The organism is Pseudoalteromonas sp. MB47 (assembly GCF_011319765.1).
Classification (GTDB): domain Bacteria; phylum Pseudomonadota; class Gammaproteobacteria; order Enterobacterales; family Alteromonadaceae; genus Pseudoalteromonas; species Pseudoalteromonas simplex.
Genome location: NZ_VFBD01000029.1, coordinates 1 through 229,231, shown reverse-complemented (window position 1 = coordinate 229,231; position 229,231 = coordinate 1). Strand labels below are relative to the sequence as shown.

217 protein-coding genes, 1 rRNA gene, 1 pseudogene and 1 riboswitch (1 of these 220 cut by a window edge) are annotated in these 229,231 nt (G+C 42.2%); of the genes and pseudogenes, 127 read left to right on the top strand and 92 right to left on the bottom strand.

The features are described 5' to 3' along the window. The 3 genes from IMPJCBKJ_RS17370 to IMPJCBKJ_RS17360 form a co-directional block, all read left to right on the top strand. Nucleotides 1-370, top strand: partial view of an MFS transporter gene (locus tag IMPJCBKJ_RS17370; protein ID WP_054552279.1) — the end only. Its footprint begins 968 nt before the window's first position; only the last 370 of its 1,338 coding nucleotides appear in the window; its start codon lies off the left edge, out of view; its stop codon occupies nt 368-370. A gap of 77 nt (nt 371-447) precedes the next feature. Further along, a complete protein-coding gene (locus tag IMPJCBKJ_RS17365) occupies nt 448-2,892 on the top strand; it encodes a glycoside hydrolase family 127 protein (RefSeq protein WP_054552280.1) in 2,445 nt (814 codons plus the stop codon). Nucleotides 2,893-2,902: 10 nt separating this feature from the next. Then, nucleotides 2,903-3,247, top strand: a complete 345-nt coding sequence (locus IMPJCBKJ_RS17360) for an FKBP-type peptidyl-prolyl cis-trans isomerase (protein WP_166341255.1) — start codon at nt 2,903-2,905, stop codon at nt 3,245-3,247. A gap of 164 nt (nt 3,248-3,411) precedes the next feature. Here IMPJCBKJ_RS17360 and IMPJCBKJ_RS17355 read toward each other — a convergent pair whose 3' ends face one another. After that, nucleotides 3,412-4,386 (bottom strand): arabinan endo-1,5-alpha-L-arabinosidase, encoded by a 975-nt coding sequence (locus IMPJCBKJ_RS17355; RefSeq protein ID WP_233999108.1) that lies wholly within the window; start codon nt 4,384-4,386, stop codon nt 3,412-3,414. A gap of 133 nt (nt 4,387-4,519) precedes the next feature. Here IMPJCBKJ_RS17355 and IMPJCBKJ_RS17350 point away from each other — a divergent pair, with 133 nt between their 5' ends. Next, entirely contained in the window at nt 4,520-5,548 is a 1,029-nt protein-coding gene (locus IMPJCBKJ_RS17350; RefSeq protein ID WP_166341253.1) for a family 43 glycosylhydrolase, read from the top strand. A 43-nt stretch (nt 5,549-5,591) separates the two neighbouring features. On the opposite strand, the gene IMPJCBKJ_RS17345 is transcribed toward IMPJCBKJ_RS17350, so the two are convergent. Beyond that, a complete protein-coding gene (locus IMPJCBKJ_RS17345; RefSeq protein WP_054552284.1) occupies nt 5,592-7,220 on the bottom strand; it encodes a sodium:solute symporter in 1,629 nt (542 codons plus the stop codon). A gap of 261 nt (nt 7,221-7,481) precedes the next feature. On the opposite strand from IMPJCBKJ_RS17345, the gene IMPJCBKJ_RS17340 reads away from it, so the two are divergent. The 4 genes from IMPJCBKJ_RS17340 to IMPJCBKJ_RS17325 all read left to right on the top strand — a co-directional run bounded on the left by IMPJCBKJ_RS17340 (nt 7,482) and on the right by IMPJCBKJ_RS17325 (nt 10,777). Further along, a complete protein-coding gene (locus tag IMPJCBKJ_RS17340) occupies nt 7,482-8,204 on the top strand; it encodes a FadR/GntR family transcriptional regulator (protein WP_054552285.1) in 723 nt (240 codons plus the stop codon). A gap of 45 nt (nt 8,205-8,249) precedes the next feature. Continuing rightward, nucleotides 8,250-9,029: an SDR family oxidoreductase gene (locus IMPJCBKJ_RS17335; RefSeq protein ID WP_166341251.1), complete on the top strand. Its 780-nt coding sequence runs from the start codon at nt 8,250-8,252 to the stop codon at nt 9,027-9,029. Between the two features lie 128 nt (nt 9,030-9,157). Further along, nucleotides 9,158-9,865 carry a sulfite exporter TauE/SafE family protein gene (locus IMPJCBKJ_RS17330; RefSeq protein WP_138619606.1) on the top strand — a complete coding sequence of 236 codons (708 nt, stop codon included), beginning with the start codon at nt 9,158-9,160 and terminating at the stop codon, nt 9,863-9,865. 27 nt (nt 9,866-9,892) lie between these two features. After that, entirely contained in the window at nt 9,893-10,777 is an 885-nt protein-coding gene (locus IMPJCBKJ_RS17325) for an SMP-30/gluconolactonase/LRE family protein (protein WP_240921053.1), read from the top strand. Here IMPJCBKJ_RS17325 and IMPJCBKJ_RS17320 read toward each other — a convergent pair. The 3 genes from IMPJCBKJ_RS17320 to IMPJCBKJ_RS17310 form a co-directional block, all read right to left on the bottom strand. Beyond that, nucleotides 10,772-11,659: a LysR family transcriptional regulator gene (locus tag IMPJCBKJ_RS17320; RefSeq protein ID WP_138619607.1), complete on the bottom strand. Its 888-nt coding sequence runs from the start codon at nt 11,657-11,659 to the stop codon at nt 10,772-10,774. The two genes, IMPJCBKJ_RS17325 and IMPJCBKJ_RS17320, sit on opposite strands and share 6 nt — an antisense overlap. Nucleotides 11,660-11,725: 66 nt before the next feature. After that, the gene (locus IMPJCBKJ_RS17315; RefSeq protein ID WP_054552290.1) at nt 11,726-12,580 is read right to left on the bottom strand and encodes a pirin family protein; all 855 of its coding nucleotides are present in this window, start codon (nt 12,578-12,580) and stop codon (nt 11,726-11,728) included. A gap of 60 nt (nt 12,581-12,640) precedes the next feature. Further along, nucleotides 12,641-13,066, bottom strand: coding sequence for a DoxX family protein (locus tag IMPJCBKJ_RS17310; RefSeq protein ID WP_054552291.1), 426 nt, complete (start codon nt 13,064-13,066; stop codon nt 12,641-12,643). Between the two features lie 128 nt (nt 13,067-13,194). On the opposite strand from IMPJCBKJ_RS17310, the gene IMPJCBKJ_RS17305 reads away from it, so the two are divergent. Further along, nucleotides 13,195-13,731: a hypothetical protein gene (locus IMPJCBKJ_RS17305; RefSeq protein ID WP_054552292.1), complete on the top strand. Its 537-nt coding sequence runs from the start codon at nt 13,195-13,197 to the stop codon at nt 13,729-13,731. A gap of 26 nt (nt 13,732-13,757) precedes the next feature. Here the strand turns inward: IMPJCBKJ_RS17305 and IMPJCBKJ_RS17300 are convergent, their stop codons facing one another. The 6 genes and pseudogenes from IMPJCBKJ_RS17300 to IMPJCBKJ_RS17275 all read right to left on the bottom strand — a co-directional run bounded on the left by IMPJCBKJ_RS17300 (nt 13,758) and on the right by IMPJCBKJ_RS17275 (nt 18,463). Further along, on the bottom strand, nt 13,758-14,600 hold the full coding sequence (locus IMPJCBKJ_RS17300; protein WP_054552293.1) for a DUF4198 domain-containing protein: 843 nt from the start codon (nt 14,598-14,600) through the stop codon (nt 13,758-13,760). 9 nt (nt 14,601-14,609) lie between these two features. Continuing rightward, complete coding sequence (locus tag IMPJCBKJ_RS17295) at nt 14,610-15,110, bottom strand: DUF2271 domain-containing protein (RefSeq protein ID WP_054552294.1); 501 nt, start codon at nt 15,108-15,110, stop codon at nt 14,610-14,612. Next, complete coding sequence (locus IMPJCBKJ_RS17290) at nt 15,110-15,742, bottom strand: PepSY-associated TM helix domain-containing protein (RefSeq protein WP_054552295.1); 633 nt, start codon at nt 15,740-15,742, stop codon at nt 15,110-15,112. The genes IMPJCBKJ_RS17295 and IMPJCBKJ_RS17290 overlap by 1 nt, the downstream gene beginning before the upstream one ends. A 196-nt stretch (nt 15,743-15,938) precedes the next feature. Continuing rightward, nucleotides 15,939-16,328 (bottom strand): annotated as a pseudogene (locus tag IMPJCBKJ_RS17285) (YbaN family protein); the annotation flags it as partial. A 224-nt stretch (nt 16,329-16,552) separates the two neighbouring features. Further along, a complete protein-coding gene (locus IMPJCBKJ_RS17280; RefSeq protein ID WP_054552296.1) occupies nt 16,553-17,872 on the bottom strand; it encodes a porin in 1,320 nt (439 codons plus the stop codon). A gap of 105 nt (nt 17,873-17,977) precedes the next feature. Continuing rightward, nucleotides 17,978-18,463 (bottom strand): MarR family transcriptional regulator, encoded by a 486-nt coding sequence (locus IMPJCBKJ_RS17275; protein WP_054552297.1) that lies wholly within the window; start codon nt 18,461-18,463, stop codon nt 17,978-17,980. 329 nt (nt 18,464-18,792) lie between these two features. Here IMPJCBKJ_RS17275 and IMPJCBKJ_RS17270 point away from each other — a divergent pair, with 329 nt between their 5' ends. From IMPJCBKJ_RS17270 to IMPJCBKJ_RS17250, 5 genes are all read left to right on the top strand, one after another. Next, nucleotides 18,793-19,644 carry a D-hexose-6-phosphate mutarotase gene (locus IMPJCBKJ_RS17270; protein ID WP_138599104.1) on the top strand — a complete coding sequence of 284 codons (852 nt, stop codon included), beginning with the start codon at nt 18,793-18,795 and terminating at the stop codon, nt 19,642-19,644. 68 nt (nt 19,645-19,712) lie between these two features. Next, a complete protein-coding gene (locus IMPJCBKJ_RS17265; RefSeq protein WP_166341249.1) occupies nt 19,713-20,246 on the top strand; it encodes a PH domain-containing protein in 534 nt (177 codons plus the stop codon). Beyond that, nucleotides 20,209-21,771 carry a PH domain-containing protein gene (locus IMPJCBKJ_RS17260; RefSeq protein ID WP_240921052.1) on the top strand — a complete coding sequence of 521 codons (1,563 nt, stop codon included), beginning with the start codon at nt 20,209-20,211 and terminating at the stop codon, nt 21,769-21,771. The genes IMPJCBKJ_RS17265 and IMPJCBKJ_RS17260 overlap by 38 nt, the downstream gene beginning before the upstream one ends. 79 nt (nt 21,772-21,850) lie before the next feature. Next, nucleotides 21,851-22,093, top strand: coding sequence for a hypothetical protein (locus IMPJCBKJ_RS17255; protein ID WP_105181001.1), 243 nt, complete (start codon nt 21,851-21,853; stop codon nt 22,091-22,093). 85 nt (nt 22,094-22,178) lie between these two features. Continuing rightward, on the top strand, nt 22,179-25,001 hold the full coding sequence (locus tag IMPJCBKJ_RS17250; RefSeq protein WP_166341247.1) for a hypothetical protein: 2,823 nt from the start codon (nt 22,179-22,181) through the stop codon (nt 24,999-25,001). A gap of 1 nt (nt 25,002) precedes the next feature. On the opposite strand, the gene IMPJCBKJ_RS17245 is transcribed toward IMPJCBKJ_RS17250, so the two are convergent. After that, on the bottom strand, nt 25,003-26,142 hold the full coding sequence (locus IMPJCBKJ_RS17245) for a hypothetical protein (RefSeq protein WP_166341245.1): 1,140 nt from the start codon (nt 26,140-26,142) through the stop codon (nt 25,003-25,005). 271 nt (nt 26,143-26,413) lie between these two features. Between IMPJCBKJ_RS17245 and IMPJCBKJ_RS17240 the strand changes: the two genes are divergently transcribed. Then, nucleotides 26,414-27,028: a PQ-loop domain-containing transporter gene (locus IMPJCBKJ_RS17240; RefSeq protein ID WP_054552304.1), complete on the top strand. Its 615-nt coding sequence runs from the start codon at nt 26,414-26,416 to the stop codon at nt 27,026-27,028. A gap of 49 nt (nt 27,029-27,077) precedes the next feature. Here IMPJCBKJ_RS17240 and IMPJCBKJ_RS17235 read toward each other — a convergent pair whose 3' ends face one another. After that, complete coding sequence (locus tag IMPJCBKJ_RS17235) at nt 27,078-29,588, bottom strand: zinc-dependent metalloprotease (RefSeq protein ID WP_166341243.1); 2,511 nt, start codon at nt 29,586-29,588, stop codon at nt 27,078-27,080. 265 nt (nt 29,589-29,853) lie between these two features. Between IMPJCBKJ_RS17235 and IMPJCBKJ_RS17230 the strand changes: the two genes are divergently transcribed. The 5 genes from IMPJCBKJ_RS17230 to IMPJCBKJ_RS17210 all read left to right on the top strand — a co-directional run bounded on the left by IMPJCBKJ_RS17230 (nt 29,854) and on the right by IMPJCBKJ_RS17210 (nt 37,892). Further along, on the top strand, nt 29,854-31,026 hold the full coding sequence (locus IMPJCBKJ_RS17230) for an efflux RND transporter periplasmic adaptor subunit (RefSeq protein WP_166341241.1): 1,173 nt from the start codon (nt 29,854-29,856) through the stop codon (nt 31,024-31,026). Nucleotides 31,027-31,035: 9 nt separating this feature from the next. Next, a complete protein-coding gene (locus tag IMPJCBKJ_RS17225; protein WP_138619616.1) occupies nt 31,036-34,173 on the top strand; it encodes an efflux RND transporter permease subunit in 3,138 nt (1,045 codons plus the stop codon). A gap of 135 nt (nt 34,174-34,308) precedes the next feature. Continuing rightward, a riboswitch (cyclic di-GMP riboswitch) is annotated at nt 34,309-34,392 on the top strand. A 108-nt stretch (nt 34,393-34,500) separates the two neighbouring features. After that, complete coding sequence (locus IMPJCBKJ_RS17220) at nt 34,501-35,070, top strand: hypothetical protein (protein ID WP_054552308.1); 570 nt, start codon at nt 34,501-34,503, stop codon at nt 35,068-35,070. Nucleotides 35,071-35,345: 275 nt separating this feature from the next. Beyond that, nucleotides 35,346-37,424: a S9 family peptidase gene (locus tag IMPJCBKJ_RS17215; protein WP_138599098.1), complete on the top strand. Its 2,079-nt coding sequence runs from the start codon at nt 35,346-35,348 to the stop codon at nt 37,422-37,424. A 66-nt stretch (nt 37,425-37,490) separates the two neighbouring features. Beyond that, nucleotides 37,491-37,892, top strand: a complete 402-nt coding sequence (locus IMPJCBKJ_RS17210; protein ID WP_166341239.1) for a hypothetical protein — start codon at nt 37,491-37,493, stop codon at nt 37,890-37,892. Nucleotides 37,893-37,950: 58 nt separating this feature from the next. Here the strand turns inward: IMPJCBKJ_RS17210 and IMPJCBKJ_RS17205 are convergent, their stop codons facing one another. Further along, nucleotides 37,951-38,424, bottom strand: a complete 474-nt coding sequence (locus tag IMPJCBKJ_RS17205; RefSeq protein ID WP_054552310.1) for a Dps family protein — start codon at nt 38,422-38,424, stop codon at nt 37,951-37,953. Nucleotides 38,425-38,788: 364 nt separating this feature from the next. Between IMPJCBKJ_RS17205 and IMPJCBKJ_RS17200 the strand changes: the two genes are divergently transcribed. Beyond that, on the top strand, nt 38,789-38,998 hold the full coding sequence (locus IMPJCBKJ_RS17200; RefSeq protein WP_054552311.1) for a hypothetical protein: 210 nt from the start codon (nt 38,789-38,791) through the stop codon (nt 38,996-38,998). Nucleotides 38,999-39,002: 4 nt separating this feature from the next. On the opposite strand, the gene IMPJCBKJ_RS17195 is transcribed toward IMPJCBKJ_RS17200, so the two are convergent. Together IMPJCBKJ_RS17195 and IMPJCBKJ_RS17190 are read right to left on the bottom strand one after the other, a co-directional pair. After that, nucleotides 39,003-39,608, bottom strand: a complete 606-nt coding sequence (locus tag IMPJCBKJ_RS17195) for an alpha/beta hydrolase (protein WP_054552312.1) — start codon at nt 39,606-39,608, stop codon at nt 39,003-39,005. An 8-nt stretch (nt 39,609-39,616) separates the two neighbouring features. Beyond that, the gene (locus tag IMPJCBKJ_RS17190) at nt 39,617-40,153 is read right to left on the bottom strand and encodes a YaeQ family protein (protein ID WP_054552313.1); all 537 of its coding nucleotides are present in this window, start codon (nt 40,151-40,153) and stop codon (nt 39,617-39,619) included. 91 nt (nt 40,154-40,244) lie between these two features. On the opposite strand from IMPJCBKJ_RS17190, the gene ylqF reads away from it, so the two are divergent. After that, nucleotides 40,245-41,189 (top strand): ribosome biogenesis GTPase YlqF, encoded by a 945-nt coding sequence (gene ylqF, locus IMPJCBKJ_RS17185; protein ID WP_054552314.1) that lies wholly within the window; start codon nt 40,245-40,247, stop codon nt 41,187-41,189. 734 nt (nt 41,190-41,923) lie between these two features. Next, nucleotides 41,924-45,373, top strand: coding sequence for a PAS-domain containing protein (locus IMPJCBKJ_RS17180; RefSeq protein ID WP_166341237.1), 3,450 nt, complete (start codon nt 41,924-41,926; stop codon nt 45,371-45,373). Here the strand turns inward: IMPJCBKJ_RS17180 and IMPJCBKJ_RS17175 are convergent. From IMPJCBKJ_RS17175 to IMPJCBKJ_RS17130, 10 genes are all read right to left on the bottom strand, one after another. Next, nucleotides 45,370-48,342 (bottom strand): DUF3857 domain-containing transglutaminase family protein, encoded by a 2,973-nt coding sequence (locus IMPJCBKJ_RS17175; protein WP_166341235.1) that lies wholly within the window; start codon nt 48,340-48,342, stop codon nt 45,370-45,372. The genes IMPJCBKJ_RS17180 and IMPJCBKJ_RS17175 overlap by 4 nt on opposite strands. Before the next feature lie 112 nt (nt 48,343-48,454). Beyond that, nucleotides 48,455-49,624: a DUF547 domain-containing protein gene (locus tag IMPJCBKJ_RS17170; protein ID WP_166341233.1), complete on the bottom strand. Its 1,170-nt coding sequence runs from the start codon at nt 49,622-49,624 to the stop codon at nt 48,455-48,457. A gap of 179 nt (nt 49,625-49,803) precedes the next feature. Next, entirely contained in the window at nt 49,804-50,973 is a 1,170-nt protein-coding gene (locus IMPJCBKJ_RS17165; RefSeq protein WP_166341231.1) for a DUF547 domain-containing protein, read from the bottom strand. Between the two features lie 99 nt (nt 50,974-51,072). Beyond that, the gene (locus IMPJCBKJ_RS17160; RefSeq protein WP_166341229.1) at nt 51,073-52,353 is read right to left on the bottom strand and encodes a HAMP domain-containing sensor histidine kinase; all 1,281 of its coding nucleotides are present in this window, start codon (nt 52,351-52,353) and stop codon (nt 51,073-51,075) included. Beyond that, complete coding sequence (locus IMPJCBKJ_RS17155) at nt 52,354-53,730, bottom strand: sigma-54 dependent transcriptional regulator (RefSeq protein WP_166341227.1); 1,377 nt, start codon at nt 53,728-53,730, stop codon at nt 52,354-52,356. It abuts the gene before it with no gap. A 57-nt stretch (nt 53,731-53,787) separates the two neighbouring features. Further along, nucleotides 53,788-56,238 carry an ABC transporter permease gene (locus tag IMPJCBKJ_RS17150; protein ID WP_166341225.1) on the bottom strand — a complete coding sequence of 817 codons (2,451 nt, stop codon included), beginning with the start codon at nt 56,236-56,238 and terminating at the stop codon, nt 53,788-53,790. After that, complete coding sequence (locus tag IMPJCBKJ_RS17145) at nt 56,238-56,990, bottom strand: ABC transporter ATP-binding protein (RefSeq protein ID WP_105173892.1); 753 nt, start codon at nt 56,988-56,990, stop codon at nt 56,238-56,240. Before IMPJCBKJ_RS17145 ends, IMPJCBKJ_RS17150 begins: the two co-directional genes overlap by 1 nt. Next, nucleotides 56,987-58,264: an HlyD family efflux transporter periplasmic adaptor subunit gene (locus IMPJCBKJ_RS17140; protein WP_166341223.1), complete on the bottom strand. Its 1,278-nt coding sequence runs from the start codon at nt 58,262-58,264 to the stop codon at nt 56,987-56,989. Before IMPJCBKJ_RS17140 ends, IMPJCBKJ_RS17145 begins: the two co-directional genes overlap by 4 nt. Nucleotides 58,265-58,417: 153 nt before the next feature. Then, nucleotides 58,418-59,080, bottom strand: a complete 663-nt coding sequence (locus IMPJCBKJ_RS17135; RefSeq protein WP_054552322.1) for a response regulator transcription factor — start codon at nt 59,078-59,080, stop codon at nt 58,418-58,420. Nucleotides 59,081-59,192: 112 nt separating this feature from the next. Next, nucleotides 59,193-61,484: a TonB-dependent receptor gene (locus tag IMPJCBKJ_RS17130; protein ID WP_166341221.1), complete on the bottom strand. Its 2,292-nt coding sequence runs from the start codon at nt 61,482-61,484 to the stop codon at nt 59,193-59,195. A 295-nt stretch (nt 61,485-61,779) separates the two neighbouring features. On the opposite strand from IMPJCBKJ_RS17130, the gene IMPJCBKJ_RS17125 reads away from it, so the two are divergent. The 13 genes from IMPJCBKJ_RS17125 to IMPJCBKJ_RS17065 all read left to right on the top strand — a co-directional run bounded on the left by IMPJCBKJ_RS17125 (nt 61,780) and on the right by IMPJCBKJ_RS17065 (nt 76,398). Beyond that, nucleotides 61,780-63,081 carry a GntP family permease gene (locus IMPJCBKJ_RS17125; RefSeq protein ID WP_054552324.1) on the top strand — a complete coding sequence of 434 codons (1,302 nt, stop codon included), beginning with the start codon at nt 61,780-61,782 and terminating at the stop codon, nt 63,079-63,081. Nucleotides 63,082-63,090: 9 nt separating this feature from the next. Continuing rightward, entirely contained in the window at nt 63,091-64,278 is a 1,188-nt protein-coding gene (locus tag IMPJCBKJ_RS17120) for a homoserine O-acetyltransferase (protein WP_063527829.1), read from the top strand. A gap of 4 nt (nt 64,279-64,282) precedes the next feature. Beyond that, a complete protein-coding gene (locus IMPJCBKJ_RS17115) occupies nt 64,283-65,044 on the top strand; it encodes a 3-hydroxybutyrate dehydrogenase (RefSeq protein ID WP_054552326.1) in 762 nt (253 codons plus the stop codon). A gap of 9 nt (nt 65,045-65,053) precedes the next feature. Further along, a complete protein-coding gene (locus tag IMPJCBKJ_RS17110; protein WP_063527828.1) occupies nt 65,054-65,761 on the top strand; it encodes a CoA transferase subunit A in 708 nt (235 codons plus the stop codon). An 11-nt stretch (nt 65,762-65,772) separates the two neighbouring features. Further along, on the top strand, nt 65,773-66,432 hold the full coding sequence (locus tag IMPJCBKJ_RS17105) for a 3-oxoacid CoA-transferase subunit B (RefSeq protein ID WP_166341219.1): 660 nt from the start codon (nt 65,773-65,775) through the stop codon (nt 66,430-66,432). Nucleotides 66,433-66,659: 227 nt separating this feature from the next. Beyond that, complete coding sequence (locus IMPJCBKJ_RS17100) at nt 66,660-67,901, top strand: porin (protein ID WP_166341217.1); 1,242 nt, start codon at nt 66,660-66,662, stop codon at nt 67,899-67,901. Between the two features lie 18 nt (nt 67,902-67,919). Continuing rightward, nucleotides 67,920-68,879 carry a tripartite tricarboxylate transporter substrate-binding protein gene (locus tag IMPJCBKJ_RS17095; RefSeq protein ID WP_054552553.1) on the top strand — a complete coding sequence of 320 codons (960 nt, stop codon included), beginning with the start codon at nt 67,920-67,922 and terminating at the stop codon, nt 68,877-68,879. Nucleotides 68,880-68,888: 9 nt separating this feature from the next. Then, nucleotides 68,889-69,353: a tripartite tricarboxylate transporter TctB family protein gene (locus IMPJCBKJ_RS17090; protein ID WP_054562934.1), complete on the top strand. Its 465-nt coding sequence runs from the start codon at nt 68,889-68,891 to the stop codon at nt 69,351-69,353. A 3-nt stretch (nt 69,354-69,356) separates the two neighbouring features. Then, the gene (locus IMPJCBKJ_RS17085; RefSeq protein ID WP_054552331.1) at nt 69,357-70,895 is read left to right on the top strand and encodes a tripartite tricarboxylate transporter permease; all 1,539 of its coding nucleotides are present in this window, start codon (nt 69,357-69,359) and stop codon (nt 70,893-70,895) included. Nucleotides 70,896-70,909: 14 nt separating this feature from the next. Beyond that, on the top strand, nt 70,910-72,532 hold the full coding sequence (locus IMPJCBKJ_RS17080; protein ID WP_166341216.1) for a sensor histidine kinase: 1,623 nt from the start codon (nt 70,910-70,912) through the stop codon (nt 72,530-72,532). A 37-nt stretch (nt 72,533-72,569) separates the two neighbouring features. Beyond that, nucleotides 72,570-73,298 (top strand): response regulator, encoded by a 729-nt coding sequence (locus IMPJCBKJ_RS17075; RefSeq protein WP_166341214.1) that lies wholly within the window; start codon nt 72,570-72,572, stop codon nt 73,296-73,298. A gap of 209 nt (nt 73,299-73,507) precedes the next feature. Continuing rightward, entirely contained in the window at nt 73,508-75,595 is a 2,088-nt protein-coding gene (gene fusA / locus IMPJCBKJ_RS17070; protein WP_062566304.1) for an elongation factor G, read from the top strand. A gap of 386 nt (nt 75,596-75,981) precedes the next feature. Further along, on the top strand, nt 75,982-76,398 hold the full coding sequence (locus IMPJCBKJ_RS17065) for a hypothetical protein (RefSeq protein ID WP_166341212.1): 417 nt from the start codon (nt 75,982-75,984) through the stop codon (nt 76,396-76,398). A 43-nt stretch (nt 76,399-76,441) separates the two neighbouring features. Here IMPJCBKJ_RS17065 and IMPJCBKJ_RS17060 read toward each other — a convergent pair whose 3' ends face one another. The 12 genes from IMPJCBKJ_RS17060 to IMPJCBKJ_RS17005 all read right to left on the bottom strand — a co-directional run bounded on the left by IMPJCBKJ_RS17060 (nt 76,442) and on the right by IMPJCBKJ_RS17005 (nt 89,103). Continuing rightward, nucleotides 76,442-79,219, bottom strand: a complete 2,778-nt coding sequence (locus IMPJCBKJ_RS17060) for an ExeM/NucH family extracellular endonuclease (protein ID WP_166341210.1) — start codon at nt 79,217-79,219, stop codon at nt 76,442-76,444. A gap of 131 nt (nt 79,220-79,350) precedes the next feature. Next, on the bottom strand, nt 79,351-80,361 hold the full coding sequence (gene hemB, locus IMPJCBKJ_RS17055; RefSeq protein ID WP_054552337.1) for a porphobilinogen synthase: 1,011 nt from the start codon (nt 80,359-80,361) through the stop codon (nt 79,351-79,353). A gap of 13 nt (nt 80,362-80,374) precedes the next feature. Beyond that, the gene (locus tag IMPJCBKJ_RS17050) at nt 80,375-82,231 is read right to left on the bottom strand and encodes a diguanylate cyclase (protein ID WP_054552338.1); all 1,857 of its coding nucleotides are present in this window, start codon (nt 82,229-82,231) and stop codon (nt 80,375-80,377) included. Between the two features lies 1 nt (nt 82,232). After that, a complete protein-coding gene (locus tag IMPJCBKJ_RS17045; RefSeq protein ID WP_166341208.1) occupies nt 82,233-83,015 on the bottom strand; it encodes a TatD family hydrolase in 783 nt (260 codons plus the stop codon). After that, nucleotides 83,015-83,539: a hypothetical protein gene (locus IMPJCBKJ_RS17040; RefSeq protein ID WP_054552340.1), complete on the bottom strand. Its 525-nt coding sequence runs from the start codon at nt 83,537-83,539 to the stop codon at nt 83,015-83,017. The genes IMPJCBKJ_RS17045 and IMPJCBKJ_RS17040 overlap by 1 nt, the downstream gene beginning before the upstream one ends. Nucleotide 83,540: 1 nt before the next feature. After that, the gene (gene tatC, locus IMPJCBKJ_RS17035; RefSeq protein WP_054552341.1) at nt 83,541-84,281 is read right to left on the bottom strand and encodes a twin-arginine translocase subunit TatC; all 741 of its coding nucleotides are present in this window, start codon (nt 84,279-84,281) and stop codon (nt 83,541-83,543) included. Nucleotides 84,282-84,331: 50 nt separating this feature from the next. Then, entirely contained in the window at nt 84,332-84,664 is a 333-nt protein-coding gene (tatB, locus tag IMPJCBKJ_RS17030; RefSeq protein ID WP_054552342.1) for a Sec-independent protein translocase protein TatB, read from the bottom strand. A 5-nt stretch (nt 84,665-84,669) separates the two neighbouring features. Beyond that, nucleotides 84,670-84,909 carry a Sec-independent protein translocase subunit TatA gene (tatA, locus tag IMPJCBKJ_RS17025; RefSeq protein ID WP_054552343.1) on the bottom strand — a complete coding sequence of 80 codons (240 nt, stop codon included), beginning with the start codon at nt 84,907-84,909 and terminating at the stop codon, nt 84,670-84,672. A 77-nt stretch (nt 84,910-84,986) separates the two neighbouring features. Further along, nucleotides 84,987-86,588 (bottom strand): ubiquinone biosynthesis regulatory protein kinase UbiB, encoded by a 1,602-nt coding sequence (gene ubiB, locus IMPJCBKJ_RS17020; RefSeq protein ID WP_138618508.1) that lies wholly within the window; start codon nt 86,586-86,588, stop codon nt 84,987-84,989. A 17-nt stretch (nt 86,589-86,605) separates the two neighbouring features. Continuing rightward, on the bottom strand, nt 86,606-87,211 hold the full coding sequence (locus tag IMPJCBKJ_RS17015) for an SCP2 sterol-binding domain-containing protein (protein WP_138618506.1): 606 nt from the start codon (nt 87,209-87,211) through the stop codon (nt 86,606-86,608). A gap of 28 nt (nt 87,212-87,239) precedes the next feature. Next, nucleotides 87,240-87,995 (bottom strand): bifunctional demethylmenaquinone methyltransferase/2-methoxy-6-polyprenyl-1,4-benzoquinol methylase UbiE, encoded by a 756-nt coding sequence (ubiE, locus tag IMPJCBKJ_RS17010; protein ID WP_054552346.1) that lies wholly within the window; start codon nt 87,993-87,995, stop codon nt 87,240-87,242. A gap of 121 nt (nt 87,996-88,116) precedes the next feature. Further along, on the bottom strand, nt 88,117-89,103 hold the full coding sequence (locus tag IMPJCBKJ_RS17005) for a GGDEF domain-containing protein (protein WP_138618532.1): 987 nt from the start codon (nt 89,101-89,103) through the stop codon (nt 88,117-88,119). A gap of 359 nt (nt 89,104-89,462) precedes the next feature. On the opposite strand from IMPJCBKJ_RS17005, the gene IMPJCBKJ_RS17000 reads away from it, so the two are divergent. Together IMPJCBKJ_RS17000 and IMPJCBKJ_RS16995 are read left to right on the top strand one after the other, a co-directional pair. After that, nucleotides 89,463-91,241, top strand: a complete 1,779-nt coding sequence (locus IMPJCBKJ_RS17000) for a DUF885 domain-containing protein (protein WP_166341206.1) — start codon at nt 89,463-89,465, stop codon at nt 91,239-91,241. Between the two features lie 135 nt (nt 91,242-91,376). Continuing rightward, a complete protein-coding gene (locus IMPJCBKJ_RS16995; RefSeq protein ID WP_166341204.1) occupies nt 91,377-91,793 on the top strand; it encodes a nuclear transport factor 2 family protein in 417 nt (138 codons plus the stop codon). 9 nt (nt 91,794-91,802) lie between these two features. Here IMPJCBKJ_RS16995 and IMPJCBKJ_RS16990 read toward each other — a convergent pair whose 3' ends face one another. Beyond that, nucleotides 91,803-92,702 (bottom strand): LysR family transcriptional regulator, encoded by a 900-nt coding sequence (locus IMPJCBKJ_RS16990; RefSeq protein WP_166341202.1) that lies wholly within the window; start codon nt 92,700-92,702, stop codon nt 91,803-91,805. Between the two features lie 154 nt (nt 92,703-92,856). Between IMPJCBKJ_RS16990 and IMPJCBKJ_RS16985 the strand changes: the two genes are divergently transcribed. Beyond that, nucleotides 92,857-93,612: an SDR family oxidoreductase gene (locus tag IMPJCBKJ_RS16985; protein ID WP_166341200.1), complete on the top strand. Its 756-nt coding sequence runs from the start codon at nt 92,857-92,859 to the stop codon at nt 93,610-93,612. A 182-nt stretch (nt 93,613-93,794) separates the two neighbouring features. Further along, nucleotides 93,795-95,279, top strand: coding sequence for an FMN-binding glutamate synthase family protein (locus IMPJCBKJ_RS16980; RefSeq protein ID WP_055020563.1), 1,485 nt, complete (start codon nt 93,795-93,797; stop codon nt 95,277-95,279). Between the two features lie 56 nt (nt 95,280-95,335). Here the strand turns inward: IMPJCBKJ_RS16980 and mtnK are convergent, their stop codons facing one another. Then, nucleotides 95,336-96,553, bottom strand: a complete 1,218-nt coding sequence (mtnK, locus tag IMPJCBKJ_RS16975) for an S-methyl-5-thioribose kinase (protein ID WP_166341198.1) — start codon at nt 96,551-96,553, stop codon at nt 95,336-95,338. A 145-nt stretch (nt 96,554-96,698) separates the two neighbouring features. Here mtnK and mtnA point away from each other — a divergent pair, with 145 nt between their 5' ends. After that, entirely contained in the window at nt 96,699-97,724 is a 1,026-nt protein-coding gene (gene mtnA, locus IMPJCBKJ_RS16970; RefSeq protein WP_166341196.1) for an S-methyl-5-thioribose-1-phosphate isomerase, read from the top strand. A 4-nt stretch (nt 97,725-97,728) separates the two neighbouring features. Here mtnA and IMPJCBKJ_RS16965 read toward each other — a convergent pair whose 3' ends face one another. The 5 genes from IMPJCBKJ_RS16965 to IMPJCBKJ_RS16945 form a co-directional block, all read right to left on the bottom strand. Further along, complete coding sequence (locus tag IMPJCBKJ_RS16965) at nt 97,729-99,891, bottom strand: winged helix-turn-helix domain-containing protein (RefSeq protein WP_138618492.1); 2,163 nt, start codon at nt 99,889-99,891, stop codon at nt 97,729-97,731. Between the two features lie 94 nt (nt 99,892-99,985). Then, a complete protein-coding gene (locus IMPJCBKJ_RS16960) occupies nt 99,986-100,327 on the bottom strand; it encodes a gamma-glutamylcyclotransferase family protein (protein ID WP_054552356.1) in 342 nt (113 codons plus the stop codon). Nucleotide 100,328: 1 nt separating this feature from the next. Next, nucleotides 100,329-100,871: an acireductone dioxygenase gene (locus IMPJCBKJ_RS16955; RefSeq protein ID WP_166341194.1), complete on the bottom strand. Its 543-nt coding sequence runs from the start codon at nt 100,869-100,871 to the stop codon at nt 100,329-100,331. Beyond that, complete coding sequence (gene mtnC, locus IMPJCBKJ_RS16950) at nt 100,868-101,554, bottom strand: acireductone synthase (protein ID WP_166341192.1); 687 nt, start codon at nt 101,552-101,554, stop codon at nt 100,868-100,870. The genes IMPJCBKJ_RS16955 and mtnC overlap by 4 nt, the downstream gene beginning before the upstream one ends. Next, nucleotides 101,551-102,180 carry a methylthioribulose 1-phosphate dehydratase gene (locus tag IMPJCBKJ_RS16945; protein WP_166341190.1) on the bottom strand — a complete coding sequence of 210 codons (630 nt, stop codon included), beginning with the start codon at nt 102,178-102,180 and terminating at the stop codon, nt 101,551-101,553. The genes mtnC and IMPJCBKJ_RS16945 overlap by 4 nt, the downstream gene beginning before the upstream one ends. Nucleotides 102,181-102,279: 99 nt before the next feature. Between IMPJCBKJ_RS16945 and IMPJCBKJ_RS16940 the strand changes: the two genes are divergently transcribed. The 3 genes from IMPJCBKJ_RS16940 (at nt 102,280) to IMPJCBKJ_RS16930 (ending at nt 105,664) form a co-directional block, all read left to right on the top strand. Next, on the top strand, nt 102,280-103,422 hold the full coding sequence (locus IMPJCBKJ_RS16940) for a methionine aminotransferase (protein WP_166341188.1): 1,143 nt from the start codon (nt 102,280-102,282) through the stop codon (nt 103,420-103,422). Then, nucleotides 103,410-104,183, top strand: a complete 774-nt coding sequence (locus tag IMPJCBKJ_RS16935) for an amidohydrolase (protein WP_166341186.1) — start codon at nt 103,410-103,412, stop codon at nt 104,181-104,183. The genes IMPJCBKJ_RS16940 and IMPJCBKJ_RS16935 overlap by 13 nt, the downstream gene beginning before the upstream one ends. A gap of 65 nt (nt 104,184-104,248) precedes the next feature. Continuing rightward, nucleotides 104,249-105,664: a mannose-1-phosphate guanylyltransferase/mannose-6-phosphate isomerase gene (locus tag IMPJCBKJ_RS16930; protein ID WP_206004298.1), complete on the top strand. Its 1,416-nt coding sequence runs from the start codon at nt 104,249-104,251 to the stop codon at nt 105,662-105,664. A 133-nt stretch (nt 105,665-105,797) separates the two neighbouring features. Here the strand turns inward: IMPJCBKJ_RS16930 and IMPJCBKJ_RS16925 are convergent, their stop codons facing one another. The 5 genes from IMPJCBKJ_RS16925 to IMPJCBKJ_RS16905 form a co-directional block, all read right to left on the bottom strand. Beyond that, a complete protein-coding gene (locus IMPJCBKJ_RS16925) occupies nt 105,798-106,682 on the bottom strand; it encodes a hypothetical protein (RefSeq protein ID WP_166341184.1) in 885 nt (294 codons plus the stop codon). 129 nt (nt 106,683-106,811) lie between these two features. Beyond that, entirely contained in the window at nt 106,812-108,005 is a 1,194-nt protein-coding gene (locus IMPJCBKJ_RS16920) for a dipeptidase (protein ID WP_166341182.1), read from the bottom strand. Between the two features lie 60 nt (nt 108,006-108,065). Continuing rightward, a complete protein-coding gene (locus IMPJCBKJ_RS16915; protein ID WP_166341180.1) occupies nt 108,066-108,323 on the bottom strand; it encodes a YheU family protein in 258 nt (85 codons plus the stop codon). Then, the gene (locus IMPJCBKJ_RS16910) at nt 108,320-109,300 is read right to left on the bottom strand and encodes a hydrolase (protein WP_054554494.1); all 981 of its coding nucleotides are present in this window, start codon (nt 109,298-109,300) and stop codon (nt 108,320-108,322) included. Before IMPJCBKJ_RS16910 ends, IMPJCBKJ_RS16915 begins: the two co-directional genes overlap by 4 nt. A 142-nt stretch (nt 109,301-109,442) precedes the next feature. Further along, the gene (locus IMPJCBKJ_RS16905) at nt 109,443-109,583 is read right to left on the bottom strand and encodes a DUF3149 domain-containing protein (protein WP_074989877.1); all 141 of its coding nucleotides are present in this window, start codon (nt 109,581-109,583) and stop codon (nt 109,443-109,445) included. Between the two features lie 226 nt (nt 109,584-109,809). Between IMPJCBKJ_RS16905 and IMPJCBKJ_RS16900 the strand changes: the two genes are divergently transcribed. After that, nucleotides 109,810-110,454 (top strand): outer membrane beta-barrel protein, encoded by a 645-nt coding sequence (locus tag IMPJCBKJ_RS16900; RefSeq protein WP_166341178.1) that lies wholly within the window; start codon nt 109,810-109,812, stop codon nt 110,452-110,454. A 45-nt stretch (nt 110,455-110,499) separates the two neighbouring features. Here the strand turns inward: IMPJCBKJ_RS16900 and IMPJCBKJ_RS16895 are convergent, their stop codons facing one another. Together IMPJCBKJ_RS16895 and IMPJCBKJ_RS16890 are read right to left on the bottom strand one after the other, a co-directional pair. After that, on the bottom strand, nt 110,500-110,925 hold the full coding sequence (locus IMPJCBKJ_RS16895) for a TIGR02444 family protein (RefSeq protein ID WP_166341176.1): 426 nt from the start codon (nt 110,923-110,925) through the stop codon (nt 110,500-110,502). Further along, the gene (locus IMPJCBKJ_RS16890) at nt 110,912-112,831 is read right to left on the bottom strand and encodes an ATP-binding cassette domain-containing protein (RefSeq protein ID WP_166341174.1); all 1,920 of its coding nucleotides are present in this window, start codon (nt 112,829-112,831) and stop codon (nt 110,912-110,914) included. The genes IMPJCBKJ_RS16895 and IMPJCBKJ_RS16890 overlap by 14 nt, the downstream gene beginning before the upstream one ends. A 129-nt stretch (nt 112,832-112,960) precedes the next feature. On the opposite strand from IMPJCBKJ_RS16890, the gene IMPJCBKJ_RS16885 reads away from it, so the two are divergent. Further along, a complete protein-coding gene (locus IMPJCBKJ_RS16885; RefSeq protein ID WP_054554491.1) occupies nt 112,961-113,164 on the top strand; it encodes a YheV family putative zinc ribbon protein in 204 nt (67 codons plus the stop codon). A gap of 23 nt (nt 113,165-113,187) precedes the next feature. Here the strand turns inward: IMPJCBKJ_RS16885 and IMPJCBKJ_RS16880 are convergent, their stop codons facing one another. Together IMPJCBKJ_RS16880 and IMPJCBKJ_RS16875 are read right to left on the bottom strand one after the other, a co-directional pair. Continuing rightward, the gene (locus IMPJCBKJ_RS16880; RefSeq protein WP_054554490.1) at nt 113,188-113,400 is read right to left on the bottom strand and encodes a SlyX family protein; all 213 of its coding nucleotides are present in this window, start codon (nt 113,398-113,400) and stop codon (nt 113,188-113,190) included. Continuing rightward, nucleotides 113,387-114,385, bottom strand: coding sequence for a hypothetical protein (locus IMPJCBKJ_RS16875; protein ID WP_166341172.1), 999 nt, complete (start codon nt 114,383-114,385; stop codon nt 113,387-113,389). The genes IMPJCBKJ_RS16880 and IMPJCBKJ_RS16875 overlap by 14 nt, the downstream gene beginning before the upstream one ends. A 200-nt stretch (nt 114,386-114,585) precedes the next feature. Here IMPJCBKJ_RS16875 and fkpA point away from each other — a divergent pair, with 200 nt between their 5' ends. Beyond that, nucleotides 114,586-115,341 carry an FKBP-type peptidyl-prolyl cis-trans isomerase gene (gene fkpA, locus IMPJCBKJ_RS16870; protein WP_054554488.1) on the top strand — a complete coding sequence of 252 codons (756 nt, stop codon included), beginning with the start codon at nt 114,586-114,588 and terminating at the stop codon, nt 115,339-115,341. Between the two features lie 55 nt (nt 115,342-115,396). Here the strand turns inward: fkpA and IMPJCBKJ_RS16865 are convergent, their stop codons facing one another. Both IMPJCBKJ_RS16865 and rsd read right to left on the bottom strand, forming a co-directional pair. After that, entirely contained in the window at nt 115,397-116,443 is a 1,047-nt protein-coding gene (locus tag IMPJCBKJ_RS16865; RefSeq protein ID WP_194442645.1) for an LD-carboxypeptidase, read from the bottom strand. A gap of 146 nt (nt 116,444-116,589) precedes the next feature. Next, complete coding sequence (gene rsd, locus IMPJCBKJ_RS16860; protein WP_166341170.1) at nt 116,590-117,060, bottom strand: sigma D regulator; 471 nt, start codon at nt 117,058-117,060, stop codon at nt 116,590-116,592. A gap of 612 nt (nt 117,061-117,672) precedes the next feature. Here rsd and hemE point away from each other — a divergent pair. After that, a complete protein-coding gene (hemE, locus tag IMPJCBKJ_RS16855) occupies nt 117,673-118,737 on the top strand; it encodes a uroporphyrinogen decarboxylase (protein WP_054554485.1) in 1,065 nt (354 codons plus the stop codon). Nucleotides 118,738-118,783: 46 nt separating this feature from the next. On the opposite strand, the gene sthA is transcribed toward hemE, so the two are convergent. Both sthA and IMPJCBKJ_RS16845 read right to left on the bottom strand, forming a co-directional pair. Next, nucleotides 118,784-120,214 (bottom strand): Si-specific NAD(P)(+) transhydrogenase, encoded by a 1,431-nt coding sequence (gene sthA, locus IMPJCBKJ_RS16850; RefSeq protein WP_166341167.1) that lies wholly within the window; start codon nt 120,212-120,214, stop codon nt 118,784-118,786. Between the two features lie 13 nt (nt 120,215-120,227). Beyond that, nucleotides 120,228-121,361 (bottom strand): fatty acid desaturase, encoded by a 1,134-nt coding sequence (locus IMPJCBKJ_RS16845; protein WP_166341165.1) that lies wholly within the window; start codon nt 121,359-121,361, stop codon nt 120,228-120,230. A gap of 116 nt (nt 121,362-121,477) precedes the next feature. Between IMPJCBKJ_RS16845 and fabR the strand changes: the two genes are divergently transcribed. The 8 genes from fabR to IMPJCBKJ_RS16805 all read left to right on the top strand — a co-directional run bounded on the left by fabR (nt 121,478) and on the right by IMPJCBKJ_RS16805 (nt 129,557). Further along, on the top strand, nt 121,478-122,110 hold the full coding sequence (fabR, locus tag IMPJCBKJ_RS16840; protein ID WP_166341163.1) for an HTH-type transcriptional repressor FabR: 633 nt from the start codon (nt 121,478-121,480) through the stop codon (nt 122,108-122,110). A 109-nt stretch (nt 122,111-122,219) separates the two neighbouring features. Continuing rightward, a complete protein-coding gene (locus IMPJCBKJ_RS16835; RefSeq protein ID WP_166341161.1) occupies nt 122,220-122,708 on the top strand; it encodes a hypothetical protein in 489 nt (162 codons plus the stop codon). A gap of 391 nt (nt 122,709-123,099) precedes the next feature. Next, nucleotides 123,100-124,647 carry a 2-isopropylmalate synthase gene (gene leuA, locus IMPJCBKJ_RS16830; RefSeq protein ID WP_063528590.1) on the top strand — a complete coding sequence of 516 codons (1,548 nt, stop codon included), beginning with the start codon at nt 123,100-123,102 and terminating at the stop codon, nt 124,645-124,647. Then, on the top strand, nt 124,644-125,720 hold the full coding sequence (leuB, locus tag IMPJCBKJ_RS16825; RefSeq protein WP_054554475.1) for a 3-isopropylmalate dehydrogenase: 1,077 nt from the start codon (nt 124,644-124,646) through the stop codon (nt 125,718-125,720). The genes leuA and leuB overlap by 4 nt, the downstream gene beginning before the upstream one ends. A 58-nt stretch (nt 125,721-125,778) precedes the next feature. Beyond that, nucleotides 125,779-127,179 (top strand): 3-isopropylmalate dehydratase large subunit, encoded by a 1,401-nt coding sequence (gene leuC / locus IMPJCBKJ_RS16820; protein WP_054554474.1) that lies wholly within the window; start codon nt 125,779-125,781, stop codon nt 127,177-127,179. After that, the gene (gene leuD, locus IMPJCBKJ_RS16815) at nt 127,179-127,778 is read left to right on the top strand and encodes a 3-isopropylmalate dehydratase small subunit (RefSeq protein WP_054554473.1); all 600 of its coding nucleotides are present in this window, start codon (nt 127,179-127,181) and stop codon (nt 127,776-127,778) included. Before leuC ends, leuD begins: the two co-directional genes overlap by 1 nt. A gap of 168 nt (nt 127,779-127,946) precedes the next feature. Further along, on the top strand, nt 127,947-128,870 hold the full coding sequence (locus IMPJCBKJ_RS16810; RefSeq protein ID WP_328250064.1) for a hypothetical protein: 924 nt from the start codon (nt 127,947-127,949) through the stop codon (nt 128,868-128,870). A gap of 93 nt (nt 128,871-128,963) precedes the next feature. Continuing rightward, nucleotides 128,964-129,557 (top strand): hypothetical protein, encoded by a 594-nt coding sequence (locus tag IMPJCBKJ_RS16805; RefSeq protein ID WP_166341157.1) that lies wholly within the window; start codon nt 128,964-128,966, stop codon nt 129,555-129,557. Between the two features lie 2 nt (nt 129,558-129,559). Here the strand turns inward: IMPJCBKJ_RS16805 and IMPJCBKJ_RS16800 are convergent, their stop codons facing one another. Continuing rightward, nucleotides 129,560-129,925, bottom strand: coding sequence for a hypothetical protein (locus IMPJCBKJ_RS16800; protein ID WP_054554469.1), 366 nt, complete (start codon nt 129,923-129,925; stop codon nt 129,560-129,562). 127 nt (nt 129,926-130,052) lie between these two features. Here IMPJCBKJ_RS16800 and IMPJCBKJ_RS16795 point away from each other — a divergent pair, with 127 nt between their 5' ends. Beyond that, complete coding sequence (locus IMPJCBKJ_RS16795) at nt 130,053-130,499, top strand: TerB family tellurite resistance protein (RefSeq protein ID WP_166341155.1); 447 nt, start codon at nt 130,053-130,055, stop codon at nt 130,497-130,499. A 23-nt stretch (nt 130,500-130,522) separates the two neighbouring features. Here the strand turns inward: IMPJCBKJ_RS16795 and IMPJCBKJ_RS16790 are convergent, their stop codons facing one another. Further along, complete coding sequence (locus IMPJCBKJ_RS16790) at nt 130,523-131,092, bottom strand: NAD(P)H-dependent oxidoreductase (RefSeq protein WP_138600997.1); 570 nt, start codon at nt 131,090-131,092, stop codon at nt 130,523-130,525. A 115-nt stretch (nt 131,093-131,207) separates the two neighbouring features. Here IMPJCBKJ_RS16790 and IMPJCBKJ_RS16785 point away from each other — a divergent pair, with 115 nt between their 5' ends. Beyond that, on the top strand, nt 131,208-132,101 hold the full coding sequence (locus IMPJCBKJ_RS16785; protein ID WP_054554466.1) for a LysR family transcriptional regulator: 894 nt from the start codon (nt 131,208-131,210) through the stop codon (nt 132,099-132,101). On the opposite strand, the gene norR is transcribed toward IMPJCBKJ_RS16785, so the two are convergent. Then, nucleotides 132,098-133,660, bottom strand: coding sequence for a nitric oxide reductase transcriptional regulator NorR (gene norR, locus IMPJCBKJ_RS16780; protein ID WP_166341153.1), 1,563 nt, complete (start codon nt 133,658-133,660; stop codon nt 132,098-132,100). The two genes, IMPJCBKJ_RS16785 and norR, sit on opposite strands and share 4 nt — an antisense overlap. A 156-nt stretch (nt 133,661-133,816) precedes the next feature. Between norR and IMPJCBKJ_RS16775 the strand changes: the two genes are divergently transcribed. Together IMPJCBKJ_RS16775 and hmpA are read left to right on the top strand one after the other, a co-directional pair. Next, nucleotides 133,817-135,049, top strand: coding sequence for an NnrS family protein (locus IMPJCBKJ_RS16775; RefSeq protein ID WP_166341151.1), 1,233 nt, complete (start codon nt 133,817-133,819; stop codon nt 135,047-135,049). A 20-nt stretch (nt 135,050-135,069) separates the two neighbouring features. Further along, nucleotides 135,070-136,233: an NO-inducible flavohemoprotein gene (hmpA, locus tag IMPJCBKJ_RS16770; RefSeq protein WP_166341149.1), complete on the top strand. Its 1,164-nt coding sequence runs from the start codon at nt 135,070-135,072 to the stop codon at nt 136,231-136,233. 113 nt (nt 136,234-136,346) lie between these two features. Here the strand turns inward: hmpA and IMPJCBKJ_RS16765 are convergent, their stop codons facing one another. After that, nucleotides 136,347-137,000, bottom strand: coding sequence for an endonuclease (locus tag IMPJCBKJ_RS16765; RefSeq protein ID WP_166341147.1), 654 nt, complete (start codon nt 136,998-137,000; stop codon nt 136,347-136,349). A 116-nt stretch (nt 137,001-137,116) separates the two neighbouring features. Here IMPJCBKJ_RS16765 and IMPJCBKJ_RS16760 point away from each other — a divergent pair, with 116 nt between their 5' ends. Then, on the top strand, nt 137,117-137,470 hold the full coding sequence (locus IMPJCBKJ_RS16760; RefSeq protein ID WP_054554461.1) for a VOC family protein: 354 nt from the start codon (nt 137,117-137,119) through the stop codon (nt 137,468-137,470). On the opposite strand, the gene IMPJCBKJ_RS16755 is transcribed toward IMPJCBKJ_RS16760, so the two are convergent. After that, the gene (locus IMPJCBKJ_RS16755) at nt 137,445-138,170 is read right to left on the bottom strand and encodes a hypothetical protein (protein WP_166341145.1); all 726 of its coding nucleotides are present in this window, start codon (nt 138,168-138,170) and stop codon (nt 137,445-137,447) included. The two genes, IMPJCBKJ_RS16760 and IMPJCBKJ_RS16755, sit on opposite strands and share 26 nt — an antisense overlap. A gap of 158 nt (nt 138,171-138,328) precedes the next feature. Between IMPJCBKJ_RS16755 and IMPJCBKJ_RS16750 the strand changes: the two genes are divergently transcribed. Next, nucleotides 138,329-138,709: a hypothetical protein gene (locus IMPJCBKJ_RS16750; protein ID WP_054554459.1), complete on the top strand. Its 381-nt coding sequence runs from the start codon at nt 138,329-138,331 to the stop codon at nt 138,707-138,709. A 7-nt stretch (nt 138,710-138,716) separates the two neighbouring features. Here IMPJCBKJ_RS16750 and IMPJCBKJ_RS16745 read toward each other — a convergent pair whose 3' ends face one another. Further along, entirely contained in the window at nt 138,717-139,154 is a 438-nt protein-coding gene (locus tag IMPJCBKJ_RS16745) for a hotdog fold thioesterase (RefSeq protein WP_166341143.1), read from the bottom strand. Nucleotides 139,155-139,315: 161 nt separating this feature from the next. Between IMPJCBKJ_RS16745 and lexA the strand changes: the two genes are divergently transcribed. The 5 genes from lexA (at nt 139,316) to IMPJCBKJ_RS16720 (ending at nt 144,551) form a co-directional block, all read left to right on the top strand. Continuing rightward, complete coding sequence (lexA, locus tag IMPJCBKJ_RS16740) at nt 139,316-139,933, top strand: transcriptional repressor LexA (protein WP_054554457.1); 618 nt, start codon at nt 139,316-139,318, stop codon at nt 139,931-139,933. A 437-nt stretch (nt 139,934-140,370) separates the two neighbouring features. Further along, on the top strand, nt 140,371-141,513 hold the full coding sequence (coxB, locus tag IMPJCBKJ_RS16735) for a cytochrome c oxidase subunit II (RefSeq protein WP_054554456.1): 1,143 nt from the start codon (nt 140,371-140,373) through the stop codon (nt 141,511-141,513). After that, nucleotides 141,513-143,108 carry a cytochrome c oxidase subunit I gene (gene ctaD, locus IMPJCBKJ_RS16730; RefSeq protein ID WP_054554455.1) on the top strand — a complete coding sequence of 532 codons (1,596 nt, stop codon included), beginning with the start codon at nt 141,513-141,515 and terminating at the stop codon, nt 143,106-143,108. Before coxB ends, ctaD begins: the two co-directional genes overlap by 1 nt. Beyond that, entirely contained in the window at nt 143,108-143,638 is a 531-nt protein-coding gene (locus IMPJCBKJ_RS16725) for a cytochrome c oxidase assembly protein (protein WP_054554454.1), read from the top strand. The genes ctaD and IMPJCBKJ_RS16725 overlap by 1 nt, the downstream gene beginning before the upstream one ends. A 37-nt stretch (nt 143,639-143,675) precedes the next feature. Beyond that, nucleotides 143,676-144,551 carry a cytochrome c oxidase subunit 3 gene (locus IMPJCBKJ_RS16720; protein WP_055020536.1) on the top strand — a complete coding sequence of 292 codons (876 nt, stop codon included), beginning with the start codon at nt 143,676-143,678 and terminating at the stop codon, nt 144,549-144,551. On the opposite strand, the gene IMPJCBKJ_RS20885 is transcribed toward IMPJCBKJ_RS16720, so the two are convergent. Continuing rightward, nucleotides 144,451-144,762 carry a DUF2909 domain-containing protein gene (locus tag IMPJCBKJ_RS20885; protein WP_082389325.1) on the bottom strand — a complete coding sequence of 104 codons (312 nt, stop codon included), beginning with the start codon at nt 144,760-144,762 and terminating at the stop codon, nt 144,451-144,453. The two genes, IMPJCBKJ_RS16720 and IMPJCBKJ_RS20885, sit on opposite strands and share 101 nt — an antisense overlap. A gap of 14 nt (nt 144,763-144,776) precedes the next feature. On the opposite strand from IMPJCBKJ_RS20885, the gene IMPJCBKJ_RS16710 reads away from it, so the two are divergent. From IMPJCBKJ_RS16710 to IMPJCBKJ_RS16650, 13 genes are all read left to right on the top strand, one after another. After that, complete coding sequence (locus IMPJCBKJ_RS16710; protein ID WP_166341141.1) at nt 144,777-145,526, top strand: SURF1 family protein; 750 nt, start codon at nt 144,777-144,779, stop codon at nt 145,524-145,526. Further along, on the top strand, nt 145,507-146,001 hold the full coding sequence (locus tag IMPJCBKJ_RS16705) for a transmembrane cytochrome oxidase associated protein (protein ID WP_166341139.1): 495 nt from the start codon (nt 145,507-145,509) through the stop codon (nt 145,999-146,001). The genes IMPJCBKJ_RS16710 and IMPJCBKJ_RS16705 overlap by 20 nt, the downstream gene beginning before the upstream one ends. A 20-nt stretch (nt 146,002-146,021) precedes the next feature. Beyond that, nucleotides 146,022-147,011, top strand: coding sequence for a COX15/CtaA family protein (locus IMPJCBKJ_RS16700; RefSeq protein WP_054554450.1), 990 nt, complete (start codon nt 146,022-146,024; stop codon nt 147,009-147,011). A gap of 9 nt (nt 147,012-147,020) precedes the next feature. After that, entirely contained in the window at nt 147,021-147,929 is a 909-nt protein-coding gene (gene cyoE / locus IMPJCBKJ_RS16695) for a heme o synthase (RefSeq protein WP_054554449.1), read from the top strand. Then, nucleotides 147,926-148,543 carry an SCO family protein gene (locus IMPJCBKJ_RS16690; protein WP_166341137.1) on the top strand — a complete coding sequence of 206 codons (618 nt, stop codon included), beginning with the start codon at nt 147,926-147,928 and terminating at the stop codon, nt 148,541-148,543. The genes cyoE and IMPJCBKJ_RS16690 overlap by 4 nt, the downstream gene beginning before the upstream one ends. Before the next feature lie 164 nt (nt 148,544-148,707). Then, nucleotides 148,708-148,980, top strand: a complete 273-nt coding sequence (locus tag IMPJCBKJ_RS16685; protein WP_054554447.1) for an STAS domain-containing protein — start codon at nt 148,708-148,710, stop codon at nt 148,978-148,980. A gap of 9 nt (nt 148,981-148,989) precedes the next feature. After that, on the top strand, nt 148,990-149,352 hold the full coding sequence (locus tag IMPJCBKJ_RS16680) for a response regulator (RefSeq protein WP_054554446.1): 363 nt from the start codon (nt 148,990-148,992) through the stop codon (nt 149,350-149,352). 15 nt (nt 149,353-149,367) lie between these two features. Next, nucleotides 149,368-151,449: a chemotaxis protein CheA gene (locus IMPJCBKJ_RS16675; RefSeq protein ID WP_166341135.1), complete on the top strand. Its 2,082-nt coding sequence runs from the start codon at nt 149,368-149,370 to the stop codon at nt 151,447-151,449. After that, nucleotides 151,446-151,931 carry a chemotaxis protein CheW gene (locus IMPJCBKJ_RS16670; protein ID WP_054554444.1) on the top strand — a complete coding sequence of 162 codons (486 nt, stop codon included), beginning with the start codon at nt 151,446-151,448 and terminating at the stop codon, nt 151,929-151,931. The genes IMPJCBKJ_RS16675 and IMPJCBKJ_RS16670 overlap by 4 nt, the downstream gene beginning before the upstream one ends. Before the next feature lie 29 nt (nt 151,932-151,960). Then, entirely contained in the window at nt 151,961-154,288 is a 2,328-nt protein-coding gene (locus IMPJCBKJ_RS16665; protein ID WP_166341133.1) for a methyl-accepting chemotaxis protein, read from the top strand. Between the two features lie 64 nt (nt 154,289-154,352). Continuing rightward, nucleotides 154,353-155,171, top strand: coding sequence for a protein-glutamate O-methyltransferase CheR (locus IMPJCBKJ_RS16660; protein ID WP_054554442.1), 819 nt, complete (start codon nt 154,353-154,355; stop codon nt 155,169-155,171). Next, nucleotides 155,168-155,785, top strand: a complete 618-nt coding sequence (cheD, locus tag IMPJCBKJ_RS16655; protein ID WP_054554441.1) for a chemoreceptor glutamine deamidase CheD — start codon at nt 155,168-155,170, stop codon at nt 155,783-155,785. Before IMPJCBKJ_RS16660 ends, cheD begins: the two co-directional genes overlap by 4 nt. A gap of 8 nt (nt 155,786-155,793) precedes the next feature. Then, on the top strand, nt 155,794-156,828 hold the full coding sequence (locus IMPJCBKJ_RS16650; protein WP_166341131.1) for a chemotaxis response regulator protein-glutamate methylesterase: 1,035 nt from the start codon (nt 155,794-155,796) through the stop codon (nt 156,826-156,828). Here IMPJCBKJ_RS16650 and IMPJCBKJ_RS16645 read toward each other — a convergent pair. Continuing rightward, on the bottom strand, nt 156,815-157,846 hold the full coding sequence (locus IMPJCBKJ_RS16645) for a polysaccharide deacetylase family protein (RefSeq protein WP_235377643.1): 1,032 nt from the start codon (nt 157,844-157,846) through the stop codon (nt 156,815-156,817). The genes IMPJCBKJ_RS16650 and IMPJCBKJ_RS16645 overlap by 14 nt on opposite strands. Here IMPJCBKJ_RS16645 and dinF point away from each other — a divergent pair. Then, nucleotides 157,823-159,157: an MATE family efflux transporter DinF gene (dinF, locus tag IMPJCBKJ_RS16640; RefSeq protein WP_166341129.1), complete on the top strand. Its 1,335-nt coding sequence runs from the start codon at nt 157,823-157,825 to the stop codon at nt 159,155-159,157. The genes IMPJCBKJ_RS16645 and dinF overlap by 24 nt on opposite strands. A gap of 1 nt (nt 159,158) precedes the next feature. Here dinF and IMPJCBKJ_RS16635 read toward each other — a convergent pair whose 3' ends face one another. Then, nucleotides 159,159-159,428 (bottom strand): hypothetical protein, encoded by a 270-nt coding sequence (locus IMPJCBKJ_RS16635; protein ID WP_054554438.1) that lies wholly within the window; start codon nt 159,426-159,428, stop codon nt 159,159-159,161. A 14-nt stretch (nt 159,429-159,442) separates the two neighbouring features. Continuing rightward, nucleotides 159,443-160,018 carry a Fe-S biogenesis protein NfuA gene (gene nfuA / locus IMPJCBKJ_RS16630; protein ID WP_054554437.1) on the bottom strand — a complete coding sequence of 192 codons (576 nt, stop codon included), beginning with the start codon at nt 160,016-160,018 and terminating at the stop codon, nt 159,443-159,445. A 144-nt stretch (nt 160,019-160,162) separates the two neighbouring features. Here nfuA and IMPJCBKJ_RS16625 point away from each other — a divergent pair, with 144 nt between their 5' ends. After that, complete coding sequence (locus tag IMPJCBKJ_RS16625) at nt 160,163-162,715, top strand: M14 metallopeptidase family protein (RefSeq protein WP_138601021.1); 2,553 nt, start codon at nt 160,163-160,165, stop codon at nt 162,713-162,715. A gap of 6 nt (nt 162,716-162,721) precedes the next feature. On the opposite strand, the gene IMPJCBKJ_RS16620 is transcribed toward IMPJCBKJ_RS16625, so the two are convergent. Next, nucleotides 162,722-163,438, bottom strand: a complete 717-nt coding sequence (locus tag IMPJCBKJ_RS16620) for a phosphoribosyltransferase family protein (protein WP_138601023.1) — start codon at nt 163,436-163,438, stop codon at nt 162,722-162,724. A 58-nt stretch (nt 163,439-163,496) separates the two neighbouring features. Between IMPJCBKJ_RS16620 and bioH the strand changes: the two genes are divergently transcribed. The 3 genes from bioH to IMPJCBKJ_RS16605 all read left to right on the top strand — a co-directional run bounded on the left by bioH (nt 163,497) and on the right by IMPJCBKJ_RS16605 (nt 165,516). Continuing rightward, complete coding sequence (bioH, locus tag IMPJCBKJ_RS16615) at nt 163,497-164,234, top strand: pimeloyl-ACP methyl ester esterase BioH (RefSeq protein WP_166341127.1); 738 nt, start codon at nt 163,497-163,499, stop codon at nt 164,232-164,234. A gap of 101 nt (nt 164,235-164,335) precedes the next feature. After that, entirely contained in the window at nt 164,336-164,644 is a 309-nt protein-coding gene (locus IMPJCBKJ_RS16610; RefSeq protein ID WP_166341125.1) for a hypothetical protein, read from the top strand. 5 nt (nt 164,645-164,649) lie between these two features. Then, nucleotides 164,650-165,516: a putative metalloprotease CJM1_0395 family protein gene (locus tag IMPJCBKJ_RS16605; RefSeq protein ID WP_166341123.1), complete on the top strand. Its 867-nt coding sequence runs from the start codon at nt 164,650-164,652 to the stop codon at nt 165,514-165,516. A gap of 68 nt (nt 165,517-165,584) precedes the next feature. Here the strand turns inward: IMPJCBKJ_RS16605 and IMPJCBKJ_RS16600 are convergent, their stop codons facing one another. From IMPJCBKJ_RS16600 to greB, 4 genes are all read right to left on the bottom strand, one after another. Beyond that, nucleotides 165,585-167,900 carry a Tex family protein gene (locus tag IMPJCBKJ_RS16600; RefSeq protein WP_166341121.1) on the bottom strand — a complete coding sequence of 772 codons (2,316 nt, stop codon included), beginning with the start codon at nt 167,898-167,900 and terminating at the stop codon, nt 165,585-165,587. Nucleotides 167,901-168,035: 135 nt separating this feature from the next. Continuing rightward, on the bottom strand, nt 168,036-168,617 hold the full coding sequence (locus tag IMPJCBKJ_RS16595; RefSeq protein WP_054554431.1) for a CBS domain-containing protein: 582 nt from the start codon (nt 168,615-168,617) through the stop codon (nt 168,036-168,038). Between the two features lie 49 nt (nt 168,618-168,666). Further along, complete coding sequence (locus tag IMPJCBKJ_RS16590; protein WP_054554430.1) at nt 168,667-168,972, bottom strand: hypothetical protein; 306 nt, start codon at nt 168,970-168,972, stop codon at nt 168,667-168,669. Nucleotides 168,973-169,085: 113 nt separating this feature from the next. Next, nucleotides 169,086-169,568 carry a transcription elongation factor GreB gene (greB, locus tag IMPJCBKJ_RS16585; protein ID WP_054554429.1) on the bottom strand — a complete coding sequence of 161 codons (483 nt, stop codon included), beginning with the start codon at nt 169,566-169,568 and terminating at the stop codon, nt 169,086-169,088. Between the two features lie 156 nt (nt 169,569-169,724). Between greB and ompR the strand changes: the two genes are divergently transcribed. Beyond that, a complete protein-coding gene (gene ompR, locus IMPJCBKJ_RS16580; RefSeq protein ID WP_054554428.1) occupies nt 169,725-170,444 on the top strand; it encodes a two-component system response regulator OmpR in 720 nt (239 codons plus the stop codon). A gap of 5 nt (nt 170,445-170,449) precedes the next feature. Continuing rightward, nucleotides 170,450-171,745 (top strand): two-component system sensor histidine kinase EnvZ, encoded by a 1,296-nt coding sequence (gene envZ, locus IMPJCBKJ_RS16575; protein ID WP_138618428.1) that lies wholly within the window; start codon nt 170,450-170,452, stop codon nt 171,743-171,745. A 113-nt stretch (nt 171,746-171,858) separates the two neighbouring features. On the opposite strand, the gene IMPJCBKJ_RS16570 is transcribed toward envZ, so the two are convergent. Further along, entirely contained in the window at nt 171,859-172,440 is a 582-nt protein-coding gene (locus IMPJCBKJ_RS16570; protein WP_166341119.1) for a hypothetical protein, read from the bottom strand. Between the two features lie 172 nt (nt 172,441-172,612). After that, nucleotides 172,613-174,655 carry a glycoside hydrolase family 97 protein gene (locus IMPJCBKJ_RS16565; protein ID WP_166341117.1) on the bottom strand — a complete coding sequence of 681 codons (2,043 nt, stop codon included), beginning with the start codon at nt 174,653-174,655 and terminating at the stop codon, nt 172,613-172,615. A 159-nt stretch (nt 174,656-174,814) separates the two neighbouring features. Between IMPJCBKJ_RS16565 and IMPJCBKJ_RS16560 the strand changes: the two genes are divergently transcribed. From IMPJCBKJ_RS16560 to IMPJCBKJ_RS16550, 3 genes are all read left to right on the top strand, one after another. Continuing rightward, the gene (locus tag IMPJCBKJ_RS16560; RefSeq protein ID WP_138618424.1) at nt 174,815-175,429 is read left to right on the top strand and encodes a methylamine utilization protein; all 615 of its coding nucleotides are present in this window, start codon (nt 174,815-174,817) and stop codon (nt 175,427-175,429) included. Next, a complete protein-coding gene (locus IMPJCBKJ_RS16555) occupies nt 175,422-176,645 on the top strand; it encodes a hypothetical protein (protein ID WP_240921051.1) in 1,224 nt (407 codons plus the stop codon). Before IMPJCBKJ_RS16560 ends, IMPJCBKJ_RS16555 begins: the two co-directional genes overlap by 8 nt. A 73-nt stretch (nt 176,646-176,718) precedes the next feature. Beyond that, the gene (locus IMPJCBKJ_RS16550; RefSeq protein ID WP_054554423.1) at nt 176,719-178,320 is read left to right on the top strand and encodes a methyl-accepting chemotaxis protein; all 1,602 of its coding nucleotides are present in this window, start codon (nt 176,719-176,721) and stop codon (nt 178,318-178,320) included. A gap of 49 nt (nt 178,321-178,369) precedes the next feature. On the opposite strand, the gene speE is transcribed toward IMPJCBKJ_RS16550, so the two are convergent. Then, the gene (gene speE / locus IMPJCBKJ_RS16545) at nt 178,370-179,233 is read right to left on the bottom strand and encodes a polyamine aminopropyltransferase (protein WP_054554422.1); all 864 of its coding nucleotides are present in this window, start codon (nt 179,231-179,233) and stop codon (nt 178,370-178,372) included. 198 nt (nt 179,234-179,431) lie between these two features. Here speE and speA point away from each other — a divergent pair, with 198 nt between their 5' ends. The 4 genes from speA to IMPJCBKJ_RS16525 are packed head-to-tail and all read left to right on the top strand — an operon-like array spanning nt 179,432 to nt 184,411. After that, entirely contained in the window at nt 179,432-181,312 is a 1,881-nt protein-coding gene (gene speA, locus IMPJCBKJ_RS16540; RefSeq protein WP_054554514.1) for a biosynthetic arginine decarboxylase, read from the top strand. 21 nt (nt 181,313-181,333) lie between these two features. Beyond that, a complete protein-coding gene (locus IMPJCBKJ_RS16535; protein WP_166341113.1) occupies nt 181,334-182,212 on the top strand; it encodes an acyltransferase in 879 nt (292 codons plus the stop codon). Between the two features lie 28 nt (nt 182,213-182,240). Beyond that, on the top strand, nt 182,241-183,164 hold the full coding sequence (locus IMPJCBKJ_RS16530) for an acetyltransferase (RefSeq protein ID WP_166341111.1): 924 nt from the start codon (nt 182,241-182,243) through the stop codon (nt 183,162-183,164). Continuing rightward, nucleotides 183,161-184,411 (top strand): mechanosensitive ion channel domain-containing protein, encoded by a 1,251-nt coding sequence (locus IMPJCBKJ_RS16525; RefSeq protein WP_054554419.1) that lies wholly within the window; start codon nt 183,161-183,163, stop codon nt 184,409-184,411. Before IMPJCBKJ_RS16530 ends, IMPJCBKJ_RS16525 begins: the two co-directional genes overlap by 4 nt. On the opposite strand, the gene chrA is transcribed toward IMPJCBKJ_RS16525, so the two are convergent. After that, nucleotides 184,408-185,544 (bottom strand): chromate efflux transporter, encoded by a 1,137-nt coding sequence (chrA, locus tag IMPJCBKJ_RS16520; protein WP_138618416.1) that lies wholly within the window; start codon nt 185,542-185,544, stop codon nt 184,408-184,410. The genes IMPJCBKJ_RS16525 and chrA overlap by 4 nt on opposite strands. A gap of 120 nt (nt 185,545-185,664) precedes the next feature. Here chrA and IMPJCBKJ_RS16515 point away from each other — a divergent pair, with 120 nt between their 5' ends. Both IMPJCBKJ_RS16515 and IMPJCBKJ_RS16510 read left to right on the top strand, forming a co-directional pair. Continuing rightward, entirely contained in the window at nt 185,665-186,444 is a 780-nt protein-coding gene (locus IMPJCBKJ_RS16515) for a transporter substrate-binding domain-containing protein (protein WP_161804360.1), read from the top strand. Between the two features lie 80 nt (nt 186,445-186,524). Then, the gene (locus IMPJCBKJ_RS16510; RefSeq protein WP_054562840.1) at nt 186,525-187,157 is read left to right on the top strand and encodes an OmpA family protein; all 633 of its coding nucleotides are present in this window, start codon (nt 186,525-186,527) and stop codon (nt 187,155-187,157) included. A gap of 61 nt (nt 187,158-187,218) precedes the next feature. On the opposite strand, the gene IMPJCBKJ_RS16505 is transcribed toward IMPJCBKJ_RS16510, so the two are convergent. Further along, nucleotides 187,219-188,991: an ABC transporter transmembrane domain-containing protein gene (locus IMPJCBKJ_RS16505; RefSeq protein WP_166341109.1), complete on the bottom strand. Its 1,773-nt coding sequence runs from the start codon at nt 188,989-188,991 to the stop codon at nt 187,219-187,221. Nucleotides 188,992-189,068: 77 nt separating this feature from the next. Here IMPJCBKJ_RS16505 and IMPJCBKJ_RS16500 point away from each other — a divergent pair, with 77 nt between their 5' ends. The 6 genes from IMPJCBKJ_RS16500 (at nt 189,069) to IMPJCBKJ_RS16475 (ending at nt 198,334) form a co-directional block, all read left to right on the top strand. Further along, nucleotides 189,069-189,473 (top strand): DUF3224 domain-containing protein, encoded by a 405-nt coding sequence (locus IMPJCBKJ_RS16500; RefSeq protein WP_054554415.1) that lies wholly within the window; start codon nt 189,069-189,071, stop codon nt 189,471-189,473. Between the two features lies 1 nt (nt 189,474). Further along, complete coding sequence (locus tag IMPJCBKJ_RS16495) at nt 189,475-189,654, top strand: DUF4177 domain-containing protein (RefSeq protein ID WP_054554414.1); 180 nt, start codon at nt 189,475-189,477, stop codon at nt 189,652-189,654. Next, nucleotides 189,654-190,271: a LysE family translocator gene (locus tag IMPJCBKJ_RS16490; protein ID WP_054554413.1), complete on the top strand. Its 618-nt coding sequence runs from the start codon at nt 189,654-189,656 to the stop codon at nt 190,269-190,271. Before IMPJCBKJ_RS16495 ends, IMPJCBKJ_RS16490 begins: the two co-directional genes overlap by 1 nt. A 187-nt stretch (nt 190,272-190,458) precedes the next feature. Continuing rightward, nucleotides 190,459-193,353 (top strand): TonB-dependent receptor, encoded by a 2,895-nt coding sequence (locus IMPJCBKJ_RS16485; RefSeq protein ID WP_166341107.1) that lies wholly within the window; start codon nt 190,459-190,461, stop codon nt 193,351-193,353. Between the two features lie 22 nt (nt 193,354-193,375). Then, entirely contained in the window at nt 193,376-197,692 is a 4,317-nt protein-coding gene (locus IMPJCBKJ_RS16480) for an alpha-1,6-glucosidase domain-containing protein (RefSeq protein ID WP_166341105.1), read from the top strand. Between the two features lie 99 nt (nt 197,693-197,791). After that, nucleotides 197,792-198,334: a PH domain-containing protein gene (locus IMPJCBKJ_RS16475; protein WP_166341349.1), complete on the top strand. Its 543-nt coding sequence runs from the start codon at nt 197,792-197,794 to the stop codon at nt 198,332-198,334. Here IMPJCBKJ_RS16475 and IMPJCBKJ_RS16470 read toward each other — a convergent pair. Both IMPJCBKJ_RS16470 and IMPJCBKJ_RS16465 read right to left on the bottom strand, forming a co-directional pair. Beyond that, on the bottom strand, nt 198,331-200,121 hold the full coding sequence (locus IMPJCBKJ_RS16470; RefSeq protein ID WP_166341103.1) for an alkaline phosphatase D family protein: 1,791 nt from the start codon (nt 200,119-200,121) through the stop codon (nt 198,331-198,333). The genes IMPJCBKJ_RS16475 and IMPJCBKJ_RS16470 overlap by 4 nt on opposite strands. Nucleotides 200,122-200,183: 62 nt before the next feature. After that, a complete protein-coding gene (locus tag IMPJCBKJ_RS16465; protein ID WP_054554408.1) occupies nt 200,184-200,528 on the bottom strand; it encodes a rhodanese-like domain-containing protein in 345 nt (114 codons plus the stop codon). A 145-nt stretch (nt 200,529-200,673) separates the two neighbouring features. Here IMPJCBKJ_RS16465 and IMPJCBKJ_RS16460 point away from each other — a divergent pair, with 145 nt between their 5' ends. Genes IMPJCBKJ_RS16460 through IMPJCBKJ_RS16450 form a run of 3 tightly spaced genes read left to right on the top strand, consistent with a single transcriptional unit; the run spans nt 200,674 to nt 205,312 of the window. After that, entirely contained in the window at nt 200,674-200,979 is a 306-nt protein-coding gene (locus IMPJCBKJ_RS16460) for a metalloregulator ArsR/SmtB family transcription factor (protein ID WP_054554407.1), read from the top strand. 3 nt (nt 200,980-200,982) lie between these two features. After that, nucleotides 200,983-204,270 carry an efflux RND transporter permease subunit gene (locus IMPJCBKJ_RS16455; RefSeq protein ID WP_166341101.1) on the top strand — a complete coding sequence of 1,096 codons (3,288 nt, stop codon included), beginning with the start codon at nt 200,983-200,985 and terminating at the stop codon, nt 204,268-204,270. Then, complete coding sequence (locus IMPJCBKJ_RS16450) at nt 204,260-205,312, top strand: efflux RND transporter periplasmic adaptor subunit (protein WP_166341099.1); 1,053 nt, start codon at nt 204,260-204,262, stop codon at nt 205,310-205,312. Before IMPJCBKJ_RS16455 ends, IMPJCBKJ_RS16450 begins: the two co-directional genes overlap by 11 nt. A gap of 16 nt (nt 205,313-205,328) precedes the next feature. On the opposite strand, the gene IMPJCBKJ_RS16445 is transcribed toward IMPJCBKJ_RS16450, so the two are convergent. From IMPJCBKJ_RS16445 to IMPJCBKJ_RS16430, 4 genes are all read right to left on the bottom strand, one after another. Continuing rightward, a complete protein-coding gene (locus tag IMPJCBKJ_RS16445; RefSeq protein ID WP_166341097.1) occupies nt 205,329-206,405 on the bottom strand; it encodes a hypothetical protein in 1,077 nt (358 codons plus the stop codon). 96 nt (nt 206,406-206,501) lie between these two features. Continuing rightward, on the bottom strand, nt 206,502-207,179 hold the full coding sequence (locus IMPJCBKJ_RS16440) for a nitroreductase family protein (protein WP_166341095.1): 678 nt from the start codon (nt 207,177-207,179) through the stop codon (nt 206,502-206,504). 29 nt (nt 207,180-207,208) lie between these two features. Further along, nucleotides 207,209-207,571 carry a DUF5329 domain-containing protein gene (locus IMPJCBKJ_RS16435; RefSeq protein ID WP_166341093.1) on the bottom strand — a complete coding sequence of 121 codons (363 nt, stop codon included), beginning with the start codon at nt 207,569-207,571 and terminating at the stop codon, nt 207,209-207,211. Nucleotides 207,572-207,579: 8 nt separating this feature from the next. Continuing rightward, complete coding sequence (locus IMPJCBKJ_RS16430; RefSeq protein ID WP_166341091.1) at nt 207,580-208,434, bottom strand: endonuclease/exonuclease/phosphatase family protein; 855 nt, start codon at nt 208,432-208,434, stop codon at nt 207,580-207,582. A gap of 175 nt (nt 208,435-208,609) precedes the next feature. Here IMPJCBKJ_RS16430 and IMPJCBKJ_RS16425 point away from each other — a divergent pair, with 175 nt between their 5' ends. Together IMPJCBKJ_RS16425 and IMPJCBKJ_RS16420 are read left to right on the top strand one after the other, a co-directional pair. Further along, nucleotides 208,610-208,924, top strand: a complete 315-nt coding sequence (locus IMPJCBKJ_RS16425) for a Bor family protein (RefSeq protein WP_054554401.1) — start codon at nt 208,610-208,612, stop codon at nt 208,922-208,924. Next, nucleotides 208,921-209,244, top strand: coding sequence for a hypothetical protein (locus IMPJCBKJ_RS16420; protein ID WP_054554400.1), 324 nt, complete (start codon nt 208,921-208,923; stop codon nt 209,242-209,244). The genes IMPJCBKJ_RS16425 and IMPJCBKJ_RS16420 overlap by 4 nt, the downstream gene beginning before the upstream one ends. On the opposite strand, the gene IMPJCBKJ_RS16415 is transcribed toward IMPJCBKJ_RS16420, so the two are convergent. The 4 genes from IMPJCBKJ_RS16415 to IMPJCBKJ_RS16400 are packed head-to-tail and all read right to left on the bottom strand — an operon-like array spanning nt 209,245 to nt 213,108. Next, nucleotides 209,245-210,483 carry an ABC transporter permease gene (locus IMPJCBKJ_RS16415; RefSeq protein WP_166341089.1) on the bottom strand — a complete coding sequence of 413 codons (1,239 nt, stop codon included), beginning with the start codon at nt 210,481-210,483 and terminating at the stop codon, nt 209,245-209,247. Further along, nucleotides 210,476-211,183: an ABC transporter ATP-binding protein gene (locus IMPJCBKJ_RS16410; protein ID WP_166341087.1), complete on the bottom strand. Its 708-nt coding sequence runs from the start codon at nt 211,181-211,183 to the stop codon at nt 210,476-210,478. The genes IMPJCBKJ_RS16415 and IMPJCBKJ_RS16410 overlap by 8 nt, the downstream gene beginning before the upstream one ends. Continuing rightward, a complete protein-coding gene (locus tag IMPJCBKJ_RS16405; protein ID WP_054554397.1) occupies nt 211,183-212,349 on the bottom strand; it encodes an efflux RND transporter periplasmic adaptor subunit in 1,167 nt (388 codons plus the stop codon). The genes IMPJCBKJ_RS16410 and IMPJCBKJ_RS16405 overlap by 1 nt, the downstream gene beginning before the upstream one ends. 48 nt (nt 212,350-212,397) lie before the next feature. Then, entirely contained in the window at nt 212,398-213,108 is a 711-nt protein-coding gene (locus tag IMPJCBKJ_RS16400) for a YIP1 family protein (RefSeq protein WP_138618386.1), read from the bottom strand. Nucleotides 213,109-213,278: 170 nt separating this feature from the next. Between IMPJCBKJ_RS16400 and IMPJCBKJ_RS16395 the strand changes: the two genes are divergently transcribed. Further along, the gene (locus tag IMPJCBKJ_RS16395) at nt 213,279-214,172 is read left to right on the top strand and encodes an aldo/keto reductase (RefSeq protein WP_138601069.1); all 894 of its coding nucleotides are present in this window, start codon (nt 213,279-213,281) and stop codon (nt 214,170-214,172) included. A 65-nt stretch (nt 214,173-214,237) separates the two neighbouring features. On the opposite strand, the gene IMPJCBKJ_RS16390 is transcribed toward IMPJCBKJ_RS16395, so the two are convergent. The 4 genes from IMPJCBKJ_RS16390 to IMPJCBKJ_RS16375 all read right to left on the bottom strand — a co-directional run bounded on the left by IMPJCBKJ_RS16390 (nt 214,238) and on the right by IMPJCBKJ_RS16375 (nt 217,150). After that, entirely contained in the window at nt 214,238-214,915 is a 678-nt protein-coding gene (locus IMPJCBKJ_RS16390) for a TorF family putative porin (protein ID WP_054554395.1), read from the bottom strand. A 288-nt stretch (nt 214,916-215,203) separates the two neighbouring features. Then, nucleotides 215,204-216,370 carry a hypothetical protein gene (locus tag IMPJCBKJ_RS16385; protein ID WP_166341085.1) on the bottom strand — a complete coding sequence of 389 codons (1,167 nt, stop codon included), beginning with the start codon at nt 216,368-216,370 and terminating at the stop codon, nt 215,204-215,206. Between the two features lie 151 nt (nt 216,371-216,521). Beyond that, a complete protein-coding gene (locus IMPJCBKJ_RS16380; protein ID WP_054554394.1) occupies nt 216,522-216,722 on the bottom strand; it encodes a helix-turn-helix transcriptional regulator in 201 nt (66 codons plus the stop codon). A gap of 8 nt (nt 216,723-216,730) precedes the next feature. Beyond that, complete coding sequence (locus tag IMPJCBKJ_RS16375; protein WP_054554393.1) at nt 216,731-217,150, bottom strand: hypothetical protein; 420 nt, start codon at nt 217,148-217,150, stop codon at nt 216,731-216,733. Nucleotides 217,151-217,380: 230 nt separating this feature from the next. Between IMPJCBKJ_RS16375 and IMPJCBKJ_RS16370 the strand changes: the two genes are divergently transcribed. The 19 genes from IMPJCBKJ_RS16370 to IMPJCBKJ_RS16280 form a co-directional block, all read left to right on the top strand. Continuing rightward, nucleotides 217,381-219,324 (top strand): AsmA family protein, encoded by a 1,944-nt coding sequence (locus tag IMPJCBKJ_RS16370; RefSeq protein WP_166341083.1) that lies wholly within the window; start codon nt 217,381-217,383, stop codon nt 219,322-219,324. A gap of 275 nt (nt 219,325-219,599) precedes the next feature. Next, nucleotides 219,600-219,968 (top strand): 50S ribosomal protein L14, encoded by a 369-nt coding sequence (gene rplN, locus IMPJCBKJ_RS16365; RefSeq protein WP_010378257.1) that lies wholly within the window; start codon nt 219,600-219,602, stop codon nt 219,966-219,968. A 10-nt stretch (nt 219,969-219,978) separates the two neighbouring features. After that, nucleotides 219,979-220,293: a 50S ribosomal protein L24 gene (gene rplX / locus IMPJCBKJ_RS16360; RefSeq protein WP_054554391.1), complete on the top strand. Its 315-nt coding sequence runs from the start codon at nt 219,979-219,981 to the stop codon at nt 220,291-220,293. Nucleotides 220,294-220,309: 16 nt separating this feature from the next. After that, on the top strand, nt 220,310-220,849 hold the full coding sequence (rplE, locus tag IMPJCBKJ_RS16355; RefSeq protein ID WP_054554390.1) for a 50S ribosomal protein L5: 540 nt from the start codon (nt 220,310-220,312) through the stop codon (nt 220,847-220,849). A 10-nt stretch (nt 220,850-220,859) separates the two neighbouring features. Continuing rightward, complete coding sequence (gene rpsN / locus IMPJCBKJ_RS16350; RefSeq protein WP_054554389.1) at nt 220,860-221,165, top strand: 30S ribosomal protein S14; 306 nt, start codon at nt 220,860-220,862, stop codon at nt 221,163-221,165. 21 nt (nt 221,166-221,186) lie between these two features. Next, nucleotides 221,187-221,579 carry a 30S ribosomal protein S8 gene (gene rpsH, locus IMPJCBKJ_RS16345; RefSeq protein WP_054554388.1) on the top strand — a complete coding sequence of 131 codons (393 nt, stop codon included), beginning with the start codon at nt 221,187-221,189 and terminating at the stop codon, nt 221,577-221,579. A 13-nt stretch (nt 221,580-221,592) separates the two neighbouring features. Next, complete coding sequence (gene rplF / locus IMPJCBKJ_RS16340; protein ID WP_166341081.1) at nt 221,593-222,126, top strand: 50S ribosomal protein L6; 534 nt, start codon at nt 221,593-221,595, stop codon at nt 222,124-222,126. A 9-nt stretch (nt 222,127-222,135) separates the two neighbouring features. Continuing rightward, nucleotides 222,136-222,486, top strand: a complete 351-nt coding sequence (rplR, locus tag IMPJCBKJ_RS16335; protein WP_036974021.1) for a 50S ribosomal protein L18 — start codon at nt 222,136-222,138, stop codon at nt 222,484-222,486. 9 nt (nt 222,487-222,495) lie between these two features. Continuing rightward, nucleotides 222,496-223,002: a 30S ribosomal protein S5 gene (rpsE, locus tag IMPJCBKJ_RS16330; protein ID WP_036974018.1), complete on the top strand. Its 507-nt coding sequence runs from the start codon at nt 222,496-222,498 to the stop codon at nt 223,000-223,002. Nucleotides 223,003-223,005: 3 nt separating this feature from the next. After that, on the top strand, nt 223,006-223,188 hold the full coding sequence (gene rpmD / locus IMPJCBKJ_RS16325) for a 50S ribosomal protein L30 (RefSeq protein WP_016710201.1): 183 nt from the start codon (nt 223,006-223,008) through the stop codon (nt 223,186-223,188). 4 nt (nt 223,189-223,192) lie between these two features. Further along, a complete protein-coding gene (gene rplO / locus IMPJCBKJ_RS16320; RefSeq protein WP_054554386.1) occupies nt 223,193-223,627 on the top strand; it encodes a 50S ribosomal protein L15 in 435 nt (144 codons plus the stop codon). A 10-nt stretch (nt 223,628-223,637) separates the two neighbouring features. Continuing rightward, complete coding sequence (secY, locus tag IMPJCBKJ_RS16315) at nt 223,638-224,966, top strand: preprotein translocase subunit SecY (RefSeq protein WP_036974013.1); 1,329 nt, start codon at nt 223,638-223,640, stop codon at nt 224,964-224,966. Between the two features lie 22 nt (nt 224,967-224,988). Then, nucleotides 224,989-225,102 (top strand): 50S ribosomal protein L36, encoded by a 114-nt coding sequence (gene rpmJ, locus IMPJCBKJ_RS16310; protein WP_002959476.1) that lies wholly within the window; start codon nt 224,989-224,991, stop codon nt 225,100-225,102. Between the two features lie 128 nt (nt 225,103-225,230). Further along, nucleotides 225,231-225,587 carry a 30S ribosomal protein S13 gene (gene rpsM / locus IMPJCBKJ_RS16305; protein WP_036974011.1) on the top strand — a complete coding sequence of 119 codons (357 nt, stop codon included), beginning with the start codon at nt 225,231-225,233 and terminating at the stop codon, nt 225,585-225,587. Nucleotides 225,588-225,600: 13 nt separating this feature from the next. After that, nucleotides 225,601-225,987: a 30S ribosomal protein S11 gene (gene rpsK, locus IMPJCBKJ_RS16300; protein ID WP_036974009.1), complete on the top strand. Its 387-nt coding sequence runs from the start codon at nt 225,601-225,603 to the stop codon at nt 225,985-225,987. 21 nt (nt 225,988-226,008) lie between these two features. Then, entirely contained in the window at nt 226,009-226,629 is a 621-nt protein-coding gene (gene rpsD, locus IMPJCBKJ_RS16295) for a 30S ribosomal protein S4 (protein WP_036974007.1), read from the top strand. Between the two features lie 24 nt (nt 226,630-226,653). Continuing rightward, a complete protein-coding gene (rpoA, locus tag IMPJCBKJ_RS16290; protein ID WP_004589198.1) occupies nt 226,654-227,640 on the top strand; it encodes a DNA-directed RNA polymerase subunit alpha in 987 nt (328 codons plus the stop codon). 39 nt (nt 227,641-227,679) lie between these two features. Continuing rightward, entirely contained in the window at nt 227,680-228,081 is a 402-nt protein-coding gene (rplQ, locus tag IMPJCBKJ_RS16285; RefSeq protein WP_004589197.1) for a 50S ribosomal protein L17, read from the top strand. A gap of 708 nt (nt 228,082-228,789) precedes the next feature. After that, nucleotides 228,790-229,231, top strand: a 16S ribosomal RNA gene (locus IMPJCBKJ_RS16280); the annotation flags it as partial.

The following is a 229,231-nucleotide window of genomic DNA, read 5'->3' as shown; positions in this document are numbered from 1 at the left end:
TGTGCTTTATATCATCTTGTCATTTGTTGTTGATTTACATGCACCAGTGTTCTGGTCTGCCATTGCTGAAGCTGTAGATTACGGTGAAATTAAAGACGGCGTTCGTGCATCGGGCCTATCATTTGGTGGTATTTCATTCTGCCAAAAAGCAGGGGGTGGCTTAGCTGGCTTAGCAGGTGGTTTATTACTGGCATTCTTTGAGTACAAGCCTAACGTTGAGCAAACTGAATTTACCCTTATGGGCTTAGCACTGATGCTAACTATCATTCCGGGTGTATTCCACGCCTTACTTGGTTTGATTTTGAAAAAATACAAAATTACCGATGAGTACTATACGGATATGGTTATTCATAAACGCCTACCAAAATAACCATCCTTTAAACGCACACACTAAATAAGTGTGTGCGCTTTGCTCTTTAAAATAACAATTCGCTGGGAGACAACAGTATGAACACATTCAAGGTTAGCTATTTAGCAAGCGTTTGCGCTGCAATTTTAACTGTGACCGGTTGCAGTGAGCAGCCTACAGACAGTAAACAAACTGCTGCTGTGGAGCATGCTGAACATACCAGCGAACAACATTTATTTGCCCTAAACCAAGTAAGTTTAAACGCCAGCCCGTTTTTACATGCGCAGCAAACGAATGTGCGTTATTTATTAGCACTTCATCCAGATCAGCTGCTTGCTCCTTATCTGCGTGAAGCTGGCCTTAAGCCAAAAGCGCCTAACTATGGCAACTGGGAAAGCACAGGCCTTGATGGGCATATTGGCGGTCATTATCTTTCAGCCTTGAGCCTTGCATGGGCAGCCACAGGTGACGAAGAATTAAAGCAGCGTTTAGATTATATGCTAAGCGAGTTGGATCGCGCCCAGCAAGTCACTGGTGGTTACTTAGGCGGAATCCCAAATGGCGATGAAATGTGGCAGCAGATTGAAAAGGGTGAAATCAAAGCCGATTTATTCAGCTTAAATGACCGCTGGGTACCGCTTTATAACATAGATAAAATCTTCCATGGCTTGCGTGATGCATACGATGTAGCCGGTAGTGATAAAGCCAAACAAATGCTATTTAAGTTAGGTGAATGGTTCTTAGCGACCACTGCTAAGCTAACTGATGAACAAGTTCAACAAATGTTGTATTCAGAGCATGGTGGCTTAAATGATGTGTTTGCTGATATGTACTTTATTAGTGACGATGAGCGTTACTTAAAACTAGCGCGTCAGTTCTCTCATAACATCATTATTGAACCCTTATTACACAAAGAAGATAAGTTAACGGGCCTGCATGCCAATACGCAAATTCCAAAAATTATTGGTATGTTGAAGGTCGCAAATGCCAGCGATGATAAAGCATGGCAGCAAGGTGCTGACTTTTTCTGGAAAATAGTCAGCCAAGAGCGCTCAGTATCAATTGGCGGTAACTCGGTACGTGAGCATTTTCATGATAAAAGTGACTTTACGCCGATGGTTGAAGATGTTGAAGGCCCAGAAACCTGCAACACTTACAACATGATGAAACTGAGTAAGTTATTGTTCTTAAAAACCGGTGATACGCGCTATTTAGACTATTATGAGCGCGCCACATATAACCATATTTTATCGTCACAACACCCAGAGCATGGTGGTCTTGTTTACTTTACCTCAATGCGCCCTGGGCATTACCGCATGTATTCGTCAGTGCAAGATTCAATGTGGTGTTGTGTAGGCTCAGGTATTGAGAATCACAGCAAATATGGTGAGCTGATTTATAGCAATACCGGTAAAGAGCTATGGGTGAACTTGTTTATTCCAAGCACGTTAAATTGGCAACAGCAGGGTTTGCAGATCACGCAAGACAGCCAATTCCCAGATGATAACAAGGTCTCACTGACCGTGAATCGTTTGTCTGAGGGGCAAAGCACTGAGTCGGTAATTCATATTCGTAAACCGTCTTGGCAGCAAGGTGAGCTGAGCTTTACTTTAAATGGACAAGCTGTAAGCGCAACCGAAAAAGATGGTTACTACAGTATCAGCCATGCTTGGCAAAGCGGTGACAAGCTTGCTTTTGAACTTAGTCCTAAGCTTTATACTGAGCAGCTACCTGATGGTCAGCATTATTACTCTGTGATGTATGGGCCTGTTGTAATGGCCACTAAAGTACAAGCATTTGCAAATGAGCAGCTTAACTTTGTTGCTGACAATAGCCGCATGGGCCACATTGCCGCAGGGCCGACTTGTCCGCCAGAAGCTCTGCCAATCATGCTGAGTGAGCCAGAAAAGTTTATTGCCGATCTCACTCGTAAACCGGGCCAAGAGCTCGCATTTATCGCCGATAAAAATGTGGCGATTGCCAAGCAAGGTATCGATAACACAAAGAGCACAGAGCTAATTCCGTTCTTCCGCTTACACGATAGTCGCTATCAAGTGTATTGGCCGCAGCAAAGCGAAGCTGAGTTCACGCAATTTGTTGCCGATGCAAAAGCGGCTGAGCAAGCGAAAGAACAGCTTCGTTTATTAACCGTTGATCAAATTACACCGGGTGAGCAACAACCTGAAGTCGAACACGACTTTAAAGGTGAGGGAACCCGCGCAGGTGTTAATAATGGTCATCATTGGCGCGATGCGACAGGTTGGTTTGAGTATCAGCTTAGTAACCCAGAACAAAAAGCGGTTGCTTTGCGTATTCGCTATTTTATTGGCGATGTGAACCGTCATTTCTCAATTAATTTAAATGGTGAGCAATTAGCTGGAGTTAGTTTGCCTGTAGGTAAACCAACGGATGAGTTCTACACCATTGATTACCCATTAACAGAAGCAATGAAAAAGTCGAAAACGCTTACTTTACGTTTTGCTGCCGACAAAGACTCTGTTGCCGGTGGTATCTATGGTATTCGTTTAATCAACGCACAATAAAGAGTTGGCTATGTTAAGCAACAATGTGTTTGCGACGGCTAAAGAGCATGTTTTACCGTCGCTTTTAGATAACAGCGCTGAGCAACACAGTTTTTACCAAACACCCACAGGGCTTGGTTATCGAGTGATTGAGCAAGGTCAGGGGGATAAACCTAGTTGGGATGCTACTGTGACTGTGCATCAACGCGTTACCCTTACAAATGGTCGGGTGTTATTTGATACTCGCAAGCAAGGCGCTGCTGTAGAGTACGAAATTGCAGAGGCGATAGTGGGCTTGCAAGAAGCATTGCAATTAATGAATAAAGGCAGTCGCTTTGAAGTGCTAATACCTGCGCATCTGGCGCGTGATGTGTAGAGCGTATTTATTGAAGAAAAACATCAACAAGGCTGCCATAGCCCCATGCTTGTTGATATTACCTTGGTTGATTTTAGTTGATAACACCTACTTTCAACCTCAAACGAGGTCATTAAAGCAAATAAAAAACCTGCAATTTTGCAGGTTTTTTGTGTGTTGAATAATTACTTCTTAAGCTTGGTTTTGAGCTTATTTAGGTCGGCTGGGTTAACAACCGGCCAATCATTTTTCCAGCTCATGGGTAAAATACGTAGCTTTTGCACGCCGTTATCGGCTGTTTCGTAGGCGTGTAATACTAAATAGTCTTTGCCATCAAAGGTGTACGCAGCATTATGACCAAGGGCTGCCCAATCTTTATTACCTTCAATAACTAAACTGCCACCGCCATCAACCATAGAGCGACCTTGTTGATCTAAATATGGGCCTTCGATGTTTTTACTGCGGCCTACGCGTACGTTGTAAGTACTCTCTACGCCACGGCAGCATTTATCAAACGAAACAAACAGGTAGTAATAGCCATTCTTTTTAAAGATATAAGGTGCTTCAATTGGGCCATGTTCCGTGTTTGGGCGACTCGCAATGTGATGCCATTTTTCAGGTTTTGCTAAGCGCACCATGTCATCATCAAGTTGTACTAGTTTAAGGCCGCCCCAGAACGAACCAAAGCTCATCCACGGTGTACCATTGTCATCTTCGATAATGGCAGGGTCGATAGCGTTCCAATCGTCACGCTCAGGCACAGATTCAACCACAATGCCGTAATCAATCCACTTGTAATCAGGTGATGATGGGTCAAGGGTTTCGTTAACCGTTACACCAATTGCTGAGGTGTTTTTGCCAAATGCAGAGACTGAGTAATAAAGATAAAACTTACCGTTTTTCTCGTACACATCGGGTGCCCATAAGTGGCCATCAAAACTTGGTGAAATACGCTTTGCCCAACTTGGCTCATCTTTAAAAACGCGGCCGGTAAGTTTCCAGTTGGTTAAATCTTTCGATTCATAATAGGTAATGCCTGGGCCTGTGCTAAATACATAGTACGTGTCGCCCTCTTTGGTCATTACCGGGTCGTGAACTTCAACTTGCTTTGCAGATACGGCTGCGGCAGAAAAAAGTAGCCCTGTTGAAAGCCACTTCATTGCGTGTGTCACCTTACTTACGGGTCTCATGCTTGAATACCTTTTGTTGTTTTAACTCTTGTGTTCATTCAGCTACTATATAATATGTAATACAATATTAACAATAAAATCAAGACGAAATACAGGACACATTATGCTCAAAAAATTATCTCGGCTAACGCTTCTTAGTGCGTTAAGCGCCTCGCCATTGTCAGCCTTTGCTGATGCTAATAGTAGCAAGACTTTAGCGCCAATTGATAACCCCATTGTACTCAAACGTGCTGATCCTTGGTTAGTTCGCGATGATAAAAGTGGCTGTTACACGTTTATAGGTAGTTCGCCGAAATTTGATGAAATTGAACTACGCCAAGCTTGTCGTTTAAACGATTTAAAATTAGCTGAGCCGAAGGTTATTTGGCAAAAGCGCGATAAAGGCCCAATGAGTGTCAACATTTGGGCCCCTGAGCTACATCAGATTGATGGCAGTTGGTATATCTATTTCGCCGCAGGTGATATCGAAAAACCGTTTAGTATTCGTATGTATGCACTTAAAAACGACAGTGCCAATCCGATGCAAGGTGAGTGGCAAGAAATGGGGCAAGTAACTAGCCACCTTGATAGTTTTTCGCTTGATGCCACAAGTTTTACGCACAAGGGGAAGCGTTACATGATTTGGGCGCAGCAGAACCAGCCTGCAACTTATAACTCAGCTTTATGGTTAGCTGAAATGGACTCACCAACATCAATTAAAGAACCCATTATCGCGATTACTGAGCCAACCCTTGATTGGGAAGTGCAAGGCTACAAGGTGAACGAAGGTGCTGCAGTCATTACCCATGGCGATAAAATATTTGTCACTTATTCAGCCAGTGCCACCGATCATCGATATGCGATGGGCTTGCTATGGGCAGATGTGAATGCTGATTTACTTGATCCTGCTAGTTGGCATAAAAAGGCTGAGCCGGTGTTCACCACCAATGTTGAGCTAGGTCGTTTTGGCCCTGGGCATAACAGTTTTGTAAAAGCTGAAGATGGTGTAACCGATTTAATGATTTATCACAGTCGTGACTATAAAGAGTTGAAAGGCACACCGCTTACAGACCCAAATCGCCATGCGCGAGCACGCATTATTACGTGGGATAAAAACGGTTTTCCAGTGTTCTCACCAGAACTCGCTGATTAAAAAAGGGCGCCAATTGGCGCCCTACAACTTTGGGAACGAACGATTACCAGAAGCGGTAGTAAATAAAGGCAGTAATACCAATAATACCCGCAGTATGAATGTAGTCCCACTTATCTAAGCCGGCAGCTACTTCTTTCATAGTTGCTTTATCTAGGCTTGAGAAAGTAAGACCTTTCAATTGTTCTTCGTCTGCTTGTTTGGTGAAAATACTTACCACAATCATAATCGCAACGACCACGACAAATAGCAGAATACAGTAATATAACCAGTTCATTGTGGTGATCCACGCAAATGATGAACCTGTTAAATCATCTTTAAATGGCAGTAATACTAAGCGGATCATACCAAGCACAAAACCTGATACTAAGCCCACAAAACCCGCTGTTGGAGTGATGCGTTTACTACATAAACCTAGTAAAAATACCGCAGCAATACCTGGTGCAATAAGAGACTGCACACTTTGCAGATATTCATAAAGCACATCGGCAATTAAGCTCATGACGGGTATCCATAAAAGACCTAATACAACAATCACGATAGTGGCAATACGGCCTACTTTCAGAAGGTGCTTCTCAGATGATTCTGGTTTGAATTTCTTATAGAAATCAATGGTAAATAAGGTTGCTGATGAGTTAAATAATGATGCTAAAGAGCTCATAAGAGCCGCTACTAAACCACCGATTACAATCCCCTTAACACCTGCTGGCAATAGTTCAGCAACTAACGTTGGGAAGGCTTGGTCAGCACTTTCATAGCTAATAATACCTTTAGCATTTAATGCATAGGCAATCATACCCGGCACTAAGAAGATAAATACAGGAAGTAATTTTAAGTAACCGGCGAACATGGTACCGCGACGCGCTTCTTTAATACCCTTTGCAGATAGAACACGTTGTACGATGTATTGGTCTGTACACCAATACCAAAAACCAATAATGAATGAGCCAAAAATAATGCCTGGCCATGGGAATTCAGCATCTGAAGCACTACGAATAAGGTGCATATTGGCCGCATTAATACGCTCAACTTCTTCCCAGCCACCTACTTTATCTAAACCAACAACTAATATGACTAAGGAGCCAATAATGAGCACCGGAGTTTGCAACACGGAGGTCCACATAATGGCTTTCATACCACCAAGTACCGTATAAATACCGGTGATCACGACAAGGCCAATCGCTGAAATCCAGAAGAAGTCGATACCCCAAATGCTCTCAATACCCAAGATTGTTTTAAATGCGATACCGCCGGCATAAACCGTTACCGCAACCTTGGTTAATACATAACTAATCAATGAGATAACAGACAAGAAGGTACGTGATTTAGAGTTAAAGCGGCGCTCTAAGAATTCAGGCATGGTGTAGACTTTACTACTCCAATAGAAAGGCACGAAAATCCAACCGAGTAGTAGAATGATCCACGATTGCATTTCCCAGTGAGCCAGTGCCATACCCGATTGTGCGCCTGAACCTGAAAGGCCCACTAAATGTTCCGAGCCAATGTTCGATGCGAAAATAGAGGCACCAATCACTAACCAACTTGCATTACGACCCGCTAAAAAGTAATCAGCGGTGTCTTCTTCTTTTTGTCGCATAGACATCACGACAACGCCTAGTAACAGGACAAAAAATCCTGCTAGCACTGCCCAGTCTAAGGTACTTAGTTCGACCATCGTGTGTTCCACCTAATTTTGAAAGAGAATTTTGCTTTTTTAGTTGTTGAATAAAAATATTATATTATAAATAAGGTAAGTGAAAGAGATTTGTTAAAATAAGGTGACAGTCTGTAGGTAAAATGGTGACTGTATTGTTTGAAATATAGACACTTGTATTAGGTTGTTTTTTGCTTGTTATTGATTTTAATCAATTATTTCCAGGATGACGGAATAGCTTTATAGATGTATCATATTACTCAGATCTTTTGAGGAACACACATGGCGCGTTTAGAAAATTTAAACCTATCACAACAAGTTACCAATGAGCTTGGTAAAGCAATAATTGTTGGTGATTATAACACTGAAACGGGGCTACCAACCGAAGCACAACTTTGTGAAGTGTATGGTATTAGCCGCACAGCTGTTCGTGAAGCAGTGAAAATGCTTGCTGCAAAAGGACTGATTTCTTCTCGTCCACGACAAGGTATTCGTGTTGAGTCGGCGGAGAACTGGAACTTATACGACACAAGCGTATTAAAATGGTTGTTAGAAAGCAGCCCATCACTTTACGTACTTAAAGAATTTCTACAAGTGCGCTTGGCGATTGAGCCACAAGCAGCAGCACTTGCAGCAAGAAAAGGCGACCAAGCAGCCATAGCAGAAATTAAAATGGCACTCGATAAAATGCAAGCGGCAGCAGAAGAGCCAGAAGGCGTAATGCATGAGCCAGATCTTGCCTTCCACACAGCAATTTTACATGCCAGTGGTAACCGTTTTTTCTATCAATTACGTGACTTTATTCGCACCGCATTACACGTAAGTATTCAACATACTACACCTGCTAAGGGTAATAAAAAGGCGATCGCTGAAGAGCACTTTAAAGTGTATAACGCGATTGCAAGCGGCGATCCTGAACGTGCTAAAAACATGATGACGTACATGATTGATGAAGCAATGGCGTTTATTGAAAAAGAAATCGCTGATAAAGAAGCGGCTCAATAAGTATCGCTTCTTGACGTTGTAATTACTTTAAAACAAAAGGTTATCATGCCAAATTCAAACGAGCTAAAAACAGTTTACCCAAGCCTTGCTGGTAAGAGTGTGTTTATTACTGGTGGTGCATCGGGAATTGGTGAAGTAATGGTAACGCGGTTCTGCGAGCAGGGCGCGAAAGTCACCTTTGTTGATATTGCAACCGAGCAAAGCGATGCGTTATGCGCAAAATTAGCGGGTAAATATGAGTTTGACCCGCAGTTTATCTATTGTGATATTCGTGATGTTGAAGCCTTAAAAGCGGCCATTGAGCAAACGCGTCAGCAACAGGGTGACATTGGTGTGTTAATTAATAACGCAGCCGATGACACCCGCCATGCCGCTGAGAATATGGATGTGAAATATTGGGAAGATAAGTTTGCTGTTAACTTGCGCCCGTGTTTCTTTTCATCGCAAGCTGTAGTTGAACACATGCAGCGCTTGGGCGGCGGTAGCATTATCAATATGGGGTCGGTAAGTTGGCGTATTAAGCAAACAGGCATGCCAGCCTACACAACCGCAAAAGCGGGAATTGAAGGTTTAACCCGTTCATTAGCTGCTTCATACGGTAAAGACAATATTCGTGTGAATTCACTGGTTCCGGGTTGGGTGATGACAGAGCGCCAAATGACTCATTGGCTAACCCCAGAAATGATTGAAGATGTTCGTTTAAGTCAGTGTATTAACGAAACAATACAACCAGACCATATAGTGAATGCCGCGTTATTTTTAGCTGCTGATGACAGCCGCATGATGACAGCACAATCACTGATAGTGGATGCAGGTTGGACTTAATTAAATTGTTAGTTGCTTTAAGTTAAATTAAACCAAAGAAAAAATTTTACACGATCCAAATAGTACTATAATAATAAATAATTATTTTAAACATTTGAATCTAATAGTTAGGAAGGTGGTAAGAAAGTTTGACCGACTTTGTACTTGTTTATTTAATTCTGATTATTGGCGCTTGCCTGCAAAGTGTTATTGGCTTTGGTTTAGGCATGCTATGTGTGCCTGTACTTTACTGGCTGATGCCAGAGCTGGTGCCTGGGCCAATGATTTTGAATGCGCTGTTTTTAACGTCGGTGTTAATGATTAAACACCGCGGTGCGATAGACATGAAACAGACGGGCATTTCCATTATTGGTGGTGCAGTGGGAGTTATCCTTGCTGCTGTGGTGATGTGGTATGTCAATGCGAAGCAGTATCAACTCTTGCTAGGAGTGAGTATTTTGATAGTGGTGGCATTGTCTATCATAGGTATGAAACCGAAAATTTCCACTATTACAAGCTTACTTGCGTCAATGTCGTCAGGCTTTTTAGGTACCACAACGTCAGCCGGTGGCGCGCCAATGGGGCTACTCTATCAAGCTGAAGATAAAGACAAAATTAAAGCAAACCTAAGTGCCTTTTTTGTATTTATAAACTTATTTGGCATTATTGTATTGATGCTAACAGGCTCTGCCGATATGGCCGATGTAAAGCTGTTCTTTTTTTGCTTACCCGCCATTTTAATTGGCTGGGGCTTATCGTTTGTGATCAACAATAACCTCAATGAAAAGGCCATTCGCGGCATCATCTTGCTGGTTGCGGGTTTATCTGGTCTAGCACTTATTTTCATACACAGATAGAATGAGAATAGTTCAGCTTTTTGTGTAATGAAGCCAATGCTCGATGACACCATTAAAATAATCATTTCTAGCCAATGCCAATTGGGCGAAGGTGCCTATTTTGCTAAGGCACATAACTGTTTATTTTGGGTCGATATTTTAGGGCAGCGTTTGTTTCGTTTGCAGTGTCAATCGATGCGAGTTAGCCAGTTTACTATGCCAGAACCGATTTGCTGGGTGATGGAAACCGAGCAAGCTGAATTAATCGCAGGCTTTGCCAAAGGCATTTATAAGCTCAATAGTGAAGACTTTAGCCGCGAACTTCTTTACTCAATCGATCACGAACCCTCACAAAACCGCTTAAACGATGGTAAAACGTCTCGACAAGGCTTTGGCTTTTTTGGCTCAATGGACTCTCAAGAGCAAACCAATAGTGGCAAGTTATACCGTTTTGGTCATGGTCAGGCTCCGACAGCAGTTGATCATGACTACACCATTAGCAATGGGCCTGCGGTAAGTAAAAATGGCCAGTTTCTATATTCTACAGACTCAGATAAACAAACAATCTACCGCTTCACTCTGAATGAGCATGGCGAGCTTGCAGATAAACAAGAGTTTATTCGCTTTACTGACAATATGGGTTTTCCTGATGGCATGACTGTTGATAGCGAAGATCATCTGTGGGTTGCTGCATGGAATGGTTATGGCGTGTATCGTTTTGCTCCAAACGGTGAGCAAGTACAGTTTATTCGCTTACCCGCACCGCGTGTTACGAGTGTCGCATTTGTAGGTGAAGAGCTCACGCATCTGGCGGTGACAACAGCGGCAGTAGGGCTCGAAGACTCAGTACTCGCTGATTACCCGCACAGTGGTGGCGTGTTTATTCTTGAGCCGGGCGTTAAAGGTATTGCTGAAACGCCCTTGAAGCTATAGGTTTTTCATTACTTGATAACGCAACTCGCCGATAAACGAGCGTGCTGCAGGACCCAGTTTGTCACCGTCTTTAAAGAGCAAATGTAACTTAGCGCTGCGACTGCTGTTATGAGTTAAATTAAGTGCTTTCATTTGCCCTGTCGCAAGTTGTGTTTCTATCGCGACTTTTGGTAACCACGCAAAGCCCAATCCATTACTGATCATATCAATCGAAGTGCGCATATGAGTGACGGTCCAGCGCTGATCGGCACCTAACCAGCCACCATCTTGTTTGTGCTTATTCGCTGAATCGCGAACAACAATTTGGCGGTGTGATTTTAAATCTTCGAGGGTAATTTCACGCTCTATCGCATGCAAGGGATGATCTGGGTGGGCGACGGCAATAAACTCGATATCACATAACTCTTCGTGAAAGCTTGCCGCAATTGGAAAGCCGGTAATAGCAATATCAACCTGATCGTTTTCGAGCAGTTCATTGCCCCCCATTAGTACAGACTCATGCAGCTCAATACGCAGTTGCGGGTATTGCGATGACGTGTCGTTAAGTACCTTATAAAGTAATTGTTGTGGGAAAATAGCATCAACGGCAATGCGTAACTTACTTTCGATACCTTCACCCAAAGTTTGCCCAATTGCCTCAACTTTAGCGGCTTCATCGAGTAAGTAATTGGCGCGCCGTAGCATCATCTCGCCGGCTTCAGTCAGCACGGTTTTACGGCCTTGAATGCTGAATAATTTTACATCGAGCGCAGATTCAATTTTGCCAACTGCGTTATGAATACTCGATTGGCTTTTATGAATACCTTGTGAGGCTTGGTTAAAGCCTCCAAATTCAACAACAGCACGAAACATGCGCCACTGTTCTAGCGTAATTCTTAGCATGATGTTCCTTTGCTTACTTAACTACCTAATAGTACCTGTAAATGCTGATAAAGTTTACTTTTTAGGTTAGGGCAACTCAATATACTCAAGCTCATCACCAGGAATGCTTGCAAAGCGCTGTGCTTGCCAATCTTGTTTTGCTTGCTCGATGCGCTCTTTGCTGTAAGCAACAAAATTCCAGTGTAAATACGGGACTTTATTGAATTTACTGCCACCGAGTAAAATAAAGCGGCTGTGCATTAGAGTCGTTATTTCGTGTTCGCTGTCATCAAGTAGCACAAAGTCGCCTTGGGTATAGCGAGTATCACCCACACTAATTTCACCGTAAATAACATACACGGCGGTTTCATGATGAGGGTGCGGTTTAGTAATATGACTACCTTGCTCGGCGACTGTATCGACATAAAACATCGGTGAGTAGTTTTTCACTGGGGAGCTTAAGCCATAGGCATCACCGACAATGAGTCGCATCAGCACGCCTTTTTCGATTTTCTCAGGCAATTGCTGTTTTTTGATATGTTCAAAACGCGGTGCTATTTCGGTCATACTCTCAGGTAAAGCAACCCAGCATTGCAGACCATTAATGTCGTGCTCGCTCGCCCGCACTTCAAGGCTTTCTCTTTCTGAGTGCACTATACCGCGACCTGCGGTCATCCAGTTAACATCGCCGGGTTCTATTTGCAGGCTATTACCTAGCGAATCGCGATGGTAAATACTGCCAGTAAATAAATAAGTGAGCGTTGATAGGCCAATATGAGGGTGAGGCCTCACATTTATGCCTTCACCGCGAGGAAAGTGGTTTGGCCCCATGTGGTCAAAAAAGATAAATGGGCCAACCATTTTTTTGTCAAAATGCGGCAAGATGCGTTTTACATCGAGCCCACCAATATCGTGGCTGGTTGCTGTTAATAACGTTGCCATTTTCGCGCTCCCTTAAAAACAAATTCAGCCAACAACTTAGGTCATTGGCTGGTAGAAATATTACGCCTGACTACGTTTTAACACTAGTTGATCTAGGCTGATTTTGCCTGCACCAACACTGGCTAATGCTAAAAAGCCGCCTGCCATCGCAATGTTTTTGTAGAACATTAAAAATTGCATTTGATCATCAAGTTGAAAGTGGAATAGCAAAGCGCTGACTAAGCTGAAACCAGCAAAAGCGATAGCGGTTAGTTGTGTTAAAAACCCTAGTAAAATAAATAACCCGCCAACAATTTCAAAAGCAATCACAAACGGCAGTAAGAACTCTGGTAAACCTACTGATGCCATGTACTGTGCAGTTGCATCAAAGAATTCTATTTTGCTAAAGCCAGTTAGTAAAAAGATGGCCGATAAACCAATACGCGCCAATAAAGTGCTAATATTTTGTAAGTGTGGTTGAGCTGAGATTAAAGTAAAAAGTTTCATAGTAGGTATCCTGTTTAGTTGAGCAGTGTGTCTGCGATGGAGTAACTATAGATTCACTTTAAAAGAATTAAAAATTGTAAAAATAGCGTTTATCATTCTTTAAAAGAGAATTTAAAAGGAGGTAAAATATGAAGTTGTTGTTATTAATAGGGTTTTGTTTTTCGGTGGCTAAAAGTAGTTTGGTGTTTGCTGAACAAAATTTACCAAATAGTCGTCATTATGAGTTGCTAGCTTCAGATATTGCTTTGCAGCAAAGCTGGCAAGTTAAAGACGCAATCAAAGGTTATGAGTTGCTGGAATATCAAATTAACCTTAATAAAGGCACTACTTTAAAGGTTGATTTTGCTCCATCAAATTCAAGCAGCTACTTTAATATTTTACCAAAAGGCAACCCAACAGCTTTGTTTGTTGGCCCGGCAAAAGGTGATCATGCCGAGATTAAAATTCCTGATAATGGCGATTATGTGATTCGAGTGTTTTTGATGCGCAATGCTGCGCGCCGTGATGAGCAAAGTGAATTTACAGCAGATATTAGCGTCGTAAAAAGTACATTAAAAGGCATGCACCCAAGCTGGGATGTCGATGGTGATGGGGTAAATGATTGCGAGAAAGACGGTAGCTGCGATCACACGGTTGACTACAGTCTTCCTCGAAAGTTGAATTAGGCCTTTATTGAGGCCTAATCAGCTTATTATTCAGGCGCTACTTCAAGTGTTGTGAATAATGAGTAGCGTACGTTATCGATATCGGCCTCTGTTGGTTTTTGATCAACTGATGCTTCAATTAGATACATATCGGCGTGAGCGAATGTCACCGTAAAGAAGCCTTTTTTATCGGTTGTTACTTTCACTTCGTCACGCTCGTTGCGGTAGCGTGCACTACCACGAACAATCGCAAGCTCAACGTCGGCAGCTGGTTTGCCATCCATTAATAATTGGAACTTAGCTTCTTCACCAGCAAATAGATCGTTCGGGTGAGTAGGTCCTGAAATTTCTAAGCCTTGACCAAGCAATGTTGGCTTAGAAGTACCATTACGGCTTACAAAAGTATCAACAGTTGCGATTGATTTTACAGTGCGCACGTCGGTTGCGCCTGCTGGTAGGTCTGCTTCTTTTTTACCTGCGAACACACGGCCACGGTTGCCATCTTTGTCTTTATAGAAAGTCATTAGCATTGGCTTTTGCTGCATAGCAATGTGGTAAGTACCGTCTTGCGTTAAGCTCACTGCCGCTGAGTTTTTGCGTTTTAAATAGTATGCGCGAATCGTTTCTTCGACCGGCTTACCATTTGGTGCAAGGGCAACTAATAAGCTGTCGTCATACTCTGCGCCTTTTTGTTTTGGGCGGTATGCTTTATCTGGGCTAAATAACTCATTAGAAATACTGGCATCGATCATCACGTAGTGAGTTTTCTCACCAGATAAAGAAGTGTGAGATGGCATTAACCAACGGGCATGTGCTTGTGCGTAGCCAGATGCAAGTGCTGTGAAGGTCACAGCGCCGATCAGCGCTGTTTTTAATAATTTTAATTTCATTGTTTGTCCTTAATTACTGGTAATGGTAACAAAGCTAGTTGCGAACTCTTTTTCGCCTTTAATTGTGACTTTGCCGTCTTTTGTTAAGTCGATTTCAACGCGGGTGTAATCTCGGCCACCTTCTTCACGTACAACTTCAACATTAAGTAGGTAGCTGCCAGGTTTAACTGGATTACCTTTTAAATCTTTACCTTGCCATTCAATCGTATAAGTACCTGGGCGTTTTGTTGCACCTGTCACACCATCAAAGTTGTCGTTGCTACGACCGGCTTTTCGCCACCACTGACGTAAGTCTTTAAACCATTCAGCTTTTTCGACCCAAAGTGCAATCGTGGTAACGTGTTTACGTTCAGGTGTTTCTAGCCATAACGCCACGTAAGGGCGATGATATGGAGAAACATCTAGCTCAGGTAAGGTAAATTCAACGGTGAGGTTGGGATCTTTTGCAAAGCTCAGTGGGCTGAATAAACAGCCAATTAGTAGAGCAACGAGTAAGTGGGCTTGTTTCATTAAGATACTCCTTTAAGTTGAGGCACCCAAACTAGATAAATAACCAAAGGCGTGGCAACACCAAGAAGCGTTAACCAAAGACCTGCGGCACGTTTTTTACGGTTTTGAAAGAGAATAAATAATCCGGTGACAGCAAACAGAATCATCAAAACAGCTGAAATATCAATCACCCAGCTCCATGCTTCACCTGTATGGCGGCCTTTGTGTAAGTCGCCGATCAGACTCATAAAGCCACCGGTTTGATAATCAATATTAAGTTCACCGGTTTGAAAATCGATTTCGGCGTAGGCAAAGCCAGCCGGAAGCGGGTAGTCGAGCATCACCAAGGCATCTTCTTTTTCCCACTCAATACTTTTTACATTGCTGAGTGAAAACTGCTGTTGCATGTATTGTTCTATTTCAGGGTAAAGGCTTGGCAATGTGTCGAGGTTTGTTTGCGCTTTTTCAAATAACTCAGCAGAAACAAGTAGTTGGTTCTGACCATTATGTTTATCATTTTCGAGCCAACTAACGTGGTTAAGGATGATGCCGCTGACACAAAATAAAATAAGTAAAAAGAATAAGGCCGTTGAAAGGTATATATGCAAGGCACGGCTAACGCTATAAAAGTTGCGTTTGTTAAATGAGAACATAATGCGGTTTATTCGTTAAAGATACAAATATGATAATGATTTGTATTACTGATAACAAGCAGGTTTACGTTCTTTACATTTCTTTGTGCTAGAAATGAATAGCGAGATAAGCCATAACTGCTAGCTGCGAGCTGAGAAAACAGGCAAGCAACATCAAGCGCATCTGTGTGGTTATATTAACTTGAATTAGGGTTGGTTTATTGGGCGCAGATGGGCGGTTAATTAAATAGGCTAATACGCTCAATTCAATCACTGCCACAAGATACATCACCCAAATTGGCGCGGTACTTTGTAGTAAAAAAGCATATCCGATAGCCATACCAAAACCTGCTAATAACTTAGCGCGGGTAGGGACAACCTTATGCTCTTGCCAAAACCTTAACGGTTGGCCGTATCTTGGGTGGTTTAGCAGCCAGGCAGAAAGCTTGGGTGATGAGCGGGTAAAGCACGCCAATGCTAGTATAAAAAAGATAGTCGTAGGCATCACAGGTAATGCAATACCTATGATACCTAAACCCACCATCAATAACCCGAGTAATTGATAGCAGCCATTTTTATAGGCGTTAAACGCCGCTCTCACATTCATCAATAAAGTTGGGCCTGATAAAACTTAAATCGTTGTAGTGCTTGCTCGATACCTATGATCAAGGTGGTTTGTATTTATTGGTTTTAGCAACATAGTCTACACCATGTTGTTTATTTAACTTTAGCTCAGCTTAATATTATTAGCTAACACTATAGGTAAACTTACTTCAAACAAATGAAAAGCCCAGTTTAAACTGGGCTTGTAGGTCTTATTTTTGGCTATTTCTAGAAATAATAACCAATATTGATATTGAAGCGAGTTTCAGTGTCGTCGCTGTCGCCAGCAATTGAGCCGCCAACAAATGGTTGGTTTTTCGCTTGTACAAAATCAAAATAAGTGAATAAGCCACCTGCGGCAACAGATACCCCTGTTACATTCATCCATGTATCTTCGCTGTTATCTGACTTGTCATAAATAATGCCGTAGTCATTATAAAACTGCAGGTTTGTTACCGGACCCCACTCTACAGGCAGGCTGTAAGCGATATTGGCATTAGTCATGGTTGCTTCTGCGGCAATGCTATCGTAAAACGCATAAGCACCCACAGCCATACGGTCGACGTTGTCGATATCGTAGTTATACTCACCATGCTGGAGCTGGAAGTTCCATGGGCCAATAGTACTGTTTAAGTGCAGTGCCCAAGCGTAGTAATCGCCGGCTTTGTCTTCGCCGTCATGCAAACCACCTGATAACGCAGAAACACCTAGCTCGGTGGTGCCGCCGTCATGCTCAAAATGATAGCCATAACGGCCAGAGAAGGTATTGTACTCACCAATCGGATTGGTTGGTTCGGCATAAACACCTTCATCAGCAGAGCGGAAACCGACAACATCATATGAGTAGCGGTCGCTTCTATCGTCTACATAGCCGTCAACGCCACCTAGCTCATCATTTTTGAAAAAGCCAAGATCAATTTGCCAGTTATCAGCAATTTTGCGCTTGAATAGAACACCTAAATCATGATCATCTTCAAGACCTATATAATAAGTAGTGCCAAAGAAATAGTTGTGCGAGTTGTAAGGCCAGTTACCAAAAGGCACTTTGGTAATACCTGCCTGCACCTGCCAGTCTTCAGCAAAGTCATAGGCTGCATAGGCATATTTAACTGCAGTCATGTAATCGAAAAAACGGATCTCAGCGTTAAGCTGTACATCACCGACATCGCCTGCAAAATTTAGTCTGAAGATGTCAAAGTCGAAGTCGCCACCGCGGTTTTTATTACCATCGTCATAGGATGTATGGCTGAAGTTGGTACGTACTGCACCCCCAACCTTAATGCCAGATTCTTTTTTAGGAGCTTCAACAGCCGCTGTTTGCTGCTCAAGTTGCTTTTGTTGCTTTGCTACTTGTGCATCAATTTGCGCTTGTTTCTCGGCTTGTTGCTGTGATTTTTCTTCTGCAGCATCAAGTTTGCTTTGCAGTTGCTGCATTTGCTGTTTCAGTAACTGCAGCTGTTTTTGAAGGTCATCAATTTCAGATGCCTGACTAAGACTTGAAGTTGTGCCCAAGGCTATTGCGAGGGCTAACTTTGATAGTTTAAGCATGAATTTTCGCTAGTGTTGGAATGGGTACTACCAAGCATAGTTGATATTCATGCTGAACCCAAGACTAGCCACAGAAAATTAATATTAATCAATCAGTTTTAATTTTTACTGTGGTTCTAATGTCTTGGTGATTGCGCCAACTTCAAGTAGTGGTGAAGCATCAAGTTGATCTGCATCCATCATTGCGGCAATACGTTGCATTGATGAAAGTAATAAGCTTTGTTCCCACTCTTCGAGTGCTGAGAACTTTTCGATGAAGTGCTCTTGCAGAGGTTGAGGTGCTTGTTCTAATAGCTGTTTACCTGCTTCTGTGAGATGCAAACTAACTCGGCGTTTATCTAATTGGCTACGTACACGGGTGATCAGGTTACGGTTTTCTATACGGTCTAAGATATTGGTAACCGTCGCCGGGCTTAGATTTACATTTTGTGCAATGCGACTAGCGGTGATGCCATCGGTTTGTGCAACCTCGTTCATAATCAGTAATTGTGGGCCTGTTAAGCCTGAGGTTTTATTGAGCTGTTTTGAATGAAGGTCGATGGCTCTGATCACTTTGCGCAGCGACACTAGTAGCTCGTCATACTTTTGCATGTTTCTGTCTCTTAAATAAGGCGGCGTGGAACAACCGCAATCGCAAAATATTACACATCTAATAAATTGAGTTCAAATAAATAATAACTATGTGGCTTATAATTTGCGGCCATAAAGGTTGTTATCGTGTTTATTTATTAATTAGAGTAGAAATTAAAACATAAAAGTTGAAATTTAGATGGAGTAATTGTTGTTAACACTTAAAATGCAACTACGAGGTGACACCATCACTTTGTAGTAAAACAATTTATACAAATAACTAAATATTATTTACTAAAAGCTACTGCATTGGGTAAGGTGGATTTTTCTTTCATTAAATGGGACGAATTATGAAGTTATCGCCATCAGTTACGATTGAGCAAAGTGAAACTGGGCTTGAATTTATTAAAGTTGCTAGTGAGTTTTGTAGCGCTACTATTTTTCTGCAAGGTGCGCAGATCACTGAGTTCACGCCAACCGATAAAAAGCCACTATTATGGGTCTCAGAATTAGAAGATTACCAAGAAGGCAAAGGTGTGCGAGGCGGTATTCCGATTTGTTGGCCATGGTTCGGAGTAAGCCAACATGAAGGCTGGCCAGCTCATGGTGTTGCTCGCACAAGTTTATGGCGTGCAGAAGAAGTGAAAGAGCAAGACGATTCTATTTATATCAGCTTGTCATTACCGATGACGCAAGTTGATGAAAAGTATTGGCCTTATAAAACTAAGTTATTGGCCGAGTTTATTTTAACCTCTAGCTTAGAGCTACGTTTAACAACCACAAACTTAGATAACCAAACTGTACAGTTTACTCAAGCACTGCACACGTATTTCCCAACACCAGCAATTGAAGAAACAAAAGTAGATGGCCTGCAAGGCGCGAAATACATCGAATTTGCTGAAGGTCCATTTGAGCAAAATGAGTTAGTGTCGTTCGCGCGTGAAACAGACATGGTTTACACCGAAGCAAAAGACACTCAGCGTATCATTACACCTGATGGCATTATTGAAGTAGGCCGCGAAAATTCAACATCGTGTGTACTTTGGAACCCATGGATTGATAAATCAAAACGTCTTTCTAATTTTGCTGATGACGAATATCACGTCATGCTGTGTTTAGAAGCGGCTAATGTCCTTGATGATAGTGTTGAACTTGCACCAGGAGCAAGCCACACACTTGCAACAAAACTACGCTGGGTATAATTTATAACATATAATAACTCAGTGTTAGCACGTAAGGCCGGCACCGCTGGCCTTTACAAGGAATTACCGTGTTTAGGAATCAACAAATAGAAACCCTACCAAAGCATCAAACGATTCAATTCCAACCACTTGCAGATAATGCGATATGGCATGTACAACTAAATTGGTTGTTGTTTTATGTGCCTTTAATGGCCGTGATCATTACAGTACGGCACTTTAATCCAGCCATTAGCCAAGCTATTGCTACACCTTGGCTTTTGGTTTTGCCATTGTTGGTAATACTGTCAATGGTTTACAACCTTTACAGCGTTCGCGCCAAAGGGGTGGCAGTAAGAGAGCATGATATTGCCTTTAAGCGAGGTTTAATTTGGCAACAAATCACCTTATTGCCTATTTCTCGTGTGCAACACACCGAAATTCATCGCGGCCCAATTGAGCGAAAGTTAGGACTCGCAACACTCAGGCTTTACAGTGCCGGTGGCATGAGTGCTGATTTACATATCAGTGGGTTAACGGACGAACAATGCAATGATGTCCGCCAGTTCGTGCAAAGTTATGGTGATAATGCAGCAACTCAAGAAAATGAGCTTGCCGATGAGTGATCAACAATGGCAACGCGTGTCGCCATGGGCGCTACTGTATTTTATTGTTCACTTTGCACTGCGCTTCATAAAAGATGGGCTGCTTAATTTACTGCCTATTTTGGTGTTATTTGTTACGCAAGTTGAGCAAAAGCTGTTTTGGGGGCAAATAGCTGTTGCCGTGGCCTCTTTAGTTTTAGTGCTGTATGCCTTTGCTTATTATCGTAATTTTAAATACCGCATAACGGATGGTCACGAAATACTGCTCAATAAAGGGGTATTTAAAAAAGAGCGGCTAACCCTAAAATTTGCTCGAGTACAGAACGTAAACATTGCCGAACCTTTTTATTTTCAGCCAGTTAATTTAGTTAATTGTATTTTCGATGCCGCCGGTAGTAGTGCTCAAGAAGCTGTGATCCCGGGAGTTAAGCTTAGCTATGCCGAGCAAGTTCGTGAACAAGTTATGGAATTTAAGGCTCAGTTACAACAGCAAGAACAGCCGTCTATTGAGCAGAGCGAAGCAACAGATAAACCGAAAACCTTAACGATCAGCAATGCTGAAATTGCTAAGTTTGGTTTGATGTCGAACATGGCAATATTGGCATTGGCTGCACTTGCTCCATTTATGAATGTGATTTTTGAGTACCTCGAAAAAACCATCATAAACCGCCTAGAGGCCATACTGAATGAGCAAGCTGCGTTCGTTGGTAGTGCCGCTGCAATCGCTGTGTTAATCATGGTTGTTGCCATTGTTTTATGTGCTATTTTACTTTCTGTTGTCATGGCCTTGGTGCGCTTTTTTAACTTTCAGCTGTATTTTCAGGACGATAAGTTTAAGCGTGTGGCAGGTTTATTTGAGCGCCAGCAACTCTCGATCAGCGTGTCGAAAATTCAAAGTGTGCAAATCAAGCAAAATATTATTGCTCGGCTGCTTAATCGCTATACCTTAATTTGCCCACAAGTGAGTAGTGGTGGTATGGCTGCTGGGTTTGCGGCACATAAAAATAAACAAACGTTAGTGATGCCAGTAATCACCAAAGAGCAAGTGCAAGCCGTGTGTGGCTGGTTATTTCCATGGTTTGTTGATTTAACAGAGCTTAACTTTGTTAAGCCTGAGCGCGCTTTACTTTATAAGAATACGTTTTTATATGTGCTCCTACCTACTATATTTTCTGCTTTAATTTTCAATGCCTTATTTGATGCTGCTACGATGCTGTGGAGCATTGTCGTGGGCTTAGTTTTGATGATCGGTGTGTTTTTGAATTATCAAAAAACGGGTGTGGCTATGTATCAACATGACGGCCGCTTTTTTGCCGTATTTAAAACCGGCATGCTGGGTGTGCAGTATCGTGTTTTTGAAATCTATAAAGCACAAAGTGTCACCACAATAAGCACTTATTTAATGCGCCGATCACAGCTTAAAAGCTTGTATATACAACTTGCTTCTGGTTCAGTATCAATGCCTTATTTAAAAGCAGAGCTGGCTGAGCAGTTTGCTGATTTCGCCCTATATGAAATAGAAGGCGTCGAGCGGAATTGGTTTTAAATGAAAATAATTCTCAATATCATTGATTCATTTTAATATTGAGGTATACTAGCGCAACGTCAATAACCACGGGTGCGCAATGATTTATTTACTACCTATTTTAGCTATTTCGGGTGTTGTTGCCTTACTTTGTTATGCACGTTCGCAGCAGGAGTGTAAGGGCTTATGTGTGAGTGTTGCCGTTACAGCAATTGCTTTACTCGTAACCGCAGCTTTAGTCATTGCGGGGCTCGGTGCATTAAGAAGTAGCCTGATGTTTGCCGTGACTATTTTTATTATTTATCAATTACTCGGTCTAGTACGACCGATCAGACTGGAGTAATTTCTTACACTTTTTAACTTCAGCCTTTTAAAAAAGCATCGCATACTAATTCTTAAATTAAGCAACATGCTAATCAAGGATTGTGATGAAAAAAGCCCTGTTAACTGTGGCATTACTTGCTGCTAGCCACGCTTCAAGCCAAGAGACTTGGCAAACCATTCATACCGAGCACTTTAATGTGCATTTTAGTACTGAGAATCAGCAATGGGCCCGTTCAGCGGCAACAGAGCTTGAAATTGTTCGCGATAAGGTACTAAAACAGCAAAACCGTGCTCTTGATGAAGTGGTCGATGTTCTGGTTTTTGACCCAATTAACGCCTCCAATGGCTTTGCTTTGCCGGTGACTAACAAACCTCTAATGGCTTTGTTTACCACGCCTCCACAATCCGACACGGTGATTTCTAACACCGATGGTTGGCAGCAGTTATTAATTTTGCACGAATATATTCATTTGGTGCACCTTGCTCAGCCTACTCGAAGTGACGTGCGCCAAGCTATTCGTAATAGTTGGGATATTTACGACTTAGTTGAAGGCGAAATGCCGCGCTGGGCTGCCGAAGGGTATGCAACGCTGCTGGAGTCGAAAATGACAGGGCGGGGTCGTTTATACGATAACCTTTCAGAAGCAATACTGGTTGAATTTGCACAGCAAGGTGCATTGCCACGATATAGCCAATTGAGTAATACCGAAGGGGGCTTTTTAGCTGGCTCAATGGCGTATTTAATGGGTTCTCGTTTTCTTGCTTGGCTTGAAGAGAACTATTCAGCGCAAACCCTTGATGCAGTTTGGACACGTATGCAAGCGGTTAAAGCACGTGATTTTGATGAGGCCTTTAGCGGGGTATTTGGCGATTCACCTGAGCGCCTATATCGTCGTTTTATTGCCGAATATACTTATAAAGCAATGGCTAAAGAGGTAAGTGAGCAAACACTTACAAGCAAGCTTTGGTTAGAGCTTGATTTATACGCTTCGAACCCTGTTTTAAGTTTAGATAACAGTAAACTTGCGATTGTTGAGCGCAACAAAGATGACGAAACACGTTTAGTCATTTATAGCACTGATGACAATCAACAGGCTGCCGATGATTTTGCAAAGCAGCAACAAGCGTTACTTGATGATGATCCTGTCGATATCGCAGATAAAGCCCCCAATGTCTTTAAACGTAAGCAACAACATGTGCTTCAGCAAATTAATAGGCAGGGTATAAAAAACCCGCAGTGGTTAGACGAAAATACTCTGTTTTTCACTGCCACAACAACGGTTGCTAAAGGCTCCATTCAAGGTATTTCTGATTTATACCGCTATGATATCGACACTGGTAAAGTGAGCGCTTTGACGCATCATGCAGGGCTGCGCCGTTTTAGTATTAGTGATAACGGACAAACTGTTTATGCTGAGCAAACTCAGCATGGTTTCTCTGAGCTAGTGCGCCTTGACCTCAATACGGGTGTTTCTACCCCTTTATTTGAGAAAAGCCTAGAAACGGTTTATGACTATCCATTACTAAGCCCTAATAAAGCTCAACTTGCTTATTTAAAAGCGACATTGAATGCCAATTGGGAGTTGTATATACAAGATTTAAGCTCTCAAAAATCACTTACTGTGCCAATGCCTGAGGGCTATCAGTATCTGTCACAACCTAATTGGCAAGCAGATGGCAAAGGGCTATATTTTGTTGCCGGTAAAAAGAAAGCTCTCGATTTATATCATTATGATCTACAAAGCAGTTCACTCCGCCAATTAACGCAAGGCCAAGAAGCTGTTGCACACCCAATGGCAATGAATAATGGTGAACTTTTGTATTTATCGATCACTGCTGAAGGGCCGAATATCAAGCATTTTGCTGAGCAACCACAAGGATTAGAGGTTGTTGAATTTGCTAAAAGTGCAGCGCCACCACGAGGGCAAGTAACGAGCGAAGTATTACCTGAGGCGAAAATCTACCCGCAAAGCCCAACTGAGCCAGCTGATTATGATATTTGGCAGCAAAAACCCACCTTTTCGCTGGCATCTCAGTATTATTCGGCATCATCTTCGCTGCTTACTCTTGGAGTAAAAAGTAACGACTTTTTAAAGCAGCTCGATTTACAAGCAGGCTACAGTGCTGATTTACATGACAAAGCACTGGAAGGGGTGTTCGCGGCCGCTAAGTACTCAGCGTTTGATTTAAAATTTAAAGCGCTGTTATTTGATTACGACCTTGAATCGGCAAAACAGTACCATTCACAAATACCGGTGAAAATAAGTAACACTGGGGCGCATTTAGCCATGAGCTACCCGTTGCAGTTTCAGCAGCTTAGTATTACACCGAGTTTGAGCTATAACTACAGTGATTTTAGTAAGGGGGATGATCAATGGTTAACCCTTGGACTTGAACAAAAATGGCAACATGATAGACAGCGATACGGTTTTGCTCAGTCTGTGAGTGCTCAGTGGCTATCCGGTGATGCCAACTCGAATAATTGGCAGGGCTATAACTTTGCCACCGTATTGAGCGGTTATGCTTTTGATATTCCTGTTTATGTTAATTTTGCACAGCAATATCGCGATGACAGTACCCTTGCGCTTGGTGGTTATGAGTCAAACTTAATTAATAATGACACGCAAAGCGGCTTTGTTGTTGCTCCTGAGCTGCCGTTTATTAGTCAATTAGGTAACCGCTATAAAGGCTATGGCGGGGGCATTAGTTACAAAGATTCATTACCTTGGCTTTACTACCAACAGCATCAGGTCGATAACCGAGTTTATGCACAAAGTTACGGTCTCAAGTGGCAAGGAGACTTTAGCTTTGGCATGGGGCCTGCAGGTTTAAATGATGTAAACCTTGATTTTGGCGTCGCCCGAGTAGAAGGCGACGACTTTGAAAATGATTTACGCGCTTGGCTAAGCTTTTATTACTCGTTATAAACTAGTGTTGACCTTTTAAGGCGAAAAGCTTGGCGTGATAAAGTGCTAGTTTTTCGTCTTTATTTTCTATCTCAATGGCTTTTTCTAGCCATTCTTTGCTGCTTTGTTCATTACCTTGCTGATAACTTACAATCGCTAACTCAATATATGGTTCAGATAAATACGGAGCTAATGCGATAGCCTCCTCGAGTTGTTGTTTTGCTTTGTAAAATTGGCCATTGTTACGAGCGTTAATCGCTGTAGCGAGTAACTCGAACGGGTCTTGTCTAAGCATAGCAAGTTGTGAATTGAGCTGCTCTGCCAAAACCTGATCATTCAGTTGCTCGGCCAGCACTGCGTAATTATGTAGTAAATTCGTATCTTTAAAGCCATGCTGCATCGCTGTTTGATAAATATGTTTTGCTCCAGCTAAATCACCCGATTGACGATGTAATACGGCAGCTAAATTGTAAAGCGCAGCAGAATTTGGTGTATATTCATTGGCTTTTAAAATATAGCTGTAGCTCAAATCAAATTGGTTAGCAATAAGTGCGTCGCTTGCTAAGTTGCTGTAATAACGGCTAATTAAATCTTTTAGTTCAGCGCGGCCGGAATAAAAACTACCACGAGCAGGAAAGTAGTCAATGACAGTACCTGGCGGTACCAAATAATTATCTTCTTCACTTAAAGGGGCATAGACTTTGGTGCGAAAATGGCCTGACACATACACTATATTATTTTGCTTACTATAAACAGGCTCACTTGAGACCGCTTGGAAACCAGTTTTGAGCCCGACTAGTTGCGCGTATGCGTGAGTTAAAATTGCTAAACTGATGCAATTGCCTTGCTCATTTTGTAATGCCTGTTGGGCATTTAAGGTGGCGCTAAAATAATTAAAATTACTGAGCTTATTTTCTAAGTATTGATAAAGAACTTGATCATCTCTTAAATAGTCACCTTGGTGTCTTGTGAAATAGTTAAGGAAGCGTTTTTGTTCCTCGGCTGGTAAGGTAAAAAGTTCAGGGTCTTTTAGTTCAACTTGTTGAAAATGTTCGTTGTTTAGTAAGCTGGCAACGCTAGGAGGGGGGGCTGAATGTTGGCTTGTACTCTCGCATCCAGCCAAAAAGGAAAATAAAACAATTACATATAAAATTGGCTTCATAGCTTTTCTCTCCTGAATACTATCCGCTCAATGTACCCATATTGCAGTGACTATTCAAGTCAGTCGTTAGTGTCATCAGCTGTAAACAGCTTGTACGGATATCTTGCCAATAGTCAGTTGTATATTTTTTATTCTTTATTGCATTCTAATACTCTCTCATTACAATGCCGCGCTCTTTTAAATCGCTTTAAAAACAGTTGTTTACTGCATTTTTATGGGCGATTTATAAATTGCTAACTTATTAACTAAATTGTAACGAGAGAGGTCTGTTTTGGCGCACTTTTTGCCGATTATTTCATGCTTTATTTTAGCGTTTAGCTTTTATCCGCTTTTAAATAAGATCCGTAAAAATCGCAGTGTGTCGGGCGTTTCGCTGTTAATGATGAGCTTTGGTGTTGCGCAAAGTGTGTATTTCATCACCTTTAATCTGTTTTTTCAGCGTTTTTACATGGTTTTGCCGTTTGTTGTTACCGGCATGCTAAGTGGTGTGATTCTTTACTACTTTGTTCGTTACAATGCTGAACGAAAGCAACGCATGCAGCTAGCTGGGTTATTAGCCATCTCGGTCGTGCCTTTTGGTTTGTTGCTTAACCCTCATTATGAAACAGCAACGGTGCTTAACTGGCTAACTTATGTAGGTTTAGTCATGAGCTCTATTCGTGTTATGCCGCAGACTTATAAAACCATTAAAAGTGGTGATATTAGTAATTTAAGTGCGCGCTACTTTAGCCTACAGTTTGTTGCTGGAAGCTGTGGCCTCGCTGCCGAACTTGCTATGGCGACACCAAGTGTGTCTCACATACTAACCTTTGTGATGATATTACTGACTAATGCCGCGCAACTAGGGTGTATTCAGTATTATAAATCTCGCCCTGCAATGGCTTAAACTAAAAACAAAAGGCTGCCAAGTGGCAGCCTTTTTTGTGTTGCTAAGATTATGCTTCGAGGGCTTTACTAATTAAGCGATCGATATATTGCTTATGCGCTTTAGCTGCGGTGTCTGCACCCCATGGTACGCTCATATCAGCAATTTGATTTAACTGATAAAGGGCGGCAGCTTTGGCTAGGTTATCGTGCTTGCTCGCTTTGCCTAAACCAGCGATCGCGATTAGCTGATTCACATATTCAACTTGTAGATTGTGACTTAGGGTGTTTGCTTTTTTGCTGTCTACAAAAATGCTTGCTGTTAAGTCATTCATAAATTGGTTAAGTGAATACTCGTTGCCATACATTGCGCTGTCTGAAATACGCAGCATGACAGCCGGGTGTAATAACTGAGCAAGTACCAGCTTTTGCATGCCTAAAATCATGCCGTGTGGTTTAGGGTCTTCGTTCTTACCGTAATGATTAAAACCACGACGTTGCTGTAGCAGGTAGTTATAAAGTGGCTGCATGCTCGAAAGCACATTTGGCGAGAATACTTTGTCGGCTAACACTTGCATTGCATGTTGCTGGCGCTCAAGTGGTACTGGCGTAAATGGCGTGCCATTTTTATCATCGCCCACCAAATTACGCTCTACATAAACACCACCGATTTGACGTGACACCACGCCGGCTTGTGTTCTGTAGCTACCAAATAAAATGTTCGCTGAGGTAACCAGCTGTTGGTATGACTCACCATTAACCGTGGCTTTGTCTTTAAGTTCAGTAAACAACTTATTGATAAGCTCCATACGATCATCAGCATAAGCGGCAGGGTTAGATGACATATCGCCAATCATTACACGTGGGTCGATATGGCGGCCTGGGGCACGCATATCATCAGCATCATTACCAAACGCTAAAGCATGCTCTGATGAGCGAGCGAGAATTTTCTCAAGTCGCTGCTGCTCAGCGGCTTTATCTGCTAATGCTTGGCTGTAGCCGTATTCAATTGCCCAATCATCGTAAGGACCTGGTTTGGTTTGGAAGATATCACCTTGCTGCATACCAATAGGGGCAATGTTTGCTGGTGCATAGTCCATAACTGAACCCGTAACGATACCTTGCGTTTTACTCTTATCGTGAACTTCTTTTTCATCCCACAAGATAGATGATTTCATATTGTGGTTAAGACCAAGGGTATGGCCCACTTCGTGTAAAACTAGCTGAGTTAAGCCTTGGCGTAAAATCTCTTTGTCTTCAATGCTCGCACCTGTGCCTAAGCCTTTAGCAAGTAGCATGTTTTCTTGAATGCTGTGACCCAATGAGCAATGTAAATCGGTGCTGCTTTGGTTAGTTTCAAGCGTAGCTGCACCTTGGGTGTATAAAGTGTCATACATCCAACGGTTTTTCATGAAAACATACTCTAACATGATGTCAGAGCCTAAGATCTCACCGGTTAATGGGTTCGCAAGGGCAGGACCATAACCACCAAATGGAGGGCGTGGTGATGCAGTCCAACGTAACACGTTGTAGTTAATATCGCCTGCATCCCAATCAGCGTCATCAGGTTGTACTTTTACTTCGATGGCATTTTTAAAGCCTGCTTTTTCAAATGAGCTATTCCATGCTAGTACTGCATCACGAATAGTGTCTCGCCACTCAACTGGCGTGGTATTTTCAATCCACCAAGTAATTGGTTTAACTGGCTCAGACAGTGCCGCTGTTGGGTCTTTCTTTTGTAAGTCCCAGCGCTTGATGACATCTTCATATGGTGCCCAATCCGCTGATGTCATATTGTCGAATTCGTTAGTAAAATAACCAATACGTGCGTCATCTTGGCGAGCTTGATAATCATTTTTCGGTAGCGCGACAAATGAATGCTGTACTTTAATTGAAACGTTACGAGGATCGCTTACGGCTTTTGAACCTCGTACTGTTGGGTTAGCATTAGAAAATACATAATCCACCACAACATCTAGGTTATTTGGGTAAGGGCGCTGTTTAACGATTCGCGATTTTTTGTCGTTTAACTTACCAAGTTTAAAGCGTTTGCTGGCATTTTTATCTTTTGGGTTTGCCCACGGTGATACTTTATGCAGTGCTTCACTTAAAAAGAGTTTATCAACTTTAAAAGCAACTTTACCGTCTTCTTCTTTTTCGATTTTAATACTCGCAAGCACAGCTTCGCTGATGTTGGCATCGGCAGAGCGTGCTAGGGCTGAGTTTTCATCAAATTTATAGCGCGGTGTTTTGCTAATAATATCAATGCGGTCAAAGTATTTACGAAACTCAATTAGTTTTGTCTCGCGGTATGCCCCTCTGAAGTGGCCTGCGTCAGTAACACCATCAACGGTGTGAGCAAAGTACACAAATGGTGTATCAAGTTGAGATTGGTCGATCACCATTAAGTTATCGCCGGTTTTCGCATCTTGGTAAATGCTGAAAACACCGGCAAACTCGCTTTTATCTTTGATCATTTCAGCCAGTGTTTTTGGCTTCTTTTCTTCTTTTTTCGCTTCGGCGGCGTGGCCATTCATGGCAAACGCTAAGCTTAGTGCCAGCGCAATGTTTGTTATTTTCATTGTTAACTCGTTCCTTTAATTATTTCTCAATCAAGTTTAATGAATTAACCCTTTGATAAAAGGCTGTTTGTTAACAAGTGTGAAAGTAGTGTTGTAAGCCTCTGATATTAAGTGGTTTTTGTTTGTAACAAATTGTTCTTAGATAAGTTTTGGTTTTTGTGTTGCCAATTTATCTGTTTTTGTAACAGTTCCTTACAAATGTCACATTAATGTTTCTGTCAGCTTTGGTATGATAGGGCCAGTGAAAATATTATAGGTGTAAGTTATGCGCACAAGTTTATTAAAATGGATCTTACCGTTTGTTGCATTAATCGTTGGTGTTGCTGGTTTTATGGCAATTAACGCGATTGCTCAAGAGCCTAAAGACAAGGATGTAGTTGATGTGCGTCCTTTAGTACAGGTTGAGCCAGTAGCAAGTGATGATCATCAAGTGATTATTAATAGTTACGGCGAAGTGAAACCGCTTGAAAGTACCTTACTTGCCTCGCAAGTGGCTGGTGAAGTTACAAGCTGGCACCCAAACTTTGTTGCGGGTGGCATCGTAGCTCGCGGTGAAGTGTTATTTACCATCGAAAAAGACAACTACGAAGCGGCTGTACTACAAGCTGAAGCGTCACTTGCCAGTGCTCAAGCGGCACTGATCGAAGAGCAAGCACAGGCTAAAGTGGCAGAAGATGAAGCAAGACGTTACCCAGAGCGTGAGCGCACCGACTTATTCCTACGTAAACCTCAAGTTTTAAGTGCACAAGCAGCTGTTAAATCAGCGCAAGCGGCATTAAAACGTGCCGAGCGTGACCTTGCTCGCTGTGAGGTGAAAGCACCTTACGATGCACTGGTGATCAGCCGTGAAATTGGTGTTGGTCAATACATTAATGTAGGCAGCCAAGTTGCTGAAATTAATAATATTGAAAGTGCAGAAATCATTGTACCAATTGCTGGTTTCGATAGTGTGTTTTTACCAAAACGCTTAAAAGGCGTTAAAGCGACCATTATCAATAAAGGCTTAAACAGCTTTACTCGTGAAGCCGAAATTGACCGTGACCTAGGCGTTGTTGATAACGCGACTCGCATGAGCAACTTAGTTGTTCGTGTTGATGACCCATACGGCTTAAAGCACGACGTACAACCTATTAAATTTGGTGCTTACGTTCAAGTGAACTTTGCCGGTGCAACATTACAAAACATCTACCGTTTACCGCAGTCTTTAGTGAATAACCAAACGGTGTGGATTGTGAACGGCGAGAATAAACTTGAACCACGTAAAGTAACCGTAGTGCGTGAAGAAGGTGAGTACTTCTATATCAGTGATGGCCTTGAAGTGAATGACCAGTTGGTTCTAACGCTACCTGAGTATCCGCAAGAGGGTATGGAAGTGAAGATTGCTGGAATGAAAGAAATGACAAGCGATGCAGAAACTGCAGCGGTTGAAAAGCTTTAAGGTAGCACTATGACTGATACAAACACAGAAAAACAGTCTGGCCTTATTGCCTATTTTGCCAATAACTCGGTCGCTGCTAACTTAATGATGGTGTTTATCATCATCATGGGGATCATTAGTTATTTCACTATTCAGCGTCAGATGTTCCCGAATATTGAAATTAACTATATCGAGGTACAGGCCAATTATCCGGGTGCCTCACCACAGGAAATTGAAGAAAGTATTCTGATCAAAATTGAAGAGTCACTAAAAGATGTCACCGAAATTAAACGTGGTGTATATCGTTCGTTCCGAAATAGTGGCACTGCAAGTTTAGAGATCAACACAGATGCAGAGCTCACGGATGTACTCGATAAAGTGAAACTACGAGTAGACAGTATTGCGACTTTCCCTGCCGGCATGGAGCCGGTGACAATTAGCCAAGTTGAGTTTCGCCAAGACGTGATTGGTATGACGCTAGTGGGTGATATTCCACTGACTGAGTTAAAGCCTGTTGCAAACAAAATTGAAGATGAGTTATTGCAGTTATCTAATGTGTCGCTGGTGCAAAACGATGTACCACTTGATGAGATTGCGATTGAAATCGACCCAGATTCACTTCGTCAATACAACCTTACTTTAAGTGAGGTGGCCAGTGCTGTACGTCGTTACTCTGCAAATATTTCAGCAGGTCAATTACGTACTGACGCAGGTATTATCTCGGTACGTGTTGAAAATCAATATTACAGCGGTGATGAGTTCCGCCAGATCCCAGTAAAAATTGGTGCTAATGGCGCGAAAGTGCTTTTAAACGACATTGCTGTGATCAAAGACCAATTCACAGAAGGTGAACGCTACTTTAAATTTAATGGTGAAAATGCCGTTTATTTATCAGTAAAAGCAACCAAAGAGCAAAATATGATCCCGGTTGCTGATTCAGTCAAAGCCTTTATTGAACAAAAGAATAAAGAGCTACCAGCCGGTCTTCGTCTTGTGCCACTGATGGACATGACTTATTACCTCAATGCCCGTTTAGACATGATGAAAACCAACCTTTTCCAAGGGGCTATCTTGGTGGCCATTATGTTGTCTATTTTCTTACGCTTTAAGCTGGCACTTTGGGTAATGATTGGTTTACCTGTGTGTTTCTTAGGGGCAATGATGATGATGCCATTATTTGGTATCAGTATTAATATCGTGTCGTTATTTGCCTTTATTATGGTACTCGGGATCGTGGTAGATGATGCCATAGTTATAGGGGAGAGCGCCTACACCGAAATTGAGAAAAAAGGCGGTGGTGTTGTAAATGTGGTAAATGGCGCAAAGCGCGTTGCTACCCCAGCAACATTTGGTGTCTTAACAACGATTGCTGTATTTGCACCGTTTACATTATCAAGTGGTCCAGAGAGCGCATTCTTCTTTGGTATCGCAGTGGTGGTAATTCTGTGTTTGATATTTAGTTTGATTGAATCGAAACTTATTTTACCAGCGCACATTGCCCATACTAAGTTTCCGCCAATTAATCCTAATAGCTGGCGAGCGCGTTTTAACAAACGTTTCTTTGAGTTTGTAAATGGTCCATATAAGCGTTTTATTGAGCTGTGTGTTGAATGGCGTTGGTTTGTGCTATTTGCGTTTATCGGTTTATTAATTTTGACGTTTGGCTTAATTTCTTCAAACCAAGTGCGTGTGGTACCAACACCAAAAGTACCTCAGGACTTTCCGCAAATTCGTTTAGAAATGAATGAAAATGCCTCGGATATGCAAACAATTAATGCTATTCGTGAAATCGAAGCCATGGTTAACAAGGTAGACCAAGAGACAGAACGTGAATTTGGCCAAAAGCTTATTCGCGATATCTTAGTGTTCAACCAAGGTCGTACTGAAGCACAATTACTTGCTCCGCTGGTAGATGAAGAGCTTCGCCCTTATAACGCATTCGAACTATCTCGTCGTTGGCGTGAACAAATGCCAAGCATCCCAGGTGTGAAATCACTGCAAATTTATGATGATGTAAATGGCGGTGGTATGGATGGTGAGTTTGGTTACTTACTTTATGGCCCAGATATCGATACCTTAAATGAGGCAGGTCGTCGTTTCATCCAACTATTACAACAGCAAAAAGGCTTATTTGATATTAGTTCGACCATCGATCCGGCGAGCAAAGAAGTGCAATTAAGCTTAAAACCTGTGGCATATGATCTAGGTTTAGACCTTGCCAATATTGCTAACCAAGTTGGCGCAAGCTTTTACGGTGGTGAAGCTCAGCGTGTTATTCGTCGCGGTGAAGAAGTACGTGTTATGGTTCGTTACCCGAAACTAACACGTGAAGCGTTTGCATCATTAAAGCATGCTGTTATCACAACGCCTGCAGGCCAAGAGGTGATGCTGGGCGATGTTGTTGAACTGAACGAAAAACCAGGTATTAGCTATATTCGCCGTGAAGGTGGCTATCGTACTGTGTATATCTACGGCAGTATCGATGAAGAAGCGATTGAGCCGGGCGAAGTTGTTAAGCAAGTTGACGAGAACTTGTTGCCACAGTTAAAAGAAGAGTACCCGTCAGTTAAAACTGAGCTAGGCGGTTCAATTGAAGAGCAGCAGGCGCAAGCTAATGAGCAAATCATGTTCTTCATCGGCGGTATGATTTTAGTGTATATCTTGCTTGCTGTACCGCTTAAGAGCTATTCGCAGCCTCTAATTGTTATGTCGGTTATTCCATTTAGCTTAACCGGTGCTATTTGGGGTCACTTCTGGTTTGGTTTAGATATTAGCTTGATGTCGGGCTTTGGTTTGATTGCTGCGGCCGGTGTTGTAATTAATGACTCGTTAGTTATGACCGACTTTGTAAACCAAGCACGCCGCGAAGGTATTTCAACTCGCCAAGCGGTTATTGAAGCAGGTTGTGCGCGCTTTAGAGCAATCACCCTGACATCAATTACAACCTTTGCCGGTGTACTACCGATTATGTTCGAAACCAGCTTGCAAGCTAAGTTTGTAATTCCAATGGCGGTTGCACTTGGTTTTGCGGTTATGTTTGCAACTCTAATCACTTTAGTGCTAGTACCTTGTTTGTACATTATCATGAGTGATGTAGGTAATGGCTTTTTGAATATATTCCGTTCTGGTCACCGAGTAACGACCAGAAGAAAGCTGGTGAAAGACTAAAGCTCTTTCTGTTTTAAAGCCAACCGAGCGGTTGGCTTTTTTGTTTCTGCATCTTTTGCTAGTAACTATTTGCTATATAAGACCTTTGGTTACATTCTTTTGTTTGATTTGTGATTCGGTCGCGATTATACTCAGTCTTGTTTTTGGCAAACTAACTGAAAAGTTAGGACGCAAAGTTTCCGGTCTAAGGTTTTAAACTATGATAGCGGGACCGCTGATAAGCACATAATCTAGTGCTTTGGATCTTTTGCCTCAAACTAAAAAGTATTTATTTTGTACGGTTGTTAGATAATGCCTATTAGTTGTTCTTAGGGTGATACTTTGTTTATGCATACGTCAATGGCCTCCGGGAAGTGGTTGCCGATTGGTTGCTTGAATCATCATACCCAACTATTTGTTGGTGATAGGGTGATTGTGACCTTTTATGACATGCAAGGAGAGCTAGTCGATTTATCATTCGAATATCCAATAGTCAGTACGGATCAAGGTGAGCCTCATAATTGGCCGCGCTCCGTTGCTGAGCATATTAATGTGCATATTCCGCTAGTAAAAGCTGGAAAAATGACTGATCAAGGTTTAGTGGTAGCCTATCGCTCAAACCAAATTTATGCCCTAGAAGGCTCGGGTATTACGCATGTAAAAGTGGCATTTAATTGTATCGCCAAGTGTGAAGAGCGAGTAAAAGATAGTCTGCAAGATTATGACTATGTTTATCCTCAAGCATGCAACGATTACAGTGCAGGAATTAAGGTTTTACAACCTAAAACAGGCCATATTTATATGTGTAAACCATGGCCATTTAGCGAGTTTTGTCGTGTTAAAGATTCACACAACCCGCTATTTGAACCAGGTGTAGGAAAAAGCTGGGCTATGGCTTGGCAGCAAGTTTCACATTAAGAGTTTCCCCCTAAATGCTATTTTAGCATTGCTTAGCCCACTCAATTTGAGTGGGCTTTTTTAATACCAACCCGCAATAATACTTAATCATTTTGAGGGATTAAACCTGTCGTTAACTGCGTTAAAAATTTCTCATTTAGAACAACTAAATAACGAAATTTTTGCCTAGTTATCAACGAGGTTTTATTGCCTCAAAATAGACTACTTAATTAAGCTGATTGGTATAATTCTGTGATAAACTGCCAGCAATTCGTTTTTTATTTTGGTTTTTTCTTGTGTCGTCAAATTCGTATTCTTTGTCTTTATTAGCGCATCCTCCTGTTGCCAAAAAACAGCCTCATCCATTAACTACTCATCAACTAACTCGCACCGATAACTATTATTGGATGCGTGATGATGAGCGTGAAAATAAAGATGTATTAGCGCACTTAAACGCCGAAAACGATTATTGCGATGAGCAACTCGCCGATATAAAGCCACTGCGCGAACAATTATTTAATGAACTAAAAGACCGCATTGTAAAAGACGACAACACGGTACCCGTGAAAGATGGCCAATATTGGTATCACTCAGAAGTACGTGGCGACGATGAATATGCACGTCATTATCGCAGTAGCTCAATAGAGGCGCGCGACAAGCACTTGCTGTTAGATGTAAATCAATTAGCTGGCGATTACGAATTTTATGAATTAGGCGAAGTTGCAATTAGCCCTGACGAGCAGCTACTTGCATACTCTGAAGACACTGAAGGTCGTCGTATTTATACCGTGCGTTTTAAAAATATTGCCAGCGGTGAGATGTTTAGTGATGTGCTGGAAAACACCGAAGGCCAAGTGGTGTGGGCTAATGATAATAAAACGGTGTTTTATGTGAAAAAAGACCTGCAAACCTTATTGGGTTTTCAGGTTTACCGCCATGTTTTAGGCACCCCGCAAGCTGATGACGTACTGGTTTATGAAGAGCAAGATAAAAGCTTCTTTATGGGGCTTGGCAAAAGCCGCGATGAAAGCCTGATCATAATTGACCTTGCGACCACAGAAACAAACGATACTTGGGTGCTTGATGCCAATAATCCAGAAGGTGGATTTAGCGCCTTAATGCCACGCGAAGAAGGCCATGAGTTTGATGTCGATAAGCTAGGTGATACCTTTTACATTGTGACCAACTGGCAAGCGAAAAACTTTCGTTTAATGACCGCGACGCAAAGCACCATTGCCGATAAACATCGTTGGCAAGAGCATACAGCACATCGCGAGAACGTATTGTTAGAAGGGATCGAGATTTTCGATGACTACCTTATCCTCACCGAGCGAGAGCTTGGCCAAACACGTTTTGTAGTGGTGGATCAGCAAGCCGAGCGTCTTACTTTAGAGTTTGATGACCCTTGTTATTATGCTGCAATTGCCATGAATCCAGAGCCGAATGTGAGCTCTGCGCGTATTTACTATTCAAGCTTAACTACGCCAGGTTCTTTGTATGATGTTGATTTAAAAACAGGTAACAAAACCTTATTAAAACAACAGCAAGTATTGGGTGATTTTAACCCAGAGCATTATCGCTCAGAACGTTTAATGGTTACTGCAAGAGATGGCGAGCAAGTGCCGGTATCTTTGGTTTATCGTATCGACCAATTTAATAAAGATGGAAGTAATCCGCTGTTGCAATATGGCTATGGCGCGTATGGTATTACCATCGATCCTAGTTTTTCAAGTAGCTCACTAAGCTTGCTTGACCGCGGTTTTGTTTATGCGATTGCACATATTCGTGGTGGTGAAATGCTAGGGCGTCACTGGTATGAGCAAGGTAAAAAGCAATATAAGCAAAATAGCTTTAGCGATTTTATTGATGTTACGCATGCGCTTACTGAGCAAGGCTATGCACACCCAGAGAAAGTATTCGCGTCTGGTGGCAGTGCTGGTGGCTTATTAATGGGCGCTGTGGTTAACCAAGCACCTGAGCTTTATTTAGGTATTGGGTGTCATGTGCCATTTTTAGATGTGTTAACCACCATGCTTGATGAGAGTATTCCACTGACGACCAATGAATACGACGAATGGGGTAATCCAAATGATCCTGCGTTTTATGATGTGATTCAGGCTTACTCACCGTACGATAATATTAAGCCACAGGCTTACCCTAATATTCTTGTTACAACCGGGTTTCATGACTCTCAAGTGCAATACTGGGAGCCAATGAAGTGGGTTGCTAAGCTACGTGAGCTTAAAACCGATGACAACATTTTGGTATTTAAAACCGACATGGATGCAGGCCATGGTGGTGCATCGGGTCGTTTTAAAAGCCTTGAAGAAAAGGCATTAGAAATGGCCTTTTTTATTGCTTTATTATCGAATTAAGGCTTAGATAAATAGGTAAATAAATTTTATAAGCGTAAACTTAAGTTGTATTTCAAAGGGGTAAGCATGTTTAAAGCCCATGGTGATTGGCGTTATTTTGTTGAGCCGCCGGTGATTTATGTGGAAATGAGTGGCAGTTTTAATAAAGAAGCCGTTGCTTCATTTAGTATTGAAGTTGCTCAAGAAATCATGAAGTACCCAGAGCTTTCAATTCAGTATGCTGTGGTTAATTTGGAACAATTTGAATTAGCAACTGCCGATAGTATTGAAACTGCTAAGGTATACTTTCAGGCTGTCAAAGCACGAGGCTACAAACGCGTTGATTACATCAAAGCGAATATCATTGCCCGCAATTTATTAGAAACAGTTTGGTCTGGTGTCGAAATGGATATTAACTTTCACCAAGACGCTGAAAGCTTTTTTCAAATAAGACCCGAGTACGATAATTTAAGAAAGTGGTTAAAATAATACCTTCTGAATATAAAAAAGCCCTCAAGAGAGGGCTTTTTCGTGTCAATTCTGAATATTAACCTAGGTAAGCTTTTAACATCCAAACAAGTTTCTCTTGTTCTTTAATGTAGTCGCCCATTAATGATGCTGTACCTTCGTCATCTGCATCACCAGCTTGTGCTAAGATTTCACGCTGCATTTGAATAAGCGTGCTGTAACCTGCTAAAAGGTTTTCTACTGCAGCAGTGCCTTCAGTGATATTTTTAGCTTCACTGATCTTACTTGCTTCAATGTATTCAGAGAATGCATGTACCGGTGTACCACCTAACGTTAAAATACGCTCTGCAATCTCGTCTACTTTCTCAAGTAGTAAGTTATAAATTTCTTCAAATTTAAGGTGTAATTCAAAAAAGTTACGACCTTTGATATTCCAATGAAAGCCGCGTGCGTTCATATATTGAATTTGGTAGCAGCTTAGTAAAGAGTTTAGTGAATTTACGATATCTTCACTTTTTGCGCTGTTTAAACCAATTGCATTTACCTGTGACATAGATTGCTCCTTAAAAAAACCGTTAAGTGTTTACTTGCTAGTGCTTGGTGTTAAGTATTAGCCATCTTGGTTAATCTGTAAAATGGTTTAATTCGAACACAGTGATAGGTTTTAGTTATCAAAGGTTGGTGTTGTCCATTTATGCACTATCAATATAACTTTGAATTACTTTTAATAGACTTGGGGCAACTGAGCAAAAAATCTACCTTATTTTACGAATATTTTAAAATTAGGCAGAAAGTATGATCTAAAACAAGGTTTGCACCTGCTGAGAAACACGCTGATTTAGAACTTGATTTAGGTCAAAAAAACAACGAACCAGAAGCGCATAATGACTTTACCGCATTTAACCAGGAGAAGAAAAATGGACGGTAAAACAGTTAAAGAAAACAAAGCTGAAATAGTCGTTGTCGTGATCGCATTACTTGCATTTGTTATCGGTTTGGTAGGCCATCTAGCTGGTGCTAGCTTCGCAAACTTTGATACCTTTGGCTATATTGCTGCACCTGTACCATTGATCCTAGGGATCATTGTTTTAATCTCATATAAAGTGGCTGCAAGTGCTGAAGATTAAAGTATCACTCACTTTGATTTATAAGCTTAATAATGTAATCCATCACTTGGCGTGAGTAGATCATACTGGTGTGACTCAAATGAAACACCTTATGTTCTGCCATGCCATTGAGCTTGGTTTCATCTATCAAAACTGTACCATCAGAGACACTGCCTTTAGCAATCAGTGGCATTAGCCCTATGGGTAAGTCACCAGCAATACTATAAAGCTTGGCATTAAACGGCCAATTGCCATTCTCAGATAATAGAAACTCCACGCTATTTTTTAACAGCATTTCAAAGCCCTTCTGCTGCATTTGTTTGGCAATATGGCTGCCTTTATGCGGGGTGCCTAAGGTGATCACCTTTTCGACATGGCGGCTTTGAAGAGAATTGGCCTCTAAGTAAGCGCGAGCAACCAAGCCGCCCATTGAGTGGCAAACTAAGGCGGTAGGTTTACCACCAATAAAGCGATCAATCTTATCGAAAATCGCCGCTCTATCGGGAGAGAGCGTGTTATAGGTCAAATTGAGTATTTTTAGTCCTGACTTTTCAAGACGCGCACACAAAGGGCGCATCACAAAGCCTGACATATATAGTCCGTGTAATACTACAACTTGCCTAATTGCCATCGCGTTCCTTACATTAACTGTTGCGGTTTAATTTCGATATTTGCTGTGTCTGAGCTAACCCATACTTCACCGTCTTGAATGGTAATAGTGAGCTTAATATTACGATCAGCTAAGTCGGCTAATGCCTGAGTCGCAGCATAATCGAGACTAAAAATACTTAAGTTTTTAAAATCATACAACTTAGGTTGATGTTTTTGCCACCAAATCGCTTGGTTATTTTCACCATAGGTATATAAAACAACTTGCTTCGACTTATTGCAGGCTTTTTTCAGGCGTTTTTCATCAGGTAAACCAAGCTCAACCCATAATTCAATTTCTTCGCTATAGTTAATGTGCCAAAGCTCAGGCTCATCATCGGCGCATAAGCCTTTAGTAAACTCTAAGCCTTCACGGGCATTTAGCGCAAAAGCCAACAAGCGGATCATCAAACGTTGTTCGGTTTCTGATGGGTGTTGTGCCAGAGTTAAATTGAAATCTTGATAAATGTGGCGATCCATATCGCTTAACGATAATTGCGCTTTAATAATGGTTGATTTAAGAGCCATAACTGCTTACTTGAAAAAATTTGCGTCATTATAGCGCAATTCGTTGCCGAGCCAGTTAAAATACCGTGAAATTATCTTGTAGGAGTTAAAAATGGCCATCCAGTGGTTCCCGGGTCACATGAACAAAGCCCGAAACGAAATTAAAGAAATCATGCCACAGATGGATGTGATCATTGAGGTACTTGATGCCCGTATTCCTTACAGTAGTGAAAACCCAATGGTTACTGCGCTGCGTGGCGATAAGCCGGTGATCAAAATCATGAACAAGGCGGACTTGGCTGATCCTAAGTTAACGCAAGCTTGGAAAGACTACTTTGAGCAGCAAAGTGGTGTGAAAGCGATTGATTTTGGTAATGATAAAGCAGGTGAAGTGCACCGTATTAATGAGCTTTGTAAAAAATTAGTACCGCATAAAGTAGGCGCTGATAAACAAATTAAAGCCATGATCATGGGTATTCCAAACGTTGGTAAATCAACGCTTATTAATACTTTGGCCGGCCGTATCGTGGCAAAAACAGGTAATGAACCTGCGGTAACCAAAGCGCAGCAACGTATTAAGCTTGACGATGGCATTATGCTTTACGACACGCCGGGTATGTTATGGCCTAAAGTAGAGAACGAAAACTCTGGTTATCGTTTAGGGGCAACCGGTGCTATTCGTGATACCGCTATCGACTACGAAGAAGTGGCAAGTTACACCGCTGAATATTTACTGCATGCATACCCAGAGCTTTTAAAAAGCCGCTATAAAATTGATGAGCTACCAGAGTCTGACTGGGAGTTTGTTGAAATGGCAGGTAAAAAGCGTGGTTGTATCCGCGGTGGTAATCAAATCGACACTTACAAAATGTCTGAAATTCTTATCAACGAATTACGCGATGGCATTATTGGTCGTATTACCATGGAAACACCGGCCATGCGTGAAGAAGAAGAGCAAATGGTTGCACAGCTTCGCGCTGCTGCAGAGGCGAAAAAAGCCGCTAAAGAAGAAGAGAAAAAACAACGCCGTGCACGTGCACGTAAGAACCGTCGATAAAGTTAACGCATTAACTTTTAGACATAAAAAAAGCCCTGCAAGGGCTTTTTTAGTTTCATATCTACCGTCACCGATATGAGCAATGTAGCAAGTAAAATAAGTAGGGTCGCTTATATGTCGCCAATATCAAGGGGCGTTGCGATTAGCAACATATAAGCTAAAGCTTTAACGTGGCGACACGCGTTTCTGGGGAGAAACAAATTCAATCTCAACAAGTCATCATACTTCGCTTGGCTTGTTGAGATTAATTATCAATTAGGTTTGTGATGCTGTCAATACTTTTTTTGAAAATAATTCTCATTTAGTTTTGTGTCAGGTTTTGTACGAATTTCAGACATAAAAAAAGCCCTGTAAGGGCTTTTTGAGTTTCATATCTACCGTCACCGATATGAGCAATGTAGCAAGTAAAATAGTAGGGCGATCACCTGTTGCCAATATCAAGGGGCGTTGCGATTAGCAACAGGCGATCTTAGCTTTATCGTGGGCCACACGTGTTTCAGGGTCGAGAAACAAATCAGTTTATTCCGAACAAGTCATAACACTTTATTGTCTTGTTGATAGTGATTATCAATTAGATTTACGTATCTGTCAATACTCAATTGAAAATAATTCTCATTTCTTTGTGTTTGTTTTTTAAACTTCCGTAATACAATGCATTAGCACTAAAGTTAGGCTGTAAATTACGTGCAATAAAAACTATGCTGGGGCTATAACAATTAAAATAATCACATGCGATGTTCTCAATTTGGTCAATAAGCCTTCTTGCAATTGTGTATCTGGCAATTTTATTTGCGGTTGCAGGCTGGGCTGATAAAAGAAAAGTATTGCCTTTTAAAGGCTTAACCTATGGTTTATCACTTGGGGTGTATTGCACCTCTTGGGCGTTCTTTGGCACTACAGCACAAGCTGCATACAACGGCTGGTGGTTGGCTCCGACCTATGCTGGCACTATTTTGTTATTCATTTTTGGCTGGCAAGTCTATTGCCGCATAGCGCATATTTGTCGGCAGCAAAAAATAACCTCAATGGCAGATTTTATTGCGACTCGGTATGGTCAGTCGTCGAGTTTGTCTGGACTCATTTCATTGATTTCAGTGATTGCCATTGTGCCCTATATCTCTTTACAGCTAAGTGCAACTGCACAAAGTATCAACTTACTTACCGACCGCGCTGCCACACAAAGCCATGAAGTATGGGCCGATAGTACTTTTTACATCACGATTGTATTGGCTCTGTTTGCTATTTTATTCGGCGCGAGGCGGTTAAAGCCCAGCGAACATAATCCAGGTTTGATAGCCAGTATTGCCTTCGAGTCTGTGGTTAAGTTGTTGGCGTTTTTAGCGGTGGGTTTGTATGTATGCTTTGCTCTATTCGACAGCCCAGTGGCGCTGTTTGAAAAAGCGCATGACCTAAATATTGATCAGCAAGTGGCGGCCACACAAAGTCCAACCTATGTGTATGTTGCTCATACTTTGCTTGGTATTTTGGCGACCTTATGTTTGCCAAGACAATTCCACATGAGCTTTATCGAAAAAAATAACGATAAAGAGCTGGCCTCGGCGCGTTGGCTATTTCCGATTTACCTCTTACTTATTAACCTATTTATTTTACCTATTGCATATGCCGGATTAATTTACTTTCAAGGTCAAGAAGTCGGCTACGACACCTTTGTATTGGCTTTACCTATGGCGGCTGATGATGCCTTTGTGGCGTTATTAGCCTTTTTAGGTGGCTTTTCAGCGGCAACCAGTATGGTGATTGTGTCATCAATTGTGCTTTCAGTGATGATCACTAATGACTTTATTAACCAGTTTATTTTACGCCGCTCGCAACTTACATCGAGCAGTCGCGGGCTTGATAAAAATAACCTATTACATGCGCGAAAAATCGTTATCGTATTGATTTTATTGCTTAGTTACTTCACTCACCGAGTGCTAGGCGAAAGTACAACCCTTGCCAATGTGGGTTTGATGTCGTTCACCTTAGTCGCGCAATTTTCGCCAGCCATGATTATAGGCTTATGGTGGCGACAAGCCTCGTGTCGCGGTGCGCAATTGGGGATTTTAAGCGGCTTTATTATTTGGGGATACACACTTTTACTACCGAATATCGCTGGAGGTTTAGGAAGCGATAGCTTATGGCTTGTGAATGGACCGTGGGGAATAAGCTGGTTAGCGCCAACCGACTTATTCTCACTAGGCATGGAAAGCATTAGCCAAGCTCTATTGCTATCGTTAGGTGCGAACTGTTTAGTGTATTTCTTAGTGCCTTTATTTAGTCGAGCAACCTTAGCTGAACGCTTACAGAGTAATAAGTTTGTTTCGCAGCTGAATGATTCGAAGGTAAGCAATCATCTACAGCCTTTGAGCTACCATGACCTAGGTGCACTATTGCAACGATTTGCCGAAAAAGAAGCGGCACAGTCTTTGGTAAATCATTACTTTCCGGATGATAAAAGTAAGTGGAAACGTCCTGCCAATGTTGAGTTAGAACTATTAGTTGAGCGTGAGATGTCTGCGGTGATCGGCGGCGCATCGGCACGGCTTATTTTAGATGTGGCTAAGAATGAGCAGCGCCAGCCTCTAGAGCAGGTTGCTGAGTTTGTTGACGAAGCAAGCCAAGTGCTTAAATTTAATCGTGACTTACTGCAATCAACAATCGAAAATATTCAACAAGGGATCAGTGTAGTTGATAGTGAGCTGCGCTTGGTAGCTTGGAACCAAGGCTACAAAAACATGTTCGCCTACCCAGATGATGCGCTTTACATAGGCCGCCCGGTTGCCGACATTATTCGTTTTAATGCCGAACGCGGTTTATTTAGCGGCGAGAGCATGACCAGCGAAGTTGAAAAACGCTTAGCCTATTTACGCCAAGGCAGCGCTTATAAATACCAGCGCTCGCACAATGATGGTCGCGTGTTTGAAATGCAAGGTAACCCACTGCCAGGTGGCGGCTTTGTAACAACCTATACCGACATTACCGAGTTCGTAAAACAACAAAAAGCGTTAACCGAAGCCAATGTTAGCCTTGAAGAAAAAGTCGCAGCACGCACCTTGGCATTGACTCAAGCAAACCAAGAGTTGTCGATGGCAAAGCAAGTGGCGGAGCAAGCAACGGTCAGTAAAACGCGCTTTTTTGCCGCTGCTAGCCATGATTTACTGCAACCTTTCAATGCTGCGAGCTTGTTTTGTTCTTTAATGAATGAAAAAGCCCAAGACACCGAACTTAAAGAGTTGGCGATGAATATTAAGAATTCATTGGGCAGCGCCGAAGAGTTATTATCGAGTATTTTAGAGTTAACTAAGCTGGATTCAGGCTCATTTAAAGTACAAATGAGCGAGTTTGCTGCCAGTTCGTTGGTTGAGCCTCTGCGTAATGACTACGAAGCCCTTGCCCGTGAAAAAGGCTTAAAGTTCATTATTGAAACCTGTGATGTGCGCTTGCATACCGACAAAGCGCTGTTACGTCGAGTACTACGTAACCTTTTGAGTAATGCGATTCGTTATACCGAGCAAGGTGAAGTGCGCTTAAAAATGCAGTACGACGATGACCATGTATCCTTTATTGTTGAAGACACAGGGATTGGTATTGCATCGAGCGATCAACAAACTATTTTCCAAGAGTTTAAACAGCTTGGTGCAAAACCAAGCGCCGAGGGTTTAGGCTTAGGGTTGGCAATCACTAAACGTATATGTGACTTACTTAAAATACCCCTAGTGATGGGGTCTGAACTTGGTAAAGGCACGCAATTTACTCTAACTCTGCCTTGCAGAGTGAGTACTGCGCCTGCGCAAGCGAAAGGCGCTGAGGCGTCACAAGAAACAGAGCTGGGGCAATTGCGTATTTGGTTGCTTGATAACGACCGCAACGTGTTAGAGGCATTAAAGCAGCTACTCGAAAATTGGGGCTGTGAAATTTCAATAGCCACTAACTTAGCGGAGCTTGAGCAGTTAAAGGCAAGTCAAGCCCTGCCGCAATTGTTGATCATTGATTATCAGCTTGATGATGGAGTAACGGGACTTGAAGTGATTGAGCAAGCGGCACTAACACGCTTACCAGCCATCGTTAATACCGCGAATCATGATGAAGGCATACGCGAGTTAGTGCTCGATGCGGGCTATCCATTGCTTTATAAGCCTCTGAAAGCGCCCGCCTTAAAACGCATGATTAAGCGACTGACTTAATCTGCGTTTTGCTCAGTTGCTAAGGTTGACTCTTTGAGGCGTTGCTTAACCTTGGCAACAAAGCGTCTATCTAGGTCGTCTTCATTGCTTAAGAATAAAAGCATCTCATTACCGTCATGATCAATAACGGTAAGTGAAGATGTTGTTAGAGGACTTTTTGCATAGTCTGCTTTCACTTCTTTTATTTCATTAAAGTAGAGCAGATCTTTTTCAATTACACCTTGTTCATTTTTCCAGTAACTAAAAATGGTGTTTTCTGTGATGCCGTTTCCATCAGTTTTAAAATCGAAAAATGCGTCACTATAAAAATAGTGCACATTCTCGTTGGCAGGAATAATTTCTTTTCTTTTTAGAAAGTTAACTTGATAGGACCAAAGCTTATCGCCGGTTACTATGGTTGAACTTGGCAGTAAATATAGCTCATAAATTAAGCCATAAAATAACCAAGGCAACATGAATATCGAAATGATAACCTGCCTCGCTCGCCATTGAGAGTGGTACTCAAGAGCCTGTTCGGGCTGCTTGAGGTTTTGAATGTAATTAACCAGTGGCAACCATAGAATAGGTGTAACTAAAAACAGCCAAGTACCATATTCCCAGTTATAGCTTACGACTTCAGAAATGATAATCGCCAGCCATAACACGAACCCAACCGCAACAGGCATGATCTTATTTTTGCCAAAGGTTTGCTCGCTGTGCTTGCAAAGCTCAAGTAACAACGGAATAAAAAACAGCGGTGCGAATATCCCTCGAGCAATCGGCATAATATGGCTTTGTTGTTGCTCTTTTATCGCTTTCCAGTTGCGATAGCTCCAGTAGTGAATGAATATTCCTAAGCTTAATAAGCTGTAAATAACAAACTTACTGTTACTGACAGGGTAGAACTGTTGCTCAGCAAAAACTGGGCGGTTACTTGCTTCTATACGCCAAGCCGCGATGAAAAAGATGATTGCCGCCAAGTAACTTAAAATAAAAACGCTATACCAGTTGGTTTCGTCATCCGCTGGTGTGTTTGTGGAGCTATTTGTGCCGTATTTAATGATGCCGTAATGGGTCGCGTTATTGAGTTTTTTGCGCTCGCTTAGGTAAAGGTCTATTTGATCGGCTGGAATATGATCCTGCTTAGCGCTGTAATCAAAGTATAAGGTCAACACAGAATCTTTAAATGTTACGCGTTTTTCGAAATGAAAAAATGGGTTGTCGATCGTGACCTGCTCATCATCAAACTGCCAATTAGTATCCGTAAACGTAACCTTTATGGTTGTTTCGATATTATTTGGGTAACGAAACCACATTGGTGCATTGTTACGCTCTCGCTGTTCAGGCTTATAAACTGAGTTTTGAATTTCACTGGCGTAAAAGTCGTTCTGAAAATCATTACCCTCAGGTCGCCAAAAGTCATCAATAGTATAGTACTCATTGGTAATTAGCTGACCGGTGTCCTCTGGGGATTCAACCAGCATAGGTTTGGCTGTTTGTAAGCCTTTGTAGGTATCTTGATAATATTCGCGGTAATCATCTTCTACGCTTTTTAAGCTGTTTTTAGCGATTGAACTGCGGCGGCTAATTGCTTCAAAGTCACCGTATTTATATTGAGTTGAAAAACTAACTGGCTCATCAATACCTTCTGGGATCTGATAATTATCAAAAACCTGTATGCGTTTTAGGGCAGGCTCAGTGAACATATCCGTAAAGCCTGTTTCACCTTGTTTAATTATTAACGCTACATCGTAGTTCGGTTGAGCTAAATGTTCTAAATCGCCGCGCTGATACGAAATGGTCGGATCAAGCCAGTAGCGTTTACCTTGGTGCTCTAAGGTGACAATCACATGGTCAAATAAGCTAGGAGAGACCGGTAAGCTAGCAGTACGTTTTCGGTCTTCAGTGTTAACTAAAGCAGGGTGAGCCTCTACGCCGAGCGCTTTAAGTAAAGAAATGAGCAAGACGGTTTTGTCTTTACAGTCGCCATAGCGCAGTGCCAAGGTTTCTGATGCAGGAGTAGGCTGGTGCGAGTTGGTGCCCATTTCTAGGCCCAAATAACGTACTTCGTCTTGGCTAAAGCGCAGGGCTGCGACAATTTGAGACTCTAAGTCGGCATGCTGAAACTTAATTTGACGAGCAATTGTTTCAATAGCAGGGCTCACTTCGATGGCAGATTGGTACAAAGGTAACGACCAATTGACTACCTCTTGCCAATTATTTACTTCAGAAAAGTACACTTCCTTGTAAGGCGAATACCAATGCGGTACTTCGCTTGCAGAGCTAAGGGGCGGCTCATTGTGTTGGCTAATCTGGTAGTCAAAGCCCGTATCTAACTTGGTTTTAGTAACTGGCGACTCGCCATTCATAAAGTTGATATATAAGGGCGTAGGCTTTTGCCACTTTACCCGCATAAATTGCTGCACTATCGGCACCGACCAGTTCAGTGTGCGCTTGGTGCTGAAGTGCTGATAAACCGGGTTACTGCCCGAAACCGTATAGCTGTAATCTAAAATATCCATGACCCGCATATCATCAATAATGACATTTAGGCTTAAGGTGCCATTGTATATACGACTTGCTAAGTCAGTCTCGCGTTGTAACACCTGTAGCTCGGCACTATTTAGTTTATCTATATATTGGCCGTCACGAATAATGCCTAAACTATTGAGCGTAAGAGATTGATAATTTGGGTCAAAATCAATATTCAGCTGGCTAATATAATCAACCCCAGACTGATTGACCGCTTGCATTACAGTACGATTAAAGCGTTGCTGTGGGGCTTGCTCAGATACCTGAAGCTGAGTGTCGAGCATCAGGTAGAAAGTCCCGTCTCGTATTTGGTCTCGAGGTATCTCAGGGGTAAGTAACTCATGGTGTTTTACCCAGTTAGCTGCGGGCGCAACTTGATACTCTTCAGCGGCTGCAAAGCAGCTCACAAAGAATAAAAAAACAGCCAGTAGCTTAAGTTGTAAGTGCATCCATTTCATTGTTATTTTCTAATTACGTTTAGCTTTATATGACAAATTACTGAATTTCGCTGCATGAGCCAAATAAAGTTCAATATAAATGCTTCTTTTTAGGTCCAATGCTAAATAAGCGTTAGTTTTCAGTGCCTTCTTTGTCAGGTAAATCTGTGATTTCAACGCGGCTATTTACTTCATAGTATTTTTGCGTGATTTTTTTCAAAATCTCGCGGCGCAGTGGGCTTACCTGACCTATTATTTTACTTGAATTATCACCATAGGTCGTAAAGGCCGTATCCCAACCAATTGCCACAATACTTGGATCGATAACTACTGCATTACCGCCACCGTATGGAATATCGCTACCTAAAATATCGGTAATATCGTAATTATCGATACTAAAAGAGAGGTTTTGCACAACTTGGTTTTTATCTGGCTCTGGAATCACTAATGACTGAAGATGAGCAGCTAAATCTTCTTCAAAATTAGGAAAATAGTTTTTCTTTTCAAGGTACAAAGAAGAAACGCGTGTGCTGTGAGTATCAATAACACTGCCTCGATTTGAATTTACAAATTGCACAGCATTGGTGGTCAGAGCGGTAAATACATTTTTTGCTGTATATGGGTGATCTAGTAAATTTGGGCTGCCAATGTAGCCACGGTAATAGCCGTACATTAGTAGTGGATCGTTGTTAAAAAGAGGTGCCACAATGTTGTATTCAATGTCGTTCAATGAATACTGGTTACCATTAAAGTTAAAACGCGGCTTATCAAAAAAACTTGGCTCTTCGTTTATTAGCTTAGATAAGTTTTTTACTGGGTACTGCTGAACTAACTCATTGAGTACCGTCACGTTATAAAGATTGAACCAGTAAGCGAGCAGTTCAGACTTTGGCAAGTTACTCAAGTTAATCTTATTTGGCAGGTCGGCCATTTTTTTTTGCACAACTTGCAAAGCTTGCTTCATTTTAGGGTTTTCTTTATAAGAATCATAATAAAAGCGGTTTGCTTCTGTTGCTGTTGAAGGTTTAGGGTTAGATGACAACCGTGTACCTATAGCAGTGGTGTGTGAGGTGATGCGGTAGCGGTCAGACACGCCTAAATCAATCACCGAAGCACTTAATATTTGCCCATAGCTAGCGTATTCAAGTGTGGAATTTGAGTTTTCATTATATTGATGAAATTGACTGAACTTCTCTTGGTTAATTGCTGTGGCGGCTGTTTTATTAATAGGTGCCGTTGAATTACAGGCCGTTACCAAAATAAGTGACGTTGCTAATGCGATGGGTTTTATGGCGTTTTTCATTTTCACCACCTTCCTTAGTACAAAAAACAAACATATTACTTTTACTTTAAATTGGCAATATCCAGAAAATTAATACAGAAAAAACCAAACTTAAAGCTGGCTATTGCGGCTTTGCTAAGAGTTTTAGTTGGAATTTCAGGGAGGTTAAAGCGGCTCATGGCGAGCCGCTTTAGGATACATTATTTATCTTCAGGCTCTTTAGCGGGTAAGTCTTTTATTTCAACGCGGCTATTTACTTCATAGTATTTTTGCGTGATTTTTTGCAAAATCTCGCGGCGTAACGGGCTTACATGACCGACTTCTTTGGTTAAGTTATCACCATAGGTCATAAAGGTTGTATCCCAACCCATTGCCACAATACTTGGATCGGCGACTATCGCATTCCCTCCACCGTATTCAATATCGCTACCTAAAATATCGGTAATATCGTAATTATCGATACTAAAAGAGAGGTTTTGCACAACTTGGTCTTTATCTGGCTCTTGAATAACTAATGATTGAAGATGGTCAGCTAAATCTTCTTCAAAGTTTGGGAAGTAGTTTTTCTTTTCAAGGTATAAAGAAGAAACACGAGTGCTATGGTTACCTATCACACTACCACGGTTTGAATTAACAAATTGCACCGCATTGGTGGTCAGGGCTGCAAACACATTTTTCGCTGTATATGGGTGGTCTAGTAAATTTGGGCTGCCAATGTAACCACGGTAATAGCCATACATTAATAGCGGGTCATTGTTAAATAGCGGTGCAACAATGTTGTATTCAATGTCGTTCAATGAATACTGGTTACCATTAAAGTTAAAACGCGGCTTATCAAAAAAACTTGGTTCTTCGTTTAATAGTCTCGTTAGGTTTTTAACAGGGTACTGCTGCACTAACTCATTGAGTACTGTCACGTTATAGAGGTTGAGCCAGTATGCGAGTAACTCTGATTTTGGTAAATTACTTAAATTCACCTTGTTTGGCAGGTCGGCCATATTTGCTTGCACTATTTGCAAATCTTGTTTCATCTGAGGATTCTTTCTGTATGAATCATAATAAAAGCGATTTGCTTCTGTTGCGGTAGACGGTTTAGGGTTAGATGATAATCGTGTGCCTATTTTGCTCGTATTATTTGAAATGCGATAGCGGTCTGACATACCTAAATCAATCACCGAGGCATTTAATATTTGCCCGTAGTCAGTGTACTCAAGGGTGATATTTGATTTTTCATCATATTGATGAAATTGGCTAAATTTTTCTTGGTTAATGGCTGTCGTTGCTGTTTTATTAATAGGAGCCGTTGAATTACAGGCGGTAATTAGAATAAGTGATGTTGCTAGTACGATGGGTTTGATGGCGTTTTTCATTTTTATGACCTTCCGTAGTTTAAAAATTAAACATAGCGTGGTTTTTCTGAAAGCGCAACAATCTGTTGTTTTTGTTAAAAGTACTAACTTTTGTGTTTCTCAGGTGGGCACAGTAATTATAGCTTGTGTGCCTTGCTGGGGTTTTGAATTTATCGATAACTCAAAACCTTGGTTGCGCACAAGTTCTCGGGTGATCACAAGCCCGATGCCTGTGCCATTTGCTTTGGTTGAGTAAAATGGTACGAACAAGTTATCGGGGTTTTGAATACCACAACCTTGGTCGCTAATTGCAATATTTAAGTTATCACCTTGCCTTGACCAAGTGAGGGTTGGGGCAGAATTGCTGCCTGCTTCAAAGGCATTTTTTATCAAGTTGATCAATGCTTGTTCTAGCTGACCAAAGTCGACATTAACATGTAACTCTTCGCTGCTATTTATTACTAGTTCAGGAAAGATAGCGTTTAAACGTGTGTTTAGTTGCTCGCTACTGATTGTTTGTTTTTGTGCGGGTGGTAGCTTGGCAAATGCACTGTAACTGGCTACAAAATCAAGCAAGTGTTGAGCGCGTTTTTCTATTACTTGCAGCATATCTTGAGCGAGATCATCGTGACTGCTAATTTGTCCTTGGCGCTTGAGGGTTTGCAATGATTGACTCATTGAATAAATCGGCGTGAGTGAGTTACGTACTTCATGATTCAACACGCGAATTAAACGTTGCCAAACAAGTTGTTCGTTATCGCGAAGCTGTTGCTCAATTGAAAAGAAGGTTAGTAATTCAAAGTTTCTGCCGGTCCGCCAAAAAGTCTGCGATGAGATTTGAAAGCGTTGTTTAAACAGCGAGTCACTATTTTGTTGCCATTCGCCATCATGCAGTGCAATACCTAAGTCGCTGGCCGATTTACCTTCAATCTGGCGATGACTAATACTGTTGATAAACGCCTTATTACTAAAGTAAATCAAGCCATGGGGGTCTAGTATAACGATGGGTAAGTCCAGCATGCTGGCAAACTCAAAAACAAACTCTTCTGTTTGCATATAATGGCGTTTGTTCTTGGCTATTTTATTGCTGAGCTTGGCAAAATCTTGCTTAAGCGCTGCAACTCGTCCACTTTGGTAAGACGCTAAATGCCAACTATTACTTTCGTCATTTGCCAGTGCATCTAGTTGCAGGCCAAAGCGTTCAACCACATCGGTGATCGCACGGTAGCTTTTAATTAAAGCAAAAGCGCTTATCCCGATAAACGGCAATAATAGGCTGATACTGGCAAACCAATCTAGTTTTAAGCTGAGCGAAAGGGCAATACCAAGCGTTAATAGCACCGCTATAACCATATAAAAATAGCGTCGAACACGCAGCTCTAACGACAACTTGTTACTCATTTAGCGTTCTACTTCTTTTAAATCGAGCTGATGTTTATCAATGCGACGATAAATCGCTGATTTACTTAATCCTAAAAACTCTCCTGCGGCGATAACATTGCCATTAAATTGCAGCAGCGCTTTTTGAATCATTTGTTTTTCAAGCTCTTCAAGGGGCAATAGTGGCAAAGCTTGTTCTGCATTACTATTTGTTTGCTCGCAACTTGGTTGATCTAAAATGAGGTCATTGGCTTGAACATTGTTGTTATCGCTCATGATCACCGCGCGTTCAATGCAGTGACTTAGCTCACGAATATTACCAGGCCAGCTGTAATTTTTTAGCGCCTTTAGGGCATCATTACTGAGCGCCATATTCGCGCGTTGGTATTTTTTACCATGCACCAACAATAAGTGTTCTGCCAAGGGAGCGATGTCGTCTTTTCTGTCGCGAAGCGGTGGAATGTGTAGTTCAATGGTATTGAGTCTAAATAATAAGTCACGGCGGAATTCACCCTGCTCAATGGTCGTAGCTAATTCACTATTGGTAGCAGAAATAATGCGAACATCGGCGGTTTTGGTTTGGCTTGAGCCTAGCACTTCAAATTCTTTGCTTTCTAGCACACGGAGCATTTTACTTTGCAGCTCAAGGCTTAAAGTCGCAATTTCATCTAAAAATAAGGTACCGCCTTCGGCAATTTCAAAACGCCCTAGGCGGTCTTCTTTGGCATCAGTAAAAGAGCCTTTCTTATGGCCAAATAATTCGCTTTCGAATAGCGTCGGCGCAATGGCGCCAACATTCACGCTGACATAGCGTTTATCAGCTCTGAGTGAGTGCTGGTGAATATAATGTGCCAATAAGCTTTTGCCAGTGCCATTTTCGCCGGTAATTAAAATGCTGGCATCGGTTTTAGCTGCGCGCTCAGCTTTGGCAAGCAACAGTTGCATGATTTCTGATTGAGCTATGTAATGTGCTTGTGTGTCACTGGTAAGCGCCTTTAAGCATGCGTTGTCGTGATTACTTTGCTTGAGCTTGAGTTGTTGTTGTACAACGGCGGTTAAGCGCAAGTTATTCCATGGCTTTTCAACAAAGTCGACTGCCCCTAATTGCATGGCTTTAACAGCGACGTCAATGCTGGCCCATGCGGTCATGACAATGACAGGTATGGTCGAACCTAATTGATTTAGTTGCTTTAAAAAGCGTAACCCTTCTTCACCTGAGGTGGTGTCGAGCTTGTAGTTCATATCAAGCAAAATCAGGCTAATATGCTCTGATTTTAATAATTCAAGAGCATGTTCAGGGCCTTCGGCCTCAAGGCAGTGTAAGCCTAATTGTTGTAATGCAACAGTAGCAGCCAGACGTACATCAGCTTGATCGTCTATGACTAAGATTTTGTCCATGATGTTTTCTTATTATCCTGTTGAGGTGGCTTAAATTTAAGCCACCATTTTGTGCTGTTAATCGTTACGTAGTGCAGCCATAGGTTTTGCTTTAAGCAGTAAAACCAAAGGTCTAAAGCAAGCGAATAGCGCAATACATAAGGTTATACTCCAAGCGAGTAATTGCAGTCTTACATCAAGTATCAGCCAAGACATTAGCTGTCCTTGTAACATGTAAAAACCCACTATTACTGCGGCGAGAGCAAACGCAAAGCCAATGAGCACAGGGATAATAGCTTCAACACTCATCAGCTTAAATAAGCGCGCTTTTTTCGCACCTAATGCCATACGAATACCAAACTCATAGCGGCGCAGACCCAGGTTGTAGCTCAGTACCCCAAAAATACCGATTGCTGCTAATAATAGAGTAAATAGCGCTAAGGTACTACACAGAACCACGGTCAGTCGGCTCATGTACAGTAAATTGTCGTACTCTTGTTGCAGGTCATTAAACTGCCACATGGTTAGGTCGCTGTTTTTTTCTTTTAGCGTATTAAGTATTTGTTTATTAGTCAGCTTAACGCCTTCAGAAGCTTTGATAGTAAACATGTAGCTATACGGTGTCGCAGGCCACCAAATGTGACGACCAAACGACTCATCGTAGTATTTAGGGTGATTAAAATCTTCGGTTACACCCACCACTTCATACATCTTTTCTTCTAAGCCTTGGTAGCTCTTGCCGATGATATTTCGATAGTCTTGGCCTGGTAATAAGTTTTCAGCCACGCTGACCGATACCAGTATCTCGTTAGTTTCACCGCGTATTGCTTGTTCAGTAAAGGTGCGGCCAGCGAGAATTTTGGTGTTAACTAACGCAAAGTAATCAGGCCCTACCCACTGACTAGGGAAGAAAACTGAGCTTTTACCGTTTACATCAGTCAAGGTGTTGGCGTTTTGTCTTTGCGAAACCGGGCTATGACCCAGGGCAACATCATCAATGCCTTGGCTATCAAGCAAAACCTGCTTGTATTGCAGCATATGTTCGTAGCGCTCAGCCAATGACATCTGATTATTTGGCTGGAAAAGGTTGGCAAAATATAGGTTTTCGGTATCACTGCCGAGTGGGCGGTTAATCGTGCCCATGGCTTTACTCACTACCATCACTGAAAAGCTAACAAGCAGCGCGGCAACAAACATTTGTGAACCAATTAAAATACGCACTGTACGGCCAGATACCTGTGAAACCCCGCCTTTACCACTGTTCTGCATTTGCGTATTTAGGGTTTTGTAATTCACCAAACGCGCTGTAATTACAGAGAAAATATAAGCAAGAGCAATACACAGTATGATGGCAACAATGACCAACGTGCTATCCACGGCCAAGCTATTAACCAGTGGCAGTCGGCCTTCTGCTAGTACTTTAAATAAACGTATGCCCCATACCGATAAAAACAGCGCAATGCTTACCGATAAGGTCATTAAAATCAGTGACTGTAAAAAGATACTTTTAAATAATGTGCTGCGTTTTGCACCTAACACCGCCTGCAAAGCGAGGGTTTTATGTTGAGCAAGAGCGCGCGAGAAGAATAAAGTGCTTACATTAAGTACTGCAATAATCAGTAGCCCTACTGCACCGGCTAACATCATTAAGCTTAAGTCATCGTTATTACCCAGCTCAACGTCACGATACGGGGTTACTTCAGGTTTTACATCGGTGATCCCCCCGTTGTTTAGCCACTCTGATTTAACCGTATCAATTTGCTGTTTTAAATCGACTTTAACTTGATCTATGGTGACCCCAGGCTTTAAAACTGCAATCAGTTTTAGGTTTTTGAAAGTGTTTGTCCACGGGCTTTGCCAATCGTCATTGTGAAAGAAACGGCGGTCCGCACTGGATGGAAACCACACTTCAACGTCACTTGCTTTAAACATGTAGGGTGGGCTGAATGAGTCATCAACAACACCGACGATACGGTGAACGTAATCGGTTTCACCCGCCATGACTGAAAGTGTTTTACCAATAATGTTCGGGTCGCTGTTGTAATGCTTGCGCCAAAAATTGGCAGATATAACAACGCGGTCATCAGGAGTTTCCAGCGTTTCTCCAAGATCAAAACCTTGTCCCATTAAAAATGGCGTGTTTAATAAGTCAAAATAGTTGCCGCCAACATACAGCACTGGTTCTTTCGGTTCGCCATCTAGGTTTGCAAAGATTTGCTCACCCGCATTGATCATCATACTTTGTTCAAAGCTTTGATTATGCTTAAGCCAATGCACCATCGACTGATAGCTTTGAAAGCCGGTAGCATCGTAGTCATCATAAGTAAGTGATTGCTCAACCACCACCATACGGCTTTCATCGTACACATCAAGGGGCTTTAAAAAGTAGCTGTTAACAAGGCTAAGCACCACAAACAAGGTGGCAAGAGTTAAAGCAAGCGTTGCGATAACCGCAGTGACAAAGCCCGGTGCATTCATTAATGATGCCCACGCTAAGCTTAGTTGGGCGCGTGTTTTGGTTAATTTCATTACATCACCTCGGCGCTTTCGAGTACTTGCTCAGCAGTGTCGCTGCTAGGTGCTTGGCGAGCTTCAGAGTAGGAAACAATTTCACCATCTAGCAATTTAAGTTGCGTTTTAGCACGTCCGGCATAACGTAAATCATGGGTCACCATGCAAATGGTGGTGCCTTTTTTATTCAGCTCATCAAGCAAGTCCATGACGGCATCACCATTTTTTGAATCTAAGTTACCGGTTGGCTCATCCACCAATAAAATGCTTGGCTTGCCAGCCAGTGCACGGGCAATGGCAATACGCTGTTGTTGACCACCAGACAATTGATTTGGTTTATGCTGAGCACGGTGGCCCATTTCAACTTCATCAAGGGCCTGTTTTACCGCAAGCTCTATTTCATTTGGGCTCATGGCTGGCTCTCGGTAAGTGAGCGGCAGTGCCACGTTGTCGAACACCGATAATTCATCAATTAGGTTAAACGACTGAAATATAAAACCAATGTGAAGGTTTCTAAGTTCAGCTTGCTGATCCATATCAAGGGTTTTTGTGTCGACTTCTTTAATGAAATAGTCGCCAGCTGTTGGGCTATCGAGTAAGCCTAATAATGACAGCAGCGTCGATTTACCACAGCCAGATGGGCCGCTAATGCAGATATAGTCACCTTGGTTAATATTCAGGCTGATGTCTTTTAATGCATAGGTTTCAACATTTTGGCCGCGATAAACTTTGGCGATTTTGTTTAATGAGATAAGCGTGTTGGTTTTCATAAACTGTCCTGTTCGATTTTTATTGTTGCCAAATGCTGCCATTTAGAAAGGTCTGAAATGATCAGCTGTTCGCCCACGGTGGCACCGCTCAAAAGTTGAATTTGATTGTCACTGAGTGTACCAAATTCGATATTGGTTGGCGTTGCTAACTGGGTATTTGGATTAAGTTTAAACAGCGTGGCTTCGCTGTGAGCTTGTGCTTTTTGTGGCACGTTAATGGTTAATGCATCGGGAATAATGTTGCTAACGACATAGCCTTCGATGCTTAAATCGGGGCGAGCATTAGCGGGCAGTGTGCCTTGTAAATCAAGTTCGATAATAACTCGACCATCGGTAACAATAGGGTCAATTCGGGTGACTTTGGCATCAACTTCATTGTGGTCTGCTTGGCTAAAAGTGTTTACTTTCGCTGCCATATTGAGTGCCACTTTTTCGGCATCAGCTTGCTTAACGCTTAGCTCTGCTTTGAGTGCTTTATTTGAGCCAACCACCGCAAGGCGGGTACCCGGCACGAGGTTTTGGCCAAGTTCAACATTCAATTCTTGCAGCATGCCATCGATACCTGCCGTTATTTGCAGCTGATCAAAAGCCTGTTGCTCAACTTGATAATTAAGCTCAAATTGGCTTAATAGTTCTTGCTGTATTTTGCTACGTTGTAAGTGCATTTCTTTAAGCTGTGCAAGGCGTTGTTGCTCGATACTTACGCGCTCTGTAAGCTGTGCAACGTTTAGCATGCTTCGTTTGTAATCGAGGCTTGAAACAATCCCTTGCTCGATCAGTTTGCTTTCAGCATCGACTCTAAGCTCTGCACTTTGCAGCTCACTTTTTAATATGGCGAGATTTGCTTGGCGCTCAAGTAGTTCACTTTGCTGGTTAATTCTTTGCTCATTAACACTGGCTTTTTGGCGAGCAAGTTCTAGCCTAGCGACCGATAAACGCTGCGCTTGCTGTGGGTTGACGAGGCTTAAAATCACTGTGTCTTTTTTAACGATAGTGCCGGGGTATACATGGATAGCTTCGACCATTGCGGTGTCGGTATTGGTTAAATAACGTTGATACTTTGGCTTTAAACGGCCAAAGCCACGTATTTTTACCACAAAATCGGCTTGTTCTACGGTTGCTATTTGCAGCTGGCTTGCAGCAACTACAGTGGGTGTAGCCCATTGATACACCATTAAAGCGCCAAGAGCCGACACGCCAATGGCTGCAGCCATAAGCCATTTTTTAGCTTTTGATTGCTGAGGTTTGCGTTTTAGTGTGCTGTCTAAATCCATGATACTGATAAATTTAAATAATCATGGAATAGCTAAGGCGAATTTTGTGCCAAAAATTAAGGTATTGAAAAGTAGTGTTTTTTTATCTTTTGCAACGTGAGCTTTTCCCACTACTGGGAAAGCGAGTTTTAAAACTGGGAGTGAATGCTTAAATTAGCTTTCTTCGATTTTGCCAACCTGCGAAAGCTGATTAAACAAAATGCCCGCTTGAGTACGGTTATAAACATTGAGTTTGCGTAAAATCGCTGACACATGTTGTTTGATTGTCGTTTCTTGAATCGACATTTCAAAGGCGATTTGTTTATTCAATAAACCGTCGGCAATCATCGCTAGTACGCGGTATTGCTGCGGAGTTAGTTTTTCAAGGTTACGAGCAAATTCGCTTTGTTCGTCGTTGATCACCACATCGGTTAAATCCACTTCAGGTGGTAACCAAGTGTCGCCATTGAGTACATGACTAATTGCTTCACTAATAACATCTAAAGAAGATGACTTAGGAATATAGCCAGCAGCGCCAAGGCTCATCGCTTGTTTGATTATGGCGGGTGTCTCATTGGCAGAGACCATGATTACCAAGATATCAGGGTAGTGGTTACGCAGTTGCGAAAGGGCTTGCAGGCCATTTGCACCTGGGATCGTAAGGTCTAAAAATATCAGTTCAATCTCAGGATGAGCGCTTAACAGTGCAAACAAACCATCAATGTCACTGGTTTCTTTAATATGTTCTTCAGGCACTGATGTCGCGGCAGCTTGACGCAGCGCACTTCTAAATAACGGGTGATCATCGGCGATTATGGTGTTCACAGCTAAAGACATTCCCTCGATTCTCCAATGCGTTATGTTATAAGTGATTTTGCCTTTTGAAACAAGGTTTGCCTGAGGGGAAGTTTCAGACAAACCTTTCTCACACAAGGATTTAGATTCTATTTTAGAAACGGTAACCAACAGTGAAGGCTACAGTACGAGGGTCGCCGTAGTAACCAATCAGGGTATTATCACCACCTAAACCTGGGGTGTATTTGCTGGTATCTGTTGGGTCTGTTGGATCAGGTGCTACGAACTGGTAACCACCAATCATGTACTCTTCATCCGTTAAGTTTTTACCGTAAAGACCTGCCGTCCAGTGACCATCGGTGCTGTACCAAGTAATACCCATATTAAAGATACCGTAAGCATCTTGCGTTAATAGGCTATCTTCTTCGAATAGCGCGTAGTCGCCTCTGTGGTAGTAGTTACCGTTGACAACAAAGTCACCCATTTCTGTGTACATGCGGTACGTTGCACCCAGGTTAAAGGTTAAATCAGGTGTGTTTGATACCGTAAAGCGGTCTGATTTATCGAATGCTTCACCGGTTTCTGGGTCGTAATCAATTACGTTATCAAAGCTACTATCGATGTAACCCACTGATGCATCAAAGCTGAGTGATTCTGTTGCAACATAGTTAAGCTCAAGCTCAATACCATCTGATGTTGACTCACCAATGTTACCTAAACGTTGGTTTAGATCTGCAGCGCTGTCGCCCGGTAATACCGAAATATATTGACGGTCTTTATGGTCAAGGGTGAATAACGTGACGTTTGCACGTAAGTTGTTGTTCCACTCACTCTTCATACCGATTTCGAATGAATCGACGATTTCTGGCTTTGCAGCTGGCTCTGCAGTGGTTGCACGTGGATTGAAAGTACCTGACTTAAAGCCTTGCGCATAACTTGCAAAGAACATGATGTCACGATTGTACTGGTATTCAACGCCAGCACGTGGTGTGAAGCGTGACCATTCTTCTTCATCATCGAGTACCGTTGGTACAAGCTGACCTTCTGGGCGAGTGTAACCTGGTACCCAACCTGATTCAGGGTAAACAATGTCAAAGATTAGGCCATTGTTAACCTGCGCTTCTTTTTTGTCTTTGGTGTAACGGGCGCCGAGTGTCATTGACCATTTATCTGTTAAATCAATCGAGCTTTGGATATACGCTGCTTTACTGTTTGAGTTACTACAGCCGCTTACTTCACGAGTCAGACCCGGAGCACCTAGACTTTGACCTAAGATACCTAAAATAGCCTCAAATTGACCGCAAGATTCACCATCATAGTAGTAAAGACCTGAAACCAATTTGTAGTTATCGCCTTGATGATTTAGCTGCAACTCGTGAGTCGTTTGCTCATCATCGTAAATAGCAGGTACGTCGAAAATTTGCAGTGACGTGTTATCAAAGTCGATATTGGTTGGTGAGTAGCTCTCACGGCTTGAACCGATATATTTAATGCTAGTGCTGTCAGTCATATCCCAACGAGCAGTTAGGCTGTAACCTTCGAGTTCAACTTTATTCCATGTTGGTAAGCTGGTGTAAGAGTCATACACGCTGTCTGGAACTGGTGCATCAGTAAGAATACTTGGTAGTAAACGGTAACCACCTTTTGCGTTTGATTTGTCTTCTGTTTTATCCCACGCGAGGCGGAAGAATAAGTCATCAGTCGGTGTGTATTCGAGTGTAACACGAGCTGCGGTTACGTCTTTGTTGTAGTTTTCGCGGTCTTGGTTATCAAGAGCCGATGTTAAAAACTCACCAAAGCCATCACGGTTAAGCGTTGCAAAACCAAAACCCACGTAAAGTTTTTCGTCAACAATCGGTAATTGGCCAGTGATTTTTAAATCTTTTTGGTTATAGCTACCTACAGTGCCTTGAATATTTAATGTTGCATCACCGCTCATTTCTTTGGTGACGTATTTAATGGCACCACCAATGGTATTTTTACCGTAAAGCGTCCCTTGCGGGCCGCGTAATACTTCGATTTGTTGAACATCAAGTAGATCAAGCACGGCACCTTGAGGGCGAGCAAGATAAACATCATCAATATAGATACCTACACCCGGCTCATAACCCCAAAGTGGATCTTGTTGACCTACACCACGAATAAACGCAGTAATTGTAGAGTTAGTACCACGGCTTGCTTGCAAGGTAGTATTTGGCGAGAACTGCTGAACTTCGGTCATAACGACAATGCCATTTTCAGCCAGCTCTTCAGCACCAATTGAAGTGACTGCGACTGGCACTTCTTGCAGGTTTTCAACAGTTTTACGTGCTGTTACCTGAATACGTTCAAGTTCACCTTTTTTTGCTGCAGGTTCGGCTTGTTCTGCCGCTTGAGCACTGACACCTGCCAAAGCAAGTGATACAGCCAGAGTAAGTGGCGCGACTTTTGGGTTAAGCTTTATCATGTTGTATTCCTTGTTATTGTTGTCATTAGTCTTATGGCCACTCACATCGATGTTGCCGAAGACTGAATAAGATTTGCCCGTGTCACCTGTCAATTAATGTAGAAGATAGTTGCAAAAATTGAATTAGTACCATAGTGCTATACCCGTCACAGCCCTTTATTTATCAAGCAATTAAGCTATTTTTAAAGCAGATAGTACCTTAGTGTTATGTATTTTTTGAACGCTTAGGGTAAGACTGAAAGCATTATTCCGATGTCACCTCATCTGTGTAATAACAATAATTATAGGAATGTCTATGCTGAGCATGATAGGACTGTTAGGCGGTTTAATACTGCTGATCATTTTAACGCTGCGTGGGGTAAATTTATTTATCGCTGCGCCAATCTGTGCACTGTTAGTTGCACTTAGTAGTGGCATGGCCATTTTCCCTGTATCGGCAGATACAAACTTTATTAACGCCTATATGGATGGCTTTGCAGGCTTCTTAAGTGCGTGGTTTTTTATGTTCTTACTGGGGTCGTTGTTCGGTAAATTCATGGAAGACACCGGTGCTGCAGACAGTGTTGCAAGCTACATTGTGGGTAAACTAGGTATGAAGCATGCCGTTCTTGCGGTTGTGATTGCCTGTGCTGTTTTAACCTACGGTGGCGTGAGCGTCTTTATTGTTGCGTTTTCCGTTTATCCAATGGCATTAAGTCTGTTTAAAGATGCAAACTTACCGCGCCGCTTTATTCCAGCAACGCTGGCATTTGGTTCGGTGACCTTTACCATGACTTCGGCAGGCTCGCCAGAAATTCAAAACTGGATCCCGGTTAAGCACCTTGGTACGTCACCCTATGCAGCTTGGGAAGTGAGCTTAGTGGTCGCTATTTTCATGGCGACAGCAGGTTACTTTTGGTTGAACAAGATGATCAAAAAAGCCGTTGCTAATGGCGAAACCTTTGAAGCGCGTGATGATGATCCTGTCATTATTGAGCGTCGTCGTCCGCATCCAATTACGGGTGTGATCCCACTGATTGTGGTGCTGCTTTTATCATTTACGCTACATGATGTACTGCAGCAAACCGCGCTTATTGTCGCTTTGCTTGGTGGTGTACTGAGTATTGTGATTATCAATTTTAAGCATTTTCACGATATGGGTAACGCTATTAATGTTGGTACAACCGGCGCCTTAGTGGCAATCGGTAATACCGCTGCCGTGGTTGGTTTTGGCGCTGTGGCGAAAGTATCACCAGCATTTACCGCCGCTGTCGATGTGATGACCCATATGCCGGGGAATGAGTTGGTTGGTGCTGCGGTTGCGGTTAGTGTAATTGCTGGTTTAACTGGCTCTGCTTCTGGCGGGCAAGCCATTGCATTACCCCTTGTCGCACCAGGTTATTTAGACATGGGTGTAAACCCTGAACAACTGCACCGAGTAGTGGCAATTAGCTCTGGAGCCCTCGATACCTTGCCGCATAATGGTTATGTGGTCACAACAATACGCGCTATCTGTAAAGAAACGCATCAACGAGCGTATTGGTCAATGGCAGCGCTGACTGCGGTCATTCCGCTTATCGGTGTCGCATTGGCACTCGGACTCTTTATTTTCTTTTAAGGAACAGCAATGAAAACCAAATTAATAATTTTGCTATGGCTGGTTGTATTTAGTAGCACCGCGTTTGGCGCTGCAAACAAAGCCGACACCATGCTGGTGGAAAAGCAGCATTTTACGACAAAAGATTTTACCACTGTGTCTGGTGTGACGTTAGAGCAAGTGGATATTGGCTGGGAAAGTTACGGAAAACTAAACGCCAATAAAGATAACGTGATTTTAATCACTCATTACTTCTCTGGTACTTCTCATGCCGCAGGTAAATATAAAGCAGATGATGCCCTACCGGGTTATTGGGATGCGATTATCGGCCCAGGTAAAGCTATCGATACCAATAAATATTATGTGATTAGCTCAGATACTTTAGTAAATGCCAACTGGCATGATGAAAATGTCATTACCACAGGCCCTGCGTCAACTAATCCAAAAACAGGTAAACCTTATGGTTTGGATTTCCCTGTGGTTACGATTACTGACTTTGTGAATGTGCAAAAGCGTTTACTCGACAGCCTAGGTATCACTAAGTTACATGCTGTGATGGGCGCATCAATGGGGTCGTTTCAAGCACTTGAGTGGGCTACTCGTTACCCAGATAAAGTAGAGCGTTTAATTCATGTGATTGGCGCTGCAACGATGGATGCATGGACAGTCGCTGCACTTGAAAAATGGGCGTTACCAATTCGTCTAGATAAAAACTGGCAGCAAGGTAATTACTACGGCAAAGAGCGCCCGTTAGATGGTTTAGCGGCAACCATGCTTAATATTACGCAAGATGCGATGCATCCAATTATTTATAACGCGAGCTTCCCTGACTTTAATGTATTGGATGAAGGTGCATTAAAAGATATTCGTACCTTGCCTAAGTTAAACCAAGTACTCGCTCAGCGCGCAATGGCACGAGCTAAAACCCAAGATGCCAACCATGTACTTTATTTGGTCCGGGCATCACAATTATTTACCGCTGGTATGCAAAGCGATTTAACAACGGCACTTAAAAATGTCTCTGCCAAAACATTATTACTACCCGCAACGAACGACTTACTGCTTCGCCCTGAAAACATGCGCACCGTTTTTGACACCATGAAAGCGGCAGGTAAAGACGTTGAGATTTCAGAAATTGAAGGGGGCTGGGGACACCTTGATGGTATTTTCTCAATCGCCCCGAAAGCGCAGCTTATCAGTGAGTTTTTAGAGGAGTAGCCCGATGAGCAAAACAGTTTTAATTACCGGTGCAGCCAGTGGTATTGGTCTATATGTTGCCCAGCAACTGGCGATGCAAGGTCACACTATTATTGTGACTGATTTAAATCAGCAAGCTGCACAACAAGCGGCGGCAGGCATTGTTGAGCAAGGTGGTAGCGCCGAAGGGTATGCGCTTAATGTGGCAGACAGTGATGCAATAGAGCAGTTTTTCACTGAGCTTAATCAGCCAATTGATGTACTTATTAATAATGCGGGTATTCAGCACGTTGCGAAGCTTGAAGATTTTCCTGCTGATAAGTGGCAGTTTTTACAGCAAGTTATGCTCGTTGGCCCGGCGATGATGACCAAGGCGGTACTCCCTCGCATGCGTGAGCAAGATTTTGGTCGCATCATTAATATTGGCTCAATTCATGCCATGGTGGCGTCTAAATATAAGTCGGCTTATATCGCTGCAAAACATGGCTTAATCGGCTTTGCTAAAACCATGGCACTCGAAACTGGTGATGCCAACATCACGATTAATACTGTGTGCCCAGCCTATGTAAAAACGCCGCTTGTGGAGCAACAAATTGCCTCGCAAGCCAAAGAACATGGCATTTCTGAGCAACAAGTGATCGACACAATTATGCTAGCACCAATGCCGAAAAAAGCATTTATCGGCTTAGATGAGATCCTGCATACCGTTAGCTTTTTAATGGCCGATGCAGCACGCAATATTACCGCCCAAGCAATCGCCATTGATGGCGGTTGGACTGCACAATAGGAGGAGCCAATGGCAGGTTTTGATAAAGTAGTTACAAGTTATAGCGAAGCAATGGCTGGCCTTGAAGATGGCATGACAGTGATAGCCGGTGGATTTGGCTTATGCGGTATTCCTGAAGGCTTGATTGCGCAAATTAAACGTCAAGGCACCCGAGATTTAACCGTGGTATCGAATAACTGTGGTGTTGATGGTTTTGGTTTAGGGGTGCTACTTGAAGACAAGCAAATCAGCAAGATGGTTGCCTCTTACGTTGGTGAAAACGCGTTATTTGAGCAGCAACTATTAAATGGTGAACTAGAAGTTGAGCTGACACCGCAAGGCACCTTAGCTGAAAAAATGCGTGCTGGCGGCGCGGGTATTCCTGCATTTTATACCGCAACGGGTGTCGGTACACCGGTGGCTGACGGTAAAGAAACCCGCAATATTAATGGTCGTGACTATTTATTGGAGCCAAGCATTACTGGCGACTTTGCGATAGTTAAAGCGTGGAAAGCAGATCGTTATGGTAACTGCATTTATCGTCATACGGCGATGAACTTTAATCCGATGGCAGCAACCGCTGGCAAAATTACGGTTCTTGAAGTTGAAGAAATTGTTGAGCCAGGGGAGCTAGAGCCAAGCCAAATTCACACGCCGGGTATCTATATTGACCGAGTGATTAAAGGTGAATTTGAAAAGCGCATCGAGAAAGTTACCACTAAGCAAGAGAATCAATAAGGAGCACGCTGATGGCATTATCACGAGAACAAATCGCTAAACGCGTGGCGATGGAACTACAGGATGGTTACTACGTTAACTTAGGTATAGGTATTCCAACCTTGGTCGCTAATTATGTCCCTGATGGCATCGAAGTGATGCTGCAATCAGAAAATGGTTTACTCGGTATGGGGCCATACCCAAGTGCAGAACAAGTTGATGCTGATATGATCAACGCAGGTAAAGAAACGGTCACCGCTGCAACGGGGGCGGCTATATTTAGCTCCGCAGAAAGCTTTGCCATGATCCGCGGCGGCCACGTTGATTTAACCGTGCTGGGCGCGTTTGAAGTAGACCAAAACGGCAACATAGCCAGTTGGATGATCCCGAAAAAGCTGGTTAAAGGGATGGGCGGTGCGATGGATTTAGTGGCCGGTGCTAAAAACATTATTTGTACCATGACCCATGCCAACAAGCATGGTGAATCAAAACTGCTGACCGAATGTAGTTTGCCGTTAACGGGCGTTGGTTGTATCAATAAAGTGATCACCGATTTGGCACTTTTAGAAATTAAAGACGGTGCATTTCATTTATTAGAGCGTGCTCCGGGTGTTTCGGTTGATGAGATTATTGCTAAAACACAGGGCAAGCTGATTGTATCTGGTGACGTTCCTGAGATGACTTTTAGCTAGTTTTGCGACTTTTAAGCAGCTAATTTGCCTAGATTTTATACTAACCCCCAGTAATGTGCTTTTTGTTCATGAGTTTTATGAACAAAAAGCCATTTATCACCATCAATGCAACTTACCCCCTAAACATTTCGTTAATCTATCGTTAACACTATGCTCCAAACCAGATCGCCGTTTGCAGTAGGCCGATCAACGACAACAAATAATTATAATCTGGTGTGGAGTAATTCATGAAAGCAAGTAACACACAGCTCGCTTTAGCCGTTGCAGCGGCGTTAGCAAGTACATCAGCATTCGCACAAAGCGACACTGAACAACTACAGCAACAACTCGATGCACTTCAAAAAGAAGTGGATTCATTAAAAACATCTAGCGGCTTCAACCTAGAATTTGGTGGTCGCGTGCAACTTGATTACAACTATTTCGACGGTGCTTACAATGCCGACAATGATGGCGCTGGAGGCAGCGACTTCTTCCCACGTCGTATCCGTACTTATGTTGAAAGTGAACATGGTAACTGGGATCACAAATTACTACTCGAATTTTCTGAAGGCTCGGCTGAAATCGTGTTAGCGCGGGTACGTTATGCATTCGACAACGGCTTAAAAGTAAAAGCCGGTAAAATCCGTGAAGACATGTCGCTCAATGCGCTAACCAGTTCTAAACACATTAATACCATTGAGCGTAGCACCCTTGCTAACACCTTCTCGCCTTTCTTCCGCTGGGGTATCTCGGCTTATCAATACTTTAAAGATTCAGGCTTGCGTTACGCCGTGGGTGTTTACAAAAACGATGCGTTTGGTGCATCGGGCCATGACGAAAATGACAAACTGACATTGGCTGTAACAGGTCGCTTAACTTGGTCAAGTGCAGCGCCGGGTGATGTGATTCATTTAGGTGCTTGGCACTCTTATCGTGATATGGGCGGCAATGACTTAAGCGCTCGTTTTGCCCGTGGTGAAGTGCGTGAAACCAATGTTCGCTTAGTCGATTACGCAGTCGGAGGTGAAACCGCAGCGCTAAATAGCATGTCGCAAAGCGGTCTTGAATTTGCCTACCAAGCGAATGCATTCACTCTAGAGGCTGAATATGCCAGCCGTTACCTCGATACGGTTGATAGTAGCAACGAACTTGATGGTGAGCGTTTTGATGGCTTTCATGTTTCGGCGAGTTATTTCTTAGGCGGTGAGCAGCGCCGTTACAAAGCAGGCTCAGCATTATTTGTACAACCAAAAGGGATTAAAGATGCATGGGAGCTGGTTGCACGTGTGTCACAAATGAACGCCAGCAGCAAACAGCAAGGTACCGATGTAACCACTTATACATTAGGCACATCATATTACCTAAGCAGCGATATCAAATTTATGGGCAACCTGATTTACAGCGATGTTGATGGTGCCGGTGCTTCTACGCTGGTAGGTGATGAAGATTCAGGTATGGGCATCAGTGCTCGTATGCAGTACTTATTTTAGGAGTCGTGCATTATGACTATGTTTAAATCATTAAAAAGATCTGTTTTAGCAGCTTCATTATTAGTAGCCAGCCCATTGGCATTGGCAAACTTACACTTTTTGGTACCAGGTGGCCCAGGCGGCGGTTGGGATACCACAGCACGTGGTGTTGGTGAAGCAATGGTAAAAGCGGGCATTGAAGATAATGCATCGTTTCAGAATATGTCGGGCGGCGGCGGTGGCCGTGCAATTGCTTACTTGATTGAGTCGGGCACTAAAAAAGGCGATATGTTGATGGTTAACTCAACGCCTATCGTTCTGCGCGCATTATCAGGCAAAATTCCTTACAGCTATCGCGATTTAACACCAGTTGCCAGCATGATTGCTGATTATGGTGCATTTGTGGTGCGCAATGACTCGCCATTTAAAACATGGCAAGACGTTATTGATGCCATGAAAAAAGACCCAGGTTCTGTAAAAGTCGCGGGTGGTTCTGCGCGTGGCAGCATGGATCACTTAGTGGCAGCACAAGCGGTGAAAGCGGCGGGTCTGGATGGTCGTCGTTTACGTTACATTCCTTACGATGCCGGTGGTAAAGCGAAAGCAGGTTTATTGTCGGGTGAGGTTAACTTACTTTCAACAGGGTTAAGTGAAGCACTCGAAGTCGCTAATGGTGGTCAGGCACGTATTTTAGCGGTGACTTCTGCAGATAAATTGCCAGATTACCCAGCAATTCCAACCTTAAAGTCGCTAGGTTACGACATGGAGTTCGTAAACTGGCGCGGCTTTTTTGCAACCCCAGATTTACCAGCAGACAAACTAGCCGAGTACACAGAAAAGCTACGTAAGCTACAACAAACTCCTGAGTGGGAAGCGGTTCGTGCTCGTAATGGTTGGCTAAATCTATTTCAAGAAAAAGAAGCGTTTATTAAATCGCTTGAACAGCAAGAAGCGCAATTACGCGTTGTAATGAAAGAACTTGGTTTTATCCGAGGCTAAGGTTAGACGATGTTAAACCGTGAACTAATAGGACCAAGTTTATTCTTGGTCCTCTTTACCCTCTACGCCCTTGTGGCTTGGCAAATTCCACTTATGCCATTTGAAGAGTACGAAAGCGTTACTTCTGCAACCTTACCAAAAGTGTATGCAGTATTCGGTATCGTGGTGTGTGTACTATCGATTGGTGCCAACTTATTAAAGCAAGCGCCTGCAGAAAAAGCAGAGCTACTCAGTAAGGGCAACTTACTACGTACCTTTGCACTGTTGGTTTTAATGGTTGCTTATAGCGCCATGCTTGAACCGTTCGGCTTTTTAATTGCCACCAGTGCCTTTTTAATTACGGGCTTTTTTATCATGGGCGAACGCCGTAAGGCAGTGTTGTTGTTTGCTTCTGTGCCTGTGGCCGTGGTTTTTTGGTTTTTAATGACACAAGTACTGGGCATTTACTTAGTACCTGGCAATCTGTGGAGTTAAGTTATGCTTGATGGAATTATGTTAGGTTTGTCGACCGTACTCGACTGGAACAACTTGTTATATGTGATCGTTGGCTGCTTTGTTGGCACGTTCATTGGTATGCTACCCGGTCTTGGTCCAATTACTGCAATTGCGTTGATGATCCCGATCACTTACAGCATCGGTGCTGATTCGGGCATGATTTTAATGGCCGGTGTTTACTACGGGGCTATATTCGGTGGCTCTACTTCTTCTATTTTGATTAATGCGCCGGGTGTAGCGGGGACAGTAGCGTCATCGTTTGATGGTTACCCACTAGCAAAACAAGGTAAGGCTGGTAAAGCCCTTGCGATTGCAGCTTATTCATCCTTTATAGGTGGGACGATTGGCGCCATTTTATTGATGGTGGCTGCGCCATTATTAGCGAAAGTGTCATTAAGTTTTCAGTCGCCTGATTATGTTGTACTGATGTTTTTAGGCTTAACGGCTATCGCTGCGTTCTCTAATAAAGGGCAATTTTTAAAAGCCATGATGATGACGGTATTTGGTTTAATGCTGGCAACGGTAGGTATTGATCCCTCTTCAGGTACCGAGCGCTTTACTTTTGGCCAAGCTGATTTATTAGATGGTATTAGTTTTTTATTAGTAGCAATGGCAACGTTTGCGTTGGCTGAGGCGCTGATTAATGTGGCGCGCCCAGAAGCTGAGCCAGATAAAAAAATTGACGATCCTGATACGCCAAAAATTGGTTCAACAAAACTGACTAAAGAAGAAGTAAAAGATATGGCTCCTGTGGTTGGCCGCTCATCTTTACTTGGCTTTATAGTCGGTGTTTTACCGGGCGCAGGGGCAACCATTGCCAGCTTTATGGCCTATGCTACTGAGCGTAACCTTGCTCCAAAAGCGCTGAAAGATAAATTTGGTAAGGGTTCGATGCGTGGCTTAGCGGCACCCGAGTCGGCTAATAATGCAGCTTGTACTGGCTCATTTGTACCACTACTGACTTTAGGTATTCCAGGCTCTGGTACAACAGCTATTATGCTAGGTGCATTAATTGCCTACGGTATTCAGCCGGGCCCTATGTTAATGCAAGAAAACCCAAGCGTGTTTTGGGCTGTCATTGTCAGTATGTACTTTGGCAATATTGTACTGCTGATTTTGAATCTGCCGTTGATCCCATATTTCGCTAAAGTGTTGGCAATGCCTAAATCTGTGCTGACAGTGATGATTTTATTCTTCAGCTTAATTGGTGTGTATTTAGTGTCATTTAACACCTTTGATTTATTTATGATGGTGGGCTTTGCGCTGGTGGCCTTGGTGCTTCGATTGTTAGCTTTCCCGATGGCACCTTTATTACTTGGCTTTATCCTCGGTGATATGATTGAGCGAAACTTCCGCCGTGCCATGATGATTTCAGATGGTTCGCTGAGCTTTTTATGGGACCGCCCATTAACACTGAGTATTTTTGTGATTTCGATCTTAGTGTTGTTGTTCCCACTGAAAGACTATATTGTCCAACGTCGTAAAGAAAAAGCAGCTACGCAAGCAGAGCAACATGCGTAGAACAAGGCACTGATATGAGATACACCAATAAGCTAAACCCATTTCAGCATATGGTTAAAAAACCTAAGCGCTTAGAAACGCGACTCATTATTTGGGTTACTGGTCTATGTGTTTTACAGGCTGTGTTGTTTGGCGCATTGGTGTATCAGATCACTGCAGAAAGCTTACATAACCACATGGGTGATAAAGCGCTTGCGCTCGCAACCAGTATTGCCTCACGGGATGACGTACAAAGCGCATTGCAAACCAAGCAAGGGCTTGATGAGTTAAATACGCAAATTGAGCATATTCGTGAACTCACCGCTGCCAGCTTTATCGTAATTGGCGATAAAAATACTCGCCGCATTGTTCACCCCGACTCTGACAAGCTCGGTAAGCCGATGGTGGGTGGTGATAGTAAAGCGGCGCTACGTGGTGAGCGGTATGTATCGATTGCAAAAGGGAGTTTGGGCGAGTCTATTCGTGGCAAAGTCCCTGTGCTTTCAGAGCAGGGCGAAGTCATCGGCTTGGTATCGGTTGGCTTTTTAGTGCAATCAATTGAACCGCTTATTCGTGCTCGTAGTGCTGAAATTATGCTTTGGGGTTTGTTGTTAGTCGGTTTAAGTATTTTGGCCGCGGTGTATATTGGTCAACGGGTTCGTAATGCTATTTTTGGTTTACAGCCTGATGAAATAGCAAGGTTGTTCTCGGAGCAAGATGCTATTTTGAACACTGTTCGTAGCGGCATTATTGCCCTCGATCCTGAGGGTAACGTGCGTAACTTAAACCAGCGTGCTTGCGAAATTCTCGGTAAACCGACTAGCTGTATTCATCAACCACTTAAGCTTGCAGATTTGCTTCCTGAACATAGCGAGTTTTTGATGCATAACCAACAGCGTCCGATTGTAGGTTTTGAATTGTTTGCCGCCGATAAACGCATTGTGTTGTCGCGATATGCATTGCAAGTGCAAGGTCAGGCTGATGGTATTTTGTTGAGTATGCGCCCTGCGGATGAGCTTGAATATTTATCGCAGCAATTAACTAAAGTGCAAGCCTTTGCTGAGTTATTACGAGTGCAAACGCATGATTACTCGAACAAGCTAAACTTAATTGGTGCGTTAATTCAAATGGGGCAAACGGATCAGGCAATTGAGTTAATTGGTCAAGAAAGTAAAGGCTCGCAAGCGCAGATCCATCATTTACTCGAAAGGATCCAAGATCCGGTACTGGCAGGTTTATTGGTTGGTAAATACCACAAAGCCCGCGAACTTAATGTAATTCTTGAGCTTAATCCAGATAGTTTATTAGGATCGATCACCCGTAAAGATATGCTTGAACGGGTTGTCTCGATACTTGGCAATTTGATTGATAACGCAATTGAAGCTGCTATTCGAGCTAGCGATACACGTACCCCTAAGGTTCGTGTTACGGTTGATGAAACCAGCAAAACATTATTGTTTGATGTTGAAGACAGCGGTTTTGGTTTAGGCGATGACAAGGATGTGATATTTACACCACAATACAGTTCTAAGTCAGGGGCTGAGCATGGTATCGGCCTTTATTTGGTCAAAACCAACTTAGATTCGTGTCGTGGTAGTTTAGAAATAGGTGAGTCTGATCTGATGGGGGCACGCTTAAGTGTCTACATTCCAAAATAATAAAAAATGATCAGCCTATAAATAAAAGGTAAAGAACATGACTTACTCAGTTGTCATTGTTGAAGACGAAGTTGAAGTAGCCCAATTATTGGCGCAATACTTATTACTTCCTCATGGCGTTGCTGGCCAACAAGGGGCACGGCAAACTCTACGTCAGGGGCAATATCAGGTTGTGGGTATTGCAGGCAATCTTGCCACCGCGAAAGCGCTATTATCGGCGATTAATGCCGATTTAATTTTGCTCGATATTCATTTACCCGATGGTAATGGCCTTGATTTACTTAATGAATTACGCCGCGAAGAAATGAAAAGCGAAGTAATGCTATTAACCGCAGCAAAAGAAGTAGAAACACTGGAAAAAGCCATGCAACTTGGCGCCTGTGACTTCTTAGTAAAACCATTAATGCTAAATCGCTTAGATCAAGCACTGGCGCGATTCGAAGCAAGGCAACAATGTTTGTCAGATGCCGATGAAGTAACCCAATCTATGGTCGATACTTTATTTGGATCGCAAGAACAGTTAAAAACCCCGGTCAGGTTACCAAAAGGGGTGGATCAGCTTACTTTGCAAAAGATCTTAAAAGCGTTTAAAGCGAATATTGGCACGGCTTTTACTGCTCAGCAAATGGGTGATTTAGTCGGCGTAAGCCGCTCAACAGCCCGTCGTTACCTTGAATACTTGCTTGAAGCTGAGCAAGTCAGTGCTGATCAGAGCTACGGAAGTATCGGGCGACCCGAGCGTTGTTATAAAATGACAAGTAGCTAATCACATCATTTAAATGCCAAATCAGCGCTAAATTAGCGATTTTAGTAGCATAAACTCACTGTTCGGCACGTTAAAAAGTGCCGCTTATCCTGAGCATAGAAAAATTTTATAAAATTGATTGCATTTTAAGCGACTTCGATGGTGATGTTCGCTTTAAGTAATGCTATACTCCCGCCGAATAATTTTTCGACTTTATTAAGAGTAAAATAATGGCAGATTTATCGAAGTACAGAAATATTGGTATTTTCGCCCACGTTGACGCGGGTAAAACTACCACCACTGAGCGTATCCTTAAGCTTACGGGTAAAATTCATAAGACTGGTGAGGTACACGACGGTGAGTCTACTACTGACTTCATGGAACAAGAAGCTGAGCGCGGTATTACAATCCAATCAGCAGCTGTAACTTGTGAGTGGAAAGGCCACCGCTTAAACGTTATCGATACTCCGGGACACGTTGACTTCACAGTAGAAGTATACCGTTCACTTAAAGTACTAGACGGTGGTATCGGTGTATTCTGTGGTTCTGGTGGTGTTGAGCCGCAGTCAGAAACTAACTGGCGTTATGCGAACGAATCAGAAGTTGCACGTGTAATCTTCGTAAACAAATTAGACCGTATGGGTGCTGATTTCTACCGCGTTGTAGGTCAAGTTGAGAAAGTACTAGGTGCTAACCCACTAGTTATGACTTTACCAATCGGTATCGAAGACCAATTCACTGGTGTTGTAGACGTACTTGAGAAAAAAGCATACGTTTGGGACGAGACTGGTCTTCCTGAAAACTACGAAGTACAAGACGTTCCAGCTGACATGGTAGACAAAGTTGATGAATACCATGAGATGCTTGTTGAGTCTGCTGTTGAGCAAGACGAAGACCTAATGATGGCTTACATGGAAGGTGAAGAGCCTTCTCTAGAAGACATCAAACGTTGTATCCGTAAAGGTACTCGTGATCTTGCGTTCTTCCCAACATACTGTGGTTCTGCATTCAAAAACAAAGGTATGCAGTTAGTATTAGACGCGGTTGTAGATTACCTACCTTCGCCTACAGAAGTTGACCCACAACCTCTAACTGATCCTGAAACAGGTGAGCCTACTGGTGAAGTAGCAACTGTTTCTGCAGATGAGCCACTTAAAGCGTTAGCGTTCAAAATCATGGACGACCGTTTCGGTGCACTTACGTTCATCCGTATCTACGCTGGTCGCATGAAGAAAGGTGACACAATCCTTAACTCAGCAACTGGTAAAACAGAGCGTATCGGCCGTATGGTTGAGATGCAAGCTGACGAGCGTAACGAACTTACTGAAGCACAAGCGGGTGACATCATCGCTGTTGTTGGTATGAAGAACGTTCAAACTGGTCACACTCTTTGTGATCCTAAGCACGAATGTACACTTGAAGCGATGATCTTCCCTGATCCAGTTATCTCAATCGCTGTTGCTCCTAAAGACAAAGGCGGTAACGAGAAGATGGGTATCGCGATCGGTAAGATGGTTGCAGAAGATCCTTCATTCCAAGTTGAAACTGACGAAGATTCAGGCGAAACCATCCTTAAAGGTATGGGTGAGCTTCACTTAGATATCAAAGTAGATATCCTTAAGCGTACTTACGGCGTAGACCTAGTTGTTGGTCAACCTCAGGTTGCTTACCGTGAAACTATCACGAAAGAAATCGAAGATAGCTACACGCATAAGAAACAATCTGGTGGTTCTGGTCAATTCGGTAAGATCGATTACCGCATCAAGCCAGGCGAGCAAAACTCAGGCTTCACGTTCTCTTCATCAGTTGTTGGTGGTAACGTACCTAAAGAATTCTGGCCTGCAGTTGAGAAAGGCTTCGCATCAATGATGCAAGAAGGTGTTCTAGCTGGCTTCCCAGTATTAGACGTTGAAGTTGAACTTTTCGACGGTGCTTTCCACGCAGTTGACTCATCAGCAATCGCGTTCGAAATCGCTGCTAAAGGCGCTTTCCGTCAGTCTATCCCTAAAGCGGGTGCACAACTTCTTGAGCCAATCATGAAAGTTGACGTATTCACTCCGGAAGACAACGTAGGTGACGTAATCGGTGACCTTAACCGTCGTCGTGGTATGATCAAAGACCAAGAAGCTGGCGCAATGGGCGTTCGCATCAAGGGTGATGTACCACTTTCTGAAATGTTCGGTTACATCGGCCACTTACGTACTATCACTTCTGGTCGTGGTCAGTTCTCTATGGAGTTCTCACACTACGCACCATGTCCTGCAAACGTTGCTGAAACAGTAATCGCTGCAGAAAAAGAGAAAAAAGCTGCTAAGTAATTAGCCTTTTAACTTCTTTAAAAAAACCCGCACTTGTTGCGGGTTTTTTATTGCCTAAAATAGACCGCTTATTAAATGAATTGGTGTGATACCAACCCGCAATAATACTTAATCATTTTGAGGTTTTATTGCCTCAAAATAGACAACTTAATTAAGCGGATTGGTATGAGTGGTATAAATTATAATATTTTAATTTAAATTTGTGATAAGTAAAAAGTAGCGGTTTTATAATGAGTTGCGGTCTAGTTTCTTTTTTCTAGTACAAAAGTATTTTTTTGTACCTTGTGTCCCTTTTTTAGACTCTGTAAAATAGCAATCGAATGATTCTTTAATCATTTTGTATTAAACGTCAGCTTATTATCATTAAAATTTTAAGATTCAGCCTCATGAAAACGATAAAGTTAAGTCCTAATTGGACTCTACAGGGAACCAAGATAGCGTTTGCTATTCTTGTTTTATTAAGCGTTACTTTTCTTGGAACATCGCTACTTTTGTTTCTTTTACCTATTTTGCTCTTTATAACTATTTTAAATTTCTTACAACTGCGCTTTTTACACTGTTATAAAGCGGGAATTTGTTATTCGCGTGGAATTAAAAAGCGTTATATTAACACTGAAGATATTGCTGCAGTTGAGTTCTCTCAGCTCGCATTTCTAACTATTTTTAAAGTAGATTTAGTAAATGGAAAAAGCTGCCAATTCTTTAATTGGCAAGTTAGCAATGAGCAAAAAATTGAGATTGAAAGACTCTATAAGGCAAAAGCCAACTCTAGAGTTGAATCAGTTTTAGAGTGTGAAGTATAAAAAAGGCCGCGATAAGCGGCCTTTTTACTTAATGCGGTGTCGCTTATTTTTTCATGCGACGACGAAGTGCAAATGGTAAAGCAAGTAGACTTAACCAAGCAAATGAACCAGAATCATCATCTTTTGACTCTTCTTCAGTTTCATCTTCTTCAACTTCTTCGGTTACATCATCTGCCACATCATTGGTAATGTTGATGTATAGCAGTTGTGCTTCTGATAAGTTGCCTGCGCTATCTTCTGCACGGATCATTAATGTAAGCTTGTCTTCTTCTTCAAAATCGAGCTCTTTGGCTACTGTGATTTCACCTGTAGCACTGATTGCAATCGCGTCAGCATGCTCACCTTCAATGCTAAAGCTAACGACAGGTGTATAATCAGCGTCACCATCAGAGAAAACAAGTTGACCAATCACAGCGCCTACCTCACTGTTTTCAACGATTTCGAATGATTGCTGAACTTCGATTACTGGCGCTTGTTGTTCTGGAACAGGCTCTGCAGATTGGATATCAACAATCACTGGGTCGTGATCAGATGCACGGTATGCATTGTCAGCGTAAAGGCTAGCTTGTTGTGTCGATGATTTATACTCAAGGTTGTAGTCTAGGCTGATTGGCTCATCGGCATTGATATGCCAATCCGTAGCAGCAACAACTTTAGCAAGCATAGATTCAGAGACTAGTGCGTGGTCAAGGCTACCAATGCGGCCAGAGAAGCTATAAGAATAACCTAATGTGTCGCCGTCTAGTTCAGCAACCGCACTCTTCAGACCTTTATCTGCAAATGCACGGATAGGATCTTCCATCGCGTATGCGTTCATATCGCCCACTAAGATGATATCTTCATCTTCAACTTCTGTTGGGTAAGTGGCTAACCAATCAGCATATGCATTTGCACCCGCAACACGGATTTCATTCCAACATGCTTGACCATCGCCTAAGTCAGCATTATTACCTTCAGCGCTACCACAGCCGCCTTTAGATTTTAGGTGGGCAACGGCAACAGTGAAGATTTCTTCGCTTTCAAGAGATTGGAAGCTTTGTGCAATTGGCGGGCGATTGCTGTAATCGAAAGGTTCTACTGTGGTATGAGCAGCCTTACCAACTTCAGATACTTTATTTGAGCGATAAATCAGTGCTGTCGTGATTGCATCAGTACCAATTTGGTCAACGCCGAAATCAACGAATGCGTAGGTATTTTCTGCATCTTCATCATTAAGTGCAGATACTAGGCTAGCAATGGCGCTATTTTCACCGAAACCGTCATTTTCGATTTCCATTAAGCCAATCACATCAGCATTTATAGCCGTGATTGCGCTAACTAATTTAGCTTCTTGGCGAGTAAACTCTTCTTCGCTATCTGCACCACGGCTAGTTGGGAAGCCTGCACCTTGGCCGTCGCCATTAAAGTAGTTTAATACGTTAAAGCTTGCTACACGTAGATCTGCATCTTCGTTAAGCTCTGGTGCATCTGTACGAGGGTTAGTTACAGTGAACTCAGGTTGTACTGTAGGGTGAATACGATAACGGTCGAAGCTATAACCCATCACACCGGTAATCGTATTAACAGTATCGCCTAAACGTAATGTGTTATAGGCATCAAGGCCCGTACCTGGGTAAGCAATAGGATCAAGGTTTTGCTTTGTTGAACCATCGTCGATTAAGATTTGTTTTTTCAGGTTTTCAGCTTCAACAGCATTTGCTGCATCGCCTGGAAGCGCTACTTGAGTTCCTTGGTATAAACGCTCAGTACCTAAGTCAACTTCACCATAGCGACCGAGGCCGTAGTTGTTATTAACGACTAAAGGTTGCGCGATGGTTACTAACATACCTTCGTAAGCTTCAAGGTCTGCCACGTCAGTAACTGGTAAAGTGATAGCGGTTGCATCAGTAGATAAACCTGTCGCACAGATCTCAACTTGGCTAACATCGCCTAGTTGTGTTGCGCTGTAGTATTCAGCAACGCTACCTTTAACACGCACATGGTCACCAACTGCAACGTCGGTATCTGCGAAATAAACAAATACACCTTCAGAAGTTAGTGGGTTTGTATCAACATCAGCAGCAAGTGAGCTAATGAAGAAACCTTTTAGTTGATCATCACCTTGGAAGTCAGCTGTAACAACACCTTCAACTTCTACTTCAGTGTTAATAAGCGGGCTGTCGCCGCCTTCACCTTGAATTGCGCTGATTAAGGTTTTTGCTGCACCACACTCAAGGGGAGTGACAGGTTCTGGCTCAGGCGTTGGCTCTGTGCTCTCACCATATTGACCAATATTGCTGAAATCGTCTTGGTCGAATTGCTCCCACTCATCGCTTGGGTTGAACGCAGAGGTTGCATCAGTACGGCCTGTAGTAACAGTTGCTTTACGGCGCAGTGTTTTATTTTGTGTTGAAACGCCGCCTTCATCCCATGCTGAACCTGGATCAACGCCCAGTTGACCGAAGCTATCAACAATTGCACCATCTTTAGTTAGCACTAATGCGTCATCACCGTTGAAGTAAGTGATTGTTGATTCAGTATCTGCATTGGCTTTTAACTCATCAGCAGAGCCCGCATTTACAATAACGTAGGTTGCATTTGCTGCAAGAGTACCGGTTAAAGCTAAGCTGTTATTAGGGTCTGCTAGATCGCCGTTACCATTTGAGTATAAAGAGATGGTGTAACCGTCAAGCGATAGTTCAGCACTCGATGTGTTGTATAGCTCTACCGCTTTATTGTTAGAGCTTCCTTCAACATATTCAGAGATGATTAGGTTGGCAGAAGCAGGCGCGCTCAGGCTTGCAATAACAAGCGCGAGCGGCGTTAATTTTGTATTTATCATTATTTTTCCCGTGTATGTATTATTAAAGTCCCAATATGGGACACAGTACTTTAAGAAAAATCTATGACAAATTAAATACAAAATGTTAATAAAATAGAAATAATGACCTATTTTAAGAACATTTTTTTAAGTTAGTTGTTTTTTAACCATTTTGCAGCTTGTTTTGCAAAATAAGTCAGGATGCCATCGGCGCCAGCGCGCTTAAATGCTAATAATGACTCCATGATTATTGCATCTTCTGCAAGCCAACCGTTATCAATGGCTGCTTTATGCATAGCATATTCACCACTTACTTGATAAGCAAATGTGGGCACACCAAACTCATCTTTTACGCGGCGTACTACATCTAAATATGGCATACCTGGTTTTACCATCACCATGTCTGCACCTTCTTGCAGATCAAGGGCTACTTCACGAATCGCTTCATCAGAGTTGGCAGGGTCCATTTGATAGGTCTTTTTATCGGCACCTTTTAAGTTGCCTGCAGAACCTACCGCATCACGGAATGGGCCATAGTAGCTTGAAGCGTATTTAGCTGAGTAAGCCATGATACGAGTGTGGATATGGCCTTCGGCTTCGAGAGCTTCACGAATTGCACCAATACGTCCATCCATCATGTCTGATGGCGCAACTACATCTGCACCCGCTTCGGCATGCGATAGCGCTTGTTTAACTAAGATTTCAGTTGTTACATCGTTAATCACATAACCGTCTTCATCGATGATGCCGTCTTGACCATGAACAGTGAATGGGTCAAGTGCAACATCTGTGATCACACCTAATGTAGGAAAAGCTTCTTTCAGTGCGCGTACAGTGCGTTGTGCTAATGCATCTGGGTTATAGGCTTCTTCAGCAAGAAGGGATTTTTTATCGCTCGGTGTTACCGGGAAAATAGCGACGGCAGGTACACCTAGCTCTACAAGCTCTTTTGCTTCCTCAAGCAACAAATCAATAGAAAGACGATCTATACCTGGCATTGACTCAATGGCTTCGCGGCGGTTCTTACCTTCTAACACAAATACAGGAAAAATAAGGTCATTTACAGTTAGTTGGTTTTCAGCCATTAGGCGACGAGAGAAGTCATCACGACGCATGCGGCGCATACGTGTATAAGGGAAAAGGTCGAGTCCTGATTGGGCCATGCTTTGTATACTCCTAGTCTGGTAGAGGATAACTCACTACGCGATTTCGACCTGTTTGCTTGGCATGATATAAGGCTTTGTCGGCATAGTCAGTGAAAAAACTTGGGTTATTAATGTCTTCAGCAATTGCGCTGTAAACACCTGCACTCAAAGTAAATTTAATCGTTGTTCCGGCAACTATTATATCAGTATTTTGGGCTGCTTTGCGTATTTGTTCGGCAATTTCTAATGCACCTTCTAGTGGTGTATTCGGTAATAACACTACAAATTCTTCGCCGCCATAGCGCGCCACTTCATCGAGAGGTCGTTTAAGATGTTGTTTGATGACATCTGCAGCTGCTTGAATGGTTTGATCACCGGTTAAATGACCATAGGTATCATTGATTGCTTTGAAGTGGTCAATATCTAACATGATGATAGCTAGAGGTGTTTGCTCTCGACGTGAGCGACGAATATCCATCAATAGTTTTTTATCAAAGTAGCGGCGGTTTTTGGTTTTAGTGAGGGCATCTTCCATATTGAGCTGTTCAAGCTCTCGGTTTTTCTCTTCAAGTTCGCGTAATGTCACTTGTAACTCAAAGGTACGCTCTTCAATATTAGCTTCAAGATCTTGGCGTGCTTGCTCTTGCAGTTCAAGGCGCTCACGCATTAAGGTATCTTGTGCTTTACTCTCTGCTAGTGCATTTTGTTGCGCTGCGACTTCAGCGTCGCGTTGCATCAAAAACAATTTTATTACCGCATAACTCAAGCTCAAGCTACAAACTAAAAAGCAAACGAAGGTGAGCGAAAGCATTCCGATATTTAAATCAAATGGATTAAATACACCGAGTGCACTGTAAACAATGGCACAGAAGAAAGCGAACAAAGCAACAAAAAAGCCAATGCACGGCTGCTTATATTCATGATTAAACTGCTTTAGAGCAATACCTGCAAAAATGATAAGCACCGCAGGTAAACTCAATAAGCAGAGTGTGATAGCAATATGAATAGGCAAAAACCACATTGTTATAGTGGCAAGCACAACTGCCCATGCTAGCCAATACTGAAAACGGTTTAAGCGAGATTTGGTAAAGCCGAATATATAGCCTTGCAATGGTACAAATAACGCACCACAGATAAAAAATAGAGTTGGGATTGTCAGTTGTTGAAACGATGAGCCACTAGGTTGTAAATAACGATAACCAAAGCCATAAAGGTAAGCCAAAGAAAGCCACAGCAAGGTAAGTAATAATCCTGTATAGGCGAAATAGCGGCGTCTAGAAAAGCCATAAAGCACTAAATTAGTGAGTGCGAGTGATAATATAAAACCGACTAATAAACCGTACAATAAATTAAATTTACTTTTATGCTTTAGGTATTCTGAGGGTTTCCAAAGGCTTAGAGGTACTCTTAAACCCCCATTGTTTTTAACTTTAAGATAAACAACGGAGTGGCTGGCTTTTGGAATGGTTAATGAGACTAACAGAGACTCATTTTTGATTTGCCGATTAGATAATGGGACTGCATCCCCAATCTTTGTGTTAAATAATAATTGGCTACCTTGAAGATGAAACACGCTCACTTCATCGAGTAAAGGGTTATCTATCGATAATATCAGTGGAATAACATCTAATGAGGTGTTTCTTATCGATAGCTTGAGCCACATTGGTTTTAGAGTCATACCTAGATTTAGGGTTTCGCCTTGGCTTGAATGCCAAGTTACATTGTTACTGCTAAAGGCTTGCTGTTGAGTGATAGGATCAAGGGTGTACTCAACATTAAGCGTATGTTGAGATTTGAATTGTGAACTAACAACAATGGAGTTAGCCTGCAAGTAAGGAGTAAATAAAACAACGAAGATTACGCCACAAAGTGACCATAGGCGCTTCATCTTAACCCTTTATGGAAAATAATTGCTGAAAGTTTAGTGTAGTTTGTTTTGCCACTTCAGTAAATTCTGAGCCTTTTAAATCAGCAATTTGCTGACATACATAAGGAAGGTTCTGAGGCTCATTACGGCGAGTTTTAGGTCTAGGCCTAATATTTCTCGGCATTAAAAAGGGCGCATCAGTCTCAATTAACAAGCGATTTAAAGGGATAGTTGGTACTAAGGCTTGTAGTTGTTCACCACGGCGTTCATCGCAGACCCAGCCCGTAACACCGATATAAAGCCCCATTGCTAGGTAACTTTGGAGTGCGATTTCGTCTCCCGTGAAGCAGTGTAGTACGCCTCGTACCTTGTAATCACTCAAGATTGCGAGCATATCTTCGCTGGCATCTCGCTCATGCAAATACACAGGCATATTTAGTTGCTCAGCAAGCTGTAACTGGCGTCTAAAAACGCTGCGCTGAACATCGCGAGGAGAAAAGTCACGATTGTAATCGAGGCCACACTCGCCAATTGCAACCACTTCAGGGTGTTGGCTGAGAGTTGTTAAGTGTGCTTCAAGGTGATCATCTGCAGTTTTTGCATCATGAGGGTGGACCCCAGCTGTGCAAAATTGCTTAAACTGTTTGGCGAGTTTAAGAGAGGCTTGGCTACTTTGCAGATCGCAGCCAATAAGAAGCATCTGTGTTACATTTGCCTCTGCGGCACGTTGTAACACAGCTTGATGAATATCATCAAATTGATGATTGCTTAAATTGACGCCAGCATCAACTAGCGAATAGTTCATTAGTCAGTACGCTTAACACGAATTGAACGGTTTTGCCCTTCGATTCTTAACAAGAATGAATTGAAAACGCCTCGTTCAATTATGACTTTGTCGCTCACCTCTAGTTTCATTCTATCTGAGCCTACTTGGCGCCACTGTTGACCGTTTTCTAGCTCTATAATCAGCTCCCCGTAAGGCGCTTTTCTAACGCTCTTAACCACTGCGGTTATTTCGTCATCATTTTTTTTTGCAACTTCTTTGTGCTCTAAACCAAAGTCTTCATTTTTTGTTTTTAGAGCTTGTTCACTTGTTGCGGCTGCTGCGGCAACAGGAGCTGCTGAGCTAGTTACAGGTTGCTCAATTTGTTTTTTTGTAGCCGGTTTTGAAAGTGATTTACCTGCCATTACGTTGTCGTAACAAAGTAAGCGGTTAAAATCATTTTCAACAAAAGTACAGGCTTGCAATGCTTGTAAGTTAACTTCGTCTGCCTGTGCAGTACCAGCAATAGTTAAAAGAGCAACGAAGGGAATGAGTTGTTTTTTCATTTTATTCCTCGGATTCCTGTTGAGGTTTGGCGGTATAGAATGCAGCCAAAATTAAACCTAATTCAAATAATAACAGCATTGGTAATGCTAGTAATGTTTGTGACAGTACATCAGGAGGTGTTAAGAACATGGCAACCACGAATACACCTACCACGATATAAGGTCGTTTTTCTTTTAAACTTTTCGTTGTTGTTGCGCCACTCCAGCATAACAGCATGATGGCAACAGGTATTTCAAACGCAATACCAAAAGCAAAAAACAGTTTTAAAGCAAAACTTAAATAACTACTAATATCAGGTGCTAATGTCATCATATCAGGGCCAGTATTAGTAAAAAACCCTAAAATAATAGGTAGCACCACAAAGTAGCAAAATGCGATACCACTATAAAATAGCAAGATACTTGAGGCCAAAATTGGCATTAGCATGCGCTTTTCATGTTGATACAAACCTGGTGCTATAAAGCTCCAAACTTGATGCAGTATCATGGGAATAGCAGCAAATAACGCTACAAATAAGGTGAGTTTAAACGGTGCAAAAAAAGGTGCTGTTACATCCGTTGCGATCATGGTGGCAGTGCTTGGCAAGTTTGCAATCAGTGGAGCTGCAACAAAGCTATAAATATCGTTGGCAAAGTACACCAAGGCGATAAATATTAGCAAAATGCTTAACAAAGCTTTCATGAGTCGGTTTCGTAACTCAATCAAGTGGCCAACAAAGCCTGTGTGAGCTTGCTCGGTCATAATTTACTATTCATCATCATTGTTATTGACCACAAAAGCAGAGATTAAATTCACTTTTTTTCGTCATTATTGTTAGTTTCTGCTTTTTCTGGTGTGTCTTTTTTATAACTGTGGGTAACTGACTGAGCAGCCTTTTGAAGTTCGTTTACAGAATCTTGCAGATCTGGTGTGAGCTCTTGCAAATTTTGCTGTTCTGCTTTTTTTAAGTTCTCGTGAAGCTCATGGATACGGAGTTCTTCGTTCACTTCAGCTTTCACTGAATTGGCGACTGACTTTAATGTTTTTACCCAGCGGCTAACTGTACGAATTGCCACAGGCAAGCGCTCAGGGCCTAACACAATCAGACCTACGATAAGTACGACAACAAGTTCCCACATCCCCATGTTGATTAAGCCTTATGGTCGTCTTTGCTTTTCTCTACGGTTTCTTTGCTTTGCGTGTTAGAAGCTTGCTCTATTTGCTCGCTTTTGGAATTAGTTTGGTCATCATCAGACACGGCTTTTTTAAAGCCTTTTACTGCGCTACCTAAATCACCGCCAATGCCACGAAGTTTCTTTGTGCCAAATAACAACACGATGATTGCTAAAATAATGATTAATTGCCAAATACTGATACCACCAAAACCCATGGGTTACTCCGTTTTTATCAAATTTATTGAATAGACTTGCCTTGATTATACCCACCAAAACATAAATAGCACTTAGTTTATGCGCTTCGCCATGCTGCAATAAAGCCTGCTATAGCAAAGCCTGCGGTAATTACACAGGCGACTAAGTCATGCTGTAAATAACATAAGCCTGAAACTATTAAACAGCTACCAGCAAAGATACTAAGTAACAAAGGCTTAGCAGATTGCGGCGCTGGCAATTGTACAGGTTGTTGTTGACGTTTTAAGTTTTGATAAATTAAATCAGGTAATTCAGGCATTTTTTCTGCCCAAAATGGCAAGTTCGCATACATTTTTTTCATTACTGCAAGCGGACCAACTTGTTCTTTGACCCAATCTTCTAGAAAAGGTTTAGCGGTTTTCCATAAATCAAGCTGCGGATACAGTTGTCTGCCAAGGCCTTCAACATACAACAGCGTCTTTTGTAGTAACACTAATTGCGGTTGAACTTGCATATTAAAGCGACGAGCCGTATTAAACAGGTTAACTAGCACGTGGCCAAAAGAGATTTCGGCCAGTGGTTTGTTGAAAATTGGTTCACACACAGTACGAATGGCAAATTCAAACTCTTCAATGCTGGTATCGGCGGGTACCCAGCCAGAATCAACATGCAGTTGCGCTACTTGGCGGTAATCACGGTTGAAAAAGGCAATAAAGTTCTCTGCTAAATAGCGTTTATCTTCACGATTAAGGGTGCCCACAATGCCGCAATCAATGCCGATATATTTTGGGTTATGAGGGTTTTCACGTGAAACGAAAATATTACCCGGATGCATATCAGCGTGGAAGAAACTGTCGCGGAATACTTGTGTGAAAAATACTTCGACTCCACGCTCAGCTAGTAGCTGCATATTGGTATTTTGTGCCAGTAATGCGTCGGTATCAGATACTGGAATACCGTAAATGCGCTCCATTACTAATACGTTATTGCGGCTGTAGTCACTGTAAACAAAGGGAATGTAGAGCGAATCTGAGTCTTCGAAGTTACGGCGTAGCTGAATCGCATTCGCCCCTTCACGCATTAAGTCGAGCTCATCGAGTAAAGTTTTTTTGTACTCGTTTACTACTTCAATAGGGCGTAAACGTTTTGCTTCTTTTAATAACTTAGCAACCAAGCGAGCGACTTTTTGCATTAGCATTAAGTCAGCATCAATTTGCTCTTTAATGTTAGGGCGAATGACTTTAATCACCACATCTTGTGGCGCGCCATGCTCATCAATTAAAGTTGCCGTGTGAACTTGTGCAATCGAGGCTGATGCCAAAGGTGTTTGCGAAAAATCACTAAATAATTCACTAATATCATTAATACCGAGCGCCTTTTCGATCAGTTGCTGGGCAAGCTCACCTTCAAAAGGTTCAACCTGATCTTGTAGCAGTGCAAGCTCTAATGCGACATCATGCGGCAGTAAATCACGGCGTGTAGAAAGCATTTGACCAAACTTGATCCACACCGGGCCGAGCTCTTGCAATGCAAGTCTTAAGCGCATACCTGCAGGTTTATCTTTATGTTGGTTACGTAACCAAAATAAGCTGCCACGGGCGAGTTTGGCAAACCAAGGCACTCGTTTACGCGGAATTAATTCGTCTAAGCCATAGCTCAGTAGAGTTTTAGTAATGTAATAAAGACGAGCAGACGACACACAAGTTCCTTAGCGCATTAGCGTGACTGTAACAGCGCGTTAATTCGCATCTCTAATTGAGATACTTGGCTTTTTAATTGGCGATTTTGCTGTTTAAATTCAGCAAGTTCAAGAGGGTGTATGGTCACTGCTAACTCATCTTGGCAAAGCGTTGTTAAGGTATTTTCTAACTTGCTTTTCGTTTGTGAACTACGACGTTTTAAAGCTTGAATAGAGAGCCACAACTGTTGTGCTGGGGCATCGCCAATGTATCGAGAAAAATGTTCTGGCCAATCAATATCAAGCTCAGCAAACGCATTGCTAAAGCCTTGCGCAAGATTTAAATCGCCTTGTAAGTCGAGCTTGTCTTGGCGAATGAGTTGCGTGAGCATTGATGGATCTTTAAGCGCCAATAAGGTGTTGATATCGGCGCTGATCATGCAGTCAAAACTGCGTTCTTGCGTACTGTATAAGTGAATTTGCTCGTCGCTGTAAACGCACAAAATTGACTGTTGCCAATCACGTATCTCAATCAACAGCTGTTTATCAGCAATTGCTGCAAGCTTACCCTTTAACTGAGGGTCTAACTGCAGCAGTTGATTAATGATTCGTTCGACGAGTGATAACAGAGCGTTTGCTAACATCGCGTTACCTACTTAATTTACAGAGTTTTTAGTATTTAAAACCACGGTGAAGGGCAACAATACCGCCAGTAAGGTTTTGATAACTGGTTTGTTCAAAACCCGCATCTTCCATCATGCCTTTTAATGTTTCTTGATCAGGATGCATACGGATAGACTCAGCAAGGTATTGATAAGATTCGCTGTCATTCGCAACCAGCTCACCCATCTTAGGTAAGATATTAAATGAGTAGAAATCGTAGGCTTTGCTCAGTATTTCTTGCTCTGGTTTTGAGAACTCAAGCACAAGTAAACGACCGCCAGGCTTAAGAATACGATACATTGAGCGTAGAGCTTTATCTTTATCGGTCACGTTACGAAGACCAAAGGCAATCGTAATTAAGTCGAAGCTGTTATCAGGAAATGGCAATGCTTCTGCATTCATTTGAACATATTCGATATTGCCAACACGACCAAGGTTACGAAGTTTCTCACGGCCAACTTTCAGCATTGAAGAGTTAATATCGCCTAAGATTACCTGGCCGGTTTCACCCACTAGCTGACTAAATTTAGCGGTTAAATCGCCTGTACCGCCTGCAAGGTCTAATACATAGTGACCTTTGCGAACACCAGAACTTGCAATAGTTTGGCGTTTCCATAAACGATGAATACCGAACGACATCAGATCATTCATTACGTCATACTTTGCAGCGACTGAGTGGAATACATCTGCAACCATTGATGCTTTGTCGTTTTCAGCAACGGTTTTATAGCCAAAATGCGTGGTCTTTTCTTGATTCTCGTTCATGATTAATCTCTATCGTGGCAATAAAGACTAGTGTACTTGATTGTAGCTGTGGGGTGCAATTTGATTATAACTAAATCATCAGATTAGCATTGCTTTTCATGATTTAGCACAGGTTTAAACTTTACTGGCCGGCAATAAAACTACTTTGCCCAAGCGACTTGGCTTTCGCAGCTGCTAAAGAGGCTTTACGGGCTAAGCTGTTAAAGTCGCCATCGTCTTCATGTTTAGCGATACCTAGGGCTAAGGTAATAGCGGGGAGTTTGGTGCCATTTTTTGAGCTGACAAAGCGCAGCTTTTCGACACCATTTCGTACTTTTTCGGCTATTAAGTTGGCAGTTTCAGGCTCTATGTCGGCAAGTAAGATGGTAAATTCATCTTTACTTGTGCGCCCAGGTAAACCGCTTTCTTGTACGTATTTTTGCACCTGCTTGGCGACTTTATTTAAAATCACCTCACCAATCACATCACCATAGTTTTCAATAAAATGGTTTAAGTTCTCAATGTGAATAGAGATAGCACAAACCGCTTTATTTTGGCCGACCCAAAGTTGAGTTTGTTGATTTAAGTAATGGCGCTTGTATAAGCCGGTTTGTTGGTCGGTGATGTGTTGTTTGCGTAATTGAGTGAGCTGTTTTTGGGTTTTTTCTTGCAGTGATTTGGCTTTTGCTATTTCTTGCTTAAATTGACGATGCTGATTGAGCAGGACTTCAGATTGCTTACTGAGCATTTTTAATGCATGACGCGTTTGCTCAATATTGTTTTCATCAATTGAATGAACACATTCTGTGACTTGATCAGCAAAGCGCACAATATTTTGCTCGTTATTGTTAGCATTTCGCGAAAGGGTGTTAATTACTGAGTCAACGTTGCGAACAATGGCGGTTTTCATTTTATGCCCTTGCTCTATAAAATCGAAATAAAGCTGTTCTACATAGACACAATCGATGGTTTTTCTTTGTGCGATGGCACGGTCAATAGCGGCGTTAAGTTTAGGGTTAGACTGGCTGACGTAGGTGTAAACAACTTGGTAGTTAAGTGGTGACGGCGGTAATGCATGATGTTCTAAAAAGATACATACCTTTGTCATTTTTTCTTGAGCAATAGCCATGGGATCATGGAACATCATTTTTCAATACCACTAAATACGCATATCAACCAATTAATCATCTCTTCCGTAAGGTATAGCTGCTTCCAAGCATAAATACTGAGTCTACAGTAATCTGTAATCAGCCTATTTAAAAGCAAAATCGCTTACTTTGGAACTTAAATTTGTTTCGTTTGTGTCTATTAGCTGATTTTCTCAACAACTTTAACAAGTGTAATTAAAAATTGCTTAAACCTTGCTCATTCTTATTTATACACCGTTGTTAATTTGAGCGTATTTAACCTGAGCTTGGTCGCATTTGTTTGGGTTTTAGCCAGTGCTGCGCTACTTTAGCGATACTGATTAAAACTAAAAAGAATGCTATGAAACAAACACTGTCGCGAACTTTAAATCGTTCTGTTATTGCGGTTGCTTTAGCGTGTACTTTAAGCGCTTGCCAAGTAACAAATATTGATGCTGATCAGCAATTTACTCAAGTAGCCGAAAATATTGTTAATTATCGCCAAAGCATCAGCCCGTATGGTAAAGATAATGGCGTTGATGGTTATTTATTAGAAAATCTATCGGCTGAATTTTTAGAACAAAAATACCAAAAGAATACAGAGTTACTTGCCGAGCTAGACGCTATCGACCGTGATAAGTTATCGGAAGAAAATCGCATTAACCTGACTATTTTACGCGGCCAAGTGCAAAATAGTGTCGATGAATATGTGTTTAATGCGCACTATATGCCGCTGACATCTGAATATGGGTTCCATTCTAGCTTGTCATTTATGATCTCCAGCTCAGATTACACAAAACCACAAGATTACCAGCTATATCTCGCTAAATTACAGCAAATTCCTCGCTATTTTTCGCAAAATATTGGCTGGATGCGAAAGGGGCTTGAAGTGGGCCTAACCCAGCCAAAGGCTGTTTTAGAAGGTTATCAAGACTCAATCACGGCTTATATTGTTGATGATGCTACTAAGTCTGAATTCTACAAACCATTTTTAAATAACACGGCAGGCCTAAGTGATAGCGAGTTTGCAGCGCTACAAAAGCAAGCGCAAACCATTATCACAGAACAAGTTATTCCGGCATATCAAGGTTACTTAACCTTCTTTAACAATGAATATCAACCGGGTGCACGTACAGATATTGGTATTTCAAGTACGCCGAATGGCAAAGCGTTTTACGAAAATCGCGCTAAGTACTACACCACCACAGATATGACGCCAAAAGAAATCCATGAGCTGGGTTTACAAGAAGTCGCGCGTATTCGCGCAGAAATGGAAAAAATTATCGAGAAAGTAGGCTTTGAAGGCTCGTTTGCTGATTTTGTGCACTTTTTACGTACTGATCCGCAATTTTACGCAAAAACACCAAAAGATTTGCTAAAAGAAGCGTCTTACATTGCCAAGAAAATGGATGCGCAGTTACCTAAGTTATTCCACACTTTGCCAAGAATGCCGTACGGTGTTGCGCCAGTGCCAGAGAGCATTGCACCTAAATATACAACGGGTCGTTACTCAGGCTCTCGCCGTGATGATCAAGCAGGTTATTACTGGGTTAATACCTATGCGTTAGATAAGCGCCCGTTGTATGTACTTGAAGCATTAACTTTACACGAAGCTGTACCTGGCCATCATTTACAAATCTCGCTAAATGCTGAACTTGAGTCATTACCAAGTTATCGCCGTAATGCATATTTGTCTGCATTTGGTGAAGGTTGGGGCTTATATTCGGAGTTTTTAGGTATCGAAGCGGGCTTTTATCAAGACCCATACAGTGATTTTGGTCGTTTGACTTATGAAATGTGGCGTGCTGCACGTTTAGTGGTTGATACCGGTATGCATATGTATGGCTGGAGCCGTGATCGTGCAATGAAGTTTATGAGCGAAAACACCGCGCTTTCATTACACAACGTGAAGACTGAAACTGACCGTTATATCTCATGGCCTGCACAAGCGTTGTCATACAAAATTGGTGAGTTAACGATTAAACGTCTACGCCACGAAGCAGAGCAAGCGCTTGGCCAAGACTTTGATATTCGCGAATTCCACCATCAAATATTACGTCATGGCTCAGTGCCAATGTCAGTGCTTGAAGAGCAAATTCAACTTTATATTAAAGCTGAATTAGCAAAACGAGCAGCATAGCTGTATAGCAGTATAAAAGAAGAGGCGTGATTTACATCACGCCTTTATAATTAATAAAATGCGAATTCTCCTAGCGCCTTTGTTATTTATCTTTGGGTAATATTATTTTAATCAAATTTGTTAGGAGTAGATTAAATGGACATTATTCCAAAAGCTCGCCTTTTACTTTTAAGTGTATTGGTTGTATATACTTTTCAAAATTCAGTTTTTGCAAAAGAGGAACCTACACCCAAAGAGGTTGTTACAGTATTGCTTAATGCAATGAAAAATAATAATGAGGAACAAATTCGAGCTGTTTTTGCCGACAATGCAAGCCAAGAATATGAACGTTGGTATAAGCGTAAGAATAGTGGTGATAGATTTAAAAGCTGGCTTGAATCAGATATTATTAATGTTCATGGCCAAGTAATTGAACCTGTATTAAAAATGACGGGTAATCAAGTGGTTGTCACTGGTACTTATAAAAACAATGATGGTTACTCCAGCCCAGCAAATTTTTTATTAGTGGTAGAGCAGGGTAAGATTGTTAGCTGGACAATGCGGTACGATTAAGAATTCGCCTTAGTTGAAACTTGAGTTGTGTAATGTGCTAACGGCTTCTTTCATTTTATCAATAAACACCTTAATTTTTTGTGGTGTGTAAGGGTGCTTTTTATACACAGCATGCGATGAGTAACTTTTTAACTGGTAGTCCGTTAGCAGAGGAATGAGCTGTTTTTCTTGGATAGCCTCTGAGAAAAACCAAAGCGGCCCAAGGTGAATACCTACGCCATTAATTACTAAGTCTTTCACCGCAGACACACTATTAACTGTGAAGTTACTGTGCATTTTAACATGTGGAAAACGAGTGAAATTAAGGTATTCAATATCGCTTTTTGCTTGTTTTTGAGAATAAAAAATAAAATTGTGTCGTTCAAGATCCATAGGACTAAGTGGCACACCAAATTTTTCTAAATACTGCTGACTCGCAACCAGAACTCTGGGGATGTCGCCCAGTTTTCTTGCTATAAGCTGTGAATCCGCTAAATCACCAATTCTGATGGCAACGTCAATTTTATTGTTATATAAGTTCTCGAAATCACTACCAAGGAATAACTCAAAATTTAATTTAGGATATTGTTTTTGTATCGTCCTGCAAACAGGGACGACAAACTGTGAACCAAAGTCGACTGGGGCTCCTATTCTTAAAGTGCCGCTTACTTTATGAATACTGTTCGAGATTTCTTCGTCTAATGCTTGTTGAGCATCAAGGATATCTTTTAGTCGTTCAAAATAAGTTTGTCCTTGTTCTGTAGGAGTAGTACGAACAGTTGAACGATTAAGTAATTTTACCCCTAAGCGCTTCTCTAGTGCAGCAACTTTACGGCTGATAGAGGAAGGTTCGATCCCTAATTGTGCCGCAGCATTTTTGAGGCTGCCAGCTTCTACAACTCGAATAAACAGTGACTTAGCATCGTGCATTTAGTTAATTGCATTTTTGACAATCAGTAATTGCATATTCACCTAATTCCCGCACTTTATTCAATTGGATAAAGTAATGAATTGAGAATAGGTACGCCTAATCCGTTTTAGGTTACTTACTGACTTTGATATGAATTACTTAAAGGAGATAGGAATGTCAAAACATGATGTTAAAGGTAAAGTGGTGGTTGTTGCTGGCGGTGGCAAAAATTTAGGTGGCTTGATCAGCCAAGAGTTTGCTAAAGAGGGTGCAAAAATTGTTGCACACTATCATAGTGACTCTTCGAAAGCGGAAGCTGAGGCGACTGTTGATGCGATTCTAGCGGCAGGAGGTGAGGCGGTGACGTTTCAAGGTGATTTGTCTAAGGCTGATAATGTAACGGCGCTTTTTGATTTTGCTAAGTCTACTTATGGTGGTATCGATATAGCTGTAAATACAGTTGGCAAGGTCCTAAGAAAGCCAATAGTTGAAACATCAGAAGCGGATTATGATTCGATGTTTGATGTTAACTCAAAAACAGCGTATTTCTTTATAAAAGAAGCGGGTAAGCAGTTAAATAACAACGGCAAAATCATCACAATAGTCACCTCTTTACTCGCCGCATTTACAGATGGGTATTCAACATATGCTGGCGGTAAAGCACCTGTTGAGCACTTTACCCGAGCTGCTGCAAAAGAGTTCTCTGGTCGTGGGATTTCGGTTACAGGTATTGGTCCTGGTCCAATGGATACGCCTTTCTTTTATGGTGAAGAAACGCCAGAGCGTGTGGCATTTCACAAATCACAAGCAATGGGAAACCAATTAACACAAATTGAAGATATCGTACCGATCGTTAAATTTTTAGCGACTGATGGTTGGTGGATCACTGGGCAAACTATTTTTGCTAACGGCGGCTATACAACACGCTAATTGATTAGGTGTGCCGTCAACCTCGGCATACCTATTTTTTTGAATTCAATGCTCTTATCACTTCTATTTTGTAAATACTTATCCTTTGAACCAACGAAACCTTAAATATATGAAGTGCTTATTGCACGTAATATAAACACCTTATATGCTTTGAAGGATGTCATTTCACAAAGGGGCCTTGGATGAGTGATTTTATAATTTTTAGTATCGATGTATTTGCCAGCTTGTTTATTTTTGCACTCGGTATAGGTTTGCTGGTGATTGTGTGCTTTTACATTAGTGATGTGACGCAATCTAAACAGGCGATTCGCCGTAATTACCCGGTGATCGGTCGCTTTCGTTATTTTTTTGAACGCCAAGGTGAATTCTTCCGACAATACTTTTTTGCCATGGATAGGGAAGAGCTACCATTTAATCGTGCTGAGCGAAGCTGGGTGTATCGTGCTGCGAAAAATGTTGACCGTACTACGGCCTTTGGTTCAACCCAAAGCCTTGAAGCAACGGGCACTGTGATGTTTATGAACTGTGCGTTCCCAACCTTAGATGAAGATGCACTTGATCCAAGCGAAGTCACGTTAGGGCCTTATTGCCAAGCTCCTTATACAACAAACTCGTTATTTAATATTTCAGGTATGAGCTTTGGCGCATTATCTAAGCCCGCTGTTCGCGCATTATCGCGAGGGGCAAAATTAGCCGGCTGTTGGATGAATACCGGCGAAGGAGGGCTCAGCCCTTACCACCTTGAAGGTGGCGCCGATATTGTGTTTCAGATTGGCACGGCAAAATATGGTGTACGAGATGAGCACGGTAAATTAAGCACCGAAAAACTCAAAGCGATTGCTGAGCACGAACAAGTTAAAATGTTCGAAATTAAAATGAGTCAAGGTGCTAAACCCGGTAAAGGGGGTATGTTACCAGGGCGCAAAGTGACTGCTGAAATTGCAAAAATTCGGGGTATTCCCGAAGGGCATGACTCGATTAGTCCAAATGGTCATCCAGAAATTAAATGCCCAGCAGATTTACTCGATATGATTGAAACGGTACGCAGTACCACAGGTAAACCAACCGGTTTTAAAGCGGTGATTGGTGAATATACTTGGCTCGAAACCTTGTTCAGCGAAATAAATAACCGTGGTATTGAATCAGCCCCTGACTTTATCACTATTGATAGTGCCGACGGTGGAACGGGCGCTGCCCCTCAACCCTTGATGGATTCAGTTGGTTTACCGCTGCGCGAGAGCCTGCCTTTGGTTGTTGATCTGCTAAAAAAACATGGTCTCAGAGAGCGTGTGAAGGTGATTGCATCGGGTAAGCTAATCGTACCGTCAAAAGTGGCTTGGGCACTCGCGCTGGGTGCTGATTTTATTGTGTCGGCGCGTGGTCATATGTTTTCGTTAGGTTGTATTCAGGCTCTACAATGTAATAAAGATACCTGCCCGACCGGTATTACGACTCATAATGAACGCTTACAGCGGGGCCTAGATGTGACCGATAAGGCACAACGTGTCGCCAATTATAATAAGTTTATTCATTATGGTGCAGGGCTGATTGCTCATTCATGTGGTGTATCAAGTGCCCGCGAGTTAGCTCGCCAGCATGTGCGAGTGGTACAAGAAAATGGTTTATCAGAGCCGCTCGATAAAATGTATGAGCACTACAATAAATAATCTAGTTGAGTTGAATAATTAAAAGGCGCATTAAGCGCCTTTTTACTTTTTGACTATCAGTTTAATAAACTGATTAACAACGAAAAGAACTCGTCTTTATTGTTACAGCTTGTGGCATTGAGCATCAGTTGCTCGCCGAGTACGAGCGTTTGCTGTTGTACTGCTAAACGAGCTTGTGCATCTTCAATACCTTCTATATCTGCAACATGGGCTAAACCAATAGTACGGCGAATAAGTTCAGCGCCACAGTAGCCAATCGCATCACGCAATACGTGTTGTAAGTAATCTTCGCTAAAGGCGCGGTTTGCAAAGCTAATATCAGTTGCTTCCCTGCTTGCTAGGTTTAACCAATGTTGCTCAAATTGGCTATAACAGTCTTGTAAGCAAGTTAATAAATGGGTTTGATACTGACGGCGCTTTGCTTGCTCTGTAATACGGGCGTTTTGGGCACAGTAATTTAGTAGCAAGTTACCCATAAATGAGCCGATATCGAAACCAACAGGGCCAAAAAAGCCGAACTCTGGGTCGATTATTTTAGTGGTTTTGCTATCAACAAAAATGCTGCCACTGTGCATATCGCCATGCAATAAAGTTTGCGGGCACGATAAAAATTTCGCTTTTAATTTAGCTGCGGCTAGTTTTAAAGTATCATTATTACGAATACTTTCGACGTGCTCATTAAGCTCTGCAGGGAAATTATTGCGCTCATGCTCAATGTACGGATCAGTAAAGAATAAGTCTTCTGTGATCTTACATAAATCAGGGTTAATAAATTGACTGATTTTGGCTTTTTTATCTTCAGCAGATAAGTAAAAATCTGAGTTATAAAAGCCTGTTCGGCTTAAGTAGAGCGCAACATGACTTGCCAATAAGGGAAATTGCTCTGCGTTGATTTGTGCGCCACGTAAAATTTGTAACTCACCTAAATCTTCTAACACGGTTAATGCCAGCTCTACATTGTGATGCAATATCGCCACGGTATGCTCTGGGCATAACTTACCATGATTAATCAATACTTCGGCTTCGATTCTGGCGCGGTCTAACGATAATGGCCATGACTCACCTACGCAGCGGGCATAAGGGAGTGCTTGCTTTAGAATTACACTGTTGTTGTGCTGATCAGCAACCCGAAAAACTAAGTTTAAGTTTCCATCTCCAAACTCGTATGCAGTCAGTGCTGCATCAGCAGGGAAGACTGAAATTAGTTCACTTTTAACAAGTTCTTTAATGTAATCAACAGCATGCTCTGCATTAAAGGCAGTGTATTTAGCCATGGCTCTATCTCGTAATACAATTAACTTTGAGCATTCTATACCTGTAACCGTTTAGATGTCCATACATCTAGCTTGTTAGTTGTCAAAACTGATGTAAAATAACTATTCACATAAATTAGTTATTCATTAGTTATTCGGATTCAGTATGCAAGATCTCATCGCCAGCAGTATTAAATATCAGCAAGGTACGCTAACCGTGCTTGATCAGTATTTGTTACCACATCAACAGCATTGGCATGTATGTAACGATGTTGAAACGATGAAAGATTTGATTCTGACTTTGAAAATCCGGGGAGCGCCTTTAATCGGCTTAGGTGCTAGCTTATTGGTTGCACACCTAGCTGAGCAAGGCATGAGTCAATCAGCACTTGCGGTTGCTATAGATGAACTAGAAGCGACACGCCCAACCGCCGTTAACCTTATGCACTGCATGGCCAAGTTACGCCTAGCGCTTGTAGAGACTGATTATGTTGCGGCTGTTGTCTCTACTGCTGAGCAGTTATTTAAAGAAGATATTGCCCTTTGCGATAGCATGGCAGAACGTGGTGCTGCCTTGGTTGATAAAGGTGATAACATTTTAACGCACTGTAATACCGGTGCGTTAGCGACTGCGGGTGTCGGTACTGCATTAGGGGTTATTCATAAAGCGCAGCAACGCCACGGTGATATTCATGTTTGGGTTGATGAAACGAGGCCGCTACTGCAAGGCGGTCGCTTAACGGCTTTTGAGCTTGAGCGCTGGCAAATTCCTTATACCTTGATTTGCGATAACATGGCGGCGAGTTTAATGGCTGCGGGCAAAGTAGATAAAATCTTTGTAGGTGCAGACCGTATTGCTGCAAACGGTGATTTTGCTAATAAGGTAGGTACATATAACCTTGCTGTGTTAGCGCATTTCCATAACATTCCATTTTATGTCGTTGCGCCACTTACGACACTTGATACACAAACGGCGTGTGGTGCGAATATCGAAATTGAGCAACGCAGCCCTAATGAAGTGCGCGGTGTTAGTGGCAGTTTTGGCGAAGCAATATGGGCACCAACTAACGCGAAGGTTTATAACCCGGCATTTGATGTTACACCGGCTAGCCTAGTCACAGGCTGGGTGCTCGATAGCGGCGTTTATAACCAATCTGATATCGAGCAAGGTATTCTAAAGCAATTAAAATAGAAAATTACTCAGCACTTTTTTTAGTGTAGAGCTCAATGCTATTTTGACTATTTGCGGTTAGTAACGAAATCGCCAGCTTGTCATTACTCGCATTGATATGCGTTATATAGTGTAAGGGCCGCATTTTCATTGCTAGATCAACATCTTGTATGTTTGCCAAATCAATACTATAAATTTCATTATTTGTGGCAATATATAAGCTGTGATGGTTGCTTGTCATAGTGATAATTGAAGGCTTTAGCTCGATTAGTTTGTCAGGAGTTATCAGCTCACTATAAGTATTGCTGTCACTATCTAAAAGCAAATATTTTCCGTATTTAGAATGGACGATTAGCTGATTATCATCATACCAAGCAATTGCCAATGGGGTGTCGATGGTGCTTTTGACAACCTGATCGCTGTTGGTGTGCAAAATCATTAGTTGGTTTTGCTGGTTACTAAGCTCGGTAAAGATTACTGCAATTTTATTACCTCTGACTGCTGCTAGTTTGCTGTTTCCTGGTAGTGTCCAGTGTTTAACTTCTGAAAAGTCATTGGCATTTAATAAGCTTAGCTTTTGATTGCTTTTATTAAAACTCACCAGCTGACTACTGTCGTTATTTGCAGAAATAATGGTGGTATCTTCACCAATTTTGTCGGTTATATCTATATATTGGTTGTTTTTTCTGAGCCAGTGCTGTCGTTTATAGTATTCAAGATCAGCGAAGTAGACATCATTATTCGGTAGTGCGACAACATCATCCTCATGCTTATTAGCTGTGGCAATATAGCTCATTTGTTTTGATTTTATGTCAAATATAGCCGCATCACTGTCGTGTAAATCAGTGCTGATCAGTACACTTTGTTTATTAAGAGGGTAAGCGTAATTTGCTCGTTTTACTGGGGCTTTAATGGCTTGTCCCCGACTCATGGTATCAAATGAAAATGATTCAATAGTTAATTTACCGCGGTTATACCAAACAAGCGAGTTAGTTTGTTTATCATAAGTTGCAGCCCAAGCTCGGTATTCGTTGGTGGTTAAAAGTTTGAGTGAGCTACCGTCTAAATTCGCTATATAAATTTCTGCTTGGCCAACATTGTGGCGTTCAAAAATAACACGGTTGGGGTTTTTAAGTGTTGTTAAAATATAATCGCCAGTGCCAGTAATATTAGGTGATGTAATGCGAATTTCTTCACCGGTCTTTAAGTCTTGCGCATACAGAGCAGATAGGTGAGTTAAGCCACGGTAATTATTACGTCTTGTAATTGCCGTATTACCAATTTCAATGTACTGATCTGGTGTGATATTTAATATAGATTGATTTGTAACTGGCTTTAGTAATACTTCATTTGATAGCAAATTGCTTGCTTGCCAAGCACTACAATCATTGAAGTCACTGTTTTCACATGAACTATAAAATAGCCGCTCGCCATCTTCAGACCAGCCCTGTAAAAAGACAGCGCCAGATGTAATTGAGTACTCTTTTTTTGTCGTTAAGTCGACAACATAAATATGTTGATTGTCATTTTGCAGCACATAGGCAAGCTGCGTTTTGTCGTGATTTAGCAATAATTGATAGTGAGTGCCCTTATGCCATGAAATCGTTTCGGCTTGCAGGTCTAAAAATGGCGCTTCGTTTTGTGCTTCATCATTTACTTTAGGTTGCTGTAAGAACAACCAAATAGCCGCAATCAATAAACCAAGCGCTAAGGCCGCAAAAGACCATGGCCAGCGTGAAGAATGCGCTTTTTGCACGTTAAGGGGAGTTGTATTAACTGGAGTTTCAGCTTCTTTATGTTCTGTGTTTTTATCTTCTGTTATTTGTGGGTCTGAAATGGGGGTGGGCTCAAGAGGCTTAACTTTAATAAATAGGCTATAACCTTTGCGGTAATGGGTTTTAATAGTTTGCCCGGGCTGCTTTTCTGATTTGAGAGTTTTTCTTAGTTCAGAGATGGCACGGTTAATAGCATTGTCATCAACAAAACTTTGTTGCCAAATATTCTCAACCAGCTCTTGGCGAGTGATAATGCGATCATTATGCTCAATAAAGAAACACAGCAATTTAAACAATAAAGGTTCTAGTTCACGCTTATGAGTGCCATCGCTGATGGTTTGCTGCTGAGTGTTAAATTGCCACTCACCCACATAAATAACGGTATCGCGTAAGGGTGAAAATGCCGACCCCATGTTTAGTCCTTTAACTAAAAAATATTAATTTTGATAGGGAAGATAATAACAGCTTTTGTTCTTGATTTGGGTCTTTTTGTTTTATATTTGTAAATTAAAGGCTGTTTTTTGCAACATATAGCCAAGCTTGGTTGTTACATTGGAATGTTTCTGCGATTCGTTGATAATCATCTACTTCGTAAGCATCAGCCTGATTGAGCTCACGTTTAGTGATTAAATAAATAGTGCCATTAACAATATCACTTTGTTTGCCTGTTTTGATTAACGCCGGGTGAAAACGTTGACCACTACTTTTAAGCACGGCTTCGTCGGTGATCTCGACTTCACCAATGACATACCCAGTTAGCGTAGCAGGTTGACCTTCGAGCAAACGCCCAAAGGTATCAAGCTGAACCTGCGGGTACTGTAATGTACCGTAAGAAAATAGCTTTTCCATGTTAGTCCAGCAGCGGGAAGTTGGTAGCAATAGTTGACTCAGTGCTTTTAGCGACCCAACCTTCGGTATTATTGAATAAGCGAATTGCTGTGAATTCAGGGTCGCTGCCCATATCAAACCAATGTGGTGTGAGTTCTGGTACTGAAATTAGGTCGCCTTGTTGACACAGCACTTGATACACTTTATCGCCTAGGTGTAAGCAGAATAAGCCTTGGCCTTTCACAAAAAAACGAACTTCATCTTCGCTATGTGTATGCTCAAACAAGAACTTACCGCGTAGTTCGCTGGCATTTGGATTACCCTTAGCAAGCGAAATAACATCCACTGTTTGATAGCCCCCTTCAGCTTTTAAGCGCTCTATATCGTTAGCATAGGCAGTTAAAATAGCGTCATGGCTGGTATCTTGGTCAATCTGTGCTGTTGCTTGCCATTGCTCAAAGCGAACGCCAACCGCATTCAGCTCACTGGCAATAGCGCTTAAGTCTTCACTATGAAACAGTATGTTGCTTGCGTTGTTATCGTTATAAATAGTTAATTGACTCATGCTAACAGCTCCGCGCTAAATTCCGAAAAGTCGTTGATATATGGGTGAGCATCACTTACCGCTTGGCCATCGCGAACAAGGTGCAAAGTTCCAAGGCCTGCTGCTTTGGCAGCATCAAGCTCTGCCACCACATCGCTTAAAAACAATACTTCGGCAGCGTCAAATGGCAGCTCGGCAATAATATTTTCATAAGAGCTCTGCTGTTGTTTTGCGCCAACTTTAGTGTCGAAGTAATCACTAAATAAAGGTCTAACATCACCATAATCAGAAAACTCAAAAATCAGGTGCTGGGCTTTTACTGAGCCTGATGAGTAGACATATAAACTTTTACCAGCATGTTTTTGGGCTTGTAAAAAGTCATAAGCGTCAGGGTAAAGGTGGCCAGTAAAATCACCACTTTCGTAGCCCGTTTGCCAAATTAACCCTTGTAACTGCTTAAGTGGGGTAATTTTTTGATCAGTTTCAATCCAATGAATTAAATGTTTAATGACCGTGTCGATATCGGCTTCGGGTTGCTCTATATGTGCCTTAACAGCCTCAATTTGGGCTGCAACTTCTGGGTCTGTTTGATGTGATTTTACAAACTCAGGTAATTGCCCAGCTGCGTAGGGAAATAATACATCTTTAACAAATGAGATGCGGGTAATTGTGCCTTCAATATCAGTTAAAAGTGCTTTGATCATGGCTGAACTCCAGCTTGAATACCTTCTAGTTTTAGGCGCTCCAATTCACAGCTAAATAGAAACTCTAACCCTTCTAAATGACGAAGTACTTCTTTGATATCTCGGCCAACGACATATAAACCATGGCCACGAATTAATACGGCATGCTCAATAGGGGTGTGAAGGTGATGATCACTGACTAGTAAGCTTAAACGGTCAATGTCTTGGTCATTATCAAAAATGGGAATAGTTAAGGTATCTAAGTGCGATTTGATACCGCTTAAAGATTTTTGCATTTCGTAGCCATGCAAATTGATAGCGTGGCCTTTGATCACACGAGATAACACGGTTGCCGCAACAGAATGAGTGTGCAAAACAAATTTAGCTGACGGGATAAGCTTATACATATTCAAATGTAGCTCAGTTTCAGCTGATGGATTGCCAGAGCCTTTAGTACGATTGCCTTCATGATCAAATTCAATAAATGCATGAGTGCCGAGTTGACCTTTATCGAAACCACTTGCTGTGACGACATAACCGCTTGCAGTGCGGGCTGAAAAGTTACCACCAGTAGCAGGGACCCAGCCACGTTGGCTTACCCATTTACCAGCTTCAATTAGTTCTGAAATAGCGGTATTGTTATGCATATATTCCTCGACATTCTAAAAGTTATTTAGACGGCTATACATCTGTTTTAAGCAATGATAGCATCGCTTCGGGCGCAAAACCATCTTTAAGGAACCTCTGTGTTTGAAAGTAAATTGCCGAATTTAGGCACCAGTATTTTTAGTCAAATGACCGCTCTAGCAAATAAGCACCAAGCGCTTAATTTATCTCAGGGTTTTCCTGAATTTGATGCACCAGAATTACTAAAAAAACAGCTCAATCATTATGTACTTGAGGGAGCAAATCAATATGCGCCTTCAAGTGGGGTTGCAAAGCTACAACAGCAAATAGCAGCTTTGATTGCTAGAAAATACCATAACAACATAAATTACGAGCAACAAGTTACCGTCACCTCAGGGGCAACAGAGGCACTATTCGTAGCAATTCAAGCACTTGTCAAAGAGGGTGACGAAGTGGTGGTGTTTGACCCCGCTTATGACTCTTACCAGCCGGCAATTGAACTTGCAGGCGGTCGTTCAGTTCATGTTGCTTTGCATGCGCCAGACTACAAAATCGATTGGCAAGCCGTAGCTGATGTTATTACAGAAAAAACACGTGTCATCATCATCAACACGCCACATAACCCAAGCGGTAAAATTTTTAAAGCAGAAGATATAAATGCCCTTAAAGCGCTTGTTACTAAGCATGATTTATATGTAATTAGTGATGAAGTGTATGAGCACATTACCTTTGATGGTGCTTTGCATTTAAGTGCGCTGACTGACCCTGAGTTATTTACACGCAGTTTTGTGATCTCAAGCTTTGGTAAAACCTTTCACAGCACCGGCTGGAAGATGGGTTATTGTGTTGCACCCGCTCAGCTCATGGTGGAGTTTCGTAAAATTCACCAATATGTGACCTTTTCAAGTTTTACGCCTGCCCAGCATGCATTAGCCGATATGCTTGAGTTAGAGCCTGAGCATGTTGATGAACTTAGTTGTTTTTATCAACAAAAACGCGACTTGCTCAGCGAAGCGTTAGCGCAAAGCCGTTTTAAAATATTACCAAGTGAAGGCACCTATTTTTTGCTACTCGATTACAGTGATGTGTCTGATCTTGATGATGTTGAGTTTTGCCAATGGTTGGTTGAGCAAGCGGGTGTTGCAGCTGTACCACTCAGTGTGTTTTATAACAGTACAAGCAGCGATAAAGTGATTCGTTTATGTTTTGCTAAAAATGATGACACATTAAAATGTGCCGCGGAGATTTTATGCCAACTTTAACCTTAGCTTTAGTGCAGTCATCACTGCATTGGCTTGATAAAAGCGCTAACCTTGCGCACTTTACTGAGCAGCTTAACAGTTTAAACGAGCAAGTTGATTTAATTGTCTTGCCAGAAACATTTGCCACTGGTTTTGCGATTAATCTAGATTGCAGCGAACCAGAACAAGGCGAGGTACTTAGCTGGTTAAAAGCCACAGCTAAGCAAAAAAATGCTGTGGTTGCAGGCTCTGTTTTAGTTGCAAAAGGCGACAAAAAGGCTAATCGCTTTTATTGGGTTTGGCCAAATGGCGAAGTGAAGTATTACGACAAACGCCATTTATTCTGTTTAGGTAACGAAGGCAATTTCGTCGCAGCAGGCGAGCATCGCGAGATATTCGCTATCAATGATTTTCGCATTTTGCCGCAAGTGTGTTACGACTTACGCTTTCCTGTATTTCAGCGTAATTGCAACGACTACGATGTGATGATCAACGTAGCTAATTGGCCAGCAGCTCGTCGCCATGTCTGGGATACCCTGCTAAAAGCACGCGCAATGGAAAACCTGTGTTATGTCGTGGGTGTCAATCGCATTGGTGCTGATGGTAATAATGTTGCCCACAGTGGTGGAACTGCCGTTTATGATTTTAAAGGTGACACCTTGGCTAAGCTCGAAGATGGCCAATCGGGTATCATTATTCAGCGCTTAGAAAAATCACCGCTTGATGACTTTCGAAGAGCGTTTCCTGCTCACTTAGATGCTGATCAATTTCAGTTACTGTAATTGCTCGAAGCCGCATACTCAAAAATTTGTTAAACTCATGGTTGGATTATTTACTTTAAGCAATCATGAGTCGCAAAATCACCCCCGTTATTCTTGCTGGTGGCATAGGTTCTCGTTTATGGCCTTTGTCGCGTAAAGCGATGCCTAAGCAGTTTTTGTCTTTGCTTAGCGAAAAATCACTGTTACAGAGCGCGCTTTTACGAGTGGCTGACTCACGATTTAATGCGCCAATTCTAGTGTGCAATGAAGAGCATCGCTTTATCGCTAAAGCGCAAATTGCAGAAATCACAGATAGCTATACTTTATTGCTTGAACCTGAAGGTAAAAATACCGCCCCCGCGATTGCCCTAGCCGCTGAATTTGCATTGCAAAATGGTCTAACCGATCCCTTACTAGTCATGCCTGCTGATCACCATATCAGTGATTTTGATAAACTTATTGCCTGCTTCGATAATGCTATAGCGCTTTGTCAGCAACAACAATTAGTAACCTTTGCCATTACTCCCACTGAGCCACATACCGGCTATGGTTATATTCGCCAAGGTGAGCCGTTAGCTCATAAAGGCTGTTTTAAGGTGGCTGAGTTCAAAGAAAAACCAGCTCTGCAATTAGCCGAAAAATACCTTGCCAGTGGTGAGTATGGCTGGAATAGCGGCATGTTTTTATTTTTGCCAGATGTGTACTTGAGTGAGCTTAATCGTTTTGCGCCAAAGATTGCTGACAGTGTCGCAAAAGCGGCTAGCTTCACCGCAGATTTAGGTTTTCAACGGCCTGTTGCGGGTGCGCTCACAGCATGCCCAAGTGATTCTATTGATTATGCTATTTTGGAGCGTAGCGCTAACGTTGCTGTTATACCTGTTGACTTAAATTGGAGCGATGTTGGCAGCTTTTCTGCATTATCGAAAATCGCAGAAAAAGACCATCATGGCAACTATTTAGCCTCACAAGGAGTGAGTTTAGATAGCGAAAATAATCTACTGATCAGCGAGGCTGACCACACTATTGCGGCGCTCGGCGTAAGTAATCAAGCAATTATACATACTCATGATGCCACCTTAGTGGCAGGCAAAAGTGCGCTCGATAAGCTCCCTGATTTACTTAAACAGCTTGCTGTTGTTGATAGCGATAAACTAACCCACCATCAAGCCGTATTCAGACCTTGGGGCAACTATCGAACTTTAATTGAAAGCACTGGCTTTAAAGTAAAGAAAATAATCGTAAACAGCGGCGCAAAGCTTTCAACTCAACGCCATCAGCACCGTGCAGAACATTGGGTCGTCGTATCTGGAGTGGCAAGCGTGCGAGTAGGTGATGATGAATTTGAATTATCCGCCGACCAATCTTGTTACATCGCGGCTAAGCAGCTACACAGCCTTGCTAATCAACAATACACGCCACTAATCGTTATCGAAGTACAAACCGGAGCGATACTTGATGAAACTGACATCGAGCGATTTGATGATAGGTATGGGAGGGAGTAGGTTGGTTTGAGCGGAGCGAAACGCATCAAAATCCATTTAAACCTTTTCTTTTATAAAGATAATTTACCTTTAAGCATTCCTTCGATTAGTCTTGAGCTAGGCTCTTCTAACTTTACCATCGCCTACTGCTTTTTCATTTCCCCAACGCTTTATCTAGTTCTTCTCTTAAGCGTGGACCTTTTAGATTTTCAGCCATGATTTCGGCGGCTTTTGCATTACTGCTATTCTCAAGGGTGGTAATTCGTTCTGCTAAATCACTGGCATAACTATTGTTGCCGTCTCTTGTGGCACGGAAAAATTGGCCGATGAGGGCTGTGGCAGAAATATTGCGAACATAATCATTATCGTCTGTTTGTAACAGCTTTTGAAAATGCTCAGCGAGCTTAGGCGAGACGTTATTTTGGCGAGATAAATTCTCTAATGTACTGACACGAATCTTAGGATCATTAGTGTATTCGCTAATGCTTATCATGGCATCGATTACTGCATTTGCTTGGCTGTCGTCCAAGTCGCGCCTGAGCATGCTTAGGGTCATTTTTAGTTGCCCGTAGGCTGCTAAGCGCTCATTTTCTGATTTGCTTAAGTTGAGTAAGGTAGCAAGTGCTTCATTTATTGAGCTGTCGGCATATTGTGGGTCTGCTTTGATGCGTTCGCGGTAGTCATCAGGTAAATTTCCTAGCCAACCCATTGCTGGGTTCCTTTTTTCTATCTCAGCTCGTCGCTCACTTTCTTGCTGTGCCATTGCTTGTTTTACCAATGAGGTCAGTTGCTCTTGGTCAAGAGTGTGGGTTTGATTTTCAAGCTCGTGAATGCGTGTTTCGAGATCTAAAATATAGCCATGTAAGGCAACTAGGTTTTCTCTGTCTTGCTCTGGAATGGTTAACTCTTTTAAGTTAGGTTTTGCCTGCTGCATAACTACAGGCTTGTCAGTCGAGTTTACTTTTGTACAGCTATAAATTGATAAGCCCAGTGCAATGCTTGCAAATGCCAGCGCAGTACTCCCTTGCCAAGTCGACATATCACATCATCCAAGTTGCTTTATAATATCAGCAGATTAAAACAAGCCATTTGTATTATCAATTACTTATGATGATAAAAACAAAAAGCGCAGCTAGTTAGCTGCGCTTTTAAATAGAGTTTATGTCAATTAATGGGCTTTTGCGTATGCTTCAGCTTGTTGCCATACACGTAGCATATTGCCACTTAAAATCTTTTTGATGTCTTTATTGCTATAACCGCGGTCCATTAGACCTTGCACTAGGTTAGGATAGCTAGATACATCTTTTAAGCCAGTAGGTAGAGAGTCGCCTACACCATCGTAATCAGAGCCAATACCCACATAATCGATGCCAATTAGCTCAACTACATGGTCAATGTGATCAAGTACTTGCTCTAAGCTTGCAAATGGAAACGGGTTTTTAGCGCGATAAGCAGCATCAAAATCTTTGCTTAGCTTAGTGCCGTCTTTTTTCTTTTCAGCCTTTGCTGATTTAAGTTGATCGTACCAAGAGCCAGCCTTTGCCGTAACAAAGCTTGAACCGAAGTTAATTTGAATAACACCACCGTTCTTTTTGAGTGCTAACAGCATGTCGTCATTCATATTACGCTCAAAGCCAGGGGTGTATTTACGCAGTGATGAGTGTGAAGCAATCACGGGTACTTTCGAAATTTCCATCACTTGGTAAAACGCATCATCAGAAATATGTGATACATCAACCAGCATACCAATGTTGTTCATTTCTTTTACCAGCTCTTTACCGAATGGGCTCAGGCCTTTCCACTTACGACGAATATCATAAGATGAATCAGAAATGTGGTTACTCTGCGAGTGGGCTAAAGTGATGTAACGTACGCCACGCTCATAAAAATGCTTAAGGTTTTTAATGTCGCCTTCGATAGGTGAGCCGTTTTCCATACCCATAGCAATCGACATTTTGCCTTGTTTAAACTGCTCTATAATATCGGCAGTCGAGTCTGCAATGGCGAACTTATCTGGCGCGCGTTGTACAATCGCTTCCATAGAGTCGATTAGCTGATTTGCTAATTGGTAGCTTTTACCTTTGCCTTCAAATTCTAGGTTTGCAGGAATGTAAATTGACATGAAAGGGGCATTCAAACCACCTTGCACAGCACGCGGGTAATCAAAATCACCATCGCTTGTGGCTTTGGTTACATCAGCCCACTTGTTATGAATACGATAAGGCACATCGATATGGGTATCGATTAAAATAGTGTCTTTTGCCAGTTTAATGGCTTTATCTGATGCAGTAACCTGATCTGCATTTGCTTGACCAATTAAGGCCAAAGAAACTGCGGCAACCAGTGAGCTTAGTTTTTTCATTTTTTAATGGCTCTTTAAGTTAAAAAGCCATTGTGAAGGGTTACAGTGTAACTTACAAGTTTAGTCGTTGAACGACTCTTGGTACTCTGGGTCAGCTTGTAGAGCAATGAATTCAGCTTTGGATATAATTGTCACTGACTCATGTAACTCAGAAAAAAACACCATGGCTTCACCATTTTTAAGCTGTTGATGAACCTGCGCTACTTTGCTTTCAATGCTAAATTCTTGTTCGCCGTAATCAGTGCCTTCACGTAAAACATAACTTTCGATTAAATTATACAGAGTCTCTTTATCGAGGCGTTCGTGGGGAATGATCATAACTGCTCTTTTTTAACTAATTGTTGAAAATACTCAGGAACAATTCGTTCAAGCCAATATTCGGGCTTAAAAGGGTTTTTACCGCTAATAAAACCGACATGGCCACCTTGCTCTGAGATGCGCAGCGTAACATGTTCACTCACATCTAAGCTATCTGGCACGGCTTTTATTGATAACATTGGGTCATCTTTGGCGTGCACAATCAGCGTAGGTGTTGCAATGCTTTTTAAAAATGGTTTTGCACTCGCTTGCTGATAGTAATCTTCAGCACCGGCAAAGCCGTGCAATGGTGCCGTGAGCATATTATCGAATTGCCATAAGTCATCAATCGCCATAAGTTTTTCTGGCGTTAGGCTAATTTGCTGTTCGATTTGTGGCAGCTTTCTTTGCATCGATTTTTTCATTCGATCGAGCAAATATTTTTGATAAATCTTACCTAAGCTTTTACGAATAACTTCGCACGATGATGACAAGTCAAATGGTGCCGAAACAACGGCTGCGCCAGTTAAGTTCGATTTAGTACCATGCTCACCTAAATATTTTGCTAGTACATTACCACCTAGTGAAAAGCCCACGGCAAATAACGGGCGTTTTGGGAATTTGCTCTTAAGGTGATTGATGAAAAAGCGTAGGTCTTCTGTTTCGCCGCTGTGATAAGCACGTGCTAAACGGTTAACTTCGCGCGAGCAGTTTCGAAAATGCATTAAAACTACAGCAAAGCCTTGTTGCTTAAGTTTTTTCATCATGCCTTTAGCATAAAAGCTATTTATATTGCCTTCTAAGCCATGCAATACAATAGCGAGGGGGGCTTGCTCATTATGAGGTGTTGCCCAAGCCAGTTCTAAAAAGTCACCATCAGGGGTATCGATAGTCGATAAGTCATACCGGGTATTATGAAAAGGGCGAAAAAAGCGCGGCATTATGGTTTGTAAATGGCGATTGCGCATCCACCACGCAGGCTTAAATTCAGGTAACATAGCTGACACTTTCGAAACAAAATAAGCACCTATTGTAGCAATTTTTTGCTTTTTGAGAACCGCTACAAGATTTTAGCTATACACAAATAAAAAGCCCCTAAACAATAAATTGGATAGGGGCTTTGTGCGTCGTGCTTAATTCTTACTTAGGAACTTCTGCGTCATGTACTTTTTTAATGAAGTAACCAACATAGAAAAGGCATAAAACGATAACAACTGCCAAAATGCCGAATGACATAAATAAAACTGGGTCGCTAAAAAAATCTCTAAAGAATACGTTCATGGTTGTGCCTCCTAATGTCTATGGGTTAATCATAGGCTGGCTTGAGGACGGCAGATATGATCCAGATCAAGCAATTTTCCTGATGCTATAGGAGGTGATTTAATTGTTGATTTGGATCAAGTTTAGATAGAAGAAATAGAAAAGCTAAGGCTGAGTAAACTTAAATAGCTGAAATTAAAAATGCTCTTTATAATAGCAATTTAACTCAAAACTATAAAGGGAAGTAATGATCAAGGGTATTTTACTTGGGGCAGTGAGCTTATTGCCTAGCTTAAGTCATGCGGCAATCGTTGGTGAATTTTTAATTGGAAAAACAAAGAATAAATATAACACATATCAAGATCATGACTTAGGGGATAGCTACTCATCTTCTCTTAATTCAGATTCTTTTGGTTTTAGGTTAGGTTATGAATTTAGTGACTACTTATCAATAGAAGTTGCGAAGCATGAGCATGGAGAGTCAGTCAATGAGTATACAGTGACTATCCCAGTTCAATTCCCAGGTGACTTTGAAACCTCTTGGGATGTAAGAGTACCATTAGAGGTTGAGTCAATTAGGTTTGGTGCAAAAGGAAAGTTTGAGGTTTATCAAGATTTCTTTATTAATGCTAGAGTCGGGGTTGCTCATTGGGAGTACAAAGATGCTAACCCTGCTCACCTTGTACCAACAGATAATATTAATGAGAAAGAGAGTGGTAATGATATTTATGGGGCTTTAGGTTTCGATTATCAATTTACAAAGCGCTTTTTCTTGGGGGTTGAATATTCGCTGTTAGGTATTAAAGAATCTAAAGAGTACGACTACAGTGGAGTTGTTAAGTATAAGCATGACATTCAGGATCTTTCTATTGTACTTGGCTGGAGATTTTAAGCTGTGTGGAACAGTTTGTCTAAGTACAAACATCTAAAGCGGAGTTTATATATTTGCCTTTGAATATAGCGCTATATTGTTGGGTTTAACACAAGGTATTAGCTCAAAATTATTTATTCTATTGACTAATATTGCTTGCTGTTGCTTTTCTAGCTTTAATTCTGCGCTAAGTAGCTCTTTGCGAATGGTAGGGTAGTCTGAAACCTCGGTTTGAATGGTTTTTAGGTAGGCGCGTGTGGCTCGTAGGGGCTGTAAAGCCTGTTGATCAAATTCGGCAATGCACGACTCAAGCTCACTCAGTTGAGAGGGGGTTACAGCCAGCTCTAACGAATCAAGATAATAAAGCAGTAGGCACAGGTTCACATTTTTGCCTTGCTGGTCTTGATAGCCTAGTAGCTTGGTTTGCATGCCGTCTTTGCTGTAAAGCTTGCATGCAAACTGCCAAAACTGTTCGCTGTTAAGCGGTTTCATCGGCAAAGGCCTGCTCTTTTTCTTCAAGCTCTTCAAGTGCCATGAGCAGCTCTTCTTCTACGTCATTAAGCTTGGGTGTTAAACTTGCTTGCTTAGCGAGTAGCTCTGTCAGTTTGGCTTTATTTTCATCATTGTATAAGTCATTGTCGGCAAGTGCGTTTTCGATTTCACCAAGCTCAGTAGAGTACTTATCAAGTTGCTTTTCAAGCTTTTCGATTTGCTTTTTCAACGGCTGCACTGACTTTCTGAACTCAGCTTCTAAGCGCTTTTGCTCTTTGCGGTTAACGCTTGAATGGGCTTTAGGGGTATTGTCTTCAGGGCTTTTAGTAGCTTCTTTATTGGCATTGAGTAGCCATTGGTAATAGGCATCAAGGTCATAACCAAATTGTGTTACTTCGCCGTTATCAACGAGGTAATACTCATCAGCGGTATTTTTAAGCATATGACGGTCGTGCGATACGGTAACCATAGCACCTTCAAAGCCTTGCAGCGCCATAACTAAGGCATGGCGCATTTCTAAATCGAGGTGGTTAGTCGGCTCATCCAGTAACAGTAGGTTTGGCTTTTGGTAAACCAGCATAGCTAGCACTAAACGGGCTTTTTCACCGCCAGAAAATGGAGCTACTGGCTCAAGAGCTTTATCGCCAAAGAACGCAAAGCCACCTAAAAAGTCACGCAATGATTGCTCAGGAGCTTGCGGGTTTAAACGTTGTAAATGGGTCACTGCGCTGGCTTTTAAATCAAGTGACTCAAGTTGATGCTGCGCAAAGTAACCAATATTTAAGCCCTGATGCTGAAATACTTCACCTGCTTGAGGTTGTAAATCGCCAGCTAATAATTTAATCAATGTTGACTTACCCGCACCATTTCGGCCAAGCAGCGCAATACGGCTACCCGGCACAAGGTTTAGCTTGATGCTATGCAAAATGGTGGTGTCGCCATAGCCTGCTTTGGCTTGGTCAAGAGTCATTAACGGGTTTGGCAGCGCTGTTGGCTCCGCAAATTCAAAATCAAAGGGTGAGTCAACATGGGCTGGGGCTAACTTTTCCATACGCTCTAGGGCTTTTACGCGGCTTTGTGCTTGCTTAGCTTTACTGGCTTTTGCTTTGAAGCGCGTAATGAATTTTTCTAGGTGAGCAATTTGTTCTTGTTGCTTTTCGAACATCGCTTGTTGCTGTAATAAGCGCTCTGCTTTTTGGCGTTCGAATTGCGAGTAATTGCCTTTATAAACATTTATTTTTTGTGCGTCTATGTGCCAAATTTGGTCAACAACGGCATCTAAGAATTCTCGGTCATGGGAAATAAGCACTAGAGTGCCTGTGTAGGCGCGTAAAAAGCGCTCTAACCAGTAAACGGCATCGAGATCTAAGTGGTTGGTTGGCTCATCTAGCAGTAATAAATCAGCATCACGAATAAGTGCTTGTGCTAAGTTTAAGCGCATACGCCAGCCACCTGAAAAGGCGCTCACTGGGTTGTCAATTTGCTCATTACTAAAACCTAAACCGTGTAATAGCTCACCTGCTTTTGCCTCAATGCTATAGCCTTGAATATGTTCTAGGCCAATATGTGCTTTTGCCTGCGCATCGCCGTCGTTATTTTGCTCGGCTTCGCGTAGTGCAATTCTTAGCGTGTAATATTCAGGGTGACCTTGTAATACATAATCCAGAGCGCTGATTTCGAGCGCGGGAGTTTCTTGTTTTACAGAGGCAATTGACCAGTCTTTAGGAATTTGGCATTCACCGGCATCGAGTTGCAATTCAGACTTTAATAGCGCGAACAGCGTTGATTTACCACAGCCATTAGCGCCAACAAGTCCGACTTTATGCTCTGGGAATAAGGTTGCAGAAGCCCCTTTTAGTAAGGCGTTACCACCACGTAGAAGTTCGATGTCTGAAATTTGGATCATGAATGTTTACTTGCACAGCACTGATTAAATTGCCGCTATCATAACACGGATCACATTAGCCTTCGCAATCGTATCAAACAGAGAATTATTAGGCTAAAATAGCCGCCTACATGCCACGGGAGATCATCTATGAGACAAAGAAAACGCTTTATTGCTGGCGCATCGTGCCCTGAATGTAAGGCCATGGATACCATGATGCTTTATAAAGAACATGATGTGGAAAAAGTGGAGTGCGTACAGTGTGGCCACAAAATGACGCAACCAGAGCAGGCTGTACAAGCCTCAACACGCCAATTTGAGCAAGTGATTGGTGTATTTAAGCCGGGCGATTAATTCCCGGCTCTATCACTACTTAATTAATAGTGCGGCGGTGGCGGCTCTTGCATTTGTGACATTAAAGATGGCTGCTGCGCTTCTTTAATCTTTTCTGCAAGTAACTCTGTCTGGCGCTTCATTTTAGCCAGCTGCTGTTGGTGCGCTTTAAGCTCATCGTTTAATATTTCAATTGTTTCATCTTGAAAAGCGACTTTCGCTTCAAGTTCCATTAGACGATCTTCAATTGTATTCATTTGATTCTCTTAGATTAAAACTTTCAGCGAATCCGCTGGAGCTTTCGGTTAATAACGCTTGGTTGTTATCAGTAAACGCAACATCTAACACCACGGCTGATTTCGGGCGGCTTCCTTCACGAGGAATCACTTGCCACGTTTGTAATTTTTTACCTGACTCTAGTTGCCATAAATCAACCAATCGATTGGGTGAACCTGTGGCAATTAAAGTGCCTTCATCGTTAAAACGGACGGCGGTAAAAATTTTCTGACGCGCAATATACGCCAGTTTGCTAACAAGATCACCTGTAGTCAGTTGCCATACATTTGCTTGCTTCATACTGTCTGCGGTAAATGCGTAACGACCTTGTGGATCAAGGGCGACTTGAGTAACGCGACTTGGGTGATTAAAGCGATGGATCACTTGCCCTGTGCGAGTGTCCCAAAAGTAAGCAACATAGTCATTTGAGCCGCTAATGGCGTAGTGACCGTTAGGTGAAAGGTCAACAACATTGACTTTTTCTTGGTGGCCAAGGAACTCTATGCGCCTGCCACTCTCTAAGTCGAGGTAAACGACTACACCGTCGGCGCGACCATATAATACACTGCGCCCTTGGTTACTTATCGCGATATCTCTAATTGTTGAGGCGTGTATTTTGTAATAACCCGTGTTGTTGCCCGTGGCAATGTCCCACACTGCAAAGGTGGACTTCTCAGCGGTAACTGCATGGCTGTTGTCGTACGAGATAGCAACAGTATGGACGAGACTATCTTGGGCTTGTTGTTGAAACCATTGGTATTTTAATACCTGCTGTTGATTATCCCACAATGCAACCCCATGGTGTATTGATGAGATTAAGCTGTATTTACCATCGTGCGACAGCGCGGAGGCGAAGGCACCTTTAGCCGCATGCTCATAGCGTGCAGTTGATTGCTCATGTTGCTCAGAGCACGCTACAACTAAGCAAAGGCTGAGCAGATACAAAAAAGTACGAAATATCGACATATTACGAGTATTTCCCCTTAACTCTTAGTGATTGAGAGGTTAGACTAGGTCTCGTTGAAGACCTAGGTTGTTAGTCTAATCGCTGATCATGCATTGGCATGACGTTAGTTATTAGACAAGCAGCCTACCATGTAGGTCGTTAATCTTTAACTAGTAATAATACAATAATTGACAACTGCAAAGTGTGTCGGAGATATAAAATGAAAAAGACGATTAAATTGTCATTGATTGCAGCGTCAGTTTTAGCGCTTACAGCTTGTAATCAGGAAGCAAAAAAAGAACAGCAAGTTGAAGTTAAACTAGAGACTGAAGCTCAACAACAAGCATACGGTATTGGTGCATCTGTTGGTAACTTCTTAAACCAAGACCTTGCTGATAAAAAAGCGCTAGGTGTTGAGCTAGACGAAGCACTTCTTAAGCGTGGTTTTGAAGACGCACTAGCGGGTAACGCTAAACTTGATGACGAAAAAATTCGTGAAGTGTTAACTGCACTTGACCAAAGCATTCGCACTAAACAACAAGAAAAAGCGAAAGTAGAATCTGAAAAGAGCAAAGCTGAAGGCGAAAAATACCTAGCTGAAAACGCGAAAAAAGAAGGCGTTACAGTAACTGAGTCTGGCCTACAGTACGAAGTGATCACTGAAGGTGAAGGCGAAAAGCCAGTAGCAACTGACGTTGTTAAAGTACACTACAAAGGCACTTTATTAGACGGTACTGAGTTCGATAGCTCTTATTCACGTAACGAACCAACTACTTTCCCACTTAACCGTGTGATCCCAGGTTGGACAGAAGGTTTACAATTAATGCCTGTTGGCTCTAAGTACAAGTTCACTATTCCATCTGAACTTGCATACGGTGAGCGTGATCTTGGTAAGATCCCAGCAAACTCAACGCTTGTTTTCGAAGTAGAATTACTTGAAATCCAAAGCGATGAAAAAGCTGTTCCAGCTGAGTAATATTTAACTCAATACAAAAAGGGCTGAAAAGCCCTTTTTTTATGCGCGAAGTTTATTAACTAAATGCCGTTTCTTTCATTTTTAATGTGCCACTATCAGCATCAAGCTCAACCACAGTACCAACAGGCAGGATAAATTGGCGCTTAATATGGCCAATCATAGCTCCACGATAAGCAGGGATCCCCAGCGGTTTTATATAATCTGCAAAAATATTATCAAGGGTTAATGAGCCATAACCACTGCCTGGCTTACAGTCATTACAATCGCCAAATACAAAGCCTGCAATTTTATCAAGTGCGCCCATAAGTTTTAGTGTGCTCATCATCCTGTCAATTCTATACGGTGCTTCGTCGATATCTTCTAAAAATAAAATTGCGCCATTAAAGTCAGGTAAATAGTTCGAGCCTGCAAGGGCTGTCAGTACCGTTAAATTACCGCCGATTAATCGTCCAGAGGTTTTACCTGATGTAATCGTTTGGGTCAGGTACTGAGTGTTAACAAGCTCATCATCGGCTTTTGGTAAGTTTTGGAAATGCATCAACTTACGCGCTTCGAACATGCTCTTAAATTGCGCGACATGAAACGGGTTCCAGTCACTTGATGCATTTGGACCATGAAAGCTGATTAACCCAGCTTGAGACAGTAATGCATTGTGAAGAGCGGTAATGTCTGAATAGCCCATTAGAGGTTTTGGATTGTTACGGATCATTGCGTAGTCGAGCAAAGGTAGAATACGGGCAGCGCCTGAACCGCCACGTAAACACAAAATGGCATCAACCTCTTTGTCGTTGAATAAACTATTTAAGTCGCTAGCTCGCATTGCATCAGTGCCAGCTAAATGACCGCGTCTAGCTAGAATGTTTGGTGCAAGCTTAGCCTTGTAACCCAGTGCCTCTATAACGCCTTGTGCTAATAAAATATCAGCGTGCGCAGCAGTGGCAGCTGAAGGGCTACATATCCCAATTGTGCCGCCTGTAGGAAGAGCTTTTGGCTTAATTAATGTTTGGGTGCTAGCACTCTGCGCCGCCATTAAAGGAGCTGATGTCAGACTTGCGCCTGCGGCAAGAATTGAAAGTGACTTTAAAAATGACCGTTTATTCATAGCGAGCCTCATGTTTTTATAGTATGAGTATCGCATTGAAGAAAATATTTCAAATATTTGTTACGAAATGGAATAGATGATTCTTTTTAGGCAGGCAAAAAGGTGTTTTTCAGCAGAGAGTGTTTCTCTGCTGTGTAACTAAGCTGTTAGCTGGTGTGATTAGAATAAAGGTTATCGATTAACTCATCTTCTAGCTCAAAGCGCAGTTCAAGCGCTTCGCCTAAGATTGATAGGTCTTTATCAAACTCATCAAGCAAGTCATCTTTGTCAACTTCTGCGTATTTGTCGTTAAAGTCGAGTGCCACATCTGTGGTTTCAGAAATGCGTGGGTATAAGGCATTAGCCAGCTTTTGGCTTTCAGGACCTTTTTCTTTACACGCTTTGGCAATGTCGTCGTAAATTTCGAAATGGCCAGCAGAAAGGTAATCCATCAGAATTTGGCAAAAGTTTTGAATTTGCAGCTGATCAGGAAGGGCGTGATCTTTCTTTTCGTACGGTGAAAAGCCTGCAATACGGCAGAACAACACAAGCAGCTCTTGACGTTCTGTGAGCCATTTGTCGATTACAGAGTGACTACCACCCCACTTTTGTTGAGCTTTTTCCAAACGCGTCAGCATATTTCATCTCCTCGCTGAGTAGGTTTTCCTTTGTATATATAAAAAGGAAATATGACACAAAGATCAACTAAATTCTTAGTGTCTAATTGCAACAGATTGTAAAAGTCATTCTAAAGGCATAGCTTTCAGCATTGAATAAGCTAAAAAATTCCTTGTTTTTTAGAATGGACTTTTTTTGCTCTCATTGCAGTGTATGGGAATTGATTCAAAACTACTAGTATTAATTTTGCGATTTTTATCTAAGTGGATGAGTTGTAATTTGCTGATTTAGAAAAGAAAAAACCACCAAAATTGGTGGTTTAATTCTTTTTCTAAGACTTGTTAAAACAAGCGTTCTTATTATTATGGGAAGATTGTTGTTCTTATTGTTATAAGATTTTTATTATTGTTTTTGTTAACGCAGGATAAGTTATACCAAGCTTTTTTGTATGTTGCAAATTTATTAATGAAAAGTTTTAAATTTATTTTGTTTTCGCTCAAAAAACACACTATAGGCTTAGGTAGGCTTAAAAAACATGATCTATATCTAGCCTTGATTATCTATCCATAGTGAGACGCGCAATATGGTGATACAATCTGCTCAATTTCATTCAGTTCTAGGATTCTATACGCATGAGCGAATTAAAAAACGATCGTTATTTACGTGCACTACAAAAGCAACCTGTTGATGTCACACCGGTATGGATGATGCGCCAAGCTGGCCGTTATTTACCTGAATACCGTGCTACACGTGCCCAAGCAGGCGACTTTATGAGTTTATGTAAAAACGCTGAACTTGCTTGTGAAGTAACGTTACAGCCATTACGTCGTTATCCGCTTGATGCTGCAATTCTATTCAGTGATATTTTAACTATTCCTGATGCTATGGGCTTAGGTCTTTACTTTGAAACAGGTGAAGGTCCAAAATTTGAACGTCCGATTTCTTCATTAGCAGATGTTAAAAAAATCCCAAATATCGATCCAACTGATGAGCTTGGTTATGTGATGAATGCGGTAAGTACGATTCGTCGCGAATTAAAAGGTGAAGTACCGCTAATTGGTTTCTCTGGTTCACCTTGGACACTTGCCACTTACATGGTTGAAGGTGGTAGCAGCAAAACATTCGGTAAAATCAAGAAAATGGCCTTTGCAGATCCACAAACACTGCACCTATTACTTGATAAATTAGCTGACTCAGTAATCGACTATTTAAACGCGCAAGTTAAAGCGGGCGCGCAATCGTTAATGGTATTTGACTCATGGGGCGGTGTATTAAGCCCACGTGACTACAATGAGTTTTCATTACAATACATGCACAAGATTGTTGATGGCTTAATTCGCGAATACGATGGCCGTAAAGTGCCAGTGACGTTATTTACTAAAAATGGTGGTCAGTGGATTGAAGCAATTGCAGCAACAGGCTGTGATGCAGTAGGTCTAGACTGGACTATTAACATTGGTGATGCAAAGCGTCGTGTTGGCGATAAAGTGGCGCTGCAAGGTAACATGGACCCAGCAATGCTGCATGGCACGCCTGAGCGTATTCGCCAAGAAGTTGCTACTATCCTAGAAGACTTTGGTACAGGCTCTGGCCATGTATTTAACCTAGGTCACGGTATTACACCAGATGTAGACCCAGAAAACGCAGGTGTATTTATCAACGCTGTTCATGAATTCAGTGGTAAATACCACAAATAAGCAAAAGCTAATCGTAAAAAAGCCCGCATTAATCGGGCTTTTTTATTTACTTAAACAAACGATTTAAACCATTTAATGCAGCTACGCGATAGGCTTCAGCCATAGTCGGGTAGTTGAACGTGGTATTTACAAAGTAATCAATGTTATTACCGCCGTTCTTTTGTTCCATAATCGCTTGACCGATGTGAACGATTTCAGAGGCACGCTCACCGAAGCAGTGCACACCCAGTACTTCTTTGGTATCAACATGGAATAAAATCTTTAGGCTACCCACCTCAGTGCCTGCAATTTGCGCACGCGCTAAATGCTTAAATTGAGCACGGCCTACCTCGTAAGGGACTTTTGCAGCTGTTAACTCTTGCTCGGTTTTACCCACTGAGCTCATTTCAGGGATTGTATAAATACCTGCTGGAATATCAATGATCAGCTTCTCATCGCAATTACCACATGCAATCGCATCGGCTGCAATACGGCCTTGGTCAAATGCTGCACTGGCAAGGCTTGGGTAACCAATGACATCACCCACAGCATAAATGTTGTCGACTTCTGTTTGGTATGTTTCGTTCACCTTAAGCTGGCCACGACCATCCGCTTTTAGGCCAACAGCTTCAAGGTTTAATGTGTCTGTGTTACCGGTACGGCCATTGGCAAATAAAATACAGTCAGCTTTTACGCGCTTGCCTGATTTCAAGTGCATTACCACACAGTCATCACGGGTTTCTACACGATCAAACTCTTCATTATGACGAATAACAATACCGCTATTCCAAAAGTGATAGCTCAGAGCATCTGAAATTTCCGCATCCATAAAGGCAAGTAGGCGGTCACGGGTATTCACTAGGTCAACCTTGGCGCCTAAACCTTTAAAAATAGAGGCATACTCACAACCAATTACACCTGCACCATAAATCAGCACACGATGAGGGTCATCTTCAAGGCCTAAAATGGTATCGCTGTCGTAAATACGTGGATGTTTAAAGTCTACACCTGGTGGACGGTAAGGGCGCGAGCCAGTAGCAATAACGATTGTTTGTGCGGTGATTGTTTCAAATGAACCGTCTAGGTGCGTTACTTTAATGGTGTGTTTATCAATAAACTCAGCATCACCTTGATACATATGAATGCGGTTACGCTCATAAAAGCTGCTACGTAAATTAGATTGCTTTGAAATGACGTTACTTGCGTGGCGCAAAATATCGGGGAAAGTTAAGCGGTTAGGGCGCTCACTAATATTAAATAGCGGGTTTGCTTTATATTCAATATAACGACTTACAGAGTGACGTAATGCTTTTGAAGGGATAGTACCCCAGTGCACACAACCGCCGCCTACCGCTTCTTGACGTTCAATAACAGCGACTCTTTTGTTGCTTTTAGATAGGTTCATGGCGGTACCTTCACCGCCAGGACCTGTACCTATGATGATTGCATCATATTGATAAGATGGAGTATCTTTTTGCTTTACTTGTTGTTTGGCCACAGCCGCTCCTATGTTAACTAAAAGAGGCTTTTAACAACCTCGCATTTAGTGCAAGCCAAGCCTGCTTTTGGTTTTCCCAAGCGGCTTCAAGCTCGTGATATTGTGTCATTAATGCTGATTTTTCACACTGTTTCATCATTTTATTGCGTTTGATTTCTAACACGCGTTTTTGCAAGGCACAGAAGTGTTGCAGTTTTTTCAGCAGTAAATCGTACTCAGATTGTAATAATGTAAGCTTATCTTGCGCTAAAGGCAATTTTGCAAGGCGACCTTGAGTCTTATTCATCAAGGTTTCTGCCTTGGCTTTTTCGATTCGCTCAATCGGTGTGCGCTTTAATTTTGAAGCAAGACCGATTGCCGCTAAAGAGCGGATCATCCACTTAGTTGGATCATAGTGATACCACTTAATGCCATTGCGATAGTCGCTAGCAAAAATATGGTGGAAGTTATGATAGCCTTCACCGTATGTGAATAGCGCTAAAAAGCCATTATCACGGGCGGTGTTTTTTTCTGTGTACGGACGTGAACCCCAGATATGCGCCAGCGAGTTGATAAAAAAGGTAAAATGTTGGCTCAATACCAAGCGCAGTAAACCAACCAGTAATAACATGCCCCATACATCGCCAAGCATTAAGCCAAGTAGTAAAGGAATACCAAAATTAGTCGCGACGACTAACTTCATATATTGACGGTGTTGCCACATAACGACTTTGTTTTTTTGTAAGTCTCGGCAGTTACTGTAGTTACCGTATTGTTCGCCTTGATAATCGCGCAGCATCCAACCAATGTGGCTATACCAAAAGCCATTAGTAGCGGCGTAAGGGTCTTTGATTGGATCATCAACTTGACCATGGTGAATACGGTGATCGCTACTCCAGTGCAAGGCACTATTTTGTAATGCAAAAGCACCACCTAAGGCAAAAATTACTTCAATAACAGGATGCACATCATAGGCTTTGTGTGCCCACAAGCGGTGATAACCTGCAGTAATAGAAAGTCCGGCGTAGAACATACAGCCAACAAAGGCTATCCACTGTGTACTGGTGTATCCGTAGCTAAAGCCATACCAAGGAACAAGGGTGATCGCGGCCAAAAATGTAAGGCTAAAAAATAGCACATTGGTCCAAATAATCGGTGGTTTTTTCATCTGAATAAATCTCGGCGTACAGTTGTACGCTAAAATAGTGTTTCATTCTCTCCGCGTCAAGTATTAGACTAGCTCATTAACCGAAAAATCATTAAAAGTTCACGCTGGGAGTTTCCATGTCGGGTGTTAGAGCGCAACAGAAACAAAAAACACGACAAGCACTAATCGAGGCTGCATTCAATCAATTGAGTGCCGATCATAGTTTTTCTAATTTAAGCTTACGTGAAGTTGCCCGTGAAGCAGGGATTGCCCCCACCTCTTTTTACCGCCACTTTAAAGACATGAATGAGCTTGGTTTGACCATGGTTGATGAAGCTGGTTTAACACTGCGTCAACTTATGCGCCAAGCGCGTCGCCGTATTGAGAGCGGCGGTAGTGTGATCACGACATCAATCGTGACCTTTATGGAGTTCATCGATAACTCGAGCAACCAATTTAGATTGTTATTGCGTGAGCGCTCAGGAACTTCTAAAGCATTTCGTGCTGCGGTTGCTCGTGAAATTAAACATTTCATTTTAGAGCTTGCGCATTACCTTGAAAGCGAAACTCCGTGCGACCCAACTCATGCATATATTCAAGCCGAAGCCATGGTGACTTTAGTATTTAACGCCGGTGCCGAAGCCCTCGATATTGAAGGGACACAACGCGAAGAACTGGTTGAACGCTTGATCTGGCAATTACGTTATATTGCTCGCGGTGCCACTTTGTATGGTCGTGATAGTAAAGGTAATGTAGAAAAAACAGCCTAAAGCATGGTGGATTTTTGTTCCTGTTTTATGTATTGTTCGCTGCCAAATTAAGTAACTGATTTTTCGTTATTCAGTTACCTCAAAATATGAATAAATAGCGAGGACGCATATGCTCACCAAGGATCCGGTGAATGATACTCATGCCCATTTTTTAGAACAGAGTGAAGAAACAACGGTAAAAAACAGCCCAAGCTTTCGGGACTTGAGCCGCAGTTTGTTATACTCGTTACCGAAAAGTGTGCAAAAGAAAATTCAAGATAACCTGCTTGGGGTATTAGACGCTCATCAGGTCTCACAATTTCGAGATGACAAACGCTGCCAGTTTTGGATTAACCAAAATGGTTGGAAGCGAGTTCCCTACAGTCAGTTTCGCCATGTTTATAGCCGAATTGCGCTATACCCAAAAAGCGCTACTATTTCAAAGAACCATAGCTCAGAGACTGCTAGCAATGCAACATCAGTTGATTTGAGAGACCAACAAGCTAGGCTATTACAAAGCAATGGCAACGAAGGACAACCCAACAGGATAGATCAACACATAATTTATACTCGTCGTGTTATCTACAGAACTGTGAATTCTCACCATCAAATTTATTAACCACAGAGTTAAATATTTTCTTTACGTTTTCTAGTTACAGATTGCTCGATCATTATTTTATTTATCATGTTTAGTAAGTAGGGTTGGTATTTTTATTTGTGTAATTGTTGTTATTTGGGTGTTTTAACCTTTTGTAGACGTTATTTTATCGAATTTGTGGAAAAATTATGCTTGCAAGCAGGTTTTTTGAATGTTAAAAATACAGCCACTGAACACACATTTAGTAAATTAAGATGCAAATTACACATTCAATTACATTAAAACTAAACCTCTTACTGCTTAAATCAGTGAGCGGGGCTTAGTGTATTTGCATTTGTAGAACATTAAAAAACCCCGCAACCGCGGGGTTTTTTTTATCTCGCTAATGGGTCATTGGGAACGAGGACAGTTTATGAAAGATAAGGTTTGGATTTTTGACACAACGTTACGTGATGGTGAGCAAGCATTAAAAGCAAGCCTAACCGAAGACGACAAAATTCAACTTGCGCATACCATTAGCCGCTTAAATGTGGATGTAATGGAAGTGGGTTTTCCGGTATCTAGCCCGGCAGATTTTCGCTCTGTACAGCGCATTGCGACTGAAGTGAAAGGGCCGATTATTTGTGGCTTAGCACGTGCAGTAGCAAAAGATATTGAAGCATGTGGTGAAGCACTTCGCCCGGCAGAGCAGGGCCGTATTCATACATTTATTGCAACCAGCCCATTACACCTTGAACACAAATTACGTATGAGCTTAGACGATGCAACGGCAATGGCTGTTAAGTCGATTAAACTTGCGCGTAACTACACCGATGACGTTGAGTTTTCGTGTGAAGATGCAGGTCGTACACCGCATTGGGATTTATGCCGCATCGTTGAGAGCGCTATTGATGCGGGTGCATCAACTATCAACTTACCTGACACCGTAGGCTATGTAACGCCAGACGAATACGCTGCGATGATCCATCACTTAATGAACAATGTGCCAAATATCGACAAGGCGCGTTTAAGCGTGCATTGCCATAACGATTTAGGTTTAGCGGTTGCTAACTCAATCGCAGCGGTACAAGCCGGTGCTCGCCAAATCGAATGTACGATTAATGGTATTGGTGAGCGCGCAGGTAACTGTTCGCTTGAAGAAGTGGCGATGATCATGAAGATGCGTGAAGACCACTTAAAAGTGCATACCGATATTCGTAGTGAAGAAATTTACCGTGCTTCGCGTCAAGTCGCGAAGATTTGTAATATGCCAGTACAACCAAACAAAGCAATTGTTGGTGAAAATGCCTTTGCACACAGCTCAGGGATCCACCAAGACGGCGTATTAAAAGCCCAAAACACTTACGAAATAATGTCGCCAGAAAGTGTCGGTGTACCTAATAACCAATTAAACATGACTTCGCGTTCAGGTCGTCATGTTATTGAGCATCGTTTAGAAGAGTTAGGCTATCAAAAATCTGATTACGATATGGATAGCTTATACAGCAGCTTCTTAGCATTAGCAGACCAAAAAGGCACTGTGTATGACTACGACTTAGAAGCGATGATTTACTTTAATCAAATCAAAGATAAAGACGAAAAATATCAACTTGAGTTTGTTAACTCGACGTCTAACTCACAATCGGTGGCGAGCTCAACAATCGGCATGACAATTGATGGTGAGTCAAAGCAAGAGGCCGCAACAGGGAATGGCCCTGTAGAAGCATCATTCTTAGCAATTGAGCGCTTAACGGGTATGTCGGTTGAGATGATTGAATACAACCTAGAAGCAACAGGCCAAGGTGCCAGCTCGCTAGGGCAAGTGAATATTATCGCTAAATACGATGGTCGCCCATATCACGGCGCGGGCATTGCAGCGGATGTGGTAGAAGCGTCAGTACGCGCCATGATCCGCGTTTATAACTTAATTTATCGTGCACAAAAAGTGTCTGATTTAAAACAACAGAGGAAAGCAGGATGAGTCAATCGAATTACAGTATCGCAGTATTAGCAGGCGACGGGATTGGTCCAGAAGTTATGGCAGCAGCAGAAACCGTCTTGGATGCTGTAAGCGAAAAGTTTGGTTTTACTTTGACTCGTCATCACCACGCGATTGGAGGTGCTGCCATTGATGAGTTTGGTCAGGCACTGCCGCAAAGCACACTGAGTGCCTGCGAAAATGCCGATGCGATTTTATTTGGCTCGGTAGGCGGCCCTAAGTGGGAAAACTTACCGCCGAATGAGCAGCCAGAGCGAGCTTCGTTGTTGCCATTGCGCAAGCATTTTGGTTTGTTCTGTAATTTACGCCCAGCACAATTATTACCAGCACTAAGTGCTGCGTCACCGCTGCGTGCAGATATCAGCGCACAAGGCTTTGATATCTTATGTGTGCGCGAGTTAACCGGTGGTATTTATTTCGGTGAAAAAGGCCGCAGTGGCGAAGGGGAGCAAGAAGCTGCTTTCGATACCCAAACATACTCACGTAAAGAAATTGAGCGCATCGCACGCTTTGCATTTGAAGCCGCTAAGCTGCGTAGTAATCATGTTACCTCGGTTGATAAAGCGAATGTGTTAGCGACCAGCGTACTTTGGCGTGAAGTGGTCTCTGAAGTGAGCAAAGACTACCCAGAGGTAAGCCTTGACTACATTTATGTTGATAACGCGGCAATGCAGTTAGTTAAACAGCCAAGTCAGTTTGATGTATTACTTTGCGATAACTTATTTGGCGACATTCTGTCTGATGAGTGCGCGATGATCACCGGCTCTATGGGCTTATTACCATCAGCGAGTTTAAATCAGTCTGGCTTTGGTTTGTATGAGCCAGCTGGTGGCTCAGCACCTGATATCGCGGGTAAAGGGGTTGCAAACCCAATCGCACAAATTTTAAGTGCTGCGCTTATGTTGCGCTACTCACTAGGGCAAGATGAAGCGGCTCGTACGATTGAAAAAGCGGTGGCAGAAGCGGTTGAAGCAGGTGTTGGTACGCCAGATATCTACCCAAATGCAGGGTACACCACCAGTGATGTTGCTGCGGCAATTGTGGCACGTATTTAATTAAAAATTGTTTGCGCTGAGCTCGTCACTCAGCGTAACTAAAATGAGGGAATAGCAAGTGGCCCAAACCTTATACGATAAAATTTGGCAAGCTCATGTAGTCGCCAGCATAAATGATCAAACTGATTTACTTTATATCGACCGTCACCTAGTTCATGAAGTTACATCGCCGCAAGCCTTTGCTGGTTTACGTGAGAAAAACCGCAAAGTACGTTGCCCAGAAAAAACCTTTGCGACCATGGACCATAACGTTTCAACAAAAAGCCGTTCATTAGATGCTGCGAGTGAAGTGTCGAAAAATCAATTAATGGCACTGGATGCAAACTGTAAAGAGTTTGGTATTCAACTTTATGATTTAAATTCGATTAATCAAGGTATTGTGCATGTAATGGGGCCTGAGCAGGGCATTACCTTACCGGGCACAACCATAGTGTGTGGTGACAGCCACACATCGACCCATGGTGCATTTGGCGCATTAGCGCACGGTATTGGTACTTCAGAAGTTGAGCATGTTCTAGCCACTCAAACGCTACAGCAGAAAAAAGCCAAGTCGTTAAAAATTCAAATAAATGGTCGCCTGCGCCCAACCGTTACTGCCAAAGATTTAATCATGGCGGTGATCGGTAAATTAGGCACTGCGGGTGGTACTGGCTATGTTGCTGAATTTTGTGGCGAAGGGATCGAAGCGCTGTCTATGGAAGCGCGTATGACGCTTTGTAATATGAGTATTGAAATGGGCGCAAAAGCGGGTTTAATCGCACCAGATCAAACAACTTATGATTATTTAAAGGGTCGCCCATTTGCACCACAAGGTGCTGACTTTGATAGTGCCGTTGCCTACTGGCAAACACTAAAAACAGATGAAGGCGCAGAGTTTGATCATGTTGTTGAATTAGAGGCTGCTGATATTCAACCGCAAATTACGTGGGGTACCAGCCCTGAGCAAGTGATTGGCGTAGATGAATTCATTCCAGACCCTGAGCAAGAGCCAGATCTAATCAAAGCTGATGCAATCCGTAGCGCACTAAAATATATGGGCTTAAAAGCAGGCGATAAATTGTCTTCAGCAACTGTTGATACCGTATTTATTGGCTCATGTACAAATAGCCGAATTGAAGATTTACGTGCTGCCGCGCAAATTGTTGAAGGTAAGCAGGTTGCAGCGGGTGTTGAAGCGCTGATTGTTCCAGGCTCAGGTCTTGTTAAAAAACAAGCCGAAGACGAAGGTCTTGCAGATATCTTTAAAGCAGCTGGCTTTGAATGGCGTGAGCCAGGTTGTTCAATGTGCTTAGCAATGAATGACGACAGATTAGAAGCAGGTAAACGCTGTGCTTCTACATCAAATCGTAACTTTGAAGGTCGCCAAGGTCGCGGTGGCCGCACTCACTTAGTGAGCCCTGCAATGGCTGCGGCAGCGGCAATTCATGGTCGTTTTGTTGATATCAGAGGAGAAGCCTAATGAGTGTATTTTTTAGTGGCTTAATGGCCCCGTTAGATAAAAACAATGTTGATACTGACCAAATTATTCCAAAGCAGTTTTTAACGTCGACCAGCCGTGATGGCTTTGATGCGGCGCTTTTCTACGATTGGCGTTATTTAGATAACGGCGAGCCAAACCCTGAGTTTATTTTGAATCGCCCTTGTTACCAAGGTGCGCAAATTCTTTTAACTCGCGACAATTTTGGTTGTGGTTCATCGCGTGAGCATGCGCCATGGGCATTAAAGCAATATGGTTTTGAAGTGATCTTAGCGGAAAGCTTTGCTGATATTTTCTTTAACAACTGCGGCAATAACCAAATGCTTGCTATCGCATTACCTGCAGAAACACTTGAGCAATTATTTGTACTGAGTGAACAGCATGATGATATTAATATCGAAGTTGATTTAGAAAACCAACAACTTCGTAGCGATAAGTTTGACACTATTCACTTTGATATTCGCCATGACATCAAAGAGCGTTTATTAAGTGGCTTGGACTTTATCGGTGTGACTGAAACACTTAACAGCCAAATTGATGCCTTTGAGCAGCAACTTGCAGCAGAACGCCCTTGGCAATAACCTGTTTTTCCATGTGAACCTAAACGCGGCCAAGGCCGCGTTTTTATTTGTTTCTAAAAAAGAAAGTTGCTAATTTGGTTGGTAAGATAACGAAAACAACAAATAACTATGTGGCCTCTTTCTCCTAAATCTATCGGCATCTTGATGGGTGTGCTTTATGGCATCAGCATGCGCATCTTTCTTGAAATTAGCGGAACCTTTAATTTCGGTAGCCTTGTTACTATTTCGTTTATGTTTTTAGTGCCTGTGGCTATTGGGTTTATACGGGTACATTTTGAGTACAATCAACTATCGCCGATGACATATGGAAGAATGGCGGTAGTCGCTTGGCAACCTATTTTTGTGTTCTTATTTGTCAGCGTAGTAACTCTTTTAGAAGGAAGTATCTGCGTTGCAATGGCTCTCCCTGCATTTATGTTTTTTGCTAGTATTGGCGGTATGTTAGCAGGGCTATGTCATCGCCTTTGGGAAAAGAAAAGCAACAAAGCGGTGATGTCGGTAGCTTTGTTGCCGTTGATCCTTTCTCCTTTAGAGCTCAACTTTTTACACTTATCGAAAACTTACGAAGTTAAAAATACAATTGTTATCAATGCGCCTGTTGATGTTGTGTGGCAACAATTAGCTAATGTTAGCCAAATTCATGAGGGCGAATATCCAAGTTCATTTTCGCAATTAATTGGTATTCCTAGGCCAATTCGAGCTGATATGAGTGGTGATGGGGTAGGTGCAATTAGAACCAGCCAGTGGCAGAAAAATGTTGTATTTAAAGAGGTAATAAGCGAGTGGCTGCCGAATGAGAAAATGCTATATAACTTTGAGATTGACCCAGAGTTAATTCCTGATCATGCACTTGATCAGCATGTGAAATTAGGTGGTGAATATTTTTCGCCGCTACATGGCGGTTATGAGTTAGTTACAAGTGGTAATAATCAAACGCTGTTAAGCCTTAAAACGACGGTACTTGATAACACTAACTTTGGCATTTATTCACGAGTATGGGGGGAGGTGATCTTTCAGGACTTTCACCGAGCACTTCTCAAGCTAATGAAAGTTCGCGCTGAAAATGACAACATATTAGTTGTAAAAGCATGATGACGACTCGCTGTCTAGCAGCTTATCGTAATTGTTTTCTTTATGGCTATTAAGCTATTAGGCTAGGCTGAAATTTTATTTAGGGAACACACCATGAAATACTTAGTGGCATCGATGCTCTTGGCAGCATCATCAGTAGCGGCTGCACGACCTGCACCGTTAGTGTCAATTCCAAGCCATGATGGCTTTTTTGATAATATCGCTGCCCATTGCGGTAAAGCTTACGAAGGTAAAGTGAGCGTTGATAACGCAGCTGGCCCGAGCTCATTTGTGGGCAAAAAGTTAGTAATGCATGTACGTCGTTGTAACGAGCGTGAGTTACAAGTGCCATTTCATGTAGGGGATGATGCATCTCGTACTTGGATCATCACAAAAACGGGCAGTGGACTTAGTTTAAAGCATGACCATCGCCATAAAGATGGCAGCGATGATAAATCAACCATGTATGGTGGGCATACTCTTGATGCGGGTTTTGCTAACGCACAGTCGTTCCCGGCTGATCAGTATTCAAAAGAGTTGTTTGTGAGTCAAGGTATTCCCCAATCAATGGGTAACACGTGGCAAATGTATATTTATCCAAAGCAATTTACGTATCGCTTAGTGCGTGAAGGACGTGAGTTTCGCGTTGATTTTGACTTAACAAAACCTATCACGCCGCCAAGCGCGCCGTGGGGATATGAAGACTAGTACTATTTAGCTTCGTCTTCACACTGTAAAACAACCGTTAAAGGTGGCTGATAGGCGCGTGGTTTAGTTGGAAAACGTTCATACTCCTGCACCCCATCAGTCACTCTTAGCATAAAAGGTTTGTCTCTACATAAGCGACTTGCATGGCGCAGTAAGAATACGCTTTGATTGCGAAAGTGCTTGTAGTCGTCAGACTGAATTTCGAGGTGGTAGCGGCCGTCGGCCAATTTAGTTTGGTAGTAATGGACTTTTTCGTCGAAGTCATAGAGCTTTTCGGTTTCGCCTTTTGCTGCTTGTGCATTACTGCACCCCGCTAACATTAAAACGGCGCTAATTAATAGTGCTTGTGTACTTCTCAGTTCACTCATAAACACTAAACTCCATGTGATTAATACCTTGTTTCATCGTGATGTTGAACCTGAATTAGCATCCATAGTCAAACTAAGGTAACGTTACGTCTTACATGTAGTCTAACACCCAAAAAGGGAAAATGTGATGCTCAATAAAATAAAACAGCTGTTTTCAGCGCTGAATGATACCCAATCTAGCATTACTGAGCATGACCTAAAAACCGCCGTTGCTGCGTTATTGATTGAGGTTATGCGTGCAGATAATGAGTTACAAGATGATGAGCAACAGACCCTGAATGAGACCTTAAAGAAGTATTTCTCGCTTAACGAGGAAGAGGTTCAAGAGTTAGTTGCAAGTGCATCGCAAAGCCTAGATGAAGCAATAGATTATTTTCAGTTTTCAAAGCAAATTAATGCCCAGTGCAGCGCCGAGCAGCGTATTGATATCATCGAGCTGTTGTGGCGTTTAGCCTACGCAGATGGCAATTTAGATAAGCATGAAGAAATGGTTATTCGCCGTGTCGCAAGTTTATTGTATGTAACCCATGAAGATTTTATCGCTGCTAAGTTAGCAGCGACAAAACTAAGTTAGTAGCGATAAAACTAGGCTAGCAATTATTTATTTAATTTGCTCGCTACGCTCACAAGTTGCTGGGCAAGGCTGGCAACTTTATCGGCTGTATCAGCATCGCTGATGCGGCCTTGCTCATCTAATTTGCTGTGGATAGCAGGCACTGCAAGTTGATCTGCAAGCACTAAACTACCAATACCCGATAAAATATCACGTACGTGATTTAAACCACGTAAGCCGCCTAAACCACCTGGTGAAGATGCATAAAGTGCTGTGACTTTATTACGAAATGCGGGTACTGCGCCTTGCTCTGTACGAGAAGCCCAATCGATTGCGTTTTTAAGTGGCGCTGTAATTGAGCCATTATATTCTGGGCTTGCTAATAAAATGCCATCAGCAGCGCGAAGCTTATCTTTTAATAATTGTGCGCCAGCAGGTGTACCTTGCGCTTCAATATCTTCGTCAAATAAAGGTAAGTTTAAATCGCTTAATTTAATCACTTCTACTTCAGCACCACTTTCGAGGGCGAAGCGCGCAGCTTCATTGATCAGTTTTTGATTAAAGCTGTCTTTACGTAGGCTGCCTGCTAGGGCAATAATTTTTGGTGCTGTCATGATGGTTTCCTTTTTTAAGCTTCACTGTTGATATATTCACTGTAGCAAAAAACAGCTTGCAGAAAAGCCAAATAAACGCAAAACTTATGTGCGTATATGCACACAAGGAGCCGTTATGGCGATTCAATTTGATGATTGGCAAGATGTAAAAGTCGCTTTTGAGGTGGCAAGGCTCGGTACGTTAACCGCTGCTGCCGAATCTTTAGGTGTTCATCACAGCACTGTGCTTAGAAGAATCAACAATTTAGAAGATAACCTTGATGCGCGGTTATTCCATCGTCATGCCCGTGGCTATACAGTGACAGAAATTGGCGCTAAGTTGTTTGCTACTGCAAAATCGATTAACGCTGAACTTGAAAAACTTCACAACGATATTATTGCCGCTGATAGCCAACTGCGAGGCAGTTTATTATTAACTACAGTCAGTGGTTTTATTGATGTGCTTAGTGATGTCTGCGAACAGTTTCAAAGCCTGCACCCGCAAGTGCAGCTCGAAGTTATTCTTGATCAAAACCGCTTACGTCTTGATCACGGTCAGGCACACATTGCCGTGCGAGCAGGTCCTCGGCCTGATGAAGGCGACTATATTGCCCAGCATTTAGCTGAACTTTCGTCAGGGTTTTATGCCTCTAAAAGTTATATTGAAAAGTATGGCATGCCAAAGAATATTGAGCAGTTGCAGCAGCATAGTTTTGTCTCTGGGGTGGCTGGCTATAACGGTAAAGTGCCTTATTTTGCATGGGTTGATCAACACATTGAACCTTCGCAAATTAAGTTACGGGTGTCTGAAACATCAGAAGCTACACGGGCGATTGTGAGGGGCTTAGGAATTGGTGGTTTACAGCATGAAGTGGCAAGCCAATACCCTGATCTGCTGCCAGTGCTTCCTAAAGAGCTAAACTGGCCAACAGATCTTTGGCTAGTGACACATCATTTGGTGCATCGCACAGCCAAAGTACAAGCATTTAGTCAGCTTTTAAAAGCGTATTTTAAAGATTTAAAAGCTTAAACAGACTTTTTAACGCTAATGCCTAGTCGTTTGGCTAGGCGCACAAGGTTGGCTCTATCAACACTTAAGCTGCGTGCTGTGGCTGCCCAGTTTAGGTTGTGTAGTTCAAGTTGTTGCATAATCAATTGATAACTAAAAGCGTCAGTTGCCTCTTTCAGCGATAAGCGAGTGGCTTTTTGTTCGTTAACTGCAACAGGGCTTGGTGCGGCAACGGCTGTTTTAGCAATATCACAATGTTCAGGTTCGATTGTGACAATGCTTTGTTGCCATTGCTGTTGTTTGGCTTTGAGTGCCGCGCGGCTGATCACATGTTCAAGCTCTCTCACATTGCCTGGCCAATCATATTGACGCAGTAGTAATTGTGTATCGCTACTAAGTTTAAGTTGTTTAATTGCCAATTTTTTAGATGTTTGCTCAATAAAAAAGCCTGCCAATAAAATAACATCGTTATCGCGCTCTTTTAGTGGTGCAACATGCAATGGGTAAACGCTTAATCGGTGATAAAGATCTGCACGAAAGCGGCCCGCAGCGACTTCTTGTTTTAAATCGCGGTTGGTTGCTGCAATCACTCTGACATCAACATAACGGCTTTGATCTTCCCCCACAGTTTGTACTTCACCACTTTGTAATACACGCAATAACTTACTTTGCATGGCAAGCGGAAGTTCGCCGATTTCATCTAAAAATAGCGTGCCGCCATCGGCGAGTTGAAACTTACCCTGGCGAGCAGTATGTGCGCCAGTAAATGCGCCTTTACTGTGACCAAAAAATTCACTCTCGGCTAAGTTCTCTGGTAACGATGCGCAGTTTAAGTGGATCAACGGCATGTCACGGCGTTTTGAGTTTAAATGGATATTGCGCGCAACGAGTTCTTTACCGACGCCTGTATCACCTTGTATTAAAACGCTAAATTCTGAGGCAGCCACCAGCTGAATATCATTTTTAAGGGTCTGCATTGCTTGGCTATTACCAATAATTTCGACACCTTCTCGTGTTAGTGCCTCAAGGTTAAGCTGCTGCGCAACTTGATGGCTGTGCTGTGCGTGTTGCATAAAATGCTGCAAGGTTAGGGCATGCTCAACATAGCCTGCAGCTAGCTGTTTTAGTTGATTGAGCTCGTTCATTGCTAAAGCGTCAAAGGCATGTTCATCTAAACTATCAAAGGTCAAAACACCCAATAGTTCGTTGTTATCTTTGCTACTCAGCAGCGGCACGCCCATGCAGGCATGAACAGGAAAGTCGCCATGCTGGCTTTGTAATAAACCATCGTAGGGGTCGGGTAGGCCACAATCTTTGGCAAATTTTAGCGGTTCACTGCCACGGCATATTTCAAATAAGCGCGGATGCTCCGCTATTTTAAAGCGTCTTCCTAACGTATCGTCCGACAACCCATGAAGGGCTACGGGCTTTAACACATCGCCTTGTTTCAATAATAAGGCAACTGCATCACATTCAAGCCAATCATTAATGCAACTCAACAGATAACTGAAATTATGATCAACACTGCTTGCTTTGGTAAGTGCAAGTGCAACATCAAGAAGGGATTTTTTGATTATCATGTCAATTTGACCTGAATGTGTTTTATTGATGCTTTTAATGGTGTGTCATTTTGACTTATTTATCAAGCGTCCAAATTTAATGTATTGATATTTAATGGTTTTTATTTTTGGCTTGAACTGTGCAATAGCTGGGGAAATTAAACGCTGAGAGCACAAATGAAAGTCATTAATTTAACTGAACCTATGCCAACTAAGATCAAATTTTATCAACTCAGCCAGTGGCCGTTATGGGCATTAGCATTTCGGCCTTTTTTCTTGGCGGCAGGTGCCTTAGCTGTATTTGCTATGAGTTACTGGTTTTTAATCTTGGCGGGCTATGCACAGTGGCACCTAACAATGCCCGCAACGCTTTGGCATGCTCACGAAATGCTGTTTGGCTTTGCAGGCGTGGTTGCCATGGGCTTTTTGCTAACCGCCGCACAAACATGGACAGGTGTGGCGAGTGTAAGTGGTATTAAGCTTTGTTTGCTTAGCATGATTTGGCTTGCTGCAAGGTTTAGTTTTTTTATTGAGATTGCAGGGTTCGAGCAGCTAAACCTTTATATTGTTAGTGCGCTACAACTCGTTTGGTGGCTAGCTGGAATTATTATTCTAGCTGACATGCTGATACAGGCAAAAAGCAGCCATAACTACTTATTTATTGTCATCGCATCTTTGCTCTGTGCGCTCAATGTGATTTTTTTGAGCTTAGTTGTACTTAATAAAATGTCGCTGGCACTGGGGGTTGTTGATACCGCTGTACTTATCATGACACTGCTAGTTGGTGTTGTGGCTGGGCGAGTTGTGCCATTTTTTACCGCGCGCGGCCTTAACCTAAGTGAACAAGTTAGAACCCCCAAGCTCGATAAATTAGTCGTATTTAGCTCATTTTTCGCCATTGCGTGGTTTTTTATGAGTCAGCTATTTTTTAGCGCAATGAGCACCGGTTGGGTTTTTGCTTGGCTTGCTTGTTTACATTCAGCCCGGTGTGTTTTGTGGTGGCATAAAGGCATTCTAAAAGTGCCTTTGCTATGGTCATTACATGTGGCTTATTGGGCTTTATCGGTTGGTTTAATACTCGTCGCGCTGAGCTATTTCAGCCCAATTATCTTATTCAAAGATGCGCTTCATCTGATCACTGTTGGCACCATAGGTGTGATGATCATCGCCATGATGGTACGTGTCTCTCATGGTCACACTGGGCGCGCATTACAGGCCCCTGCGTACATTAGTTTGGCATTTGTACTCATTGTGATAGCTGCCATTGTACGTTCGTTACTTCCCGTTTATTTAGGTCATCACCTTGCATGGCAGTTAAGTGCGTTGCTGTGGGTTGCTGGCTTTAGCTTATTTTTACTTCATTGTGCGCCCATCTTAGTGAATCGTCGTGTTGATGGTCGCCGCGGTTAACCTCTCCAATAGGAAAAACTATGTTATCTGAAAAAACGATCCAGATTGTTAAAAGTACTTTGCCGTTGCTTGCACAAGCAGGCCCTCAAGTGACTGAGTATTTTTATGATCGTATGTTTAGCTACAACCCAGAGCTTAAAAATATTTTTAATATGACGCATCAGCAATCGGGCTCTCAGCAATTTGCGCTATTTAATGCCTTAGCTGCCTACGCGGCAAATATTGATAACTTGGCAGTGTTAAAAGGTGCGCTTGCGCGCATTAATCATAAACACACCAGTTACCATATTTTGCCAGAGCATTATCCTATTGTTGGTGGACATCTGATTGCGACTTTAAAAGAGTTATTGCCAGAACAATTTACTCCTGAGGTCGAGTATGCATGGCGTGAAGCCTATTCATTATTAGCGGATGTATGTATCAATGAGGAGATGTCGCTATATCAAAAAACCAAAAAGGCACCGGGAGGTTGGTTTGGTACTCGTACTTTCACAATTACAGAAAAACGTATGGAGTCATCGCAAATTTGCAGTTTCATATTAACGCCTGCCGATGCAAAGCCTGTTGTGGCGTATTTACCGGGCCAATATTTAGGAATTAAAGTAACGCCAGCAAACAGTGATTTAACGCAAGTTAGGCAATACTCTTTATCACAGCAAAGTAATGGTCACAATTACCGAATTAGCGTGAAAGAAGAAGGCTTGGTATCTAACTACCTACACAGCTTAACTGAGGGGGATAAGGTAGAAATTTACCCACCTGCAGGCGACTTTGTGCTTCGCGAAATCGACTCGCCTGTTGTATTGATTTCTGCGGGTGTTGGTCAAACCCCAATGATGGCGATGCTAGAAACACTATTAAGTAATCAACCTAACCAGTCAATCCATTACCTGCATGCTTGCGACAGTGAGACGCAGTTTGCCTTTAAAGAGTATTTATTTAAGCAACAGCAAGCGCACGCTTCATTACATTGTGTTACCTGGTTTAAAGATGGCAAGGGGGGCGATTTTGCGGGCTTAATGGATGTAAACCACATCGCTGAAAGCTTACCAATAAGCAAAGGTGACTTTTACCTGTGTGGCCCAATCGCATTTATGGCAATGATAAAAGAGCAACTACTAAGTATTGGGGTTGCAAGTGAACGCATTCACTACGAGGTGTTTGGCCCTCACCAAAGCCTATGATGTAAAAGGCGCAGCTTGAGCTGCGCCTTTTTGTTAGTTAACTTCGCACTCTAGATTAGGAAGTGAAATACGGAGCTCTTTTTGTACTTTAGAAGCCCATAAAAATTTCACTATTAGAGTAACTTACGATTGCTCATTTCAGCTATTTCAAGCTTTTGCCACGATTCAAATAGCTTGCGTTGTTTGTCTGATATTTTTAAGCCATAGGTTTTTTGCATATAAAAATAGGTATCGGCTATTTGCTTTCTTGCATAAATGGGTGGCTCAAATACGCGCTGCTTAAAGTCGATTTTTACAGGGCATGCTCCGTAACTTGCACTTGATGTTGACACCATGCCGTAGCGAAAGTTTGAACGGTCAGCATTGATCTCGCCTATAGCAGGGGCAAGGTTATTTATATCGGCTTCCATTTGACGGAATTTCGCACTGACCTTTTTACAGTTTTTACGACCGCCATCTTGCCAGCATTGTAATTGATGACCAAACTCCCAGGCAGGCACAATATGCTCCCACTCTATTCTTTTTGCGCGGGCATTCTCTTTTCCTGAGCGGGTGACAGGGTTTCTAGGAATATAACCACACGCATCAGGATCTGGCACAAGTTTTTTACCTTGGCGCTTTATGTCGCAACCACAATATAAGCTTTTACTGTTGCTTGGTAGATTCTTAATTAAATGCTTTTTGGCACTGTAAAAGCTCGAAAATTCTTTAGCGGATATAGGGAAAGTGAAAATAAAACACAGGGCTAAGTATAGAAATAAACGCATATCCATCACATCAGTGAACTACAGGAAGCGCTATTTTAGAGCGACTATTCTAAAAATGAAAAGTTTTTCAACTCAGCTATAGTTGTTAGGCCGTTTTAATTAAAGGAATTACAACTATGTTATTAGGTGCCTTCTCAGTGAGTTTAAATGTCAAAGATATTCGTGCTTCAAAGCAGTTTTATGAAAAGCTAGGTTTCAACGAGTTTGCTGGGGAGATAGAACAGCATTGGCTAATTATGAAAAACGGTGAACATTTAATTGGTTTGTTTCAAGGTATGTTCGACAAAACCATGCTGACCTTTAACCCAGGGTGGGATCAAAATGCTGAAGCTTTGGACGAATTTGCAACCTTTGAGCAATTAGCTGCACAATTTCAGCAACAAGGATTAGAAATACAAAAGGCCGGTGACGCGAGTTTTATTATCACCGACCCAGATGGCAATCCTATTTTGATTGACCAACACGTGTAGCTGGCTTTTTACGTTTAATTCGAACGTTTTGTAGTAACAAGAGAACTCCTGTAATACAAAATAGTACGCTGGTGGCCGAGAAGCTGATGAGTAGTGGATTGTTAAAGTTCTCACGCTCATCATAATCCATAATGTGTAGCATCCAGAAAAAGTCGAAAACCCGCCACAGGGTGCTGCGCACAGTAATAAGGTTACCGGTTTGGCTATCTAAATATAAGGTTGTTGTTAACCAATCATCGAAGCTAACTTGCCAAACATTGGCTTTGCGGCCGACCTCTCTTGGCCCTTTTGTTAATAACTGCGCTTGCGTTATTTTTGCGTCAATAAGCAGGTGAGCTTGCGCATTTTCAATGATTTGCGCTTTACTCGGTGCAGGCATTTTAGCACCTGTTCTGCCATCAAAAGTAAACGTACCGCTAGAGGATGTAACTTCTATAATCGGGGTATTTAAAAAATGGCTATATTTAATACCTTCGATTTGCTCAAATTGCGCTGTTATTTTATCAATTGAAGCAGGGTAGTCCGACAATAAAAATGGGCTACTTAAACTGCGATTAGCCAGATGTTTACCATGCACTTTTTCAAGTGGTAATGAGCTCATCACAAGCCCACCTAAAAGCCAAAAAAAGATCTGTAAAGCAAGTAAATAACCAAGCCATTTATGCCCTTTACGAGCATACTTAAACAGGCGTTTATTCATAATTACCCCGTTATTATTGTTATGTGGGCGCTATTTTAGGTTGTTTAGCTAGATTGCCAATGCGGCATAATGTCGCATTAACTGTATTCTAGATTTGGTATATATACAAAACTGAGTTAAAGTTTCAGTCGATATCAATAGAGGGTAAAAACGAGAGTATGTCGGAAATTCAATTTTTAAATGTAGATCTGGAGCTTGAATCAAAGCACGATATTAGTGCGCTTGTTGCTGATTTGAAGAAAAACGCCATGGTTTTACATTATGACCAAGATGAATACCGCCAACTAGCACGTATTGAAGCAACCGCAGATATCAGCTCTCCAGATAAAGCCATTAACCAGCTTTGCGAGCTTATTGAGTCATGCTCGCGCAATGCATTAAAACAGTGGTTATCGTGCTCAAAGCGTACATTTGATATAGGCTTTGAATCAGGTAATTCGCCTAAATGCTTTAACCAACCCCTGCATGCCGACACCTTGTTACGTATCTCAGCAATTGGTGCAGGGATTGAAATTACTATTTATCCTGTCGAAAAATAGCCAGAATTTATCGCTCTACAACAGCTGCGGTCATTCTTGATACGCAGCAAAGCTCTCCTGCGGCATTGGTAATTTTAATATCCCAAACAGATGTTCGCTTACCTAAATGCAGCGGTCTTGCTGTTGCTGTTAACGTTCCTTTGCGTGACGCTTTCATGTGGTTGGCATTAATTTCTTGGCCAACAGCATAGAACTTATTGAAATCAACCACGAAATTGGCTGCATAGCTTGCCACTGTCTCTGCTAATACAACGTTTGCTCCGCCATGAACCATACCCATAGGGTTATGATGCTCAGGAATAGCAGGCATGGTTGCCATTAAATAATCATCACCAATTTCAGTCACCTCAATGCCCATAGTTTTCATTAAAGTGCCTTGACCGGTGATCCCTTTTTCTAGCTCTTTGCAAAGCTCTAACGTGATTGGGTGGTGCCAAATACTCATTGTGTTTCCTTAGCCTGCTAATTAAAGCTAATACCTTATGGCATCTTTCGGTGTGGTTCAATGTTAGTTTTGTAGCAATATGATGGGGTTAATTTAAATTTGCGATTTTCAAATAACTGTATATACTCACAGTTAAATGTACTGTATGGAAAACCAGTTGTATGCGCCCATTAACTAAACGCCAATCGCAAATTTTAGAACTAATTAAAGTCTTTATTAAAGATACAGGCATGCCACCTACGCGTGCTGAAATAGCTCAAACATTAGGTTTTAAAAGTGCCAACGCTGCTGAAGAACACCTAAAAGCACTGGCTAAAAAAGGCATGATCAAAATGAAGCCTGGGGCGAGTCGCGGTATTCAGTTAATTGAAGAAGATGAGCCAGAGCAACTAGGCTTACCTTTAATTGGCCGTGTTGCAGCTGGTGAACCTATTTTGGCGCAAGAGCATGTTGAAAGTCACTGCCAAGTTGATCCTTCATTATTTAAACCTGCAGCCGATTTCTTACTGCGTGTAAATGGCATGAGTATGAAAGACATTGGTATTATGGATGGCGATTTGCTTGCAGTACATAGAACACAAGTTGCTGAAAATGGGCAAGTAGTTGTAGCTCGAGTCGATGAAGATGTAACAGTTAAGCGCCTAGAAAAGGCAGGTCGCAAAGTGCTTTTACATGCTGAGAACGAAGAGTTTTCGCCTATTGAGGTTGACCTTGAGCATGAGTCGTTCAACATCGAGGGGTTAGCTGTTGGGGTTATTCGTAACGCTGATTGGATGTAAACGTTCCCAATTTGGTGCATCAAATTGACTCAATTTGGTGCGCCACTGAAATTTTACTACTTAATTAGGATTTGTGAATCCTTACTCTTCATTTAAAGCCTTATATGGCGCAGTTTTCCTCTCTTTTTATATTTCGTTTTTACTCCTAAACATTAAATAACGCGCTGATTATAGTTGTTATTTCTGCACCAAAATAAACATTTATTATCATTAAAACTTGCTTATTGGTCATTTTTTAACTAATTGGTTAATACACTGTATTAACACCTAATTAATAAAAAGACACAAAAATGTGCGAGGTGTTAGACAGGGGGTCGGTATCATAAGTGGGTCAAAATGATACGTAGTCGCTCTGAACAATAAGAAAAACGAATGGGCACCTTGCTGTATCGCCTTTTCGCTTTGCGTCTTGCAATAGCATCTAAAGGAGCCGTCACATGGGTAAACTGCGTTACGCCTTGTGGCTTATATTGGTTGCACTTCCTGAACTTGCATTGGCGAACAGCCAATACAATATGCGTAAAGGGGTGACCGATATAAGTAATAATGTTTATGAGTTACACATGACGATATTTATTATCTGCTGTGTAATCGGCATCATCGTATTTGCGGTGATGTTTTGGGCTTTAATACACCACCGTAAATCCAAAGGGGCCAAGCCTGCCCAATTTCATGAAAGTACAAAAGTTGAAATACTTTGGACTGCCATTCCATTTGTCATCTTAATCGCCATGGCTGTGCCTGCCACAAAAACCTTAATTGCCATGGAAGATGCCTCTAAAGCCGATATCACCATTAAAGTGACCGGCTCACAGTGGAAGTGGCATTACGAGTACATGGGCGAAGACATTGCTTATTACTCGATTCTATCTACTCCTAAAGACCAAATAGACAACCAAGCAGAGAAAACTGAGCATTATTTGCTTGAAGTAGATAAACCGCTAGTACTTCCTATCAATAAGAAAGTTCGCTTTTTAATGACCTCAGACGATGTAATTCATTCATGGTGGGTGCCTGATTTTGCGGTTAAAAAGGATGCAAATCCTGGGTTTATTAATGAAGCGTGGACACGTATTAACGAACCCGGAGTATACCGTGGTCAATGTGCTGAGTTATGCGGTAAAGATCATGGCTTTATGCCTGTTGTGGTGAAAGCCTTACCTGAAGATGAATTTGCTAATTGGCTTGCAGATGCCAAGCAAGAAAAAGCCAATGCGGCCGCAGCAGATGCTGCTTTGCTTGATCAAACATTACCGAAAGAAGAGCTTATGGTCTTAGGTGAGCAAGTGTATATGGCAAGCTGTGCTGCATGTCACCAACCTACCGGTATGGGCCTACCTGGCGTATTTCCAGCACTTAAAGGCAGCCCGATTGTATTAGGTGATGTAAAAGATCACATAGACATTGTGTTACACGGTAAGCCTGGTACAGCAATGCAAGCGTTTGATAAACAGCTTTCAATTAAGCAACTTGCTGCGGTTATTACTTATAAGCGAAACGCGTGGGGTAATGATACCGGCGATGTTATCCAACCGAGTCAAATTCAAGCCGCGATTGATGCAGCAGCGGAGGCGAACTAATGAGTAATGTTATTAACGAGCAAGCAACAGGGCATGCGCATCACGACCATCATCACCCAGCTAAAGGTTTTAAGCGTTGGCTTTACACCACCAATCATAAAGACATCGGGAGTTTATACCTGATTTTTTCACTCACCATGTTTTTAATTGGCGGAGCAATGGCAATGGTGATCCGCGCTGAACTGTTTCAGCCTGGATTACAGTTAGTCGATCCGCACTTTTTTAATCAAATGACTACCGTACATGGCTTGATCATGGTGTTTGGTGCCGTTATGCCCGCGTTCACTGGGCTTGCAAACTGGATGGTACCTATGATGATAGGCGCACCAGATATGGCCTTACCACGTATGAATAACTGGAGCTTTTGGATATTGCCGTTCGCATTTTTAATCCTGTTGGCTTCGTTACTCATGCCTGGTGGTGGTCCTGCGTTTGGTTGGACTTTCTACGCACCACTATCAACAACTTACAGCAACGATAACACTGCACTTTTTGTGTTTGCCGTACATATCATGGGTATCAGCTCAATTATGGGGGCGATTAACGTTATCGTGACCATCGTCAACTTAAGAGCACCAGGTATGACGTGGATGAAGCTACCGCTATTTGTTTGGACATGGTTAATCACTGCATTTTTGTTAATTGCTGTTATGCCTGTTCTAGCAGGGGCGGTCACTATGGTGTTGACCGATAAATACTTTGCAACCAGCTTTTTTGATGCAGCCGGAGGGGGCGACCCTGTGATGTTCCAGCACATTTTCTGGTTCTTCGGTCACCCTGAAGTGTACATCATGATTTTACCAGCCTTTGGCATTATATCGACTATCGTACCTACCTTCTCGCGCAAAAAGCTATTTGGCTATGCGTCTATGGTGTATGCAACTTCATCGATTGCGCTGCTAAGTTTTATCGTTTGGGCACATCATATGTTTACCACAGGGATGCCTGTAGCAGGCGAGTTGTTTTTCATGTACGCCACCATGCTCATTTCGGTACCAACGGGCGTTAAAGTGTTTAACTGGGTAGCCACCATGTGGCGCGGTTCAATTAGCTTCGAAATTCCGATGATGTTTGCCATCGCCTTTATTGTGTTATTCACCTTAGGTGGTTTCTCTGGCTTGATGCTTGCGATTACACCGGCAGATTTTCAGTATCACGATACCTATTTTGTGGTGGCTCATTTCCATTATGTGCTTGTGACAGGAGCTGTGTTCTCAATTATGGCGGGGGCCTACTACTGGTTACCGAAATGGACTGGCAACATGTACAACGAAACGCTGGCGAAATGGCATTTTTGGTTATCGCTAATCAGTGTCAACGTGTTGTTCTTCCCTATGCACTTTGTTGGCCTTGCCGGTATGCCGCGTCGTATTCCTGACTATGCACTGCAATTCGCTGACTTTAACGCCATTATCAGTATTGGTGGTTTTGCATTTGGCTTATCGCAACTGTTGTTTGTGTTGGTGGTATTTAAATGTGCCAGAGGGGGCGAAAAAGCACCTGCCAAAGTATGGGATGGAGCTGAAGGTTTAGAGTGGGAAGTCGATTCTCCAGCACCTTATCATACCTTTGAAACACCGCCGGAGATTAAGTAATGAACCATGCACCTTTGCTAAAAAAACTGCTGATTACATGCTTGCTCATGTTTGCTTTTGCTTTTGCAATGGTGCCGCTTTACGACGTGTTTTGCGACGTTACAGGGTTGAATGGTAAGCCATCATTAGAAAAAGCGAGCGCGAGTGAATCAATAAATACACAGCGTCAAGTTGATGTCAGCTTTACCACTCACGCTCAAAGCGGCGCGCCATTTAAGGTGCAGTCTGAGCAATACAGTGTGGCAGTACAACCTGGTGCCATGCGTGAAGTTAAATTCTCAGCGAAAAACACCAGTAATGAAGACAAAGTCATGCAAGCAATTCCATCAGTATCACCGGGTAAAGCAGCAAAGTACTTACATAAAATCGCCTGTTTTTGCTTTGATCAGCAGCCAATGAAAGCCGGTGAAGAAATGGAGTTTACCTTGTTGTTTTATGTTGATACTGAGTTACCCGACGATGTTGAGGAACTGACGTTGTCGTATACCGTGTTTGATATTAGCGGGCATGTTGTGGCTAAAAACGATTAAAAGCCGCCAAGCTAATTGCTAATTGGGAGCAAACAAAATGAATCAAAATTATGAAAAATACTATGTTCCAGCCGAGAGTCCTTGGCCAATAGTTGGTGCCATCGCGATGTTTTTAATTGCTGTTGGTGCTGGTTTAACTGTGATGCAAGTAAGTGGTGAGGGCAGTAGTGGCCAGTATGTGTTGTATCTAGGCATTGCCATATTAGTTTATATGGTTTTTAGCTGGTTTAGAAACGTTATTGAAGAGTCTCATAAAGGGCTTTACTCAGCACAAATGGACCGCTCCTTCAGACAAGGTATGAGCTGGTTCATATTCTCTGAGGTTATGTTCTTTATGGCGTTTTTTGGCGCTCTCTTTTACGCACGTATGATTTCGGTGCCTTGGCTCGGTGGCGCTGGTAATAACGCTATGACCAATGAAGTGCTCTGGCCAACCTTTGAAGCCGTATGGCCGCTATTAACTACGCCAGCGGGCGAGACCACACAGGCTATGGGCTGGCAAGGTCTACCATTGATCAACACGCTTATTCTACTTACCTCGTCGGTCACAATTCACTTTGCTCATGTTGCTATTGAAAACAACAAGCGCGGCGCCCTGAAGGTGTTTTTATCTTTAACCGTGCTATTAGGTGTGATTTTCCTTGGCTTACAAGTTTATGAGTATATGCATGCTTATCAAGATCTAGGTTTGACCTTAGATGCGGGCGTTTATGGGAATACCTTTTTCTTGTTAACGGGCTTTCACGGTATGCACGTGACACTTGGAACCATTATTTTATTTGTGGTGCTGCTCAGAATTTTTAAAGGCCACTTCACGAGTGAAAAGCATTTTGCCTTTCAAGCAGCTGCTTGGTATTGGCACTTTGTTGATGTGGTGTGGTTGTGTTTATTTGTATTTGTGTACGTGCTGTAGCTTTGTGAAGCGGCGACGGGTTGGTGTGAATAAAGCCTAATTTCATTGCGGCAATGATGAGCACCAGCACAATACCTGAGAACAGCACTCGACGACCTAAATAATGCGACATGGGTTTAGAGTGCTCTTTTGCTGACATCATCACAAACAGCGCTCTAAACAGGTTGAACAGAATATAAAGTAATAACAAAACAATAATGATTTTAATCATATTAGGTATTCCAAATGCAGTTAATTTTATGGCGCAAACAAAAGCTTAGCTCAATTATCGCAATTTGCGTTGTGATACTTGCAGTGCTTATTTGTTTACGACTCAGCGTTTGGCAATACCAGCGAGGCGAGCAAAAACAGCAGCAACTAAGCCAGTTAGCCGTTTCGAAAGAGCAAGGAGTTTTGAATTGGCAAGAGCTGCAAAATTTACCTAAAGAGCTGAACAAAACGGGCATGCAAGTCAAAGTCTCTGGCGAGGTAAATAAACAACAGTACTGGCTGCTTGATAATCAAATTTATCAGGGGCAAGTGGGCTATGACTTACTAGTAGCGATGACAATTACCGGTGAAACCGCGCCTTTAATCGTTAACTTTGGTTGGCTAAAAGCTCCAACAAACCGTAGCCAGTTGCCAACCGTTGTGTGGCCAGAATCAACAAGCTTTACGGCTACTGTGCAATTGAAACAAGGCAACTTACAAGGCTTCACACTTGCCGATGAGATTGGTGCAGAGCAAGGCTGGCCTAAGCGTATTCAAGGCATCGACTTAGCAATTTTTAGTGCTCAATTAGCAAAGCCCTTACAAGGCTTTATTGGTTATCGCAATGAAGCAGATGGTATTGCAACCCCGCATTACCAGAGTGTCGTGATGGGGCCAGATAAACATTACGCCTATGCCGTGCAGTGGTTATTAATCGGCTTAGCGTGTGTTGTTATTGCTTATTTTGCGATGAGAAGGAGAGGTTATGAAAATAAACCCGCTTAGTTTATTCGTTTTATGCTGTTTTGTGCCGTTGGCACTTGCATATGCAGCATTAAAGCTTGAGTGGTTACCGAGTGGTTCGAGTAATCATGGTGAGCTTTTAAGTGAAGAAGTGAAGCTAGTTGATTGGCAACAAGGCGAACCTAAACAATGGACTATTGCGCTTAATTATCCAAAAGAGTGCACTGATGTTTGTGCAAACCAATTAGCCAGTCTAGATAACCTATATGTCGCTTTAGGTAAAAATCAGCAAAAAGTGGATGTGGCGGTACTGACAAATCAACAGCAGGTATCGGCAAATTGGCGTCAATTAGCAGTAAGTCCTGCACTCAAAGCGGGAGACCTATATTTAGTTGATCACATGGGCTTAGTGGTTTTGCATTACCCCTACACGGCTGAGCCAGAACAAAACAGACTGATTCAAAAAGGCTTACTTAAAGACTTAAAGAAACTACTTAACTATGCGCGTTCAAGTTAAACCTCATTAAGGGGATAAAGATGTATAAAAATTATAAATATTTAGTCTTAATTACGGTTTTCTTCTCTATCTTAGTTGTTGGGCTTGGTGCTTATACACGGCTGAGTGATGCTGGGCTTGGCTGTCCTGACTGGCCTGGGTGCTATGGATTTTTAACCGTGCCAAAACATGAAACTGCTCTGTTACATGTTGAGCAAAACTACCCTGATATGATGTTTGAGGCTGCAAAAGCATGGAAAGAAATGATCCACCGCTATTTTGCCGGTGCCCTTGGGCTATTAATTTTAGCTTTGTTTGTTTTTGCATTTTTAAAACGTCAATATCCAAATATGCCGGTTAAGCTGCCATTAGCACTATTATTACTGGTGGTATTCCAAGCCGTATTGGGCATGTGGACTGTCACTATGAACCTACAACCTTTAGTTGTAATGGGGCATTTGCTCGGCGGTTTTAGTATTTTGTCGTTGCTGTTTTTATTGTATCTACGTTTAAAGACCGAACCTGTTGCTAGCAGTGATAGCGGCGCAAAGCCATATTACCGGTTAGCGCTGGTGGGCTTGGTGGTGCTTATACTGCAAATTGCATTGGGTGGCTGGCTTGCGGCGAATTATGCAGCTCCACATTGCAATGGCTTACCGCTGTGTAGCTACGGACAACCGTTTTCTTTGAAGAGCGTTTTTCAATTACCGCTCGAGCACAGTACCTATGAATATGGTGTGCTATCGCAGCAAGCGCGTATGTCTATTCATTTGCTGCATCGTATTTGGGCGCTGGTTACTTGTGTAGTGTTAGCGCTGATCATGTGGCGCATATATTCACGCTGTTACTCACGAAAAATTAAGCACTGTACCGTCACTGTATTAATCGCTTTGTTGTGCCAAATCTGTTTAGGTCTAGCTGTTGTGCACTGGCACTTTCCATTAAGTGTTGCGCTTGCGCACAACCTAATGGCCGCATTGTTACTGCTTAGCATGGTAAGACTATGCTTCCACTTAAAAATAAGAACCTAGGAGGCTGTGATGGCATTATTACTAAGCTCAGAAAAATCATTATTTATTCAAAGCTCAGAGTTACTTAAAGATTACTTAGCTATAAGTAAATTTAAAGTGGTTGCCATGCTTGTACTCACAGCATGGGTTGGTCTGGCATTAGCTCCTGATGTTGGGCGAGGAGTATTTGTGCAACTTGCAAGCTTGCTAGGCATTGGCTTGCTGTCGGCCGCAGCTGCTGTGATCAATCATGTTGTTGATAGTGAAATCGACAGTAAAATGGCACGTACGCGCCATCGCCCTGTGGCAAAAGGTCGACTCAGTAAACAGCACGCTTTGAGCTTTGCTGGAGTGATTGGCGTAATAGGTTTTATGATGCTTGTGATTTGGGCGAATACACTTACAGCCATTCTTACTTTGTTTGCGCTTGTTGGCTATGCCTTTATTTACACTTCATTTTTAAAGCGTGCCACACCGCAAAATATTGTTATTGGTGGTTTGGCTGGAGCTATGCCACCGCTGTTAGGATGGGTATCTGAAACTGGCCATATGGCTGCTGCACCATGGTTATTGGTGATGATTATATTTACCTGGACCCCACCACATTTTTGGGCATTAGCGATTGCACGTAAAAGTGATTACGAGCGGGCAAAAATTCCGATGCTGCCAGTTACTCACGGTATTGAATTTTGTAAAACATGTGTAGTGGCTTACAGCATTTTACTCGCGTTAGTGTGTGTACTGCCTTACTTAATTGGTATGTCAGGGCTAATTTATTTGCTTGGGGCGAGCATACTAAATGCTGTTTTCATTTATAAGGCGCTGAAGCTGAAAATAGCACCTAAAGATGATACTGCAATGGACTTATTTCGTTTTTCAATTGTGCATTTAATGCTACTCTTTATTGTCTTATTTATTGATAAATGGTTAGTTTTATGACGCGAATAGTCGCTTTATTATTTATGGGCTTGGTGTTATTTATTGCTGGATGTGAAAAAAATAATAGCGTCCCTGAGGTGGAAGCGCTGGTTTATGAGCAAGCGAAACCGATTAGTCCTTTTTTATTAATTGATCAACATGGTGCGCCTGCAGATAACAGCCAATTTATGGATCATTGGAATTTGGTCTTTCTAGGTTACACCAGTTGCCCAGATATTTGTCCAATGACACTGGCAAAACTAACCGCGATTCAAAAACAGTTAAGTCAAGATTACAAAGTACAAGTATGGTTTGTTGCTGTTGATCCAAAGCGTGACACAACTGAAAAGCGTAAAGCTTATATTGATTACTTTAATCCTAACTTTCTTGCTGTTTCAGGTCCGCATAAACAACTTTTTCCATTTGTAAGAGAGTTAGGCTTAATTTACGCAATTAACGATAGCGATCAGCAAGAATACGCAGTTGATCATAGTGCATCAGTTGTTTTAGTTGATCCTACAGGCTCTGTTAGAGCTATTTTTAAACCACAATTTAAGCAAGGTAATGTGCCATTAGTAGATGCTAGCAAGTTAACGGAGGAGTTTAAGTTAATAGCAGACTATTATGCAGAATAAAGCATTTGCCTTGCGATATTAGCTAACAATAGTAAATACATTTTTTGCCATAACTCGCTAAGCTACTAAAAAAATTTACTATTTTTTAAAGCAATTTATGGCAATTTCGTTTAGTCAGTCTAAGCTTTTATTATGAATTGTTTTAAGCAGGGAAGATTCAAATAATGTTAAAGCTCCCTATTGAATTAGCCATTACTCAGGTCGAAACACTCCATCAAGATTTGCTACAAGAATTGTCTGCGAATGACGATATTTGTCTTGATATTAGTGAAGTGACACGAGCTGATACGGCGTCAATTCAGCTTTTATGTGCGCTGCAAAAACATTTGCTTTCAGTACAACACAAAATCATATGGGTTGGTGAAAGCAAGCCTTTGCAACAAGCAATTACTAGTTTGGGTTTAAGCCATTATCTTGTGCTTGAAAATGCCAATTAAGAGGTTTTTATGAAGAGAATTCTAGCTGTCGATGATTCTGCATCAATGCGCCAAATGGTCAGCTTTACACTAAAAAAAGCAGGCTTCGATGTAACAGAAGCAAAAGATGGTAGCGAAGCACTAAATATCGCTAAGCAACAAGGTTTTGATGCGGTTATTTCTGATGTGAATATGCCTGTCATGGATGGCATTACTCTTATTCGCGAGCTGCGTAGCTTACCTAATTATAAATTTACACCACTACTAATGCTGACCACAGAGTCAGGGCTTGATAAAAAAACAGAAGGTAAAGCTGCTGGAGCAACAGGGTGGATTGTTAAACCATTTAATCCTGAGCAATTGTTAGCGGTATTAAAAAAAGTGATTCGCTAATAATAGGAGCGGGGCATGAGTATAGATCTAAGCCAATTTTTTGAGGTTTTCTTTGAAGAAAGCTTCGAAGGTCTTGATGCAATGGAAGCCGAGTTATTGAACTTGGTGCCAGGCGAAGAAGACTTGGAAACGATAAATACAATTTTCCGTGCTGCACACTCAATAAAAGGAGGCAGTGGTACCTTTGGTTTCAGCGCCGTTGCTGACTTTACTCATGTACTTGAGACTTTGTTAGATCAAATCCGTGAAGGCTCTCGTACCTTAACCGCAGAACACGTTAATCTCCTTCTCAAGTCGGTTGATTGCTTAAGAGCGTTGTTAAGAACATTGCAAGCGGAGCAGCAGCCAGACTTAACAGAGGCTGATGAGTTACGGGTTAAATTTGAAGAAATTCTGGGCATGCGCTCTAAGAGCAAAGTTGTTCAGCAGCAGACAGTTAGTAACGAAACTAACATAAAAAATACCTTTCAAATTGACTTCAAACCCCATCATCATTTATTTAAAACTGGCAATGAACCATTGTACATGATCAGTGAACTTGCTGAGTTGGGTGAGCTAGAAACACAAGCCTTTCAAGATGATGTCCCCGATATTACTAACCTTGCCCCCGAAGACTGTTTCTTATCATGGCGTTTTTTCTTAACCACAGACAAAGAGCAAAGTTGCATAGAAGAAATTTTTGAGTGGGTTGAGGATGACGCTGACATTGCTATCACATTGTGCGGTGGCTTGTTTGGTGATGAAGAAATTACAACGACTGAAACGGCTACAGCAGTTGTCGAACAAAAGAAAGAAGTCGAGCCTATTCCAGTTAAACCAACTACTGATACGAAAAAACCAGTACCCGTTAAAGCGACCACAGCCAATGCAGAGTCAACCTCAATCAGGGTTGGTATCGACAAAGTTGATTCATTGATCAACATGGTGGGTGAGTTAGTTATTACTCAAGCGATGTTAAGCCAGTTAGGTGAGCAAGAAATAACCGAAGCAACCATCGCCTCGTTACAAGAGGGCTTAGCGCAACTGGCACATAATACTCGTGACTTACAAGAAAATGTCATGCGTATTCGTATGTTACCAATAAGCTTTGTATTTAGTCGCTTCCCTCGGTTAGTTCGTGATATCTCGCAAAAGTTGGATAAACAAGTTGAGCTTAAATTGCTTGGTGAACAAACAGAACTAGACAAAACGGTGATGGAGAAGCTTTCTGATCCTATGGTGCATCTAGTGAGAAACTCCTTAGATCATGGCTTAGAGACAGTTGATAAGCGTGTTGCTGCGGGCAAAGACCCTGTTGGCACTGTGACGCTTAATGCATTTCATCAAGGCGGTAATATTGTTATCGAAATTATGGATGATGGTCAGGGGCTCAACACGCAAAAGATCAGAGAAAAGGCGATAAAAAATGGCTTGATCTCTGAAAGTGACGATTTAAACGATAACGAAATTAATGAGCTTATCTTTTTACCTGGCTTTTCGACAGCGGATCAAGTGAGTGACTTATCTGGCCGCGGTGTTGGTATGGACGTGGTTAGGCGTAATATCGAAGCGCTCAGTGGCTCGGTTGAGGTGGCTTCAGCGCCAGGTGTCGGTTCAACCTTCACCATCCGGTTACCTCTTACTCTAGCTATTTTGGATGGTCAATTGGTTAAAGTTGCCCAGCATACATACATTATTCCACTCATTTCTATTATTGAGTCACTACAAATTGATATCAGCAAAGTCAGTCGCGTCGGTAAAGATTTAGATGTACTTCGTTTGAGAGATGAGTACATCCCAATTTTAAGGCTTTACAATATTTTTAATCACAAAGGTGCGATAGAAACGCTTGATAGAACTTTGTTGGTTGTTGTTGAGAGCGATAATCAAAAAGTTGGTTTGTTGGTTGATGATTTATTATCACAGCAACAAGTGGTTATTAAAAGTTTAGAGGCGAATTATCAAAAAGTTGATGGTGTATCAGGAGCGACAATTTTAGGAGATGGCAGAGTATCTTTAATTATAGATATCAGCGGCTTAATTAAATTATCAGGCTTAAGGAAGCCAGGAAGCCAAGAGTTAATTATTGAATCTAAAGCTAATTTGGAGGCGTCATGATTGTTGAGCACGATGACCTACAAAGTAAGCTGAATATCGGGCAAGACGAAGATATTAAACAGTTTTTAACCTTTTTCATGGCTGATGAAGAGTACGGTGTAGATATTCTTACGGTACAGGAAATTCGTAGTTGGGAAGAAATTACTGAAATTCCAAACTCACCTGACTTTGTTAAAGGCGTTATAAATTTGCGCGGCACTATAGTTCCTATTATTGATTTACGGCTGCGCTTTGGCTTGCCCGCTGTCACTTATGGACCGTTAACTGTCGTTATTGTACTGAAAGTTAAACTAGAGAGCACATGTAAAATTATGGGTATCGTGGTTGATGCCGTGTCGGATGTCTATAGCATTGCAGAGCATGAAGCGAAAGCGGTGCCACATTTGTCTGACTCAGACAACACTCAATTTGTTGCGGGTTTAGTCAATGTGGGTGAAAAGATGGTCGCGTTACTAGACCTACAAAAAACAATGGACATTTAATTGGGTAGATTAACAAGAAGGTGAAGGGTATGGGATGGTTTAGTAGTCCTAAAAACGTTGAGTCAAATAATGATTTAGTTGTTGCAGCACTGAACAAATCGCTGGCAGTTATTGAGTTCGAACCAAGTGGAAACATAATCACTGCGAATGCTAATTTTTTGAATGCCATGGGTTACCGACTTGAAGAAATTCAAGGGCAACATCACGCAATTTTTGTTGATGACCAAGAAACTCAAAGTCCTGAATACCAACAGTTCTGGCAGCGCTTGCGCACAGGTGAATTTATGTCAGATGAATTCAAGCGGTTTGCCAAAAATGGTAAAGAAATTTGGATTCAAGCTACCTATAACCCAATTATTGATAGTAATGGCAATGTCGTTAAAGTTATTAAGTTTGCTAGTGATATTACAGCGCAAAAAGAGCTAGAAAAAAAATCTAAGCGTGATGCAGATCTGTCAAACGCGCTTCGGGTCTGCCAAGCCAATGTGATGATTGCTAATAATGACCTAGAAATTATTTTTGTTAACGACCAAGTACAAAAAATGCTTAAGTTTCGTGAAGAAGCTTTAAAAGAGGTGCTGCCAAACTTCTCGGTTGATAGCTTAGTTGGCACCTGTGTTGATGACTTTCATAAGCAACCATCTCATCAGCGTGAAGTACTAAGAACCTTGACCGAGCCTTTTAAAACAACGCTTAAAATTGCGGATTTAATATTTAGTTTAATAGCAACGCCGTGGCTCAGTGTATCTGGAAGTCGCCTAGGAACAATTGTTGAATGGCAAGATATCACTGATAGCGTGGCAAAAGCGGAAGCTGAAAAACGTGAAGCAGAAGAGAATCTTCGTGTTCGACGCGCGTTAGACCGTGTGGCAACCAATACCATGATTGCAGACGCCGGCAATAATATTATTTACATGAACGAAGCTGTTTTAAATATGATGAAAGCAGCTGAAAGTGATTTACGTAAAGACTTACCTAATTTCAACAGTAGTAACCTCATTGGTCAAAATATTGATGTGTTCCATAAAAACCCAGCACATCAGCGCAATATGCTGGCGAAGTTGAGTAGCACATATAGCACTGAAATATATGTTGGTGGTCGAACATTTGGATTAGTTGCAAACCCTATCTTGACGCCAGAAAACGAACGAATTGGTACGGTTGTAGAGTGGGAAGATAGAACAGCTGAAGTGGCGATTGAAAAAGAAATTGCAGGCCTTGTTGCTGCTGCCGGGAATGGTGATTTAGAAGCGCGTGTTGAAGAAGCGGGCAAACAAGGATTCTTCTTACGTCTAGCGCAGGGCTTGAATAGCCTAGTTAGTATCGTCGATGATGCAGTAAAAGACACGGGCAATATGCTTGATGCCATGGCAAATGGTGATTTATCAAAACGAATAGAACAAGAGTACCAAGGTTCATTCGATAAGTTAAAACGTGATGCAAATGCCACAGCTGATAAGCTTACTGAAGTGATTAATCGCATTAATACCTCTGCAACGCTCGTTGCCAGTGGTGCAGAAGAAATTTCGCAAGGTAATGCAGATTTAAGTCAACGGACTGAAGAGCAAGCTTCATCACTTGAAGAAACAGCATCAAGCATGGAAGAAATGACCAGTACGGTTCGTCAAAATGCTGATAATGCAAAAGAAGTGAATGAACTTGCGGAAGAAACGCGTACAAAAGCGCAAAAAGGTGGTGAAGTTGTCAATCGCGCCGTAACCAGCATGTCGGCAATTAATGAATCGAGTAAGAAAATTGCTGACATCATTAGTGTGATTGATGAAATAGCTTTCCAAACAAACCTACTTGCGTTGAATGCTGCAGTCGAAGCTGCACGAGCAGGTGAGCAAGGCCGAGGTTTCGCTGTTGTTGCTGGTGAGGTCCGTAACTTAGCACAGCGTTCAGCCGCCGCAGCAAAAGAAATCAAAGAATTAATCCGAGACAGTGTTGGCAAAGTTGAAGATGGTACATTACTTGTTAATGAATCAGGTTCAACATTGCAAGAAATAGTAACAGCAGTACAAAGAGTTACGGCAATGATCTCTGATATTGCCCAAGCATCAGAAGAGCAAAGCTCTGGCATTGAGCAAGTTAATAAAGCCATCGCTCAAATGGATGAAATGACTCAACAAAATGCAGCTTTAGTTGAAGAAGCATCAGCTGCGGGCGAATCAATGGCTGAACAAGCAAATGATATGCGCCGCTTGTTAAACTTCTTCTCGTTATCAAATAACGAAGTTGATATTTCAAACAGCGCTAGTTCAGCGCCAGCAGTTAAACAGCCTAGTTCGACAGTGCGCTCGGCACCAAAAGGCAACAATTTTGTTGATCCCAGTGACGAGTGGGAAGAGTTTTAAACTCTTCCCGACTTTATTCTAATAAGTTAATTGCACCGACTGTTACAGCTGCAGGGTCAAACACATGAAAGAGTTTTTATTAACGGATAATGATTTCAAGGCTATTTCTTCTCAGGTGTACGATGCGTGTGGCATTGTATTGGCGGAGCATAAACGTGAAATGGTTTACTCGCGTTTAGCAAGACGTATCCGCCATCACAAGCTAAAGAGTTTTAGGGAGTACTTAGGTTTTCTTGATGAGAATAAAGAGCAAGAGTTCAGTGAATTTATTAATGCTATAACCACTAATCTGACTTCTTTTTTTCGTGAGCCCCATCACTTTAATTACCTGAAAAATACTATAGTGCCAAAACTATTGGTTGGTAATGCAAAACAAAAGCGGGTAAGGGTCTGGTCAGCTGGCTGTTCCACTGGCGAAGAGCCTTATACGATTGCTATGACATTGCATGGTTTATTTCCACCCGATTGGGATGTGAAAATTTTAGCCACCGATTTAGACTCAAATGTACTCGCAAAAGCGCAGGCTGGCACCTATACCGCAGCAAATGTGAATGGACTAGACAAAAGCCATCTTAAGCGCTGGTTTTTGAAAAGCCACGATGGAGAGCTTTATAAAGTAAAGCCTGAACTACAAAAGAACATTTTTTTTAAGCGTCTAAACTTATTACAGAGCTGGCCTATGAAAGGACCGTTTGATGTAATTTTTTGTCGTAATGTTGTTATCTATTTCGATAAGCCAACCAAAGACGAACTTTTTAAACGCTATCACGACTTACTGACTAACACTGGTTACTTATTTTTAGGGCATTCAGAGACATTAGGGAAGGATCATAAGGAATTTAAAAACTTAGGCCAGACTATTTACCAAAGGGGCGGATCATGAATAGCCACTTCCGGCCTGTTATATCTGGCTTTGAGCATGTGAAACGGTTTTGGGATAATCGTCGTGGGAAGGTAATTGCTAAGGTATTACCTGGCGAGTTTTATGTCTCTAAAACTGATGAATTGATCACGACAGTGCTTGGTTCATGTATTGCAGCATGTATTTATGATGAAGGCCTAGGAATTGGCGGCATGAATCACTTTATGTTGCCTGTAGAAAAAGGAGTCGATCCTAGTAATGCTCATAGTCTTAATTGTCGTTACGGTAACTGGGCAATGGAATATCTGATCAATGAAATCCTTAAAAACGGTGCTTCTAGGCGCAATCTCAAAGTAAAACTGTTTGGCGGAGGGAAAATAATCCGCTCAATGACTGATATTGGTGTTGGCAACATTCGTTTTGCAAATGCTTATATACTTGAGGAAGGTTTAGATTTAGTATCTCATGATGTCGGTGGGCCTTGGCCCCGAAAGGTGATGTTTGATCCTCAAACAGGTAAAGCCCAAGTAAAAAAAATGCGTGAACTGCATTCAGATAAGCTCGAAAAACGTGAAATCAAATACCTACACGATATCGAACAGCAAGATGCAGAAACGGATATTGAATTATTTTAGGAGAGCAAATGATCAAAGTACTCATAGTTGATGATTCTGCTTTGATCCGTGGTTTACTCAAGGAAGTACTCGAGCAAGCAGAAGACATTCAAGTTATTGGCGCGGCAGAAGATCCTTATCAAGCCCGAGATTTAATTAAGCGCCTCAATCCTGATGTCTTAACGCTGGATATCGAAATGCCGAAAATGGATGGATTAAGCTTTTTAAAAAACTTGATGCGCCTTCGTCCTATGCCAGTTGTGATGATTTCAACACTGACTCAAAAAGGCTCACCCATTACACTGGAAGCCCTCGAAATTGGTGCTGTTGATTTTATTGCTAAACCAACTATCAATGTAACAGAAAACTTGCAGCGATATGCACATTTACTTCATCAAAAAGTACGCACAGCCGCAGGTGCAAGAATACGTGCATTTAAAGAAACAAAAATTGAAGACGATAGCGCCTTAACAGCACTGCAATTTAAGCCCAATAGTGTACTTGCAATTGGTGCTTCAACAGGTGGAACAGAAGCAATTAAAGAAGTGCTTGTGCGCATGCCAGAAAACTGTCCACCGATAGTGATTACACAGCATATCCCGCCGGTTTTTAGTACTTCGTTTGCGATGCGCATGGATAGAACCTGCAAAATTAGTGTTAAGGAGGCTGAACATGGCGATAAGTTACAGTCAGGTTGGGCGTACATTGCGCCAGGCGATCAGCATTTAAGTGTAGTGAAAAAAGCAGGCGGCCTATACTGCCAGCTTGATACTAATGAGTTGGTTAATCGCCATCGCCCAGCGGTTGATGTGCTATTTAACTCCTTGGTTGTGGCTTGCCCTAAAGCGGTTGTGGCTGCGTTATTGACCGGTATGGGCAGCGATGGCGCAAAAGGCATGCTCGCATTAAATCAAGCAGGAGCTTACACCATCGCGCAAGATGAATTATCGTCAGTGGTATGGGGCATGCCAAAAGCCGCAGTCGAACTCAATGCGGCTAATGAAGTGGTTCGCCTTGATAAAGTCACAGCGCAAATGCTAAAACAAGCAGTTAAGGTACAATAACCCAAGGTTGAGAGAACCAATAATAGCTGCCTTTCTTTGCGATAGAAGGGGCCGTGCAGTTAAAGCGAGAACGGCCTTTTTTCAGTTTTTCAGGTGATGTGATCTTCACCGTATCTTTACTAAGCCAGGTTAAATCAGCTTGACCAATACCTGATACATAACAAGCAAACTGGCTTTTATGAAAGTCCTGCATATCAAATTGCATCGTTAAACTAGGTGGGTTTTCGTCTGTCACACTATCTGAGTAGGTGAGCTGTTTGATAGTGAATGCTTGAGAGTCGAGTTTAGTGGCAAGTGTTTCAAGCTTTGAATAAAAGCCCGATGCTGGAAAACGTGGTAATCGGGTAAAGTCAGAATGGATACCAACAGCACCCGAATGCTGACCTATACCAACAAAGCCTAGCGATTTTACTAGTTGTTGCAATGAATTATTAAACTCGCCATAAGGGTAAGCGAGGTATTTATAATCATGGCCAATTTCTTCTTTAATGCGCTGCTGGGCAGATAAAATGTCTTTTTTAGTACGTGCAAGCCATGCTTCTGCACTCTCGCCTGGTTGTTTGCGATGTAAGTAATTATGAATTTGCGTATGGTTGCTAATTAAGGCACCTTTTTTCGATAGCTCCTTTAACTGCTGCCATGTCATTACATAGCTTTTGCCTTCATCAATTAGCTCGGGATTGACGAAAATAGTGTACGGATAGCCAAATTTTTCTAAGATGGGCGCTGCTTCTTCATAGTTATTTTTGTAGCCATCGTCGAAGGTAATCGCGACGGTTTTATCTGTTAGCGGTTGGCCTGTTTGTAATGAGGTAATGAGTTCATCTAATGGAATAACGTTAAAGTTATTATCTTTTAAATATTGCATATGTTCAGTGAATGTTTCGCTACTGACACTGGTAACCGCAGGAAGGCTTTCACTGACGTGGTGATACTGTAGAATGACTGCACCATGGGCGCGCAAAGATAAACCTAACAGGACTGCAAATACTACATGAAACATTTTCTTAAACGTCATAAGGCACACCATAAAAGTTTACTGTTATTAGCCGGTCCGATGATTTTATCAAATATTACCGTGCCAATGTTAGGTTTAGTTGATACTGCTGTAATCGGCCACTTAGGAAGCGCTCACTATTTGGCTGGTATAGCGCTCGGCTCAGCAGTTATCTCGTTATTATTTTGGCTAGCAGGCTTTTTGCGCATGAGTACCACAGGTTTGGTTGCCCAGGCTTACGGTAAAAGCGATCATACCTTGCTCGCTGAGCTATTAAAGCGCAGCTTGTTACTAGCAACAGCGGTTGCGCTGTTATTAATAGCGCTGAGTATACCTATTCAATCCTTAATGGCATATTTATCAAATGCTAATGAAGCTGTTTTAGAACAAGCAAATAGCTATTTTTCTATTCGTATTTTTAGTGCGCCAGCTGCTTTATGTAATTTGGTTTTACTTGGTTGGATGCTAGGTGTCCATTATGGCCGCGGGCCTTTTTATTTATTACTAATCACCAATATTACCAATATCGTGCTTGATATTTATTTTGTGGTGTTTCTTGATTGGGGGGTGGCTGGAGCTGCGTGGGCGTCTTTAATTGCTGATTATATCGCCTTTGCTTTTGCACTTATGTTAGTTGCTCAGCTCGCCAAAAAGCAAGGTGTCAACCTTGCCGTGAAAGCCTGGTTAAGTATTGCTAAGTTACTTGATTTGGTGAGCTTAAATCGCGATATTTTTATTCGCTCACTAGCACTCCAGCTGTGTTTTAGTTTTATGACTTTTTATGGCGCACGGTTCGGCGAAACAACTTTAGCGGCTAATGCCGTATTGCTAAACTTTTTAATGTTGGTGAGCTTTGCGCTTGATGGTATTGCTTATGCGAGTGAAGCTAAGGTCGGTAAAGCGAAAGGTGAGCACAGCGCTAAGCAGATTAAGTTATGGGTTAATTTGAGCCTATTTTGGGGCGGGTTATTTGCGCTGTTTTATAGCTTTATATTTTTATTATTTGGTGAGGCAATTATTCGCTTACTTACCGATGTGCCCGAAGTTATCAGTCTTGCAACGGTTTACCTTCCTTGGGTGATTATATTGCCTATCGCGGCGATGGGCTGCTTCTTATTTGATGGCATATTTGTTGGTTTAACCCGTGCTAAAGATATGCGTAATACTATGCTATTTAGTGCTTTAGTGGGCTTTTTTGGACTGTTTTGGTTAGTGAGTAGCTGGCAAAATCATGGTTTATGGTTTGCGATGACCAGCTTTATGCTGATGCGCGGGTTAACGCTGTGGTTTCGCTACCGTAAAATTGTCAATAATCAGCAATTATTAGATTAAATTACTTCCACAAATCAGGGTCGTGATTTTTGGGTGAAGAGCGCTCTAAAACTTGCGCGAAGCGGTTGGCAAAAATACCTAAATAGCCCCAACCAGCAAAGAATAAAGCCACTGCGAGTATGACTAGGCCAATTAATTGAAATAGTGCGGGCCCATAATAACCTATGGCAATAAAAATCACGGCTAGCACAAACAGTGCTAGGCCGCGAAGAAAGCGTTTTAAGCTTAATTTGGGATCGCTACCTAAGCGAAATACCCATTTTTTAAGCATGCTTTAGATACCGGTTAGTAGTAAGAGTGCTCACCAGATTGGTGATCAGTAATGTCTCTTACACCGTTGATTTCGTCAAACTTGGCGATCATTTCTTTCTCGATGCCTTCTTTAAGTGTGACGTCAATCATTGAACAACCGTTACAGCCACCGCCAAATTGCAGTACCGCGATACCGTCAGCTGTAATTTCTACTAGGCTTACTTGACCGCCGTGGTTAGCGAGCTGTGGATTAACTTCGGTTTCAAGCATGTGTTGAACACGCTCTTGTAGTGACGCATCATCGCTAAGTTTGCGTGCTTTTGCGTTTGGTGCTTTAAGCGTTAACTGAGTACCCATTTTGTCAGTTACAAAATCGATTTCAGCTTCTTCTAAGAAAGGGGCGCTTTCTGCATCAACAACGGCATCAAAACCATTGAATGGTAGACGAATATCAGTCGCTTCAACGGCGTCTTCTGGGCAGTAAGATACACCACACTCAGCCTGCGAAGTACCTGGGTTTACTACAAACACACGAATGTTTGTTTGTTCAGCTTGGTCTGCTAAAAGTTTAGCAAAATGAGATTGTGCAGATTCAGAAATAGAGATCATAAAACGGACTATACTTGACTAAATTACTCGGATACTGTGTATCATACTCCGCTCATCGTGTTGTCGCCAGTGTTGAGCGTAAAAAGTTGCATCTATTTTATCGAATGGTAGCGTTAAAACATCAAATAATTACGGGTGCTATCTATGCGTTTCATAATAACAATATTAACCATGCTAGTGAGCGTTAGCGCATTAGCAAAACCTCTTTCTTATTACTTTGAACAAGATGTGAAATTTGACCCAAGTATTCCGACTCCTGAACAGGTGTTAGGCTACGAAGTGGGTGAGTGGCATGTACGTCACGATCAGCTTGTGCAATATATGCAAATTCTTGCTGAAAAAAGTGACCGAATGAATTTTAAAGTAATCGGTCGTACTCATGAGCAGCGTCCATTGGTGATGCTAACAATTACAGCGTCCGACAAACTTGGCCAAGTTGAGCAAATTCGTAAGGCTCACTTAGCTCGCCTAAATGGTGAAGCAAGTGACTCAAGTAAGCAGCCAGCGGTTGTTTGGATGGGTTACAGTGTTCACGGTAATGAATCATCAGGTAGCAATGCGTCGTTACTGGTTGCGTATTACCTTGCAGCTGCACAGGGCCCAGAAATTGACGCCTTACTTAACAACACGGTTATTTTACTCGACCCATCATTAAACCCTGATGGCTTAGCGCGTTTTGCAAATTGGGCAAACAGCAACCGTGGCATGAAGTTATCATCAGATCCGCAAACTCGTGAGCATATCGAAAGTTGGCCTAGTAGCCGTACTAACCATTACTTGTTTGATTTAAACCGTGACTGGTTATTACTACAACATCCTGAATCACGTGCACGTATTGCACAGTTTCACCAATGGAAACCGAATATCCTAACTGACTTCCATGAGATGGGCCCAAACAGCACTTATTTTTTCCAACCAGGGATCCCAACTCGTAAGCACCCAATCACGCCTGAAGAAAATGTCACGCTGACTAAAGCAATTGCAAACTATCATGCAAAGACACTTGATGAGCACAACGCACTTTACTTCACTGAAGAAAGCTTTGATGACTTTTACTATGGTAAAGGCTCAACTTACCCAGACGTCAATGGCGGTGTAGGCATCTTATTTGAACAAGCGAGCTCGCGTGGTCACTTACAAGAAACGATCAACGGTCCGTTAAGCTTCCCGTTTACAATTAAAAATCAGTTATTAACTAGCTTATCGACATTCCAAGCAGCGATTGATAACCGTACAGACTTACTTGATTATCAAGCAAAATTTTACAACAAAGCAGTTGATCTTGCTGGTGATGAAGACTTTAAAGGGTATGTAGTTAAAGGCGGCGCTGATCAAAGCCGCATGCAATACTTCCTTGATTTACTTAGACAACATCAAATCAATGCGTACATGTTAGAAGAGCCGTTAAAAGTAAACGGTCAAAGCTTTTCTGAGCAGAGCTATTATGTGCCATTAGCACAGCCACAATTTCGTTTAATTAAAGCAATTTTCAGTGAGCAGCAGCGTTTTGTTGATAATACGTTTTATGATGTATCTGGCTGGACACTTGCTCATGCCTTCAACCTAGAATTTGCAAAGGTAAGCAGCAACTGGGGTTTAAATGTGGCAAAAATGCCTTGGCAGCAAAGTGTTAAGTCAAGCTTTGCAGCATTACCGCAAAGCTATGCTTACGCATTCAAATGGGATGACTACCTAGCGCCAAAAATGCTTAATAGCTTACTCGAGCAAGGCGTGAAAGCACGTGTGGCATTAAGCCCACTAACAGCAAAAACACCATCAGGTGAAATCGCTTTTGAGCCAGGTAGTATTCTTGTTCCTGCTGGTCTGCAAACTGATAGCAACTGGGTTAGTTATTTAAACCAAGCACAGAATGAGTTTGGCATTGAAATTACACCCATTAGTTCGGGCTTAACGGTGAAGGGGGCTGATTTAGGTTCTCGTGCAATGGCGGTTGTGAAAGCGCCTAAAGTATTGCTAGTGGGTGGTCAAGGAACTAGCCAGTATGAGCTGGGAGAAGTGTGGTACTACTTAGATCGTTTTGTTGGTACAGCGCCAAGCATTATCGAAATGGAACGTTTAGGTAACATCGACCTTGAAAACTACAGCCATATTATTTTAGCGCACGGAAATTTCAATCGTCTTGATGATGCGACTAAAGTGGCTATTAAGTCGTGGGTGCGTAAAGGCGGTGTTATTTGGGGTCACAAAGGCGGTGCTAAGTTCTTAGCCGATCAGCAGCTACTAAAAGCCAATTACTTATCTCGTCGTGATGTAGCGAGTGCCTTTGATACCACAGGGCTTAGCTATGCTGATAAAGATCACTTAGCAGGCCGTCAGCGTATTGCAGGGGCTATTTTTAATACCTCAGTGGATTTATCTCATCCACTTACCTATTCGCTGAATCGTAATACATTACCTGTGTTTAAGAATAGCACTTGGCTACTTGAGAAGTCAGATGCCCCATTTGTTAATGTGCTTACTTACACAGATAAACCGCTTTTAGCTGGCTTTACTGATGACGTAAACGTAGAGCAAGTAGCGGGTGCTGCTGGCCTCATTGCGCATTCATATGGCAAAGGCAGTGTGATAGGCATGACAGATAACCCAGTATTCCGTGGTTACTGGTACGGCACGAGTCGATTACTAAGCAATGCCTTATTTTTTGGTAATGCCTTTCATGCCTCTGGTGATAAATAATCACACTTAATCATAATGCAGGTTGCCTAACCCTGTTAGGCAAGTGAGCATAGCCCATATTTGCTTCGCCCCTGCATTTTTTATGGCTTCTGTCGCAGCATTTAAAGTTGCGCCAGAGGTCATCACATCATCAACAACTGCCACGGTTTTCCCTGTTAAATCTTGCTGACAAACAAATGCATTTTGTAGATTTTTAACTCTTTTCGCTTTACTTAACTGTGATTGTGCTTTGGTTGCTTTTTGCTTGTAAAGAGCTGAGCTAACAGTACATTGCTGGTTTTTTAAAACAGGCAGCCAAGTTTGGCTTACCTGATTAAAGCCGCGTGCTAAAAAGCGTTGATTATGCAGAGGCAGCACAATAAAAAGGTCGGGCCAATTTGCATTAACTTGACGAGCTAATTGCAGCTGTTTCCCTATCACTTGTTGTAGTGCCACACGAAAATATTGTTGGTCATTAAATTTCAATTGCTTGAGCCAAAGTTTAAAAGGTGCTTGATACCACGCACAGGCAATTAAATGGTCAAAATTACTATCAGGAAATGCATCACATATATCTGGTCGGTGTAACAGATTTGGATGGCGTGTAAGGTCAAATAAATTAAGGTCATCTAAACAATACTGACACAAAGCTTGATCAGCCTGTATGTGATTCTGGCAGCTAATGCAAAAGTTGGGGAATAGTGCGTCTAGCCCTAGTTTTAAGGCATGAGGTAAGTGAGACATTGCATTCATTCCTTTAAACGCTATTATGAGCGCTAAGTGTGGTTGGGAAATACAAATTATGCAAAATGAGATGGTGCTATTACATGGCTGGGGAATGAACCAAGGGGTTTGGCAAGTGATCAAACCTGAGCTTGAGTTTTTTCATGATGGTGAAGTCCGTTGTCTCGATTTACCTGGCTTTGGTAACGCACAGTCTATTCCCACACCTTACACTTTGCACGCTGCGGCTGAGCAACTAAGTACACAGCTAAATGATCAGTCTATTCTTGTTGGCTGGTCGTTGGGCGGGCTTTTTGCCTTGTATATTGCAGCACATTGGCCTGACAAAGTAGCAAAGGTTGTGTTGGTTGCCTCAACGCCTTTTTTTGCGCAAACCGACGAATGGCCGGGTATTAAACCTGACGTATTAAATGCATTTAAAGATCAGCTAGTTAGTCACAGAGAAAAAACGATAGAACGGTTTTTGGCGATACAAGCGATGGGCAGTGAATCAGCTCGGGATGATATTAAGCAACTTAAAGCACTTTTAAACCAATACCCTGCGCCTCAAGAGCAAGCTTTAAGTGCGGGCTTAGACATTTTACAGCAGGATGATTTACGGGAACTATTCGTTAACCTTAGCGTACCTGTGCGTGGTATTTTCGGTCGCTTAGATTCATTAGTACCGTATCGTGCGATTGAAAAAATGCATGCCATACAACCCCAGTTTGAATACGAGGTTTTAGATAAAGCTTCACATGCGCCTTTTATTTCTCATAAAGCAGCATTTATATCAGCACTGAAATCAATGTGTTAAGCAAAACTCGCTGAGAGGCCAGAAAAATAGCGGGATTTAGCTTTATTTTGCTCGTTTTATGAGCGATACTTACCGGGTAGATCTCACTGTTGGAGGGTGTTATGCCAATCAGTTCTGTTTTTAATAATGCGGTAGAAGGTTATAACCGTGCAAGCCAAGGTATCGAAAAGGCAAGCGCTGAGATTAGCCGTGCCTCAATTGATCAGCAATATGATGCCCAATTAGCTCAACAACGCCAATTACAAGCGGCGACTCCAAATGAAGCTGTAACTCCGCCAGTTTCACAACCTGCCCCAATTGATGAGTCGCTTGTTAACTTAAAAGTTGAAGAGTTTAATGCAAAAGCCAATATCAACACGATTCAGACTGCTGATGAAGTGCTCGGCACATTAATAGATATTAAAGTTTAAAACTTATGAATATCGTCACTCCGTTTCCTTCGATTAATATCAACACGGCGAACGTGCACACCGAAAGTGCTCGCCGTGATAATCAGTTACGTGAAGTGATCCCGCCACCTGCCGCTACCAAGCCGAGTAACGCAGAAAATAAAACCCTGAATGATGGCGACAAAACCAAGCAGCCGGGTTCTGAGGCGGGTACGTATGATGCAAAAGGGCGTCTGGCTGAAGACAAGGTGATTGAAGAACGTAAGCAAGGTGGTGAGCAAGAAGAGCCTGAACAATCAGAGCAAGAACAACAAGAAGCTAAACAAGAGCAGCAAAAAGAGCAAAAGGTTGCCCAGCAAGAGCAGCAAGATGCTGAGCAAATTAAAGAGCTAAAAGCCCGCGATACCGAAGTACGTATTCATGAGCAAGCTCATGCATCAGTGGGGGGGCAATATGCGGGCTCACCAAGCTATGAATATCAACGCGGTCCTGATGGTACGAACTATGCTGTGGGCGGCGAGGTGCAAATTGATGTTGCTGTAATTGAAGGCGACCCAAAAGCCACAATTGAAAAAATGCAGACGGTGCGTGCTGCAGCACTTGCACCACAAGAGCCTTCGAGTGCTGATCGTTCAATTGCCGCAGATGCCACGCAAAAGCTGATGGCAGCGCAAGCTGAGCTCGCCAGTCAATCAGCCGATGGCGATGTTGATTCAGGTAAATCGACCTTCAAAATAAACAGTGAGTATGGTGAAGATAGCGCTACTCAAACTAGCGAAACCAAAACAGCAAAGCGTGACGTTGAAGTAGATGAGCGCGCTGCACGTATTGCTAATTTTTATCAAGCAGCGACCTCGCCAAGTAATCAAAATCAGTTCTCTGCTTTTATTTAAGTTTCTAAAATAAAAAACCGCGTAAGTTTACACTTACGCGGTTTTTTTCGACTTATGCCTACAGCCTATTATTTTTTCACTTTTGCATTGGCAAATGCATCAGCAAAGGCATTACCCATGGCAACATTGCCAAATTCGCGTTTTTGTTTAGGTGCACTTTTCGCTTTCGCAGCTGGCTTAGGTTTGCTAGCTGATGCGGCTTTATTGCTGGTATCAACATCATCGTCTAAACGCATGGTAAAGCTAATACGTTTACGGGCAGCATCTACTTCAACTACTTTTACTTTTACAATATCGCCCGCTTTAACCACTTCACGTGGATCAGAGATAAACTTGTTCGTAATAGCAGAAATATGCACTAAACCGTCTTGGTGTACACCCACATCAACAAAGGCACCAAAGTTAGCAACGTTAGACACTACACCTTCTAAAATCATACCCGGTTTTAGGTCATTAATGGTTTCAACACCGGCTTTAAATTCAGCTGTTTTAAACTCAGGGCGCGGGTCGCGGCCCGGTTTATCAAGTTCTTTGATAATGTCGGTAACCGTTGGTAAACCAAACTTTTCGTCTGTGTAGTCGTTCGCAACGAGCTTGTTTAGGATGTCAGAGTTACCAATTAGGCTGTTAACATCTAAGCTGTTCTTCTCGCAGATACGCTTAACAACTGGGTAGGCTTCAGGGTGAACTGACGAGTTATCAAGAGGATCTGAGCCTGTGCTGATACGTAAGAAACCGGCAGCTTGTTCAAAGGCTTTAGGCCCTAAACGTTCAACTTTTTTAAGTTCAGAACGTTTGCTAAATGAGCCATTCGCATCACGGTAGCTAACGATATTTTGTGCTAACGTTTTGTTTAAGCCAGATACGCGAGTAAGTAATGGCACCGACGCCATATTTAAGTCTACACCCACTGAGTTTACACAGTCTTCAACCACAGATGTTAGCGTTTGACCAAGTTGGCTTTGCGATACATCGTGCTGATATTGACCTACACCGATTGATTTAGGCTCAATTTTTACCAGCTCAGCAAGTGGGTCTTGTAAGCGGCGCGCGATAGACACAGCACCACGTAGTGAAACATCAAGGTTAGGGAATTCATTGGCGGCAAACTCAGACGCTGAATAAACAGAAGCGCCCGCTTCACTGACCATAATTTTATTGAGTTTAAGTTCGCTGTTGGCTTTAATCAGTTCAGCTACTAACTTGTCAGATTCACGTGAAGCCGTACCATTACCAATAGCGATTAGCTCAACTTTATGTTGGCGGCATAATTGCTCAAGAGTACGAAGTGATTTATCCCAATGATTTTGTGGTGCGTGCGGGAAAATTGTTTGTGTTGTTAACAGCTTGCCAGTGCTATCGACAACGGCAATTTTACAACCAGTACGCAGGCCAGGATCGAGACCTAACGTAGTACGTGGACCTGCAGGAGCGGCCATTAATAAATCTTTTAAGTTTTTAGCAAAAACGTCGATTGCGCCGGTTTCTGCTTTTTCGCGCATTGCACCTAAAAATTCATTCTCAAGGTGAAGGCTTAACTTAATTTTCCATGCCCATTGCACTACGCCCATTAACCAACTACTTGCAGCAGAATTGCTAACATCTAAGCGATAATGATCGGCAATCATTTGTGCACACACTTGCGCCGGATTTTCTGCGTCAGGCTCTGGGTTGATACTAAGTTGTAACACGCCTTCATTACGCGCACGCAGCATAGCAAGTGCACGGTGTGATGGTACTTTTTTTAGTGGTTCTTGATGCTCAAAGTAGTCGCGGTACTTTACGCCTTCATTTTCTTGACCAGCGATTACAGTACTTTCAATCTGACCATGTTGTGCGATATGACTACGGAATTTAGCAAGTAGTTTGGCGTCTTCTGCAAAACGCTCCATTAAGATAAACTTAGCGCCATCTAACACCGCTTTATTATCTGCAAAGCCTGCATCGGCATTAATGTAGTCACTTGCTTGTTGTTCAGGGTCGAGGCTAGGGTTGTTAAATAGCGCATCGGCAAGCGGCTCAATACCCGCTTCAATGGCAATTTGTCCTTTTGTACGGCGCTTAGGTTTGAAAGGCAGATATAAATCTTCAAGCTCAGTTTTACTGTCAGCGTTATTAATATCAGCACTTAGCTCAGCAGTTAACTTGCCTTGCTCTTCGATAGTATTAAGGATAAAGCTGCGGCGCTCTTCTAATTCACGTAAATACGATAAACGCTGCTCAAGTAAACGTAATTGCGTGTCATCTAAGCCACCAGTTACTTCTTTACGATAACGGGCGATAAAAGGAACTGTGGCACCTTCATCAAGTAATTTGATTGCAGCAACAACTTGTGGTTGCTGGGCACTTAGCTCAGTTGCTAAGCGTGCAGAGATATTGCTCATGCATAACCCTTTTTAAAAATAGAAAATCAGTAAAACTGAAGATTAATTGCCTGAATAATATCACAATAAGAAGGCCTTAAAAGCACTGCTTTTAAGGCCTGCAAAAATAGTCTTACACAACGCGGGTTTTAACGCTTAGTGCGGGTGATCAACCTGCTGTAATACTTCGCTGAAGCCATTAGCAATTGGGTTGATATTAACAGGAATATGTAATTTTTTAGCAATTTCACGGGCTGAAATCAAACCACAAATTTCATGTTCAGCACTGGTTACTAAAAGGAACATCATACCTTGGTGTTCCATAGTTTGCAGTGCATCGCCAATGCATGCATAGCTAATACTTTGTAAGCTTACACCAGCTAAGCTGCTAAGTGGTGTCATTACATGCTGCAAAGTAACTTCATTGCGATGTAAATTGAGGCGCTGAGCAAGAATCATGATTTTAGAGCTTTGTAAGTCAGCACTTGAAGTAATACCAATAAGCTTTTCGTCATTATCTACGACTAAAATAAAGTCAGAACAACGACTGCTGGTTTGTTTAAGTGCATCGACAATACTCAAATCATGATGTGCTCGCACAGGGTCTTTGCTTGTAAAGCTATTTAATACTTTTAGCGCTGGAGAAGTTAAGTCGAGGGTTGGTTCAACTTCGTTTACAGTATTAGATAAAGCACCATTAGAAATGTCTTGAAGACGTAATTCTTTGAATTTATTCATTTTGATCACCATACATTTTAATAAAACTGAAATAGAAAATTTGAGTTAATTAAAAAGCAGGTGGTCCTCGCTGGTGCGCGCTATAAACAGACACCTTATTACAAGGGGGAACATACGAAACAACAGGTGCATCTTGCAGTGGTTGGGCTACATTAGTGATGAACGCAGGAGTATGTTTATCGAGGTCGGTATCTAAGTTAGCAGGGTCTGCACTATCACACGCAATAAAATGAGCAGTTGGCGTAACACTGTCTGAGTGGCTTTCTATATCACTGGCGTAAGATATCAAACTCACACTAATTAATAGTGCGAATACAATGGCATTACTCATTATGCGTTGTATTGCGTTTGACATACTTACTACCTTCTAAAACTCAAGTAATGATTTATCTTGAGTACCTTTAGTTATAGATCACATTTTTAGACTAAACAATCACTAATTAACGCTTTCTGAATTTTCAGGGAAAATTAGTTTGCATCAGGATAAGTTATCTCGTTGATATACCATTCTTTTGCGCCTTCAGGAGTGATCACCGAAAAATCATCATCTACCTGTTTGCCAAGGAGCGCTCGAGCCATAGGTGCATCAATCGAAATGTAATCTTTGCGCTCGTAAATTTCGTCGGGGCCGACAATGCGAAAACGCTTTGTATCGCCTTGTTCATTCTCAATTTCGACCCAAGCACCAAAAAACACTTTACCTGCTTGTTGCGGGTTGTAGTCAACAATTTTAAGATCTGGCATGCGTTTACGAAGATAGCGCACACGTCGATCTATCTGTCGTAAAACACGCTTATTAAACTGATAATCTGCGTTTTCAGAACGGTCGCCCAAGCTTGCTGCCCAAGTCACAATTTTGGTAATTTCAGGGCGCTTTTCATGCCATAAGTAGTCATGTTCTTGTTGTAATTGCTGATACCCTTCTCGGGTTATTAAATTTGTCTTTGCCATTTTATTCAGCCTAAAAAGAAAACCAGCCGCAAAGTATACCCTTTGTCGAGTCAGATTTTGAAATGTTCAGTAACAATCTAAGCGCGTAATTCGTTTTTTATTCTTAACTTTTTCATTTATATTAATAAGTAACATATTACAAAAAGAATGAAAGTTATGGGACACGAAACGACAAAAGTATTGGTTGTTGATGACGATATGCGCTTACGAAGTTTGCTAGAGCGTTACCTTGTAGAACAAGGCTTTATTGTTCGCTCAGCAGCAAATTCAGAGCAGATGGATCGCTTATTAGAGCGCGAAAACTTCCATTTGATAGTATTAGATTTAATGTTGCCAGGTGAAGATGGGTTATCAATTTGCCGTCGTTTACGTCAAAAAGAAAATGACATTCCAATTGTAATGCTTACAGCCAAAGGCGATGAAGTTGACCGTATAATCGGTTTAGAGCTTGGTGCTGATGATTACATTCCTAAACCATTCAACCCACGTGAACTGTTAGCGCGTATTAAAGCAATTTTACGTCGTCGTGCGAAAGAAGTGCCGGGTGCGCCTGCTGCCGAAGAAAACGAAATTAGCTTTGGTGACTTCACACTAAACCTTGCGACCCGCGAAATGAGCCATGGTGATAAAACAATGTCGTTAACCAGTGGTGAGTTTGCGGTATTAAAAGCGTTAGTGACTCATCCTCGTGAACCGCTTAGTCGCGATAAACTGATGAACTTAGCGCGCGGCCGAGATTACAGTGCGCTTGAGCGCAGTATCGATGTGCAGGTTTCACGCTTACGCCGCATGATCGAAGTGGATGCCGCGAATCCACGTTATATACAAACAGTATGGGGCTTAGGCTACGTATTTGTGCCAGACGGTGAAAAATAACAGTAATGGGCATGTTTCCACGTAGTGCGTTTGGACAAACGGTATTTTTGGTTGCAGCCCTGCTGTTAATCAATCAAATTGTCTCTTATATTACGGTCAGTTTTTATGTTGTTAAACCAACTATAGAACAAGTAAACCTGATCCTATCTAAACAGGTGAAAACCGTGTTTATTGAATGGGAAGAAGGGGTTGAGGTTAGCAAGGAAGCTTCTGATAAGTTTTTTGAGATCACCGGCATCGAGGTCATGACCCAGCGCCAAGCAATGAGTCAGGGTTTGGCTGAAACTCGTGAGTACTCAATGTTATCGCGCAGTATGTCGAAAGAGCTCAATGGTTCTGCTCGGGTACGTATTAGCCAAACCGACCCACTTGTTTATTGGGTTGAAGCTCCACAAGCACCGGGTTATTGGGTGCGCGTGCCGCTCACCGGCCTGCAAGAAAACAACCTAAAATTCTTAACCTTTTATTTATCGAGTATTGGCTTTTTAAGTGTACTCGGTGGGTGGTTGTTTGCCCGCCATCTAAATAGACCTTTAAAAGCACTGCAACAAGCCGCTGTTAAAGTAGGGGTAGGTGACTTTTCTACCAAATTAGAAGAACAAGGTTCTACAGAAGTCATTGAAGTAACCCGTGCGTTTAACCAAATGTCGCGTGGTATTGCAGCTCTTGAGAACGACCGTCGGTTATTAATGGCAGGTGTCTCTCATGACTTGCGCACGCCGCTTACACGAATTCGCCTTGCCACGGAAATGATGTCGGACGATGAAGATTACCTGCGTGAAGGGATCATTCATGATATTGAAGACATGAATGCCATTATCGACCAATTCATTGAATATTTACGCCACCATAAACGTGAAGAGCTTGAGCTAGAAGATTTAAACGCGATTGTGTCAGAAGTTGTCGAAGCTGAACAAAAACATCACCGCACTATTACCTTTAAAGAAAATCCGAGCTTAAGTGAAGTGCCAGTGAGTATGGTGGCAATAAAGCGTGTTGTTACTAATATGATTGAAAACGCAATTCGCTATTCAGATGGTGATATAGAGGTTGAAACCCGCGTGAGCAGTAATAAAAAGTTTGCTATGGTCGTGGTTAACGATCATGGCCCGGGGATCCCTGAAAGCGAACTTGAAACTGTATTTGAACCGTTTAAACAAGGTGATGCCGCTCGCGGTAGCGAAGGCAGTGGCTTAGGCCTTGCGATAATTAAACGTATTGTCGATATGCACGGCGGCCGAGTACAACTACTTAATCGCCCAGAAGGTGGCCTCAGCGCGCAAATCTATTTGCCGTTTTAAAAGTATTTAGCTGTAAGCCTTAAGCTATAAGTTTCAAGCAGCCCGAGTGGGCTGCTTTTTTATGGGTGGAGATTTACAGAGCAGTTAGTTACTTATAATTTAAGTTGCCACAGTTATGAGTTATCAATAAAACTAGTTTTAAAGTGCTTTCTTGCTTTAAAGGGGGCTGAAGCAATGATGAAATTTAAAGAAAATAACAAGATAACTATTAAGATAGTTAGCCAGTTTAAAGCCATCTGAATGAGAGTCGGTGGTTCATAAAAGCCAAAATGCATGAACTCGGCAATTAAAATTTTATTTTTATAAATTAAGCTGTTACAAAAATTGCCAAGTGCAAAAAAAGATACACTAACAAGAAATAGCATAGCAGTTATAGTTGCCACTTTGAGCTTTAAAATATTTACCTTTATATATTTCGTTAAAAAATATAGAAATACTAAAAACGCAATACTGCTTACAAAGAGCGTGGCACCCAGCCCCAGAGTTAGTAGATTTGAAACCACCCATACTGGCTTTACAGTTATTGGCAAATCATTCGGATTTATGTCGTCAGTCACTAAAAAGATGTAAATAGACATATAACTTAAAATACTGATTACAGTGATCGGAATATGCCAAAGTAATTCACGCTTTTCTTTTTTACGAGCTGTTTTATGTGCGGTATTTCTCTGTGCAAGTCTTTCTAAAGGATCCATTCTTTACTTACTTGAGTAATCATTCAAAAAATTTACCTTTGAGGAAGGTGATTTGCAAGTAACCATAGCCATTACTAGTGCTCCTATTTCTAAATACAATAAAAAAGCGCGACATCAAATGCCGCGCTCTTTTTTACTTGAAGCTTAAAACTTTCAGCTTTTAGCTTTTAGCTTAGATTGCTTTAAAACGAATCGCTGTACCGCCGCTGGTGGCAAGCTTTAACGTTAGCTTATCATCAGCAGTCACTATGCGTTTTTCTACTTTTAAGTCGTAAGGGTTATTTACCCATTCAGCTTTGTCACCGTCGCGGTAGATTTGCGCTTCAAACTTTTTACCTTTATCTAAGAAGTCTAACTTCACTTCTAAAGTGCGGGCTTTTTCGTCTGTAACAGCACCTAGATACCAGTCGTTACCTGAGTATTGATCACGCTTGCGTTCTTTACGTGCAAATACAACGAAATCGCCAACTTCACCTTGTAGTGCAATACTTTGTTGCCAATCAGTTGGTACATCCTGAATAAACTGGAATGCATCTGGCTTCGCTAAATAATTACGTGGTAAATCTGCCGCCATTTGAATTGGGCTGTACATTACAACGTATAGCGCTAATTGCTTCGCTAGGGTTGTTTGTGGGCGGTTGGTATCAGCACCTAAACCGTTAAAGCCCATATCAAAAATACCTGGCGTAAAGTCCATTGGGCCTGCAAGCATACGCGTGAAAGCTAGCATTGGAATATGCTCTGGTGGGTTCGGCGGTGTACCCCATGCGTTAAACTCTTGACCACGGGCACCTTCACGAGCAATCCAGTTCGGGTATGTACGACGTAGGCCGGTATCTTTCACAGGCTCATGCGTGTTGATACTAATTTTATGTTTTGCAGCAAGTTTTACGTTGTGTAGGTATTCATTAACCATGAACTGACCATCGTGCCACTCTTTGCGTACAATACCATTTTCATCGATACGCTTGATGTTACCACCGTCAGCGACATAACCTGTTTTAACTTGGCTTACATTTGATTTTTCGTATAACGCAAATGCATCTTCCATTTGGTTACGGTAGTTGGTCACGTTACCCGACGTTTCGTGGTGACCGATTAATTGTACGCCTTTTTCTTTGCCGTAACGTGTCAGCTCTTCAATATCAAAGTCGTCATAAGGTTGTGTGAAGCTAAATACGTCACCGTTATAAAACCAGTCGCCATCCCAGCCAATATTCCAGCCTTCGACTAACACACCATCGAAGCCATATTTAGCAGCGAAGTCCATGTAGTATTTCGTGTTTGCAGTGGTTGCACCATGAATTTTACCGCTACCCCAAGTATTTTCATTGATGTGCATACCCCACCAAATACCTACGTATTTACCCGGTTTAACCCAAGATACATCACCCAGCTTATTTGGCTCATTTAGGTTTAAGATGATATCTGAGTTGATTAAATCAACGGCTTCATCACCAATTTGAATTGTACGCCAAGGAGTATTAAATGCGCCGTGCTTTTTAACCGCTACACCGTCTGACCAAGGTGTTAAATCGGCTTGGAAGGTACCATCACGACGTTGATTTAACACCATGCCTGCATAATCAACAAGGGCAGCTTCGTGAATACTAATATGCACACCCTCTTTATTTTTTATAGTAAATGGTGTGTGCACAAGTGCTGCTTTATGAAGTGGGGTGGTGTTATAAACATATTCATAACGGTTCCAACCACGAGCGGGGATCCACCAAGCTGTTGCATCTGATGAGTCTGTAATTGCAAACTCTGTAAGCTCTTTAGTGATTTCTACATCATCATAGCCAGCTTGTTTTGGTAATTCGTATCGAAAACCTACACCATCATTAAAAGCGCGAAAACGTACCGTAAACGTGCCACCTTGTGGTTGTGGTTTTTTAAAAGTAACAGCGACTTCGTTATGGTTATCAACTACTGTTTGGCGCTCACCCCAAGGTTGATCCCAGCTGCTTTTTACCGAATCAGTGGTTTGGCTGCTAATTTTGTAACCTTCGCTCATTGCTGGTTGTTGTTTAAAAACAAGGCCTAACGAAGAGTTAGCAATGACTTGTTTACCTGCAAAGCTGATTTCGTAGCTAGGTGTGTGTTGCTCATCTGAGATAGTTACTTTGATCTGCCCATCAGGTGAACTGACGGTTGTGGTTTGTGCTAGGCAAGTACCTGAAAAGGCTGCTAACATTAAGGCAGTTAATCGCATTGTTGTTCCTTGGCGGCTTATGGTTATGGATTGTTGTCACGTATTCACATACATCCTTAAAGCATAAAGTGACTTGCCGGTTAATACGAGAGATCTGCATACGTATTCAACAAAGTGAACGCTGCGATATCAGCCCTGCACCTAAAAAGGTTAAGCAAAATGATAAGAATAACCCTGTTGCTACTATTGTTTAGTCAAAGTTTATTGGCACAGCAAATACAGATAGTTGATAAGCAGAATCAGCCAGTCAAGAATGCCGTGGTTTGGCTCAAAGGTTCAAAACAACTTGCTGTTGCTGATAGTCACTACACCATGAGTCAAAAAGAACGTGCCTTTGTGCCTCATGTGCTGGCAGTGCCACAAGGAGCAAATGTTGAATTTCCTAACCTTGATTCAATCATGCACCACGTTTATTCATTTTCTAAAACAAAGCAATTTGAGTTAAAGCTTTACCACGATAAACCCGAAAAACCGATTAACTTTGCACAATCGGGGGTTGTTGAGCTTGGCTGTAACATTCATGACTGGATGCTGGGTTACATTGTGGTCGTCGATGGTGGGATTTATGGGCAAACAGATGATCAAGGTATGGTTGAATTAAGCTTACCTGAAAGTAAGTTTACTTTGGCTGTTTGGCATGACCGCTTTAATGATATCAGTACACCAGAAACTATCGAGATAACGAACAATGCAAAGTCGGTGAGCTATCAGTTAAAGCAAAACTTATTACCAAAATTAGAACTAAGCAGTGACGAGTTTGATGATTATGAATAAATGGCAAGCCTTGCTATTGGCGAGTGTTTTTGGGTTGCCTGCAGTGGTATATGCTGAGCATGATGGGCTGGTAACTGTTTCGGCTGTGCGTGGTGACCAACTAGCGAGCTATCAGCGTAAAGGAATTGGCTTATACCGTTATGACCAAGAGCATGATGGTGTTGTGATATCCCAAGCTATGCTGAGTAGTCGTTTTGAGTTAAATAGCGATTGGTCTGCGCGCACAGTACTTAACGCTCATCCTGATCCAGAACTAACAGTTGGTTTAACTCAGGCTTATTTGCAATATCAGCCTCTTACAGCTAGTCGTTATAAATGGACAGTGAAAGGAGGTGGCTTTTATCCCAAAATGTCGCTTGAGAACCCGCAAAATGGCTGGATGTCACCTTATAACTACACTAATTCTGCGATTAATACTTGGATTGGCGAAGAAGTGCGGGCCTTTGGTTTAGAGGCAAACATTAAGCGCCCAGGTAGGCAATTTAGAAGTAATCATAGTTTTGAAGGCTTTGCTGCGGTTTTTAAAGGCAACGATCCTGCTGGGACGTTGCTGTCATGGCGTGGCTTTGCTATGCATGACAGGCAGACTACGTTCAATGAACAAATTGATTTTGCTGTTCCACGTTCATTTGAATGGTCGCAGCTAGATAAGCAAGCCGAGCACGTGCAGCCTTTCGAAGAAGTAGATGGGCGTTTTGGCTATTACGTTGGCGCTCATTGGGATTATCAAAAAAAATCACAATTACGTGTTTATTATTATGACAACAATGGCGATCCAGGTGCTTTGAATACCCGTACTGGTCAATATGCGTGGGATACACGTTTTTTAAGCGCGGCATGGTTGTATAAATTTAATAAGCAAACACGCATTATTGTACAGCTCCTTGATGGTAAAACTGCGATGGGCACAAATCGTGGGGTAGACAATGATTTTTATAGCCATTTTGTTTTATTAAGCCACAAGTTAGACCAGCATCGTCTCACAATTAGGTATGATTATTTCAAGGTTAGCGATCATGATGATTGGCAATTTGATCCTAACCAAAGTCGTGGAGAAGCTTTAACCGCAAGTTGGCGTTATCAACTGTCAACCAAGTGGCAAGTAGGTGCTGAATATTCAGTGCTGAGCAGTGACGCTCAAAACAGACCCGGTATGGGATTTAATGAGCATAACTCGCAGCAGCAATTTCAGCTTTCTGCGAGTTGGCACTTTTAATTTCATACAGTTTTATATTTTTCAGCTAAGATTCAATAAGCATGCTGGTTTCGATTTTTAATTAGGAAAATGTATGAATTTACAAAGCATTCGCGTTAAAAGTTCCCTACCGATTATTTTGTTAGGCATTGCCATTCTTATTCTAATTGCAGGCTACACTTATCTTATCAGTTTGCAAAAACAAGCTGTTGACGCGCAATCAGAACGATTTTTGAATGCGATTTCGGTCGTTGTTAATGCTGATAGAGATATTTACCAAGCAAAGGTTGCCGAGCTTACTCTTGTTACAAGCAGTAACACAGATAAAACTTATCTAAATGAACATCAAGAAAATGCCGATCAAGTTAAAGAGCGCTTTGGGCAATACTTGTCTTACATGTCACCTTACACCGAGGTAGTCGACCGGTTCCGTCATTTTGATAGCGCATTTGATTCATGGTATTCGGCATCAAAAAACTTTATTAATGACCCACAAAACAGTGAAAAAAAGCAGATTGCTGAACAAACATTTTCAGCACTGAGGGATATTTTAGATAAAGCAGGCGAAGCAGCAGATAAAACATCAAAATCTGAAACTGAGAAGTTAATGGATGGTGTTATCAGCTTTAAAGTTAAACTAATGATAATGATCGCTATCGTTTTACTTGTCGCTGGTTGGTTTAGCTATTATGTACCTCGACAACTCACGAAGCAGATTAACTTTGTGACAGAGCGAATTAATGAGATTGCGTCGGGAGATGGTGATTTAACAGGCCGTATCAATGTAAAAACACAAGACGAGTTTGCAGAACTTGCGACGGCTTTTAACGGGTTTTTAGATAACCTACAACAACTTATCAAAGACATACTTGGACAGGCTAAAGAGCTGCATAATTTAGGTCGTGACCTTGATAATTTTGCTAATCAGAACCATCAAATAAATCAAAAGCTTAGCCAAGCATCTGAATCAATAGTTAGTGCAGTACATGAAATGAGCGTTGCAAGTCGTGAGGTTGCAGGTGTGGCACAAAACTCATCCCATGAAGCTGACAACTCACAGCAACTGGCTAAACAAGGCTTGGCTGCGGTTGATAACTCGAGTCGAAAAATTGTTGCCTTGTCAGATAATATGGAACATGCCAGCCAACGTTCCACTGAACTGCAACAAAGCTCAGACAACATTGCTAAAGTGCTTGAAGTTATTCGCGCTATAGCTGAGCAAACTAACTTACTTGCACTCAATGCCGCAATTGAAGCTGCGCGAGCTGGTGAGCAAGGGCGAGGTTTTGCGGTGGTTGCAGATGAGGTTCGCACCCTAGCAACTCGGACCCAAGAAAGCACTAATGATATTCAAACTATGGTTGAGCAATTTGCAGCCAGTGTTGAGCAATCCTTACAGGCGATTAATAGTGGTAAACGTTTTGCTGATGAAGCAGTAGAGTCGTTTACCCAAACTAACGATATACTTAACTCGATGCAAGAATCATCGGTCAAAGTAAATGATATGGCGATGCAAACAGCACAAGCAACTGAAGAGCAAACTGCTGTGGCAGATGAAATTAGTCAAAACCTGTCTGATCTAAACGATCAAACCCAACATGGAGGCGGGTTAGCGAGTTCAACACAAGAGGTCGCTAACCGTATGAATCAGCTTACTGACGAACTGAATCAGCTAGTTAATAGATTTAAGGTTTAATACAACAAAAAAGGGCTCAATGAGCCCTTTTTTCATTTAGTCAAAACGCTTACTTTTTCTCGAAAGCACGTTTCATATAATTAGGTGTGGCTAATGCACCGTGGTGAATACCTGCATTATAGTATTCAGTGCTTTGCGCAAGTTTATTGGCATCATCTTCACGAAAACCAGCGAACGCTTCTGACTTACGAGCAAGCGTTACAGACCATAAACCACTTGGATAAATTGGTTGTGGGAAAGGCAGCGTTTGTAAGTCAACAAAGCCCACTTCAGTCATTGCATCACGCATTTCAACTAAAAGTGGCATGTGCATAAGTGGCGATTCACTTTGTTGAATTAAGATGCCACCTGGGCGAAGTGCAGTTAAACAGCTGGTATAGAAAGCGTGGTTAAATAAACCTTCGCCTGGGCCAACTGGATCTGTACCATCAACAATTACTACATCGATTGATTCTGGGGCTGCTTCGCGCATGTACTTGATGCCGTCATCAAACATCACTGTAGCACGCGGATCTTGATTTGATTCACACAGCTCAGGGAAGTATTTAAGTGACATTTGTGTCACGACTTCGTCGATATCAATTTGCGTTACGTTTTCAACACTTGGGTGTTTTAATACTTCGCGTAAAGTACCGCAGTCACCACCACCAATGATCACAACATTTTTTGGATTTGGGTGTGCAAGCAATGCCGGATGGCTGATCATCTCGTGGTAAAAAAAGTTTTCACGGCTACTTACCATAGTGCAACCGTCAATAATCATCAGATTACCGAAGTCAGTTGTTTCGTACATTTCTACTTTTTGAAATGGCGATTGCTGTTCATCAAGCTTTTTAGTAATGCGTAATGAAAAGGCACTACCATCACGGTCACTAATTTCAGTGAACCAGTTATTTTGATCTAAATTAGCCATCTTGCTTATACACTTTTGGTTAATGGTAAAAAAGGGGTGCAATTCTGCCAGTGCTTGGCTAATTGCTCAATCAAATTTTAATCAGTATAGCGAATATTTTTTATCACTTTGGCATACAGCGCAATTTTTGTTAGCGTGGTCAGCCCTAGCGTATTAAAATGTGCGTTTATATTTAATGAATTTACAGAAGACATTGCCATGACTTGGGGTTTAGATAAAGCACGCGAAACATACAATGTTGCTCACTGGAGTGACGGTTACTTTGACATTAACGCACAAGGTGAGCTGGTGGCTTACCCTGATGGCGATCAAACTAAAGCCGCGGTGTCTTTATCTGAACTGACTGAGCAATTTAAAAAGCAAGGTCTTACCCTACCTGTTTTAGTGCGTTTTACCGATATCTTACAAAATCGCGTTGAAACGCTGACTAGCGCATTTACCAAAGCACGAAATGCCCGTGAATACCAAGGTAGTTATACCTGTGTTTATCCAATTAAAGTTAATCAACAGCGTTCTGTGGTCAGTAAACTACTTGCTCACCCAAGTGGTTTAGTGGGCCTTGAAGCCGGCTCAAAACCTGAGCTGATGGCTATTTTAGGTGTAGCACAAGAGCCAATTACCATCGTTTGTAATGGTTATAAAGACAGTGAGTTTTTACGCTTAGCCTGTATTGGCCAAGGCATGGGTCATAAGGTTCATATTGTTGTAGAAAAACTTTCTGAGCTAACTACTCTATTGGCAGAAATTGATGACCTAGGCATCGAGCCATCAATTGGGATTCGTATTCGCTTAAACTCGGTTGGTAAGGGGAAATGGCAGAATACCGGTGGCGAAAAAGGTAAGTTTGGTTTAACAGCAGGGCAAGTGCTATCTGCGGTTGAGCTGCTTAAATCGCGCAATAAACTTCATTTAATGCAACTAGTGCATTTCCACATCGGCTCGCAAATTGCCAATATCCGCGATATTCATCGCGCACTGCGTGAATGTGCTCGTCACTTTGCAGAGTTAACACAGTTAGGCGTACCACTTAATACCGTGGATGTCGGTGGCGGTTTAGGTGTTGATTACGAAGGCTCTGGGTCACGTAGTTCGTGTTCAATGAACTACAGTGTTGAAGAATATGCGCGTAATGTAGTTAATGCGTTTGCTGAAGTGTGTCAGCAACATGACCTTAAACACCCTGCCATTATTACCGAGTCAGGCCGTGCGTTAACAGCGCACCACGCGGTATTAATTACAGATGTTATTGATGTTGAGCGTGCGCCAAACCATGCAAATCCAACGGCGCCAGAGGCAGGCAGTGTATTGGTACTAGATGAAATGTGGCAGTGTTTACAGCGTTTAACACCGCGTATGGCGTTGGAAATTTATCATGATGCAATGCATCTATTCAGTGAAGCCCATGACCAATATGTGCATGGCCTACTCACTATGCTTGAGTGGGCGAAGCTCGAGCAGTTGTATTTCACAATTTTACATCGTGTTCGTGCATCACTTAGTGAGAATGCCCGTTCACATCGAGAAGTGTTAGACGATTTAAACGAGAAACTTGCCGATAAGCTCTTCGTTAACTTCTCATTATTTCAGTCACTCCCCGATGTCTGGGGGATTGGGCAGTTATTCCCTGTCATGCCAGTTGAAAACTTGCATCAGCCATTAACACAGCGCGCCATTATTCAAGACATTACCTGTGACTCAGATGGGCAAATTCGTGATTATGTCGAAGGCACAGGCATAGAGAGCAGCTTACCTATTCCTGAGTACAAGCAAGGTCAGCAATACCATATTGCAATGTTTTTAGTGGGTGCGTATCAAGAGATTTTAGGTGATTTACATAACCTGTTCGGCGATACAGATTCAGTGCATGTTGAGCTTACAGAAGCAGGCTATCAACTGACTAATGCCATTAAAGGTGACAGTGTTAAGGACGTATTAAAGTTTGTTGATTATGATAGCGAGATTCTTGCTGAAAACTTTGCAAAACGGGTCAACTCACTGGCAATTGATGAGCAATCTAAGGCACAATATTTATCAGAACTAAATGCAGGCCTTGCTGGCTATACGTATTTTGAAGATTAAGCGTTAAAGGAATAAGTAGTAATGTCGATGATCCGTTGTGTGTTCAGTTTTTTATTTTACACCCTCAATACCCTTTTTTGGTTTGTGCCTATTTTTATTTGTGGCCTCATAAAGCTTATTCCAATCAAGCCATTGCAAAAATTAATGAGTTGGATTGCTAAGCAATGCGCCACTATGTGGGTGAGTTGCAACAGCATCAACCAAAACATATTTGCTTCATATAATCTGAACGTGACAGGTCTTGAGCAGTTAAAAGCGAAAGACTGGTACTTGGTGATCGCGAATCATCAAAGCTGGGTCGATATCGTTGTTATGCAACGTCTGTTTAATCGCCGTATTCCGTTTTTAAACTTTTTCTTGAAAAAAGAGCTGATATACGTTCCTTTCTTGGGTCTTGCATGGTGGGCGTTGGATTTCCCATTCATGACTCGTACGAGTAAAGCCCAGTTAAAGAAAAACCCTAAATTGCGTGGCAAAGACTTAGAAACCACGCGCAAAGCCTGTGAAAAGTTTAAAGAAATGCCAGTGAGTATTGTTAACTTTGTTGAAGGTACGCGTTTTACTGAGCAAAAGCATTCTCGCCAAAATAGTCCTTTTGAGCACCTATTAAAGCCGAAAGCGGGCGGGGTTGCGTTTGTTATGCAAGCAATGGGTGAACAAATTTCCAAAGTAGTGAATGTAACCATTCATTACCCTGGTGGTATTCCTAGCTTTGTGGACTTTGCTAGTGGTCGAGTAAAGCAAGTCGATGTGCGAGTAGAAGTGATGGAAGTGAGTCCAAATTTGATTGGGGATTATACGGGCGATGCAGAGTTTAGAGTAAATTTTCAAGCTGAGCTAAATCGAATTTGGGAAGAAAAAAATCAACAGTTAGCCGAATTAAAAGCTAAAACGCAGTAGTATTGCTAACGCAGTCGAGAGCACACATATGTTAAAGAAATTTTTACCAAATTGGTTAACAGGCGTTCTAGTTAGTATTGTCTTGTTTGCTAATGTGATTATTTGGGGCACGCTGGTGCTGCTGTTTGGTGTGCTTAAGTTGCTACTGCCATTTAAGGTGGTTAGCGATATTCTTCATTTAGCTTATCGCGGTTGGTGTAAAGGTAACCGCTTAGCCTTGTGGTTAGGTTGCCCAACAATTGAAATTGATATTAAAGGTAAAGTTACTACAGATGGTTGGTACTTACTTATCTCTAATCATATGAGCTGGCTAGATATTGTTGTTCTGAGTGCAATCGATGTTTTACCCGCGCCAAAGTTTTTCTTAAAAGATGAGCTGAAGTATGTGCCATTCATTGGCACTGGCGCATGGGCTATGGGTATGCCTTTTATGAAGCGGGTGAGCAAAGCGCAACTGGCAAAAAATCCTAAGTTGAAAGGGCTCGATGTTGAACGCACCAAACGTAGCTGCCGTGATTTTCGTAATCACCCAACAACAATCATTAACTTTGTTGAAGGCACGCGTTTTACAAGTCAAAAACACAGTAAGCAAAATAGTCCGTTTACTTACCTTTTAAAGCCCAAAGCAGGCGGTATAGCATTTGCTCTTGAGGTGTTAGGTGAGCAATTTGATGCATTATTAAATACCTCGATTATTTATCAGGGGGAGGGCGACCATATTTGCCGTAATCTTATGCGTGGCCGTTTAAACGTGATTAAAGTTGAAGTGCAAGTGCAAGCAATTAGCGCAGAGATGATTGGTGATTATCAGCATGACCGTGCATTTAGAACGGCTTTCCAACAACATATTAATGAGTTGTGGTTACAAAAAGATGCTCAGCTACTAACTTATCACCAAGCTCAGCAAGCTGAGTACCTTGCTACCATCAATAAGGAGATTGAAGCGCCATGAAGCAAACTCACCTACAAGAGTTGGTGATGCCTTGGTTTGAATCAATGCCAGACGCGGCGCTAATAAGTGCATTAACCGCTACAGCTATCGGTGTTGGCTCATTACTAATAATTTACATGTTTACCCGTCGCTTATTACTGCCGGGTATTCAAAAGGTTGTTACACGCCTGTCTCCTGAGCGTATTGGTGCGCTCACACCTATGCTCAATAAGTTAAACCGTCGTTTTGCAGGGATATTGTGCTGTGTACTTTATTTAGCGACCTTCGATTATGTTTATCCAGTTCATGATGTCGCTGCATTAGTACTTAAAACGGTGGGTCAAATTGCACTGATCATTTACGGTGGCTTCATTTTAAGTAGTGTGGTGAGCATTGCTGGTGGTATTTATAACCAGCTTGATTTTGCGCGCGATATTCCGATTCAGGGCTTGATCCAAGTTGTAAAACTTATCACCTTTATGGTTTGCGCCATTCTCATTGTGAGCATTTTGCTAGAGAAGTCGCCAACTTATATTTTGTCTGGCTTTGGTGCGATAGCGGCGGTGACCTTACTCGTATTTAAAGATACCATTTTGGGTTTTGTCGCCAGTATTCAAATTGCGGCAAATCGACTAGTAACTTACGGTGATTGGATCCAAGTGGATAGCTATGGCGCAGACGGTGAAGTTATCGACCTTGGTTTAAATACAGTAAAAGTGCGTAACTGGGATAACACGATTACAACCATTCCAACTTACATGTTAGTTGCAGGGTCATTTAAAAACTGGCGTGGTATGCAAGAGTCAGGTGGTCGTCGTATCAAGCGTTCTTTAAACATTGATATGAATAGTATTCGTTTGGTGGATGATGCTTTTCGAGAGCAAATTGATGATGCAATTCCTTTGCATGACTACATACGAGTAGCAAATTTACCTAACCCAGTAACAAATCTTGGCTTATTTAGACGTTATGCTGAAGGTTACTTAAAGCAACATGAAAAAATTAATCGTGATTTAACTTTAATGGTGCGAGAGCTGCAACCAATAAATCATGGTTTACCTATTGAGTTTTATTGCTTTAGTGAGGATAAGCGCTGGATTTCATACGAGCACTTGCAAGCAGAGATCATGGATCATCTACTTGCTGTACTGCCTATTTTTGGGCTTAGACCTTATCAAAGTGTTACGGGTCAGTTGAGCACAAGCGAAGCCCAAACTGGCTTAAAGCCTAGTATCAAGGTAGCTAATCCTCCACGTGAGAAAGCTTAAAGCTGACCAATCAATAAGCTAATCGTAATAAAGCCTAACAAAAGCCACCAAATAGGTGGCTTTGCCATTCTTAGCCATGTAAATGCTGCAATGACTAAAGCTACTTGCCATAGATTTTGCACTGCCGATTGCCAAATCGGTGAATAAAGAGCAGCGGCTAAAAACCCCACTACAGCGGCATTTAGCGCTGCGATACTGCCTGCAAAGCGTGGCTTATCTGCTAACTGTAACCAGCTTTTCATAAAGGCTAACATCAACAAAAAACCCGGTAAGAAAATCAGGATGGTCGCGACAATAGCACCTACAAGTGGAATGCTTGGTGTAACTTGTGCTCCCAAATAAGTAGCGATAGTAAACATCGGTCCAGGTATGGCTTGGGCACTGGCATAAGCCGATAAAAACTGCTCAGTTTCAAGGCTCGGTACACCAGCTTGTAAAATAGGTAACACAACGTGACCGCCACCAAAGACCATAGCGCCAGTTTGATAAAATGGGGCAAACAAAGAAAGCCATTCACCGAAAGGTAAAAAACTAATTAATAACAAGATGGCAAATAAGCCAAGTGGTAACCAAGCAATTTTCACTGATTTTTGCTCTTGGCTTTCAGGTAATTTAAGTTGTGGATAGCACCAACCTATAGCCGCTGCTGCAATAAGTACTAAAATTTGGCTCGATAATTGTGAGAAAATAATCAATACAACAGTACTTAGCACTGCTATAAGTTTATGTAAGTGGTTTTTGCAAAAGCTCATTGCCATGCTATAGGTTGCATCGGCAACAATCACTACTGCAAAGAGTTTTAGCCCAGCAATTACTGCAAAGTATATATCACCAAATTGATGAGCGCTTAGAGCCAGAAAAAACATGATTAAAAATGAGGGTAGGGTAAACCCAATAAAAGCACACAGGCCACCCAATACCCCTCCTTTTTCAACCCCCATCGCAAAGCTAACTTGACTCGAACCTGGGCCCGGTAATGCTTGGCTAAGACTAATCAGTTGGGCATAGCGTTCAGCAGAAAGCCATTTTAAATTATCAACAAAGTGGCGTTTGAAGTAACCAAGGTGTGCTGCAGGGCCACCAAAGCTCATACAGCCTAATAAAAAGAATTGCTTAAATATGATGAATAACATTGATTTGCCATCAGTAATTTTTTTTCAATTATGACAAAATTGTATGACATTTTTGTGGTTTTTATGACACAAGGCCGTCTACAATATACAGAACCAGTGAACGTAGTCATGAGTATCACTATGAAACACTACATTGCAAGTTTGTTGTTATTTTTTTTCAGTGGCTTAGTATCTGCGAACTCTTATGAGAAAGTGTTGGTGGCTGTTGATCATGCGCCCCCTTATGGCATGATTTCTGATGATGGTAAAGTGAGTGGCGCAATTGTTGATATCATGCGTGAAATGCAACCTAGCTTACCAATTAAGTTTGAGTATGTTGCTTGCCCATTTTCTCGTTGTTTAAAGATGCTTGAGCAAAATGAGCTGGATGTGATGGGCGGCCTTATTCGCACAGAAGCGCGCGAGCAAAAAATGCAGTTTCTTACCCCGCCTTATATGATGCTGTCGTCTTCTTTCGTGTTTTATGCAAAAGCTGATAGCGAGCTTAAAATAAACAATTATCAAGACCTAGTCGGTAAGCGCATTGCGGTAATGCGAGGTGCTGCGCATTTTCCCCGCTTCGACACTGATAAAACCCTCACTAAAATCGAGGCTTTAAGCGAACATAATGCTTTTGAGATGTTATTAAAAAATCGTGTTGATTTAGTGATTGCTGTTGAAGAGACTGCAGATCATGCCTCCGTTTTTTTGCAGCGACCTTCACAAGAAATTGTAAAAATGCCTTATCGCTATAAAGATGTTATTTATGGTCACATTGCCCTAAGTAAACAGTTTGCAAGCTCGAGTTTAGCCGAAAAAATTCAAGAGCGCCTCAATACCTTAGTCCTCAATGGCCGTTTAACAGAATTGGTCAAAAGTTATAACTTACCTCCGGTTACTGCTGTAGCAATCGATAAGTAACCCATTCTTCATAGTTTGTTCATAGACGTTCATTCATAATTGTAAACAATTCAATTTGAATAATTGCCATGGAGAGACACATGACTTTTACAAAATCAGTTTTAACAGTGGGCGTATTAGCCGTTTTATTGACAGGTTGTGAGACAACGAATACAGGTAAAGGCGCTGCGATTGGTGCTGCTACAGGTGCCGTTCTAGGTAAAGCAACTGGCGACCACGATGATAAACGTATCTTCATTGGTGCGGCTATTGGTGCATTAGCAGGTGCAGCCGTTGGCGATTATATGGATAAGCAAGAAGAAGCATTTCGCGATGAGCTAGCAGGCTCAGGTGTTGAAGTGGTTCGTGAAGGCGACAATATTCGTCTAGTCATGCCATCAAATATTACTTTTGCAACTGACCAATCTTATATTTCGTCGGGCTTTCATAGCACCTTAGATGCGATTGCTAAGGTGATGAATAAATACGAAAAAACCTACTTAAGCGTAGAAGGTCATACCGACAGCACAGGTAAAGATAGCTACAATATGACGTTATCTCAACAACGTGCGCAAAGCGTAAAAGATTACTTAGTGAATCATCAGATTATGTCTGCGCGTATCAGCACACGAGGCTATGGTGAAACACGCCCTGTGGCAAGCAATGACTCAGCAAATGGCCGAGCTTTAAACCGCCGCGTAGAAATTCAGATCGTACCGAATACACAAGGTTAGATTTTATATCTAGATTTGTGGTCAGGTTTGATATGCCCTTTCAAACCTGACATTTCCCTTCTTAATCTCGATTAAACTGTAATTCGCACAATTGTTTATACAATGGGTTAGTCTCAAACAATTGCTGATGCGTACCCGTTGCAATTATTTCTCCTTTATCCATCACGACAATCACATCGGCGTGTTTAACCGTTGCCAAACGATGGGCAATGATCAGTGTTGTTCTGTCTTTCATTAGATGCTCAAGGGCAGCTTGTACATGAAACTCACTTTGTGCGTCGAGTGCACTGGTTGCTTCATCAAGCAATAAAATTGCAGGGTCTTTTAATATTGCGCGGGCCAGAACTATGCGTTGTTTTTGCCCACCTGAAAGCCTAACACCTTGCTCCCCTAAAAAGCTGTGGTAACCATCTGGCAGTTGACTAATAAACTCATCGGCATGGGCATATTTGGCCGCCGCATATACTTGCTCGTCGCTGGCGCTTGGGTTGCCATAACGTATGTTATGCATTACGTCTGAGCTAAATAAAATTGGGTTTTGTGCCACCATCCCCATTTGCTGGCGTAAGCAATCAAGAGAGAGTGCTTTTATGTTTATTCCTGCCAGCGAAATACTCCCTGAGCTTGGGTCGTAAAAGCGCTGCAGTAACTCAAACAACGTTGTTTTACCAGCCCCCGATGGGCCAACGATAGCAAGAGTTTGACCTTGTTTTACTTGTAAATTCAGCGTATTTAAAGCGGCTTTATCTGGCCTTGAAGGGTAATGAAAAGATACCTCATTAAACTCGATAGCAGGGTGATTAAGTTTGTTTGCTTCAAGTTGTGCATCATGATTTGTATCTGGACTTTTGATCATGCTTTCAACGGCAAGTAGCTCTAACAGCCGTGCTGCTGCACCTGCGGCTCTTTGCAGCTCACCATACACTTCGGCAACGGTTGCTACAGACATCGCCACCATAATCGCATAGAACACGAAAGCACCTAGCTCACCACCTGTCATAGTGCCAGCTAATACGTCACTGCCACCAACCCAAAGCATCACGCTAATAGCACTAAAGGTCAGAAATATCACCGCTGCAATCAAAAACGAGCGCTGTTTGATTCGGCTCTTCGCTACTTGAAACGCCTTGTTGGTCTCTTCGCTAAATGCTGCTTTTTCACGTTCTTCATGGCTATAACTTTGCACTACTTTAATATTTTGAATGATCTCACCAGCATAGGTGCTGATATCGGCAATGGCATCTTGGCTTGAGCTTGCCAGTTTTCTTACTTTTCGGCCAAAAATCATCATCGGCACTAATACTACTGGTACGCAGGCAACAACGACAAGAGTCAGCTTTAGGTTGGTAATTAGTAACATAGCCAAGCCACCAATCAGCATTAAACTACTACGTAGTGCCATTGAAAAAGAGGAACCAATGATAGATTGCAACAAGGTGGTGTCGGTGGTCAGGCGCGACATCAGCTCGCCACTACGGTTTTCTTCAAAGTAGCTGGGGTGTAGTGTAACGATGCGATCAAACACGGCTTTACGGATATCGTTACTGACTCGCTCACCAATCCACGACATTAAATAAAAGCGACAAAAAGTACCTACAGCTAATAAGCTTATTAAACCAATCAACACCATTACTGCTTGTTGAAGTTGAGCTTGCGAGCCTGCAATAAAGCCATGGTCGATAACAAATTTAACGCCTTGTCCGAGTGATAAGTTAACAGCGGCCGTAAGCAGCAAGGCGCCAAGGGCCGCAAACACCATCCATTTATAGGGTTTTATAAAAGCTAAAATCGGTAACAGGCTGCTAAATGCGGCCTTTTCTTTATTGGTAGACATGCTAGATTCTTGTTGATGAATAGGGTATAGATATGGTTATCAATGCTCTAAAAATCAACAGTTATTAAGGGATTAGTATGGAATCTACAACGATCAGTGGTCAATTCACCGTAAAGTTAAACCCAATTGGCGGCTATGCCACAGGGCAAGATGGCGTAAATTTGGGACGCATGTCGATTGATAAACAGTTTTCAGGTCCATTAGAAGCAACAAGCCAAGGCGAAATGCTCAGTGCCATGACTGCAACTCAGGGCAGTGCAGGTTATGTAGCGATAGAGCAAGTTGTTGGTAGCTTAGAAGGTAAGCAAGGCAGTTTTGTGCTGCAACATTTTGGCACCATGGATAAAGGGGCTGACCGATTGATTTTAGAAGTGGTACCAGACTCAGGCGCAGGTGAACTTGAAGGTATTTCTGGTAAAATGGCAATTCGAATTGAATCGGGTATTCATCATTATGACTTTGAATACCAACTGACGGACTAACATGCAAAAAGTTGTAGAGTTTAAAAAGAAACGCTTTTTTGGCGGCATCGATATTGATGCATTAAATCAACGAGTGTTCGAATTAGGACAAGCAGGTTGGCAAGTGAAAACCATCACTACAGCAACAGGGGTTTATGGTCAGATAACATCCGTTTTATTACTAATTGAGAATAACGAATAATGACACTAACTGAGTGGTTGAGTTTAGTTTTAATTTGCGTGATGGGGGCAATGTCGCCGGGGCCGAGTTTAGCTGTGGTTTTAAAACACAGCTTACATGGCGGTATGAAGAACGGCATGTTAGCGGCGTTGAGCCATGGTATTGGGGTTGGCTTTTATGCGTGTGCCTCGTTACTTGGCTTAGGTGCGCTGATGACTCAGTTGCCAACGCTTTATCAAGTGCTGGTCTATGGCGGTGCAGCCTATCTCGCATATTTGGGTATTCGTATTTTGTTAGCTAAACCTAGCTCGCAAACATTGAATGTTGAGCAGACTAAGCCGAGTCCTCGTAGCGCACTGCAAGATGGCTTTGCTATTGCCTTTTTAAACCCAAAACTTGCGGTGTTCTTTTTAGCACTGTTTTCGCAATTTATTGATCCTGAAAAGCTGACTTTGCAAGTTGGTTTAATTATGTGTTTAACGGTATTTGTGCTTGATACGGGCTGGTATCTAGTTGTTGCACTGTTAACCGACATATCAAAAAAGCGTTTTGGTTTCACCAAGACAAATCCATGGCTCGAAAAATTGCTAGGGATAATTTTTATTGCTCTAGCTGTTCGCGTCGTTATTACTTTATAAATCCCTCTATATTGCGATTACATCACTAATAAAAAAGGGTTGTGATCGCTACTCTCCCCAGCAAGCTCCTATTGCATACGTATTCATCACACAATATTTACCTTTTGGTTACACTTTATTGGTTGTTTTTTGACAACAACAATAACCACAAATACAACACCTCCAACGACAACAGGGTGGAAATCCAATGGGGAAATTCAAGCTAAGTGCACTTATGCTGGCTTTAGTGGCAGCAAATAGTGCAATAGCGGCGACGGAAGAAGAACGCACATCAGCAAAGGAAATCGATCCTGAGCTTGAAGTAATCGAAGTGCGCGGCTTTAGTCGCAGCTTAATTCAATCATTAAATCAAAAACGCTTTAGCGACACAGTCTCTGAGCAACTATCAGCTGATGACTTAGGGGCATTACCTGATGTGTCTATGGCTGATGCATTAACACGTCTACCGGGGATCTCGGCGGTACGTACCGGAGGCCAAGCTGCCGAAATCAACATCCGCGGTTTATCTGGTGGATTTGTTTTTTCGACATTAAATGGTCGTGAGCAAGTATCTACTAGTGGTAGTCGCAGTATTGAGTTTGACCAATACCCCTCTGAGTTAATCAGTTCAGCGGCGGTCTACAAGTCGCCTAAGGCATCGCTTATTGAAGGGGGCGTCGCGGGTACAGTCGAGCTACAAACAGCAAGCCCTTTGGATAATGACCAGCAACACAAATTTACTGCGAATGTGCGTGGTATGTATAACGACCGTGCTTCAGAGGTCTTTGATGCAACCGAGTACGGCGACCGTATTAGCTTTTCTTACCAAGGTAAGTTTCTTGACGATACGCTAGGTGTCGCAGTGGGTTACGCGCGCTTATTCCAACCAAGTGTGGCGACTCAGTTTATTGGTTTAGCATATAACGGAAACAAAGATGTTGATGGACTGGCAAATGATACCGATGGCCCTGCAGATAATCCTGCCAATGAATACATCAGCGAGGGATTTGAGCTTCAGCACTTAGGTGGTGAAGAAACCCGTAATGGTTATTTAACCTCAATTGAATGGGTGCCAGCCGATAACTTTAAATTAAAGGGTGATGCGTTCTTATCGCGTTTTGATAGCGAGTCATTTGCCCGTGGTTTCCGAGTTAAGTTTGGTGGTCCGTCTGCGGTGTATGCTAACCCAGTGCTTGACGGTAATGCGGTGATTGGTGGTGCAATTAACCGTACATCAAATAGCTTTACCCGTGTTGAAATCGTTAATGATGATAACCAAGATTTCGATGAAGTAGACAGCTACGGCATTAATGCCGATTGGCAAGTTACTGAGCGTTTAAACGTCAATGCTGACGTGTCGCTATCACGTGCTAAGAGTAATTTCCGTAATGGTTTACTTTGGGCATTGGTTTCGGAAGATGCCACCGTTGAGAACCCAGTATTCGATACCAATGTATCGCTTAACTATCAATTGAACGGCTTAAACTTGCCTGATGTAGGTTTTAACCAAGCCGACGCATTTAGCGATATTGACCGAGTTATGGTCAGTAAATACGGTATTTACCCGTATGAAAATGAAGATGAAGTAAAAGCATTTCGACTCGATTTTAAGTATGAGTTAGAGAATAACTGGTTTAGCTCCATTGAATTTGGCGCTCGTTATTCAGACCGTGAGTACAGCAATAATCGCTCTGTATTTGAATACGGTAACGACGGTGCATTTTCTTCGACTCAACCACCGCTTCGCCTTACCGATGACATGGCTACAGTCGTCAATTGGCAAGGTGAGTTTAGTTATTTCCCATCATATCTAGCGATAGATTTAGATAAAGCACTTAACGCATGGTTCCCAAATGGTATTCCGCAACCAGTACAAACCTGGGGTAATGCTGATGGTGTTGTTGATTTAGATGGTGATGGTGAGCCAGATGCACAAGACTATACCACTAACTATTCATGGACCATGTTGCAAAGTGGTTCAGTGTATGAAGAAGTAGTGTCAGCCTATCTGATGCTTAACATTGATACTGAAATTGGCAAGCTGCCAATTACAGGTAATATTGGTATTCGCCGAGTAGATACCGATCAGTCCGCGACGGTGCTTGAAAACGTCGGTGGTGACCCACAACTCGGTGCGCAGTATATTGTTGATGACAATGGCATTGTTAACGACCTTTATGCACCAAGCGTGTTAGGCATAAAATACACAGACTACCTGCCTTCATTAAACCTAAACTTTAAAGTGAGTGACGCGACACAAATTCGTTTTGCTGCGGCAAAAGTGATGGCGCGTGCTCCGATTAACCGTTTAGCAGGCGATGCCAGTGCATCGGTTAACAATGACGGCGAAATTAACGGTTCAAGTACTAATAATCCATTCTTAAAACCTTTTTATGCGGATCAGTACGATATCTCGTACGAGCAATACTTTGAAGACACCGATGGTGCGCTGGTTGTTGCTGCGTTTTATAAGAATATCGACTCATTCATAGACACGGTAGCCATAGAGAACTTTGACTTTAAGGGTAATGGTTTTAACGTACCAGAATACATTGTTGACCCTGTCAGCGGTGAGCAAATCGAAACTACTAATGGTGTGTATGAAACTGCGGTTAATAATGCCAAAGGGGGTTATATTCGTGGTATTGAGCTTGCCTATACGCAAGTTTTCTCTTTCTTACCCTCGCCGTTTGAAGGCCTAGGCATTAATGCCAGTTACTCATATACCGAGAGCGAAGTGCAGTCTATCACCGACTTAGGTGGTGATTCTGTGTCGCAAGATTTGCCTGGCCTGTCAAACAATGTCTTTAACGGCACACTTTTTTACAGCTATGAAAACTTTGAAACACGTTTGAATGTGCGTTATCGCGATGATTTCGTTTCAGAGCAAGTTGCTGTCAATGAGCAAGTGGTGAACTTTGATGCGGAAACGGTTATCGATTTCCAAACGTCGTATCAGTTCACAGATTCATTCGGCATGTTATTACAAGTGAATAACTTAACCGATGAACCAACACAAAGCTACTTTGGAACAACCAGTAAAACAGGCACCACGCAATTCTTTGGTCGTCAGTTTTATCTAGGTTTTACCTATAACCATTGATCAGTAAGCTGGAGATAATAATATGAAAATAATAGCTAATTTTAGCCGCTTACTGATTGCATGTAGCATGGTATTGCTAACTGCATGTGGTGGTGGCGCTAGTAACGATATAGATTCTGGGCAAGTTTTATTGACCTGTAGTGTCCCGCAAGTTCCCAATGAAGCGGGGACTGAGTGTGTAGATCCACCACCGATTAGTTGTCCGGCACCAACGGTACCCGATGAGAATAATGAAAGCTGCGTGGTAGGCGCTGATCCCACTTTGCCTGATCCTGTGGTTTTCCCTGCAGATGACGAAGCCATCTTATTCTATAACCGCACCAGTGATGATGCCTATGAAGGTTATCGATTACACTCATGGAATAATGATGACTGTGATGCGTACGCAGCGCCGTTTGATGCTACTGATTGGGCCAATGGTCATGAATACGATGGTATTGATCCTAACTATGGCGCGTACTGGATTGTAAAATTAAAAGAAGGTTACAACGAGTGTGCTAACTTCATCGTGCATATTGGAACCGAAGGGTCCGGCAAAGCGTTTGGTGATGTTGATTTAAAAATGCCATTGATGCAGGACGATGAAAAGTTCCAACGTATGAACTTTACCATTCATGGTGAACCATCAGTATTTGAATATCCAATTATAAGCTTAGGTGAGCGCCCGGTGAGTATTTCTGGTGCTTCAGCGCATTGGATTGATTTATCTACTGTGATTTACCAGCCAAGTAATGAGCTGACAAGCATCATTAAATTACACTCATCAAACAGTGCAGATTTAGCTGTCGATGAAGATACTGGTGAGTTAAATGGTCAAGTGGTTGAGCTTATATCGACATCTTTAAGCGATGAACAAATCGCTAAAGTACCACACCTTGCCGGATGGAATGCGTACCAAGGTAACTGGGATGCAGCCGCTGCAAAAGAGCTTATTAAACAACAATTAGTTGTGGCGGGCTATGATGCTGATGGCAAGCTAACAGAAGCCACTTATGTGCAAACCGCTAAAGCCCTAGATGACTTATACACCAGTGGCGAAAGTGATGCTAATGAAGCACAACTAGGTGTGCATTACGCCAATAATGGCATTGATGTGTCGGTATGGGCTCCAACGGCAAGCAATATGAAATTAGTGCTGTATGATGCTGATAAAACAGAGCTTGAACAACTTGTGATGACCTTTGATAGCGCAACGGGTATTTGGTCTAGCAATATCGATATCAGTCACGATCGCCATTACTACCGCTTTATGTTTGATGTTTATCATCCTACGACTAAGCAAATTGAAAGCTTATGGAGCACAGATCCTTATTCATTAAACGTTTCAACCAATGGTCTATATAGCCAACTGATCAACCTTGATGATGAAGATACTAAACCAACCGGCTGGGATGAGCGTATGGTGCCAACGGTTGATTACCCTGAGCAAGCGGTCATTTACGAAGGTCATGTGCGTGATTTTAGTGTACGGGATGAAACCGTCAGTGAAGCAAACCGTGGTAAGTATCTAGCGTTTACTGAGCTTGATAGCGCACCAATGCAACATCTTAAAAAGCTAGCAGATAATGGTTTAACTCATTTCCATTTACTGCCACTGACAGATATTGGCACCATAGATGAAGATGCCAGTCAGCGTGTTGATATCACTGCAACCTTAGGTGATTTATGTAGCCGCATTGACGATGATGCCGATGCATGTAAAACCGAAGATAAGAGTTCATTGATAGTTGATTTAATGGCGTCATACCTACCTGGCTCTGATGATGCTCAAGCACTTGCTAATGCAATGCGTGGTGTTGATAGCTTTAACTGGGGTTATGATCCGCATCATTTTATTGCGCCTGAAGGCTCTTACGCTTCATCGCCTGAAGGTATTGCACGAGTCAAAGAAACGCGTGCGATGATCCAGTCTTTACAAGAAATTGGTTTACGTGTCGTCCTTGATGTTGTTTATAACCACACGACCTCATCAGGTGTTTGGGATAAATCAGTGTTCGATAAACTGGTACCAGGTTACTACCACAGATATAACGAAACATCCGGCGATATCGAGCGTTCAACCTGTTGTGAAAATACAGCAACAGAACATGTCATGATGGATAAGTTTGTTGCTGACTCTATGGTGATTTTAGCCCGTGACTTTGGTTACGATAGCTTCCGCTTTGATGTGATGGGGCATATGCCAAAAGCATCAATTATGACCGCGCTTAGTGCAGTACAAGCAGTTGACCCAGATACCTACTTCTACGGTGAAGGGTGGAACTTTGGTGAAGTCGCTGATAACCGTTTATTTGTGCAAGCTAAACAAATGGATATGGCTGGCACTGAAGTAGGCACCTTTAATGACCGTATCCGTGAAGCAATTCGTGGTGGTGCGTTCTTTAGTAATAATGCCACAGATGGCAATTTATCTGAGCAAGATACGTTGCGTTTATCACTGGCAGGTAACTTACAAAACTACATTCTTAAAGACTTTAAAGGTAATTCAGCAAAAGGCAGCAGCTTTAGCTGGAGTGGTCAGCCAGCGGCTTACGCTCTTGACCCGGCTGACAGCATTAACTATGTCTCTAAGCATGATAATGAAACTCTATGGGATCAGCTGCAATATAAACATGGCACTAACTTAAGTATTGAAGAGCGTGTGCGTGTTCACAATATGGCTTTAGCTATGCCGCTGATGAGCCAAGGTATTCCATTTATGCAAATGGGTGCTGATATGCTGCGTTCTAAATCAATGGATCGTAACAGTTATGATTCTGGTGATTGGTTCAACTTTGTTGATTTCAGTATGGATACCAATAACTGGAATGTAGGCCTGCCACCTGCGCAAGATAACCAAGCGAAGTGGGGCGAAATTGCACCTATTTCTGCAAATACGAATGCGCAAGCGATGGCAAGCGACATTGAGTACGCAAGTAATGTATTTACCGAGTTCTTAGCAATTCGTAGTGCCAGCCCATTATTTAGTTTAACCACAGAGCAAGACATTCTAGACCGCGTTGGCTTCCACAATATTGGTAAGCGTCAACAACAAGGTTTAGTGGTGATGAGTATTGATGATGGTGTTGGGTTGACTGACCTAGATAGCCAATACGATGCCATTGTTGTGGTGATGAACGGTACGGAGCAAAGCTTATCGCATACGGTATCAACGGCTGCGGGTTTTGAGCTTCATCCTGTTTTAAAAGCGAGTGTTGACTCAAGTATGTCAGCAGCAAGCTTTATGGCTGGTGAGGGCGAAGGTACCTTTAATGTTCCGCCATATACTGTTGCTGTGTTTGTGAAACCACAAGCTGATGCTCAAGGCGAAGGCCTAAGTGCCGATGCGACTGTGGGTGCGCCAGATATTGTGCCATTTGGTAGCACAGAGGTTTATGTTCGTGGCACGTTAAATGACTGGGGTACGGCAAATAGCTTTGAATATGTGGGTGATGGCGAGTACAAAATTGCGATTCCTCTAACAGCAGGCAGCTATGAGTTTAAAGTGGCTTCTGAAGATTGGTCTACCGTTGATTTTGGTGCGCTTTCTGCCGATGTTGCTGAAGTGCTCGAAGGCGAAGATGAGCTGCTAACACGCAGTGGCGCCAATATGACCTTTACGGCGGCAATGGATGCTGTTTATGTGTTCTCATTCGATGCCACAGACACCGATAACCCAGTACTTAAGGTTTATAATGAAGAACCATTTGTTGGTACGCCAATTTATGTACGCGGTAGCTTAAACGATTGGGGTACCAGTGACGAGTTAATGTATCAAGGTAAAGGTGTTTATACCTTCACTAAACAATTAACTGCGGGTAGCTATGAGTTTAAAGTGGCCTCTGAAGATTGGAACACGGTGGATTATGGTTCAGGTGAAAGTAGTGCAGCGGTTACAGTGGGTACTGAAAAACTACTCGCAGTAAAAGGCGCAAATATGACAATGGATATTGCAAGCGATGGTCAATATCAGTTTATGTTTGATGCCAGTAACCTTGAAGAACCACTTATGACTGTATTCAATGCAGAAATGTTTGGCGAAACTCAAGTGTACTTACGTGGTAGTGTAAATGATTGGAGCACAGATAACCCACTGATTTATGCTGGTGATGCGATGTACAGTACTAGCATGACTTTAGAAGCTGGTGACTATGAGTTCAAAGTCGCTTCTGAAGACTGGAATACGGTGGATTATGGCGGCAGTGGTGATGCCCCTGTTGCTGTGCTTGGCGAAGCGGCTTTACTAGAAGCCGTTGGTGCCAATATCGCCTTGAGTATCCCAACAGCGGGTGATTACCGCTTTACAGTGCAAGGACCTGATCTGAGTAAACTAACAGTGACGGTTGAAGCAGTGGAATAGCTTTCCCTGCAGTACCCTTAAGCCGGGCTTTTGCTCGGCTTTTTTTGTATTTAATGAAAAGTTTGTATATTGTCATAACTCTCTATCAAGGAGCCTATGATGACAGAAACCAGTTTAACGAGTGCTAGCTTTGATCCAAAAGTAAAACAATATTGGTTATTACTGGGTATTTTTACCTGTGTGATTAGTATGGTAGGGATCCCTTTCATTCCCGTAGTTGCGTTAATAATCTGGCTGGTGGCAGGGCGTATTTTAGCGGCGATGTCAGCCACGTTGTTAACACGTAAGTTAGTGGTAAAACGCGGTGTCTTCTTTAAAGAAGAAAAATCGATCCCACTTGAAAAAATAACCGATGTAGCACTTAGCCAAGGCCCTTTAATGCGCCAATTTGGTCTTTATCGACTGAGCTTTGAAACGGCAGGTCAATCAGGGCAAGGTGCATTAGTATCATTGCTCGGAGTGGTTGATGCAGAGACGTTTCGCGAGGCAATCTTAAAACAAAAAGATGAGATGACTCAAAGCAGCAGTATTAAAGCTGAGCATCAACCTGAAGATAGTCAGTTAGAACTGCTGCGTTCACTTACTTATAGCGTAAAAAACATTGAGCAAATGTTAGTTACGCTATTAGATGAAAAGCGTTAAGCCATTTGTAAAGTAGGGTTACCAGCTTGTACGCTGAGCGCTTTTTGACGCTCGCTAAGCAGTGTGTAATCGGCTGTTTTAACGCTACTTACATAATGCCACTGGGCAAGCGCTTGTTGTTGAGTAAAGGTGACGGTTAAGTAGCCGCGTTCAACTAAGTTATTGTAAGCTAGGTCGTTAACCAATAATGCAATGACTTGCTCAATTTGTGCGACAGCTTCGCTCGATTGCGTATTTAACGCTAAGTAGTTCTCAAGACCTGGTGATGAAACCGAAGATGCTGCAAATTCAACACCAGCTGCGGCTTTAGCAGAAACAGGATTGCTTGCATCAGTGACTAATTGTCCTGCCCAACTGTTATGCGTATCACCTGCCAAAACGACCAAATTCTTTTGTGCTGCAATTGCAGTCCCAAGTATTTGCTCGCGCTCATAAGCATAGCCATCCCATGCATCAAGATTATAAGGTGCTGTTGTTTCTACACGTGCTCGCTGTTCACTAGTAACCGTTGGATCGCCAGCTAATACGCGCCCTTTAATTTGCGCAAGCTCACTAAATAATGTGTTTGCTTGAGCAAGTAATGCCGAGGGATCAGCACCGTTTGCTTGAGTCACTTGAATATTCATTAGTAACTGTAAAATCTCGAGTGGCAAATGCATTTTGGTCATCAGCACCTGTTGCCCAAGTACTTGCCATTGTGTTGTTGCTGTCGTTAAACCATCAGTCAGCCATGTAAGTTGCTCGTTACCTAATAGAGCACGAGTAGGTGAGCTAATTGCTGCAACAAAGTCAGTTTGTCCTTGGCTGCTGGTTAAGTCGAAATCCGCATAATTAACTTGCTCGTCGCGCGCCAAAACACGGGTATCGAGCATGTGTAATGAAACTAAATTACCAAACTCAAAGCGTCGATAAATACGTTCTTTATCGGCAACATTACGGATAGGCATCCATTCAAAGTATGCTTGTAGCGCATGCATTTTGCGCTCGCTAAATTCACCTTCGCCGTCGTTGTGATTTTCAGCGCCACTATGCCATGTATCATTAGTTATTTCATGGTCGTCCCAAACAGTAATAAATGCACAATGACTATGGGCAGCTTGCAAGTTATCGTCTTTACGATAATGGGCGTAACGTTTGCGATAATCCGCTAAAGAAATGATTTCATCGCTATTGTCATCAGGTAATAAACGGCCAAGTTCGGCGGCATCTTCAGTGGCATAACCTGTATTACCGTATTCATAGATGTAGTCACCTAAGTGCAGTACTGCATCTAAATCGGTTTGTTTTGCGATTTCACCATACACATGGAAGTAGCCTGCAGGATAGTTAGCGCAAGAGACAACGGCAAATTTTACTTGTTCTATGTTGTCGGTTGGAAGTGTTTTACCTGCTCCAGTGGGTGAGGTTTTACCATTACTTATGAAGCGGTAGTAATAGGTGGTGTTGGCATCGAGACCTTGCAGATCAACTTTTAAGGTGAAGTCAGTTGCATCGCTTACCTGTGTTTCGCCATCATGGCTAATGGTTGTAAAGTTAGCATCTGTTGAGGCTTGCCAAACTACGTTAACACTCGTGACGTTTTCAAGAGGGGTTATGCGAGTCCAAATAATTAGACTGTCAGCGAGCGGGTCGCCACTGGCAACACCGTGATCAAAGTTGACAGGGATTTGCTTTGTAGTTTCGTCATCATCGTCATTAAGACTACAGCCCGTTAAACCAAAAGATAAAACGGCGGCTCCAAAACCAGCCGCCGATGCTTTTAAAAAGCGTCTGCGCGTAAAAGTCATTGCTCTGTACCTATAAGTAGAAAAGTACGAGCTTATCCGACCAGTGTTACTGTTCTATGAAGTTAAAACACCTGACAAATTTGTTCTGTATTACAGGTGATTACAGTGACATTTTCGTAGCCAACACGAGTCAGTGCTTCGGCACTGAGTGTGGCGCGGGCACTACTTGCACAGTGTAAGTAAATGGGTCTTGCAGGATCTTTTTCGATTTCCATTAATTTCATTTCAAGTACACCGCGTGGGATATTAATTGCACCTGTTGCTGCTTTAGTTGCGTGCTCAGCAGGCTCACGTACGTCAATTAATAAACCATGGTTTTCGCTTAGCTCTTGTTTTGCTTGGTCAGCGCTAATGCGGCGCTGGTTTGGGGCAACAATTTTCATTAAGTCAGGAATTGGTGTCAGCATACTAATCCTCCATACCAAGTTTTCGTAAAAGGGTGATGTATTTAATATATTAGATAACACTATATTAGTAAATTCTAATATTAGACTTTTCTAATATATCAATCTATACTTTAGCGGCATTTTAAGAATATAGAGTAGTGTGAATATGAACATCGATTTTGCGGCTATGGCCGACAATGTGGAGCAAGCAGAGCAAATGCTAAAGATATTGGCGAATAAAAATCGCTTGATGATCTTATGTTCGCTGCAAGATGGTGAAATGAGCGTGAGCGAATTAAACGAAGCTGTGCCGTTGGCGCAGTCTGCATTATCGCAACACTTAGCGGCGCTGAGAAAAGCTCAGATAGTTGCTACTCGACGCGAAAGCCAAACTATCTATTATCGCGTGGTTGATGAAAATGTAGTATCGATCCTAGCAACTCTATATGGCTTATTTTGCAAAGGTAATTAAGCAGTGAGTGCTATCGATAATGCTGTTAAAAACAGCTTGAGCGGCCGCCTTCCTGTTATAATTTTTATTATGTCGGTGTTGCTTGGCTTAATGGCATTAAAGCAAACCCCTCGTGAAGAGGAACCGCAAATTGTGGTTCCTATGCTTGATATATATGTAGCAGCACCAAACGTTGAAGCGCCAGAAGTAGCCAGGCTGGTAACAGAGCCATTGGAGAAGTTATTGGCGCAGTTAACGGGTGTTGAGCATATTTACTCAACTACACAAAGTAATGCTGCTGTTGTCACTCTTCGTTTTGAAGTCGGTCACGATCGTGAGCAAGCTATTCTCGACACTTACGCTAAACTCTATAGCTATCAACACACTATGGCGTCAGTGATCAGCTCATGGCAAATACGTCCGGTTGAAGTGAACGACGTGCCAATAGTAATGCTGGGCTTATTTAGTAAAGATCCAAAACTTTACGATGACTATCAACTAACTCGTTTTGCCAACGAAATCGCTAACAGTTTACAGCGCATCGAAAACACCAGCGAAGTGAAAGTGATTGCTGGTAGAATCCGTCAATTAACAATTAACCTTGATGCAAGCGCTCTTGCTGCCCATCAAACAACCCTAACCGATGTGTATTATGCGCTTAGCGTATCTAACCAATTAGTGAATGTGGGCAGTGTTGTTGAGGGTAAGCAGCAAATTGCCTTACAAGTGGGTGATGTTTTACGCTCTCAATCTGCGATAGAACGGCTTGTTGTCAACGTGGTAAACGGTAAGAGTGTTTATCTAAGCGATGTGGCCGAGGTGAGTGATGGTCCAAGCGAAGCGCAAAGCTATCAATGGCTGGCTCATTCAGATAACCAACAACAACTTCCTTTAGTCACCATTAGTGTCGCTAAGCAAGCTGGCACCAATGCGGTCGCTGTAGCCAACGAAGTGCACAGCATGATGGACAGTTTATCGGCTAATCTATTGCCAGATGAAGTGGGCTACACCGTACTGCGTGATTATGGCCAAACCGCGAACGAGAAAGTAAATAACCTTACCTCAAGCTTAGTGTTTGCGGTATTTACCGTGGTTATTTTTGTTGGCGTATTTTTAGGTTGGCGACCAGCGATTGTGGTTGGTTTGGCAGTGCCTATTTGCTACGGCATCACCCTGACACTTGATTTTGCCTTTGGCTATACAATTAACCGAGTCACACTGTTTGCACTAATCCTTTCTTTAGGTTTGTTGGTTGATGATCCAATTACTGGGATAGACAACATAAGTCGTTTTTTAACCCACAAAGGCGATAAAAAACAACGCATAGTTGATGCCATGAGCGAAATTCGTGTGGCGCTGTTTATGTCTACATTAACCATTATGGTGGCGTTTATCCCACTTGCGTTTATTACTGGCATGATGGGGCCGTACATGGCACCGATGGCATTCAATGTGCCAATTAGTGTAATGGTTTCGACCATAGTGGCATTTTTTGTTACGCCGTGGTTGGCAATGAAACTACTTAAAGCGCCAGTCGGTGACAGCGTACAACTCGATGCCAATCAGCATGGTTTATATGAGCGCATATTATCACCATTACTTGAGTCTAAAGGCCGTGCCAAACTCGTTTTATGGACCACATTAGCTTTGTTTGTCGCCAGTGCCATGTTACCCGTAATGCGTGCAGTGCCTTTAAAGCTATTACCGTTTGATAATAAAAACGAGTTACAAGTTTTAATCGATATGCCTGAAGGTACAAGCCTTGAGCAAACCGCCGCTTTCACTCGACAAGTACAAACCATCACTTGGCAATTAAATGAAGTAAGCGAGGCGGCAGCCTACGTTGGTCAGCCATCAAGCATGGACTTTAATGGTATGGTGCGTGGTTATTATCGACGTGAAGCTGCTAATTTAGCTGAACTCAGAGTATTACTGCTCGATAAAACTGAGCGTGATCATCAATCTCATGGCGTGGTCATGCGCTTGCGTGCCGCATTAGCGCCACTGGCAACCGATGGCATTGTAATTAAAGTGGTTGAAGTGCCACCGGGTCCGCCGGTTTTAAGTACCTTAGTGGCTGAAGTTTACAGTGAGCCATTTGTTGATACAGACACGCACTATCAAGCAGCCCTTGCTGTTGCTGCAAGGTTAAAACAAGAGCCGCATGTGGTTGAAGTTGATACCAGTATTGCTGCCAATGCGCCCTTACAGCGTTTTATTACCGATAAAAGTAAAGCGTCATTGTCGGCGGTGTCTACACAAGATATTGCCCAGACCTTAGCCATTGCTTCGCATGGGCAAAATGTTGGGGTGTTATATGTTAGCGGCGAAACAGACCCTGTCGATATAAAGTTACAACTGCCATATCAAGATCGTAACCAATTTGCTCAATTGCTGGCATTACAAGTTCGTGGTGATAGGGAGCTTGCAAAAACCAGTGATGAATTTGGGCTGCAAAGTGCACCGCGTACGCTGGTGGCGCTCTCTGAGTTAGGTGAATTTCAGCATCAAGATGTTGCCAAGCCAATTATGCGTAAAGATCAGCGTAATGTTGTGTATGTAATGGCTGAGTTAAATGGGCGTACACCCGCTGAAATTATTGCTGACGTCAATGCTGACTTAGGCATTAGCGCTGACGAATTTAGCCAAACTGATTGGCAAAGTAGGCACTTTTTCAATAATGGCGGTAGCCAAGCTTGGCAATTACCTGCTGGCACTGACGTGACTTTTAGTGGTGAAGGTGAATGGCGAATTACTATTGATGTATTCAGAGATATGGGGATTGCCTTTGCGTTTGCGCTCACTGCCATTTTCATTATCTTACGCATTCAAACAAACTCTGCCAGTTTGTCACTGATCATCATGTCGGCTATTCCATTAACCGTAATAGGGATCATGCCGGGCTTTTGGCTATTAAATCAATTTGGAGAGCGCAGCATTGCTGGTGCTCCAGAGCCGGTGCTATTCACCGCAACAGCCATGATAGGCATGATTGCACTTGCCGGTATTGTGGTTCGTAACTCACTTATTTTAGTTGAGTTTATTAATCAAGCTCGCGGCCAAGGTATGGCAATTAAACAGGCTTTGATTGCCGCAGGTACGGTGCGTATGCGCCCTGTGTTACTCACCGCGGGAACCACCTTATTAGGTAACTTGGTGATCACCCTAGATCCGGTATTTAGCGGTCTAGCGATTGCAATTATTTTTGGTATTGTGGCATCAACATTGTTCTCATTATTTGTTGTGCCACTGGTTTATTATTTAGTGTTTGCAAAGGATGCAGCCAAAGAGGAACAAGCTCATGCAGGGTAAATCGAAACTTACTGGTTCAATCATCGCGTTATCTGTGATCATTGTGGCGGTACTTTACATGGCGGGCAGTTTCTCTGATAAGCAAGCTGCAGGCATGAAAAACCCATCAGCAAATGATTACACTGGTCAGTTAGTGACAGTGACACTGGCAGATATTGCGCGTGATGAAGTTGTACCGGGCACCGTGATTGCAAAACAAAATACGCAAATCTCTTCTCGTGTAATGGCACAAGTTGAGCGTTTAAATGTACGCGCTGGCGATACTGTAAAACAAGGTGACGTGCTAATTACCTTGCAGCAAGATGACTTTAAAGCAGGGCTGGCTCAAAGCGAAGCACAAATAAATGCGATTAATGCATCGCTGACTCAAGCAGAGAAACAACTAAAGCGTATTAACGATTTATACAAGCAAGGTTTGGTATCTGTTAGCGAATACGACGATGCAAAAGCAAGGTTCGATAATTTAACGGCGAACCTAGCGATTGCTAAACAGCAGCAAACACAAGCGCAAGTTGCACTGAGTTTTACGCAAATTAAAGCGCCGATTTCAGGTGTTGTGGTTGAGCGTTTTGCAGAGCCTGGCGATACCGCAACTCCTGGCACGCCATTACTCGCACTGTATAACCCACAACAATTGCAATTAGCATTTGATGTCAGAGAACAACAAGCAATTAAGTTGAATGTTGGTCAAACTCTAACGGTTAAACTACCTGCTTTATCTACGTCAATGCCTGCCACAGTGACAGAAATTGTGCCGGTTGCTGATAGTGCTGCGCGTAGTATGGAGATCCGTTTAGAAACAGATGCGCAAACTGGATTAATGCCAGGGCTTTATGCGCAATTACAATTACCGCTCGCCACTGAAAAAGGGGTGTTGATTGACTCAAGCTGGGTGCACCAATATGGCCAATTGAGTATGGTCTATTTACTTGAAAATAATCAGATAGTGCGCCGCTATGTGCGCCTTGGCGAAATGCTCGATGGTAAGCAGCACATCGTTTCAGGTTTAAACCCGGGTGATGTGCTGGCTGTTGATTATTAATTTTCCAAGTATTGATTTAGCATGGGACTTTAATGGAAGCTGTCTTTACGCCTTGGGTGTCATAATAGTGTTTTTCACAATACTGATTCTCCCAGCCGCCAGAGCCTCCACCAAAAATAGGTGTGCTACCGCCGCCGCTACCGCCGTCTACTATAGGTGTTTTAGGTGAGTGAGATAGGTGTTGATCTAGTGCCTCTTCAAGGCAAGTAGAAATGCTTTTCACTCCTGGTTTACTTAGTTGAGAGAGCGTATACCCTTCGAATTTAGTAAACAATGGATTTAATTCGACATCTAACCCTCTAAATTCTTTTATCCATTTTATATTAAATACTACTTTATAGTCTGTGCTTGCTGGTACATCAGAGTTGTTAGATAAATCAATTGTAGAATTGAATGTACGCGATACTTTTTTCCAGCTACCTTGATAAGAAAATCCTGCAGCGAATAGTGAAAAGCCAAGTGAATCCATTTCATCGGTTAAGAAAAAAGATTCAGGATTATTAAAATCGCTGTGAGCTTTTTCATTTAGCTTTGTTTGTAAATCTGAAGCAGTTCTTCCTCCATATGCTGCATTAACTGCGCTTTTTATGTATGAAGGGCATGTTTCAGTATTAGCTTCGTTGATTGACATAAAGCTATTCATGTTGCCGGATGAGCTTCGTACAGGTTGTTGTTTAATTTGCGCTTTAGCTTCTTCTATAAAAGTGGAAAAATTTTTATCTGTGATTTTGACCTTGTTTATAACTGATAAGTCATTACTTGTTGGTGAGGCGTTATGAATATACTTTTCCAGATTAAAAGCTGGTAAGCCTTGGTTGTGATAACCAATTAGAAAAGCAAAATGGTTATCGCTTTTTGTATCAGCAATTATTACTTTTTTTTCGTCGGTATAACAAGCTTCATTTCCAAAAGTCATTTCTTGATTGGGATTAGATGACTTACAACGCATATGTGGTGATTCTTGATTTGCATAGTACTTTGCTTCGCTATAACTACAGCTTTCACACAAATGCAGAGTAATATCTTTTTCCATAGCACATACAGAAGTGCTTGCCAGTGTAAAAAATAAAGAATAAAAATAGATTCGTTTCATCGTAGCTCCTTGCTTTGATTTAATACTTGGTTATATAACGTTGTTAACATTTAGTTCCCAATATTTAAACGTTAAGTTTTTTTAGTTACATGTCAATCAAATAAAGGTCGCTATTTCGTCCAGCGACTTTTTCACTAAGGCATGCTCAGGGATGGTTGCATCTGTACTTGGGTAGCCTGCAATTAGCAGCATGTAAGGGCGCTCATTATCTTTATCGCGGCCACAAATTTCGGTTAAAAAGCTCATTGGCTTTGGTGTATGCGTAAGGGTTGCAAGGCCAGCTCTGTGTAGTGCTTGAATTAAAAAGCCGGTTGCTAGGCCAACAGATTCATGAACATAGTAATTGGTATTTTTGTCATCGGCAGAAATACCGCCTTTCTTTTGACTAAACACGGCAATGAGCCAAGGTGCATGCTCAAGATAGGGCTTACTGGCATCGGTGCCAAGTGGTTTTAAGGCATCTAACCATTCTTCACCCGCGCGACCTTCATAAAATGAGCGCTCTAATTTTTCAGCTGCTTCTCGAATTTGTTTTTTCACATCGCTGCTGTGTATTGCTACAAAGTGCCAAGGTTGATGATTGGCGCCGCTCGGTGCAGTGCCAGCCGCTTTAATACAAGTTTCGATTATTTCTCTTGGCACTGGGCGGTCGCTAAAGCTACGAATACTGTGGCGACGCTGACTCACGGCTAAAAACTCTTCGGCGCGTTTTAGCATCTCGTCATGGGGGTACTCAATAAAGTCATTAAGTGGCTGATTTTTGTGTTCTTGCATGGCTTTTCGCTTCTTGTGTGTTGATGATTTTAATTATGCATATGTTGGTTTCGACGGTACTCTTTTAATTCATTGCTTAACCAATCTTTTGCATTGATTAAGTTACCATTGCTGAGTTTAACTTTATAGGGCTTACCGCTCCATGAGCTTTTGCTCGCCAGATTTTCGATAAACTTTTCGGCAGTTTTTGCATAGCGGGTTGCTTTTCGATACTTCATAGCTAGGTGTTCGGCAGCATCTTGGCTTGAGTGCTCTGTGCCGTTGCGAATAAATACGGCATCACTCTTAGCGACAAAATCAATGAGGTGATTTATCTCTTGTTCTGGGGTCGCTGCATTACTGAATTGGCTAATGCTCAATAACATTAACGCGATAAGCCAATATCCTTTCATTGTTATTTTCACTGTACTTTTTGCTCTATGGTCAAGGTTGCAATTATTGGATTATGATCTGAGCTTACAAGCTCAGGTACTATGGTTGTCTTTATTTTGACACCACGCACCCATACTTGGTCAAGTGCTAACCCAAATGCTTTGGTACGTTTATCATCTAAATAGATAGCTTCGTGCAAACCTAGCTGGGTCAATGTTTGCTGTAATAAGGCTTGGCGTTCATCACTCCAGGTATTGAGATCACCGGCAAATACAATAGGGCCTCTATGCGTTCGCATAATAGCGGCGGCATCGTCTAGCTGTTGTTTGAAGTCACTAACACCCATCGTAAAGTTAATGGCATGCAGGTTAATACTCAGTAATAACTGTTGATCTGGCAGCGCATATTCCACAATATTGGTGGCTTTTGGGCTACGTAGCCAAGGCTCTTTATGGGTGAGTGTACAATGCACAGTAGCTGGCCAGCGGCTGAGTGTCATAACTCCAGATTGCACGCCGCCACTCTTATACCCTTTAGCAAAGCGCCAATAGGGTTTGAGCTTTGTAAGCGAAGGTTCTTCGATAGCTTCTTGTAGTAACACAATATCAGCACCGGCATTTAGGTTTTGCAAATCTGTGAGTAAGCCATCTATTTGTGCTTTGTAGATATTCCAACTCAATAACTTGAACTGATAGGGCAAAATATAATGTTCAGCGTAAGTTTGCATACGACTTTGTGCTAACTGCTGTTGGCAATTAGCAAGGTTCACAGCGGTTTTGGTTATACCTTGTTGCTCATCAGAGCTAGGATCGCTTGAAAAGCTATACCAAGACAGCACACTCAAACACACAAGTAATAAAAATATACGCAGATATGCCGTCATAATGACCTTTAGTTACGTTCCTTGAGAGTTAGTCGTTGTTAGCCTCAGTTTAGTTCAAAGGCTAAATGTTAGAAACTGTAGTATTTTCTACAATTTCTATACGCTTTCTTACCCAAAATGAGTACTCATATTCTTATACTTACTGAGCTTAACAACTCAGACAAAGGAACTACTCATGAAACAAATGGCCTGTATGCTGCTTGCCTTATCGGTGACAGCGTGTTCATCAGTCACCATAGTGCCAGAAAAAACAACCAATAAATTAGCCACTAAAGCTGATTACCAAGATAGCCGCCCATTCTTTTTGTGGGGCCTCGTTGGTGAAGAGCGCGTTGATGTAAAGGCTATTTGCCAAGATAAAAAAGTTGCCCAAATGCAATCGCAACAAACATTCGCTGATGGCGCATTAGGACTCGTTACACTCGGAATTTATGCTCCTCACACAGTAAAAGTATGGTGTGAGCAACAAGCACAGGAGCAACAATTATGAAAAGCCTACTAGCAACAACTGTGTTAGTGGCAACCTTAAGTGGTTGCACAAATATCTACTTTGATAATGGCAGTGCTGCACAAGCCAATAAAGCGCCTGCAACAGAGCAATGGCATCATAACTTTGCCGCGGCGCTTTACGAAGGTTCAGAGCCTGTAGACTTATCAGAGGAGTGCCCTGATTCCGAATGGCAAACTGTTCACACTTATAAGTCGTTCACCAATGGTTTAGCTGAAGCTGCAGTAAACCAAGTTGGGCCTATTTGGTACCCGAAAACAGTTGAAATAAGCTGCGCTCAAGTACCTTATAAGCCAGACTAGTTATTCATAACGCAGTGCATCAATTGGGTTTAAGCGTGCCGCTTTAATAGCGGGCGCTAAGCCAAACACAATACCAATCAATGAAGTAAAGCCAAATGACAGCATAATCGCCCAACCCGGTATGTAGGCATCTGGCATGCTCGGCACTAAAACTGAAATTAGTGCCGCAGCACCGTAGCCTATCGCTAAACCAATTAAACCACCAAACAGTGATAGCACCACCGCTTCAACTAAAAATTGCAGCATAATAAAACCAGGTGTTGCCCCTAATGCTTTTAAAGTGCCGATCACACGCGTACGTTCTGTTACCGAAACCAGCATGATATTCATCACTCCGATACCACCAACTACCAGGCTGATACCTACGATCCCCGCGGTAATTGCGGTTGCACTTCCGGTAAATTTATCGATATTAGCACGGGCTTTTTCGGCGGTTTCAAATTCAAAGTCGTCATCTTCACCGTCTTTCAGTTTATGTAATTGACGTAAGATGCGGCGAATTTTAGCCAGTACTTGCGCTTCGTTAGCATCGTCTTTCAAACGAAACATCATTTGTACATTGGTATCAACACTGCCGCCCTCTAGCGCACTCATGGTACTTATCGGAATATTAATGTAATCGTCTTGGTCAAAACCTAATAAACTACCTTGTTTTTCAGCAACACCAATAATGCGAAACCACTCACCACCGAGTTTGATATATTCACCTACAGGGTTTTCAGGCAGGTTAAGCTTTTCGATAATTGAAGGGCCAATAAACGCCACTCTACGGCGTTTTGCATCATCTTCTGCGCGAACAAATCGGCCGAGTTCTGGGTAGGTGCGGTAAGCTTTTTGGTAGTCTTGCTCTGTGCCCATTACCCGTGAAGCATGGCTTTTATTGCCATACTCTGCTGCACCCGAAAAGCGCCAAGTAAACATCAGTGCAGTAAAGGTTTCAGCTTCTTTCACGCGTGCTTTTAGAGTTAAAAAGTCGCTGTAGGTTAACTTTGCTTGTTGCCCTACCATTTCTTTTTCTACGCTAGTGTAAGGCTTTATATTGGTGACATCAGGAGACATGTCAGCAAGCTGATCATTAATTTGCTTGGTAAACCCTTGCATTACTGCTACCACGGTCACAACTGCAGCAACACCAATAATAATGCCCAAGCAGGTAAGGGCACTACGCATTGCATTGGCTTTAATTGCCATCAGTGCTGCTTTTGTGCCTTCCATTACAGCGATAGCAGATTTAAACATGTTGTCTTGCTCCTTCGCCTTTGCGGGTATCACTAACAACTTTGCCATCAACTAAACGAATAACACGTTGGCAGTGATCAGCAATATCTTGTTCGTGAGTAACCAAAATAATGGTGTGCCCTTCGTTATGAAGCTCATCAAACAGCGCCATGATTTCAGTGGTGGTTTTACTATCTAGGTTACCGGTAGGCTCATCACCAAGTAGAATGTGGGGTTTAGGAACCAGTGCGCGAGCAATAGCGACACGTTGACGTTGGCCACCAGAAAGCTGGCTCGAAAGGTGATTTACCTTATCGCCAAGACCAACCCGTTGTAATGATTCGAGCGCTTGCTGCTTTCGCTCTTTGGCCGAGATAAATCGATACACCAAAGGCTGCATAACATTTTCAAGAGCGGATGCTCGTGGTAATAAATTGAAACTTTGAAAAATAAAGCCAACACTTTTATTACGCTGATGAGCAAGCTCCGTTTCGGTCATGCGCTTTACGAGCTTATCTTTTAAATAGTAGTCACCACTGGTGGGAGTATCTAAGCAGCCAAGCAAGTTCATCAGGGTTGATTTACCTGAGCCGGAAGGGCCAATAATGGCAACATACTCATTTTGAGCAATTTCAATATTAATATCATCAAGGGCTTTGAAAACTTGTTCGCCCATTTTGTATTGTTTATTGATATTACTGAGTTTGATCACCACAGACATTAGCTAGCACCTTTTTCAGGGCTGTTTTTAACGGCTACCGTATCACCCTCTTTAAGTGAGCTAAGTGGTCTAGCTGGGCCGATAACAATACGATCTCCTTTTGCAACACCGCTGGTTAGCGCTTGTTCGATATCTGAAGAAATACCTACCGTAACAGCTGTTTTAGTTACTGTGTTATCAGCGTTAAGCTTCCAAACAAAGTAGCTATCATCCTCTTTTTGAATAGCTTCAATAGGCAGTTTTAAGCCGTTTTCGGCAATGCTTGTGGCGATTTCTGCGCGGCAGCTCATTCCGGCATAAAGCTGGCGGTCAGTGGCATCAAGCAGTACCTTGACTTTAAATGATAAGCCTTGTGAACCAGCTTGATTTTTTGCTGATGTGCCAATGTTTATGACTTTGCCAGTAAAAGGTTGATTTGGGTAAGCGGCAGCATAGATATCTGCATGTTGGTCTAGTTTGATACCAGCAATATCGGTTTCATCCACTCGAAGTTCGGCTAATATTGCGCTGGGGTCAGCTACTAGCATCAAGTCTGAGCCAATAATGTTGGTTGTTCCCGCAATAACGGTTTCACCTTCTTTAATATTTACCGAAGCAAGTAGGCCACTCATTGGAGCGCGAAACACGCTTTTATTTAAACGGTCTTCAGCAATCAATAGTGATGCTTGGGCTTGGTTGTAAGCTTCACGTTTTGCTTCAATATCTATTTTTGCTAAATCGCGGGCATTTTGTAGGTTTTCATACACTTCTTGGCCAGCAAGGCCAACTTCATAAAGCTCTTTTTGGCGGCTTAATTGGCGCTCAATATTTTTTAATCGGGTTTCGCTATGTTTAATATCGATTTCGGTCGCACGAAGCACAGCTTTATTGCGGGCAACTTCAGATTCAAACGCGGTCGTATCTAAGCGCATAAGAATATCGCCTTCAGTGACACTTTCGCCTTCTTCTACAAACACTTTCGCTACACGGCCAGTCACTTCTGAGCGCAGTTGCACTTGGGTGTTAAAAACTAGGTTACCAGAGGCTAAAATTGAATCGGCAATATTGCCTTGTTCAACTTCTGCAATATGCATTTCTGGTGCATCTTTATTGCCTGTGACTTGTTTTGAGATTAGTAAAGCGACAAATGCCGTAACAGCGAGGCCAATTATAATGGCTTTTTTCATCTTTCTTCCTTGGAAGTTAAGAGCGGCATATTGCCGCTCAAAGCAGAATTAAACGAGAGCGATTACAGTCCAAATACCGTAAATAACAATACTTGGTAAGGCTGCAAACAGTAGTGCCTTATTGAAAGTAAAATTAGTCCAGCTCTTTAAACCGATAGCTGCGATGAAAATACCCCAAATAGAAAAGATATTGAGACTTTCAAGTAAGGTGTAGAATGGGTGGCCAATTTCTAAACCAATTAAAAGTTGGTTAATCGAAGCATAGTTAAATAACGTCTGTGAGATTTGGTCGGTACTCGCAGTTAATACTAAGATGAGTAAACCTAGGCTTGAAATAATCATTGGCATCATAGTCCACACACCAAAGCCATACCACGCACCATAGCCATAATTAGCTTCTGGGTCTTGCTTAGATACAAATAGGTAGTAGCCTGCCATTAGAGCATTAATAACAGCCAAACCAATAATGCCACCAAACATAGCAAACCATACTTGCATATCTATGGTTTGCTCCATGCTTTGGCGAATCATTTTTTGTTCTGCAATGGTGGCATCAACACTGGCCGCTGCCACTTGTTGATCTATTAAAAACTGCGGGTCAGCCTTATTGTAAAAAGCAAACATGCTGGCAGCGAGAATGCCGGCAAGTAAAATAAAGGCAACAAAAGACCAACCTTTTGCCTCTTTTAAACCATTAAAGGCTCTGCTTGGACTGATAAAAATATCAACCAAAGCAGTCATAACATTTGACGATTTCATTTTTTATTCCTTGTTTTATAACATTTGTTTTTAGGTACTAAAATATCCTGTTTAGTAACAAATTAGCAATCTATTTTGTAACTGTATGTTAACAGCTGTGATTGGTAAATCTGTGATATGGTTAAAGAGTTAATTTGAGTCGAATTTATTAGGAAAAGTAGGTCGTTATGGTGAATAACAATGATCGTTGTATTGATGAGTTGGTATTAGGGTTCTGGCGTTTGCTAGATTGGCAGATAACGCCCCAGCAATGCTTAAGTTTTTTAGAAAATGCAATTGAAATGGGGGTGTCACATACCGATCACGCTGACATTTACGGTGAATACGGTTGTGAAGCTGAATTTGGTAAAGCACTTAAACTAAAACCAAGTATTCGTGATGAAATCAAAATAATCACAAAGTGTGGTATCAAGCCTGCGTTTGCAAGCCTAGGGCTACAAGGCAAAGCAAATCATTATGATTCAAGTGCCGCGCATATTATTGCCTCGGCACAGCAGTCACTTAAAAACTTCAGCACTGATCGTTTAGATGTATTACTTATTCATCGCCCTGATTACTTGATGAACGCCGATGAAATGGCACAAGCATTTAATACCCTAAAAGCAAATGGTGATGTGCTTGACTTTGGTGTATCTAATTTTACCCCATCGCAACTTAGCTTGTTGCAGTCGCGTTTAGACTTTGAGCTTGTGACTAATCAAATTGAGTTTTCACCTTACGAGATGAAAGCCCTTGATGATGGCAGCTTAGACCAATGCCAATTACTTGATATCAAACCTATGCTTTGGTCTCCATTAGCTGGGGGTCGCTTATTCTCAAGTGAAGATGAAAAAGCGGTGCGTTTACGTGCAGTGTTGGAGCAGGTTGGGGCTGAAATTGGCGCCACAGCCATTGATCAGGTTGTTTATGCTTGGCTGTTAATGCACCCAAGTGCACCGTCTGTGGTACTTGGTACGGGTAATATTGAGCGTGTTAAATCAGCTGTTGACGCTAAGCAGCTTACTATGAACCGTGAACAATGGTATCGCATTTGGCAAGGCTCAACTGGTCATAGTGTACCATAAGTGTATTGATATAAATGAGAAAAGGGCCTTAACGGCCCTTCGTGTTGCAGCAAGTAACACATTCTTTATAAAGTGAAGTCAACCGCGTAAGCGACGTACACTTTTACATCTGAACCATCAATGTCGTTGTCTGAAAGACCGAAAGTAAAGCCGTCTTTCGACACTGAAACACCGTAGTCGATGATGTCATCATCACCAATGAAATCCCCTGAGTAATGACCTAAGTGAAGGGCCATTTCTGCACCGGTACTGCCAACTGGGAAACTGTAGTCAGCATTTAAATATAGAGAGTCACCAAAATCTGTACCGTCACCGCTTGCTGCTGATGTTGCTAGGACTGCTGCACCAAAGGTGAAGCTACCCATGCTAATGCTACCGTAGATTTCTGAGAAGTCTGCATCTGTGTAAGATGCTGCATCTGGGTATGCATAATAAATGTAGCCAACATCGTAGCTAAAGGTTTCATTGATTTCACCGCCAAAACCAGCATAAAGGTCTAGCTCGTAAGTCATGTCGTCAGCCCAGCTAGCATTCGACACCCAAGTACCCGCATAAAAGCCAGATTCACTTGCGTAGTCGATACCACCTTGGATTGCAGCATCACCGCCGCCTTGCTCTTGACCACGCCATAAGTAGTTTGAAGTTGCCGCAGCGTTTGCTGTGACTTCTGCATAGCTATATGTTGAGCTCAAAGTTAATAGCGCAAGGGCGCTTGCTGCGACCGTTTTTTTTAGTTTTAGCATGTTTCTGTATCCTGTTGTTATGTTGATTTTGTCCCATTTTCAGATTGCAGTCTGGTTATTATTTGAGGACATTTTCTATGTGTTGTCTGGATACGATGTTGCACTGGTTGTGCCAAGTTAATTTCTAACGGGATATTTTATGCTTAAAGGCTTTAAAAACAGGCTTTTAAACTTGTTTAATTGTGAAAAGGATAGTTATTTGAATTGTTCATGCGCACATGTGTGGTGCAAAAAATAACCCGGTTGCACAATTGCGAAGCAACCGGGTTTTGCTTATTTGAGAGTAACTTAGCCGAAAATTGCACGCATTAGACTAATGGTTTCTTCAACACTGCGGCCTTTTTCTACTTCACTGATGATTGAATCGCGCTTAGCTTTGATATGTTCAGGGATATCATCACTTGCTAGTGCGCGGTCTACCAGTATCTCAGCTGATTCTTTGCCGCGGCGTACGGTCTTTTTACCTGCTGAGCTCGTGGTACTCTTAGGTTTGTTTAACAACTTAATATAGTTTGAGTTATCAGTGGTACTTTTATCTGCATAATAAAAGAAGCTAGGCAATAGGGCTTTGATTTCAACCAGAGATTGTTCAAGCTCATTTGCTGCACTGGCCATTTTGAACCAAGGCATGTTATGTATTGCTTCGATAACATCTTGCCAGTAGCGCTCAAAATCACGGTTATTAAGCTTAGTAATACCTAATGCCGCACAAAGGGCATCAAGTTTACTATTTACGATTGGTGTAAACACGTCAGGTCGGCGCATCGCAAGCAAGCGAGTAGCAGGAGCAAGCGTTGGCTTTTCATCGCTGCCATTAAACGCCATGAAGTAAGCAACCATAAAATGCTGATAATGTTCTTGCGTTACTTCACCCTCAAGTGGAATGTGTGCAAGCGCCTCATCGAACGCACCTGGTAAATCACTCAACATTTGGTGGAAACCTTTCGCGTTCTTAGTAGAAGCAAACCATTCAACGTCGAAGTTGTAGCTGCTTGGATCAAGCGAAGCACTGTGTTTACCTGAAAACGCTAAACGGTCTTCTGGGATCATCTCTTTTAGGGATTGCGATTTAATTGCAGCAATGTAATTAGCTAAGCGTAGTTGCTCATCAAGGGCTAAAAGCTCTTTATGCTGCTCGATGAAGCCTGCAATAACAGGCCATGGCGCAACCCTTAATGTTTTTAACTGCAAAAAACTGATTGCAGAAATTAATAAGTCATGAAGTTTTTTAAGAGTGGGTAATTGCTTATCTTCTAACAGATCGTAGTTAATGCGATCGCGGCTTGCACTTAATAGCTCATAGCACCAACCTAAAAAGTCTTCAGGGTGGTTTTCTACTTTAACTGCCATTAGGTTTAAGCTGATATCAGAGGCTTGCTTGAGGATATTTTGATAAATTTGACTTTCTTGCTCGCCAAGCGCCATTTTTGACGGTGAAATAAGCAGTTTCTTCATGCTTAATCGATACTCCAGTTTTGACCAAATTGGGTTGTTTAATTTTAGTACACAGGGTGCAAAAACAACAGGGTCGTGCATCATACCGAAGTAATGAAATGATGCAATCTTACTGATAATTTATAAGTAAGATTGCGACTGACGTGGTTTATTAATCATTGTCATCGAGTGTAAATAATTGCTCAACACTGAGTTCAAAGTGAGCAGCAATTTTTAACGCGATAATCACCGAGGGTATAAAGCGGCCTGTTTCAACTGTGCTAATGGTTTTACGTGATACTGCAATGGCATCAGCAAGTTCTTGCTGCGATAATCCCTTTTCTTTGCGGAATTTAGCGATATTATTTTGCACTTTTATACCTAGTCTCTACTTTGCCAAAGAATTGATACGCCATATATCAAACACATCAAGGCAAGGTAAAATGTGGCCATCATGCTATGAGATACATTTAAAGCAAGTTCATCAGACAATAAAAAAATAGCCCCCATGCTAAAAAGCAATCCAAGCACAACATGTTTATAAGCGATGGTATCAATCGTATTTAAAAATTCATCCTTATAAGTAAGGCGATAACCAAGTTTCCATGTAAATCCCCCTCTAATCACAAACATAAAGAAAGATCCTAAAAATGCGGCAACACCAATAAACAGTAAAAATACTGATGTTTGCTTGAGCATTGGGTAAACACTAATAATTAATAACGTGACTCCCATGAATATTGAAAACCATGCGTTATGACTCATAAACTTTTCTTCCGTTTTGATATCTTGCTTAGACATAATCGTTTCCTTTTATTTTAAACTCAAATGTAACCTACAGGTATCAATGTAACCCTAGGGTATCATACGGTCAAGATCTTTTTGTAACCTACAGGTATCAAAAAGTTTCAGCGCTGATTCATATTCTTGTACCTAAGCTTGTTTACAAACCTTTTTGTGTGTTCGGCAATGCAATTGTGCCTAACTCCCGCTATGATAAGAACATTGTTTGCCCATTTTTAAGGATGATTATGAAAACCTTACTGAAAATTGTTGGTGTCATCTTCGTATTACTGATTGCATTAGTAGTCGCAGCACCATTCCTCATTCCTACAGACGCGATATTTAATAAAGTATCGGAGCAAGTAGAGCAAACCACAGGTCGTAGTCTGACTATTAATGGCGATAAAAAGCTGTCGGTATTTCCATCATTAAAACTCGAATTGAATGATGTGCACTTTGCCAATATGCAAACTGGCTCGCAAAAAGATATGGCAAGCATGCAGCAACTTGCTATCCGTATCCCGTGGATGTCGTTATTTGGCGGTGAGTTTAAGCTCGATAAATTCGTTATTAACGAACCAACAATTTTGTTAGAAACCGATAAAAATGGTAAAGCAAACTGGCAATTATTTGATGCGGTTGCTGAGCAACCACAGACAGAGCAGCAAAAGAGTTCTGGCGCTGTTAACTTACCAGATAACTTTGATATCGAACTTGGTGAAGTAGCAATCTACGGTGGTACTTTCACTTATCTAGATGGTAAAACCGGGGCAAAGCAACAGATAAGCGATTTAGAATTAGCAATCTTATTACCTTCTCTTCGTAAGACCTTAGAATTAAAAGGCGGTATTACCTATATGGGTGAGCGCTTTGATTTAGATGTCACGCTAGATACACCTGTTAAAGCGATTGAAGGCGAAACGTTTAATGTAAGCACTGAGGTTGATTCGCGCTTAGTCGATTTAAATTTTAAAGGTGCAATTGCAGAAATGGGTAATGATGTGCAAGGGCTTCTTTCTGTCAGTGGTGACTCTGTTAAAAATATTGCGAGTTGGCAAGGTGTTGAGCTTAATGCAAAAGAAAATGCGTTTAATGCCTTTAATGTAAAGGGTTCAATGCACCTAAAAGGACAGCAGTTTAAGCTTACTGAGCTACTTGCCACCCTCGATGAGCTGCAAATTAAAGGTAAAAGCGATATTAAGCTTGGTGATCGTTTAGCTGTGAATGCCGATATTGATTTAGGTATGCTTGATCTAAACCCTTACCTACCAGAGGGCGTAGCTAAAGAAGAACAAGCAGAACCTGCCGCAGATGCACCAGCACAGCCAATTGTTTGGGATGATACTGCAATTGATATGAGCGGCTTAAACGCATTAGATGCAAATGTAGTCGTGCGTTCAAGTGGCTTAAAAGCAAATGATATTACCCTTGGTGAAAACCAGTTAACGGTGAACCTAAAAAATGCCGTGGCTAAAATCAGTTTAGATAAGTTTGTTGCTTATGAAGGCAATGGTAAAGGTGTCATCACCGTTAACGCCAAGCAAACACCTTATAAAATTAGTACTAACTTTTCTTTAGATAAAATCGATGCACAGCCATTACTAACTGATGCGGCTGGTTTCGATAAGTTAATGGGTAAAGGCTCTCTAAATTGGGATCTAACGACCACAGGTCAAAGCCAAAAGAGCTTTATCAATGCTTTAAATGGTAAGTTAGGCTTTGAGTTTGCTGATGGTGCGGTAAAAGGGGCCAACATTGCAGAGATGGTTCGTAAAGCAAAAGAGCTTATCAAAGGTAACTTGAGTGCAGTATCAGAAGGTTTAGATACAGGCTTTGATAACTCACAGCAAACAGACTTCTCGGCATTGCAGGGCAGTTTTGTATTCACTAACGGTGTTGGTGAAAATAAAGACCTATCACTACTTAGCCCGCTTATTCGCATTACAGGCTCAGGTAAAGTTGATTTACCTATGACGAATGTAGACTATCGCTTGGTAACGGGGATTGTTGATTCAATCGAAGGGCAAGGCACGACCGATGACAGTACCGGCTTTAAAATTCCACTGCGTATCAAAGGTCCATTCCATGATGTTGGTTATAGCCTAGATGTCAGTGATGCGGCTAAAGAAGAAGTCAAAGAAAAAGCTAAAGATAAAATCAAAGACAAATTAAAAGGTCTATTTGGTAATTAATAAAAATTTAATTAAAGTCAAAAACAGGGCGCATTTGCGTCCTGTTTGTTTTATAATCAATAACAAACCAGCAAGCTGCTGTAATTCCTCAATGCAAGCATTGCGATTAATTCCAAATTAATTAAAAAATAACCTACCACTTCCTTGCCATTGCTGCTACAATTGCCCGCCCTTAAGAGACAACTTGCTTGTTTTTTGAGTGGAATTTAACCGAAATGTCTTGATTTTAAACAAAATTAAGGCGTGTTGTAATTTCTACACCGGAGGTCATTAACATGATCCAAATGCAAACTCAGCTGGACGTTGCTGATAACAGCGGCGCTCGCAAAGTGCAGTGTATTAAAGTCCTTGGCGGTTCGCACCGTCGCTATGCAGCGGTTGGCGATATCATCAAAGTTTCTGTAAAAGAAGCTATTCCTCGCGGTAAAGTGAAGAAAGGTGATGTTAAAAACGCGGTAGTTGTGCGTACTAAAAAAGGCGTTCGTCGTCCGGACGGTTCTTTGATCCGTTTCGATAGCAATGCGGCTGTTATCTTAAACGATAACTTACAGCCAATTGGTACTCGTATCTTCGGCCCTGTGACTCGTGAACTTCGTACTGAAAAGTTCATGAAAATCGTTTCACTAGCACCAGAAGTACTATAAGGAGTCTATCATGGCAGCAAAAATCCGTCGTGATGACGAAGTAATCGTACTAGCAGGCAAAGACAAAGGTAAGCGCGGTAAAGTGCTTTCAGTTGTTGCTGAATCTGGTCGAGTATTTGTCGAAGGCATCAACTTAATCAAGAAGCACCAAAAGCCTGTTCCTCAGTTGAACCAAGCTGGCGGTATTGTTGAGAAAGAAGCGTCTATCGACGTATCAAACGTTGCGATCTACAACTCGGAAACGGGTAAAGCAGATCGTGTAGGTTTCAAGATTGAAGATGGTAAGAAATTACGTATCTTTAAATCTACTGGTAAAACTATCTAATAGTTGGAGTAGAATGATGGCGAAACTGCATGAAGTATATAAAGACAAAGTAGTTGCTGAGCTTCAAGAGAAGTTTGGTTTCAGCTCTGTCATGCAAGTCCCTCAGATCGAAAAGATCACATTAAACATGGGTGTGGGCGAAGCTCTAGCTGACAAGAAGATCCTAGATAACGCTGTTGCGGATCTAGAAGCAATCTCTGGTCAGAAACCTCTAATCACTAAAGCACGCAAATCAGTTGCTGGCTTCAAAGTGCGTGAAGGTTACCCAATTGGTTGTAAAGTAACCCTACGTGGCGAGCGTATGTGGGACTTTTTTGAGCGTTTGGTTTCAATCGCTATCCCACGTATCCGTGACTTCCGTGGTGTAAGTGCTAAGTCTTTTGATGGACGTGGTAACTACAGCATGGGCGTACGTGAGCAAATCATCTTCCCAGAAATCGATTATGATAAAGTAGACCGTGTTCGCGGTATGGATATCACAATCACTACTTCTGCGAAAACAGATGATGAAGGCCGTGCGTTGTTAGAAGCGTTTAACTTCCCATTCAAGAAATAAGGGTAGGGTTATGGCAAAGAATTCTATGAAAGCGCGCGAAGCAAAGCGTGCGAAATTAGTTGCTCAGTTCGCTGAAAAGCGTGCGGCACTAAAAGCTATCATCAGTGATGTTAATACATCTGACGATGATCGTTGGGACGCGGTATTAAAGCTACAAGCTTTACCACGTGATTCTAGCTCTTCACGTCAACGTAATCGTTGTAACGTTACGGGCCGCCCACATGGTTACCTTCGCAAATTCGGCATGAGCCGTATTAAAGTTCGCGAAGCAGCTATGCGCGGTGAAATTCCTGGCCTTAAAAAGGCTAGCTGGTAATAGTATCACGGGAGTAAGACTATGAGCTTGCAAGATCCTATTGCGGATTTGTTTACACGTATCCGTAACGGTCAGTCAGCGAAGAAAGTATCAGTAACGATGCCAACTTCAAAACTGAAAGTAGCAGTAGCTAAAGTATTAAAAGATGAAGGTTATATCGCAGATTACGCTGTAAGCGGTGAAGCGAAGCCTGAGCTTTCTATCGATTTAAAATATTTCGAAGGCAAAGCTGTTATTGAAAACATCCAGCGTGTTAGCCGCCCTGGTCTACGTATCTATAAGAAACGTGACGAATTACCAAAGGTAATGGGTGGTCTTGGTATCGCTATCGTATCAACTTCTAAAGGCCTAATGACAGACCGCGCAGCACGTAGTGCCGGCGTTGGTGGTGAGATCATTGGCTTTGTAGCTTAATCGGAGGGGAACTATGTCTCGCATAGCAAAGGCACCAATCAATGTTCCTGCCGGTGTAGAAGTTACATTAAAAGGCCAGGAGATCACAGTTAAAGGCAAAAACGGTGAATTAACTCGTACAATCAACGACGCTGTTGAAGTACAAGTTAACGACAACGTTATTACAACTTTACCTCGTGAAGGCGTAGCTAATGCATGGGCACAAGCAGGTACTGCTCGCGCTCTAATCAACAACATGGTTGTTGGTACGCATGAAGGTTACGAGAAGAAACTTCAGTTAGTAGGTGTTGGTTACCGTGCAGCAGCTAAGGGCAAAGTATTAGACTTAACTCTTGGTTTCTCACACCCAGTGAATTTCGAAGTACCAGAAGGTATTACGATTGAAACACCAAGCCAAACAGAAGTTCTAGTTAAGGGCGTAGACAAGCAGTTAGTTGGTCAAACAGCTGCTAACATCCGTGCATACCGTAAACCTGAGCCTTATAAAGGTAAAGGTGTTCGTTACGCGGACGAGAATGTACGCCGTAAAGAGGCTAAGAAGAAGTAAGGTAAGACGATGGATAAAAAAACAGCTCGTCTACGTCGTGCTAAGCGCACTCGTAGAAATTATATTGAACAAGGCACAACGCGTCTTGTTATCCACCGCACGCCACGTCACATTTACGCTCAAGTAGTTACTGCTGAGGGTACTGTACTGGCTGCTGCTTCTACTGTTGAAAAAGCAATTAGCGAAACAGTTAAAGGCACAGGTAACGTTGCAGCTGCTCAAGCAGTTGGTAAAGCGGTTGCTGAACGTGCAGCTGACAAAGGCATCGAAAAGATTGCTTTTGATCGCAGTGGCTTTAAATATCACGGCCGTGTGAAGGCGCTTGCTGATGCAGCGCGTGAAGCCGGTCTGCAATTCTAGGAGTAGACAATGGCTAACGTAGAAGCAAAGCAACAACAGCCTGATTTGGCTGAAAAGCTAATCGCGGTAAACCGTGTGTCTAAAGTGGTTAAAGGTGGTCGTATCTTTAGCTTCACTGCACTAACAGTAGTTGGTGACGGCGCAGGTAAAGTAGGTTTTGGTTATGGTAAAGCACGTGAAGTTCCAGCTGCTATTCAAAAAGCAATGGAAAAAGCACGTCGCAACATGATCAGTGTAGACCTTAACGGTAACACGCTACAGCACCCAATCAAGGGTCGCCACGCGGGTTCTAAAGTATACATGCAGCCTGCTTCTGAAGGTACAGGTATCATCGCCGGTGGTGCGATGCGTGCAGTACTAGAAGTAACTGGTGTACAGAACGTATTGTCAAAAGCATACGGTTCAACTAACCCGATCAACATCGTTCGTGCAACGATTGCTGCTCTAGAGAACATGAACTCTCCAGAGTCAATCGCTGCTAAACGTGGTCTTAGCGTTGACGAAATCACGGGGTAAACCATGGCTAATAAAACTGTAAAAGTAACACAAGTAAAGAGCTCTATCGGTCGTTTACCGAAGCATAAAGCTACATTACGCGGTCTTGGTCTACGTCGTATCAATCACACTGTTGAGTTAGAAGACACAGCATGTGTGCGTGGTATGATTAACCAAGTTTCTTACATGGTAAAGGTTGAGGGTTAATTCGATGCATTTGAATACACTTTCACCTGCTGCTGGTGCAAAAACTGAAAAGAAACGTCTAGGTCGTGGTATTGGTTCTGGTCTTGGTAAGACTGGTGGCCGTGGTCATAAAGGCCAAAAATCACGTTCTGGCGGTAAAGTACGCGTTGGTTTCGAAGGCGGTCAAATGCCTATGCAACGTCGTCTACCTAAATTTGGTTTCACTTCACGTAAATCATTAGTATCTACTGAAGTTAACCTTTTTGAAATCGCTAAAGTTGAAGGCGATGTAGTAGACGTAAACGCGTTACAAGCAGCTGGTCTAGTTAAAAAGAACATCCAGTTCGTTAAAGTAGTTAAATCTGGCGAAGTTTCACGCGCAGTTACCGTTAAAGGTCTTAAAGTGACTAAAGGTGCTCGCGAAGCTATCGAAGCTGCCGGAGGCAAGGTAGAAGACTAAGGAAGTACTAATGGCTAAACCAGGTCAAGATATGAAAAGTGCACAAAGTGGGCTTTCGGAATTGAAGCGTCGATTACTATTTGTATTAGGTGCTATCATTATTTACCGTCTAGGTTCATTCGTGCCGATCCCTGGGATTGACGCCGCTGTACTTGCCGATTTCTTCGAGCAACAAAAGGGCACCATTGTTGAAATGTTTAACATGTTCAGCGGTGGTGCGCTTGAGCGCGCTTCAGTGTTAGCACTGGGTATTATGCCGTACATCTCGGCTTCGATTATTACGCAACTATTAACGCATATGTATCCGCCGTTTATAGAGCTTAAGAAAGAAGGTGAGCAAGGGCGTAAGAAAATTAGCCAGTACACACGCTACGGCACGCTTGTGCTTGCTACAATCCAATCAATCGGTATTGCTACCAGCTTACCGGGCATGATGGACGGGTTAGTTGTTAACCCAGGTATCGGTTTCTACTTCACTGCTGTAGTGAGTTTAGTAACTGGTACTATGTTCCTAATGTGGTTGGGCGAACAAATTACAGAGCGTGGTATCGGTAACGGTATCTCAGTTCTGATTTTTGTTGGTATTGTAGCTAACCTGCCGTCTGCTATTGGTTCGACAGCCGAAATGGCGCGCCAAGGTGATCTGAATGTACTTGTACTGTTATTGATTGCTGTAATCGTATTCGCTGTTACTTACCTAGTTGTATTCTTTGAACGTGGCCAACGTCGTATCGTCGTTAACTACGCAAAGCGTCAACAAGGTCGTCAGGTATTTGCTGCTCAAAGCACGCACTTACCACTGAAAGTAAACATGGCGGGTGTTATTCCACCAATCTTTGCTAGCAGTATAATTCTGTTCCCTGGTACAATTGCAAGCTGGTTCGGCCAGGGTGAAGGTCCGGTCGCTGATGTGCTACAAGCAATCGCTACAACGTTGACTCCAGGTCAACCTTTATATGCGATGGTTTTAGCTGCGGCTATTATCTTCTTCTGCTTTTTCTACACCGCGTTGGTATTTAACCCGCGTGAAACAGCAGATAACCTGAAAAAATCTGGCGCATTTATCCCAGGTATTCGTCCAGGTGAGCAGACATCTAAATACATTGATAAAGTGATGACACGCCTGACATTGGCAGGTGCTTTGTATATAACCTTTATCTGTCTGGTGCCCGAATTCATGACTATGGCATGGCAAACGCCATTCTATTTCGGCGGTACATCAATTTTGATTATCGTTGTTGTAATCATGGACTTTATGGCACAAGTACAGACGCATCTGATGTCACATCAGTATGATTCTGTGCTGAAAAAAGCAAACCTTAAAGGCTACGGTCGATAAGGTCATTTTACGGAGTTGAGCAATGAAAGTACGTGCTTCCGTTAAGAAAATATGCCGTAACTGTAAAGTTATTAAACGTGCTGGTGTAGTACGCGTAATTTGCAGTGAGCCTAAGCACAAGCAAAGGCAAGGCTAATTAAACAGTCGTGCAGGCTGAGTTATTTACTCGGCCTGTGTTTTTAGTTGTGATTTGGTCTTCGTTTGAGTATCCTTACGGGCTTTTCAAACAGATGATTACCAAATTCAAATATAGGAGATGTGTTAGTGGCCCGTATCGCTGGCATTAACGTCCCTGATCATAAACACGCAGTTATCGGTTTAACTGCTATTTATGGCATAGGTAAGACTCGCTCTAAGGCTATCTTAGCAGCGACTGGTATCGCCGAGACCACAAAAATCGGTGAACTTTCAGACGAAACACTTGACGTATTGCGTGAAGCAGTTGGCAAGTACACTGTAGAAGGTGACCTTCGTCGTGAAGTTACATTAAATATCAAGCGCCTTATGGACCTTGGTTGTTTCCGTGGCCTACGTCACCGTCGTTCGTTACCACTACGTGGTCAACGTACTAAGACTAACGCGCGTACTCGTAAGGGTCCTCGCAAGCCTATCAAGAAATAAGGTGGGGTAGATTATGGCTAAAGCACCAATTCGTCGTAAGAAGGTTAAAAAGCAAGTTGCTGATGGTATGGCTCACGTTCATGCTTCTTTCAACAACACTATTGTAACAATTACCGACCGTCAAGGTAATGCACTATCTTGGGCAACAGCAGGTGGTTCAGGTTTCCGTGGTTCACGTAAATCTACTCCATTCGCGGCTCAGGTTGCTGCAGAGCGTGCAGGTACTGCTGCTCAAGAATACGGTTTAAAAAATCTAGAAGTTTTCATCAAAGGTCCAGGTCCAGGTCGTGAATCTGCTGTACGTGCTTTGAATGCTGCTGGTTACCGTATCACCAACATCACTGACGTGACGCCAATCCCTCATAATGGTTGTCGTCCACCGAAGAAACGTCGCGTTTAACAATAGGTTAGGAGAAATAACATGGCAAGATATTTGGGCCCTAAGCTCAAGCTGAGTCGTCGTGAAGGTACTGACCTGTTCCTTAAGAGCGGCGTAAGAGCTATCGACTCTAAGTGTAAACTTGAGACTGCACCTGGTCAGCACGGCGCTCGTAAAGGTCGCTTATCTGATTACGGTTTACAGCTACGTGAAAAGCAAAAAGTACGTCGTATCTACGGTGTATTAGAAAAGCAATTCCGTAACTACTACAAAGAAGCTGCTCGCCTTAAAGGTAATACAGGTGAAAACTTGTTACAGCTTTTAGAGCAACGTTTAGACAATGTTGTATATCGCATGGGTTTTGCTAGCACACGCGCTGAAGCACGTCAGTTAGTAAGCCACAAAGCGATTTTAGTTAATGGTCGTGTTGTGAACATTCCTTCATACGTAATTACTCCAGAAGATACTGTTGTAATTCGTGAGAAGTCAAAAACACAAGCACGTATCATCGCTGCTCTAGAGTTGGCTGAGCAACGTGAAAAGCCGACTTGGGTTGAAGTTGACGGTAAGAAAATGGAAGGTAGCTTCAAGCGCCTACCTGAGCGTTCAGATCTGTCTGCGGACATTAACGAACAACTAATCGTCGAACTTTACTCTAAGTAAAGTTAAGAGTTAAGAGAGGATAAAATGCAGGGTTCTGTTACCGAATTCCTAAAACCAAGGTTAGTCGATATCGACGCTATCAACCCAACGCGTTCTAAAGTAGTTTTAGAACCATTAGAGCGTGGCTTTGGTCACACTTTGGGTAATGCCTTACGCCGTATACTGTTATCATCTATGCCTGGATGTGCAGTAACTGAAGTAGAAATCGACGGTGTATTGCATGAGTACAGCGCGAAAGAGGGCGTACAAGAAGACATCATTGAAATTCTGTTAAACCTTAAAGGTCTAGCAGTAACTTTAGAAGGCAAAGATGAAGTTTTTCTGACCCTGACTAAATCTGGTGTAGGCCCTGTGACTGCGGCTGATATTCAGCACGATGGTGATGTAACTATCGCCAACCCAGATCACGTTATTTGTCACCTTACGACAGATAGCAGCGAGATCAGCATGCGTATTCGTGTTGAGCGCGGTCGCGGTTATGTGCCGGCATCTAGTCGTTTATCCTCTGATGACGATGAGCGTCCAATTGGTCGTCTGCTGCTTGATGCATCATTCAGCCCAGTTGAACGTATTGCGTACTCGGTTGAATCAGCCCGTGTTGAGCAACGTACAGACTTAGACAAGTTAATCATTGATATGGAAACAAACGGCACTCTAGATCCTGAAGAAGCGATCCGCCGTGCGTCTACTATCTTAGCTGAGCAATTAGATGCATTCGTAGATTTACGTGATGTAACTGAGCCAGAAGAGAAAGAAGAGAAGCCAGAATTCGATCCTATTCTGCTTCGTCCAGTTGATGATCTTGAGCTAACAGTACGTTCAGCAAACTGTTTGAAAGCCGAGCAAATTCAATATATCGGTGATTTAGTTCAGCGCACTGAAGTTGAGCTTCTTAAAACGCCTAACTTAGGTAAGAAGTCTCTAACTGAAATTAAAGACGTGCTAGCTTCACGTGGTCTTTCTCTAGGTATGCGCCTAGAAAATTGGCCGCCTGCAAGCCTAGCTGAATAATCTAAATCACTATATTAGTTTAGTTAGAAGGATAGGGTCATGCGCCATCGTAAGAGTGGTCGTCAATTAAACCGTAACAGCAGCCATCGCAAAGCGATGTTCAGCAACATGGCTGGTTCTTTGGTGAAACATGAAATCATCAAAACAACTTTGCCTAAAGCTAAAGAGTTGCGCCGTGTAATTGAACCTTTAATCACACTGGCTAAGACTGACAGTGTAGCAAACCGCCGTTTAGCGTTTGCTCGCACGCGTGATAATGAAGTAGTTGGTAAATTATTCAGCGAAATCGGTCCACGTAATACAGACCGTCCTGGTGGTTACACTCGTATTCTTAAGTGTGGCTTCCGTGCTGGTGATAATGCACCAATGGCTTATATTGAACTAGTTGGTCGCCCAGCGACAAACGAAGAAGTTCAAGAAGACGCGCAGTCTGCAGAGTAAGTCGTAAAGACACCAAAAAGCCGAGCTTATGCTCGGCTTTTTACTTTCTAAAATTCACTACTAAAGATTCACTCTCAATAAAACAGCTCTATCAACCCTAAACATTACCATGCAATCTTGAAGCACCTAGCACCTAGCAATTAAGATCACATATAAAGATCAATTCGCGTTCTCTTATAGTTAAAATCACCTTCTATACAACTTAAATACAAGCTCATTTATAAAAAACACTGCCTAAATAGTCATAATACGAGTAATTTAGTGCTATTTTTACCCGTTTCGTTCGTATTTTGCGCGAACAGTCATTTTTTTCATAAAAACTTCAAAAAACAGTTGATCTCAATTCGGATCTCCCTATAATGCGCATCCACCGACACGGCGGACTGCTTACAAAAAAGCAAAACGACGAGTTGGTTGAGTCAAGTAAAACTGAGTTTTGAAAAAATAAACTTTTCTCAAAATTAAGTGTTGACAAAAATAACGGCTTGCGTAGAATGCACAGCCCTTGAGGCACGAAAGTGAATCAAATGTTCTTTAACAATATAAAGCAATCATCTGTGTGGGCACTCGTACAGATTGAGTTCTAACAGCGAAGCTTAGTTTGCTAAGTGGAGCAAACAAATTTAGAGTCTCAATTTCTTATGAGTGACTATATAGTCAATTTATACAGAATTCATTGAGCACGAAACTTCGGTTTCAAAAAACTTTTAATTGAAGAGTTTGATCATGGCTCAGATTGAACGCTGGCGGCAGGCCTAACACATGCAAGTCGAGCGGTAACAGAGAGTAGCTTGCTACTTTGCTGACGAGCGGCGGACGGGTGAGTAATGCTTGGGAATATGCCTTATGGTGGGGGACAACAGTTGGAAACGACTGCTAATACCGCATGATGTCTACGGACCAAAGTGGGGGACCTTCGGGCCTCACGCCATAAGATTAGCCCAAGTGGGATTAGCTAGTTGGTGAGGTAATGGCTCACCAAGGCGACGATCCCTAGCTGGTTTGAGAGGATGATCAGCCACACTGGGACTGAGACACGGCCCAGACTCCTACGGGAGGCAGCAGTGGGGAATATTGCACAATGGGCGCAAGCCTGATGCAGCCATGCCGCGTGTGTGAAGAAGGCCTTCGGGTTGTAAAGCACTTTCAG

What these genes read in the sequence shown, in the direction of transcription:
- IMPJCBKJ_RS17365 (WP_054552280.1), top strand. Translation starts at nt 448, where the DNA reads ATGAACACATTCAAGGTTAGCTATTTAGCAAGCGTTTGCGCTGCAATT.
- IMPJCBKJ_RS17360 (WP_166341255.1), top strand. Translation starts at nt 2,903, where the DNA reads ATGTTAAGCAACAATGTGTTTGCGACGGCTAAAGAGCATGTTTTACCG.
- IMPJCBKJ_RS17355 (WP_233999108.1), bottom strand. Translation starts at nt 4,386, where the DNA reads ATGAAGTGGCTTTCAACAGGGCTACTTTTTTCTGCCGCAGCCGTATCT.
- IMPJCBKJ_RS17350 (WP_166341253.1), top strand. Translation starts at nt 4,520, where the DNA reads ATGCTCAAAAAATTATCTCGGCTAACGCTTCTTAGTGCGTTAAGCGCC.
- IMPJCBKJ_RS17345 (WP_054552284.1), bottom strand. Translation starts at nt 7,220, where the DNA reads ATGGTCGAACTAAGTACCTTAGACTGGGCAGTGCTAGCAGGATTTTTT.
- IMPJCBKJ_RS17340 (WP_054552285.1), top strand. Translation starts at nt 7,482, where the DNA reads ATGGCGCGTTTAGAAAATTTAAACCTATCACAACAAGTTACCAATGAG.
- IMPJCBKJ_RS17335 (WP_166341251.1), top strand. Translation starts at nt 8,250, where the DNA reads ATGCCAAATTCAAACGAGCTAAAAACAGTTTACCCAAGCCTTGCTGGT.
- IMPJCBKJ_RS17325 (WP_240921053.1), top strand. Translation starts at nt 9,893, where the DNA reads ATGAAGCCAATGCTCGATGACACCATTAAAATAATCATTTCTAGCCAA.
- IMPJCBKJ_RS17320 (WP_138619607.1), bottom strand. Translation starts at nt 11,659, where the DNA reads ATGCTAAGAATTACGCTAGAACAGTGGCGCATGTTTCGTGCTGTTGTT.
- IMPJCBKJ_RS17315 (WP_054552290.1), bottom strand. Translation starts at nt 12,580, where the DNA reads ATGGCAACGTTATTAACAGCAACCAGCCACGATATTGGTGGGCTCGAT.
- IMPJCBKJ_RS17310 (WP_054552291.1), bottom strand. Translation starts at nt 13,066, where the DNA reads ATGAAACTTTTTACTTTAATCTCAGCTCAACCACACTTACAAAATATT.
- IMPJCBKJ_RS17305 (WP_054552292.1), top strand. Translation starts at nt 13,195, where the DNA reads ATGAAGTTGTTGTTATTAATAGGGTTTTGTTTTTCGGTGGCTAAAAGT.
- IMPJCBKJ_RS17300 (WP_054552293.1), bottom strand. Translation starts at nt 14,600, where the DNA reads ATGAAATTAAAATTATTAAAAACAGCGCTGATCGGCGCTGTGACCTTC.
- IMPJCBKJ_RS17295 (WP_054552294.1), bottom strand. Translation starts at nt 15,110, where the DNA reads ATGAAACAAGCCCACTTACTCGTTGCTCTACTAATTGGCTGTTTATTC.
- IMPJCBKJ_RS17290 (WP_054552295.1), bottom strand. Translation starts at nt 15,742, where the DNA reads ATGTTCTCATTTAACAAACGCAACTTTTATAGCGTTAGCCGTGCCTTG.
- IMPJCBKJ_RS17280 (WP_054552296.1), bottom strand. Translation starts at nt 17,872, where the DNA reads ATGCTTAAACTATCAAAGTTAGCCCTCGCAATAGCCTTGGGCACAACT.
- IMPJCBKJ_RS17275 (WP_054552297.1), bottom strand. Translation starts at nt 18,463, where the DNA reads ATGCAAAAGTATGACGAGCTACTAGTGTCGCTGCGCAAAGTGATCAGA.
- IMPJCBKJ_RS17270 (WP_138599104.1), top strand. Translation starts at nt 18,793, where the DNA reads ATGAAGTTATCGCCATCAGTTACGATTGAGCAAAGTGAAACTGGGCTT.
- IMPJCBKJ_RS17260 (WP_240921052.1), top strand. Translation starts at nt 20,209, where the DNA reads ATGCAGCAACTCAAGAAAATGAGCTTGCCGATGAGTGATCAACAATGG.
- IMPJCBKJ_RS17255 (WP_105181001.1), top strand. Translation starts at nt 21,851, where the DNA reads ATGATTTATTTACTACCTATTTTAGCTATTTCGGGTGTTGTTGCCTTA.
- IMPJCBKJ_RS17250 (WP_166341247.1), top strand. Translation starts at nt 22,179, where the DNA reads ATGAAAAAAGCCCTGTTAACTGTGGCATTACTTGCTGCTAGCCACGCT.
- IMPJCBKJ_RS17245 (WP_166341245.1), bottom strand. Translation starts at nt 26,142, where the DNA reads ATGAAGCCAATTTTATATGTAATTGTTTTATTTTCCTTTTTGGCTGGA.
- IMPJCBKJ_RS17235 (WP_166341243.1), bottom strand. Translation starts at nt 29,588, where the DNA reads ATGAAAATAACAAACATTGCGCTGGCACTAAGCTTAGCGTTTGCCATG.
- IMPJCBKJ_RS17230 (WP_166341241.1), top strand. Translation starts at nt 29,854, where the DNA reads ATGCGCACAAGTTTATTAAAATGGATCTTACCGTTTGTTGCATTAATC.
- IMPJCBKJ_RS17225 (WP_138619616.1), top strand. Translation starts at nt 31,036, where the DNA reads ATGACTGATACAAACACAGAAAAACAGTCTGGCCTTATTGCCTATTTT.
- IMPJCBKJ_RS17220 (WP_054552308.1), top strand. Translation starts at nt 34,501, where the DNA reads ATGCATACGTCAATGGCCTCCGGGAAGTGGTTGCCGATTGGTTGCTTG.
- IMPJCBKJ_RS17210 (WP_166341239.1), top strand. Translation starts at nt 37,491, where the DNA reads ATGTTTAAAGCCCATGGTGATTGGCGTTATTTTGTTGAGCCGCCGGTG.
- IMPJCBKJ_RS17205 (WP_054552310.1), bottom strand. Translation starts at nt 38,424, where the DNA reads ATGTCACAGGTAAATGCAATTGGTTTAAACAGCGCAAAAAGTGAAGAT.
- IMPJCBKJ_RS17200 (WP_054552311.1), top strand. Translation starts at nt 38,789, where the DNA reads ATGGACGGTAAAACAGTTAAAGAAAACAAAGCTGAAATAGTCGTTGTC.
- IMPJCBKJ_RS17195 (WP_054552312.1), bottom strand. Translation starts at nt 39,608, where the DNA reads ATGGCAATTAGGCAAGTTGTAGTATTACACGGACTATATATGTCAGGC.
- IMPJCBKJ_RS17190 (WP_054552313.1), bottom strand. Translation starts at nt 40,153, where the DNA reads ATGGCTCTTAAATCAACCATTATTAAAGCGCAATTATCGTTAAGCGAT.
- ylqF (WP_054552314.1), top strand. Translation starts at nt 40,245, where the DNA reads ATGGCCATCCAGTGGTTCCCGGGTCACATGAACAAAGCCCGAAACGAA.
- IMPJCBKJ_RS17180 (WP_166341237.1), top strand. Translation starts at nt 41,924, where the DNA reads ATGTTCTCAATTTGGTCAATAAGCCTTCTTGCAATTGTGTATCTGGCA.
- IMPJCBKJ_RS17175 (WP_166341235.1), bottom strand. Translation starts at nt 48,342, where the DNA reads ATGAAATGGATGCACTTACAACTTAAGCTACTGGCTGTTTTTTTATTC.
- IMPJCBKJ_RS17170 (WP_166341233.1), bottom strand. Translation starts at nt 49,624, where the DNA reads ATGAAAAACGCCATAAAACCCATCGCATTAGCAACGTCACTTATTTTG.
- IMPJCBKJ_RS17165 (WP_166341231.1), bottom strand. Translation starts at nt 50,973, where the DNA reads ATGAAAAACGCCATCAAACCCATCGTACTAGCAACATCACTTATTCTA.
- IMPJCBKJ_RS17160 (WP_166341229.1), bottom strand. Translation starts at nt 52,353, where the DNA reads ATGAGTAACAAGTTGTCGTTAGAGCTGCGTGTTCGACGCTATTTTTAT.
- IMPJCBKJ_RS17155 (WP_166341227.1), bottom strand. Translation starts at nt 53,730, where the DNA reads ATGGACAAAATCTTAGTCATAGACGATCAAGCTGATGTACGTCTGGCT.
- IMPJCBKJ_RS17150 (WP_166341225.1), bottom strand. Translation starts at nt 56,238, where the DNA reads ATGAAATTAACCAAAACACGCGCCCAACTAAGCTTAGCGTGGGCATCA.
- IMPJCBKJ_RS17145 (WP_105173892.1), bottom strand. Translation starts at nt 56,990, where the DNA reads ATGAAAACCAACACGCTTATCTCATTAAACAAAATCGCCAAAGTTTAT.
- IMPJCBKJ_RS17140 (WP_166341223.1), bottom strand. Translation starts at nt 58,264, where the DNA reads ATGGATTTAGACAGCACACTAAAACGCAAACCTCAGCAATCAAAAGCT.
- IMPJCBKJ_RS17135 (WP_054552322.1), bottom strand. Translation starts at nt 59,080, where the DNA reads ATGTCTTTAGCTGTGAACACCATAATCGCCGATGATCACCCGTTATTT.
- IMPJCBKJ_RS17130 (WP_166341221.1), bottom strand. Translation starts at nt 61,484, where the DNA reads ATGATAAAGCTTAACCCAAAAGTCGCGCCACTTACTCTGGCTGTATCA.
- IMPJCBKJ_RS17125 (WP_054552324.1), top strand. Translation starts at nt 61,780, where the DNA reads ATGCTGAGCATGATAGGACTGTTAGGCGGTTTAATACTGCTGATCATT.
- IMPJCBKJ_RS17120 (WP_063527829.1), top strand. Translation starts at nt 63,091, where the DNA reads ATGAAAACCAAATTAATAATTTTGCTATGGCTGGTTGTATTTAGTAGC.
- IMPJCBKJ_RS17115 (WP_054552326.1), top strand. Translation starts at nt 64,283, where the DNA reads ATGAGCAAAACAGTTTTAATTACCGGTGCAGCCAGTGGTATTGGTCTA.
- IMPJCBKJ_RS17110 (WP_063527828.1), top strand. Translation starts at nt 65,054, where the DNA reads ATGGCAGGTTTTGATAAAGTAGTTACAAGTTATAGCGAAGCAATGGCT.
- IMPJCBKJ_RS17105 (WP_166341219.1), top strand. Translation starts at nt 65,773, where the DNA reads ATGGCATTATCACGAGAACAAATCGCTAAACGCGTGGCGATGGAACTA.
- IMPJCBKJ_RS17100 (WP_166341217.1), top strand. Translation starts at nt 66,660, where the DNA reads ATGAAAGCAAGTAACACACAGCTCGCTTTAGCCGTTGCAGCGGCGTTA.
- IMPJCBKJ_RS17095 (WP_054552553.1), top strand. Translation starts at nt 67,920, where the DNA reads ATGTTTAAATCATTAAAAAGATCTGTTTTAGCAGCTTCATTATTAGTA.
- IMPJCBKJ_RS17090 (WP_054562934.1), top strand. Translation starts at nt 68,889, where the DNA reads ATGTTAAACCGTGAACTAATAGGACCAAGTTTATTCTTGGTCCTCTTT.
- IMPJCBKJ_RS17085 (WP_054552331.1), top strand. Translation starts at nt 69,357, where the DNA reads ATGCTTGATGGAATTATGTTAGGTTTGTCGACCGTACTCGACTGGAAC.
- IMPJCBKJ_RS17080 (WP_166341216.1), top strand. Translation starts at nt 70,910, where the DNA reads ATGAGATACACCAATAAGCTAAACCCATTTCAGCATATGGTTAAAAAA.
- IMPJCBKJ_RS17075 (WP_166341214.1), top strand. Translation starts at nt 72,570, where the DNA reads ATGACTTACTCAGTTGTCATTGTTGAAGACGAAGTTGAAGTAGCCCAA.
- fusA (WP_062566304.1), top strand. Translation starts at nt 73,508, where the DNA reads ATGGCAGATTTATCGAAGTACAGAAATATTGGTATTTTCGCCCACGTT.
- IMPJCBKJ_RS17065 (WP_166341212.1), top strand. Translation starts at nt 75,982, where the DNA reads ATGAAAACGATAAAGTTAAGTCCTAATTGGACTCTACAGGGAACCAAG.
- IMPJCBKJ_RS17060 (WP_166341210.1), bottom strand. Translation starts at nt 79,219, where the DNA reads ATGATAAATACAAAATTAACGCCGCTCGCGCTTGTTATTGCAAGCCTG.
- hemB (WP_054552337.1), bottom strand. Translation starts at nt 80,361, where the DNA reads ATGGCCCAATCAGGACTCGACCTTTTCCCTTATACACGTATGCGCCGC.
- IMPJCBKJ_RS17050 (WP_054552338.1), bottom strand. Translation starts at nt 82,231, where the DNA reads ATGAAGCGCCTATGGTCACTTTGTGGCGTAATCTTCGTTGTTTTATTT.
- IMPJCBKJ_RS17045 (WP_166341208.1), bottom strand. Translation starts at nt 83,015, where the DNA reads ATGAACTATTCGCTAGTTGATGCTGGCGTCAATTTAAGCAATCATCAA.
- IMPJCBKJ_RS17040 (WP_054552340.1), bottom strand. Translation starts at nt 83,539, where the DNA reads ATGAAAAAACAACTCATTCCCTTCGTTGCTCTTTTAACTATTGCTGGT.
- tatC (WP_054552341.1), bottom strand. Translation starts at nt 84,281, where the DNA reads ATGACCGAGCAAGCTCACACAGGCTTTGTTGGCCACTTGATTGAGTTA.
- tatB (WP_054552342.1), bottom strand. Translation starts at nt 84,664, where the DNA reads ATGGGGATGTGGGAACTTGTTGTCGTACTTATCGTAGGTCTGATTGTG.
- tatA (WP_054552343.1), bottom strand. Translation starts at nt 84,909, where the DNA reads ATGGGTTTTGGTGGTATCAGTATTTGGCAATTAATCATTATTTTAGCA.
- IMPJCBKJ_RS17015 (WP_138618506.1), bottom strand. Translation starts at nt 87,211, where the DNA reads ATGTTAGCAAACGCTCTGTTATCACTCGTCGAACGAATCATTAATCAA.
- ubiE (WP_054552346.1), bottom strand. Translation starts at nt 87,995, where the DNA reads ATGAACGAGAATCAAGAAAAGACCACGCATTTTGGCTATAAAACCGTT.
- IMPJCBKJ_RS17005 (WP_138618532.1), bottom strand. Translation starts at nt 89,103, where the DNA reads ATGGCTATTGCTCAAGAAAAAATGACAAAGGTATGTATCTTTTTAGAA.
- IMPJCBKJ_RS17000 (WP_166341206.1), top strand. Translation starts at nt 89,463, where the DNA reads ATGAAACAAACACTGTCGCGAACTTTAAATCGTTCTGTTATTGCGGTT.
- IMPJCBKJ_RS16995 (WP_166341204.1), top strand. Translation starts at nt 91,377, where the DNA reads ATGGACATTATTCCAAAAGCTCGCCTTTTACTTTTAAGTGTATTGGTT.
- IMPJCBKJ_RS16990 (WP_166341202.1), bottom strand. Translation starts at nt 92,702, where the DNA reads ATGCACGATGCTAAGTCACTGTTTATTCGAGTTGTAGAAGCTGGCAGC.
- IMPJCBKJ_RS16985 (WP_166341200.1), top strand. Translation starts at nt 92,857, where the DNA reads ATGTCAAAACATGATGTTAAAGGTAAAGTGGTGGTTGTTGCTGGCGGT.
- IMPJCBKJ_RS16980 (WP_055020563.1), top strand. Translation starts at nt 93,795, where the DNA reads ATGAGTGATTTTATAATTTTTAGTATCGATGTATTTGCCAGCTTGTTT.
- mtnK (WP_166341198.1), bottom strand. Translation starts at nt 96,553, where the DNA reads ATGGCTAAATACACTGCCTTTAATGCAGAGCATGCTGTTGATTACATT.
- mtnA (WP_166341196.1), top strand. Translation starts at nt 96,699, where the DNA reads ATGCAAGATCTCATCGCCAGCAGTATTAAATATCAGCAAGGTACGCTA.
- IMPJCBKJ_RS16965 (WP_138618492.1), bottom strand. Translation starts at nt 99,891, where the DNA reads ATGGGGTCGGCATTTTCACCCTTACGCGATACCGTTATTTATGTGGGT.
- IMPJCBKJ_RS16960 (WP_054552356.1), bottom strand. Translation starts at nt 100,327, where the DNA reads ATGGAAAAGCTATTTTCTTACGGTACATTACAGTACCCGCAGGTTCAG.
- IMPJCBKJ_RS16955 (WP_166341194.1), bottom strand. Translation starts at nt 100,871, where the DNA reads ATGAGTCAATTAACTATTTATAACGATAACAACGCAAGCAACATACTG.
- mtnC (WP_166341192.1), bottom strand. Translation starts at nt 101,554, where the DNA reads ATGATCAAAGCACTTTTAACTGATATTGAAGGCACAATTACCCGCATC.
- IMPJCBKJ_RS16945 (WP_166341190.1), bottom strand. Translation starts at nt 102,180, where the DNA reads ATGCATAACAATACCGCTATTTCAGAACTAATTGAAGCTGGTAAATGG.
- IMPJCBKJ_RS16935 (WP_166341186.1), top strand. Translation starts at nt 103,410, where the DNA reads ATGCCAACTTTAACCTTAGCTTTAGTGCAGTCATCACTGCATTGGCTT.
- IMPJCBKJ_RS16930 (WP_206004298.1), top strand. Translation starts at nt 104,249, where the DNA reads ATGAGTCGCAAAATCACCCCCGTTATTCTTGCTGGTGGCATAGGTTCT.
- IMPJCBKJ_RS16925 (WP_166341184.1), bottom strand. Translation starts at nt 106,682, where the DNA reads ATGTCGACTTGGCAAGGGAGTACTGCGCTGGCATTTGCAAGCATTGCA.
- IMPJCBKJ_RS16920 (WP_166341182.1), bottom strand. Translation starts at nt 108,005, where the DNA reads ATGAAAAAACTAAGCTCACTGGTTGCCGCAGTTTCTTTGGCCTTAATT.
- IMPJCBKJ_RS16915 (WP_166341180.1), bottom strand. Translation starts at nt 108,323, where the DNA reads ATGATCATTCCCCACGAACGCCTCGATAAAGAGACTCTGTATAATTTA.
- IMPJCBKJ_RS16910 (WP_054554494.1), bottom strand. Translation starts at nt 109,300, where the DNA reads ATGTTACCTGAATTTAAGCCTGCGTGGTGGATGCGCAATCGCCATTTA.
- IMPJCBKJ_RS16905 (WP_074989877.1), bottom strand. Translation starts at nt 109,583, where the DNA reads ATGAACGTATTCTTTAGAGATTTTTTTAGCGACCCAGTTTTATTTATG.
- IMPJCBKJ_RS16900 (WP_166341178.1), top strand. Translation starts at nt 109,810, where the DNA reads ATGATCAAGGGTATTTTACTTGGGGCAGTGAGCTTATTGCCTAGCTTA.
- IMPJCBKJ_RS16895 (WP_166341176.1), bottom strand. Translation starts at nt 110,925, where the DNA reads ATGAAACCGCTTAACAGCGAACAGTTTTGGCAGTTTGCATGCAAGCTT.
- IMPJCBKJ_RS16890 (WP_166341174.1), bottom strand. Translation starts at nt 112,831, where the DNA reads ATGATCCAAATTTCAGACATCGAACTTCTACGTGGTGGTAACGCCTTA.
- IMPJCBKJ_RS16885 (WP_054554491.1), top strand. Translation starts at nt 112,961, where the DNA reads ATGAGACAAAGAAAACGCTTTATTGCTGGCGCATCGTGCCCTGAATGT.
- IMPJCBKJ_RS16880 (WP_054554490.1), bottom strand. Translation starts at nt 113,400, where the DNA reads ATGAATACAATTGAAGATCGTCTAATGGAACTTGAAGCGAAAGTCGCT.
- IMPJCBKJ_RS16875 (WP_166341172.1), bottom strand. Translation starts at nt 114,385, where the DNA reads ATGTCGATATTTCGTACTTTTTTGTATCTGCTCAGCCTTTGCTTAGTT.
- fkpA (WP_054554488.1), top strand. Translation starts at nt 114,586, where the DNA reads ATGAAAAAGACGATTAAATTGTCATTGATTGCAGCGTCAGTTTTAGCG.
- IMPJCBKJ_RS16865 (WP_194442645.1), bottom strand. Translation starts at nt 116,443, where the DNA reads ATGAATAAACGGTCATTTTTAAAGTCACTTTCAATTCTTGCCGCAGGC.
- rsd (WP_166341170.1), bottom strand. Translation starts at nt 117,060, where the DNA reads ATGCTGACGCGTTTGGAAAAAGCTCAACAAAAGTGGGGTGGTAGTCAC.
- hemE (WP_054554485.1), top strand. Translation starts at nt 117,673, where the DNA reads ATGAGCGAATTAAAAAACGATCGTTATTTACGTGCACTACAAAAGCAA.
- IMPJCBKJ_RS16845 (WP_166341165.1), bottom strand. Translation starts at nt 121,361, where the DNA reads ATGAAAAAACCACCGATTATTTGGACCAATGTGCTATTTTTTAGCCTT.
- fabR (WP_166341163.1), top strand. Translation starts at nt 121,478, where the DNA reads ATGTCGGGTGTTAGAGCGCAACAGAAACAAAAAACACGACAAGCACTA.
- IMPJCBKJ_RS16835 (WP_166341161.1), top strand. Translation starts at nt 122,220, where the DNA reads ATGCTCACCAAGGATCCGGTGAATGATACTCATGCCCATTTTTTAGAA.
- leuA (WP_063528590.1), top strand. Translation starts at nt 123,100, where the DNA reads ATGAAAGATAAGGTTTGGATTTTTGACACAACGTTACGTGATGGTGAG.
- leuB (WP_054554475.1), top strand. Translation starts at nt 124,644, where the DNA reads ATGAGTCAATCGAATTACAGTATCGCAGTATTAGCAGGCGACGGGATT.
- leuD (WP_054554473.1), top strand. Translation starts at nt 127,179, where the DNA reads ATGAGTGTATTTTTTAGTGGCTTAATGGCCCCGTTAGATAAAAACAAT.
- IMPJCBKJ_RS16810 (WP_328250064.1), top strand. Translation starts at nt 127,947, where the DNA reads ATGCGCATCTTTCTTGAAATTAGCGGAACCTTTAATTTCGGTAGCCTT.
- IMPJCBKJ_RS16805 (WP_166341157.1), top strand. Translation starts at nt 128,964, where the DNA reads ATGAAATACTTAGTGGCATCGATGCTCTTGGCAGCATCATCAGTAGCG.
- IMPJCBKJ_RS16800 (WP_054554469.1), bottom strand. Translation starts at nt 129,925, where the DNA reads ATGAGTGAACTGAGAAGTACACAAGCACTATTAATTAGCGCCGTTTTA.
- IMPJCBKJ_RS16795 (WP_166341155.1), top strand. Translation starts at nt 130,053, where the DNA reads ATGCTCAATAAAATAAAACAGCTGTTTTCAGCGCTGAATGATACCCAA.
- IMPJCBKJ_RS16790 (WP_138600997.1), bottom strand. Translation starts at nt 131,092, where the DNA reads ATGACAGCACCAAAAATTATTGCCCTAGCAGGCAGCCTACGTAAAGAC.
- IMPJCBKJ_RS16785 (WP_054554466.1), top strand. Translation starts at nt 131,208, where the DNA reads ATGGCGATTCAATTTGATGATTGGCAAGATGTAAAAGTCGCTTTTGAG.
- norR (WP_166341153.1), bottom strand. Translation starts at nt 133,660, where the DNA reads ATGATAATCAAAAAATCCCTTCTTGATGTTGCACTTGCACTTACCAAA.
- IMPJCBKJ_RS16775 (WP_166341151.1), top strand. Translation starts at nt 133,817, where the DNA reads ATGAAAGTCATTAATTTAACTGAACCTATGCCAACTAAGATCAAATTT.
- hmpA (WP_166341149.1), top strand. Translation starts at nt 135,070, where the DNA reads ATGTTATCTGAAAAAACGATCCAGATTGTTAAAAGTACTTTGCCGTTG.
- IMPJCBKJ_RS16765 (WP_166341147.1), bottom strand. Translation starts at nt 137,000, where the DNA reads ATGCGTTTATTTCTATACTTAGCCCTGTGTTTTATTTTCACTTTCCCT.
- IMPJCBKJ_RS16760 (WP_054554461.1), top strand. Translation starts at nt 137,117, where the DNA reads ATGTTATTAGGTGCCTTCTCAGTGAGTTTAAATGTCAAAGATATTCGT.
- IMPJCBKJ_RS16755 (WP_166341145.1), bottom strand. Translation starts at nt 138,170, where the DNA reads ATGAATAAACGCCTGTTTAAGTATGCTCGTAAAGGGCATAAATGGCTT.
- IMPJCBKJ_RS16750 (WP_054554459.1), top strand. Translation starts at nt 138,329, where the DNA reads ATGTCGGAAATTCAATTTTTAAATGTAGATCTGGAGCTTGAATCAAAG.
- IMPJCBKJ_RS16745 (WP_166341143.1), bottom strand. Translation starts at nt 139,154, where the DNA reads ATGAGTATTTGGCACCACCCAATCACGTTAGAGCTTTGCAAAGAGCTA.
- lexA (WP_054554457.1), top strand. Translation starts at nt 139,316, where the DNA reads ATGCGCCCATTAACTAAACGCCAATCGCAAATTTTAGAACTAATTAAA.
- coxB (WP_054554456.1), top strand. Translation starts at nt 140,371, where the DNA reads ATGGGTAAACTGCGTTACGCCTTGTGGCTTATATTGGTTGCACTTCCT.
- ctaD (WP_054554455.1), top strand. Translation starts at nt 141,513, where the DNA reads ATGAGTAATGTTATTAACGAGCAAGCAACAGGGCATGCGCATCACGAC.
- IMPJCBKJ_RS16725 (WP_054554454.1), top strand. Translation starts at nt 143,108, where the DNA reads ATGAACCATGCACCTTTGCTAAAAAAACTGCTGATTACATGCTTGCTC.
- IMPJCBKJ_RS16720 (WP_055020536.1), top strand. Translation starts at nt 143,676, where the DNA reads ATGAATCAAAATTATGAAAAATACTATGTTCCAGCCGAGAGTCCTTGG.
- IMPJCBKJ_RS20885 (WP_082389325.1), bottom strand. Translation starts at nt 144,762, where the DNA reads ATGATTAAAATCATTATTGTTTTGTTATTACTTTATATTCTGTTCAAC.
- IMPJCBKJ_RS16710 (WP_166341141.1), top strand. Translation starts at nt 144,777, where the DNA reads ATGCAGTTAATTTTATGGCGCAAACAAAAGCTTAGCTCAATTATCGCA.
- IMPJCBKJ_RS16705 (WP_166341139.1), top strand. Translation starts at nt 145,507, where the DNA reads ATGAAAATAAACCCGCTTAGTTTATTCGTTTTATGCTGTTTTGTGCCG.
- IMPJCBKJ_RS16700 (WP_054554450.1), top strand. Translation starts at nt 146,022, where the DNA reads ATGTATAAAAATTATAAATATTTAGTCTTAATTACGGTTTTCTTCTCT.
- cyoE (WP_054554449.1), top strand. Translation starts at nt 147,021, where the DNA reads ATGGCATTATTACTAAGCTCAGAAAAATCATTATTTATTCAAAGCTCA.
- IMPJCBKJ_RS16690 (WP_166341137.1), top strand. Translation starts at nt 147,926, where the DNA reads ATGACGCGAATAGTCGCTTTATTATTTATGGGCTTGGTGTTATTTATT.
- IMPJCBKJ_RS16685 (WP_054554447.1), top strand. Translation starts at nt 148,708, where the DNA reads ATGTTAAAGCTCCCTATTGAATTAGCCATTACTCAGGTCGAAACACTC.
- IMPJCBKJ_RS16680 (WP_054554446.1), top strand. Translation starts at nt 148,990, where the DNA reads ATGAAGAGAATTCTAGCTGTCGATGATTCTGCATCAATGCGCCAAATG.
- IMPJCBKJ_RS16675 (WP_166341135.1), top strand. Translation starts at nt 149,368, where the DNA reads ATGAGTATAGATCTAAGCCAATTTTTTGAGGTTTTCTTTGAAGAAAGC.
- IMPJCBKJ_RS16670 (WP_054554444.1), top strand. Translation starts at nt 151,446, where the DNA reads ATGATTGTTGAGCACGATGACCTACAAAGTAAGCTGAATATCGGGCAA.
- IMPJCBKJ_RS16665 (WP_166341133.1), top strand. Translation starts at nt 151,961, where the DNA reads ATGGGATGGTTTAGTAGTCCTAAAAACGTTGAGTCAAATAATGATTTA.
- IMPJCBKJ_RS16660 (WP_054554442.1), top strand. Translation starts at nt 154,353, where the DNA reads ATGAAAGAGTTTTTATTAACGGATAATGATTTCAAGGCTATTTCTTCT.
- cheD (WP_054554441.1), top strand. Translation starts at nt 155,168, where the DNA reads ATGAATAGCCACTTCCGGCCTGTTATATCTGGCTTTGAGCATGTGAAA.
- IMPJCBKJ_RS16650 (WP_166341131.1), top strand. Translation starts at nt 155,794, where the DNA reads ATGATCAAAGTACTCATAGTTGATGATTCTGCTTTGATCCGTGGTTTA.
- dinF (WP_166341129.1), top strand. Translation starts at nt 157,823, where the DNA reads ATGAAACATTTTCTTAAACGTCATAAGGCACACCATAAAAGTTTACTG.
- IMPJCBKJ_RS16645 (WP_235377643.1), bottom strand. Translation starts at nt 157,846, where the DNA reads ATGACGTTTAAGAAAATGTTTCATGTAGTATTTGCAGTCCTGTTAGGT.
- IMPJCBKJ_RS16635 (WP_054554438.1), bottom strand. Translation starts at nt 159,428, where the DNA reads ATGCTTAAAAAATGGGTATTTCGCTTAGGTAGCGATCCCAAATTAAGC.
- nfuA (WP_054554437.1), bottom strand. Translation starts at nt 160,018, where the DNA reads ATGATCTCTATTTCTGAATCTGCACAATCTCATTTTGCTAAACTTTTA.
- IMPJCBKJ_RS16625 (WP_138601021.1), top strand. Translation starts at nt 160,163, where the DNA reads ATGCGTTTCATAATAACAATATTAACCATGCTAGTGAGCGTTAGCGCA.
- IMPJCBKJ_RS16620 (WP_138601023.1), bottom strand. Translation starts at nt 163,438, where the DNA reads ATGTCTCACTTACCTCATGCCTTAAAACTAGGGCTAGACGCACTATTC.
- bioH (WP_166341127.1), top strand. Translation starts at nt 163,497, where the DNA reads ATGCAAAATGAGATGGTGCTATTACATGGCTGGGGAATGAACCAAGGG.
- IMPJCBKJ_RS16610 (WP_166341125.1), top strand. Translation starts at nt 164,336, where the DNA reads ATGCCAATCAGTTCTGTTTTTAATAATGCGGTAGAAGGTTATAACCGT.
- IMPJCBKJ_RS16605 (WP_166341123.1), top strand. Translation starts at nt 164,650, where the DNA reads ATGAATATCGTCACTCCGTTTCCTTCGATTAATATCAACACGGCGAAC.
- IMPJCBKJ_RS16600 (WP_166341121.1), bottom strand. Translation starts at nt 167,900, where the DNA reads ATGAGCAATATCTCTGCACGCTTAGCAACTGAGCTAAGTGCCCAGCAA.
- IMPJCBKJ_RS16595 (WP_054554431.1), bottom strand. Translation starts at nt 168,617, where the DNA reads ATGAATAAATTCAAAGAATTACGTCTTCAAGACATTTCTAATGGTGCT.
- IMPJCBKJ_RS16590 (WP_054554430.1), bottom strand. Translation starts at nt 168,972, where the DNA reads ATGTCAAACGCAATACAACGCATAATGAGTAATGCCATTGTATTCGCA.
- greB (WP_054554429.1), bottom strand. Translation starts at nt 169,568, where the DNA reads ATGGCAAAGACAAATTTAATAACCCGAGAAGGGTATCAGCAATTACAA.
- ompR (WP_054554428.1), top strand. Translation starts at nt 169,725, where the DNA reads ATGGGACACGAAACGACAAAAGTATTGGTTGTTGATGACGATATGCGC.
- envZ (WP_138618428.1), top strand. Translation starts at nt 170,450, where the DNA reads ATGGGCATGTTTCCACGTAGTGCGTTTGGACAAACGGTATTTTTGGTT.
- IMPJCBKJ_RS16570 (WP_166341119.1), bottom strand. Translation starts at nt 172,440, where the DNA reads ATGGATCCTTTAGAAAGACTTGCACAGAGAAATACCGCACATAAAACA.
- IMPJCBKJ_RS16565 (WP_166341117.1), bottom strand. Translation starts at nt 174,655, where the DNA reads ATGCGATTAACTGCCTTAATGTTAGCAGCCTTTTCAGGTACTTGCCTA.
- IMPJCBKJ_RS16560 (WP_138618424.1), top strand. Translation starts at nt 174,815, where the DNA reads ATGATAAGAATAACCCTGTTGCTACTATTGTTTAGTCAAAGTTTATTG.
- IMPJCBKJ_RS16555 (WP_240921051.1), top strand. Translation starts at nt 175,422, where the DNA reads ATGAATAAATGGCAAGCCTTGCTATTGGCGAGTGTTTTTGGGTTGCCT.
- IMPJCBKJ_RS16550 (WP_054554423.1), top strand. Translation starts at nt 176,719, where the DNA reads ATGAATTTACAAAGCATTCGCGTTAAAAGTTCCCTACCGATTATTTTG.
- speE (WP_054554422.1), bottom strand. Translation starts at nt 179,233, where the DNA reads ATGGCTAATTTAGATCAAAATAACTGGTTCACTGAAATTAGTGACCGT.
- speA (WP_054554514.1), top strand. Translation starts at nt 179,432, where the DNA reads ATGACTTGGGGTTTAGATAAAGCACGCGAAACATACAATGTTGCTCAC.
- IMPJCBKJ_RS16535 (WP_166341113.1), top strand. Translation starts at nt 181,334, where the DNA reads ATGTCGATGATCCGTTGTGTGTTCAGTTTTTTATTTTACACCCTCAAT.
- IMPJCBKJ_RS16530 (WP_166341111.1), top strand. Translation starts at nt 182,241, where the DNA reads ATGTTAAAGAAATTTTTACCAAATTGGTTAACAGGCGTTCTAGTTAGT.
- IMPJCBKJ_RS16525 (WP_054554419.1), top strand. Translation starts at nt 183,161, where the DNA reads ATGAAGCAAACTCACCTACAAGAGTTGGTGATGCCTTGGTTTGAATCA.
- chrA (WP_138618416.1), bottom strand. Translation starts at nt 185,544, where the DNA reads ATGTTATTCATCATATTTAAGCAATTCTTTTTATTAGGCTGTATGAGC.
- IMPJCBKJ_RS16515 (WP_161804360.1), top strand. Translation starts at nt 185,665, where the DNA reads ATGAAACACTACATTGCAAGTTTGTTGTTATTTTTTTTCAGTGGCTTA.
- IMPJCBKJ_RS16510 (WP_054562840.1), top strand. Translation starts at nt 186,525, where the DNA reads ATGACTTTTACAAAATCAGTTTTAACAGTGGGCGTATTAGCCGTTTTA.
- IMPJCBKJ_RS16505 (WP_166341109.1), bottom strand. Translation starts at nt 188,991, where the DNA reads ATGTCTACCAATAAAGAAAAGGCCGCATTTAGCAGCCTGTTACCGATT.
- IMPJCBKJ_RS16500 (WP_054554415.1), top strand. Translation starts at nt 189,069, where the DNA reads ATGGAATCTACAACGATCAGTGGTCAATTCACCGTAAAGTTAAACCCA.
- IMPJCBKJ_RS16495 (WP_054554414.1), top strand. Translation starts at nt 189,475, where the DNA reads ATGCAAAAAGTTGTAGAGTTTAAAAAGAAACGCTTTTTTGGCGGCATC.
- IMPJCBKJ_RS16490 (WP_054554413.1), top strand. Translation starts at nt 189,654, where the DNA reads ATGACACTAACTGAGTGGTTGAGTTTAGTTTTAATTTGCGTGATGGGG.
- IMPJCBKJ_RS16485 (WP_166341107.1), top strand. Translation starts at nt 190,459, where the DNA reads ATGGGGAAATTCAAGCTAAGTGCACTTATGCTGGCTTTAGTGGCAGCA.
- IMPJCBKJ_RS16480 (WP_166341105.1), top strand. Translation starts at nt 193,376, where the DNA reads ATGAAAATAATAGCTAATTTTAGCCGCTTACTGATTGCATGTAGCATG.
- IMPJCBKJ_RS16475 (WP_166341349.1), top strand. Translation starts at nt 197,792, where the DNA reads ATGACAGAAACCAGTTTAACGAGTGCTAGCTTTGATCCAAAAGTAAAA.
- IMPJCBKJ_RS16470 (WP_166341103.1), bottom strand. Translation starts at nt 200,121, where the DNA reads ATGACTTTTACGCGCAGACGCTTTTTAAAAGCATCGGCGGCTGGTTTT.
- IMPJCBKJ_RS16465 (WP_054554408.1), bottom strand. Translation starts at nt 200,528, where the DNA reads ATGCTGACACCAATTCCTGACTTAATGAAAATTGTTGCCCCAAACCAG.
- IMPJCBKJ_RS16460 (WP_054554407.1), top strand. Translation starts at nt 200,674, where the DNA reads ATGAACATCGATTTTGCGGCTATGGCCGACAATGTGGAGCAAGCAGAG.
- IMPJCBKJ_RS16450 (WP_166341099.1), top strand. Translation starts at nt 204,260, where the DNA reads ATGCAGGGTAAATCGAAACTTACTGGTTCAATCATCGCGTTATCTGTG.
- IMPJCBKJ_RS16445 (WP_166341097.1), bottom strand. Translation starts at nt 206,405, where the DNA reads ATGAAACGAATCTATTTTTATTCTTTATTTTTTACACTGGCAAGCACT.
- IMPJCBKJ_RS16440 (WP_166341095.1), bottom strand. Translation starts at nt 207,179, where the DNA reads ATGCAAGAACACAAAAATCAGCCACTTAATGACTTTATTGAGTACCCC.
- IMPJCBKJ_RS16435 (WP_166341093.1), bottom strand. Translation starts at nt 207,571, where the DNA reads ATGAAAGGATATTGGCTTATCGCGTTAATGTTATTGAGCATTAGCCAA.
- IMPJCBKJ_RS16430 (WP_166341091.1), bottom strand. Translation starts at nt 208,434, where the DNA reads ATGACGGCATATCTGCGTATATTTTTATTACTTGTGTGTTTGAGTGTG.
- IMPJCBKJ_RS16425 (WP_054554401.1), top strand. Translation starts at nt 208,610, where the DNA reads ATGAAACAAATGGCCTGTATGCTGCTTGCCTTATCGGTGACAGCGTGT.
- IMPJCBKJ_RS16420 (WP_054554400.1), top strand. Translation starts at nt 208,921, where the DNA reads ATGAAAAGCCTACTAGCAACAACTGTGTTAGTGGCAACCTTAAGTGGT.
- IMPJCBKJ_RS16415 (WP_166341089.1), bottom strand. Translation starts at nt 210,483, where the DNA reads ATGTTTAAATCTGCTATCGCTGTAATGGAAGGCACAAAAGCAGCACTG.
- IMPJCBKJ_RS16410 (WP_166341087.1), bottom strand. Translation starts at nt 211,183, where the DNA reads ATGTCTGTGGTGATCAAACTCAGTAATATCAATAAACAATACAAAATG.
- IMPJCBKJ_RS16405 (WP_054554397.1), bottom strand. Translation starts at nt 212,349, where the DNA reads ATGAAAAAAGCCATTATAATTGGCCTCGCTGTTACGGCATTTGTCGCT.
- IMPJCBKJ_RS16400 (WP_138618386.1), bottom strand. Translation starts at nt 213,108, where the DNA reads ATGAAATCGTCAAATGTTATGACTGCTTTGGTTGATATTTTTATCAGT.
- IMPJCBKJ_RS16390 (WP_054554395.1), bottom strand. Translation starts at nt 214,915, where the DNA reads ATGCTAAAACTAAAAAAAACGGTCGCAGCAAGCGCCCTTGCGCTATTA.
- IMPJCBKJ_RS16385 (WP_166341085.1), bottom strand. Translation starts at nt 216,370, where the DNA reads ATGAAGAAACTGCTTATTTCACCGTCAAAAATGGCGCTTGGCGAGCAA.
- IMPJCBKJ_RS16375 (WP_054554393.1), bottom strand. Translation starts at nt 217,150, where the DNA reads ATGTCTAAGCAAGATATCAAAACGGAAGAAAAGTTTATGAGTCATAAC.
- IMPJCBKJ_RS16370 (WP_166341083.1), top strand. Translation starts at nt 217,381, where the DNA reads ATGAAAACCTTACTGAAAATTGTTGGTGTCATCTTCGTATTACTGATT.
- rplN (WP_010378257.1), top strand. Translation starts at nt 219,600, where the DNA reads ATGATCCAAATGCAAACTCAGCTGGACGTTGCTGATAACAGCGGCGCT.
- rplX (WP_054554391.1), top strand. Translation starts at nt 219,979, where the DNA reads ATGGCAGCAAAAATCCGTCGTGATGACGAAGTAATCGTACTAGCAGGC.
- rplE (WP_054554390.1), top strand. Translation starts at nt 220,310, where the DNA reads ATGGCGAAACTGCATGAAGTATATAAAGACAAAGTAGTTGCTGAGCTT.
- rpsN (WP_054554389.1), top strand. Translation starts at nt 220,860, where the DNA reads ATGGCAAAGAATTCTATGAAAGCGCGCGAAGCAAAGCGTGCGAAATTA.
- rpsH (WP_054554388.1), top strand. Translation starts at nt 221,187, where the DNA reads ATGAGCTTGCAAGATCCTATTGCGGATTTGTTTACACGTATCCGTAAC.
- rplF (WP_166341081.1), top strand. Translation starts at nt 221,593, where the DNA reads ATGTCTCGCATAGCAAAGGCACCAATCAATGTTCCTGCCGGTGTAGAA.
- rplR (WP_036974021.1), top strand. Translation starts at nt 222,136, where the DNA reads ATGGATAAAAAAACAGCTCGTCTACGTCGTGCTAAGCGCACTCGTAGA.
- rpsE (WP_036974018.1), top strand. Translation starts at nt 222,496, where the DNA reads ATGGCTAACGTAGAAGCAAAGCAACAACAGCCTGATTTGGCTGAAAAG.
- rpmD (WP_016710201.1), top strand. Translation starts at nt 223,006, where the DNA reads ATGGCTAATAAAACTGTAAAAGTAACACAAGTAAAGAGCTCTATCGGT.
- rplO (WP_054554386.1), top strand. Translation starts at nt 223,193, where the DNA reads ATGCATTTGAATACACTTTCACCTGCTGCTGGTGCAAAAACTGAAAAG.
- secY (WP_036974013.1), top strand. Translation starts at nt 223,638, where the DNA reads ATGGCTAAACCAGGTCAAGATATGAAAAGTGCACAAAGTGGGCTTTCG.
- rpmJ (WP_002959476.1), top strand. Translation starts at nt 224,989, where the DNA reads ATGAAAGTACGTGCTTCCGTTAAGAAAATATGCCGTAACTGTAAAGTT.
- rpsK (WP_036974009.1), top strand. Translation starts at nt 225,601, where the DNA reads ATGGCTAAAGCACCAATTCGTCGTAAGAAGGTTAAAAAGCAAGTTGCT.
- rpsD (WP_036974007.1), top strand. Translation starts at nt 226,009, where the DNA reads ATGGCAAGATATTTGGGCCCTAAGCTCAAGCTGAGTCGTCGTGAAGGT.
- rpoA (WP_004589198.1), top strand. Translation starts at nt 226,654, where the DNA reads ATGCAGGGTTCTGTTACCGAATTCCTAAAACCAAGGTTAGTCGATATC.
- rplQ (WP_004589197.1), top strand. Translation starts at nt 227,680, where the DNA reads ATGCGCCATCGTAAGAGTGGTCGTCAATTAAACCGTAACAGCAGCCAT.